The following is a 220,939-nucleotide window of genomic DNA, read 5'->3' as shown; positions in this document are numbered from 1 at the left end:
AGTCATTACTTGATGCACCGCTACAACTGGATCAGGCCGCATCAATTCAACGACGGGTTACCACCTGCGGTGGCCGAAGAAAAACTCAACCCACTGTCCGGGATGGGTTGACCACTACACCGTCAGCTTTCCACTGCCAGGCTTCATTCCCCTAAGTTTCTGTTCGTTAACTGTACCGACCATTATTGCCAGTCCCCAGAAGTCCCCGTTTCAGTCCCCGCTTTACGCAGGACTCAACGGTACTAACTGGAACCATGCGGCACAAGATAAACCGTGGACGCCGCCAAAATCAGCGTATAGGCAATCCACACGGAACCATCAGATTCTATGAGGAACTACTAACCACCTCCCTCATAATCCTTTGGTCCACGGTTCGAGTCCGTGTGGGCCCACCACCTTCAAAGCCGCGCACTGCGCGGCTTTGCGCTTTCTAGGGTAGTGGCCTCATAAACGGCTCCATGGCCAAAAGGTACAAAATCGGTACAGTACTGGTTAGCCAGTCTGCCTTTGGAGTCCTTATCTGATGGCAACAGTCGCCCCCCTCCCGTGGTCCGCAAAACGGACTGGCCGACCAACGAAAAAACCTTCCGCACCGAAGACGAGATGGTACGCGGCGTGTACATCCAGCACTGCGGCTCCGAGTGCATGTGACCTGCCCCCATTTTGTAGCCCGAGAGCTACATGTCCCTGCATCAAATTTTATCGATGCCCAAGGGGTACGGCCGACCTCTGTCCACAAGGTTTTTGACGTGCTGAAACAGGCGCTTTAGCTGACTCAGTCACCCTGAACAGGCATGCTCATCAAGCTATCAACCCAGCTTGAGAATTAGACAGTGAGCCGAATAGTTGGCATTATCGGCTCACAAAATGAGCCGAATAGGCTCTCTAATCGGCTCAAGATGAACATCCCTTATGAACGACCCACTCTGGATCTGGCAGCAGCCCGACTGGCCGCAGTTCAACTGGCAAGCCGAAGCGCTTGCACCACTGCTGCGCTCCTGTAGCCAGGCTCAGGGTCGTTTGTTAGGAATGCTCGGTGCCGTGGGGAGTGACACCGAAGTGCAGAGCAGCCTGGATGCCATGCTGCAGAACATCGTCACCTCTTCAGCCATTGAGGGAGAGCAACTGAATGTCGGTTCGGTGCGCTCATCACTGGCACGGCGACTGGGATTGCACGAAGAAGGTCGAACCACCTCTCGCTCCGAAGGCCTGGCGGAACTGCTGCTCGATGCCACCCACGCACATCAAGAGCCACTAGACGAACAGCGACTGTTCACCTGGCACAGTTGGTTATTCCCCACCGATGACCAACTTCTGGCTCGACCACTACACATCGGCGCACTGCGCGGCGAAGAGCCCATGCAGGTAGTTTCGGGTCGGATAGACCGCCCTACCGTATATTTCGAAGCCCCTCCCCGTGCAGGGTTGGAAGCGCAACTGGCGGACTTTCTCGCCTGGTTCGAAAGCAGCCGCAGCGATGCCAGCCTCGACCCGTTTCTGCGCGCCGGTATCGCACATTTCTGGTTCGTGACCCTGCACCCCTTCGACGACGGCAACGGTCGCCTCACCCGCGCTATCACCGATCTGGCATTGGCTCAGGGCGAGCAGCAAGCCATTCGCTTCTACGCCATGTCTGCGAGCATCCTCGACGACCGCGCCGGCTATTACCGCATCCTAGAAGCCAGTCAGAAAGGCGGGCTGGATATCACCAAGTGGCTGCAGTGGTTTCTCGAAACCTTGCTCAAGAGCCTGGAGCAGGCCCTTGCCCGTATAGACCGCGTGCTGGTCAAAGCGCGCTTCTGGCAGGCACATCGCAGCCAAACGCTATCGGCGGAGCAGATCAAAGTGCTTAACCGACTGCTCGATGGCGGCGAAAGGGGTTTCGAGGACGGAATCAGTGCCGCTCAATACCAAGCCGTGGCCAAGGTATCCAAAGCCACCGCGACCCGTCACTTGAGCGACCTGCTGGAAAAGGGCTGCATCGAGCGACTGCCCGGCGGAGGGCGTAGCACCCGTTACCAGATAGCACGCTGAGCGCCTGCACCGGGCTCATCAGCCCTTGATGCGTCATCGCGCCATAGGACAATGGTCGCCTCTCCATTAAGCAGCTCGGCTCAAGGAAGAAAGTGGATTACAGCCCGATAGTCGCCCAGGTCTGGGGCATGCTGACCTGGTTTATCCCGGCAGCCCTGCTGATCGGCCTGCTCAAATCGCCTTGGGCCAAGGGGCAGATCGGTGAACTGCTGGTGCGCCTGTTCGCCCATTGGCAACTGGACAGGCAAACCTACCGCCGCCTGCACAACGTCACCCTGAACACGCCGGACGGCACGACACAGATCGACCACGTATTTCTCTCACCCTACGGCATCTTCGTGCTGGAAACGGCAGGTTTCCGGCACCTGCCGATAGGTCTCTACCGTTGCACCGGCGAGCCGTGCTGCAGGTCACAGGCTTTGGTGTCAATCGCCACCCACTGCGCGATCAATCGCAGGGTGTCGGCGGCGGCAGCGCAAGTTTCGGCGAAGGCGAACTGGCGCTGGCGGAGCGGAATCCGATGGACGTGGCGGCTCTGCTCGCCGCCTGAGCGTGGGAAGGCACTTATCAGGCACTTATCAGGCACTTCCGAAGGCACTACCGGACGATATCGATTCCATCGCCAACGCGGTAACTTCGAAGTACCTAAACCTACATGAAACTGCAACTTCCAACTCGATCGACAGCTCTGGAAATACATCCTCGTTATTTTCCAAGACCCTAACCAAAGTCTGGATCGTTTCGTCACAGGAAACGCTGGAGCGCCTATTCCAGAGCGCTTCGAACAATCGGTAAAAATAAAATCCAAATAATCAGACGCAGTTCAAAAACAACCAGAACAGATAGTTTTTCCGCCTTTCCCAACATGCTCCTCTCGCCTTGACTCGTTCGATGCAGCGGATCGCCCATGCGTATTTCCGGCATTGTCCGAGGCCCATTCCCTGTTCGACGCGATACCCGGCGCACCCATAACAATACGCCGCCCTCCACGGGCCGATAGCGCCAGTTGTGAGCTTGTCCACCACTGCATTTCCCTCACTGCAAGGAGAGAACATGAGTCGCTCACCCATCCCTCGCCACCGAGCGTTGCTGGCCGGTTTCTGCCTGGCTGGCGCGCTGTCCGCCCAGGCGGCCACCCAGGAAGAAATCCTCGATGCGGCACTGGTCAGCGGGGATTCCTCGCAACTGACCGACAGCCACCTGGTCGCCCTGCGCCTGCAGCAGCAGGTCGAGCGCATCCGCCAGACCCGCACGCAGTTGCTCGACGGTCTCTACCAGAACCTAAGCCAAGCGTACGACCCCGGCGCCTCCAGCCAATGGATAGTGCCAGCCAACCCGGACAACACCCTGCCCTTCCTCATCGGCGACAAGGGCCGCGTGCTCGCCAGCCTGAGCCTGGAGGCCGGCGGCCGCGGGCTAGCCTATGGCACCAACGTGCTCACCCAGTTGAGCGGGACCAATGCCGCCCACGCGCCGCTGCTGAAGCGGGCGGTGCAGTGGCTGGTGAACGGCGACCCGGGCGCGGCCACTGCGAAGGACTTCAAGGTCAGCGTGGTCGGGGTGGACAAGACCGCCACCCTCAACGGCCTGAAGAGCGCCGGCCTGCAACCGGCGGACGCCGCCTGCAACGCGCTGACCGACGCCAGTTGCGCCAGCGCCAGCAAATTACTGGTACTGGGCAACGGCGCCAGCGCCGCTAGCCTGAGCGCCACGGTGCGCACACGGCTACAGGCCGGGCTGCCGATCCTCTTCGTGCACACCAATGGCTGGAACCAGAGCAGCACCGGCCAGCAGATCCTCGCCGGCCTGGGCCTGCAGGAAGGCCCCTACGGCGGCAACTACTGGGACAAGGACGCGGTGCCATCCAGCCGCACCCGGGCGCGTTCGGTCGAGCTGGGCGGCGCCTACGGCCAGGATCCGGCGTTGGTGCAGCAGATCGTCGACGGTAGCTGGCGCACGGACTACGACTGGTCGAAATGCACCTCCTACGTCGGTCGCACCACCTGCGACGACGTGCCGGGACTGAGCGACTTCAGCAAGCGCGTCGATGTACTGAAAGGCGCCCTCGACGCCTACAACCAGAAGGCGCAGAACCTCTTCGCCCTGCCCGGCACCACCTCGCTGCGGCTCTGGCTGCTGTGGGCCGACGCGGTGCGGCAGAACATCCGCTACCCGATGGACAAGGCCGCCGACACGGCGCGCTTCCAGGAAACCTTCGTCGCCGACGCCATCGTCGGCTACGTGCGCGAGGCCGGCGCGGCGCAGAAGGAACTGGGCAGCTACGCCGGCCAGCGCCAACAGTCGATGCCGGTATCGGGCTCGGAGGAAACCCTGACCCTCACCTTGCCGTCGGCCCAGGGCTTCACCGCCATCGGGCGCATGGCGGCGCCGGGCAAGCGCCTGAGCATCCGCATCGAAGACGCTGGCCAGGCCAGCCTGGCGGTCGGTCTGAACACCCAGCGCATCGGCTCGACGCGGCTGTGGAATACCCGCCAGTATGACCGCCCACGCTTCCTCAAGAGCCCGGACATCAAGCTCCAGGCAAACCAGTCGGTGGCGCTGGTATCGCCCTACGGCGGCCTGTTGCAACTGGTCTACAGCGGCGCCACGCCGGGACAGACGGTAACCGTCAAGGTGACCGGCGCGGCCAGCCAGCCGTTCCTCGACATCCAGCCGGGCGAGGACAGCAGCCAGGCGATTGCCGACTTCATCCAGGCGCTGGACGCCGACAAGGCCGACTGGCTGGAGATCCGCAGCGGCTCGGTGGAGGTCCACGCCAAGGTGGAGAAGGTCCGTGGCTCGATCGACAAGGACTATGGCGGCGACGTCCAGCGCTTCATCCGTGAGTTGAACGAGGTGTTCATCGACGACGCCTACACCCTGGCCGGCTTCGCCATTCCCAACCAGGCGAAGACTCCGGCAATCCAGCAGGAATGCGCGGTGCGCGGCTGGGACTGCGACAGCGAGACCCTGCACAAGCTGCCCGGTACCCAGCACATCAACGTCGACCAGTACGCCCAGTGCGGCGGCGGTTGCAGCGGCAACCCCTACGACCAGACCTGGGGCCTGAACCCGCGTGGCTGGGGCGAAAGCCATGAGCTGGGCCACAACCTGCAAGTGAATCGACTGAAGGTCTACGGCGGGCGCTCGGGCGAAATCTCCAACCAGATATTTCCGTTGCACAAGGACTGGCGCGTGCTCCGCGAGTTCGGGCAGAACCTCGACGATACGCGGGTCAACTACCGCAACGCCTACAACCTGATCGTCGCCGGACGCGCCGAGGCCGATCCGCTGGCCGGCGTATACAAGCGCCTATGGGAAGACCCGGGCACCTACGCGCTGAACGGCGAGCGAATGGCCTTCTATACCCAGTGGGTGCACTACTGGGCCGACCTGAAGAACGATCCGCTGCAGGGTTGGGACATCTGGACCCTGCTCTACCTGCACCAGCGCCAGGTGGACAAGTCCGACTGGGACGCCAGCAAGGCCGCTCTCGGCTACGGCACCTACGCCCAGCGCCCGGGAAACAGCGGCGATGCCAGCAGTACGGACGGCAACGACAACCTGTTGCTCGGCCTGTCCTGGCTGACCCAGCGCGACCAGCGACCAACCTTCGCGCTATGGGGCATCCGTACCTCGGCAGCGGCCCAGGCGCAGGTGGCGACCTACGGTTTCGCCGAGCAGCCGGCGTTCTTCTATGCCAACAACCGGACCAACGAATACAGCACGGTGAAGCTTCTGGACATGAGCCAGGGATCGCCGGCGTGGCCGTTTCCGTGAGTCGTAGCTGAGGGGGCTGGCGCGGGGTGATGCTTCTCGCTCCGCGCCGGTCCTCATGCCCCTCTCCCCGAAGGGAGAGAGGGCCGGCCATGCCAGCGGGCAACGCCGTGCCAGGCTGGCAAGCCAAACTGTCGTTCAAGCTGAACGATCCTGCGCAATAATGAGCCCCTTCCACCAGCAAGGACCGCTCATGACCGACCGCCTTCCCTGCCGCGCCTGCGGCCATCTCATTCTCCCGACCACGGCGGCGAGGAACGATGGACTGTGCATGCCCTGCAAGGGCGGCTACCGGCAGAACATCGAGGATGGCAAGCGTTTCCACGCGGAGCGACGGCGCTACCTGGCGAGTCCGCAGGCGCTGTACTGGAGCGCGCTGGTGAATCGCGTCTACGATGGCGGCGAGGGATTCGCCGGGCTGTCGCCGGCCGAGCGGAGCTACTACGCAGTGAGCGTGCTCAGCGGCGAAGTGCACAACGGCGGCTTCGACCAGTATTTCGGCAACTCCTCCGGCGACCAGTACCAGGCGGCGCGCGCGGGTCTTCGCGAATTGGAGGCGGAGGACGCCCTGGCCCTGCTGGAGCGAGCCGCCGCCCTGCTGTTCGGCGACGCTCCGGTGCCAGTCTCCCAGGCCGAGCGCCAGTTGCGCATGCCGACCTGGGCCGATGAACCCGACCGCGACTGCGAAGCGGCCCTGGATGCGCTGGACACGCGCTTCTACGCCCTGGCCGACGCGCTTGGCGAACGCCTGCTGGCCCATGCCCGCCGCCATGCATTGTTCGCCCTGGACGAGCCCGATGAAGCCTGAATTGGATGCCTTGGAGGCCTGGCTCGGACGACCGCTGCCGGCTGCCTTCGTCGCCGCTCTGGAGCAGCACGGCGGCCGCCTCGTCGAGCCGGACCTGCTGCTCTACGCCGCCGACGAGTTGCTGGAACGCAACCGGGCCTTCGAAACCTCTCTCTACTGCCCCGGCTACCTGGCCATAGGCGACGACAGCGGCGGCCGCGCCGTGGTGATGGCGCTGGACGATCACTGGCAGGCGCTGTTCCTGGTCGACCATGGCGCGATGACCCCGGACTGCTTCGAACCCCTGGCACCCAGCCTGGAGGCCTGGCTGGAAGCCGGGCCCTGCCTCCCCGAATGACGGAGAAACGCCCATGATTCCTTTCGGCCTCAGCCCCGAACAATTCCGCGAGCGCTACCGCCGCGACCTGCAACGCGCCGCGCCGGGCGTGATCCAGCGCCTGCGCGAGCTGCTCCGGCAACCCCTGGAGGAAGGACTGCGCGACGGCGAGATCCAACTGTTCCTTGGCGAGGACGGACGCGACGCAGCGGAAGCGTGGTTGTACCTGAATGGCGCCAGCAACCGGGTGGACGCCAGCGACCCGCGCCTGTTTCCCGGCAAGGCGCTGGACCTGGCGCTCGGCCTGGGACATGCCCCGGATTTCGACGAAGCCTATTTCGCCGACGGCTTCGGCGGCGTCGACCTGCTCGCCGATACGCTGCAAGCCTGGTTCGCCGAGTGCTGGTGGAAGGCCGGCGGCTGGGCCTGGCCGATCCCGCTGTGGCTGCACGTACACGATGGCTTCGGCGACGGCCGTGGCATCGCCCTCACCGAACGCTGCTGAACAGGGAGACCGCGCATGGAACTGATCCGCAACCTGGACGATGCGAACATGGGCGAAGTGTATTGGCGCCTGTACCGGCGCTACATCAGCCTGTTCATCGAGAACGAGGCCGACGACGCCTACGCCTGGCGCTGCGCCCGAGCCCTCGACGAACTGGATGACGCCGTGATCGAGCGGCTTTGTGCCGCCAGCCTGCGCTACCGCGCCGCGCGCCTGGAGCGGCTGGGCGAGTCTGCGGAGGAAGTCGCGACGGCGCGCGCGGTGCTGGAACGGATCGAGCCGGGCGAGCTGATCGTGCCCGACCCGGAACAGGGCGACGAAGCGGTGATCCACCTGTCGCTGAACTGCGAATGGGACCGCGAACACGGTATGGAATGGATCGTCCGGGGCGGCGAGGTGCTCTATGTCGGCCCCTTCCACGGCGAAGACCCGTGGCGGGACTTCACCGTGAAGGAACCATGGAACTACGCCTGAGCAGGGGCCTCAACGCTTGGCGATGATGTACACCGCGTGGACGATGCCCGGGATGTAGCCGAGCAGGGTGAGCAGGATGTTCAGCCAGAAGGCGCCGCCGAAGCCGACTTGCAGGAACACGCCCAGCGGCGGCAGGAGGATGGCGATGAGGATGCGGATCAGGTCCATGAACGGAACTCCTTGGTCCAGGGTCGATACGGTGTCCGGCGCGTGAGCCGGCGTTTTTTCGCGTCACCCTATGACTGACTCCCGCCATTCGCGGAGGGTTCAACCACAACGGTACTCGCCGCCTGTCACGCGCAGCGGTACGCTTGAGCCTACGCTCATGCGAGCGGACAACCCGCAAGGAACATCCATGTCCGACCTGCCCCCGCGTCCCGCCTTCTGGCCGTACCTGCCGGGCTATGCCCTGTTGCTGCTTTCGGTGCTGCTCTGCGCCAGCGGCAGCTACCGTTTCGTCACCCCGATGGCGCTCGCCGACGGCGTCGACCTGGTCTACCTCAGCCAGGGCCTGGCGCTGCTACCGCTGGGTACCGGGCTGGTCGGCCTGCTCGCGGGCTTCCTCCTGCATGTCCGCGGGCGCTGGCTCGGCGCGCTGCTGGCGCTGCTGCCGGCGGCGCTGATCTGCGCCTGGAACCTGTACAACTATGCCGCCCACGGCGACGAGGCGTTGTCGCCGAGTTTCGCCCAGTACACCCAGGCGCTACTCGGCCTGCTGCTGCTCGGCGGCGTGCTGAGCCTGGTCGACCTGCTCCACGGCAGACCCTCGACGCTGCTGCGCAAGGGCCTGCTGGGGTTGGGCTGGCTGGCCCTGGTGGCCTGGCTGGGGTTGCTGTTCTACCTGCAGCGCCTGTACGGCCTCACTTTTTGAACTGCTCGTAGGCTTCCAGCGCGCGCAGCGAATAGACGTAGGCGGCGCCGGCATTCAGGGAGATGGCGGTGGCCAGGGTCTGGGCGATTTCCGCCTCGCTGGCGCCGGCCTTCAGCGCGGCCTCGGTGTGTACGCCAATGCAACCGTCGCAACGGGTGGTAATGGCCACGGCGATGGAGATCAGTTCGCGGGTCTTGGCATCCAGGGCGCCCTCGGCGCTGGCTTCCTCCAGCGCGCCATAGGCGGCGAGCATCTTCGGGTGTTGCTTGCCCAGGGCACCGAAGGCTTTTTTCACGGCGGGGACGAACTCGGTCCAGTTGTTCAGCATGGTGATATTCTCCGTTGCTTTCGCGCCGGGAGTGGCGCGTCGGGTTACCAGTCTCGACCAGTCTGGACCGCGCCGCCTGCCCATGCGTCTCTACTTTCGACCTGATCGGCTCATCCCATGGACCCACTCGACCGGCTCATCCAGCTCGCCAACCTGCAGGGCCGCCTCGACCAGCGCTGCCAGCTACAGGGCAGCTGGGCGCTGGAGCACCCGCAAGCGGTGCCCGGCGAGGCGACCTTCCATATCGTCATGGCCGGCACCTGCTATTGCGAGTTCCTCGACGGCGCTCGCCTCGACCTGCACCCCGGCGACCTGATCCTGTTGCCACGCGGCACCCCGCACCTCCTGCGCAGCGACAGCCCGGCGCAACCCTGCGAACCCACCGTAGAGCACCGCGGCAGCATCCCGCTGTACCAGTTGAACGGCCCCGGCGAGGCCCTCGACATGCTCTGCGGCAGCTACCGCTATCACGCCGGCGCCAGCCTGTTCGGCGCACTCCCCGAGCGCCTGCTGGTGCATATGGACGAGTCGACCCAGCAGCCCCTGCGCGCGCTGATCGGGTTGATGCGCGAGGAAGCCGAGAGCACCCGCAGCGGCGCCCGCTCGATCATCGACGCGCTGGCCACCGCGCTGTTCGCCCTGGCCCTGCGCGCCCACCTGGACCGCCAACCGCTGGGCGACGGCCTGTTCGGCCTGCTGGGCGACGCCCGCCTGGGACGAGCCCTGCGGGCCATGCTGGAACGCCCGGAGCATGCCTGGACCCTGGAACAGCTTGCCCAGCAGGCGGCGATGTCGCGGGCCAGTTTCGTCCGCGCCTTCTCCGCCCTCGGCGGGACCTCGCCGTGGAACCTGCTGACCCGCATCCGCATGGAAAAGGCCCGCGGCCTGCTGCGGCAAACGCAGAAGAGCCTGCTGGATATCGCCGCCGAGACCGGCTACCAGTCGGAGGCAGCGTTTTCCCGCAATTTCCGCCAGGCCTTCGGCGAATCGCCCGGCCGTTTCCGCCGCCAGGCCGACCCCGCTCGCTGAAAGCGCTACCGGCGCACATTTCGGCAATCCGCCGCTATGCAATGCGAATGATTTTCGCAACATCCTGTACGAATTCACTGACAGTACGGCTACACTGTGCTTTCCCGGCAAGGAGGCGCGGGGGTACTTGTCGCGGCACCCACTCTCCCGCTTTACCAGTACGCCCAGGAGGCAAACATGGAATGGTTTCTGAAATGCGTGAAGGAACACTACTTCGACTTCAACGGGCGCGCCCGTCGCAAGGAATACTGGATGTTCACCCTGGTGAACATCATCATCTCCGTCGCGCTGAGCGTCGTGCTCGGCCTGATCAGTGAAAAGCTCCTGCCGATCGCCAATCTCTACTCGCTCGCCGTACTGCTGCCGGCCCTGGGCGTCACCGCCCGGCGTCTGCACGACATCAACAAGAGCGGCTGGTGGATGCTGATCGCGCTGATCCCGATCGTCGGCCTGTACCTGATCTACCTGCTGGCCAAGGACAGCGACGCCGGCCAGAACCAGTACGGCCAGAACCCGAAAGGCATCGCCTGATTCCTTCCCGCCGGGCCGCACGGCCCGGCGTTCTCCCGCTCCCTGTTTCCCTTCCCGCCCCTGACCGGGGTTAGAATGCCTCGCTCCCACTCCGGCGCCCTGCGCCAACGCCCGCAGCGAGGTAGCCCATGCCCCATCCCATCGACGCACTGATTTCCGACTGCGACGGCGTCCTGGTCGACAGCGAGGTCATCGCCGAGCGCGTGATGTACGAGGCGCTCAGCGCCTACGCGCCGCTGGAGGAGCTGCAGCGCCTGCTGGAAGGCACCTTCGGCCTGACCAGCCGCGACATCCTCGATCGCGTCGAGAAGCACTTCGGCCTGCGCATCCCCGACAGCTTCAACCGCGAGGTGCGCCAGCGCAGCGAGGAGATGGTCGCCCAGGTCCAACCCATTCCCGGCGCACGCGAGGCGCTGCTGGCCCTGGACCTGCCCGTCGCGGTGGCCTCCAACAGCCGCCGCCACAGCCTGGAGCGCTCGCTGGCGCGCGCCGGGCTCAGCGAACTGATCGGCGAACGCCTGGCCAGCGCCGATATGGTCGCCCTGCCCAAGCCCGCACCCGACGTCTACCTGCACGCCGCCAGCCTGCTCGGCGTCGCCCCCGAGCGTTGCCTGGTGGTGGAAGACAGCAGCACCGGCACCCGCGCCGCCCTCGCCGCGGGGATGCGGGTGATCGGCTTCGTCGGCGCCGGGCACATTCCCGCCGGGCACGCCGAGGTACTGCGCGAGCTGGGCGCCATCGCCATCGTCGAGCACATGCGCGAACTGCCGGAGACCGTGGCGCGCCTGCGCCGCGAGAGCCGAGTGGCGCTGGGAACGCCGTAACCGGGCGTCAGAGACTCTTCCAGGTCAGGTACACCCGCAGGTCGAACTCCAGTTGGTGGTAGTCCGGCAGCATGTACTGGCAGAGCTGGTAGAACGCCTTGTTGTGTTCGCTTTCCTTCAGGTGGGCGAGTTCGTGGACGACGATCATCCGCAGGAACTCCGGGGCGGCGTCCTTGAACAGGGAAGCCACGCGGATTTCCTTCTTCGCCTTGAGCTTGCCGCCCTGCACCCGCGAGATCGCGGTGTGCAGGCCGAGGGCACGCTGGACCACGTCGAGCTTGTTGTCGTAGAGCACCTTGTCCAGGCCCGGCGCGTTGCGCAGGTGTTCCTGCTTGAGGTTCATGGTGTAGGCGTACAGCGCCTTGTCACTCTGCACATCGTGACGCCCCGGGTAGCGGCGCTCAAGGTACTCGCCCAGGCGGTTCTCGGCGATCAGCTGGCGGACCTGGTCCTGCAGCGATGCGGGATAGGCCTGGAGGTACTTGAGGGGGATCATGCACGGGTCCGGCGGTTCGCGGAAAACGCCCAGTGTACCGCGTCGGGAGCTCCGGCGGCCGACCGCCGCTTCGGGTAAGATGCGCGCCGTTTCCGATGAGCGGAGTGGGACAGTGGCAAGTACAGATGTGCTGATCGTTGGCGCCGGGGCGGCCGGGCTGATGTGTGCGATGACGGCGGCCGGGCGCGGGCGCCGCGTGCGGGTACTCGACCACGCCAACAAGGCCGGCAAGAAGATCCTCATGTCCGGCGGCGGGCGCTGCAATTTCACCAACCTGTACACCGAGCCGGCCAACTTCCTTTCGCGCAACCCGCACTTCTGCAAGTCGGCGCTGGCCCGCTACACCCAGTGGGACTTCATCGGCCTGGTGGCCAAGCACCAGGTGCCGTACCACGAGAAGAAACTCGGCCAGCTGTTCTGCGACAACAAGTCCAGCGACATCCTCGAGATGCTGCTGCGCGAATGCGCCGAGGCCGGAGCGGAAATCCTGCTGGACACCTCGATCGAAGAGATCGCCCGCGACGACGCCGGCTACCGCCTGCGTACCAGCGCCGGCGAGATGCGCTGCGAGTCGCTGGTGATCGCCAGCGGCGGCCTGTCGATCCCGACCCTCGGCGCCAGCGGTTTCGGCTACCAGGTGGCGCGCCAGTTCGGCCACGAGGTGCTGCCGACCCGCGCCGGGCTGGTGCCGTTCACCATCACCGACCAGCTGAAGGAGCTGTGCGCCGAGCTTTCCGGCACCTCCGTGGATTGCCGGGTGAGCTGCAACGGCCAAGTGTTCCGCGAGAACCTGCTGTTCACCCATCGCGGCCTCAGCGGCCCGGCGATGTTGCAGATTTCCTCCTACTGGCAACCGGGCGATACCCTGGAAATCGACCTGCTGCCGGACCACGACGCCAGCGAATGGCTGGCGCAGCAACAGCGCGAGCGTCCCAACAGCGAGCTGAAGACCCTGCTCGCCGAGCTGTTCACCAAGAAGCTCGCCGGACTGCTGGCCGACCGCTGGTTCGTCTCCAAGCCGATGAAGCAGTACACCCCGACCGAACTGGCGGGTATCGCCGGGCAGCTTTCGGCCTGGCGGGTCACGCCCTCGGGCACCGAGGGCTACCGCACCGCGGAAGTGACCCTGGGCGGGGTGAGCACCGACGAAGTGTCGTCGAAGACCATGGAGTCGCAGCGCTCGCCGGGGCTGTATTTCGTCGGCGAAGTACTGGACGTCAGCGGCCACCTCGGCGGCTTCAACTTCCAGTGGGCCTGGGCCTCGGGTTATGCGGCAGGGCAGTACGCCTAGCGCGCCTCGGCCAGATAGGCCTCGGTACGATAGGGCAGCGCTACCTGCTCCTTCCCCTTGAGCGCCGGGTGGCTGGCGACCAGCTCGCGCAATTGCGCCGTCACGGCGTTCTTTTCCGTCTCCGGCAAGGCGGCGATGAAGCTCACCGAAAGGAAGCGCGAGACAATCACCTGCTCCGGCGGGCCGACATGCTCGTAGGCGAAGGTGGAAAGTCGCAGCGGTCCGAAGGGCGCGCGCTCGAACGGCCGACGCCAGTCGCCCTTGTAGAAACGCGGCGCATCGCCTTCGTAGGGGGTGATGATGCGGGTGATCTCGGCGACCCAATCCAGCGACTCGTCACGCACGTTCCACACCAGCCCCAGCCTGCCTTCCGCCGTCAGCACGCGGCGCATTTCCTCCAGCGCCTCCACGGTGGCGAACCAATGAAAGGCCTGTGCGCACACCAGGGCGTCGGCGAAGCCGTTGGCCAGCGGAATCGACTGGGCGCTACCGGCCAGCGCCTGGACCTGCGGCAAGGCTTCGGCGAGCTGGGCGCGCATCGCATCCACCGGTTCCACCGCGACCACTCGCGCGCCGGTACGGGCCAGCAGGCGGGTGAACTTGCCGGTGCCGGCGCCGAGGTCCACCGCGACGGTCTGCGGACGCAGGCCAAGGGCATCGCGCAGCCAGTCGGAGAGCGCTTCCGGGTACTCGGGCCGGCCCTGGGCGTAACGCTGGGCCTCGGCGCTGAAACCTTGCTGGGCGGCGCTGTGTACGGACGACATGAGGGACCTCCTGGGCGGCAGGGAAAGCCCGAGGTATAGCACAGCGGCTTTCCCTCGAATTCCCGACGAAAGGTTCAAAGCCTTGCGCGGCGTGGCTCGCAGCCATTGGTCAGGGGCTTCGTGGACCTCTCGGGGAAGAGGCTATTGTCGATCCGAAGGCCCACCCGACGACCAGGGTAAAAGCATCCCGGCACACGCCGGCGTCCCCCGCCACAACCAGGAGTCAGCCATGAGCAGCGAAGTCAGCGCCATCCGCCAATTGATCGAAGACTGGCGAGCCGCCGTCCGCGCCAGCGACGTTCCTCGCATCGTCTCGTACTACGCGGAGGACATCGTCGCCTTCGACGCCATCCTGCAATTGCAATTCAAGGGGCGCGACGCCTACCAGAAGCACTGGCAGGCCTGCACCGAGATGTGCAAAGGACCGATGACCTTCGATATCGCCGAACTGCAGATCCATGCCGACCAACAGGTCGCCTTCGCCCACTACCTCTGCCACTGCGGCGGCACCGGCCCGGACGGCAAGCCGCACTCCTCGTGGATGCGGGTCAGCGCCGGCTACCGCAAGCAAGGCGACGGCTGGAAGGTGATCCACGAGCATTTCTCGGCGCCGTTCGACATGGACGGCAAGGCGCTGTTCGACCTGCAGCCCTGACTCAGCGCCGCGCGGCGGTCGTCGCCGGGTCGACGCAGCGTTTCACTGCGCGAGGGCTGAGCAGCGAGCAAGGCTTGCCGACCAGGTAGCTGCGGTAGACCTTCAGCAGCGTAGCCTGGCTGTAGCGGCAGCCCTTGCCGCTCTTGCGCAGGCAGGGGCTCTCGAACTCGAAGCGACCGTTGACCGGCTCGGCCAGCTGGATGCGCAACGCCGGCCAGGTGGAGCGTTGCGGCGCCGGCGGGGTTTCCAGTCGGCGACCGTCGCGCACCACCAGTTCGCCGCCGGCCTCTGCATAGTCGAAGACGAACAGCAGGGTGCGCGAAGTCTTGGTCGTGCAGTCGCTGCGCGCCAGGCAATCCTGCGGATCGGCGGGATCACGCGCTACGCTCGGCGAAGCGGCCTCCTCGACGTCGCGGGACGGCGCGTGCAGGCCAGCGCAACCGGCCAGCAGGAGGAACGGCAGGGTCAGGAGCCAGCGGCGCATCGGATTTCCCCGGGGCGGATGTGCAAGAGCCCCGACCAGCGGGGCTCCCGTTCGAACGAAGGCGCTTAGTTGACCTTCGGATCCAGCTCGCCGCGGGCGTAGCGCTGGAACATGCCTTCCAGGGAGATCGGCTTGATCTTGGAAGCGTTGCCGGCGGTGCCGAAGGCTTCGTAGCGAGCGATGCAGATGTCGCGCATGGCCTCGACGGTCTTGGAGAAGTACTTGCGCGGGTCGAACTCGCTCGGGTTCTGCGCCAGGAAGCGGCGGATGGCACCGGTGGAGGCCAGGCGCAGGTCGGTGTCGATGTTCACCTTGCGCACGCCGTACTTGATGCCCTCGACGATTTCCTCGACCGGCACGCCGTAGGTCTCTTTGATCTCGCCGCCGTACTCGTTGATGATCGCCAGCCAGTCCTGCGGTACCGAGGAAGAGCCGTGCATCACCAGGTGGGTGTCCGGGATGCGCGCGTGGATTTCCTTGATGCGCTGGATCGACAGGGTGTCCCCGGTCGGCGGCTTGGTGAACTTGTAGGCGCCGTGGCTGGTGCCGATGGCGATGGCCAGGGCGTCGACCTTGGTCTTCTTCACGAAGTCGGCGGCTTCTTCCGGGTCGGTCAGCAACTGGCTGTGGTCCAGCACGCCTTCCGCGCCGACGCCGTCTTCCTCGCCGGCCATGCCGGTTTCCAGGGAACCCAGGCAGCCCAGCTCGCCTTCCACGGACACGCCGCAGGCATGGGCGAACGCCACGGTCTGCTGGGTCACGCGGACGTTGTAGTCGTAGTCGGCAGGGGTCTTGCCGTCTTCACGCAGGGAGCCGTCCATCATCACCGAGCTGAAGCCCAGCTGGATGGAACGCTGGCAGACGTCGGGACTGGTGCCGTGATCCTGGTGCATGACCACCGGGATGTGCGGGAATTCTTCGATCGCGGCGAGGATCAGGTGGCGCAGGAAGGGCGCGCCGGCGTATTTGCGAGCACCGGCGGAAGCCTGGACGATCACGGGCGAATCGGTCTTGTCGGCCGCTTCCATGATGGCGCGCATCTGCTCGAGGTTGTTGACGTTGAAGGCCGGCACGCCGTAGCCGAATTCGGCGGCGTGATCCAGCATCTGGCGCATGCTGATGAGTGCCATGGTTCTCGTATCTCCCAATCGCGGGGTCGTTCAGTGATTCAGAAGCCTGCCGCAGGGGCAGGCCCGGTTCAAGTTCCTTGCGAGGGGCGGTCGCGGCGCCGCGCCCCTGCCGGCGCGACTCAGCGCGCCTTGCAACCGCGACCGATGAGGTCGTCGGTTTCGACCCAGTACACCAGGCCTTCGTCGTTCTCCAGGTGGAAGCCCAGGCGTCCGTCGCTATAGAAAGCGCCGACGGCCGCAGGTTCCTGCTCCAGATGGTGGACCACGTCGTCCTCGTCCTTCAGGCGCAGGTCGACGATGTTCTTGCTGCCGTCGATATAGCGCCATTCGATCACCGCCTTGCTGTCGCAGGTCCAGCGGGTCCAGTCCTTGCCGCCCGGCTTGCCGGAGGAAGCGGAGCAGCCGGCCAGCAGCGCCGCGGCGGCGAAGCCGCCGAACAGGGCGATACGCGAGTAGTTCATGTCCATCCTCCATCCGTGCGGAACGCTCCACCGCACCTCGCCGGGCCGCAAGCGGCCCGCGCGGCGGCCGGCTGGCCTTGCCTGTCACAGGAAAGGCGCAATGCTACTGCGTACGCTGGCGAATCCCCAGCCCTTTCCGTAGAAACTGGCAGAAAAGCACTACGGGCATTCCACCTGTTTCTGTCCGCCGGTCGGGTCGCCGCTGCTCTGCTGCTCGACCCGCTGGCGGTTCTGCTCGGTCGGCACCATCACGTCCGGCGGACTGAGCACCTCGCAGGGGCTCGGGCGTCGACCGCCATCGCCGCTACAGGCGGCCAGGCCCAGGCAGAGCATCAGGAGTGGCAGGGTTACGGAACGCATGGGGCACCTCCTTTTCTCGTCGTCCTCAAAGGTGTGACCCCCGAGGACGGCGAATGGTTTGCCCCGTCTGCGTCAACCCTTGGCGCGCTGCTCCAGGATTTCCACGGCCGGCAGGACCTTGCCCTCGACGAACTCGAGGAACGCGCCGCCACCGGTGGAAATATAGGAGATCCGCTCGGCGATGCCGTACTTGTCGATCGCCGCCAGGGTATCGCCGCCGCCGGCGATGGAGAACGCCGCGCTATCGGCGATGGCGTTGGCCAGGGTACGGGTGCCCTCGCCGAACTGGTCGAACTCGAACACCCCGACCGGACCGTTCCACAGGATGGTCTTCGAGGTCTTCAGCAGCTCGGCGAACTGCGCGGCGGTCTGCGGGCCGATGTCGAGGATCATATCGTCGTCGGCGACCTCGGCGATGGCCTTGACGGTCGCCACGGCGCTCTCGGCGAATTCCTTGGCCACCACCACGTCCACCGGCAGCGGCACCTTGACCTTGGCGGCGATGGCCTTGGCGGTATCGACCAGGTCGGCCTCGTACAGCGACTTGCCGACCTTGTGTCCGGCCGCGGCGAGGAAGGTGTTGGCGATGCCGCCGCCGACGATCAGTTGGTCGCAGATGCCGGCCAGGCTGTTCAGCACGTCGAGCTTGGTGGAAACCTTGGAGCCGGCGACGATCGCCGCCATCGGCCGCGCCGGGTTGCCCAGCGCCTTGCCCAGCGCGTCCAGTTCGGCGGCCAGCAGCGGGCCGGCGGCGGCGACCTTGGCGAACCTGGCCACGCCGTGGGTCGACCCCTCGGCGCGGTGGGCAGTACCGAAGGCATCCATCACGAACACGTCGCACAGCGCGGCGTACTTCTGCGCCAGCTCGTCGGCGTTCTTCTTCTCGCCCTTGTTGAAGCGCACGTTCTCGAACAGCACCAGGTCGCCCGCCTTGACCTCGACGCCGTCGAGGTAGTCGGCCAGCAGCGGCACTTCGCGGCCCAGGGCCTTGGACAGGTACTCGGCCACCGGCTTCAGGCTGTTCTCGGCGGAGAACTCGCCCTCGGTCGGACGGCCCAGGTGCGAGCAGACCATCACCGCCGCGCCCTTCTCCAGGGCCAGCTTGAGGGTCGGCAGGGCGGCCTTGATCCGTGCATCGCTCTGCACCTGGCCGTCCTTCACGGGCACGTTGAGGTCCTCGCGGATCAGCACGCGCTTACCTTTGAGGTCGAGGTCAGTCATCTTCAACACGGTCATGACAATCAGTCCTTGGGTACTTGTTGATCAGGCACGGCGGCGCGCAGGTAGTGTCCGGCGACGTCGAGCATACGGTTGGCGAATCCCCATTCGTTATCGAACCAGGCCAGCAGGTTGACCAGGCGGGGCCCGGAAACGCGGGTCTGGCTGCCATCGACGATGGCCGAATGGGGGTCGTGGTTGAAATCGCAACTGGCGTGCGGCAGCTCGGTATAGGCCAGCAGGCCGCGCAGCGGGCCGCTTTCGGCGGCCTCGCGAAGCACCCGGTTGATCTCGGCGGCGGAGGTGTCGCGGGAAGTCTGCAGGGTGATGTCCAGCGCCGAGACGTTCACCGTGGGCACGCGTATGGCTTTGGCCTGGATGCGCCCGGCAAGTTCCGGCAACAGGCGTTCGATACCGCGCGCCAGACCGGTGGACACCGGGATCACCGACTGGAACGCCGAACGGGTACGGCGCAGGTCCTCGTGGTGGTAGGCGTCGATCACCGGCTGGTCGTTCATCGCCGAGTGGATGGTGGTGATCGACACGTATTCCAGGCCGATCGCCTCGTTCAGCAGCTTGAGCAGCGGCACCCCGCAATTGGTCGTGCAGGAGGCGTTGGAGACCAGCGTTTCGCGGCCGCTGAGGTCCTGCTGGTTGACCCCATAGACGATGGTGGCGTCGATGTCCGCCTCGCTCGCCATCGGCTGCGAGAACAGCACCCGCGGCGCGCCGGCGCGGAGGAAACGTTCGGCCTGGGCGCGGTTGGTGTACTGGCCGGAGCACTCCAGCACCAGGTCGACCCGCAGCGCCTGCCAGTCGATGGCCTCCGGAGTCGGGCTGCGCAGCACCTTCACGCAATCGCCGTTGATGTGCAGGCAGTCGCCGTCGACCTTCACTTCTCCGGGAAAGCGGCCATGGGTGGAGTCGAAGCGGGTCAGGTACTCGACGCTGGCCTGGTCGGCCAGGTCGTTCAGCGCGACGATCTCGAAGCCCAGTTGCTCCGGGCGCTCGTGCAGCGCGCGCAGGACGCAGCGGCCGATACGGCCATAGCCATTGAGCGCGACGCGAAAAGGCGGGGTGGACATCGGCAGGGATAGCTCCGGCAAGGGGCCAGTGAAAGGCGCCAATTATGCGGGGGATGGGCCCGCCTGGGAACCGTCCGCGACCCGCGCGGCGCGGCGTGCGCCGCGGCGACGGCTCGCGCGCTGGCGCTGAAACGATTCATGCGACACCTGGCTGGCGCGACCGCGTTCCGCTGTGCAAGGCTCGCCCGCATCCACCGACCGCCAGGAGCGCCAGATGCCCCGCTTCGCCGCCAACCTCAGCATGCTCTACCCCCGACACGACTTCCTCGATCGCTTCGCCGCTGCCGCGGCGGACGGCTTCGAGGGCGTGGAGTACCTGTTCCCCTATGCCTACCCTGCGGCCGAACTGAAGGCCCGGCTGGACGACCACGGCTTGCGCCAGGTGCTGTTCAATGCCGCACCCGGCGACTGGGACAAGGGCGAGCGCGGCCTGGCCAGCCTGCCGGGGCGCGAGGCCGAATTCCGCCGCGCCATCGCCCAGGCCATCGACTATGCCCAGGTTCTCGGCAACCGCCACATCCATGTCATGGCCGGACTGCTGCCGGCCGGCGCCGACCGCATCCGCCACCGCGAGACCTACCTCGACAACCTCGCCCATGCCGCCCGCGAGGCCGCCGGCGCCGGGCTGACGGTGCTCATAGAGCCGATCAACAACCGCGACATGCCGGGCTTCTTCCTCACCCGCCAGGACGACGCCCAGGCCATCTGCCGCGAGGTCGGCGCGGACAACCTGCAGGTGCAGTTCGACTGCTACCACTGCCAGATCGTCGAGGGCGACCTGGCCACCACCCTGCGTCGCGACATCGGCAATATCGGCCATGTCCAGATCGCCGGGGTACCCGACCGCCACGAGCCGGATGACGACAACGAAGTGAACTACCCCTACCTGTTCGAGCTACTCGACCGGCTCGGCTACCAGGGCTGGATCGGCTGCGAGTACCGTCCGCGCGGCGACACCTCGGCAGGCCTGGAATGGCTGCGGCGCTGGCGCGCTACTCGACGCGACGGATGATCGGCTCCAGCGCGTCCAGGCGCTCGCGGGCGGTCAGCCAGTCGCGCACTTCCGCGCACCACTGCTCTTCCTTCAGCACTGCGCGGGCACGGGTCAGCACTCGCGGCCAGGGACGGTCGTCGAACAGGCGCAGCAGCACCTGGTTGAGCTGTTCGCTATCCAGCGGCCGGCGTCCACGGCGCACCGGCGCGTCGACCCGCTGCGCCAGCGATTGCAGCACCCGTTCGCGCTGCGCCGTATCCACCGGCATCGGCTGCTCGTCGTAGGCGCAGAGCACCAGGATCTCCGGCGCGACGTTCTCCAGCAGGCCGGCGCGCAGCCGGCAGTGGCCGTCGAGGATCACGCAGGCATCCAGGCAGTTCAGGCGCAGCGCCAGCACCGGCGGCAGCTCGCCTTCGCGGGCCTTCTTGCGCCACCACTTGACCCGCCCCTCGTCATCCTCGACCCGGCGCAGGGCGATCAGGGCGTCGTTGTCGCGCCCCCACCAGTCGAGCCACTGCACCCAGTCGTCGTCGAGGACCTTCTCCAGACTGTAGAAGCGCCAGTCCGGCAACAGAGCGTCGCGCCCGACGCTGCGGTAGCGCCAGCGTTCCAGCACCCGTTCGCGCGGATCGTGGCTCTGCGGCGGCTGCCAGGCGGGCGCCTGCTCGGCGAGCGACAGGCGCAGCAACCAGCGCCCGGCCTCCAGGCAACTGCCCGGGCTGGCACGCAGGGCCTCGACGAAATAGCGGCTCCAGGCCTTGTAGCGGGCCTCGCCGCGCAGGCCGCGCAAGGCTTCCAGGGTCGGCGAGTCGATGGGCGGCACGCTGGCCTGCGCCGGGCTCGCCGCGACCAGGCTCTTCACCAGCCAGATGCCATCGTGGTACGGCAACTGGGTGGCCCAGAGCAGCGGCTGATCGCCGCGCATCAGGCGGATGCGGGCCTGGCCGCCGGATTGCAGATGAAGGAAAGAGGGCGCCCGATGGGCGCCCTCCACCTGGACCGCGAGGCCCAGCCATTCGCCATTGGCGGGGCTTTCGAGGTCCCGCCAGTAGAGCGTGTGCATCAGTCTTCCAGCAGCTCCTCGGCCACCGCCAGGACGTTGTCCAGGGTGAAGCCGAAGTGCTCGAACAGCGCCGGGGCCGGAGCCGACTCGCCGAAGCTGGTCATGCCGATGATGCGCCCGTCGAGACCGACGTACTTGTACCAGTAGTCGGCATGGGCGGCCTCGATGGCGATGCGCGCGCCGACTTCCACCGGCAGCACGGACTGCTTGTAGGACTCGTCCTGCTGCTCGTAGACGCTGGTGCATGGCATCGATACCACGCGGACCTTGCGGCCCTGCTCGCTGAGCTTGTCGTAGGCCTGCACGGCCAGGCCGACTTCCGAACCGGTGGCGATCAGGATCAGTTCCGGCTCGCCGGCGCAGTCCTTCAGCACGTAACCGCCGCGGGCGATGTCGGCCACCTGGGCGACGTCGCGCGCCTGGTGCGGCAGGTTCTGGCGGGAGAAGATCAGCGCGGACGGACCGTCGGCACGCTCGATGGCATGCTTCCAGGCCACCGCCGACTCGACCGCGTCGGCCGGGCGCCAGGTGTCCAGGTTCGGGGTCAGGCGCAGGCTGGCCAGTTGTTCGATCGGCTGGTGGGTCGGGCCGTCCTCGCCGAGGCCGATGGAGTCGTGAGTGAACACGTAGAGCACGCGCTGCCTCATCAGTGCGGACATGCGCACGGCGTTGCGCGCGTATTCCATGAAGATCAGGAAGGTCGCACCGTAGGGAATGAAACCGCCGTGCAGGGCGACGCCATTCATGATCGCGCTCATGCCGAATTCGCGCACGCCGTAGAACACGTAGTTGCCGGCAGCGTCGTCGGCGCTGACGCCCTTGCAACCCTTCCACAGGGTCAGGTTGGAGCCGGCCAGGTCGGCGGAACCGCCGAGCAGCTCCGGCAGCAGCGGGCCGAAGGCGTTCAGCGCGTTCTGGCTGGCCTTGCGGCTGGCGATGGTCTCACCCTTGTTGGCAACATCGGCGACGTAGGCCGCGGCCTTCTCGGCGAAGTCGGCCGGCAGCTCGCCCTTCAGGCGGCGCAGCAGTTCGGCGGCCAGTTCCGGATGGGCGGCCTGGTAGGCGGCGAAACGCTTGTTCCACTCGGCTTCCTGGGCGGCGCCGGTCTCCTTGGCGTCCCACTCGGCGTAGATCTGCGCCGGGATCTCGAACGGAGCGTGCTCCCAGCCCAGCGCGGCGCGGGTCGCGGCGATCTCGTCGGCACCCAGCGGCGCGCCGTGGCACTCTTCCTTGCCCTGCTTGTTCGGCGAGCCGAAGCCGATCACGGTCTTGCAGCAGATCAGGGTCGGCTGGTCGCTCTTGCGCGCGGTATCGATGGCGGTCTTGATCTCGTCGGCGTCATGCCCGTCGACGTTGCGGATCACTTGCCAGCCATAGGCCTCGAAGCGCTTCGGGGTGTCGTCGGTGAACCAGCCGTGGACCTCGCCGTCGATGGAAATGCCGTTGTCGTCGTAGAAGGCGATCAGCTTGTTCAGGCGCAGGGTGCCGGCCAGCGAGGCGACCTCATGGGAAATGCCTTCCATCATGCAGCCGTCGCCGAGGAAGGCGTAGGTGTAGTGGTCGACCACCGCGTGGCCGTCGCGGTTGAACTGGGCGGCCAGGACCTTCTCCGCCAGCGCCATGCCCACCGCATTGGCGATGCCCTGGCCGAGCGGACCGGTGGTGGTCTCGACGCCGGCGGTGTAGCCGTACTCCGGGTGGCCCGGGGTGCGCGAGTTGAGCTGGCGGAAGTTCTTCAGGTCCTCGATGCCGAGGTCGTACCCGGTGAGGTGCAGCAGGGAGTAGATCAGCATCGAGCCGTGGCCGTTGGACAGCACGAAGCGGTCGCGGTTGGCCCACTGCGGGTTGCTCGGGTTGTGCTGCATGTAGTCGCGCCAGAGGACCTCGGCGATATCGGCCATGCCCATCGGGGCGCCCGGGTGGCCGCTGTTGGCTTTCTGCACGGCATCCATGCTCAGTGCACGGATGGCATTGGCTCGCTCACGACGGCTGGGCATCGCAATTCTCCTACGGGGGTTGCTGGTCGGAAGACCAGGAGTGAAAAAAAGGGCGCCATTTTCGCCCACCGAAGGCCCAAGGGGCAATGACAGATCGGCAGGGGGACAGTATGTCGCTGCCGACCGGTTTTGCCAGAAGCCTGGCGCAGCCGGATTGCAATTGCGCGACGGCCACCCGTCATCAATATCAAAAATTTTTGATACAGGCATTGCCGGGGTTCGGACCCGGTACTAGACTGCGCCTCCATGAGCCTTCGCGTGCCTTCGATACGACCAGACGACTACGACCCGCTCGCCGCGCTGTGCAAGGCGGCTGGCGACTCGCTGCGACTGAACGTGTTGCGCGCCCTGGCCAACGATTCGTTCGGCGTGCTGGAGCTGGCGCAGATCTTCGCCATCGGCCAGTCGGGCATGAGCCACCACCTCAAGGTGCTGGCCCAGGCCGGGCTGGTGGCGACGCGCCGCGAGGGCAACGCGATCTTCTACCGGCGTTCGCTGCCCCTGGCCGAACGCACCGGCGGCGCGCTGCACGCGGCGCTGCTGGAGGAAGTGGACGAACGGGCGCTACCCGACGATGTGCGGGCGCGGATCGATGCCGTGCACGCCCAGCGCGCGGCGGTCAGCCAGGACTTCTTCGCCCGCGCGGCGGACAAGTTCCAGGCCCAGCAGGACCTGATCGCAGGACTGCCGCAATACCGTGAGAGCGTGTTGGCCTTGCTCGACGCACTGGCCTTCGCCCCCGGCGCCACGGCGCTGGAGGTCGGCCCGGGGGACGGCGGGTTCCTGCCGGAACTCGCCAGGCGTTTCCGCCAGGTCACGGCGCTGGACAACAGCGCGGCGATGCTGGAACTGGCGCGCCAGCGCTGCAAGGAAGAAGGATTGGGCAACGTCCGCCTGGAATTGGCCGATGCCCTGCAGGACGCCGCCGAACCGGCCGATTGCGTGGTGCTGAACATGGTCCTGCACCACTTCGCCGCGCCGGCGGAGGCGCTGAAACAGTTGGCCCGCCTGGTCCATCCGGGCGGCAGCCTGCTGGTGACGGACTTGTGCCGGCACAACCAGGGCTGGGCCAGGGAGGCCTGCGGCGACCTCTGGTTGGGTTTCGAACAGGAGGACCTGGCCCAGTGGGCCGACGCCGCAGGGCTCACGCCCGGCGAGAGTCTTTACATTGGTTTACGCAATGGCTTCCAGATCCAGGTCCGGCACTTCGCCAGGGATGCATCCGAAAGCCGCCTCACCCACCGGTAATGTAGGAACCGATTGATGAGCGAATATTCCGTTTTCACCTCCGAGTCCGTGTCCGAAGGCCATCCGGACAAGATCGCGGACCAGATCTCCGACGCGGTGCTGGACGCCATCATCGCCAAGGACAAGTACGCTCGCGTGGCATGCGAAACCCTGGTCAAGACCGGCGTGGCGATCATCGCCGGTGAAGTCACCACCTCCGCCTGGGTCGACCTGGAAGAGCTGGTGCGCAAGGTCATCATCGACATCGGCTACGACAGTTCCGACGTCGGCTTCGATGGCGCCACCTGCGGCGTGCTGAACATCATCGGCAAGCAGTCGGTGGACATCAACCAGGGCGTCGACCGGGCCAAGCCCGAAGACCAGGGCGCCGGCGACCAGGGCCTGATGTTCGGCTACGCCAGCAACGAGACCGACGTGCTGATGCCGGCGCCGATCTGCTTCTCCCACCGCCTGGTCGAGCGCCAGGCCGAGGCGCGCAAGTCCGGCCTGCTGCCATGGCTGCGCCCGGACGCCAAGTCCCAGGTGACCTGCCGCTACGAAGGCGGCAAGGTGGTCGGCATCGATGCGGTGGTGCTGTCCACCCAGCACAACCCGGAAGTCTCCTATAACGACCTGCGCGACGGCGTGATGGAGCTGATCATCAAGCAGGTGCTGCCGGCCGAGCTGCTGCACAAGGACACCCAGTTCCACATCAACCCGACCGGCAACTTCGTGATCGGCGGCCCGGTCGGCGACTGCGGCCTGACCGGGCGCAAGATCATCGTCGACTCCTACGGCGGCATGGCCCGCCACGGCGGCGGCGCGTTCTCCGGCAAGGACCCGTCCAAGGTCGACCGCTCCGCCGCCTACGCCGGCCGCTACGTGGCGAAGAACATCGTCGCCGCCGGCCTCGCCGAGCGTTGCGAGATCCAGGTTTCCTACGCCATCGGCGTGGCCCAGCCGACCTCGATCTCGATCAACACCTTCGGCACCGGCAAGGTCAGCGACGAGAAGATCGTGCAACTGGTCCGCGAGCACTTCGACCTGCGCCCGTACGCGATCACCAAGATGCTCGACCTGCTCCACCCGATGTACCAGCCGACCGCGGCCTACGGCCACTTCGGCCGTCATCCGTTCGAGCTGACCGTGGACGGCGATACCTTCACCGCGTTCACCTGGGAGAAGACCGACAAGGCCGCTCTCCTGCGCGACGCCGCCGGCCTCTAAGCGACCGCGCGATGAAAGAGCCCCGCTTCGGCGGGGCTTTTTCGTTTCCGGCAGGCTCAGCGCATGCGGAAGGCTTCCTGGTGGAACAGCCGCAGCGGCATGCCCTGCCGGCGCAAATCGCGGCGCAGGCTGTCGGCCAGCCCCTGCGGGCCGCAGAACCAGACGCTCGGCCAGCGTCCTTCGGCGCCCTTCAGCACGCCCAGTTGCGCCGCCTGCGGCTTGCCCTGCTCGTCGCTATAGCGGATGTGCAGGGTCACGCTGGGCAGGCGTTCGCAAAGCTCGCGCAAGCGCCCGGCGAACAGCGCTTCCTGGGAATTGCGCACGCAATAGTGCAGCTCCACCGACGGCGCGCTTTCCGGCGCGGCCTGCAGCGACTCCAGCCAGGCGATGAACGGCGTCACGCCGATCCCGGCGGCGACCCAGACCTGCCGCCCGGCCAGGCCACGGCGGAAGTCGAAGCAGCCGTATGGCCCCTCCACCTCGACCCTGGCGCCGACCTCCAGGTTGTCCTGCAGGCGCCGGGTGTAGTCGCCCAACGCCTTGATGCTGAAGCGCACCTCGCCGCAGCCGCGGTCGGCGCTGGCGATGGTGAACGGATGGGCACCCTCCAGGCGGTCGCAGGTGAGAAAGGCGAACTGCCCGGCCCTGTGCGACCAGTCGCCCTGCAGCCGGCAGGTCACCTCGAGCAGGCTTTCGCCGCGCCGCTCGACGGCGGTGACCACGCCCGCATGGCGGCGCGCGCGACCGATCCGCCCGCTCAGAGACAACAGTGCGCAGGCCGAACCGAGCAGTGCGCAGGCCGCCACCAGCCAACCGGCCGGCTGGCTCCAGTAGCTGGCCGGGGCGAGCACCACGGAATGGAAGGCCAGTACCAGGTAGACCAGGGCCAACGCCTTGTGCACATAACGCCAGAGGTGATACGGGAAGCGCTGCCAGAGAGTGATCAGCAGCATCCCGCCGAGAATCCACGCCGACCATTCACCCAACTCCTTGGCCGAGCCACGGAAGACATCGAGGAAGGTTTCCACCCGCGGGCCTTTCACCGGTTTGCCGACGATACCCGCCAGCCAGGGGCCGGCCAACTCCAGCAGGTAGTGCAACAGGCCGAGGACGATGGCCAGGATGCCCGCCCACTTGTGCAGGCGGTACATGCGGTCGAGCCCGTCCAGCGGCTTCTCCAGCCAGACCGGACGCACCGCCAGCAGCATGATCAACGACATCAGGGCGAAGGACGCTACCCCGGTAAGCAGGATCGCCTGCTTGCGCACCACCCAGATATCCAGGCTCGCCGGCGGATCGACGGCCAGCGTCAGGCCCCAGGCCGCCAGCGCGGCGGCGAGAACTCCCCATAACAGTTTCATTGGCACCACTCCCCGACAGAACGCGCGAATCGCTGGAATGAACCCTGCGCGTCCAGTCTTAATTGTCCCTTAACTTCATGGGGGAGTTAGCGAGGCCAGCGAGGTTTTCCCGCACAGCCATGACCTGCGTCAATCGCTGTCGGCCTTCAACCCCGGGGTGGGCGGAGCTATGCTGGTCCGCCGCGCCTACCGCCGAGCCGTGCCATGAAGATCCGCCTGCTGTCCGACCTCCACCACGAACATTTCGACGGGCGACGCCAACTGCCAGAGGTCGAGGCCGACGTGGTGGTGCTGGCCGGCGATATCCACAGCCACCTGGAAGGCCTGCACTGGGCCCGCGAGACCTTCGCCGACAGCGAGATCGTCTACGTCGCCGGCAACCATGAGTTCTACTCCTCGGAAATGACCGACCTGACCCAGGCGATGCGCAATATCGCCCGAGCGCTGGAGATCCACTTCCTGGAAAACGACGAAGCGCGGATCGGCCCGGCGCGCTTCCTCGGCGCCACCCTGTGGACCGACTTCCAGCTCTATGGCGCGGACGGCTATGCGCCCGCCCATGAGCTGGCCCTGCAATCAATGCCGGACTTCAGCTGCATCGACTGGTTCGGCGGCGACTTCACCCCCGAGCAGAGCATCGCCCTGCACCGAGCCTCGCGCGACTGGCTCGCCGAACAGCTGGCGCGGCCCCACGACGGCCCGACGCTGGTGGTCAGCCACCACGCGCCCAGTGCGCTGTCGATCCCGCCGCAGTTCGTCGGCAACCCGCTGTCGCCAGCCTTCGCTTCCAACCTCGACGAACTGGTGGCGCAGGCCGACTACTGGCTGCACGGTCACGTCCACGACGCCCTCGACTACCGCATCGGCCGGGCCCGGGTGCTGGCCAATCCGGGCGGCTATCCCCACGAGAAAGGCGGGTTCCGTCCGGAATTCGTCTTCGAGGTCTGAGTCTCAGCGCGGCAACTGGCTGAAGAAGCGCCATATTTCCGCTGGCGCGTCCAGTTCCGGGTCGCTCTTGCCGAGAATCCGCGGGAAGCGATAGTCCGGCTGCGCCAGCACATGGCCGCCGCCATGCACGCTGAGCAGTTCCACCGGCGGATGGCTGTCTTCCTGCCAGCGCTGGCGCTCGGTCCAGACCGGGCCGGGACGGGTCAGCGGCGCCACGTCCGGCGGCGCGGCGATGCCGTTCAGGCCCGCCCACCAGCGTGCCGAGTCCAGGGTCGAGCGTACCGCGCCCCGGTCGCCGAAGCCGAACAGGCTGACCTTGCCGCCGAGATAGGGATTGATCGGATCGCGCGTGCCGTTGATCAGCAACGCCGCGGTCGGTCGCTCGACCGGCCGACAGGCATCGTTCTCCGTGGTCGGCAGGCTCGCCGCCACCGTTGCGATCGCCGCCGGCAACCCCGGCGCTTCGGCGGCCAGGCGGAAAGCCATCTGGCCGCCATTGGAGTAGCCGGCGACATATACCCGCTGCGGATCGACGCGGTATTCCTGGGCCAGCCGCGCCACCAGCGCGCGGAGGAAAGCCACGTCATCGACGTCACGCAGCCGCGCCGAATAGCTGGCGGCCTTGCGGCAATCGTTCCAGTGGCCCTCGAAGCCGTCCGGGTAGGCCACCAGGAAACCTTCTTGCGCCGCCAGCCGGTCGAAGCCGTAGCCGCTGATGCGGCGCATCTGCGCGCCGTCGCCCCGTGAGCCGTGCAGCACCACCAGCAACGGCGCCCCCTCGGACACGCCCGGCGGCACGTAGAGCAGGTAATGCCGGCGCAGGCCCGCGACCTTCAGGCTCGAGTCCTCGCTGTGGCCGGCCAGCGCGGGGGTGCGCAGGGCCTCGTCCTGCAGCCACCACCAGGCGCCGGCGAGCAGCGCCAGGACCAGCAGCAGGATAAGCGTGCGAACCAGGCGGATCAGCGTACGCATCGCGGTTCTCCCGTTCTCGGCGTCTTCGGACAACGTTAGGCCGGGTTGCGCCGGAATGCCCGAACCATGGCCTTTCTCCAGAGACCCCGGGGCGGCGTACTTTGCTCCCGGACAACCACAACCGTGCCGTTTGCTGGCACACTTGCGCCTTTGTCACGCCGGCTGCCGCCTGCCTCATCCGCCTGCCAGGACGCTCGGCCGAGCCGTCGTCCGGCAACCGCACCGGCCGTTCGATCAAGGAGCCAACCGATGTCCATTCGTCCTTCACTGCCGCTGGCCGGGCTGCTGCTCGCCGTCTCCCTGCCGCTCTCCGCCGCCCAGCCGGGCACCACCAAAGGCGCCCCGCTCAGCGGTTGCGCCGCCAAGCAGGCCGCCATCGAGGCGAAGCTGGAAACGGCCCGCTCGTTCGCCAACGAAGGCCAGGTGGCCGGCTTGGAAAAGGCCCTCTCCGAGGTCAAGGAACACTGCACCGAAGCCGGCCTGCTGAGGGAGAACAAGCAGAAGGTGATCGACAGCGAGCGCGAGGTCAGCGAACGCGAGAAGGATTTGCGCAAGGCCATGGGCAAGGGCGATCCGGAGAAGATCGAGAAACGCAAGGCCAAGCTGGCCGAGGCCCGCGCCGAACTGGAAGAGGCCAAGAAAGGCCTGGAACAGGCCCAGGCACAGTAGGACACCAGGTACCGCCCTACGCCTCGCGCCTCCCACGCAAGGCGTATGATGCCCATGGCGTTACCCGCCATCCGCGCCGCAGCGGGACACCAGGTGCCGCCCAGCGCTGCCGCAACGGCGGATGAGCGCCAGCGCTCATTCGCCCTACCCCTCGCGCCTTCCAGGCAGGGCGTATGACGCCCGGTCCGGCCTCAGAGCGCGCGGAATTTCTTGTGGCAGGCTTCGCAGGCGTCTTCCACCGCGGCGAAGTCCTTGCGCACGCCATCCGGGGTCGGCGTGGCCTGGCGGGTGTTGTCCTGGAGACGGTTCATCGCGTCGATGAAGACCTGGGTGGCGGCCTTGAACTCCTGCTGGCGCTGCCAGACCTCGTCCTTGGCGCGGGTGTCCTCGCCCTCCTCGCCGGCCTTGGGACTGGGGAAGTACTGCCAGGGCTGGTCGGCCAGTTGGTGCAGCTTCGCCGATCCGGCGCGGAACTTCTCCGCGTCGAAGGGCAGGCGTCCGCGGAGCATCCCGCCCATGTCCTCGCTGGTCCGTAGCATTTCCTTGAAGATCGCCTGGCGCTTGGCCTCGGGCGAATTGGGATCCATACGGTGACAGCCGCTCAGGGCGACGCCGGCCAGCAGCACGACGAGCAGGGACTTCAGCTTCATGGCAAGGCTCTTTTTTCAGGGTCGATCACGGAAGCGGCGGATTATCCGCCGCCACCGCCGATTGATCCAGAGCCGCGCGCCCGCACTGCGGCCATAGGCCGCAGCGGGCTGCTCAGGCGGAAACCACGAAGAACGCTGCGATGAGCAGCATGCCGACGAACCAGACCAGCGAGCGCAACGGCCCCCAGTCGGCGAGGTAGCAGATGACGTAGAGCAGGCGACTGGTGATCCAGGCAATGGCCAGGCTATCCAGGGTCGCCTGCGAAGCGTTGCCGACCAGATGGGCGATGATCACCGCCGCGGCGAACGCCGGGGTCACCTCGAAGGCGTTCAACTGGGCGTTGTTGGCACGCCGGCGGAAGCCTTCGAGCGAACCGAGGAACGCCCGCGGGTCGGCGTTGGCCCGACCGCCGTAGCCCTCCCCGCCGAACTTGGCGATGGAGGTACAGACGTAAGGCAGGAAGATCGCGATCAGCACGCACCAGAAAGCGATGGTCATGGCAGTTCCTTGTGGTTGTGGAACTGCAACTCAAGCTGGCGCCGCTCGTTCTGTAAAGGCACAGCCCCTTCAGAGTTTCATCAGCAGCATTCCGGCCAGCACCAGGCCGCACGCCAGCAGGCGCGGCAGTCCGAACGGCTCGTTGAGGAAGCGCATGCCGAACAGCACCGCCAACAGCACGCTGATCTCGCGCAACGCCGCCGCTTCGGCGATCGACCCCAGCTGCATGGCCCACAGCACCAGGCCGTAGCTGGCCAGCACGCAGACCCCGACCGCCAGGCCGAGCTTCCACTCCAGCGCCCAGAAGCGGGCGAAGGCGCGGGTTCGCGCGCCGGCGGCGATCAGCGGGAACGGCAGGCCGGAGAGCAGCGTCAGCCAGACCAGGTAGTCCAGCGCCAACGGCCAGCGCTTCAGGGCGTTGCCGTCGCTCCAGGTGTAGCCGCCGATGCACAGGCCGATCAGCAGCACCACCGGCAGGGTCCGCCAGGGCAGCCGCGAACCGCCGCCGCCCCAGAGCAGGCAAAGCATGCCGAAGGGGATCAACAGGATGCCGAGGATCTGCCGGCCGCTGAGCTGCTCGCCGCCGAACGCCAGGGTCAGGCCCAGCACCACCAGCGGCGACAGCCCGCGCATCAGCGGATAGACCAGGCCCAGGTCGCCGACCTTGTAGGCCTCGATCAGCAGTACCCGGTAGAGCAGTTGCAGGACGGTGGCGCCGAGCAGCCAGGGCCAGACTTCGGCCGGCGGCAGGCTGACGAAGGGCAACAGCAGGATGGCGCAGAGCACGCCGACCACGTCCATGCAGGCGACGACCAGCAAGCGGTCGCTGCTGAACTTGACCAGGGTGTTCCAGGTGGCGTGGAGAACGGCGGCGCACAGCACCAGGCTGGTGGCTAGCATGACGGACCTTATTGGTATAGACCAAGATAGTCTATCCCGGCGGAGGCTCCAGATGCTCACCCGTTGCAGCGTTTTTCCCTGAAAGCTCCTACGAAAGCGGAGAAACATGCAGCAGACATCGTTACGTCAAACGGCTTAATCTTCGGGCAATCCTGATGGACTACCATCGGCCAGCGCCGCACAGTGCCGGCCCGGCCTCCCTTATCAACGACACAGGAATCCCTGCCTTGAGCGCTCTCCTCAAGCCCCTCGACAACCGCTTGTTCTGGCCCGCGGTCGCCATCGGCGGCCTGCTGATCCTCGCTTTCGTCCTCTACCTCCAGCACGTGCGCGGCTTCGCGCCCTGCTCGCTGTGCATCTTCATTCGCCTGGACGTGCTCGGCCTGGTGCTCGCCGGGATCGTCGGCAGCCTCGCCCCGCGTTCGCGGATCGCCGGCGGCATCGCCGCGCTGGGCATGCTCGCCGCCAGCCTGGGCGGGATCTACCACGCCTGGTCGCTGGTCGCGGAAGAGAAACTGGCTGCCCAGGGCATGGGCAGTTGCAAGATGTTCATGGGCTTCCCCGAATGGATACCGCTGGACACCTGGCTGCCGCAGGTCTTCCAGCCCGAGGGACTGTGCGGCGAAGTGGTCTGGACCCTGCTCGGCCAGTCCATGGCGGTCTGGTCGCTGGCGCTGTTCGTGTTCTGCCTGCTGGCCCTGGCGGCCAAGCTGGCATTCGGCCGCCGCACCGCCTGACAGCGCCGATATCCGTGCCGGCACAAGGAACGTGCTGGCCATTGGCTGGTCTACAATCGAGCTTTCTCAACCCGGATGAGTACCACCATGCCTCGATTCCTCAGAAATGCCCTCCTTCCCGTCCTCGCCCTGCTGCTCAGCGGTTGCGGCTACAACGCCATGCAGGCCGGCGACGAACAGGTGAAAGCCGCCTGGTCGGAAGTGCTCAACCAGTACCAGCGGCGCGCCGACCTGGTGCCCAACCTGGTCAGCACGGTGAAGGGCTATGCCTCCCATGAGGCGTCGGTCCTGACCCAGGTCACCGAGGCCCGGGCCAAGGTCGGCAGCGTGCAGCTGAACGCCGACCAACTGGACGACGAGCAGGCCGTGCAGCGCTTCCAGAAGGCCCAGGGCGAACTGAGCTCGGCGCTTTCGCGCCTGCTGGTAGTCACCGAGAACTACCCGCAACTGAAGGCCGACGGCCTGTTCAAGGACCTGCTGACCCAACTGGAAGGCACCGAGAACCGCATCGCCGTCGCTCGCGGCCGCTACGTCAAGTCGGTACAGGAATACAACGTGCTGCTGCGCCAGTTCCCCGGCGTGATCACCGCCAAGCTGTTCGGCTACAAGCCCAAGGCGAACTTCAGCGTGGAAAACGAAGCGGCCATCTCCACCGCGCCGAAAGTCGATTTCGGCAACCCGCAACCGGCGCAGTAAGCCATGCGCCGGCTGCTACTGGGCGCCGGGCTGCTGCTCGCCAGCCTGGTCGCCTGGGCCGATGTGCCACCGATACCCGCGCTGACGGCGCGGGTCACCGACCTCACCGCGACCCTTTCCGGCGACCAGCGCCAGCACCTGGAGCAACAGCTCGCCGCCCTGGAAGCCAAGAGCGGCGCGCAGCTCGCGGTGCTGCTGGTCCCGACCACCGGCGACGATTCCATCGAGGAGTACGCGGTGCGTACCTTCGAGAAATGGAAGCTGGGCCAGAAGAAGGTCGACGACGGCGTCCTGCTGCTGGTGGCGAAGAACGACCGCACCCTGCGCATCGAGGTCGGCTACGGCCTGGAAGGGGCCATCACCGACGTCCAGGCCGGGCGGATCATCAGCGAGCAGATCACGCCGCAGTTCCGCCAGGGCAACTTCTATGGCGGCATCCAGGCCGGCGTGGACAGCCTGGTGCAACTGATCGATGCCGAGAAGAACCCGGACAGCGCTACCGTCGACGCCTTGCCGGCGGTTCCCGAGGCCACGCCGCCGCGGGCCCTGCCGGCGCCGGTCGAGGGTGAGGTGTATGACAGCGCCCCGCCGGAGCCGAAGAAGAAGAGCGGCCTGAGCGGACAGCTCTGGGGCAACCCGGTCTACCTCGGTGTCTATGTGGCGGTCCTGCTCGCCGTGGCCCTGCTCGGACGCCTGCTGCCGTTGCAGTGGATGCGGCGGCGCAGCATCGGCCGCTTCCTGCTTTGCAGCGCAGCGGTCGCCGGCCTGGCCTGGCTGTTGAGCATGGGCCTATGGCAGAACGTCGACCGCGCGGCGGACGACAGTCTCGGCGTACTGGCGCCGACCCTGTTCATCTACGCCCTGTTCCTGCTTCCCGGCGAAGTGCTGATGGCCATCCTCAGCGCCATCCTCAATAGTCGCGGCGGCGGTGGGGGAGGCGGCAGCGGCGGTGGCGGCATCTTCCGCGGCGGCGGCGGCTCCAGCGGCGGCGGCGGCGCCTCCGGACGCTGGTGACGAAAAGCCCGAGGCCTGCGCCTCGGGCTTTTTTCATCGGTCGGCGACGGTTCTCGCCGATGCCGGAAGTCTTCGCCACTATCCGGCAAACGACAGGGTAACGCGCCTCGTCAGGCGTATACCCAGAGCACCCTGACCGGCGCCTGGCTGCGGTTGGCATAGCGGCTGCGCATATGGCTGGGAATCTGGAAACCGTCGCCGGCCTGCAGGCGCAGCTCCTCGTCCTCCAGCCACAGGGTCAGCTCGCCTTCGAGCACGTAGCCGCCCTGCTCCGAGCTGTCCAGCAGGTCGCGCTCGCCGCTGTCGGCACCCGCTTCAAGGCAGGTTTCGAGCATGAAGAAGGCACCGCCGAGACGCGGCGACACCAGGTTGTCGCTGGCGCCACGAGCGTAGGCCAGGGTCCGACGCTCGCCCGGACGGGTCACCCAGGGCGAGGCCTGGGTCTTCGGCGAGCAGAAGAAGTAGGTCGCCGGCACCCCGAGCACCTGGCTGATGGCGACCAGGTCGTCCACCGCCGGCCGCGACAGGCCGCGCTCGACCTGGGAGACGAAGCCCACCGAACGGCGAATGCCGTCGGCCAGCGCCTGCAGGGTGATGCCCTTGCGCTTGCGCAATTCGCGCACCAGGCTGGCGATCTCCGCCAGGTCGTCGGCTACTTCGCTCATCTCGGCTCCGGGCCCTCTCAGAACAGGTCGCGCAAACGGTAATACGCTTTGCCCAGGGCTTCCAGCGGCGCGGCGAAGCGCTGGCCGCCGGGAAACTTCGGATTGCGCAGACGCTGGTAGAGCGCCAGGGTCTCGTCGTCGCCGAGCAGCGCGTCGCTGACCGCCCTGGCCGCCGCCAGACTCGGCAGCACGCCGTGGCCGGAGTAGCCTTGCAGCCAGTAGCGGTTGCCCTGCCGGCCGATGTCCGGGGTACGCCGCATGCTGCAGTCGATATGCCCGCCCCAGGCGTATTCCAGCGCCACCCCGCGCAACTGCGGGAACACCCGTTCGAGATAGGGCCGGGTGGCGGCGCGGATGTCGCTGGGCATGCCGCCCAGGTAGGTGCAGCCGCCGCCGAACAGCAGGCGGTGGTCCGGGGTCAGGCGGAAGTAGTCGAGGACGAACTGGTTGTCGGTCACGCAGCAGTTCTGCGGCAGCAACGACTTCGCCCGTTCCTCGCCGAGTGGCTCAGTGGCGACCTGATAGGTGCCCACCGGCAGCATCCGTTGCGACAGCTCGCTGTCCAGCCCGTCGATGTAGGCGTTGCAGGCCAGCACCAGCGCCGCGCAGCGGATCTCGCCGTGCTCGGTACGGACCCGGTAGCCGTCGCCCTCCTCGCGATAGCTCAGGGCCCGGGTCCGCTCGTGGATACGCCCGCCGGCGCGCTCGATGGCGGCGGCCAGGCCGAACGCCAGCTTGAGCGGATTCAGGTGTGCGGCGTGGGGATCGTAGAGACCTGCAAGGTAGCGCTCGCTGGCGATCCATTCGGGCAACTCGTCCTTCGCCACGAAGCGTAGCCCCTCGTAGCCCCAGCGGCGGTTGGCCTCGGCCTGCCAGTCGTAGAGCAGGCCGACCCGGCGCGGCAGGATCGCCGTCCATAGGTGGCCGACCCGGTAGTCGCAGTCGAAGCCATGTCGCTGCGGCAACGCGCGCATCTCGCCGGCCGCCCAGAGCATGCCGTCCCAGAGACGGCGTGCGCCTTCGTAGCCGAGGTCGGCCTCCAGCGGCGGCAGGTCGCTGGACCAGCCGGGCAGCGCCTGCCCGCCGTTGCGCCCGGAGGCCGCCCAGGCGATCCGGCTGGCTTCGATGACGCATACCTGGCGTCCGCCTTCGACCAGCCGCAGCGCCGTGTGCAAGCCGCTGAAACCGGCGCCGACCACCAGCACCTCACAGTCGAGGTCGCCCTCCAGGGCCTCGCGCGGCTGGATCAGTTCGGGATTGACGGCGGCGTAGTAAGTGCCGACATGCTCGTTGGATTGCAGGAACATCGCGACCTCCGTGAAATTATATTGGTTATTTTTCATGAAAAATAACATTTAAAATTTCACGACACCAGTCCCGAGCATTCGCAAACGGCCGGCAGAATGCCGTCGCGCACCAGCAGAGGCAGAGGGGCAAATATTCGAAAGGAGGCGGGAAGCCCCCCGCCAGAGCGAAACTGGCGAGGGGAACAGACGTGCGGACGGCGCGGCTCGCACCGCGGAGAAAAGGTGCACGACCACGGGCGGGGGCATGCCGGGCGTGCTGCGCCAGTGTCGGCGCCGACGGGAGCGGGCGACAGGTACGAATGCACCAGCCGCCCTGGTGCATTCGTACCCTCTTCGTTTATTTGCGCCCGTTGCCGTTGCGCGGCTCCGGCGCGAATCCGCGTTCGCGTGCCCAGACGATGGCCTCGCCACGGCTGTGGACATCGAGCTTGGCGTAGATGGTCGCCACGTGGTTGCGCACGGTGTTCGGCGCCAGGCCCAGTTCCTTGGCGATCTCCTTGTCCGCCAGGCCCTGGCAGATGAGGTCGAACACCTCGCGCTCGCGCGCGGTCAGGTCGGCCAGTTCGGCGCCGGTGCCCGGCGCGTTGGCGCGGCGCACGTTGGCGAGCTTTTCGATCAGGGTGCGGCTGAACCAGGAAGCGTCCTGCATCACCGTCTCGATGGCGTGCACCAGCTCCATTTCGGTGCGCCGCCGGTCGCTGATGTCCAGCAAGGCCACCAGCACGCAGTCCTGCTCGTTGAGGCTCACCGCCTCGGCCGAGACCAGGCAGTCCAGGCCGTTGCGATCCTTGTGCTGCAGGCGCAGCTGGACGTTGCGCACGCTGCCGCTCTGCGCCAGCAGCTCGCCCAGGCGCTCGGCGCCGCCGTCCTGCCACAGCCCGCAGGCAACGGTGGACTCGCCGAGCAGTTCCTCGGCCTGGTAGCCGAAGGTTTCGCTGAAGGCCTGGTTGATATCCAGCGCCTGCAGGTCGTCGCCGCACAGCACCAGGCTCGGCACCGGTGCCATGCGGAAGGCCTTGGCGAAGCGCTCCTCGCTCTTGCGCAAGGCCTCCTCGGCCTTCTTCCGCGGTTCGAGATCGGTGAAAGTGAAGAGCATGCAGGCCTCCTCGCCGACCTCTATCGGCTGCCCGGCGACCACCACGCACTTGCGTCCGCCCTCCGCCACCCGCAGGCTCGCCTCCATCTGCGGGATGGTCTCGCCGGCGCCCAGACGCTCCACCGCCAGTTCGCGGCGCTCGGCCTGGTCGAGTACGTCCAGCTCGTACACCGAACGGCCGATCACCTGGTCGCGGGCATAGCCGGTCATTTCCAGGAAACCGACATTGACCTTCACGTAGCGGTAGTCGCTGAGCCGGCAGATCACCGCCGGCGCCGGGTTGGCATTGAAGGTCTTCTCGAAGCGCTGCTCGGCGCTGGCCCACTCGGTGGCGTCGTGGAGGATCAGCACCAGGCAGTCGGGCTTGTCCTCGGGGGTGGTCAGCACCAGCCCGCGCACGCGGTGCACCCAGCGGGTGTCCTCGTCGGCGGCGGGAAACACTTCCACCACCACGTCGCTGAAGCACTCGCCAGCCACCAGGCGCTCGGCCGGGTACTGCCCCTCCTGCAGCGGATGATTGTTGCGGTAGCGCAGGCGAAAGCGTTCGCGATACTCGCCGGTATCGGCGCCCAGGCCTTGCAGCGAATCGACGCCGTGCATCGCCAGGGCCGCCTCGTTGGCCCAGAGGATGCGCTGGTCCGGCTCGATCAGGATCACCCCTTCGGTAAGACCGGCGATGATCTGCTGCAACTGGCGGCGGTCGGTCTGGGTACGCAGTACCTGGTCGTTCATGCTGTTCCTCTTGGATGGAGCGATTTTCCGGGGGCAGCAAGGATGCCCGCCCGCCCTGACCGCGCACGCGTGACGATTGCACTAGCGGTGCTAGTGCATTTGCATCGCGAAACGATAGCGGAGGCACCCCTACCCTGGCGATACAGGAAGCAATGTCCGGGCGGGAAGCCCAGACGCCGCGCCGGCCGGGAGGCTACGCCGCCCCTCGGTCCCGAGGTCGTCGACGCATCCACCCGACTCGCCCTGCACGAGAAGAAAGCCCCATCCCCTTGCATGAGCGATGCGATGAGCAAGAACAAGCACCCCGATCTCGGCGAGATCCAGCGCAGCCTGAACCAGGCGCTGGAAGGCTACGACTGCCAGTGCCGGATGCACTACGACGGCACCGTCAGTATCAATGTCGCCGCCCGAGAGCACGACGAAACCTTCACCTTCGTCGGCATCCAGCCCGGCGAGCTGGACAACCCCACCCGCCTGCACCTGTTCGCCGAAAGCCTGCGTCGCGACCTGGCACTACTGGAGCCCTGGTTGGGAAAGCACGCAGCCTAGAATAAAAAAAGCGCCCCACAGGACCAAAACGACGTCCGGAGGCGCATGCGAGGACAGAGGAATCTTTCTGGCGATCAGGCCCGGCGTGCGATCTCCGCCGGCCGATGCGCCAGGTAATCGAGCAACAGGAACAGCACCGGCGCCACCTCGCGGCAATGCGCGACACCCTGGCGGATCCTCCCGGCGCTCTGCACCGCCCCTTCCCGTTGCAGGTCCTGCGGGCAGGCATCGAGCAGCGCCTCGATGCTCTCCGCGGTGCTTTCCAGGTGACATTGCAGGCCGATAGCCTGCTCGTTCCAGATGAAGCCCTGGTTTGCGCAGGCAGCCGAACCATAGAGCGGCACGCTGCCGGCCGGCAGGTCGAAGGTCTCGCCGTGCCAGTGGAACGCCATCAGCCGTTCCGGCAGGCGCTCGCCCAGCGGCGAGCCCAGCGCCTGGCTGTACCTGTGCAGCGGCCACCAGCCGATCTCCGCCTGGCGTCCCGGGCGTACCGCAGCCCCCAGCGCCTGGGCCAGCAGCTGCGCGCCGAGGCAGATGCCGAGGACCTTCTTGCCGGCATCCAGCGCCGCGCGGATCAAACGCTTCTCCGCCACCAGCCAGGGATATTGCGCTTCGTCGTGGACGCTCATCGGCCCGCCCATCACCACCAGCAGGTCGAAGCTGTCCAGCGCAGGCAGGTGGGCGTCGGCGTAGAGGTAGCAGACGTGCTCGTGCTCGCAGTGGCGGCCGATCCAGTCGCCGATCCGCGCGCTGCCTTCGAAGGGAACGTGTTGCAATACCAGGGCGCGCATCAGGCCACCTCCTCGTGTCGGTTGGCGATCCGGGCCAGGGCCCGTTCCAGTCGCCGCAGCATTTCGTCGACGTTGGCCCGGCTCACCGTCAGCGCCGGGGAAAAACGCAGGCAGTGCGGCTGCGGCGCGTTGATCAGCAGGCCTTCGCCGAACGCCGCGCGAACCACCGCCGGCGCGCGCTGGCCGATCAGCGGCAGCCCCCAGAACAGTCCCTGGCCGCGCAGCGGACCATGCCCATAGCGACGCGCGACACGGGCCAGGCCATCGCGCAGGTGGGTGCCCTGCTCGCGCACCTGCTCCAGGAAACCCGGCTCCAGCACGGTATTCAGTACCGCCAGCCCGGCAGCGGTCATCAACGCGTTGCCGTGGTGGGTGCCAAGCTGGTCGCCCGGTTCGAAGCAGCAGGCGTTGCCACGCGCCAGCAGCGCCGACAGCGGCACCCCGGCGCCGAGGCCCTTGCCGAGGGTAACGATGTCGGCGCGTACCCCGTACAGTTCCTCCGCCAGCAGCGCGCCGCAGCGGCCGATGCCGGTCTGCACCTCGTCGAGGATCAACAGGACGCCACGCTGTCGGCACAGCCGCTCGATGCCACGCAGGTAGTCGAGGGTCGCCGGGATCACCCCGGCATCGCCCTGCACCGGCTCCAGCATCACCGCCACGGTCTCTTCGTCTATGGCCGCGGCCATGGCGTCGAGGTCGTTGAACGGCACCCTGGCAAATCCCTCCAGGCCATGCTGCGCCGGCTTGCCACAAGCCGTCAGGGTGCCCGGGGTGCGTCCATGGATGCTGTTGACAGTGCTGACGATCCGTTGCGCGCCGCCGCGATGCAGGTGGCCCCACTTGCGCGCCAGGGCGATGGCCGCTTCGTTGGCCTCGGCGCCGCTGGTGAGGAAGTAGGCCTGGTCGCTGCCGGTCGCCAGGCACAGGCGCTGCGCCAATGCCAGCACCGGCCGGTTGAGCAGGCCGGGGCCGGCGCTGACCAGTTCCCGCGCCTGCCGGGCCAGGGCCTGGACCAGCACGCTGGGACTGTGGCCAAGGCAGTTCACCGCCAGGCCCTGGGTGAAGTCGAGGAAGGCGCGTCCGTCGCTGTCCCACAGCCACGAGCCCTGGCCACGGACGAACACCTGCGCGGGCCGTTCCTGGGTGCGCATCAGGCGCAGGCTATCCAGCGCATCAGCCATCTTTCAGTTCCTCGGTCATGTACTCCACCGCCAGCAGGCGCACGCCCTGTGGCCCCTGCTCCAGCAGCCGACGCTTTTCCCGGCGCGTTTCGAAGCGCAGTTCGAAGCCGTCGCCGGCGGGGAAGCGCTGGCGCATCAGCTCGCGCACCTCGGCAAAGCGCACGGCGCTCACCGTCATGCTGGCCAACAGCCGGCCGGACTGGCTCAAGGTGATCAGGTAGTCGCTCAAGAGGCATGCTCCCGGTAATCCGATGGCCCGTGCAGGCGCGGCCCCCAGTCTTCCACCACGCCGCTGGACAGGCGTTTCGCCGCTGTCTTGCGCCAACGCTGGGAGAGCGCGTCGCAGGCCATCATCTGGCGCAACCCGAGAGGCTCCAGGGGATCGCCGAAATACCACTGCAACAGGCGGGCGACGGTCAGTTCAGGGTAATGCCGCTGGACCAGCTTCAGCTGGTCCCCGGGAGTCACCATGCCACTGCGCAGGACCCGATAGAACCAGCCGCAGCGGCCGCCGCTCTGCAATTCGTCGGGCAGCTCGGGAAGATTCCAGCGCTGGCCCTGGCGATAGCAGGGCGAACGCGGCTGGCTGACTTCCAGCAGGGCATCGCCCCAATGGAACTGGTCGCCGATGCAGACCTCGGCTTCGGTGATGCCGTAGGTCGAGATGTTCTCGCCGAACGCCGGCAGTTGCCAGCGGTTCAGCGGGTGGCGCTTGCGCCAGTAGCGGTAGTGCTCGGCAGGATAGTGATGGAGAGCGCGCTCGAGGCCGCCGTGGTGGCGGATGTCGGCCTGTTCGTCGCCGGGCAGGCCATCGTGGCCCAGCCAGAACTCCTGCTCGACCGGCAGCTTGTCGATCGCGCTGACCAATCCGCCCCAGGTTTCTTCGACTTTACCTATGAAAACACCGTTTACGACTATCTGCTCCATTGCTCCGCGACCACCCGATGTACCGCCAATGCAGCTAGACTAGTGCCACACGCGGGACCCACTCCATTTCGATTTTCCAGTTTCATCGATAAGAACAGCTTATGGATTTTCGCCAACTCCGCTATTTCGTCGCGCTCTACGAGGAAGGCCACGTCGGCCGCGCCGCCGAACGCCTGGCCCTGTCGCAACCGGCCCTCTCGCAGCAGATCCGCCAGTTGGAGCAGAACCTCGACGTCTCGCTGTTCCAGCGCAGCGGCAAGCGCCTGCTGCCGACCGTCGCCGCCCACACCCTGTACAACCATGCGGTACCGCTGCTGGAGGGATTGGAAAGGGCCCGCGAGGCGATGCGCGTATTCCGCGGACAGACCCCGCGCAGCCTGGCGATCGGCGTGCTGCAGACGGTCAACGCCAGCCTGGTGCCGTACATGGTCGAACGCCTGCACGCCGCGCAGCCGCATCTGCGGGTGCAGATCTACGAACTGTCGGGAATCGACATCGAGCGGCGCCTGCTCACCGGCAACCTGGATATCGGCATCGGCTTCCTGCCGCCGCGCCAGCCGGGCTTGCACAGCGTCGAGCTGTACGAGGACGAATTGCAGCTGGTGATCCCCGAGGAACACCCGTTGAAGGAGTTCAGAAAGGTGTCCCTGGCCCAGGCCGCGGAGTTGCCGATGCTGCTGCTCGGCGAAGAGTTCCGCGCGCGCCAGATCTGGCAGGAGCAACTCGCCGCGATCGGCCGGCGGCCGCGGGTGCAGGCGGAACTGAACCACATGAGCGGGATTCTCGACAGCCTGCCGCAGACCCGCTTCGCCACCGTTCTACCGGGCAAGGCACGGCAGATGCACTCGAACCAGCGGCTGCTGTGGAAACCGCTCAGCGAACCGCGCATCCCGCTGAAGGTCGGCCTGGTCTACCGCGACGCGCAGCGCCAGCACGCCAGCGTCGAGCTGCTGCGTTCGCTGCTGGAAGGCGTGATCTGAGCGACGCGGTTTTCCTCGGGCAATAAAAAACCCCGCCTTTTGGGCGGGGTTTTGCAGACCTCTATCCTGACATCCGTGCTACGCCACCATCCATGGTGGATTCCCTTGGTTTCCGTATTGTCTTTGGCGCTTCCTGCGCAATGTCCTGACGGTTTGAAGATTACGCATCTCCGCGAGGGGGAGAAAGCAGCCAAAACCACCGCCGTTTGTAAGCCTTGGCTTACACGCTGTAATAGTTCCGCTCGCCGGACCGACGGCAGCGCCCACCCGCCGCGAGCTTGCCGTGCATCAAGATGACCTGCGCCGGGCCCGCTACAGTGGGCAGTCCCCTCATCATCGCGAGCCTTCCCAGCATGGAATTCCAGCGCGTCCACCAGCAGTTGCTGCAAAGCCACCACCTGTTCGAACCGCTTTCTCCCGTCCAGCTCCAGGAACTGCTCGCCAGCAGCGACCTGGTCAACCTCGACAAGGGCGCCTACGTGTTCCGCCAGGGCGAGCCGGCGCACGCCTTCTACTACCTGATTTCCGGCTGCGTGAAGATCTACCGGCTGACCCCGGAAGGCCAGGAGAAGATTCTCGAAGTAACCAACGAACGCAACACCTTCGCCGAGGCGATGATGTTCATGGACACCCCGAACTACGTGGCCACCGCCCAGGCCGTGGTGCCCAGCCAGCTGTTCCGTTTCTCCAACAAGGCCTACCTGCGCCAGTTGCAGGACAACACCCCGTTGGCCCTGGCCCTGCTGGCCAAGCTCAGCACCCGCCTGCACCAGCGCATCGACGAGATCGAGACGCTTTCCCTGAAGAACGCCACCCACCGCGTGGTGCGCTACCTGCTGACCCTCGCCGCCCACGCGCCGGGGGAGAACTGCCGGGTGGAAATCCCGGTGGCCAAGCAACTGGTGGCCGGTCACCTGTCGATCCAGCCGGAAACCTTCTCGCGGATCATGCACCGCCTCGGCGACGAGGGCATCATCCGCCTCGACGGCCGCGAAATCAGCATCCTCGACCGCGAACGCCTGGAGTGCTTCGAGTGAACAGCGCCGCCGCTTGATCGCGGTCAAGCGCGCCACGGCCCGTCCACCGGCAAGCTGGCGGGGTCGAGCCCGCGAGAACGCCCATGCGCCAATGCCTGTATTGCCTCCATGAAACCGAAGGCGCGGAAAGCGCCTGCGAACAGTGCGGCATGCCACTGCCCAGCGCTTCCCAGCGCCAGCTCCAGGGTCGCCGGCAGCAGCGCTTCGCCTGGTTCTGCGTCGGGCTGGCGCTGTTCTGCCTGGGCATGATGCTCTGGCTGCCGCGCGATGTTCCCTGAGGCCTCTCAGCGGCGCAGGCGCCGATAGAGCTGGAGCAGGCGCTCGGGCAACTGCCCGGCGCGCTCGACCAGCGCGAAGCCGTCGGCGCCGAACAGGTAGGGCAGGTAGTCCGCCGCCTCCTTGTCGATGGTGATGCAGAACGGCACCAGTCCCTGGCTGCGCGCCTCGATCACCGCCTGGCGGGTGTCCTCGATGCCGTAGCGGCCCTCGTAGCGGTCCAGGTCGTTGGGCTTGCCGTCGCTCAACAGCAACAGCAGGCGACGCTTCTGCGGCTGCCCGCCGAGCACCTGGCTGGCCCGGCGGATCGCCGCGCCCATCCGCGTGTAGTAGCCCGGCGAGAGCGCCAGCACGCGACCGCGGACCTCGCCGCCGTAGCCTTCGTCGAAGTCCTTCAGCACCTGCCAGCGCACCTGCTGCCGGCGCACCGAGGAAAATCCGTACAGCGCGAAGGGGTCGCCCAGCGCCTGCAACGCTTCGCCGAACAGCAGCAGGCTGTCGACGATGCTGTCGATCACTCGCCGCTGGTCGTCGAGGTAGGCTTCGGTGGACATCGACAGGTCCGCCAGCAACAGGCAGGCGAGGTCGCGCCGGCGCGGCCGCTGTTCGAGGAACAGGCCTGGCTGGGTGGAACCGCCGCGCCGCCGCTCGACCTGGAAGTCGAGCCAGGCATCGAGGTCGATCTCGTCGCCCTGCGGCTGCTGGCGCAGGCGTTGGCGGCCGTCGCGCAGGCAGGCGAACTGGCGGCGCAGATGCAGCGCGGTCTTCTCCAGGTGCGCCGGCAGGCTGGCGCGGGTCGCGCCGCGCGGCCGCATCGGTTGCAGCAGCACGTGGTCGCTCAGCAGGCGCTGCTGCCGATAGTCCCACTCGGGCAGCTTCAGCCCGGGGCCGAGCGGCAGGTCGTCGTAGTCGGCGGCCGGCAGGTCGAGGTCAAGGCGCAGGCCGCCGCCCTTCTGCGTGCGCTGGCGCGACAGCGACAGGTAGTCGAGGTCTTCGGCGACGCGCGCGCCGTCCGGGTCGTCCTCGTCGTCGCTACAGCGGTCCAGGGCCAGGTGCTCCGACCAACTGAGCAGGCTTTCCAGGCGGAACAGCAGCAGGTTGCGTTCGCTGTCGCGTTCCTCGACGCGCTCGGCGCGCTTGCGCGCTCCGCTGCGGGCGACCTGGCGCTTGCCGGCGCCTGCGGCCGCTTCCTCGCCGTCCTCCGCGCTGGCGGAAGGCGTCCAGCGCTCGCCGGGATACAGCCACAGCGGCACCGGCCAGGGCGCCCGCTCGACTCGCGGGAAGCGCTCGACGCTGCCCGGCTCGGCAAGCGCGCGGCGCAGGGCGATTTCCAGTTCGGCGTCTGCCGCCGGGCAATCGTCCAGCGACGGGCGCTGGCGCAGATGCGCGGCGACCAGCCGGGCGTAGCGCGGGCGCAGCGCCGGATAGGCGTCGAGCAACTGCCGCGCCCAGCGCTGGTTGTCCTGCGCCCAGTGCCGCAGCGGCCCGGCGCTGGCCGCCAGCAGCGCCAGCCAGCGATACAGTTCGCGGTTCAGCTCGGCCTGCGGATAGACCGCGAGGGACTCCGGCAGGCGCAGGCTGTCGCCGTTGAACCAGGACACCGGGGCCTGCTCGCAGGTCCCGGCGACCCGCTGCAACCAGGTGCTGCGTAGCAGCAGGCGGCGCGCCGGGGTCGCCTCGAGGGCTACCCCCGGTGCACCGCCGAGCGCCCGGAAGAGCATACCGAGCGGACGCCGCATGCTCTCCAAGGTCACCCGCGCCGCCTCGAACTCGCCGCTGGCATGGCGGGTGATGAAGCGGTGCCAGTGGGCGCCGACCCATTCCTCCAGCTCGACGGCGAAGGCCATCTCAGGCGGCCGCCTTGCCGCGCCGGAAGCTCAGCAGGTAGGCGACCAGGCCGATGAGGAACACCACCCCGGCGCCTTCGCGCAGCCAGTAGAAGATCGCCAGCTGGTCCTGGGTGGCCATGAAGGTCATCGCCGCGCCGTCCGCCGGCATCCGTTGCAGCCAGACCTGCAGCACCCCGGCCGCGGAGAGGAACAGGGTGATGAACACCATCGCCACGGTCATCAGCCAGAAGCCCCACATCTCCAGGACCTGCGAGCGGTTGTCCATCGCCTCGCCGATCCCGCGCAGGCGCGGCATGGCGTAGGAGATGATGGTCATCACGATCATCGCGTAGGCGCCATAGAAGGCCATGTGGCCGTGGGCGGCGGTGAGCTGGGTGCCGTGGGTGTAGTAGTTGACCGGCGCCAGGGTATGCATGAAGCCCCACACTCCCGCGCCGAGGAAGGCCATCACCGTGGTGCCCATGGCCCACAGCGCGACCGCGCGGTTCGGATAGTCGCGGCGGCGGCGGTTGATGGTGTTGAAGGCGAACAGCACCATGGCGAAGAACGGCAGCGGCTCCAGCGCCGAGAATACCGAGCCGAGCCACAGCCAGTAGCCGGGCACGCCGATCCAGAAGTAGTGGTGGCCGGTGCCGATGATGCCGCTGATCAGCGCCATGGCGATGATCACGTAGAGCCACTTCTCGATCACCTCGCGGTCGACCCCGGTGATCTTCACCAGCACGAAGGCGAGGATCGCACCCATGATCAGTTCCCACACGCCTTCCACCCACAGGTGCACCACCCACCACCAGTAGAACTTGTCGCGGGTGAGGTTTTCCGGGTTGTAGAAGGAGAACAGGAACAGCAGGGCGAGGCCGATCAGGCCGGTCATCAGGACCATGCTGATGGCGGTCTTGCGCCCGCGCAGCACGGTCATGCCGACGTTGAACAGGAAGCCCAGGGCGACGATCACGATGCCCGCCTTGCTGATGGTCGGCTGTTCGAGGAACTCGCGGCCCATGGTCGGCCACAGTTCGTTGCCGGTGAGCCTGGCCAGGCCGGCGTAGGGCACCAGCAGGTAGCCGAGGATGGTCAGCACGCCGGCGGCGGCGAATACCCAGAACAGGATCCAGGCCAGCTTCGGGCTGTACAGCTCGCAGTCGCTCTCCTCCGGCACCAGGTAGTAGGCAGCGCCCATGAAGCCGAACAGCAGCCAGACGATCAGCAGGTTGGTGTGCACCATGCGCGCGACGTTGAAGGGGATCGCCGGGAACAGGAAGTCGCCGATCACGTACTGCAGGCCCATGATCAGGCCGAACAGGATCTGCCCGACGAAGAGGATCAGGGCGAACACGAAGTAGGGTTTGGCGACCGCCTGCGAGGCGAATTTCAGGGAGCCATTGGGCGACATCATCAACCCTCCTTGTTCGGCGGCCATTGGTTGGTATCGATCTTCGAGCTCCACTTGAGGAACTCGGCCAGGTCGTCGACCTGGCCCTCGCTGAGATGGAACTGCGGCATGGCGCGGCGGCCCGGCACGTTCAGCGGCTGGATCTTCATCCAGGCCTGGAGGAAGGTGTTGAAGCCCTCCTCGCCGCCACGGCGTCCGACCACGTTGCCCAGCTCCGGCGCGAAGTAGGCGCCCTCCCCGAGCAGGGTGTGGCAGCCGACGCAGTTGTTCTGCTCCCAGACCAGCTTGCCGCGCACCACCGCGGCGCTCATCGCGGCCTCGTTGGTGCGCTCGGGCAGGGTCTTCTCGGTGTGGTAGGTCAGGGCCAGGAACAGCAGGATGAAGAACACACTCCCGCCGAAATAGATGTTCCTGGCCATGCCTTTGGTAAAAGTCTCGGACATGCGGCCTCCTGGAATGGGTGGTGCGGCGATTCTAGGAAGCGGCGGCGGCGAACCCGCTTGATGGCAATCAAGATTCCCGAACGATTTACTCAGTTATTCATCCGCGCCAGGTACAGCGCAGCGCCCACCGCCAGGGCCATCAGCAGCGGCCAGGCCAGCAGCAGGCGGCGCCATAGCGCCGGGGCATGGGCCAGCTCCATGAAGCGCTCGCCGATCAGCCAGCCCTTGGCCACCGCGCAGGCCAGCACCGCCGCCAGCAGCCAGGGAGAGTCGCCGGCGCCGCCCAGCAGCACGCCGGCCACGGCCAGCGCCAGCAACGCCAGCCAGCAGAGGGTCAGGGTTCGCATCGGCACCTCATTGCAGGACGTAGACCAGCGGGAACAGCAGCACCCAGACCAGGTCGACCATGTGCCAGTAGAGCACTCCCGACTCCAGTCCCGAGCAAGCCTGCGGCGTATAACACCAGCGCCAGCAGGCCTGCGCCAGCCAGCCGAGGATCAGCAGGCCGAGCAGGACGTGGAGGAAATGGAAGCCGGTCAGGCACCAGTAGAGGGTGAAGAAAGTGTCGTGTTCGATGTCCAGGCCGAGGTCGGCGAGCCGCCCGTACTCGTGCAACTTCAGGCCGACATAGACCAGCGCCAGCAGCAGCGCCGCCAGCAACCAGCCGCTCGCCTGGCGCGGCCGTCCGCGGCGCACCGCGTGCACCGCCAGCGCGGCGAGCCAGCCGGAGCTGAGCAGGGCCACGGTCAGCAACAGGCCCCAGCGGCTATCCAGTTGCTCCCGGCCGGCACGGAACAGCTCCGGCTGCCAGGCCTGGGCGCCGGCGAACGCCAGCAGCAGCAGGCTGAACACGCTGAGTTCGGCGAGGATGAAGAACCACATCGCCAGGTCGCCGGGCAGGCGCCGCTCGACGGTATCAGGCGACATGGAGATCGACGATGTCCATCAGCGCCGCCACCGTCGCCGGGTCGTCCGAGAGCGGTTCGGCCAGCGCCACCCGGCACGCCTCGCGCGGGTCCATGCCGTCGCCGATGAGGCGCGCGGCGAAGATCAGCAGGCGGGTCGAGGCGACTTCCTCCAGGTCGTGCTGCTCCAGCCGCCGCAGCGCCTGGCCCAACTGCACCAGGCGCTGCGCCAGGGCCTCGGCGCAACCGCTTTCGCCGACCAGGATGCGTGCCTCCTGCTGCGCCGCCGGGTAGTCGAAGCGCAACGCGACGAAACGCTGCCGGGTGCTGGGCTTCAGGCCCTTGAGCAGGTTCTGGTAGCCGGGGTTGTAGGACACCACCAGCATGAACGAAGGCGGCGCCTGCAACGTCTCGCCGGTGCGCTCCAGGTACAGCTCGCGGCGGTCGTCGGCCAGCGGGTGGATGGCGACCGTGGTGTCCTGGCGCGCCTCCACCACTTCGTCCAGGTAGCAGATACCGCCTTCGCGCACTGCGCGGGTCAGCGGGCCGTCCTGCCACCAGGTGCCGTCGGCGCCGATCAGATGGCGGCCGAGCAGGTCGGCGGCGCCCAGGTCGTCGTGGCAGGCGACGCTGTACAGCGGCAGTTCCAGGCGCCGCGCCATGTACTGGACGAAGCGGGTCTTGCCGCAACCGGTGGGGCCCTTGAGCAATACCGGCAGGCCGTGCCGCCAGGCGCGCTCGAAGACTTCGATCTCATGGCCGGTGGCCTCGTAGAAGGGTGTCGCGTCCCGCATGTCCTACTCCTGCGCTAGGGATTAGGACCGCACGCTATTCACAGTTGGAAGGTGCCACAAGCGCAAAGCAACGCAATCTTGATTCCGGTCAAGCAAGGGTAAAGACCCTGCTTTCTATGATCCTTTCGCGCCATGAATTCCCGGGAGTTCCCGACGCAGCCACCCCCAAAACACTGCTAAGGGAGCGCCTCGCAGGGCTCCTGAGGAGATAGACCATGCCATTTGGCAAGCCACTGGTGGGCACCTTGCTCGCCTCGCTGACGCTGCTGGGCCTGGCCACCGCTCACGCCAAGGACGACATGAAAGCCGCCGAGCAATACCAGGGTGCCGCTTCCGCCGTCGATCCCGCTCACGTGGTGCGCACCAACGGTGCCCCCGACATGAGTGAAAGCGAGTTCAACGAGGCCAAGCAGATCTACTTCCAACGCTGCGCCGGTTGCCACGGCGTCCTGCGCAAGGGCGCCACCGGCAAGCCGCTGACCCCGGACATCACCCAGCAACGCGGCCAGCAATACCTGGAAGCGCTGATCACCTACGGCACCCCGCTGGGCATGCCGAACTGGGGCAGCTCCGGCGAGCTGAGCAAGGAACAGATCACCCTGATGGCCAAGTACATCCAGCACACCCCGCCGCAACCGCCGGAGTGGGGCATGCAGGAGATGCGCGAATCGTGGAAGGTGCTGGTGAAGCCGGAGGACCGGCCGAAGAAACAGCTCAACGACCTCGACCTGCCCAACCTGTTCTCGGTGACCCTGCGCGACGCCGGGCAGATCGCCCTGGTCGACGGCGACAGCAAGAAGATCGTCAAGGTCATCGATACCGGCTATGCCGTGCACATCTCGCGGATGTCCGCTTCCGGCCGCTACCTGCTGGTGATCGGCCGCGACGCGCGGATCGACATGATCGACCTGTGGACCAAGGAGCCGACCAAGGTCGCCGAGATCAAGATCGGCATCGAGGCGCGCTCGGTGGAAAGCTCCAAGTTCAAGGGCTACGAGGACCGCTACACCATCGCCGGCGCCTACTGGCCGCCGCAGTTCGCGATCATGGACGGCGAGACCCTGGAACCGAAGCAGATCGTCTCCACCCGCGGCATGACCGTAGACACCCAGACCTACCACCCGGAACCGCGCGTGGCGGCGATCATCGCCTCCCACGAGCACCCCGAGTTCATCGTCAACGTGAAGGAGACCGGCAAGGTCCTGCTGGTCAACTACAAGGACATCGACAACCTCACCATCACCAGCATCGGTGCGGCACCGTTCCTCCACGACGGCGGCTGGGACAGCAGCCACCGCTACTTCATGACCGCCGCCAACAACTCCAACAAGGTTGCCGTGATCGACTCCAAGGACCGTCGCCTGTCAGCCCTGGTCGACGTCGGCAAGACCCCGCACCCGGGGCGTGGCGCCAACTTCGTGCATCCCAAGTACGGCCCGGTGTGGAGCACCAGCCACCTGGGCGACGGCAGCATCTCGCTGATCGGCACCGATCCGAAGAACCATCCGCAGTACGCCTGGAAGAAAGTCGCCGAGCTACAGGGCCAGGGCGGCGGCTCGCTGTTCATCAAGACCCATCCGAAGTCCTCGCACCTCTACGTCGACACCACCTTCAACCCCGACGCCAGGATCAGCCAGAGCGTCGCGGTGTTCGACCTGAAGAACCTCGACGCCAAGTACCAGGTGCTGCCGATCGCCGAATGGGCCGATCTCGGCGAAGGCGCCAAGCGGGTGGTGCAGCCCGAGTACAACAAGCGCGGCGATGAAGTCTGGTTCTCGGTGTGGAACGGCAAGAACGACAGCTCCGCGCTGGTGGTGGTGGACGACAAGACCCTGAAGCTCAAGGCCGTGGTCAAGGACCCGCGGCTGATCACCCCGACCGGCAAGTTCAACGTCTACAACACCCAGCACGACGTGTACTGAGACCCGCGTGCGGGGCACGCCCCGCACGCTCCCCCCTACGAGGAACCGTGATGAAACCGTACGCACTGCTTTCGCTGCTCGCCGCCGGCACCCTGCTCGCCCAGGGCGCCTGGGCCGAAGACCCCGAAGTGCTGTTCAAGAACAAGGGCTGCGTGGCCTGCCATGCCATCGACACCAAGATGGTCGGCCCGGCCTACAAGGACGTCGCCGCCAAGTTCGCCGGCCAGGCCGGCGCCGAAGCGGAACTCGCGCAGCGGATCAAGAACGGCAGCCAGGGCGTCTGGGGCCCGATCCCGATGCCGCCGAACGCGGTCAGCGACGACGAGGCGCAGACCCTGGCGAAGTGGGTCCTGTCGCAGAAATGAACGCCCCTCCGGACTTCCGGCGCGCCGCCAGCCACGCCTTGTGGCTGGCCCTCGCGCTGACGTTCGCCTGTCCTCTTCCGGGCCTGGCCGACGAGCATCCCGATGCCCGTCGCCAGGCCCAGTTGCGTCACCTGCTGTTGCAGGACTGCGGCTCTTGCCACGGCCTGCGCCTGACCGGCGGCCTCGGCCCGGCGCTGACCCCCGAGGCCCTGCGCGGCAAGCCGCGCGAATCGCTGGTCGCCACCGTGCTCATGGGCCGTCCGCAAACCCCGATGCCCCCCTGGGCCGGCCTGCTCAGCGAAGACGACGCCGGCTGGCTGGTGGACCGCCTGATCGAAGGAGAGATCGCCCCATGAACCTGCGTCCCCTCGCGCCGCTTTTCCTCGCCCTGCTCGCCGGCTGTAGCCAGCAGCCGCCCTTGCGCGGCAGCGGCGACCTCGGCGTGCTGATCGAACGCGCCGACGGCAGCGTGCAGATCCTCGACGGCACGGCGAAGACCTCGCTGGCGCGGGTCGAAGGCCTCGGCGACCTGTCCCACGCCTCCCTGGTGTTCTCCCGCGACCAGCGCTACGCCTACGTGTTCGGGCGCGACGGCGGCCTGACCAAGCTCGACCTGCTGGCCCAGCGCATCGACAAGCGCCTGATCCAGGGCGGCAACAGCATCGGCGGAGCGATCAGCCAGGACGGTCGGCTGGTCGCGGTATCCAACTACGAGCCGGGCGGGGTCAAGGTGTTCGACAGCCGCACCCTGGAGCTGGTCGCCGAGATTCCCGCCACCCGCCTCCCCGGCCAGGACAGGAACTCCCGGGTGGTCGGCCTGGTCGACGCGCCGGGGCAGCGCTTCGTGTTCAGCCTGTTCGACAGCGGCGAGATCTGGATCGCCGACTTCAGCCAGGGCGACACGCCGCGCCTGACCCGCTTCCGCGATATCGGCAAGCAACCCTACGACGCCCTCATCAGCCCCGACGGGCGCTACTACATGGCCGGCCTGTTCGGCGAGGACGGCATGGCCCAGCTCGACCTCTGGCACCCGGAGCGCGGCGTCAGGCGCGTACTCGGCGACTACGGCCGCGGCCAACGCAAGCTGCCGGTGTACAAGATGCCGCACCTGGAGGGCTGGACCATCGCCAGCGACCAGGCCTTCGTCCCGGCGGTCGGCCATCACCAGGTGCTGGTGCTCGACGCGCGCGACTGGAAGCAGACCGACGCCATCGACGTCGCCGGCCAGCCGGTGTTCGTCATGACTCGACCGGACGACCGGCAGGTCTGGGTCAACTTCGCCTATCCGGACAACGACAAGGTGCAGGTCATCGACAGCGAGACCCACCAGGTGATCGAGACCCTACGCCCTGGCCCCGGCGTGCTGCACATGGAATTCAGCGGGCGCGGCGACCAGGTCTGGATCTCGGTGCGCGACGCCGACCAGTTGCAGGTCTGGGACCCGTACCGCCTGGAGCGCATCGGCAGCCTTCCGGCCCGCAGCCCGAGCGGCATCTTCTTCAGCCACCGCGCCCAGCACATCGGACTCTAGGAGGCACCATGGACGACCTCTCCCGCCGCCTCCTCGCCCGCTACCAGAAAGGCCTGCCGATCTGCGCGGAACCCTATCGGCGGATGGCCGAAACCCTGGGTTGCAGCGAAGCCGAGGTGCTCGAACGGCTGCGTCGCCTGGAAGCCGACGGCGCGTTGTCGCGGGTCGGCCCGGTGCTCCGCCACCAACGCGCCGGGGCCAGCACCCTGGCTGCCCTGGCGGTGCCCGAGGAGCGTCTGCAACGGGTCGCCGAGCGCATCAGCCAGTACGCCGAGGTCAACCACAACTACCAGCGCGAACACCGCTACAACCTGTGGTTCGTGCTCACCGCCGGCGACCGCGCGCAACTCGACCGGGTACTGGCGGAGATCGCCGCCGACACCGGCCTGCAACCCCTCGACCTGCCGATGCAGGAAGCCTACTGCATCGACCTCGCGTTTCCCCTGGAGGCCAGCCGATGAACCCCGTCGAACCCCTCGCCGCGCCGCAGCGGCAACACCTGCGCTACCTGCTGGAACAGGGCCTGCCGCTGGCCAGCAGGCCCTACCGGGTGCTCGCCGAACGCATCGGCGCCGGCGAAGACGAAGTGCTGGAACAGGTCCGCCGCTGGGACGAAGACGGCCTGTTCCGCCGCTTCGGGGTGATCCTCCACCACCGCGCCCTGGGCTATACCGCCAACGCCATGCTGGTGCTGGACGTCGCCGACGCGGAGGTCGACGCCGTCGGCCGCGCCCTCGCCCACGAAACGATCGTCTCGCTCTGTTACCGCCGCCCGCGTCGCCTGCCGATGTGGCCATACAACCTGTTCTGCATGATCCACGGCCGCGAGCGCGGCGAAGTGGAACGCCAGATCGAGGCCCTGCTGGAGCGCCACACCCTGCGCCAGACACCGCACCGCTGGCTGTTCAGCCTGCGCGCCTACAAGCAGTGCGGCGGCCGCTACACCGCGCCGCCGGCCGACCTGGAGCGCCGCCATGGATGAGTTCGACCGGCGCCTGCTGAACCGCCTGCAACACGGCCTGCCGCTGGAGCCGCACCCCTACGCGCTGCTCGCCGACGAGCTGGATTGCCGCGAGGAAGACATCCTGCGCCGCCTCGACGACCTGCTCGACGACGGCACCCTGACCCGCTTCGGTCCGCTGTTCGACATCGAGCCCCTCGGCGGTGCCTTCACCCTGGCCGCCATGAGCGTGCCGGAGGCGCGTTTCGAAGAGATCGCCGCGCTGCTCGCCGGCTGGCCGCAGGTCGCCCACAACTACCGTCGCGAGCACGCCCTGAACATGTGGCTGGTGGTCGCCTGCGACAGCCCGGCGGAGGTCGCCGAGACCCTCGCACGGCTGGAGCGCGAGAGCGGGCTGGCGGTACTCGACCTGCCCAAGGAGGCGACCTACCATGTTGGCCTGCATTTCCCCCTCTGACGCCCTGCTCGCCCGCCGCCTGATCGAACTGACCCAGGCCGGCCTGCCGCTGGTCGCCGACCCTTGGGCGTGGATCGCCGCGCAACTGCGGCTGAGCGAGGCGGAGACCCTGGCGCTGCTGAAGCGCCTGCGCGACGCCGGGGTGATCCGGCGTATCGCCGCGGTGCCCAACCACTATCGCCTGGGCTACCGGCACAACGGCATGACCGTCTGGGACGTCGCCGACGAACGCATCGAACGCCTCGGCCGGCTGGTCGGCGGGCTGTCCTTCGTCAGCCATTGCTACCGGCGCCCGCGCCATCTGCCGCAGTGGCGCTACAACCTGTTCGCCATGGTCCACGGCCGCAGCGAAGCGGAGATCGAAGGCTACCGCCAGCAGATCCGCCTGCTGCTCGGCGAGGACTGTCGCGCCGACGAGATGCTGGTGAGCAGCCGCATCCTGAAGAAGACCGGCCTGCGCCTGGCGCAGAAGGAGGAACGTCCATGCTGAGGATCAGCCATTACCTGCGCAGCCTCGCCGAGGACGCGCCGGCGCCGCGCCGCGCCGGCGGCAGGCGCGCCCCGGTGGTGATCTGGAACCTGCTGCGGCGCTGCAACCTGACCTGCAAGCACTGTTATTCCACCTCCGCCGACAGCGACTTCCGTGGCGAACTGGAGACCGCGGAAATCCTTCGCGGCATCGACGACCTGCGCGCCGCCGGAGTGCGCGTGCTGATCCTCTCCGGCGGCGAGCCGCTGATGCACCCGGACCTCTTCGAGATCGCCGCCCATGCGCGCCAGGCCGGGATGTTCGTGGCGCTGTCGAGCAACGGTACACTGATCGACGAAGGCAACATCCAGCGCGTCGCCGAGGCCCGCTTCGACTACGTCGGCATCAGCCTCGACGGCCTGCGCGAGACCCACGACCGCTTCCGCCAGAAGCAGGGCAGCTTCGACGCCGCGCTGGCGGCCATGCGCCTGTGCCGCGAGGCGGATATCCGCGTCGGCATGCGCACCACCCTGACCGAGGAGAACGCCGCGCAACTACCGGCACTGCTCGACCTGATGCGCGAACTCGACGTGCAGAAGTTCTACCTCTCGCACCTCAACTACAGTGGCCGCGGCCGCCGCAGCCGCGCCCTCGACGCCCACCACCGGCGCACCCGCGAGGCCCTCGCGCTGCTCTTCGAACGGGCCGACGAGGACATCCGGCAGGGGCGCGACAGCGACTTCGTCACCGGCAACAACGACGCCGACGCGCTCCTCCTCCTCGACTGGCTCAAGCGCCGCCGCCCGCAGCAACTGGCGCGTCTCTGCGAGCTGCTGCTGGACTGGGGCGGCAACGCCTCGGGCGAAGGCATCGCCAACATCGACAACACCGGCGAGGTGCATCCGGACAGCTACTGGTGGCACCACAGCGTCGGCAACATCCGCCATCAGCGCTTCGCCGACTTCTGGTTCGAGCGCCCCGACCCGCTGCTCCTGCAACTGCGCCAGCGCCCGCGACCGGTGGGCGGGCGCTGCAGCCAATGCCGCTGGCTGGACATCTGCAACGGCAACACCCGCACCCGCGCCTGGGCCGGCGGCGAACTCTGGGGCGAAGACCCCGGCTGCTACCTCAGCGATCAGGAAATCGGCCTTGAGCGCATCGCGCTGCACGCCGTCTAAGGAAAGCCTCATGAACACTACCGTGATTCCGCCGTCCCTCCTCAATGTCGACTTTCCCGCCGGCAGCGTCGCCCTGGTCGGCGCCGGCCCCGGCGATCCGGGCCTGCTCACCCTGCGCGCCTGGGCCCTGCTGCAACAGGCCGAGGTGGTGGTCTACGATCGCCTGGTCGCCCGCGAGCTGGTCGCCCTCCTGCCGGAAAGCTGCCAGCGCATCTACGTCGGCAAGCGCTGCGGCCACCACAGCCTGCCGCAGGAAGAAATCAACGAGCTGCTGGTGCGCCTGGCCCGGCAGCAACGCCGGGTGGTCCGCCTGAAGGGCGGCGACCCGTTCATCTTCGGTCGCGGCGCCGAGGAGCTGGAGCGCCTGCTCGAAGCCGGCGTCGACTGCCAGGTGGTCCCTGGCGTCACCGCCGCCTCCGGTTGCAGTACCTACGCCGGCATCCCGCTGACCCACCGCGACCTCGCCCAGTCCTGCACCTTCGTCACCGGCCACTTGCAGAACGACGGCCGCCTCGACCTCGACTGGGCCGGCCTGGCGCGCGGCAAGCAGACCCTGGTGTTCTACATGGGCCTGGGCAACCTCGCCGAGATCGCCGCGCGCCTGGTCGAGCACGGCCTCGCCGGCGACACCCCGGCGGCGCTGGTCAGCCAGGGCACCCAGGCGGACCAGCAGGTGACCCGCGGCGCCCTTGCCGAGCTGCCGGCGCTGGCGCGACGCTACCAGTTGAAGCCGCCGACGCTGATCGTCGTCGGCCAGGTGGTGGCGCTCTTCGCCGAGCGCGCGATGGCGCATCCTTCATACCTGGGCGCCGGCTCGCCGGTCAGCCGCGAGGCCGTCGCATGCGCCTGATCGGCTTCGCCCTCGGCCTGCTCCTCGGCTCCCTCGCACAGGCCGGCGAAGCGCCGGGGGAAGCGCTCTACCGCCAGCACTGCCAGGCCTGCCACGGCGCCGGGCGGCTCGGCGGCAGCGGCCCGACCCTGCTCCCGGAAAGCCTTTCGCGGCTGAAGCCGGCGCAGGCCCGCGAGGTGATCCTGCACGGTCGCCCGGCAACCCAGATGGCCGGCTTTGCCGGTCAATTGGACGCCGCCGCGGCGGACGCCCTGGTCGCCTATCTCTACCAGGCGCCGCCGCGCGAACCGCAGTGGGGCGCCGAGGACATCCGGGCCAGCCAGGTTCAGCCGCATCCCCTCGCCACCCTGCCGTCCAGGCCGCGCTTCGAGGCCGACCCGCTGAACCTGTTCGTGGTGGTGGAATCCGGCGACCACCACGTGACCATCCTCGACGGCGATCGCTTCGAGCCCATCGCCCGCTTCCCCTCGCGCTACGCCCTGCACGGAGGTCCGAAGTTCTCCCCGGACGGGCGCCTGGTGTACTTCGCCTCGCGCGACGGCTGGGTGACCCTCTACGACCTGTACAACCTGAAGGTGGTCGCCGAGGTCCGCGCCGGCCTCAACACGCGCAACCTGGCGGTCAGCGACGACGGGCGCTGGGTCCTGGTGGGCAACTACCTACCCGGCAACCTGGTACTGCTGGACGCCCGCGACCTGTCCCTGGTGCGGGTCATCCCGGCGGCCGACGCCCTGGGCCAGGCCTCGCGGGTCAGCGCGGTATACACGGCACCGCCGCGGCACAGCTTCGTGGTCGCCCTGAAGGACGTCCACGAGCTGTGGGAGCTGCCCTATGCCAACGGCAAGCCGGTCGCGCCGAAACGGCTGGCGGTGGCCGACTACCTCGACGACTTCTCCTTCAGCCCCGACTACCGCTACCTGCTGGGCAGCTCGCGGCAGGCCAGGGGCGGCGAGGTGATCGAGCTGGACAGCGGCGCGCGGGTCGCCTCGATCCCGCTGTCGGGCATGCCGCACCTCGGCTCGGGCATCTACTGGAAGCGCGACGGGCGCTGGGTGTTCGCCACGCCGAACATCAGCCGCGGGGTGATCTCGGTGATCGACCTGCAAAACTGGAAGCCGTTGAAGGAAATCGTCACCGACGGCCCCGGCTTCTTCATGCGCAGCCATGCCGACTCGCCCTACGCCTGGACCGATACCTTCCTTGGCAAGAAACACGACGAGATCCTGCTGATCGACAAGCAGACCCTGGAAATCGCCCATCGCCTGCGCCCCAGCCCGGGCAAGGTGGCCGGCCACGTCGAGTTCACCCGCGACGGCCGCTACGCCCTGCTCAGCGTCTGGGACCGCGACGGCGCGCTGGTGGTCTACGACGCGCACAGCCTGGAGGAAGTGAAGCGACTGCCGATGAACAAGCCGTCGGGCAAGTACAACGTCGGCAACAAGATCGGCTATGCGGAGGGAACCTCGCACTGAGGCTCGGGCGAGACGCCATCAACGGATATCCCCGTATCCTCCGCGACGGGCCACGACACCCCTGTCCCATCACGGCACGAGAAAAACCACGGGAATGGCGGATAACCGCAAGCGGTTATTCGCCCTACCGCCCACCCTGTGCGAGGAGCCGTAGGACGCATAACGCCAACGGCGTTATCCGCCGATCACCCTGTCCCATCACGGCCCCGAGAAAACCCTGGGAATGGCGGATAACCGCAAGCGGTTATTCGCCCTACCGCCCACCCTGCGCGAGGAGCCGTAGGGCGCATAACGCCAACGGCGTTATCCGCCGATCACCCTGTCCCATCACGGCCCCGAGAAAACCCTGGGAATGGCGGATAGCCGCAAGCGGATATCCACCCCCCACCCGTCCCGCGCGCCGAGCCCCCGGCGCCCAGAAAAAAGCCCCGCATCGCGGGGCTTTCCGTCTCAGGCGCCAGGCCTCAGAACTGCTCGGCGTCCAGCAGGTACAGCGACTCGCTGCCGGCGCGCACGGAGGCGCTCAGGGAATGGATGCGCGGCAGCAGGCGGGCGAAGTAGAAGCGCGCGGTACCCAGCTTGCTGGCGTAGAAGTCGTCCTCGCCCTGCTTGGCCAGCGCGGTGCGCGCCATCAATGCCCACATGTAGGCATAGGCGGTGTAGCCGAACACATGCAGGTATTCGACCGACGCCGCGCCGATCTCGTTGGGGTTGCCCTTGGCACGGTCGAGCAGCCAGGCGGTCAGCTCTTCCAGGTTCTCCACGGCGGCCGCCAGCGGCTTGCTGAACTCGCCCAGGGCCTCGTCGGCGGAAGCGACGAAGGCCTTGATCTCGTCGGTGAAGTGACGGGAGAAGGCGCCGCCGCTGCCGATCACCTTGCGCCCCACCAGGTCGAGCGCCTGAATGCCATTGGTGCCTTCGTAGATCTGTGTGATGCGACAGTCGCGCACCAGTTGCTCCTGGCCCCATTCGCGGATGAAGCCGTGGCCGCCGAAGATCTGCTGGCCATGGATGGTGGTTTCCAGCCCCATGTCGGTGAGGAATGCCTTGGCCACCGGGGTCAGCAGCGCCACCAGCTCTTCCGCGCGCTTGCGGGTGACCGCGTCTTCGCTGTACTTGGCGGTGTCCAGCTGCATCGCGACGTAGCTGGAGAAGGCGCGGCCGCCTTCGTTCAGCGCCTTCATGGTGAGCAGCATGCGGCGCACGTCGGGGTGCACGATGATCGGGTCGGCGGCCTTGTCCTTGGCTACCGGGCCGGTCGGCGCGCGGCTCTGGATACGCTCGCGGGCATACTCGATGGCGCTCTGGTAGGAGCGCTCGCCGGTGGCCAGGCCCTGGATGCCGACGCCAAGGCGCTCGTAGTTCATCATGGTGAACATCGCCGCCAGGCCTTTGTTGACCTCGCCCACCAGCCAACCGGTGGCGCCGTCGAAGTTCATCACGCAGGTGGCCGAGGCCTTGATCCCCATCTTGTGCTCGATGGAGCCGCAACCCAGGCTGTTCTTCTCGCCCAGCGAGCCGTCGGCGTTGACCAGCACCTTCGGCACCAGGAACAGCGAGATGCCCTTCGGCCCGGCCGGGGCGTCGGGCAGCTTGGCCAGCACCAGGTGGATGATGTTCTCGGTCAGGTCATGCTCGCCGCCGGTGATGAAGATCTTGGTCCCGCTGATCTTGTAGGAACCGTCGGCCTGCGGCTCGGCCCTGGTGCGGATGATACCCAGGTCAGTGCCGGCATGCGGCTCGGTCAGGCACATGGAACCGGCCCAGATACCGGCGTACATGTTCGGCAGGTACTTGTCCTTCAGTTCGTCGCTGGCATGGGCATTGAGCGCCAGGCAGGCGCCGGCGGTCAGCATCGGATACAGGCCGAACGACAGGTTGGCCGAGTTGACCAGTTCCTCGACCTGCGCCGAGATCACCTTGGGCATCCCCATGCCGCCGTAGGCCGGATCGCCGCCGACGCCGACCCAGCCGCCTTCGGCGTAGGTCCGGTAGGCCTCGGGGAAGCCGGCCGGGGTGCTCACCGCGCCAGCGTTCCACTGGCAGCCTTCCTCGTCGCCCGGACGGTTCAGCCGGGCGATGGTACCGGCGGTGACCTTGCCGGCCTCTTCGAGGATCGCCGCGGCGGTCTCGGCGTCGACCACTTCGGCCAGCGCCGGCAGTTGCGCCCAGAGCCGGGAGACCTCGAACACCTCATTGAGGACGAAGCGCATGTCGCGCAGCGGAGCTTTGTAATCAGCCATGTGGGGGAATCCTCGATCGTACCGATCGCCGGCCGGGGGCCAGCGGCAACAAAATGGAGGCACGAAAGGTGTGCCGCGGCCGAGTCTACACCACCAACATTTCGGACTTGTAGCGTCACGTCGTGACCATTAAGTCTATATCGGTCTTCTATGCGACAGGCATGAAAAAGCCCGCTTTTCGCGGGCTCGAGCGAGTTCGCCGGGAGTCCGACGGGCCCGGCGGGTGTGGGAGAAACCGGGGGAAGAAGCGCCGCGCCCCTGCCCCGGCAGCCGCTAGAGCGAAAACTGCTCCGCCGACAGGCTCATCAGGCCCGCCGCGCCGGCCTGGATCGCCGCGGCGTGCGCCGCGGTGCGCGGCAGCAGGCGACTGAAGTAGAAGTCGGCGGTGGCCAGCTTGGCTTCGTAGAACGCGGCCTCGCCGCTGCCGGCATCCAGCTTCTCGCGCGCCACCAGGGCGATGCGCAACCAGAAATAGGCCAGGGTCACGTAGCCGGAGAACATCAGGTAGTCCACCGAGGCGGCGCCCACTTCGTCGGCATTCTTCATCGCCGCCAGGCCCACCTGCTGGGTCAGTTCGCCCCACTGCGCGTTCAGCGCCGCCAGTTGCGCGACCTGTCCCTTCAGTTGCGGATGCTCGGCCTGGGCCTGGCACAACTGGTGGACCAGTTTGGTGAAACCGCGCAGCAGCTTGCCCTGGCTGCCCAATACCTTGCGGCCGAGCAGGTCGAGGGCCTGGATGCCGTTGGTGCCTTCGTAGATCTGTGCGATGCGACAATCGCGGACCAACTGCTCCATGCCCCACTCGCGGATGTAGCCGTGGCCGCCGTAGACCTGCATGCCGAGGTTGGTCACCTCCTGCCCGGTCTCGGTCATGAAGGCCTTGCAGATCGGTGTCAGGAAGGCCAGCAGGTCGGCGGCCCGCTCGCGCTCGGCGGCGTCCTGCGACAGGTGCTCGGTGTCGAGCAACTGGGCGGTGAAGTAGGCCAGCGCGCGGTTGCCTTCGTTGAACGCCTTCATGGTCAGCAGCATGCGCCGTACGTCGGGGTGCACGATGATCGGGTCGGCCGGCTTGTCCGGCGCCTTCGGCCCCGTCAGCGAGCGCATCTGCAAGCGCTCCCGGGCATAGCGCACGGCGCCCTGGTAGCTGGTCTCGCCAAGGCACAGGCCCTGCATGCCGGTGCCCAGGCGGGCGTGGTTCATCATGGTGAACATGCAGTGCAGGCCCTTGTTCGGCTCGCCGATCAGGTAGCCGCTGGCGCCGTCGAAGTTCATCACGCAGGTGGCCGAGGCCTTGATCCCCATCTTGTGCTCGATGGAGCCACAGGAGACCGCATTGCGCGCGCCCACGTTACCTTCGGCGTCGGGAAGGAACTTCGGCACGATGAACAGCGAGATACCCTTGGTCCCGGCCGGCGCATCGGGCAGCTTGGCCAGCACCAGGTGAACGATGTTCTCGCTCAGGTCGTGCTCGCCGGCGGAGATGAAGATCTTCGTCCCGCTGATCGCATGGCTGCCGTCGGCGTTCGGCACCGCGCGGGTCTTGATGATGCCCAGGTCGGTGCCGCAGTGCGGCTCGGTCAGGCACATGGTGCCGGTCCAGGTGCCGGCGGTCATCCGCGCCAGGTAGAGGTCCTTCTGCGCCTGGCTGCCGTGGGCGTGGATCGCCGACATGGCGCCGCGGGTCAGGCCCGGGTACATGCCCCAGGAGACGTTGCTGGCGCCGATCATCTCGCTGAGCAGCAGACCCAGCGAGTGCGGCAGGCCCTGGCCGCCGTACGCGGGATCGCTGGCGACACCGTTCCAGCCACCCTCGACGTACTGTGCATAGGCTTCCTTGAAGCCCTTGGGCGTGGTCACCACGCCGTTGTCGAAGTGGCAGCCTTCTTCGTCGCCGGAGCGGTTCAGCGGCGCCAGAACCTGTTCGCAGAATTTCGACCCTTCATCGAGGATCGCCGCCACCATGTCCGGGGTCGCGTCGCTGGCGCCGAGCGCCTGGTAGCGCCCATGGAAGTCGAATACCTCATCGATCAGGAAGCGCATGTCGCGCAGCGGAGCCTTGTATTCCGGCATCTCTGTTCTCCTCGGCAGGGGCGCCCCACAGGCGCGAATCCCTCGAAGCTACTGCGCCGGACGGGCGCCTACAATCACGCTGCGGACGCTGAATGCAACGCCATAACCCCGAGGTCGGAAGGCCAGGATGCAGCGGATCGCAGGCATGAAAAAGCCCGCCGAAGGGCGGGCTCTTTCTCACCTGGGGAACGGGCCGCCAGCGGCCCGTGCCATCAGTAACCGAGGGCGAAATCTTCCTCGGCCATCTCCATCAGGTTGTTGGCGCCGGACAGCATGGCGGCGACGTGGGCGCGGGTACGCGGCAGGATGCGCTGGAAGTAGAAGCGCGCGGTCTGCAGCTTGGCCTTGTAGAAGGCTTCCTCGCCGGTGCCGGCGGCCAGCTTCTCGGCGGCCAGGCGCGCCATGTCGGCCCAGAAGTAGGCCAGGCAGGCGTAGCCGGAGTACATCAGGTAGTCCACCGAAGCGGCGCCGACTTCCTCGCGATCCTTCATGGCGGCCATGCCGACCTTCATGGTCAGGTCGCCCCACTCCTTGTTCAGTTGCGCCAGCGGAGCGACGAATTCCTTGACGGCTTCGTTGGCTTCGTTGGCCTGGCAGAACTTGTGCACGATCTTGGTGAAGCCCTTCAGCGCCTCGCCCTGGGTCATCAGCACCTTGCGACCCAGCAGGTCGAGGGCCTGAACGCCGGTGGTGCCTTCGTACAGCATCGAGATGCGGCTGTCGCGGACGTTCTGCTCCATGCCGTGCTCGGCGATGAAACCGTGGCCGCCGAAGATCTGCACGCCGTGGTTGGCGGACTCGAAGCCGACTTCGGTCATGAACGCCTTGGCGATCGGCGTGAGGAAGGCCAGCATCGAGTCGGCGGCCTTCTTCTGCTCTTCGTCCTGGCTGCGCTGGACGATGTCGACCTGCTTGGCGGCGAAGTACAGCATCGCGCGATTGCCTTCGGCGAAGGCCTTCATGGTCAGCAGCATGCGGCGCACGTCAGGATGCACGATGATCGGGTCGGCGGGCTTCTCGGGCGCCTTCGGACCGGTCAGCGAGCGCATCTGCAGACGCTCGCGAGCATAGGCGATGCCGCCCTGGAAACCGACTTCGGCGTGGGCCAGGCCTTGCAGCGCGGTACCCAGGCGAGCGGTGTTCATGAAGGTGAACATGCAGTTCAGGCCCTTGTTCGGCGGGCCGATCAGGAAGCCGGTGGCGGCGTCGAAGTTCATCACGCAGGTGGCGTTGCCGTGGATGCCCATCTTGTGCTCGATGGAGCCGCAGGAAACCGCGTTGCGCTCGCCGGCGTTGCCTTCGGCGTTGGGCAGGAACTTCGGCACGATGAACAGCGAGATGCCCTTGGTGCCCTGCGGGGCGTCGGGCAGGCGGGCCAGGACGATATGGACGATGTTGTCGGCCATGTCGTGCTCGCCGGCGGAGATGAAGATCTTGGTGCCGGTGACCTTGTAGCTACCGTCGGCCTGCGGCTCGGCCTTGGTGCGCAGCATGCCCAGGTCGGTGCCGCAGTGCGGCTCGGTCAGGCACATGGTGCCGGTCCACTCGCCGGAGACCAGCTTGGTCAGGTAGGTCGCCTGCTGCTCGGCGGTGCCGTGGGCATGCAGGGTGTTCATGGCGCCGTGGGACAGGCCCGGGTACATGCCCCAGGACCAGTTGGCCTGGCCGACCATCTCGCTGATGGCCAGGCCGAGGGATTCCGGCAGACCCTGGCCGCCGTGCTCGACGTCATGGGCCAGGCTCGGCCAGCCGCCTTCGACGAACTGCTGGTAGGCCTCCTTGAAGCCGGTCGGGGTCTTCACGCCGTCGGCGCTCCAGGTGCAGCCTTCCAGGTCGCCGACGCGGTTCAGCGGAGCGATCACCTGTTCGCAGAACTTCGCACCTTCCTCGAGGATGGCGTTGACCATGTCGGGAGTCGCGTCTTCGGCGCCCGGCAGGCTCTGGTAGTGCGCTTCGTAGCCCAGCAGCTCGTCGCGAACGAAACGGATATCACGCAAGGGGGCCTTGTAATCAGGCATAGCAGTCAACCTCTACGAAGGGTTCTGGTTAATCGGCGACCGGACGGATGTCCAGAGTCTGCGGTCGCAGTGCGGGATCGCTCCCGGTCGCCTTGCCGGACGCACTCATGCGTCCCGACTCTCAAACAGGCGTTTGAAACATACGTTTACGCCAATCCCTTGTCAAGCATCCGAACCGACCGCTCGGTCATGCCCGAAATCACTGGCTGCAACGACCATCCAAAGCGCTTTCGTCTCTCTCAGTAAAGCCCATGGCGAAGCGCCCGGCAGGCTTCAGGGGCCGCCGGGTGACAGTCGGAAAAGAAAGAGTCGGGGACGACCGCTGCCGGCCGCCAGGGAGTCAGGCGTGGGTGTCGATCAGGGTGCCGAGGGTCTCGTCGGCTACCTCGATGACCCGGGCGCCGCTCTGCGCCTCGAGCTTGCCGCGGGTCAGCTCGACCATCTGCTCGGCCTGGGGCGAACGGGCCTCCACGGTGTTGCGGGCGATCTCGCTGCCGGCCTGGGCGACGCGGGCGCTGCCCGACTGCACCGCATTGAGGCCACTGACGAAAGCGTTGCCGGAAATTTCCACCGTCTACTCCTGGGGACGCGCACGCGCCGCTACGATAGCAAGTGGCTTCTATTCAAGCAGACTTGGCCGGCGCTGGGTACCGCCCGTTGGTTATGGACGGCCCGCTGTTTATAGCCCGATGCCCAGGGGCCGCAGGTCGAGGTGCGCGGCCACGGCCGCGGGAGTGGCTTCCTCCAGGCGCGGTACCCGACCCAGGCAGGGCGCCGGCAGGCGTTCGGCGAGGGTCGCCAGGTTCTCTTCCAGGCGCGAGGTAGCCGGGTCGACCACGTTGGCCACCCAGCCGGCCAGTGCCAGGCCGTCGCCCAGGATCGCCTCGGCGCTGAGCAGCGCATGGTTGATACAGCCCAGGCGCACGCCGACCACCAACACCACCGGCAGCGCCAGCAGGCGCGCCAGGTCGGAGAGGTTCTCGCGGCCCAGCAACGGCACGCGCCATCCGCCGGCGCCCTCCACCAGGGTGAAGTCGGCCTGTAGCGCCAGCACCTCGCGCACCGCCTCGTGCAAGCGTGCGGCGCTCAGTTCGACGCCAGCCTCGCGCGCCGCCAGGTGCGGGGCGATGGCCGGCGCGAAGGCCAGCGGGTTGACCTGCTCGTAGGCCAGCGCCAGCGAGCACTGGCCGAGCAACGCCAGCGCGTCGCCATTGCGCAGGCCTTGCGCCGTGGGCTCGCAGCCGGAGGCCACCGGCTTCGCCGCGGCGGTGCTCAGGCCGGCACGCCGGGCCGCGTGGAGCAGGCCGGCGGCGATGGTGGTCTTGCCGATCTCGGTGTCGGTACCGGTGACGAAGAACGCCGGCATGGTTCAGGAATCCTTGCGCAGCACGCCGAAGACGACGCGGTAGGTAGCGGGCAGCCCCTCGGGCTGGCGGAAACGCTCGTAGGCGGCGACCAGCGCGCGGATGCGCTGGCGCCCGGTCAGGCCGTCGGGCCGCCCGGGGTTGAGGTTGTGCGCGCCCAGCGCCTTGAGTTCGTGGGTCAGGCTGCGCAGGTCGGGGAAATGCAGGAGCCGGTCCTCGTGGCGCAGGGTCAGCGGCAGCAGGCCGCTGCCGGCCGCGTGTTGCAGGTAGTCGGCGAAGGCGCGGAAGCGATTGACGTGGACGAAGCCGTCCACCACCCGCCAACTGTCGCGCAACTCGCCCAGGGTACCGACGCACAGGCTGCTGAACGCCAGCACGCCGCCCGGCCGCAGGACCCGCCGCGCCTCGGCCAGCACCGCCGGGAGGTCGGCGCACCACTGGATGGCCAGGCTGGAGAACAGCAGGTCGCAACTGCCGTCGCGCAACGGCAGCCTCTCGGCGTCGCCGCCGATGAAATGGCTGGCGCCGCCGCGCGCGCGGGCATGCCGCAGCATGCCTTCGGCGATGTCCACGGCCAGGCCCTCGGCCGCGCCAAAGCGGCGTTCCAGGGCCCGGCTGAAATGACCGGTGCCGCAGCCGAGATCGACCCAGCGGCGTGGCGAGAAGCCTTCCGGCAATGCCGACAGCAGGCTCTCGCCGACGCCGCGCTGGAGTTCGGCCACCGCGTCGTAGCTGGCCGCCGCGCGGGAAAACGACGCGGCGACCCGACGTTTGTCGGGCAGCGCGGCAACGCCATGGGGCGCCAGCAGCGGCGCGGAATCGTCAGGCATCGTCACCCTCGCGAAGGAATCTCAGGATTGCGCCGGCCACCTCGTCCGGGCATTCCAGCGGCAGGCCGTGGCTGGCCGCCAGGGTCGAGACCTCGACGTCCGGCAGCCACTCGAGCAGGGCCTCGGCGGCGGCCACCGGCACCAGCGCATCGGCTTCGGCGAACAGGTGCAATTGCGGCCCGCGGAAGTTTTCCAGGGCGGCCCGGGTATCCAGTTGGCCGAGCAACTGCAGGCCGGCGACCAGCGCCTCGCGCTCCAGCTGCGGCAGCGCCACCTGCAGTTGCCGCGCCAGGGTCCGAGGGTCGCGCGCACCCTGGCTGACCAGCAGGGTGAAACGCTTGCGGGTCAGGTGCGGTTCGAGCAGGAAAGCCTCGAAGAAGTCCTCGAAGGTTTCCGCCGGCATCGCGTTCGGCCAGTCCTCGCGCACACGGAAGCACGGATTGCTGGCCAGGGTCAGCAGTCCCCGGCAATCGTCGCCGCGGCGCGCCGCCAGTTCGCCGGCGAGCATGCCACCCAGCGACCAGCCGGCCAGCCAGCTATCGCGCGGCAGGTTGTCGTCGAGTTCGTCGAGCCAGTCGGCGGCGTCGTCCAGCGACGGCAGCGGCTCGATCAACACGTTCAGGTGCGGCTCGCGCTCGTGCAGCGCGTCGCGCAGCGGTTCCAGCGGCGCGCTGCCCAGGCCCCAGCCCGGCAACAGGATCAGGTGGTCACGCATCGTCTCCCTCCTCGGCTTCGATCTCTGCCAGAAGGCTAGACGACAGCTGCCGCCAGCTTTCGCCGAGGGCTTCGAGCAAGCGGTCGACCTGCGCTTCGCTGTGCGCGGCGGACAGCGTGACGCGCAGCCGCGCGCTGTTGGCCGGCACGGTTGGCGGGCGGATCGCGCCGACCATGATGCCGCGGGCTCGAAGCATGCCGGCCAGGGCCACGGCCTGGCGGCTGCCGCCGACCAGGATCGGCTGGATCGGCGTGAAGCTGTCCATCAGGGTCAGGCCGAGTGCCTCGGCACCACGGCGGAAACGGGCGATCAGCGCCGCCAGGTGTTGCCGCCGCCAGCTTTCGCGGCGCAGCAGCTCCAGGCTCTTCAGGGTGGCGCAGGCTACCGCTGGCGGCTGGCTGGTGGTGTAGATGTAGGGCCGGGCGTACTGGATCAGGGTCTCGATCAGTTCCTCGCTGCCGGCTACGAAGGCGCCGGCGGTACCGAAACCCTTGCCGAGGGTGCCGATCAGCACCGGCACCTGCTCCTGGCCGAGGCCGAAATGTTCGACGATCCCGCCGCCGCTGGCGCCCAGCGGGCCGAAGCCATGCGCGTCGTCGACCATCAGCCAGGCGCCGCGGGCCTGCGCGACGGCGGCCAGGGCCGGCAGGTCGGCGAGATTGCCGTCCATGCTGAAGACCCCGTCGGTGACCACCAGGGTATTGCCCTCGGCTTTGTCCAGGCGCGCGGCGAGGCTTGCCGGGTCGTTGTGCAGGTAGCGCGAGAAACGCGCGCCGGAGAGCAATCCGGCATCCAGCAGCGAAGCGTGGTTGAGGCGGTCCTCCAGCACCGTGTCGCCCTTGCCGACCAGCGCGGTCACCGCGCCGAGGTTGGCCATGTAGCCGGTGGAGAACAGCAGCGCACGCGGCCGCCCGGTGAATTCGGCGAGGGCCAGCTCCAGTTCGTGGTGCGGACCGCTGTGGCCGACCACCAGGTGCGAGGCGCCGCCGCCCACGCCCCAGCGCTCGGCGCCGGCGCGCAGCGCGGCGATCACCTCGGGATGGTTGGCCAGGCCGAGGTAGTCGTTGGAACAGAAGGCCAGCAGCGGCTGGCCGTCGACCACGACGTCCGGGCCCTGGGCCGACTCCAGCAGCGGCCGCTGGCGGTAGAGGTCTTCCGCGCGCCGGCTGGCGAGGCGGGAAGCGAGATCGAAGGACATGGCAGGTCGCTCGTGTTGCTGGACGGACGCAGGCGCGCCCGCCCACGCAGGGCCGATATCAGCGGCTGCGACGAAGGGACGGCGGCGCCCTCCCTTCCAGTATGGTCAGGCGGAAGCGGCGTTATAGAACAGCTGCGAATCGCGTTGTTCAACCAGCGCCTGCTCGATGGCGGCCTGGTGCACTTCGTCGGCGTGCTCTTCGCGCTCTTCCGGCTTGATGCCGAGACGGGCGAACAACTGCATGTCCTTTTCGGCCTGCGGGTTCTTCGTGGTCAGCAGCTTTTCGCCGTAGAAGATCGAGTTGGCCCCAGCCATGAAGGCCAGCGCCTGCATCTGCTCGTTCATCTGCTCGCGGCCGGCGGACAGGCGCACGTGGGACTTCGGCATCATGATCCGGGCCACCGCCAGGGTGCGGATGAAGTCGAACGGATCGACGTCCTTCTCCTCGGCCAGCGGCGTGCCCTTGACCTTCACCAGCATGTTGATCGGCACCGACTCCGGGTGCTCCGGCAGGTTGGCCAACTGGATCAGCAGGCCGGCGCGGTCGTCCACCGACTCGCCCATGCCGAGGATGCCGCCGGAGCAGATCTTCATCCCCGCCTCGCGCACGTAGGCCAGGGTCTGCAGGCGCTCGCTGTAGGTGCGGGTGGTGATGATGTTGCCGTAGAACTCCGGCGAAGTATCCAGGTTGTGGTTGTAGTAGTCGAGGCCGGCGTCCGCCAGCGCCTGGGTCTGTTCCTGGGTCAGGCGGCCGAGGGTCATGCAGGTCTCCAGGCCGAGCTTCTTCACGCCCTTGACCATCTCCAGGACGTAGGGCATGTCCTTGGCCGACGGGTGCTTCCAGGCAGCGCCCATGCAGAAGCGGGTCGAACCGATGGCCTTGGCCTCGGCCGCCGCCTCGAGGACCTTCTGCACCTCCATCAGCTTCTCCTTGTCCAGGCCGGTGTTGTAGTGGCCGGACTGCGGGCAGTACTTGCAGTCCTCGGGACAGGCGCCGGTCTTGATCGACAGCAGCGTCGAGACCTGCACGCGATTCGGGTCGAAGTGCGCGCGATGCACCGTCTGCGCCTGGAACAGCAGGTCGTTGAACGGCTGCTCGAACAGGGCACGGACTTCGGCGAGGGACCAGTCGTGACGGGTGGCGACGGAAGCGGTTGCACTCATGGGAAGATTCCTTCGACGCTTGTATGGCGCCTTTTGTCGGGGAGCCCCGGCACGCCGGGGGTCAGGCTCAAGGGCATCATAAGTGGCTGTATGACGCTGTCAACCCAACCCAGGACACAGGACTACATCTGATCAATATTTGATCATCCATGTAGAAGCCAGCAGTCATCGACTGCTCCAATCGGCCTCGTCCTCTATGTGGCATTCGGCTCCCTGGAAGAAACGGCGCAACTACCTCGGAAAACTACAAGTAATCCTTAGGATATTTCCTACAAGAAATAGGAAATATCTTATTTATATATTCCCTGGCAGGTTTCTAACATGGAGAAACATTGAGTCTCTTGCCACCCTAGCGGTGCGCAACCAAAACAAGTTATCCAGACTTGAACCATGAACGCAACCAACCACCCTAAATATAGCCATTCAAAGCGCAGCGGAAGTATAACGAAAAATATATTCGATCCTTCCGACCAACCACTTTCCAAAACACGATACGGGTTTCATTCGGGCACATTCAGGAATATGAATGGAAAGCGCCTCTTCCAGGTCCGAAGTTGGCTTCGGATGGTTCTTGCATCGATATTCGCCTGGCTGTGCATGTCCGCCCATGCCGATCTCTCGTTCGACGGCCAGAACCGTTTCGTGATGAAAGGCAAGCGCCTGCCGATCACGCTGGTCAACGAGGGCAAGGAGCCAGCCCTGGCGGAAATCTCCCTGGATTGGGGTACCGACGGCAAGGGGCAGGCGCTACCCTTCGCCGTGTCCAGGCCGCTGCTCCGCCTGGGCGCCGGCCAGCGGGCCAAGGTAGAGGTGCTCTACCAGGGCCAGGGCCTGCCCACCGACCGCGAGACCTACCTGCTGTTGAGCGTGCTGGACGTGCCGCACGCGCCCAGTACTCCCGAGACCCTGCAGATCGCCCTACGCCATCGCTTCAAGCTGTTCTATCGGCCGCCCCTGGAAGCCACCGTCGAGCAGGCGAACGAGGGCGTGACGTGGACGCTCGGCACCAGCGGCAATCCGAAGGCACACAATCCTTCGCCCTACCACATCACCTTCAGCCAGTTGGAGTTCCTCGACGCATCGGAGCGGAGCTGCGGCGAAGCCATCGAACACCTGATGCTGGCGCCCTTCTCCAATCACCAGTTCGACATCGCCGCCTGCCATCCCGACAAAGTGCGTTACGCGATCGTCAGCGACGGAGGGAACCTCCACCCTTATCACGGCGCATTGAAATCAGGCGTAGAGACCAACGCCAAACACCCATGAGGCCCGGAATACACCATGAATGCAATTACCCGAACACTACTTGTGGGAATGCTGGTTGCGTTGACGCAGAAAGGTTATGCGCTGACCTGCGAAAGAGCGGACAACAAGGCAACGATCGACTATGTCAACATCGACACGAGCATCGCCGTGCCTTCGGCTCTGCCCAAGGACACCGTGCTCTGGCGCTCTCCAACCTACGATTTCTCCGTCAGGTGTTACCAGGAGCGCGAAAACACCGGACCTGAGGACGTCTATTTCTATCTCAGTCCGGACGGCCAGGGCGCATTGGGCTCGGACCTGGAGGTGGGCATCAACCTGAACGGCGAGGACCTCCGTTGTTCCTCGCTCCCCGGCTGCCGGCAGAAGATAGGCATGCATTTCGATGGTTGCTGGACAGGAGGACGGGGGGGATGCGAAGGCATGGCTCAGACCAAGCAGGTCCGTTTCCAGATCTTCCTCTCCAAACTCGCCGCCCCCACTCCCGGCAAGGAAGGTCCCATCACGGGCGTAAACTCCTACGCACTGTTCCAGTTCGATGGAGTGGGAGGCATCAACAACCTGGGGGGCCGGAACCTACGTATGAATGCCCTTGGCATGAACAACCTCCGCTACGTCGCCTGCACCTCCACGCTAAGCATTTCTCCAAAGACCCTCAACTTCCAGATACTGCAATCGCAATTTGCCGCACAGAATCTGGTCATCAAAGAACTTCCCTTCAGCATCACCGCCAATAAGAGCTGCAACAGCGCCTATGGCCTGAACGCTATGTTCATTCCCGCCAGCAATACCACCCTGTCGAGCACGGATACGTTGCTGGCCAAGGACAATCCAACAGTGGGCATCAGGCTCCTCAATGAGGATCGCAGCGTCATCAGTATCGGTAAGGAGTTCGAGTTCATTCCCTACACCCCAACCCAGACGACGGTGACGAAGAACTTTCTCGCCCAACTGAGGTGGATGACGAGCAGACCCATTCTAGGCCCGTTCAACGCCACCGCCGCGATAGAGGTCTATTACAAGTGACCGCTAGGCCGCACCTGCAACAGGCGCGGCATGCTCTGCAAAAACAAGAATCGATTAACAACCTGCAGAAGAACCCCATGAATGCCTTCATCCGTTACATGCTTGTCGCAATGCTGCTCGTACTGTCGCAGAAAAGCTTCGCCTTGATGTGCTGGAAATCGGACAACAAGCAAACCGAAGATCATGTCTACATCGATACGAGCATCGCTGTTCCATCGGTCCTCCCCAAGGACACTGTACTCTGGCGGTCTCCGAACTACTCCATATCGATCACTTGCTTCCAGGATCGCGACTGGGGGCCAGAGCAGGTCTATTTCTACCTGAGTCCAACCGGTCAGGGCGCGCTGGGTTCGGACCTGGAGGTGGGCATCAACCTGAACGGCGAAGACCTGCGCTGCTCGACACTCGACAAGTGCCGAAAGGAGATCGGCATGCACTTCGATGGTTGCTGGGCGGGACGAGGTTGCGAAGGCAGGGCGAAGAAGATGATCGTCAACTTCAACTTCTTTCTCTCCAAGCGGGCAGGTCCCAGTACCGGTAAGGAAGGTCCTATCACAGGGGTAAACGCCTACCCGATTTTCCAGTTCGATGGCGAGAGCGCTATCAATAACATAGGGGGGTACAACTTCCGCATGACCCTCCACGGCTTGAATAACCTTCGCTACGTCGCCTGCGCGTCCACAATCAGCCTTTCTCCGAAAACCGTCGACTTCCAAAGCCTGCAGGCCTATTTCGCCAGCCGGGACCAGATCCTCAAGGAACTTCCGTTCAGCGTCACCGCCAATAAGAACTGCAGCAGCGCCTATGGCCTGAACGCGATGTTCCTCCCCTCCGGCAGCACCTCCCTGTGGGGTTCGGACACTCTTTTGGATAACAACAACAAGTCCGTGGGAATCCGACTTCTCAAGCAGGAAGACCGCAGCATCATCGATATCGGCAAGGAGTTCGTACTGGTGCCCAATAGCCAGAACCAATTGGTGGTCATAAGAAACTTCCTCGCCCAGGTGAGGTGGATGACGGGCACTCCAACGCCAGGCCCCTTCAACGCCACCGCCGCGATAGAGGTCTACTACAAGTGACCGCCCGGGGCCGCTTCGCAGACCGAAGCGGCCCGGTATCGACTCAGCGCAGGAAGAAGTGCTGGAGTCGTTGCACTTGCCAGTTGTAACGGCGACGCGCCTCGAGACCTTCCTCCAGGCTGACGGCGACGAAACGCGCCTTCTGGTTCGGTTGCATCTGCGCCAGCCGGTTCAGGTCGGGGCTGATCACCGTGCCCAGCGTGGCATATCCCCCACCGGACACCGCATCACGATGCAGGACGATGGGTTCGAGCCCGCCCGGTACCTGGATCGAGCCGATGGGATAGCAGGCGTCGACGATGTTGGACGGGTCCGAGCCTGCGCCGAATGGCTGTTCGCGCGGCTCGAACCGGAGCGCCGTGCCGCCCTTGAAGCGGTAGCCGGTGCGGTCCGCCTCCGAGCCGACGGTCCAGGTCTCGGCGAAGAAACGCTCGACCGCGTCGGGGGTCAGGCGATGGACGTAGAGCCCGGGAACCACCCGCAAGCTCACCTCGCCGCCGACCTCCACCTGCAGCGAACGCGGCAGCGCCAAGCCCTCCACGGCAGAGGGCGAGGCAGACCCCAGGGGCAGCAGGTCGCCCTCCGCCAGCCGTCGTCCCTGCAAGCCACCGATCGCCCCCAGACCGTAGGTCGAACGGCTGCCCAGCACCTCGGGTACCGCGATGCCGCCGTCGATGGCGAGATAGCCACGGGCGCCGGCACGGATGAAATCGAACCCCAGGACCTGGCCGGCGCGCACCCGGAAGGAAGTATCCAGCGGCATCTCCGCGCCCTCCAGGCGAGGCGTCATGCGCGCCCCGCACACGGCCACCAGGGCGTCGCGCTGGAACTCCAGCTGCGGACCCAGCAGCGCGCACTCCAGCACGGCGGCGGTCGGTGCGTTGCCCACCAGCAGGTTGGCCGCGCGCAGGGCATACTGGTCGAGCGCGCCGGACGGCGGGATGCCCAGGTGATAGTGGCCTTCGCGGCCGGCGTCCTGCACCGAGGTGGCGAGGCCGGGCTTGAGCACCTTAATCGACATACAGCACCTCCTGCAGACGTTGCGTGCAGCCTCGCGGATCGGCGAGGAACGCGTCGAGATCGAAACTCACCGGGCGGATGCGCAGGTCGAATGTGCCCGCTTCGACTTCGGCCGCCATGCGCTCGTATTCGGTCCGCTCGATGGGGCGGAACTGGACGATGTCGCCAGCGCGGAAGAACACCATCGATTCCTCGAGATAGGGCAGGCCCTGGCGGGGATCGAAGATCGGCGCCGGAGTCACGCCGAACATCTGGTAGCCGCCGGCACCGCGCACCGAATAGATGCAGCCGAAGCAACCGCCGTGGCCGAGGGTCAGCTTCGGCGTGTCGATGCGCGGACGCAGGTACTTGGGCACCTGCAACTGCCGTTCGCGCTCGACCATCTGGTACATGAACGGCAGGCCGGCGACGAAACCGACCATCGAGACGAACCACGGCGTGCCGCTGTGCGCCTGGATGAACGCCTGCACGTCGGCGTAGCCGTTGATCCGCGCGGCGTACTCGAGGTCGGTGGAGTCCGGGTCCTGGTGACGGTCGCGGAAGCGCATCAGGGTCTCGTGGGTCCAGGGATCGTTGTACAACACCGGTACTTCGACGATACGCGTCTCGATGCTGCGCGCGGCGACTGCCTCGGCCTCCAGTCCGCGCACGGTCTCCAGCAGCGCCTGCGGGGCCAGCCGGTCGGGGTCGAAGCGGACCTGGAACGAGGCGTTGGCCAGGCACACGTCGAGCACCCCGGGCAATTGCAGGGCCTTGATGGCGCGGGTGATCGCCATGCCGCGGAAGAAGGCTTCCAGCGACATGGCTTCGGCGACCTCGGCGAACAGGTGCTCGTCGCCGCCGAAGCTGTAGCGGATGTTGGCGTGCATCTCAAACCTCCTGCGCGGCTGCGGTCCGCTCGGCGAGCCAGGTTTCCAGGGTAGCGGTATCGAACTGCGCGGCCTGTACCCGCGCATCGGCGAGCAGCCAGCGGTGCAGCGGCAGGGTGGTGGCCATGCCGGCCAGCACGGTGCGCTCCAGCGCCTGACGCGCGCGGGCGAACGCTTCGTCGCGGTCGCGACCATGGACGATCAGCTTGGCCAGCAACGAATCGTAGTACGGCGGCACCCGGTAGCCGGGGTACAGGTGGCTGTCCACTCGCACGCCCTCGCCTTGCGGCCACTCCAGGCGCTCCACGGTGCCGGGGCTGGGGAAGAAATTGCGCGCCGGGTCTTCGGCGTTGATCCGCATCTCCAGCGCCGCGCCGTTCAGGCGAATGTCCTCCTGGCGCCAGGGCAGCGCCTCGCCGGCGGCGATGCGCAGCATGGCCTGGACCAGGTCGATGCCGGTGACCATCTCGCTGACCGGATGCTCGACCTGGATACGGGTGTTCATCTCGATGAAGAAGAACTCGCCGCTGTGCGCGTCGAACAGGTATTCCAGGGTGCCCGCGCCACGATAGCCGAGACTCTGCGCCAGGCGCACGGCGCTCTCGCAGAGGGCCTGGCGCTGCGCGCCGTCCAGCGCCGCCGAAGGTGCCTCCTCGAAGACCTTCTGGCGCCGCCGCTGCAGCGAGCATTCGCGCTCGAACAGATGCACCGCGCGCTCGCCGTCGCCGAGGATCTGCACTTCGATGTGCCGCGCCTGGCGGATGAAGCGCTCCAGGTACACCGCCGGCGAACCGAAGGCGGCCTGCGCCTCGCGCTGGGCGATGGGGAATTCCCGACGCAGTTCGTCGGCGTCGTGGGCGATACGGATGCCACGCCCGCCGCCGCCGGCGGAGGCCTTGACCAGCAGCGGATAGCCGACCTCTTCGGCGCAAGCCAGCGCCGCGTCGAGGTCGTCCAGCTCGCCGGGCGAGCCCGGCACCACCGGCACCCCGGCGGCCATCGCGGTACGCCGCGCCTCGGCCTTGTCACCCATGCGGCGGATGGTCTGCGCATCCGGACCGACGAAGACCAGTCCGGCCGCCTGCACCGCTTCGGCGAAGGCGGGGTTCTCGGAGAGGAAACCGTAGCCGGGATGGATCGAGTCGGCACCGGTTTCCCGCGCCGCCATGAGAATCGCCTCGATATCCAGGTAGCTCCGCTCGGCCCGCGCAGGGCCGATCAGGCGTACCTCATCGGCCAGCCGCGCGGCCAGCGAATCGCGATCCGCCTCGCTGCACACCGCTACCGTGGGAATGCCCAGTGCCTGCGCGGCGCGGATGATGCGCACGGCGATCTCGCCGCGATTGGCCACCAGCAGCTTGTTCAGTCGCTTGTGCATGGCGTCCTCCTCAGGTAGCGCTGGCGATCACCGCCAGCACCTGGCCCGGCTCGATGGCCTCGCCATCTTCCACGTGGAACGCCTGGAGTATGCCGGCCTGCCCGGCCTGCACTTCGGAAAACTGCTTCATCACCTCGATCAGCCCGATCACGCTGCCGGCCTCGACCGCCTGCCCGACCTCCGCGTAGGGCGGCGCGTCAGGGCTGGCCTTGCGATAGAAGGTGCCGGGCAAGGGGGACTGCACGTTATGTTCGGCCATGACGAATCCTCATTATTCGAACGTTGTAGGAAATGGCAGAAAAGCTTGTCGCGAGGCTCGCCGAAGCGAGCGGCGCTCAACGCGGCGCCTTGATGCGGATGCCGGCGCCCTCCAGGCGCGCACGGGTGCTGGCGACCAGCGCCAGGGCACCGGGGGTATCGCTGTGGATGCACACCGAGTCGAAGGCGATGTCGAGGTCCTCGCCCTCGACGGTACGCACCTTGCCTTCGCGGCAGGCGCGCAGGACCTTGTCGGCGACCTGTTGCGGATCGAGGGCGGCGACCCGCCGGGTGAAGACGATGGAGCCGCTGCGGTCGTAGTCGCGGTCGGCGTAGAACTCGCGCACCAGCGGCTGGCCCAGTTCCCGGCCGATGCGCCAGGTGGCCGAACCGGGCATGCAATAGAGCAGCAGTTCCGGTTCCAGGCGTTGCAGGGTCTCGACGAACAGGCGCGCGGCGGCCTCGTCGCGCGCCAGGTGCATGTAGAGCGCGCCGTGGGGCTTGACGTGTTGCAGCGACAGGCCCTGCAGCCGGGCGAATTCGCGCAGGGCGCCAAGCTGGTAGAGCATGTCGTTGACCAGCTCGATGGCCGGCGCGGCGATGTGCCGGCGACCGAAGCCGACCAGGTCGCGGAAGCCCGGATGGGCGCCGATGGCCACGCCATGCTCGGCGGCCATCTCCACGGTGCGGCGCATGCTGCTCGGGTCGCCGGCATGGAAACCGGTGGCGATGTTGGCGCTGCTGATCAGCGGCATGATCGCGGCGTCCACGCCATCGCCGATGGTCCATGGGCCGAAGCCTTCGCCCATGTCGGAATTGAGGTCGACTTCAGTCATTGCCGGCTGGCCTCATCTGTCTTGTTGTTGGATGGAGCCACGGTAAAAGCCGGGAAAGGTATTGGGTAGATTTATTATTCGATAGACTGGTTTCTGAAAAACAGATACCTCCTCCGGATGCTCCCCATGGCCCTGACCCTCCGCCAGGTTCGCTACTTCATCGCCACCGCCGAGTTCGGCCAGATCTCCCAGGCCGCCATCCACCTGAACATCTCGCAGTCGGCGGTGACCAGCGCGATCCAGGAACTGGAGGGCATGCTCGGCGTCGCCCTGTTCACCCGTACGGCGCAGGGCATGAACCTGACCGACAGCGGCCGGCACTTCCTCAACCACGCCTATTCGATCCAGCGCAGCGTCGACGACGCGCTCAACAGCCCGCAACCGGACACCCGGGTCGCAGGCACCCTGAAGGTCGCCGCCAGCTATACCGTGATGGGCTATTTCCTCCCCCACCACCTGCAACGCCTGGCGCAGTGGTACCCGGAACTGGAGCTGCAACTGTTCGAGGACGAGCGCGCCAGCATCGAGCGCGGCCTCCTCGACGGTCGCTACGACATCGCCGTGCTGCTCACCGGCAATCTCACCGAGCCCGGGATCGCCGCCGAAACCCTGTTCAACTCCGAGCGCCGGTTGTGGCTGCCCAGCCGCCATCCGCTGGGCGAGAAGGCCGACCTGGGCCTTGCCGACGTGGCCGGCGAGCCCTACATCATGCTCACCGTCGACGAGGCCGGGCAGAGCGCGCTGCGCTACTGGCAACAGAGCGGCCACCGGCCGCAGGTGATCCTCCATACCAGTTCGGTGGAAGCGGTGCGCAGCATGGTCGCCAACGGCTCCGGCGTGGCCATCCTCTCCGACCTGGTGTACCGGCCCTGGTCGCTGGAAGGCAAACGCATCGGGACGCTATCGCTGGTCGACCCGGTGCCGTCGATGAGCGTCGGCCTGGCCTGGCGCCGCGACACCGAAGCGAGCGCCGGGATGCGCGCGTTCCGCGAATACTTCCGCCAGTCGTTCCTCGCTCCGCAGCAAAGCAGCAGCCGGCGCTGAACCCGGCGGCTAATCTCTGATCCAACGCTGGGAACACTCAGGACAGGACACTCATGGGTACAGAAGGCTTTTTCGACGGACTGGGCGAGATGCTGGGCAGGGCGATCCGCTTCGTGGTGGACCTGCTCTCCGGCCTGCTGGGCGGTATCTGGGGCGCCATGGACGACTTCCTCCACGGCCTGGCCAGGGCCATCGGCATGGACGCATCGCTGTTCAGCTTCGTCTTCCTGGTGCTCGGCCTGTTGCTGCTCTACAGCGGCATACGCGCCTTCATGCGCCGCTCGATAGTCGGCGGGGTGATCTGGACGGTGCTCGGCCTGATCGTCATGAGCTGGCTCATCCACTGATCCACGCGTCGGCCGCTTCCGCAAGGAGCGAAGGAAGGTTTCGGTTATCCACAGGCGAATTCCGAACCCGCTGACAACGGCTGGTCGGCGCCGCGCGTCTGCGGTTGCATGGTGCGACATCCGCCAGGAAGTCCCGCCATGTCGTTCCCGCTTCGTCCTCTCACGCGCTGGCTTTTGCCGCCGCCGGCCTGCCTGCTCTGCGCCGCCCGCAGCGACCAGCCGCCCCGCCCGCTGTGCCGCGCCTGTGCCGCCGACCTGCCCTGGTCGCGCCAGCAGTGTCGGCGCTGCGCCCTGCCCCTGCCGCTGGACGGCCAGGTGTGCGGCGAGTGCCTGCGCCGCCCGCCGGCCTATGAACAGGCGATCGCGCCCTGGCGCTACGCCTTTCCGCTCGACAGCCTGATCAACCGCTTCAAGCACCAGGCGGCCTGGCCGCTGGGGCGGCTGCTCGGCGAGCTGCTGGCGGAACACCTGCGGCAACGCTACACCGAAGGCCTGCCGCCCCCGGCACGCCTGCTGCCGGTCCCGCTGGCGCCACGGCGCGAACGTCGTCGCGGCTTCAACCAGGCGCAACAGCTCGCCGAGCGACTGGCTGGCGAGCTGGGCCTGCGCTGCGATCCGCACAGCCTGCGGCGAGTGCTGGATACTCCGGCCCAGCAGGGCCTGGACGCGACGGTGCGGCGGCGCAACCTGCGCCACGCCTTCGCCCTGGCGCCCGCCAGCGATGTTCGCGGGCTGCACCTGGCACTGGTGGACGACGTGCTCACCACCGGGGCCACCGCCGAGTGCCTTTCCCGTCTGTTGCGCCGGGCGGGCGCCGCGCGGGTCGACGTCTACTGCCTGGCGCGCACGCCGAAGCCCGGCTGAGCTGGGCTAAACTGCCGCGCAACCGATACGGGAGAGGATCCATGCGCGCACTGCTGGTCGCGGCCTGCCTGTTGCTCGGCGGTTGCAGCCACTTCGCCGAAGACGACTGGCTGGGCGAAGACAAGGCCTTGCATTTCGCCAGTTCCGCGGCCCTTGCCGCGGCGGGCATGCAGATGGCCCACGACCGCGGCCTGCACGGTGCTCGCCAGGCACGCTTCGGCCTGAGCTTCTCGCTCGCCTTCGGCGTCGGCAAGGAACTCTACGACAGCCGTTCCGCCGGCAGCGGCTGGAGCTGGAAGGACCTCGCCTGGGACCTGGCCGGCGCCGCCGCCGGCTACGGTCTCTACCAGGCCGCCGAGTGACGCCCTTGCGTTTTGCCCATGGCTGTTGGAGCCTTCGCCGTATACGTCCGCTCATAGCGAAGCTTCCATGTCCGCACTCTCCACTCTCGCCCAGCACGTCACCCGTCGCCCACAACGCATCGCCCTGCTCGCGCAGATCGCCGAACTGGGCTCCATCACCCGTGCGGCGAAGGCCGTGGGCATCAGCTACAAGGGCGCCTGGGACGCCATCGACGAACTGAACAACCTGGCCGAGCGTCCGCTGGTCGAGCGTAGCGTCGGCGGCAAGGGCGGCGGCGGCGCCCGGCTGACCGCCGAGGGCGAACGCCTGCTGGCTCTCTACCGGCGCCTGGAAGCCTTGCAAGCGCAGGTGTTGCAGGCCGCGGAAGACGCCGAGGACCTCAACCTGATCGGCCGCCTGATGCTCCGCACCAGCGCACGCAACCAATTGCACGGACGGGTCCTGTCGATCCATGGCGAAGGCTTCCACGACCGCATCGCCATCGAGCTGCCAGGCCAGCAACGCATCGAGGCGCTGATCACCCGCGCCAGCACCGAGCAACTCGAACTCGGTCGCGGCCGCCCGGTACTGGCGCTGATCAAGGCCGGCTGGCTGGACGTCGGACTGGAACCGCGCGAGGACCAGCCGAACCAGTTGCACGGCACCCTGGAGGAAATCCTCGCGGCCAAGGCCGGTCCCAGCGAGGTGCGCATCGCCCTGGGCAGCGGTCTTACCCTCTGCGCGCTGTTGTCCGGCGAACGCCTGGCCAGCCTGGGGCTGAAGAAGGGCCAGAAGGTGATCGCCTCCTTCGATCCAGCCCAGGTCCTGCTCGGCACGCCGCTGTGAACCTGCCGGCCCGCGCCGGCTTGCGTACACTAGGGGTCTTTCGAGCCTTGGATGCCCCGTCATGTCCCATCCCTTCGACCAACTGACCCCCGATCTCGTCCTGGATGCCGTGGAAAGCCTCGGCTATCTCAGCGACGCACGGGTGCTGGCGCTCAACAGCTACGAAAACCGCGTGTACCAGGTCGGCATCGAGGACGGCGAGCCGCTGATCGCCAAGTTCTACCGACCGGACCGCTGGAGCGACGCGGCGATCCGCGAGGAGCACGCCTTCTCCGCCGAGCTGGCGGAATGCGAGGTGCCGGTGGTGGCGCCGCTGTCGCGCGACGGCGAAAGCCTGTTCGCATTCTCCGGCTTCCGCTTTGCCCTGTTCCCCCGGCGCGGCGGGCGCGCGCCCGAGCCGGGCAATCTCGACCAGCTCTACCGCCTCGGCCAGTTGCTCGGCCGCCTGCACGCGGTCGGCGCCACGCGGCCGTTCGAGCACCGCGAGGCGCTCGCTGTGGATAACTTCGGCCACGCCTCGCTGGCCACTCTGCTGGAAGGCAATTTCATCCCCAGGAGCCTCCTGCCGGCCTACGAGTCGGTCGCCCGCGACCTGCTGAAACGCCTCGACGCCCTGTTCGCCGAGGTGCCCTACCAGCCGATCCGCCTGCACGGCGACTGCCATCCGGGCAACCTGCTGTGCCGCGACGAGGTCTACCACATGGTCGATCTCGACGACTGCCGCATGGGCCCGGCCCTCCAGGACCTGTGGATGATGCTCGCCGGCGAGCGCCACGAACGCCTGGCGCAGATTGCCGAACTGGTCGACGGCTACAACGAGTTCCACGACTTCGACCCGCGCCAGCTACCGCTGCTCGAAGGCCTGCGCAGCCTCCGCCTGATGCACTACAGCGCCTGGCTCGCGCGGCGCTGGGACGACCCGGCGTTCCCGCCGAGCTTCCCCTGGTTCGGCAGCGAACGTTACTGGGGCGAGCAGGTGCTGGTGCTGCGCGAACAACTGGCGGCGCTGGACGAGGAACCGCTGCGGCTGTTCTGAGCCTCCTGCGGACAGGGCGAATGGCGCGCGGCGCTATCCGTCCCGCCGCGGGGCAGGCGAGGGAACGGCAAGTGTGCCGGTGCTTTTCCGCGGGAACTGTGCGCAGACAACCCCGTCACCCCCCTACTAGAATTCACAGGTCATCCGCTCGTGCATGCCGTGCACGGCCATTCTTACCTGCCTGACGTTTCAAGGATTCTCCATGGCGACCGCCAACCTCCGTCGGGGCTATGTCCTCGGCCTGACGGCTTATGTGATCTGGGGACTGTTCCCGCTCTACTTCAAACTGCTCGAACGCATCCCCGCGGTGGAAATCATCGTCCAGCGCGCGGTCTGGTCGGCCCTGTTCGGTGCCGTCCTGATGCTGTTCTGGAAGCACCCGGGCTGGTGGCGTGAGCTGCGCCAGAATCCGCAGCGCTTCGTCGTGCTGGCCGCCAGCGGACTGCTGATCGCCAGCAACTGGATGACCTATGTCTGGGCGGTGAACAACGGCCACATGCTGGAAGCCAGCCTGGGCTACTACATCAATCCGCTGATCAACGTGATGCTCGGCATGTTGCTGCTCAAGGAACGCCTGCGTCCCCTGCAATGGCTGGCGGTGGCCCTGGCTTCGCTGGGCGTGGCGCAGCAGGTCTGGCAACTCGGCAGCCTGCCCTGGGTGTCGCTGGTGCTGGCCCTGACCTTCGGCTTCTACGGCCTGATCCGCAAAAAGGCGCCGGTCGCCGCGCTGCCCGGACTGGTGGTGGAAACCTGGCTGCTGCTGCCGCTGGCGCTGGTCTGGTTGCTGTGGTTCGCCGACGGGCCGACCAGCGAAACGGCTTTCTGGAGCACCCCGGAAGCCCTGTGGGTGGTCGCCGCGGGCCCGGTGACGCTGGTTCCGCTGGTCTGCTTCAACGCTGCGGCAAGGCACCTGCCCTACGCCACTCTGGGCTTCCTGCAATACCTGGCGCCGACGCTGGTCCTGCTACAGGCGATCCTGCTGTTCGGCGAGCACCTGGACTCCAGCCGCCTGACCGCCTTCGCTTTCATCTGGCTCGCCCTGGCCGTCTACAGCTTCGATGCCTGGCGCAGCCTGCGCCGCCTTCCCCAGCCGGGCTGATGTTATCCCCAGGCTTGCGGAACTCCGCAAGCCTGGCGAAAAAACGCGCACTCCTTCCTAGCCCCTGCCAATACTGACGCTCAGCGATCCACCCCAGGCTTTTCCACAGGTTCATGCACGTACTTTGTGCATAGACCTGCCTTCTCCTCTCCGCAGGCACGTGGATAACTCTTCGGAAGAGGCCCTGAAAAGCGCCTGATCAGTCTTTGAGCATACCGCTGCATGCCAGGCTTACCAAGGGTTACAACGATATACACAAGGCTTGTCCACAAAGCTGCCCAAGGCTTTTGTGAGTAACTGTGGATGAACCGGAAAAGCCATCGATCAAAAAACGTACGGACATCTGGAGTACCGATGGATAAAGGCCTGCATGGATTTTTCCCCGGCTTACCCACAGACTGCTCCACGTTATTTGTGCACAGGGGCAACGATAGCGGCGAAGGTTAATCCACAAGCAAAAGCGCAAGAGAGGCTGCTCAGAAAACGATCAAACCCTTGTATCGCCCATGGATGAAGGCCTGCAAGCTTATCCACACAGAATACCCACAGGCTGCTCCACCTGGTTTGGGAATAACCGCAACGCAGCTGGTCAAAAAACGCGCTACGACCTCCAAGCCTCGCGGCGCCTGGGCTTCAGGGTTTCACCCAAGGCTTTTCCACAGGCCCGTCCCCGGCTTTCCTGAACAACTTCAGGACGCGTCCAGCACCAATTCCACCATCAGGTCGTCGGCCAGGTCTTCCAGTCGCTCGCGCAGGGTGTCCAGCGACAGGGTCAGCGGCACCGCCAGCAGCGCATCGGCATGGAACAGCGGTTCGCTGCTCATCGGCGCCGGGCGCACTTCGGTGGACAGGCTCTCCAGGTTCACCCCGTGCTCGGCCAGCAGCCGGGTGATGTCGCGCACGATACCGGGGCGGTCGTTGCCCACCAGGTCGAGGTGGATAGGCTTCCAGTTGCATACCGGCTCGATCCCGCTTTCCGCCAGGAGCACGCGGATGCCATGGCTGGACAGGCCCTGTAGCCCTTCCACCAGTTCGTCGTAGCCCTCCGCCGGCACGGCCACCCGCAGTATCCCGGCGAACTGCCCGGCCATCCGCGACATGCGGCTTTCCAGCCAGTTGCCGCCGTGGGAGGCGATGCATTGGGCGATGCGCTCGACCAGGCCGGGATGGTCGGTGGCGATCACGGTCAGGACCAGGTGATCCATGAGCTTGCCTCCTGCTGGGACGAATGGGAGTTCAGAGCTGCAGCCAGTAAGTGTAGAACTGTTCGTCACGGACATAGCCGAGGCGCTCGTAGAGCGACTGCCCGGCGTGGTTGGTCTTCGCCGTCTCCAGTTGCAGGCCGCAGGCGCCCATGCTTTCGGCGAAACCCCGGGCCTGGTTCATCAGGGCCTCGCCGACACCCTGGCGGCGCGCCTCCGGGCGGACGTAGAGATCGCTGAGCAACCACGAAGGTCGTAGCGCCAGGGAGGCGAACAGCGGATAGAGTTGGACGAAGCCCAGCGCCCGCGCCTCGGCATCCCTGGCCAGGAACAGGGTCGAATCGCCTTGGCGCAGGCGCTCGGCGAGGAATGCGCGGACTTGCTCTTCCGGCGCCGGCACTTCGTAGAAGTCGAGGTAGGCGGAAAACAGCGGAACCAGGTCGGCGAGATCGGCGAGGGATGCGGCATGGACGGGCATGGCGAGGCTCCTGGGGCGATTCCGGGAGTATAGGCAAGGCGCTCGCAGCGCAGTGAAACATCCTGCGACGCCGCGCCGCAGTTGGGCTCGCGATAAATCGTGTACTGTTTTTAGATTTATCTGGAACAAAGTACAGTTTTTTTGCGAACATTGAGCCTGGCCAACGTGACCGTGAAGCGTCATCCAGTCGTAACGCGACGCGTAACCACTGATTTTTCCCGCGGCATCATGTAGTATGCCGCGGCTCGGACTACAAGGCCGTGCGGCCCGGGTCCAGAGCTGGTCTAGAGCAGAGTGAGGCAAACAATGACTGAACGCGTTCAAGTCGGTGGCCTGCAGGTCGCCAAAGTCCTGTTCGACTTCGTGAACAACGAAGCCATCCCCGGAACCGGCGTCTCTGCCGACACGTTCTGGACCGGTGCGGAGGCCGTGATCAACGACCTGGCGCCGAAGAATAAAGCCCTGCTCGCCAAGCGCGACGAACTCCAGGCCAAGATCGACGGCTGGCACCAGGCTCGCGCCGGCCAGGCCCACGACGCCGCTGCCTACAAGGCCTTCCTCGAGGAAATCGGCTACCTGCTGCCCGAGGCGGAAGACTTCCAGGCCGGCACCCAGAACGTCGACGACGAGATCGCCCGCATGGCCGGCCCGCAGCTGGTGGTGCCGGTGATGAATGCGCGCTTCGCCCTGAACGCCTCCAACGCCCGCTGGGGCTCGCTGTACGACGCGCTCTACGGCACCGACGTGATCAGCGAAGAAGGCGGCGCCGAGAAAGGCAAGGGCTACAACAAGGTTCGCGGCGACAAGGTCATCGCCTTCGCTCGCGCCTTCCTCGACGAGGCCGCGCCGCTGGAGTCCGGCTCCCATGTCGACGCCACTTCCTACAGCGTGAAGAACGGCGCGCTGGTCGTCGCGCTGAAGAACGGTAGCGAAACCGGCCTGAAGAACGCTGGCCAGTTCCTTGCCTTCCAGGGCGACGCCGCCAAGCCGCAAGCGGTACTGCTCAAGCACAACGGCCTGCACTTCGAAATCCAGATCGACCCGAGCAGCCCGGTCGGCCAGACCGATGCCGCAGGCGTGAAGGACGTGCTGATGGAGGCCGCCCTCACCACCATCATGGACTGCGAGGACTCGGTCGCCGCGGTCGACGCCGACGACAAGGTAGTGATCTACCGCAACTGGCTGGGCCTGATGAAAGGCGACCTGGCCGAGGAAGTCAGCAAGGGCGGCAGCACCTTCACCCGCACCATGAACCCGGACCGCGTCTACACCAGGGCCGACGGTTCCGAACTGACCCTGCACGGCCGCTCGCTGCTGTTCGTGCGCAACGTCGGCCACCTGATGACCAACGATGCGATCCTCGACAAGGACGGCAACGAAGTGCCGGAAGGCATCCAGGACGGTCTGTTCACCAGCCTGATCGCCATTCATGACCTGAACGGCAACACCAGCCGCAAGAACAGCCGCACCGGCAGCGTGTATATCGTCAAGCCGAAGATGCACGGTCCGGAAGAAGCCGCCTTCACCAACGAGCTGTTCGGCCGCGTCGAGGACGTCCTCGGCCTGCCGCGCAACACCCTGAAGGTCGGCATCATGGACGAGGAGCGCCGCACCACCGTGAACCTGAAGGCCTGCATCAAGGCGGCCAAGGATCGCGTGGTGTTCATCAACACCGGCTTCCTCGACCGCACCGGCGACGAGATCCACACCTCCATGGAAGCCGGCGCCGTGGTGCGCAAGGGCGCCATGAAGTCGGAGAAGTGGATCGGCGCCTACGAGAACAACAACGTCGACGTCGGCCTGGCCACCGGCCTGCAAGGCAAGGCGCAGATCGGCAAGGGCATGTGGGCCATGCCCGACCTGATGGCCGCCATGCTCGAGCAGAAGATCGGCCATCCGCTGGCCGGCGCCAACACCGCCTGGGTCCCGTCGCCGACCGCCGCGACCCTGCACGCCCTGCATTACCACAAGGTCGACGTGTTCGCCCGCCAGGCCGAGCTGGCCAAGCGCACCCCGGCCTCGGTGGACGACATCCTGACCATTCCGCTGGCGCCGAACACCAACTGGACCGCGGAAGAGATCAAGAACGAGGTGGACAACAACGCCCAGGGCATCCTCGGCTATGTCGTCCGCTGGATCGACCAGGGCGTCGGCTGCTCCAAGGTGCCGGACATCAACGACGTCGGTCTGATGGAAGACCGCGCCACCCTGCGCATCTCCAGCCAGCTGCTGGCCAACTGGCTGCGTCACGGCGTGATCAGCCAGGAGCAGGTGGTCGAGAGCCTCAAGCGCATGGCCGTGGTGGTCGACCGGCAGAACGCCAGCGACCCGTCCTACCGGCCGATGGCGCCGAACTTCGACGACAACGTCGCGTTCCAGGCCGCCCTGGAGCTGGTGGTGGAAGGCACCCGGCAGCCGAACGGCTATACCGAGCCGGTCCTGCATCGCCGCCGCCGCGAGTTCAAGGCGAAGAACGGGCTGTAGGCCGTTCGCCGCAGCGCAACGAAAAGCCGCCCCGAGGGGCGGCTTTTTCATTTCTTCGGGTAGCCATGCACACGCTCCCAACAGTCGTCGCGCAGCTCCTCGGCGTGGCTACGGATGCTGCCCCAACCGTTCTGCCGCAGCGCCTCCCGGGCCTCTCGACGTACCACCTGCCATCCGGGGTGGGCATAGATGTCAAAGTCGAAGCAGCCCAGCGCTTCCTCGGGCAGCTCGTTGCACAGCGCCCAGACACGCCTCAAGGCATCGCGAAAACTCCCGGCCTGGTGACCCGGACAGCCTTCGAGCCACTCGTGCAACGGCACGATCTTCTCCGACCAGGTAGAGCAGCCCGGGCAACTGCCGACGGTCTCTCTCTGCATGGCACCGTCAAGGGCCAGGAAATCGAGCGCCAGGAACGCCTCTGCGCTGAGCAGGACCCATCGATGCTCATCCTGCCCGTACCACGTCCAGATGAAACTGCCCGGCTCGTTCATGTCGGCTCCTGCGCCGAGGGAAAAGGCGCGACGATAGCCTAATCAGGCTGCGCCGAGAAAGCTCAGCACCGCGCCTTCGAACGCCTGCGGGAACTCGACGTTCGACAGGTGCACCGCCGGCAGCGTAACCAGCCTGGCCCCGGCAATCGACGCGGCGATCAGCTCGCCGTGGCTGGCGGCGGTGACCGTGTCGTACGCCCCTGCGATCACCAGGGTCGGCCGCTCGATCCGCGCCAGTTGCGCGCGCAGGTCGGTATCGCGCACCGCCGCGAAGGAGCCGGCCAGGCCGTGCCGGTTGGTGGCCATGAGCATCGCCCGGAAGCGCTCGACGACGGGCTCGGCGCGCTCCAGCAGCGCCGGCGGAAACCAGTTGCCGAGGAAGCCCGCGGCGGTCTCGCTCATGTCCTCGGCCTGCAGCACCGCGGCGATGCGCTCGTCCCACTGCGCCGCCGGGCCGAGCCAGGCCGAGGTGTTGGCCAGCACCAGCCGCTCGATCCGCTGCGGCGCATGCAGCGCCAGCCACTGGCCGACGATCCCGCCCAGGGACAGGCCGAGGAAATGCGCGCGCCGTACCTCCAGCGCGTCGAGCAGCTCCAGTACGTCCTCGCCCAGCCGGGCCAAGGTGTAGGGCCCCGGCGGCACACTGGAGGCGCCATGGCCACGGGCGTCGTAGCGCAGAACGCGGAAGTGCCGGGTCAGTGCCGGGAGTTGCGCATCCCACATGTGCAGGGTGGTGCCGATGGAGTTGGAGAGCGCCAGCAGCGGTTTCTCCGCCGCACCGTCCAGGCGATAGGCGAGGCTGGCGCCATCGCTGGTAGCGAGAAAAGACAGGTTGCCCATGGGAGCCTCCGGGGTCAGGGTGATTGCCATGCACGCCAGGCTAGTTGCGACGGCCCCTGGGAAAAACTACAAAGAATGGAACGACTCTGTCAGGGAAGCTGACATGCACGATTTCACCCTCCACGACCTCCAATGCTTCGACGCGGTGGTCGACGCCGGCGGCTTCCAGGCCGCCGCACAGCGCCTGCACCGCTCCCATCCGGCGGTGTTCGCCGCCGTTGCCCGGCTGGAGCGCCAGCTCGGCCTGGTGCTGCTGGAACGGGGCGGCTACCGGGTCGGCCTGACCGCCGCCGGTCGCTCCTTCCACCAGCGTGCCCAGTCCCTGCTCTACGAACTGGAAGGGCTGCGGGGCCACGCCGCGCACCTGGCCCAGGGCGAGGAATGCGAGCTGCGCGTGGTACTGGGCGACCTCTGCCCGCCGCGCCCGGCCCTGGCGCTGCTCGCAGGGTTCTTCGGCAGCCAGCCGCAGACCCGCCTGCAATTGCTGTTCGAAACCGTCAGCGGCCCGCTGGAGCGCCTGCTGGACGGCGAGGCCGACCTGATCCTGCATCGCGTGGACAAGTCCGACCCACGCCTGGAATGGCTCGACCTGTGCAGGGTCGGGCTGGTCCCGGTCATCGCGCCGGGCCTGCTCGGCGATCCTCCGCCGCGACCGGTGCGCCCGGAACAACTGCGCCCCTTCGCCCAGTGCGTGATGCGCGACAGCGCCCGCCATTCTCCGCCGACGGACTATTTCATGCTCGCCGGCGCGCGACAGTGCAGCGTGCCGGACCAGCGAACGAAGAAAGAGGTGATCCTCCAGGGCCTCGGCTGGGGGCATCTGCCGGACTTCCTGGTCGACGAGGAACTGGCCGACGGCCGCCTGCTCGCCCTGGCCGGGCCGCATCTGCCAGAACGCAGCGAAGAGGTGGTGGCGGCGCGCCGGCGCGATCGCGCGCAGGGCCCGGTAGCGGAACGCCTGTGGGCGCTCCTGCGGGACAACGCTACGACGTTGCGGGGGAAAAGCGGCGACAGGGCGGAGGGCGCCAGGCGTCCTCGGTGAGAAACTGGCGGATATCGCCAGGCGCTATTCGCCCTACCCCCACACACTCCCCCGGCATCAACGCCGGCTTGCCGCCAGCTACTCCGCCATCTTGCGCAACGCCTCGCCATCCAGCCGGTAGCGCACCCACTCGTCCTGCGGCAGCGCGCCGATGGAGCGGTAGAAGTCGATGGCCGGCTGGTTCCAGTCCAGCACGCTCCACTCCAGGCGTCCGCAGTCGTTGGCCACGGCCTCGCGGGCCAGCTCGCGGAGCAGCCGGCGACCGGCGCCGACGCCACGGTACTCAGGGGTGACGTAGAGGTCTTCGAGGTAGATGCCGTTGCGCCCCAGCCAGGTCGAGTAGCTGTAGAAATACACCGCATAGCCGATCGGCCGGCCTTCGCTCAGGCACATCAGTGCGCGGGTCGGCGAGCCTTCGGCGAACAGGCTGCGGCGGATGCCTTCGACATCGGTGACCACCTCGTGGCGGGCGCGCTCGTAGTCGGCCAGTTCAATGATAAAGGCAAGGATCTGTTCGGCGTCGGCCGGTACGGCGGGACGGATTTCGAGAGTCATGGGCAACCTTCCGGTGGAGGATCCGGCCATCCTAGTGCGCCTGCTAAGATGCATGAAGTGCATTCTTCTCATCGGCAACTGAATAACATGCATCCCCTGCTGCGCCGTCTCGATCTCAACCTCCTGCTTGTCTTCGACGCCCTGTATCGCCACCGCAACGTCGGCACCGCAGCCAGCGAACTGGCGATCAGCGCCTCGGCCTTCAGCCATGCGCTGGGGCGCCTGCGCCAGGGGCTGGACGACGAACTGTTCCTGCGCCAGGGCAATCGCATGCAGCCGACCCAGCGTGCCGAGCACCTGGCCGCTGCGGTGGCCGCCGCCCTGCGCGCCCTCGGCGAGGGGCTGGAAGAGTGGCGGCCGTTCGTACCGGGACAGAGCCAGCGCACCTTCGTCTTCGCCGCCACCGACTACACCGCCTTCGCCCTGCTTCCGCCGCTGATGAACCGCCTGCAGCACAGCGCGCCCGGAGTGCGCCTGCGCCTGGTCAACGCGGAACGCAAGCTGTCGGTAGAGGCCCTGGCCAGCGGGCGGATCGATTTCGCCCTCGGCTACGACGAGGAACACGAGCGCCTGCCCGAAGGCATCCAGGCCCATGACTGGTTCGCCGACCGCTACGTGGTGGTGGCGCGGCGCGACCACCCGCGCCTCGCCGGGGCGCCGACGCTGGAGGGCTACCTGGCCGAACGGCATGCGGTGGTGACGCCGTGGAACGAGGACAGTGGGGTGATCGACCGGCTGCTGGCCCGCTCCGGCCTGCGTCGCGAAGTGGTGGTGCAACTGCCGACGGTGCTGGCGGCGCTGTTCCTGGCAGGCTCCACCGATTTCCTGCTCACCGCTCCCCGACATGCCGCACAGGCACTGGCGGAAGCCGCCGGCCTCGCCCTGTATCCCGCGCCGTTCGACATTCCGCCCTACGTGCTGCGGCTCTACAGCCACGTCCAGCATGTCGGGCGTGACGCCCATGCGTGGATGATCGGGCAGTTGAAGGGCCTGGATATTTCCCGGACGGGCTGAGCTTCGCGCCGCGCACCGTCGACGGGCGCGGCGGTAACACTGGGCACAATTATTGTGCACAATTTTCCCAATACGGCCTCCTGGCGTCCCGCTTTTTTCCCCTCTCCCTCGTCCGTCCGCATAAGCCTATGAATCGGTTCGAAATTCTTACCTGATCGAGGCGACAGCTTTTTCCCAAGCGGTTTCAGGGGCTTGCCGGTAAAAGGCCGGTTTCCGCAGAACACGGAAAAGTCGGTCGAGGATCGGTTGGCACATAACTGGCTTAAATCTTCGAAATTTTTGTATACAAAAACAACAGACGAACCCGACCTCGCGCCGAGTTCTTCCGACTGCCGGAGGAGACCGCCATGTCCAGCACCCCGAAGCCGCCCGCCTCGCCCCGCGAGTTTTCTCCCTCGCTGCTCGACCTCGGCACCCTGGAAAGCCTCGACAGCCTGCCGCGCGCCGGTCAGCGGAGCGCGGAGTTCTCCGCCTCACTGCTCGACCTGGGCACTCCGGCCAGTCTCGACTGCCTGCCACGCGCCGGGCTGCGCGCAGCGGAGTTCTCGGCGGCGCGCCTGGACCTGGGCACTCCCGCCAGTCTCGATTGCCTGCCCCGCGCCAGCCATCACGCCGGCCCCGAACTGCCGCCGCTGAGCCCGCGCCTGTACAGCGCCGATCTCGCCCCGACCAAGGCCGAAGGGCGCCGCTGGGGACGCTACAGCCTGTTCGCGCTGTGGACCAACGATGTGCACAACATCGCCAACTACTCCTTCGCCATCGGCCTCTTCGCCCTCGGCATGAGCGGTGCGCAGATCCTCGCCGCGCTGGCCCTGGGCGCGCTGATGGTCTACGGGCTGATGAACCTGTCCGGCTACATGGGCCAGAAGACCGGGCTGCCCTACCCGGTGATGTGCCGCATCGCCTTCGGCATCCACGGCGCGCAACTCCCCGCGCTGATCCGCGCGGTGATCGCCATCGCCTGGTTCGGCATCCAGACCTATCTCGCCTCCATCGTCCTGCGCGTGCTGCTGACGGCGATCTGGCCGGGGCTGGCCGCCTACGACCAGGACGCCATCCTCGGCCTGTCGAGCCTGGGCTGGGCGACCTTCGTCGCCATCTGGTGCGTGCAACTGCTGATCTTCGCCTACGGCATGGAGATGGTGCGTCGCTACGAATCCTTCGCCGGACCGGTGATCCTGCTCACCGTCGCCGCCCTCGCCGCCTGGATGTACCTGCGCGCCGGCGCCTCCATCGCCTGGTCAAGCGGCGAACCCATGAGCGGTTCGCAGATGTGGTTGAAGATCTTCGGCGGCGCGGCGTTCTGGGTGACCCTGTACGGCACCATGATCCTGAACTTCTGCGACTTCGCCCGCGGCTGCCCGGACCGGCGCACCATCAGCGTCGGCAACTTCTGGGGGCTGCCGGTGAACATCCTGCTGTTCGGCCTGTTCGCGGTGGTCCTCGCCGGCGCCCAGTTCAGGATCGACGGCCAGCTCATCCAGAGCCCCACCGACATCGTCGCCGCGATCCCCGACACCCTCTTCCTGGTGCTGGCCAGCCTGGCGCTGCTGATCGTCACCGTGGCGGTGAACATCATGGCCAACTTCGTCGCCCCGGCCTACGTACTCACCAACCTGGCGCCGAACCTGCTGAACGTCCGCCGCGCCGGGCTGATCAGCGCGACCATCGCGGTGCTGATCCTGCCCTGGCACCTGTACAACAGCCCCGGGGTGATCCTCTACTTCCTCGGCGGCCTCGGCGCGCTGCTCGGCCCGCTGTACGGGATCATCATGGTCGACTACTACCTGGTGCGGAAAGGCCGGGTGAACCTGCCGGAGCTGTACACCGAAAGCCGCGCCGGCGCCTATCACTACGCGCGAGGGGTGAACCCGCGGGCCATCGCCGCGTTCGTCCCGGCGGCGATCATCTCCACCCTGCTGGCATTGTTGCCGGCATTCGCCGAGCTATCGCCGTTCTCCTGGTTCTTCGGCGCCGGCCTGGCCGGCCTGATCCACTATGCCCTGGCCAAGCGCCGCACGGCCTACCGCGAAGTTTCCGGCGAAGCGATCGCGGTGGACAGCGTGCAGCACTGAAGGATACCTGTCCGGCCTGGGCGCGACACCCGCCTAGGCCGGCAGTAGCGCCTGCAATTCTTCCTCGATCGCATCCAGCGCCTGGAACGACCGCTCGACGCGGGCCACCGCGACCGCCCCCTCCAGCGCCGCGAGGATCAGCCAGGCGCGCGAGGCGGCGAGCTTTTCCGCCAGTCCGTCGGCGCGCAACGCACGCTCGATGCTGGCGTGCCAGGCGCGGAGCGCCCGGCGGCATTCGGCATGCACCGGGGCCAGCTCGGCGTCGATGCTCAGGCTGGTGGAAAGCACCGGGCAGGCCTCTTCGAAACGCGAATGCTCCAGCCAGCCACGCAGGGTCGCGGTGAACTGGCGGAGGACGTTGCGCGCATGGGGGGCCTGGGTCCCGGCGCGGTCGAGGAAGGACGCCACCTCGTCGGCGACGAAGCCGATCGCGGCGCTGGCGATCTGCGGCTTGCCCTCGGGGAAATAGTGATAGAGCGAGCCTTTCGGCGCCTCGGCGCGAGCGATGATGTCGCTCAGCCCGGTGCCGAAATACCCGCGGCTGGCCAGCAGCGAGGCGGTGGCATGGACGATCCGTTCGGCGGCATTGGACTTCTTCGGCAAACCTGACTCCCCAACTCACGGCAGACGACCGGGCAAGCATGCCCGAGCCTCAGGGCAGATGAAACACGCCGCTGGCGCTGGCCACCAGGCGCTCGCCGCTGTGCAGCCGGGCCGAGGCGAAGGCCATGCGCTGGCCGAGCTTGTCGACCCGGGTATGCACCTCCAGCCAGTCGCCGACCCGCGCGACCCCGCAGAAGTCCAGGCGCAGGCCGACGGTGACCATCGGCTGCGGCGGTTCGCGGGAGAACGCCATGGCGTAGCCGAGGCCAACGTCGGCCAGGGTCGAGAGCAGGCCGCCGTGGGCGGTGCCACCGTGGTTGCAGTGCTTTTCGTCGATGCGCAGCGCCACCACCAACTGGCGCTGGGCGTCGTGCCGGCAGAAGAAAGGACCGAGCAGGTCGAGCAACGGACTGCTGCGGAACAGCGGCTGGAACCCTTCGGGGACGTTCATCACGGTGCGGCCTCCGTTCTATATAGACTGGTCTATATAAAATATGCCCGGACGCTGGATCCACCAGCGCCGCGAAGGTCTTATCGAGGCGCTGAATGGCGCTTCATCAGGACGGCGCCCTGGGCGCCGCCCGCACTCCCTCTCAGCGGCTCATCGGACCGCGCACCGGCCGCTCGCGGGCGTGGCTGGTCGCGCTGAGCGGCGCGCCGGCCTCGCGCAGCGCCTGGCGCTGTTCGGCGACCGGGGTCTGCGCGGTGGCCTTCTCGAAACGCGCCAGATGCTGGAAGGCCGGCAGGGCGAAAGCGTCAGCCAACAGGCGCGCCAGGCGCGGCCAGCGCTCGCCGTCGACCTGGTAGCGCGCCAACTGGGCATTGCGGAACAGGCAGGCGACGGCGACATCGGCGATGGACAGCTCGCCGCACAGCCAGCCGCTTGGCGGGATCCGCCCTTCCAGGTAATTGCAGATCGATGGCAGGTCTTCGTCGTAGGTGCGTTGCAGGATCGCCTGGTCGGGTTCGCGCTGCCAGATGCCACGGTTGATCACCAACTGGTGGAACAACTGCCAGATGATCACCTGGCCCAGCCGCGAATCGGCGTACTCCTCCAGCCAGCGGGCCTGGGCGCGCTGGCCGATGTCGACGGGATACAGGCTCGGCTGCGGGTAGCGCTCCTCCAGGTACTGGCAGATCACGCTGGAATCGTTAAGGACGAAGTCGCCGTCCACCAGCACCGGAATCTGGCGCAACGGACTGAGGCGCTCGAAGGCCTCGTCGCCGAAGAACGGCACGATGGGGTCGATGCGGTAGGCGATGCCTTTCAGCTCCAGCAGCACCAGCACCTTGCGCACATAGGGGGACAGATAGGAACCGATGATCAGCAAAGGTTCGGCCACGGCGAGACTCCTGTTCTTGTTATGGGAACGCCGATCCTCCGGCAAACCGGCGGGACGACTCAAGTGGCTTCCCGACGGACGCCAATTGCAGGGATAGTCGCACTTTGCGATCATTTGCGAATAATTCTCGTTTTTCCATTCAATCCCGTTTCGGGATGGGGAGCGGCCGTGTCGGCGGGTGACGTCAGCAACAGCGAATTCGTGGGTAGCCTGTACCGGGACCACCGCGGCTGGCTGCTTGCCTGGCTGAACCGCAACCTCGGCTGCCGCCAGCGCGCCGAAGACCTCAGCCAGGACACCTTCGTTCGCCTCCTCGGCCGCCCGGAGCTGCCCGGCCTGCGCGAACCGCGCGCGTTCCTGGCGAAGGTGGCGCGCGGCCTGATGATCGACCACTTCCGCCGCGCCGCCCTTGAGCAGGCCTATCTCGCCGAACTGGCGCTGGTTCCGGAAGCGGAGCAGCCTTCGGCCGAAGAGCAGTACCTGATTCTCGAGGATCTCCGCGAGATCGATCGCCTGCTTGGCACGCTGTCGCTGAAGGCGCGCAGCGCGTTTCTCTATAGCCGCCTGGACGGCATGCCCCACGCGGAGATCGCCGAGCGTCTCGGAGTCTCGGTGCCGCGCGTGCGCCAATACCTGGCCCAGGGCCTGCGCCAGTGCTACATCGCCCTCTACGGAGAGCCCCGGTGAACGCCGACGATCGTCATTCGCCGGTACGCGCGCGGGTGCTCGACGAAGCCATCGCCTGGCAATTGCTGCTCGACTCCGGCGAAGCCCATCCCGACGATCACCGCGCCTTCCACCGCTGGTACGCGGCGCATCCCGAACACGAACGCGCCTGGGAACAGCTCGGCGGCCTCGACCGGCACCTGGCGAGAGCCGCCAACGGGCCGGCGCGCAACGCCCTGCTGTCCGGCAACGCACGCTTCAAGCGCCGCCTGCGCCGGCTCGGCGGCAGCGCCCTGGGGCTAGTGCTGGCGCTGGGCGTCGGGCTCGGCGTGGCCAACCGCTACGTCCCGGTCCGCTACCTGCTGGCCGACGCCTACAGCGCCACCGGCGAGCAGCGCGAGCTGACCCTCCCGGATGCCACCCATGTGCGCCTGAACAGCCGCAGCGCCATCGACGTCCGCTTCGACGGCGAACGCCGCCAGGTCGTGCTACTGGCCGGCGAGATCCTGGTGGAAACCGCCCATGGCGACCCGCGCCCCTTCGTGGTCAGCAGCGCCGATGGCGACATGCGCGCCCTCGGCACGCGCTTCCTGGTGCGCCGCGAGGAACCCGGCACGCGCCTCACCGTGTTGCAGTCGGCGGTGGCCGCGCGCGCGGAAACGCTCAGCGAAGAGCGTGTGATCAAGGAAGGCCAGCAGGTGCTGATCCTGCCGCAAGGCCTGCAGGCCAGCGAAGCGGCCCCGGCCCTGGCCGGCGCCTGGGCACAAGGCATGCTGGTGGTGGAGAACACCCGGCTGGCCGACCTGGTGGCGGAACTGGGGCGCTATTCGCCGGCGCTGCTGCGGGTCGACCCGAGCATCGCCGACCTGCGCGTCACCGGCAGTTTCCCGCTGAAGGACACCCGCCTTGCCCTTCAGGCTTTGGAGCCTAGCCTGCCGGTGCGCAGCGTGAGGCACAACGCCTGGTGGTTCGAAGTGGTGCCACGCTGAACCGAACGGGCCGGCGAAAAATTTTTCCCGCCGGCCCTATCACTTTTTCCGACTCGTCCGGCAAGGAGGCATTGAGACTCGTTTCCATCCAGGAGCCCCGCACATGCCCCGCCCGACGTTCCGTCCCGGCCTGCTCGCCCTAGCCATCGCCCTCGCCGTTCCCGCACCGTTCCTCCACGCCGCCCCGGCCGAACAGGCCAGCGTGCGCGACTACCGCATCGCCGCCGGGCCGCTGGCAGGCACCCTGAACCGCATCGCGGCCCAAGCCGGCCTGGTCCTCACCCTGGATCCGGCGCTCGCCGAAGGACGCAGCGCCCACGCCGTGCAAGGTCGCTTCGACGCGCCCGGCGCATTGCGCGAAGCGCTCAAGGGCAGCGGCCTGGAACTGGTGGAAAATGCCGGCGGCACCTACAGCCTGCGCAAGGTGCCGGAAGACACCCTGTCGCTGCAGGCGATGACGGTCAGCGGCGCCGAGGAAGACCCACTGGGGCCGACCAGCGGCTACGTGGCCAAGCGCAGCATGACCGGGACCAAGACCGATACGCCGATCCTCGAGACCCCGCGCTCGATCTCGGTGGCGACCCGCCAGCAGATGACCGACCGCGCCGTGCACAACCTCGACGACGCGGTGCGCTACATGCCCGGCGTCGTCGCCAGCAGTTTCGGCAGCGACTCCCGTTCCGACTGGTTGAAGGTGCGCGGCTTCAAGCCGACCCAGTTCCTCGATGGATTGCCGATGGCGACAGGCTCATACAACAACCCGAAGCTGGAGACCTGGAACCTGGAGCGCCTCGCCCTGCTCCGCGGCCCGGCCTCCTCGGTCTACGGCCAGACCCCGCCCGGCGGCATGCTCGACATGGTCAGCCTGCGCCCGCAGGGCATCGCCAGCCATGAACTGAAGGCCGAGATCGGCAACTACAACCACAAGCAGATCAGCTTCGACAGCACCGGCCCGATCGACGACGAGGGGCGCTTTCTCTATCGCCTCTCCGGCGTGGTGCGCGACAGCAACACCCAGGTCGACCATATCGACGACAAGCGCTACAACATCGCCCCGAGCCTGACCTGGAACATCGACGACGATACCCGGCTGACCTTCCTCAGCCAATTCAACCGCGACGATACAGCCGCCACCAGCCAATTCTTGCCGTTACGCGGGACCAAATACGACGCTCCGTTCGGAAAGATCTCCCATCACAAAAACCTCGGCGATCCGGACTGGGACTTCTACGACCGCACCTACTATTGGTTGGGCTATTCCTTCGAACGGCGCATCAACGATGTCTGGCAGTTCCGCCAGAACCTGCGCTACCTGCGCAACGACCTGTCGTTCCAGACGCTTACGCCAACCAGCAGTATCGATGCGGCCAGCGCCGACGGCACCTTACAGCGCATGACGACCTCGGTGGACGAGGACATCAGTCAGTTCGTGGTAGATAACAATTTCCAGGCTGACTTCGAGACCGGTGCGCTGCGCCATACTCTCCTGCTGGGTATCGATCACAACCGCACCCGCACCGACTACACCTCGATCTACAACTTCACCGGTGTGCCGCCGACCAACGTCAACAACCCGATCTATGGTCAGCCAATTCCCAAGCCATCGCGCTCTAGTGCGTTCTATGACTACCGACAGAAGACTTATCAGACCGGGCTTTACGTCCAGGATCAGATCGCCCTCGACAACTGGCGCCTGACCCTCGGCGGCCGTGAGGACTGGGTACATGCCGGCGCCACGTTCTACAATCAGAACGATGCCACCAACACCAGCCGCGACAAGAAATTCAGCGGTAACGCAGCTCTGAGCTACATCTTCGACAACGGCCTGGCGCCCTACCTTTCCTATGCGGAGTCATTCCAGCCAAGCACAGGCGCCGACGATATAGGCTCCAACAAGATGTTCAAACCCACCGAAGGCAAACAATGGGAACTGGGCGTCAAGTATCAACCCGTAGGCTCCGATTCGCTGTTCACCGCAGCCGTCTACGACCTACGCCAGGAGAACGTGAGGGTCACCGACAACGTCAATGGGACACCCACTACCTCGCAGGCTGGCGAGGTTAAGGTCACCGGCTTGGAGCTGGAAGCCACCAGCAACGTCACAGACAATCTGAAAGTGATCGGCTCCTATAGCTACACCGACACCGAAGTGAAAAAAGGCCAGTACGCAGGCAACCGCCTGCAACAGGCGCCGCGCAACCAGGCCTCGCTATGGGCCGACTACACCTGGCACGAGGGTACGCTGAACGGTTTCAGCGTGGGTGCCGGCGCCCGCTACGTAGGCTCGACCTACGGCGACCAGGCCAACACCTACGACGGCTACGCCGGCTCGTACACCCTGTACGACGCCGCCGTGCGCTACGACCTGGGCCAATTGAACGGCAGCCTGAAAGGCGTCAGCGTGGCGGTCAATGCCAACAATCTGTTCAACAAGGACTACCTGGCGTCCTGCGACGGCTACTACTGCTACTACGGCGACCAGCGCAGCGTGGTGGGCAGCGTCAGCTACAAGTGGTAAGCGACGCGTCACAGGTGCGTAACGGCGGATAACCGCTTCGCGGTTATTCGCCCTACCGCAGAACGTACCTTCCGGGCACCGGATGCCCTCCTCCCGCCTGAGGGAGAGGGCCGGGATATCGGCAGCCGGCGCATCGGGGAGGACCTGTATTCCGGGCGCCGGAGATCGTCGTTCACCCCGCGATCCGACCCCACAGCGCGCTGGCGTCGTCGTGGATCTTGAAACGCGGGAAAGCCAGGGCCTGGTCGTCGCCCTGTTCGATCTCGCGCAACTCGTCGAGCATGGCGCTCACTCCGACGTCCTCGAGGCGCCGCAGCAACTGTTCGTCGGTATAGCGGCGGAAAGGCTCGACCAGCCGGTCGAAGCCGTCGGTCATCAGCACGAAGGAACGCAACGCGGCGAGCGGCAAGGTCTCGCGCTGCACCTGGCCGAGCCAGCGGTCGCTGATGTCCAGCGCCCAGTAGCCCTCGGGCTTGTTCATCAGCAGGCGGTTCTGCCGCACGCGCGGGCGGCTGGCCTTGAACAGTTCGGCGTGGTCCCACTGCGGATGTTCCTCGCGCATCCGGCAGAAATGCGCCAGGGATTGCCGGTCCAGTTCGTACAGGGCCGAATCGCCGAAGCTGCGTACCTGGCCGTCGGCGCCTTCGACGAGGATCCGGCTGTCGCCGATGTTGAGCAGTTCGATTTCTCCGCCGCGAATCCGCAGCAGGCTCAGGCAGGCCGCCGGCATGTCTTCGAGGTCGTGCCAGTCGCGGCCGCTCTGGGCGCGGAAGTCGCCCTGGATATCGTTGAGCAGGCGCCGCAGCAGGGTCTCGCTGGATTGCTCGGGCTCGACTTCCAGCAGCAACCGCAGGTGCCGGTCCACCGCCTGGGCCAGCCAGCGCGCGTCGCTTTCCACGCCCAGCACGCTGCGACCGATGCTGGTGGCACCGTCGATCACCCAGGCGGCCTGCGCCGTGCAGCCCAGCGCATCGTCGTTCACCGCGCCCCCCGCGCGGCATTCCGCCCCGAGTATTTCCACTGTGGCCATTCGCAGTTCCTCCTATGCTCAATGCGCTGCCAGAATAGCAAGACAGAGCCTTTCCACGTTCCGCTCGTCGTTCCGGGAGAACCGTATGCGTCACCTGCCCTACCCGCTGCTGGGCCTGCTCCTGGCCCTGTCGTCGACCGGCGCCGCCCTGGCCGGCGAACAGTACTACCCGCTGGACAAGGGCTCCGCGCCCTACGCGGTCGCGCCCAGTGCACAGGGTGCGGTCTGGTACGGCGCGGACGGCGGGCATTCGCTGGGGCGCCTCGACCCGACCAGTGGCGAGAGCGTGCAGGTGCCGCTCGGCGAAGGCGCGCGGCCGCGAGCCATCGTCAGCGACGAGAGCGGCAACGCCTGGGTGCTCGACAGTGGCCTCAACGCCATCCTTCGCATCGGCGGCGAGCGCCTGGGCAGCGAACGTTTCCCGCTACCGGCCAAGGCCGCGCCGGCCGGGCTCGAGTCCGCGGTATTCGACGACGACGGGCGCCTCTGGTTCACCGGCAGCCGCGGCTTCCACGGTCGCCTCGACCCAGCCAGGCGCCTGGTGGAGGTCTGGCCCTCGCCCCAGGGCAAGGCGGCGAACGGCATCTGCGTCACCCCGGACGGCGAGGTCTGGTACGCGCAGGACGACGCGCTGGTGCATGTCGATCCGCTCGACGGCAGCGCCGAGCGGTTGCCCGCGCCTGAAGGCACGAAGGCCTTGCGCGGGATCGGCGCCGACTCCATCGGCAGGCTCTGGGCCAGCGACAGCGGTGGCGCCCGGCTGTACCGCTACGATCCCAGCGATGCCTCGTGGCAGAGCTGGCCGCTGCCGGACAGCCAGGCCCGCCCGGACAGCCTGCGGGTCGACGCCATGGACCGTGTCTGGCTGCACGACGCCGCCAGCGGGGCGCTCTTGCGTTTCGACAGTGAGCAGGCGACATTCCGCGTCCTGCCCAGCGACCGGCCGGCGCCCGGCAACGCCCTGCTCGGCGGTCGCCCCGGAGAAACCTGGAGCGCCGAGCCTGCCGCCGATCGTCTGCGCGTCGTCCGCGACTGATCCTTCCAAGGAGCCCGCATGAGCGCTACCCATACGCTGTTCTACGCCGCCGCCTCGCCCTTCGTGCGCAAGGTCCTGGTCCTGCTCCACGAAACCGGCCAACGCGAGCGCGTGGCGCTCGAGGAAGTCACGCCGACGCCGGTCGCGCCCATCCGGCAGCTCAACGCCAGCAACCCGGCCGGCAAGATTCCCGCCCTGCGCCTGCCGGACGGCCAGGTGCTGCACGACAGCCGGGTGATCTGCGACTACTTCGACCAGCAGCACGTCGGCGAACCGCTGATCCCCCGCGAAGGCAGCGCCCGCTGGCGACGCCTGACCATCGCCTCGCTGGCGGACGCCGTCCTCGACGCCGCGGTGCTGTCCCGCTACGAGACCTTCGTCCGCCCCGAGGAGAAGCGCTGGGACGCCTGGCTCGAGGCACAGCGGGAAAAGATCGCGCGGTCCCTGGCATGGCTGGAGAGCGACTGCACCGCCGAACTGCAGGCGCGCTTCGACATCGCCGCCATCGGCGTCGCCTGCGCCCTGGGCTATCTCGACCTGCGCCAGCCGGAGTGGGACTGGCGCGGCCGCTACCCGCGACTCGCCGCCTGGTTCGCCGAAGTCAGCCAGCGCCCGTCGATGCAGGCCACCCGCGCCTGACCCCGAGGCCCGCCGACGCCTGCTGCCGCCGCAGGCGCTCAGCGCGTTGCAGCCAGGCCGCCGAGGGGCCGGGGAACAGCAGGCCGATCCGCGCCGCCAGGCGCTCACCGTCGCGACGGTCGTCGCGCAGGCCGACATAGCCGTTCATTTCCAGCACACCAGGCGGAACAGCAGCAGGCCCAGCAACAGCGCGCTCTGTCCGAGCCCCATGCAAAGCTCCAGGAAGGAGCGCACGTGCGGATTGCCGGCGGCGCCCTCGATGCCGCTGAGGCCTTCCCAGAATCCGTCCGGCATCAGCACCAGCATGGCGTGGGCCAGGGGCTTGCCGCTGGCGATCCAGTACTCGATCAGGCCGAACTTGCCGAAGAACAGCAGGAAGATCAGGATCACACCGCTGACCAGCAGGCCGAGGGCGGCACAGAGGGTGAACTCGAAGAACAGGCGCATGGTTTTCCTCCTTGGAAATCGGCGGCGGCCGGCGCCGCCGCCCTCGTCGTCAGGCCTTGGCGGGTACGGCTGGGAGGTCCTTGCGGCCGACCCCGTACCAGTCCAGGCGGCGGGTCAGCACCATCACCGCGGCAAGCACCGCGAACAGCAGCAGCGAGCCCATCAGCAAGGCGTAGTCCTCCGCGCTCAGCAAGCCGTAGAGCAGGCCGTACAGCCCTGCCAGGCCGGCGCTGAAGCCCAGCCCTCGGGCCACGCTGCGCAGGACGAAGCACAGGTAGAAGCCGATCAGGCCGACGCAGGCTCCGGCGGAGACCAGGTAGGCCAGCTCGAAGCCGACGTGCTCGGCCAGCGACAGCAGCAGCAGGTAGAAGAACGCCAGCGCCAGGCCGACCAGCGCGTACTGGATCGGGTGTACCGCCAGGCGCTTGAGCACCTCGAAGAGGAAGAATCCGGCGAAGGTCAGGGTGATGAACAGCAGCGCGTACTTGATCGCGCGGTCGGCCTTCAGGTACTGGTCCACCGGATCGACCAGGCCGACGCCGAAGGCGCGCGCCTGGAAACCGTCGCAGCGCTGCTCCTCCACGCAACTGCGCAGCGCCTCTTCCATGTTGGTGGCGAAGAAGCTGGTCTGCCAGCGCGCGGTGAAGCCCTGGGCGGTGATCTCCCGCTCGCTGGGCAGGAACTCGCCGCCGAAGCTCGGGTGCGGCCAGTCGGCCTTCAGGATGACCTGGCTGTCGCGGCCCACCGGCACGATGTCCAGCCGCTCGCTGCCGAGCAACGACAGGTCGAAGGCGTACTCCAGGCGCTGCGCCTGGCGCCCGTCGACGCCTTGCAGCGGTGCGTGCACACCGCTGCCGAGCAGGCCGACCCGGCTACCCGGCTCGAAGTCGACGCTGGCACCGTTGAGGGACAGGCGCAGGGCATTCTCGATGCCGCGGATGTCGCTGATGCCCATCGCCAGGAACGGCGTTTCGAACTGGTAGTCCTCCAGGTCTTCTTCGATGCCATAGTGCGCAGGCACCTGGAAGTAGCCGGCGACCTTGTTGTCGACGTGGTACAGGCGCGCCTGGTAGATGCCACGGTAGCGCAGCTCGGTGCGCATCTGCCCGTCGAGGGCGAAGCGGTCGGGCAGGAAGTACAGCTCGCCGCGCTGCTCGCGCTCCTGCAACACGCGCTTCTCGGTCTTCTCCTCGGTGACCCACTCGCGCACCGTCCTGCGGTACGGCACCACCAGCAGCGGGCCGGTGAGGCGCTGGCTGTAGCTGGAGCTGCGGGCGATATCCTGCAGCACGCCGTCACGAACCTCCTGGCGATCGCGGATCAGGCCGTCGATCATCAACAGGGGAATCAGCAATAGCAGGATGAGTAGGGCGATGGCGCCGAGCTTGTAGGCCAGCGTGCGGTTCATGGGGGGACTCTCCGTCGGGGTGATGGCGGAAAGTCTGCGGCGCCGCGATGGCGGGCTTCGGGTCGCCGTGTGGAGAGTCGATGGAGTTTCCGTGGAGACGCCTCAGCCGCGCGGCAGCCAGAGCAGCGCCTCGACGCCGTCGTCGCGATTGCCGACCTGCAACCGGCCGCCATGCAGTTGCGCCACCTCGGCGACGAAGTTCAGTCCCAGACCGGTGCTCTTGCGCCCGCTGGCCGGGCGCGGCAGCGAGTAGAAGCGTTCGGTGAGGCGCGCCAGGGCGTAGTCGGGAATCGCCGGCCCCTGGTTGAACAGGCGCAGGGCGATACCCTCGCCGTCGGCCTCGGCGAGCAGGCGAAGGATGCCGCCGGGCGGGGTGAAGTCGAGGGCGTTGTCGAGCAGGTTGGCCAGCGCCTGGCGCAGCAGGAACTGCTCGCCGCGAACCTCGCAGGGACCTTCCAGGCGATTCTCCACCCGCAATCGCTGGCGCTGGATACGCGCCGCCTGGCCTTCCAGCAGGGACGCGGCGATCTCCCGCAGGTCGACCTTGCCGACCTCCTCCAGGCCTTGCCGCTGCTCCACCTGGGCCAGGCTCAGCAGGCGCTCGATCAGTTGTTGCAGGCGCTCGCTCTCGCCGGCGATGTTGCCGACGAAGCGCGCCCGCTGTTCGGCCGGCATCTCGCCGTCGAGCAACTCGGCGGCGCCACGGATCGCCGCCAGTGGGCTCTTCAATTCGTGGGTCAGGGTATGCACGTAGCGCTCGACGTAGTCCTTGCCCTCCAGTTGCGTGCGCATGCGTTCCACCGCGTCGGCCAGTTGCGCCATCTCGCCGCCGCGATAACGCGGCAGCTCGGCGCGGCGCCCCTCGCTGACCGCCTGGGCGTACTGGGTAAGGCGCCGCAGCGCGCCGCTGAGCCACCAGGAGAGCAGCCCGCCGACCAGCAGCCCGAGGGCGATCAGCCCGGCACCGAGCCAGGCCAGGCGCCGCTGCGAACGGTCGATGTAGGGTTGCAGGCTGCTGTTCGGCTTGGCCACCGAAACCACCCCGATGATCTTCCCGCCATCCTTGATCGGCGCCGCCACGTACATCACCGAGGAGTCCGGGTCGTCCGGGTCTTCGCGGCTGGAGCGCGCGCCGTACTGGCCACGGAGAGTCAGGTAGACGTCGTTCCAGCGCGAATAGTCCTGGCCGACGGCCACCCCGGCGGAGTCCAGCAGCACCTTGCCGCTGGCGTCGGTGACGTAGATGCGGTGGTTCACCGCCTCCTTGCGCAAGCCCCAGATATCCGCCTGCGGCACCCGCTTGCCGTAGTCCTCGAGCATCTCCGGCAGGTCGCTCTGTGCCAGGGTGCCGTTCTTCACGTCCTGGCGGAGGATCTCGGCGAGCAGGTTGGCGGTGTCCACCAGGGTTTCCTCGGTGGACTGGCGCACGCCGGGGCGCACTTCGTCCATCACCGTGCTCAGCACGAAGTAGCCGGTGAGACCGACGAACAGGAAGTAGACCAGGAAGATCCGAACGCCGAGCGGCATCAGGCGTGGTCCGGGCTGTAGCTGTAGCCCAGGCCGCGATGGGTCTGGATCGCTTCGCCGCGTTCGTTCACCTGGCGCAGCTTGGCGCGCAGGCTCTTGATGTGGCTGTCGATGTTGCGCTCGTAGCCGGCCTCGCTGGCGACGCCGAGGGCGTCGAGCAACTGCTCGCGACTGAATACCCGCTCGGGCTGCCCGAGCAGCGTCTGCAGCAGGCGGAACTCGTGGCGGGTGAGGTTGAGCGGGGTGTCGCGGTAGTGGATCCGCACGCGCTCCTCGTCGACCTGGAACGGCCCGCTCGGCGTGGCCTCTTCCAGCGCCGCCGGGCGCGGCGCCATGCGCTTGAGGATGGCCTTGACCCGAGCCGCCACCTCGCGCGGGCTGAACGGCTTGACCACGTAGTCGTCGGCGCCGATCTCCAGGCCGACCACGCGGTCGATCTCGGCATCGCGCGCGGTGAGGAAGATCACCGGCACCTCGGAGAACCGCCGCAGGCGCTTGCAGGCCTCGAAACCGCTGATGTCCGGCAGACCGACGTCGAGGATCAGCAGGTCCGCCGGCTGGCGCTCCTGCAACGCCAGCGCCTCGCCGGCGAGGGTCACCCAGGTGGTGGCGAAGCCTTCGGCCTGCAGGGCGTAGAGCAGGGTGTCGGCAATCGCGGCTTCATCTTCGACGATCAGGATATGCGGCATGGCGTGACGGCGGCTGACGGGAATGCCGGAACGGTGCCGCAAGCCGGCGCGCGCGTCAATCGCGCCGCCGGTGGCGTAGGACGCTTACTTGCAGGTGGGCTTGTCGGCGACGAAGCGCTCGGAGGGATCGACCGCGACGTGGAATTTGCGCAAGCCCTTGGTGCCCATCAGGAACGGATAGTTGAAGGCGCTGCGGTCAGTGAGGTTGACCTCGATGGTCTTCATCGCTCCGCCCAGGCAGACCTGCAGGTCGATCACCGGGCGTTCGCTCAGGCGGTCCTCATCCTCGTCCTCGCCGTTGCGGTTGTCGGCGCGGTTCTTGATCTTGCCGATGCGCGCCAGCTTGTGCTCGAACACCGAGCCGTCGGCCTCCTTGGTGGCCAGGCGGAAGCGCACCCACTCCTCGCCGTCGCGCTGGAACAGCTCGATGTCCTTGGCCGACAGCGAGGAGGTGTAGGCGCCGGTGTCCATCTTCGCCTGCAGGGTGCGGTCCAGCTCCGGCAGGGAGACCCATTCGTAGCGGCCGTAGAGGTTGGGCTCGGCGGCGAGGACCGGCAGGGCGAACAGCGAGAGCAAGGCAAGGGCACGCTTCACGCGGGCATCTCCTGAAGTGATACGAGGTCCACATAGGACTAGCACGGCGCGGTTTCGTTCGCCACGCCGGCGGCTTGGGCGGCGCGGCGCGGATGCGTATGATGGGCCGCGTCGACCCACACCCAGGACAGGGAAACCAACCATGCGGGAACTGTTGACCGGCCTGACCAGCAGCCTTCTTCTGCTTCTCAACACGCTGATCCTGATCGGCCCGATGATGCTGATCGCACTGCTCAAGCTGGTGCTCCCCGGCCAGCGCCTGAAGGACCTCTGCTCCAGGGGCGTGATGTGGATCGCCGAGACCTGGGCGGAGATCGACAAGTGGATCTTCGCCACCTGCACGCCGACGGTCTGGGACGTGCGCGGCGCCGGCGACCTGCGCCAGGACACCTCGTACCTGGTGGTGAGCAACCACCAGTCCTGGGTCGACATCCCCGCGTTGATCCAGGTGTTCAACCGGCGCACCCCGTACTTCAAGTTCTTCCTCAAGAAGGAGCTGATCTGGGTGCCCTTCCTCGGCCTGGCCTGGTGGGCGCTGGAGTATCCGTTCATGAAGCGCTATTCCAAGGCCTTCCTGGAGAAGCACCCGGAACTCAAGGGCAAGGACCTGGAGATCACCAAGGCCGCCTGCGAGAAGTTCAAGCGCATCCCGGTGACCGTGGTGAACTACCTGGAAGGCACGCGTTTCAGCGAGCAGAAGAAGGCCCGGCAACAGTCGCCCTATCGCCACCTGCTCAAGCCCAAGGCCGGCGGGGTGGCCTTCGTCCTCGCCGCGCTGGGCGAGCAGCTGGACGCTCTGCTCGACGTCACCGTGGTCTACCCGAGCGACAAGGTGCCGGGATTCTGGGACCTGCTCTGCGGACGGGTGCCGAAGGTGATCGTCGACATCCAGACCCGGCCGATCGATCCCGCCCTGTGGCAGGGCGACTACGAGAACGACCCGGTGTTCCGCCAGTACGTGCAGGAATGGGTCTCGCGCATGTGGGAAGAAAAGGACGAACGCATCGCCCGCTTGCGGCAACTGCGCTGAAGTACCGGCCGAAGCACACCCGCCTCGTAGGGCGAATAACCGCAACGCGGTTATCCGCCGTTTCAACGGCGCGGCGGCGGATAACGCCGAGGGCGTTATTCGCCCTACCGGAGCGGGCAACGAATACCCGGGGGTCGCACCCACTTCGTAGGGCGAATAACCGCAACGCGGTTATCCGCCGTTCCCACTGAGCGGCGGCGGATAACGCCGGGGGCGTTATTCGCCCTACCGGTGCGGGCAACGAATATCCGGGCGCCGCACCCACTTCGTAGGGCGAATAACCGCAGCGCGGTTATCCGCCGATCCGCTGGCGGCAGATCAGAGCAGCGACGAGCCGCCCGCCTTGCTCACTCCCCAGAGATTGCTCAGGCTGCCCAGCAGCTCGCTGTTGGCGCCCTGCTTGCCGAAGTAGTCGACCAGCACCTGGGCGAACTTCTCGGTCATCCCGCTATCCATGCCCAGGGTGCCGAAGGCCTTGTTCACGTCGCCCATGCTGTCCGCATTGCCGAGCAGCGAGCCGAGGCCCTTGCTGTCGCCGCCGCTCTTGCCGAGCATATTGCCGAGCCCGCCGAGACCGGCCAGGGCGTTGTTGCCGGCCAGCTTGTCGAGGCCCGGGATGGTCTTCACCAGTTGCGAGTAATCGTTGCCGGCCAACTGGTTCTTGGCCAGGCCGAGCAGGGCGCCGGTACCGCCGACCGCCTGCTCCTGGCTGACCCCGAGCTGGCCGGTAAGTGCGCCGAGCAGACCGCTGGTCTGCGGGGTGGTGGCTACCTGGGCGGAGTCGCCCTGGGATGCCCCGGCGACCGCCTTGGCGGCATCCCCGAGATTGAAGGCGAACGCGGAGGCGGCGCTGAGCAGCAGGGCCGCGGCCAGGGTAGCGTGGGTGGTGACGCGCATCGGCAATTCCTCATGAGATATCGAACGCCCCGGCCGCATTCGCAGGCCGGGGTGAGATTTCGACCGGCCGGCCGGTGCCTTGTTCCCCAACCTTGGTCGGGTCACTTGGTCTTCGGCTTGTCGGCCTTGCCCTTGGCGGCGGCGCCTTTCTTCGCCGCCGGCTTCCTCGCCGCCGTCGCGCGGCCCTTGGGTGTCTCGCCGGCACCGGACTTCTTGCGTGCCGCCGGCTTCGGCGCGGCGCCCTTGCGGTAGCCGACGCCGTCCTTGGCGTCGTAGAAGAAGGTGACCGTCTCGCCCTCCTTCACCTCGCCCTTGAGCATCGCCGTGGCCAGGCGCGTCTCCAGTTGCTGGCGGATCTGCCGCTTCAGTTCGCGGGCGCCGAACTCCGGCTGGTAGGCCTCTTCGGCGAGGTGGCCGACCAGGCTGTCGTCGATGTGCAGGTAGATGTCCTGGGCGTGCGCGGCGCGCTTCACCCGCTCCAGTTGCAGGCGGACGATGTCCTCGATCTGCGCCTTGCTCAACGACTCGAAGACGATCACCTCGTCGAGGCGGTTGAGGAATTCCGGGCGGAAATGCCCGCGCAGGGCAGTCATCAGTTCGCGCTTGAGCTTCTCCGGCGGCTGGGCGAACTCGCCGGCCTGGGCGTTCTTCATGATCAGCTCGGAGCCGAGGTTGCTGGTGGCGATGATGATGGTGTTGGTGAAGTCCACCACGCGCCCCTTGCCGTCGGTCAGGCGGCCGTCGTCGAACACCTGCAGGAGGATGTTGTTGACGTCGGCGTGGGCCTTCTCGATCTCGTCGAGCAGGATCACGCTGTACGGCCGCCGGCGCACCCGCTCGGTGAGCTGGCCACCCTCGTCGTAGCCGACGTAGCCCGGCGGCGCACCGATCAGCCGGGACACCGCGTGGCGCTCCATGTATTCGCTCATGTCGATGCGGATCATCGCGTCTTCGTCGCCGAACACCACCTCGGCCAGGGCCTTGGCCAGCTCGGTCTTGCCCACCCCGGTCGGGCCGAGGAACAGGAAGGTGGCGATCGGCCGGCTGCCCTGGCGCAGCCCGGCGCGGGCCAGGCGCACGGCGTCGCTGACCGCGGTGATCGCTTCCTGCTGGCCGATCACCCGCTGGTGCAGGCGCTCTTCCATCTGCAGGAGCTTCTCGCGCTCCTCGGCGGTCAGTTCGGTGACCGGGATGCCGGTGAGCTTGGAGATGATCTCGGCGATGTCCTCGACCCGCACCTCCTCGGTCTTCGACCCCTGGGTCTGCTGCCAGCGCTCGGTGATCTGCTCGAGGTGTTCCTTGCGTTCCTGGATGCGTTTCTCGAAGACCTTCGCCTCGTCGTACCACTTGCGGCTGGCGGCGTAGTCCTGCTCGCGCTTGAGCTGCGCCAGCTCGGCCTCCAGTTCCTGGATCTCGGCCGGCCGCGAGGTGCTGGCGATGCGCACGCGGGCGGCGGCCTGGTCGATCAGGTCGATGGCCTTGTCCGGCAGGAAGCGGTTGCCGATGTAGCGGTCGGACAGCTCGGCGGCGGCGACGAAGGCCTCGTCGCGGATGGTCACCTTGTGGTGGCCTTCGAGCTTGTCGCGCAGGCCACGGAGGATGGAGATGGTCTGCTCCACCGTCGGCTCGGGGACGAACACCGGCTGGAAGCGCCGCTCCAGCGCGGCGTCCTTCTCGATGTACTTCTGGTACTCGTTGAGGGTGGTGGCGCCGATCAGGTTCATCTCGCCGCGCGCCATCGCCGGCTTCAGCACGTTGGCCACGTCCAGCCCGCCTTCGCCGCCGCCCTGGCCGGCACCGACGATGGTGTGCACCTCGTCGATGAACAGGATGATCTCGCTCTGCGCCGCCTGCAGTTCGTCCATCACCTGCTTGAGGCGTTCCTCGAACTCGCCGCGGTACTTGGCGCCGGCGACCATGGCGTTGATGTTCAGTTCGACCAGGCGCTTGTCGCGCAGCACCTCCGGCACCTCGCCCTGGACCATGCGCTGGGCCAGGCCTTCGACGATGGCGGTCTTGCCGACGCCGGGCTCGCCGATCAGCACCGGGTTGTTCTTCTTGCGCCGGGCGAGCACCTCGATGGTGGTCTCGACTTCCTTCGAGCGGCCGATCACCGGATCGAGCTTGCCTTCGCGGGCCAGCCGGGTCAGGTCGCGGCTGAACTTGTCCAGTTGCGGAGTGTTGCTCGGGCCGTCCACGCGGCCGTCCTCGGCGCCCTTGCCGACCACCTTGACCGCTTTCTGCCGTAGCGCCTGCTCGGTCAGGCCGTACTTCTTCAGGAGCGTCCCGGCGAAGCTGTCCGGCACCGCCGCCAGGCCGAGCAACAGGTGCTCGGGGCCGACATAGCTGTGGCCGAGTTCGCGGGACAGGGCGAAGGCGTGCTGCAAGGCGCTCTTCACCCGCGGCGAGATGGTCATGTCCTCGCTCGCCTCGCCCTTGCTGGCGCCGCGCACGGCGTTGGCCTCGATGTACTGCTTGAGGTCGGCCGGCGACAGGCCGAACTGCTTGAGCACCGCCTGCACCACGTCGGCGTCGGCCAGGGCATAGAGCAGGTGCTCGGTGTCCACTTCGCGCTTGCCGAATTCGGCGGCGACCTGCGCGGCGCGTTGCAGATACTCGGTGGTCTGCTTGCTGAAGTACTCGGCGATGTCCACCGCCTCCGGCTCGCGGGCGCGCACCGGGGTGACCGGGCTCTGCTCGCCGAATCCGGAGAAGATCTCGTCGAACGGGCTGCCGCCGCCGAACAGCGACTCCAGCGGCGAGCGCATGCGCTGCTGGCGCATCAACTGGCGGTAGTGCAGTTCGCAGAGGGCGAGTTCGCGGCGCTGGCCGTTCTGTACCAGGCTGACGCGGGCGACGGCGGGACGTTCGTGGCAGATAGCGCAAAGTTCCTGGGCCATGGGAGGGCTCCTGTTTCCACGGAAGGTGGGCTTCGGCGACGGCGGCGGCGACCGGGGTCGCCGAGCGGTGCGTGGAGAACATCGCGACAAGGCGGTGAAGCACGCGCCGTCGAGCATGCAACGCGGGACATGTCCGTGCGATGACGAAGCGCCGGCGTCGCATCCGCAGCCACTGACGGGGTGACTCTTGAGTACTAGCACAGCAGCCGGCGAGCGCCAGCGCTTCGGCTTGACCCAGGACAATGAAAGGCGACCGCTCTGGCCCGCGACTTCCGCCGCAATGCCCGCTGTTCGCCCCGATCCGGTCGCCGGCCGTCCCATCGCGGCGAGAACTTCTCTATGCTTGGGCCCTGTCCGCCCGAGGGAGCCCATCCATGAGCGAGCCGTTCCAGCTCACCCCCCGCATCGCCCGCCAACTGCCCTGGCTGGTCGCCGTCGCCTTCTTCATGCAAGCCCTCGACGGCACCATCCTCAACACCGCGCTGCCGAGCATGGCCAGTTCGCTGAACGAAAACCCGCTGCGCATGCAGGCGGTGGTGATCGCCTACCTGCTCACGGTGGCCCTGCTGATACCGGCCTCGGGGTGGATCGCCGACCGTTTCGGCACACGCCGGGTATTCCTCGGCGCGGTATTGCTGTTCAGCCTCGGCTCGTTGCTTTGCGCGCTGTCGCCGAGCCTCGAACTGCTGGTCGGCGCGCGCATCGTACAGGGCGTCGGCGGCGCGCTGATGATGCCGGTGGGACGGCTGGTGATCCTGCGCGTCTACCCGCGCCAGGACCTGGTGCGGGTGCTCAGCTTCGTCACCATTCCCGGCCTGCTCGGCCCGCTGGCGGGACCGACGCTGGGCGGCTGGCTGGTGGAGTACGCCTCCTGGCACTGGATCTTCCTGATCAACCTGCCGGTCGGCCTGCTCGGCTGCCTGGTGGCGATGAAGCTGATGCCGGACCTGCGCAGCCCGGTGCCGAGCCGTTTCGACAGCATCGGCTTCCTGCTCTTCGGCGGCTCCATGGTGCTGATCTCCATCGCCCTGGAAGGGCTCGGCGAGCTGCACCTGTCGCACCTGCGCGTGGTCCTGCTGCTGATCGGCGGACTGGTCCTGCTCACCGCCTACTGGCTGCGCGCGCTACGCATCGACAAGCCGCTGTTCCCGCCGAGCCTGTTCAAGGCGCGGACCTTCGCCGTCGGCATCCTCGGCAACCTGTTCGCCCGCCTGGGCAGCGGCGCCCTGCCCTTCCTCACCCCGCTGCTGCTGCAGGTGGGACTGGGCTACCCGCCTTCCACCGCGGGCATGACCATGATCCCGCTGGCGCTGTTCGCGATGGTCGCCAAGCCGATGGCCAAGCCACTGCTGGACTTCTTCGGCTATCGCAAGCTGCTGGTCGGCAACACCCTGATCCTCGGCTGCCTGATCGCCGGCTTCGGCCTGGTCGACCAAGACACCCCCTACGTCTGGCTGCTGCTGCACCTGAGCCTGCTCGGCGCGGTGAACTCCCTGCAATTCACGGCGATGAACACCCTCACCCTGATCGACCTGCAGGACAGCAACGCCAGCAGCGGCAACAGCCTGATGTCGGTGGTCGTGCAATTGTCGATCAGCCTTGGCGTGGCTTGCGCGGCGGCGTTGCTGGGCGGTTTCCAGACCGACCTGGATACGGGGCAGGACACCGTACTCGGCGCCTTCCACGCCACCTATGTCAGCGTCGGCCTGATGTCGATGCTGGCCGCAGCGATCTTCTTCCAGCTCGGCAGCGAGGACGGCCGCACCAGCCCGCGCCGGGTCGATCCGGAAAAGGACCCGGACCTCTAGCCGGGCTCGCGAGGACGAGGCGCGCCCGCGCAACCTGTGGATGACGGCGCTGATCGTGCTGCCCCGGCTGGCGCTGGCCGCCGGACTGCCGCGCGGGTTCTTCTACTGAGCGGCAAGCGCGCCGCAGGTGGGTTTGCGGGTGAAGGTTCGGGACACGTCGACCGCGCCGAGGTGTTCGAGCGTGCGGCGGCCGAGCAGCACCGGATAGTTCATGTTGCCGCGGTCGCGCAGGGAGAACTGCTCGCGCAGCAGCTTGGCGCCCAGGCAGATGTCCATCGCCACCACCGGACGGCTGTCGCTGCCACCGGCGCCGCGCACCTTGATCAGCCGCAGCACCTTGCGCTCGAAGGTCACGCTGACCGGCGCCTTGCTGTCGGCGGTGGGCAGCACGACATCGAAGCGCACCCAGCGCTCGCCGTCCTTCTTGTAGCGATGGATATTCCTCGCGTCCAGCGACGAGGTCAGCGCTCCGGTATCCAGCTTGGCCTTGGCCTGCATGCGCTCGGGCATCAGCCAGGACTGCTCGATCCAGCCCCAGTGCTCGGTGGCGGCATGGCAGGACGCGGAAGAGAACGACAGCGACAACAGCGCGGCGAAGGCCAGACGACGGGATTGCACAGGCTTCATCGAAACGACTCCGAACGGGACCGGGCCACTCTGGGCGGGAACTCGTCAAGACAGGGTGAACGGCAGGCGAAGACAGTGTGACGGTTTTCTTCGGGCAATAAAAAACCCGGATGCTTCCATCCGGGTTCTTCGGGCTGGGGCCCAGGGATCTTAGTTGATCACCTGAACGCGCTCGGCCTGCATGCCTTTCTGGCCTTGTACGACTTCGAAGCTGACCTTCTGGCCTTCGGCCAGGGTCTTGAAGCCGTTACCTTCGATGGCACGGAAGTGAACGAAAACGTCCGGGCCGCTTTCCGGGGTAATGAAGCCGTAGCCTTTGGTTTCGTTGAACCACTTAACGGTGCCGTTCTGACGGGACATTGCAAGTTCTCCTTGGAACTATGGGTATTGATTTAGCCACGAAATCGTAGCCGGTAACTGAGTTGCAAGGAGTTACAAGGAGTCGAGCAGGACGGGCTGGAATTTCCGACCGCATCAGGTCACGATCGACGGCGACCCATGCAAACACAGTGTCAGCACTCTACGACAAAAAACTGAGGAAAGCGAACCTGTATAAAAATACAGAAACGCGCTTTTTTCGTTTTTCGGACGAACGGTACTGGCCAAAGATACATTGCCTGTCGCTGCTGCTCCGGCGGCGATCGCACGCGGCAAGCCGCCGCAGGCTGCTAGACTAGCCGCTCGTATCGCCTGCCGAGCCCTGCCCCGTGACCTCCACCGCTTTCTCCTCGCTGCCGCTTTCCGCGGACCTCCTGGCCAATCTCGACTCCCTCGGTTACCGGGAGATGACGCCGATCCAGGCGCAGAGCCTGCCGCTGATCCTCCAGGGCCACGACCTGATCGCCCAGGCCAAGACCGGTAGCGGCAAGACCGCAGCCTTCGGCCTCGCCCTGCTCAGCCCGCTGAACCCGCGCTACTTCGGCTGCCAGGCACTGGTGCTGTGCCCGACCCGCGAACTGGCCGACCAGGTCGCCAAGGAGATCCGCCGGCTGGCCCGCGCCGCCGACAACATCAAGGTCCTCACCCTCTGCGGCGGCGTCCCCTACGGCCCGCAGGTGGCTTCGCTGGAGCACGGCACGCACGTGGTGGTCGGCACCCCGGGGCGCATCCAGGAGCACCTGCGCAAGGGCACCCTGGTCCTCGACGGGCTCAATACCCTGGTCCTCGACGAAGCCGACCGGATGCTCGACATGGGCTTCTACGACAGCATCGCCGAGATCATCGGCCAGCTCCCCGAGCGCCGGCAGACCCTGCTGTTCTCCGCCACCTACCCGGACGGCATCGAGAAGCTGGCGAAGACCTTCATGCGCGATCCGCGACAGGTGAAGGTCGAGTCGCTGCACGCCGACAGCCAGATCGAGCAGCGCTTCTTCGAGATCGACCCGAAGCAGCGCATGGACGCCGTGGTACGCCTGCTCCAGCATTTCCGGCCGCAGTCCTGCGTGGCCTTCTGCCAGACCCGCCAGCAGTGCCAGGAGCTGGCCGACGCACTGAAGGCGCAGCGGATTTCCGCCCTGGCCCTGCACGGCGACCTGGAGCAGCGCGAGCGCGACCAGGTCCTGACGGTGTTCGCCAACCGCAGTTGCAACGTACTGGTGGCCACCGACGTGGCCGCCCGCGGGCTGGACATCGCCGCCCTGGAAACGGTGATCAACGTCGAGCTGGCGCGCGACCCGGAGGTCCACATCCATCGCATCGGACGCAGCGGTCGCGCCGGCGAGAAAGGCCTGGCCCTGTCGCTGGTGGCGCCGGCCGAGGCCAGCCGCGCGCAGGCCATCGAGGACCTGCAGAAGCAGCCGCTGGCCTGGTACGCCCTCGGCCAGTTGAAGGCCAGCCCGGAGCCATTGCTACCGCCGATGAGCACCCTGTGCATCGCCGGCGGACGCAAGGACAAGGTGCGCCCCGGCGACCTGCTCGGTGCCCTCACCGGCGACGCCGGGCTGCCCGGCAGCGCGGTGGGCAAGATCGCCATCTTCGACTTCCAGGCCTTCGTCGCCATCGAGCGCGGCCTCGCCCACCAGGCCCTCAAGCGCCTGAGCGAAGGCAAGATCAAGGGGCGCTCGTTCAAGGTCCGCCTGCTGTAGCGCGCCGCCGCTTCGCTCGCCGGGCCCGCTCCGGCGCGCGATATCGCCGCCGGGTAACTTCCGGCGCGGCGACGACGTCTTAGCGTTCGCAGGCACGAAGCCTGCATCCGCCAGATGCCCGGCTCGACCGAGTTGCCCACGGCAGCGTTTCCTGCGACTGCGGCGGGCAGCGGACTTCCAGTCGCGCGAAATCGGCCGATTGAATTAGCCGGACAGGCCACATAGGCTGAACCACGGACCACCGGATAGCACTCCGCCCCCATGCCGCCCTCTTCGTTGACACACACGCTCCGCCGCCTCTGGGCCCTCGACAAGTTCGCCTACAGCCTGCGGGTGTTCATCGCCCTGGCCGGCGCCCTGCTGCTGTGCTGGTGGCAGGACCGCATCGAGCTGCTGATCCCGCTGTTCCTCGGGATCATCGCCAGCGCCCTGGCGGAGACCGACGACAACTGGCTCGGCCGCCTGCAAGCGCTGCTGGTGACCCTGCTGTGCTTCAGCGTCGCCGCCTTCGCCGTCGAGTTGCTGTTCCCCTATCCCTGGCTGTTCGTTTCCGGGATGGCGCTGTCGGCGTTCGGCATGATCCTCCTCGGCGCCCTCGGCGAGCGCTATGCGGCGATCGCCTCGGCGACCCTGATCCTCTCGATCTACACCATGATCGGCGTGGACCAGCGCGGCGGCGAGGTCGCCGATGTCTGGCACGAACCGCTGCTGCTGGTGGCCGGGGCGGCCTGGTACGGGCTGCTCTCGGTGCTGTGGAACGCGCTGTTCTCCAACCAGCCGGTGCAGCAGAGTCTTTCCCGCCTGTATTTCGAGCTGGGCGAATACCTGAGGATCAAGTCGAGCCTGTTCGAACCGTTGCGCCAGCTCGACGTAGAGGGCCAGCGCCTCGCCCTGGCACGGCAGAACGGCAAGGTGGTGGTGGCGCTGAACCAGGCCAAGGAGACCATCCTCAACCGCCTCGGCCATGGCCGGCCGGGCCCCAAGGTGAGCCGCTACCTGAAGCTCTATTTCATCGCCCAGGACGTCCACGAGCGCGCCAGTTCCTCGCACTACCCGTACAACCGGCTGGCAGAGGCGTTCTTCCACAGCGACGTGCTGTTCCGCTGCCAGCGCCTGCTCAACCAGCAGGGCAAGGCCTGCCAGGCCCTGGCGCGGGCTATCCGCCTGCGCCAGCCGTTCGACTACGCCGACCGCGAGCTGGCCCTGGAAGACCTCCAGGCCTCGCTCGAACACCTGCGCCAGCAGAGCAACCCGGCCTGGAAGGGCCTGCTGCGCTCGCTCGGCGCCCTGGCCGCCAACCTCACCACGCTGGACCGCAAGCTGGCCGGGGCGAGCAACCCGGACGCCATCGCCGACGAACAGGACAGCGCCCTGCTCGACCGCTCGCCGCGCAGCCTGAAGGACGCCTTCGAGCGCCTGCGCCAGCAGCTCACCCCGACCTCGCTGCTGTTCCGCCACGGCCTGCGCATGGCCCTGGCGTTGACCGCCGGCTACGGCGTGCTGCACTGGATCCATCCGACCCAGGGCTACTGGATACTGCTCACCACGGTGTTCGTCTGCCAGCCCAACTATGGCGCGACCCGCCTGCGCCTGGTGCAGCGGATCCTCGGTACGGTGGTCGGCCTGGTGGTCGGCTGGGCGCTGATCGACCTGTTCCCCAGCCCGCTGGTGCAGTCGCTGTTCGCGGTCGCCGCCGGGGTCGCCTTCTTCGCCACCCGCAGCAGTCGCTATACCCTGGCGACGGCGGCGATCACCCTGCTGGTGCTGTTCTGCTTCAACCAGGTCGGCGATGGCTACGGGCTGATCCTGCCCCGCCTGTTCGATACCTTGCTGGGCAGCCTGATCGCCGGCCTCGCGGTGTTCCTGGTGCTGCCCGACTGGCAGGGCCGCCGGCTCAACCGCATGCTCGCCAACACCCTCGCCTGCAACAGCCGTTACCTGCGGCAGATCATGCAGCAGTACGCCACCGGCAAGCGCGACGACCTCGACTACCGCACCGCCCGGCGCAACGCGCACAACGCCGACGCAGCGCTGTCGACCACCCTGTCGAACATGCTCCTGGAGCCCGGCCACTTCAGGAAGGACGCCGAGATCGGCTTCCGCTTCCTGGTCCTCTCGCACACCCTGCTCAGCTATCTATCCGGTCTCGGCGCGCACCGCGAAAGCCTGCCCGAGGACGCCAGCGACGGCCTCCTGGAGCGCGCCGCCGAGCGGCTCTCCGCCAGCCTCGAGGAAATCGCCGCGAGCCTGGAACAGAAACGCCCGGTCGCCATCTACAGCGAAGAGGAGGAAGCGCTGGCCAAGGAACTGGAGCAGATGCCCGAGGACATGGACGACAGCCATCGCCTGGTACAGACCCAACTGGCGCACATCTGCCGCCAGCTCGCCCCGCTGCGCACCCTGGCCGCGCACTTGCTGAAGAAGGAACTGGCCGGCGCGCAGCCGCTGCCAGGCCAGCCCTAGCGCGCGCCGTAGCGCTCCAGCAGGCGCTGGTAGCTGCCGTCGTCGCGCATTCCGCGGATGGCCAGGTCGAAGCCGTCGACGATCTCGTCATGCCGGGGATTCCTCAGGCTCACCAGCAGGTGCAGGCCGTTCTCGCCAAGCGGGATGGGCAGTACCTCCAGCTTGTCGCGCAAATCGGTCAGTTCGCCCTTGAAGGCGACCCCCAGCGCCAGCTCGTCCTCCACCGCCAGGTCGACCCGCCCCGCCTCGAGCATCCGCGCGGCGTTGGCGAAGCTGGTCACGTTGACCTTCTGCAGACGGCTGTCACGGTCGAATTCGGGCGCGTAGGCATAGTCGCGCACGACCGCGATGCGGTAGGGACGCAGGTCGCTCAGGCGGGAAAACTCGATACCCCGCCCCTTGCGTTGCAGCAGGCGGATGCGGTTGCTCAGGTAGGCGCGGGAAAACTGCCCGTAGAGGCTGCGGGCGGGCTCGTACCAGGCGCTCAGGGCGATGTCGTAGTCGCCGCTGCGCACGCCGTACAGGGCACGCGACCAGGGTACCTGCTGGAAACTCGAGTCGAAGCCGGCGCGCTTGAGCGCGGTGGTCACCAGTTCCACCGCCAGGCCGTTGCCAGGCAGGCGCGAATCGACGAAAGGCGGCCAGGAGTCGCCGACCAGGCGCAGGTTGGCGGCAGGCAGCGCGCAAGGGAGGAGCAATGTCAGCAGCAGGAGTGCGCATCGCAGCATGAAGGAGCGTCCCGGGAGTGGATCGCCACAGCATAGCCATCCCGACCCCGGGCACGCATGTCCCCGTGTCGCGGCTCGATGATATTTCCATCACAAACCGCGCGCGTTCACCTCTCCTCGTCCTCTCCGGCGGCCTTTTCGTTCCGCGGCGCGGCACCTGCGTACTTGCCGCCGAAGAGTTCGATCGGCATCGGGAAGACGATGGTCGAACTCTTGTCGCCGGCGATCGCGCCGAGGGTCTGCATGTAGCGCAACTGCATGGCGCCACTCTGCCGGCCGAGCATCTGCGCCGCCTGCATGAGTTTCTCCGAGGCTTGCAGCTCGCCCTCGGCATGGATCACCTTGGCCCTGCGCTCACGCTCCGCCTCGGCCTGCCGGGCGATGGCGCGGACCATCGATTCGTTGAGATCGACGTGCTTGATTTCCACATTCGCCACCTTGATGCCCCAGGCGTCGGTCTGCGCATCGAGCACTTGCTGGATATCCAGGTTCAGGCGCTCGCGCTCGGCGAGCATCTCGTCCAGTTCGTGCTTGCCCAGCACCGCGCGCAGGGTGGTCTGCGCCAACTGGCTGGTGGCGGCCAGGTAGTTCTCCACCTGGATGATCGCCTTCTGCGGATCGAGCACGCGGAAGTACACCACCGCGTTGACCTTCACCGAAACGTTGTCGCGGGAAATCACATCCTGCGGCGGCACGTCGAGAACGATGGTGCGCAGGTCGATGCGCACCATCTGCTGGATCGCCGGGATCACCAGCACCAGCCCCGGCCCCTTGACCTTCCAGAACCGCCCGAGCTGGAACACCACGCCGCGCTCGTACTCGCGGAGGATGCGCAGCGCGCTGAACAGCAGCAGCGCGAGGAACACCAGCAACATCGCCAAACCATAGGAAACACCCATCATCCACCTCCTTCATCGGCCAGCGCGACTTCCAGGAGCAGGCCCTTGCGCGCCAGCACCCAGACCGGCTGGCCTACCGCCAGCGGCCGCGCGGCGAGCACCCGCCAGCGCTCGCCCTGGAGCAGCACCCAGCCTGCGCAGGGTTGTTCGGAATCCACCGCCGCCACCGTCGCCAGGCTGCCGACCAATCCGGCGGTGCCACTTACCACCGCTTGCCGGCGAGTACGCAGGGCCATGCCCAGCAGACCGACGATCAGCGCGGCGCTGAGCAACGCCAAGGCCACCACCAGGCCCGGCGGAATGCCGTAGCCGGGCACCTCGGTATCGATCAGGATCAGCGCGCCGACCACGAACGAGACGATTCCGCCGATGCCAAGCACGCCGAAGCTGGCGACGAACGCCTCGCCCACCATGAACGCCAGGCCCAGCGCGATCAGCGCCAGCCCGGCGTAGTTGACCGGCAGCATCTGCAGGGCGTACAGGCCGAGCAGCAGGCAGATGCCGCCGAGCACGCCGGGCAGCGCCATGCCGGGATTGGCCAGTTCGAAGATCAGCCCGTAGATGCCGATCATCATCAGGATCAGCGCCACGCTGGGATCGGTGAGCACCGCCAGCAACCGCGCGCGCCAGTCCGGTGCCTGGCGCTCGACCGTGGCGCCGGCGGTAGCCAGGGTCAGCGCGCGCTCGCCGACGCGCAGGCTGCGGCCGTCGAGCTGGCGCAGCAGGTCGGGCAGGTCGCGGGCCTGCAGGTCGATCACCTTCTGCGCCGCCGCCTCGTGCGCCGCCAGGCTGACCGCCTCGCGCACCGCGCGCTCGGCCCACTCGGCGTTGCGCCCGCGCAGTTGCGCGAGGCCACGGATATAGGCGGCGGCGTCGTTGACCTGCTTGCGCGCCATGGGTTCGGCGTCCCGCGCCGGGGGCTTCTCTGCGGGCTTGTCCGGCGTCCCCAGGCGCACCGGGGTGGCAGCGCCGAGGTTGGTGCCCGGCGCCATCGCCGCGATATGGCAGGCATACAGGATGTAGGTGCCGGCGCTCGCCGCCCGCGCCCCGCTGGGCGCGACGAAACCGGCGACCGGCACCTGGCTGGCGAGGATCGCCTTGACGATGCGCCGCATCGATGCGTCCAGGCCGCCGGGCGTGTCCAGTTCCAGCACCACCAGTTGCGCGCCGTCCTCGGCGGCACGCTCGATGCCGCGCACCAGGTAATCGGCGCTGGCCGGGCCGATCGCACCATCCACCGAGAGCACCCGAACCGGTCCGGAGGCCGCGAGACAGGCCGGGCCGGCGAAGCACAGCAACAGCGCCAGCGCGAGCCGGCACGGCATCCGCATATCGACCTCCCCGACCGCCCGGCCGGGCCACCCCGGGACGAAGGCGCTCGTCCCGCGCACCGGGCCGGCAAGCGACCGGCCCCGCCGCGCACTTCTCAGTCTAGTCCAGTGGCTCTCGCCTTCCCCGCGCGTGTCCGGATCGGCAAATCCCTCAACATGCCAACTTTTTAGCGACGAAATGATGGCACTCGCCACAGGAATTCATTAATCTTCGCGGCCGCAGCGGGCAGGCCGCCTGGCGCCCGACCCCATCCGGCTTCCGGCGGCCTCCCGCGGCCCTTGTCCTTTCTTCGCCAGACGAAGCCGGTATGCGCAAGACATAACTTGTCACAATCGCCTGCCCATCATGTGCCGGTCATCCCCAGCGCGGACCCGCACCATGACCTCTGATGTCCTTCCCGCCGACGCCGTCGCCAGTGCCGCCGGCAACGCGCACAAGCCCCATCTCGAGCAGCGTCCCGGCCGCCTCACCGCCCTCGTATTCTTCGCCGTGCTCGCCACCGGACTGCTGTTCAGCGCCTACAGCCTGATGCAGGACGTCGATGACGTCGGTTCCGCGATCACCACCTGGACGCCTTTCCTGCTGCTCGGCGTGGCCCTGCTGATCGCCCTCGGCTTCGAGTTCGTCAACGGCTTCCACGACACCGCCAACGCGGTGGCTACGGTGATCTACACCCACTCGCTGCCGCCGCACTTCGCGGTGGTCTGGTCGGGCTGCTTCAACTTTCTCGGCGTATTGCTCTCCAGCGGCGCGGTGGCCTTCGGCATCATCGCCCTGCTGCCAGTGGAACTGATCCTGCAGGTCGGTTCCTCGGCCGGCTTCGCCATGGTCTTCGCCCTGCTGATCGCCGCCATCCTGTGGAACCTCGGGACCTGGTGGCTGGGCTTGCCGGCGTCGTCCTCGCACACCCTGATCGGCTCGATCATCGGCGTCGGCGTGGCCAACGCGCTGATGCACGGGCGCGATGGCACCAGCGGGGTGGACTGGGGCCAGGCGACCAAGGTCGGCTACTCCCTGCTGCTCTCGCCGCTGATCGGCTTCGCCTGCGCCGCCCTGTTGCTCCTGGCGCTGCGCCTGCTGGTGAAGAACCGCGCGCTGTACAAGGCGCCGAAGGGCAAGGCGCCGCCGCCCTGGTGGATCCGCGGCCTGCTGATCCTGACCTGTACCGGGGTGTCCTTCGCCCACGGCTCCAACGACGGGCAGAAAGGCATGGGCCTGATCATGCTGATCCTGGTCGGCACCCTGCCGATGGCCTACGCCCTGAACCGCACCATGCCGGCGGACCAGGCGGTGCAGTTCGCCGCCGTCGCCGAGGTCACCCAGCAAGCGCTGGTGAAGAGCGCGCCGCAACCGGCGCCGGCCGATCCGCGCCAGGTACTCTCCGACTACGTGCGCAGCAAGCAGGCATCGCCTGAGCTGATCCCGGCGCTGGCCGCCCTGACCGGCTCGATCGGCCAGGAAGTGAAAGGCTATGGCGCGTTCTCGCGGGTACCGGCGGAAGCCATGGGCAACGTGCGCAACGACATGTACCTGACCTCCGAGGCGATCCGCCTGATGGACAAGGACGGCGTCGGCCGCTTCGACGCCGACACCCGCGGCAAATTGCAGGCGTTCAAGCAGAAGATCGACGACGCCACCAAGTTCATCCCGCTATGGGTGAAGATCGCCGTGGCCATCGCCCTCGGCCTGGGCACCATGGTCGGCTGGAAACGCATCGTGGTGACGGTCGGCGAGAAGATCGGCAAGACCCACCTGACCTACGCCCAGGGCGCCTCGGCGGAAACCGTGGCGATGCTGACCATTGGCGCGGCGGACCTGTATGGCTTGCCGGTCTCCACCACCCATGTGCTGTCTTCCGGGGTGGCCGGGACCATGGCGGCGAACGGTTCGGGGCTACAGTGGAAGACCATCCGCAACCTGCTGATGGCCTGGGTGCTGACGCTGCCGGCGGCGATCCTGCTCTCGGCCTCGCTCTACTGGCTGCTCACCCGGCTGTTCTGAAACACGGCGGCCGGCATGGGTGCCGGCCGCTCGTCGCGCCGCTCAGGGCAGGACTTCGTCTTCCTTGAACTGGTCCTTGATGTAGGTGATCTCGGTCTTGCCGTGGGGCGCCGGCAGGCCGTCCGGGCCGAGGTTGACGAAGACCATCTTGTCGATGGTGAGGATGCTCTTGCGGGTGATCTTGTTGCGCACGTGGCAGGTCATGGTCAGCGAGGTACGACCGAAGTCGGTGGCGGTAATGCCCAGCTCGATGATGTCGCCCTGGCGCGCCGAGCTGACGAAGTTGATCTCGGAAATGTACTTGGTGACCACGCGCTGGTTGCCCAGCTGGATGATCGCGTAGATCGCCGCTTCTTCGTCGATCCAGCGCAGCAGGCTGCCGCCGAACAGGGTGCCGTTGGGGTTGAGATCTTCTGGCTTGACCCACTTGCGGGTGTGGAAATTCATGTGAACTCCTGGTGTGGTGCTCCGCGGCCGCCATCCTGGCCGTCGTGGAGGATGCCCGGCGGTATCGCCGCCGCGGCTCCGCGGGACCCGGCGGATCGGCCCGGTCCCGGGGCGGCGCGTCCTGCCTGCGCCGCCCGATGTTCCTGCGCGTTCAGCCCAGCCCGTTGGCCTCGCGGTACTGCCTGGCCTCTTCCACCAGCCAGTCGCGGAAGGCATTGAGCATCGCCGATTCGACCCTGCGCTCGGGAATGATCAGGTAATACGCATTCTCGCTCAAATAGGCATGTTGCATGGGCACGATAAGCCTTCCGTCGGCCAGCTCGTCCTGGATCAGGAAGGGCGGTATGAGGGCCACGCCCATGCCGTGCATGGCCGCCTGGGCAAGCATGGAGAACAGCTCGTAGCGCGGCCCGCTCATGTCGTGGGCGACGTTCAGTCCCTGGGAGTGAAACCACTGGCGCCAAGCGTAGGGCCGAGTGCTCTGCTGCATCAGCGGCAGCCCGGCGACCTGCTCGGCTCTCAGCGTTCGACGCCCGCCCAGCAGCTCCGGGCTGCACACCGGCACCGGATTCTCGCGCATCAGGAAATGCGAGACGGTACCCGACCAGTCGGCGTCGCCGAAGTACAGCGCGGCGTCGAACTCGGTGTCGGCGAAGAGGAACGGGCGGGTGCGGTTGGTCAGGTTGACCGTGACCTCCGGGTGCAGCCGCTGGAAGCGCTTGAGCCGCGGCAACAGCCATTGGGTGCCGAAGGTCGGCACCACCGCCAGTTCGATCGCGCCGCCGCCCTGGTGCCCCATCACCGCCAGGGTGTCGCGCTCCACCGCGTCGAGGCGTACCGCCACCCGCCGGCTATAGGACAGCCCGGCCTCGGTGAGCTTGACCCCGCGCCGCGAGCGACGGAACAGCTCGACACCGAGGAACTCCTCGAGCGTGGCGATCTGCCGGCAGATCGCGCTCTGGGTCAGGGACAACTCCTCCGCCGCCTTGGTGAAGCTCTCGTGGCGCGCGGCGGATTCGAAGCTGACCAGCGCGGCGGTGGAAGGGATCTTGCGTCGCATGAAGGACTCCGGAGTGCCGGTTTCGCATCTATGACGCCCAGGTCACGATTCCTCGCGCCTCTTCAAGGGCATGAAATACGAGACTCATTTTCTCGGAGTGAGAAAATAGCACAAGTGCGTGCGAATTCCTCGTTTGCCGCCCCATTCGCTAGGCTCTTAGGATGCTTCCATTCCGGCTGGCCCACGCCAGCCTCCGCCACCGCTTGACGAGGATGTACGCATGGCCACCAAAGCTAGCTTCAACTGGGAAGATCCCCTGCTGCTGGACCAGCAGCTCACCGAAGAAGAGCGCATGGTTCGCGACAGCGCCCAGCAGTTCGCCCAGGACAAGCTGGCCCCGCGCGTGCTCGAAGCCTTCCGCCACGAACAGACCGACCCGAAGATCTTCCGCGAGATGGGCGAGACCGGCCTGCTCGGCGCGACCATTCCCGAAGCCTACGGCGGCAGCGGCCTCAACTACGTCTGCTATGGCCTGATCGCTCGCGAAGTCGAGCGCGTCGACTCCGGCTATCGCTCGATGATGAGCGTGCAGTCCTCGCTGGTGATGGTGCCGATCCATGAATTCGGCAACGAAGCCACCCGGCAGAAGTACCTGCCCAAGCTGGCCAGCGGCGAATACATCGGCTGCTTCGGCCTGACCGAGCCGAACCACGGTTCCGACCCGGGCTCGATGGTCACCCGGGCGAAGAAAGTCGACGGCGGCTATCGCCTGAGCGGCAGCAAGATGTGGATCACCAACAGCCCGATCGCCGACGTCTTCGTGGTCTGGGCCAAGGACGACGAAGGGCAGATCCGCGGCTTCGTCCTCGAGAAGGGCTGGGAAGGCCTGAGCGCCCCGGCGATCCATGGCAAGGTCGGCCTGCGTGCCTCGATCACCGGCGAGATCGTGATGGACAACGTGTTCGTTCCGGAAGAGAACGCCTTCCCCGAAGTGCGCGGCCTGCGCGGTCCGTTCACCTGCCTGAACTCGGCGCGCTACGGCATCTCCTGGGGCGCCCTGGGCGCCGCCGAATTCTGCTGGCACACCGCCCGCCAGTACGTGCTCGACCGCCAGCAGTTCGGCCGCCCGCTGGCCGCCAACCAACTGATCCAGAAGAAGCTGGCCGACATGCAGACCGAGATCACCCTGGCCCTGCAAGGCTGCCTGCGCCTGGGGCGGATGAAGGACGAAGGCACCGCGGCGGTGGAAATCACCTCGATCATGAAGCGCAACAGCTGCGGCAAGGCCCTCGACATCGCCCGCCTGGCCCGCGACATGCTGGGCGGCAACGGCATCTCCGACGAATTCGGCATCGCCCGCCACCTGGTCAACCTGGAAGTGGTGAACACCTACGAGGGCACCCACGATGTCCACGCGCTGATCCTCGGCCGCGCGCAGACCGGCATCCAGGCATTCTTCTGAGCCACCGAGCAACACCCCGGCGCGCTTTTTCACGGTAGCGCGCCGGCCGCCGGGAAGACGGGCAAGGAACCCGTCTTCCCGGCCATTTCCGTTTCCAGCCCCCAGCAGCGAGAACCGTCATGCCCGGCGCCCTTTCCCATATCCGCGTACTCGACCTGTCCCGTGTCCTGGCCGGCCCCTGGGCCGGGCAGATTCTCGCCGACCTCGGCGCCGAGGTGATAAAGATCGAGCGCCCCGGCAGCGGCGACGACACCCGCGCCTGGGGCCCGCCGTTCCTCAAGGATGCCGAAGGCAACGACACCAGCGAGGCGGCCTACTACCTGTCGGCCAACCGCAACAAGAAGTCGGTGACGGTGGACTTCACCCAGCCGGAAGGCCAGCGCATCGTTCGCGAACTGGCGGCCAAGGCCGACATCCTGCTGGAGAACTTCAAGGTCGGCGGGCTCAAGGCCTATGGCCTCGACTATGAATCGCTGAAGCAGGTCAACCCGAAGCTGATCTACTGTTCGATCACCGGCTTCGGCCAGTCCGGACCCTATGCCAAGCGCGCCGGCTATGACTTCATGATCCAGGGCCTGGGCGGCCTGATGAGCCTCACCGGGCGCGCCGACAACGAGGAAGGCGCCGGTCCGGTGAAGGTCGGCGTGGCGCTGACCGATATCCTCACCGGGCTGTACTCCTCCACCGCGGTGCTCGCCGCCCTCGCCCACCGCGACGTCAGCGGCATCGGCCAGCACATCGACATGGCCCTGCTCGACGTGCAGGTCGCCTGCCTGGCCAACCAGACCCTCAACTACCTGACCACCGGCGTGCCGCCGCGGCGCCTGGGCAACGCGCACCCGAACATCGTGCCGTACCAGGACTTCCCCACCGCCGACGGCGACATGATCCTCACGGTCGGCAACGACAGCCAGTTCCGCAAGTTCGCCGAGCTGGCAGACCACCCGGAATGGGCCGACGACCCGCGCTTCGCCACCAACAAGGCGCGGGTGGCCAATCGCGAGGTGCTGATCCCGCTGATCCGCCAGGCCACGGTGCTGCACACCACCGCCGAGTGGATTCTTTCCCTGGAGCGCGCCGGCGTGCCCTGCGGGCCGATCAACGACCTGGCGCAGGTGTTCGCCGACCCGCAGGTGCAGGCCCGCGGCCTGCGCGTGGAGCTACCGCACCCGCTGGCCGGGACGGTTCCGCAGGTAGCCAGCCCGATCCGCCTGTCCGAGACGCCGGTGGAATACCGCAACCCGCCGCCCACCCTCGGCCAGCACACCGACGAGGTCCTCGAGACGCTCCTCGGCCTGGACGCGACCGCACTGGAAAGGCTGCGCGACGGCAAGGTGATCTGAGCCCCGCGCACCGCCCCAGCGACGCCTCGGCGGACAACGCCCCACCGTACCCCGCGCAGCACCGCCAGTAGGGCGCATAACCGCAACGCGGTTATCCGCCGCCCAGCCGTGCATCGGCGGATAACGCCCCTGGCGTTATTCGCCCCACCGTACCCCGTGTAGAAGGCGGTCGATGCCGGCGCCTCGATGGAAGCGCCACTCAGGCCGCCAGGCGGCCGCCGGCGATCGCCTCGGAGGCCTTGAGCATGGCCCGCAACAGCACCGCGCAGCCGGCGGCCAGGTCGTCGGGGCTGGCGTTCTCGATCTCGTTGTGGCTGATGCCGTTCTCGCAGGGCACGAAGATCATCCCCGCCGGACCGAGTTCGGCGAGGAAGATCGCGTCGTGGCCGGCGCCGCTGACGATGTCCATCTGCGGCATGCCCAGCGCCTGCGCCGCCTCGCGCACCGCGCCGACGCATCCCTGGTCGAAGTACAGCGGCGGGAAATCGGCGGTCGGCACCAGCTCGTATTGCAAGCCATGCTTCTCGCAGGTAGCGGCGATCACCTGGCGGACCTCGGCGATCATCGAGTCCAGGCGCTCCGGTTGCAGATGGCGGAAGTCCAGGGTCATCTTCACTTCGCCGGGTATCACGTTGCGCGAGCCGGGATAGGCGTGCAGGCAGCCGACCGTGCCGCAAGCATGCGGCTGGTGGCCGAGGGCCGCGCGATTGACCGCCTCGACCACCGCTGCGGCACCGACCAGGGCGTCCTTGCGCAGGTGCATCGGCGTTGGTCCGGCGTGTGCCTCGACACCGCGCAGGGACAGGTCGAACCATTTCTGCCCGAGCGCGCCAAGCACCACGCCGATGGTCTTCTCCTCGTCCTCGAGGATCGGCCCCTGCTCGATGTGCGCCTCGAAATAGGCGCCCACCGGATGTCCGAGGCATTCACGCGCTCCCGCGTAGCCGATGGCGTCCAGCGCCTCGCCTACGCTGACACCGTCGGCATCGCGCTTGGCCAGGGTCTCCTCCAGGGTGAACTTCCCGGCGAATACGCCCGAGCCCATCATGCAGGGCGCGAAGCGCGAGCCTTCCTCGTTGGTCCACACCACCACCTCCAGCGGCGCCTCGGTTTCCACCCCGAGGTCGTTGAGGGTGCGGATCACCTCAAGGCCGGCCATCACCCCGAAGCAGCCGTCGAACTTGCCGCCGGTGGGCTGGGTGTCGATGTGGCTACCGGTCATCACCGGGGGCAAGTCCGGGTTACGCCCGGGACGACGGGCGAAGATGTTGCCGACCCGATCGACGCTGACCGTGCAGCCGGCCGCTTCGCACCATTGCACGAAGAGATCGCGGGCCTGGCGGTCGAGATCGCTCAGGGCCAGGCGGCAGACCCCACCCTTGGCGGTGGCGCCGAGGCGGGCGAGATCCATCAGCGATTGCCAGAGGCGCTGGCCATCGATGTGTCGCTGGGTGGATTGCAGGACGTTCCGGGCAGTGCTCATTGTCGTCTCCTCAGGCTTGGAGTAGGTGTCGGCGGCTCGCCGGCCGCCTGCATGCCCATCAGGGCAGCGGTTTGGCCAATGCCGCCGGGCTCCGCGCGCGGCGGCCGCAGAGGCCGTAGTAGAGCGCGCCGCCGAGCAGCGAGCCGGTGAACCAACCGTAGTCGTAGAACCAGTGGAATTGGCGGTTGCCGAGGGCCATGACGGTCAGCGCCACCGGCACCGCGAAGGCGGCGAAGCCGGGCCAGTTCCAGGCCGGGTAGACGTCGTCGCGGTAGAGTCCGGCGAGGTCGAGGCGTTGCCTGCGCACCAGGAAGTAGTCCACCACCATGATCCCCGCGATCGGCCCGAGCAGGCTGGAGTAGCCGAGCAGCCAGTTGGAGTAGACGCTTTCCAGGCTGAGGTCGGAAACGATCCAGCCGAGCTTCTTCAGCAACTCGTGGGCCATCAGCGCCAGGCCGATGAAGCCGGTGAGCCAGACCGCGCGGGTGCGGCCGATGAGTTTCGGTGCGATGTTCTGGAAGTCGTTGGTCGGCGAGACGATGTTCGCCGCGGTGTTGGTCGAGAGGGTGGCGACGATGATCAGCGCCATCGCCACCGCCACCCAGCCGGGGCTGGGGATGTGGCCGATCAGGCTGACCGGGTCGGAAACCGTCTCGCCCACCAGCGAGGCCGAGGCGGCGGTCATCACCACGCCGAGGGCGGCGAACAGGAACATGGTCAGCGGCAGGCCGAAGATCTGCCCGAGTATCTGGTCCTTCTGGCTGCGCGCATAGCGGCTGAAGTCGGGGATGTTCAGCGACAGCGTGGCCCAGAAGCCGACCATCGCCGTCAGCCCGGCCATGAAGTAGCCGGTGACGCTGGCGCCTTCCGGGCGCTTCGGCGGCTGCGCCAGCAGTTCGCTGACCGATATGTGCGGCAGCGCCCACACCAGCAGGCCGAGGCCGACCAGCACCAGCAGCGGTGCCGAGAGTGTCTCCAGCCATTTGATCGACTCCGCGCCGCGCAGCACCACCCACAGGTTCAGCCCCCAGAACAGGAGGAAACCGATCACCTCGCCGGTGCCGCCGAGGGCCTTCCAGGCGGGAAAGATCGAACCGAGAAAGAGATGGATCGCCAGCCCGCCGAACAGCGTCTGGATGCCGAACCAGCCGCACGCGACCACGGCGCGGATCAGGCATGGCACGTTGGAGCCGATGATGCCGAACGAAGCGCGCAGCAGCACCGGGAAGGGAATGCCGTAGCGGGTGCCGGCGAAGGCATTGAGGGTCAGCGGGATCAGCACCACCAGGTTGGCCAGCAGGATCGCCAGCAGCGCCTCGCCGACGCTGAGGCCGAAGTAGGCGGTGAGGACGCCGCCGAGGGTGTAGGTGGGCACGCAGATGGACATGCCGATCCACAGCGCGGTGATGTGCCACCTGTTCCAGGTACGCTGTTCCACCCGGGTCGGGGCGATGTCGTGGTTGTAGCGGGGACTGTCGAGTACGTCGCTGCCGGCGGACAGCTCGACCAAGCCGTCGCGCTCGGTCACTTCCGATCTGCTCTGTTGCATGGGCCTCTCCAGAATTCTTTTAGTTATTCGCTCATCGGGCTAATGCGATGGCCGGAGTACCGCACCACCAGTACTGCACCTCCGGTCCGGACAATGCCGTGGCGGGCGGCACTCAATAAGCGTGCCGAAAACCCCGCGACGTCACTGGGCAGGCCGGTCTACTGGAGGTAACCGACTGATCTGAAACACTTCATCGACAACGTCGGTGACACGCCGACGGGCAGTCCGGCGTGTCACCGGGGAAAATGCGCGAGCCTGTCGCCCCGGTCAGGAACCAAAGGAGTGCAGGCGAATTTTTTTCATCTCCCCACAACCGCTCGAACACGGCTTTCAAGCGGCTGATTTTGCATGGGAAATCTCGACCTTTTTGAGTTCTTGTCAAGCGCGTCAAAATGGTGAGAACCCTCACCATTTTGGTGATATTTATTTTTAATTATTTAAAATCAATAAGTTACAAACCCAAACAACCATTTGAAAATAATCTTGCTCAATCGATGATCAGCATCTAGATTCGAATCCTGTCAGCGCTGACAGGATTACAGAAGCCCTCGGCGCATGGCGAAAAAACAATTTCAAGAACCGGCAACGACCGGTCAGCCTGCGAGGAAAGACGGCATGTCCCTGTTGATCCGTGGCGCCACCGTGGTTACTCACGAAGAGAGTTATCGAGCCGACGTGCTCTGTGCCAACGGCCTCATCCAGGCCATCGGCGAGAACCTCGAAACCCCCTCCGGCTGCGACGTCCTCGACGGCGGTGGCCAGTACCTGATGCCGGGCGGCATCGACCCCCATACCCACATGCAGTTGCCCTTCATGGGCACGGTGGCCAGCGAGGACTTCTTCAGCGGCACCGCGGCCGGGCTGGCCGGCGGCACCACCTCGATCATCGACTTCGTCATCCCCAACCCGCGACAGTCGCTGCTGGAGGCCTTCCACACCTGGCGCGGCTGGGCGCAGAAATCCGCTGCGGACTATGGCTTCCACGTCGCCATCACCTGGTGGAGCGACGAGGTCGCCCGGGAAATGGGCGAGCTGGTGGCACAGCACGGGGTGAACAGCTTCAAGCACTTCATGGCCTACAAGAACGCCATCATGGCCGCCGACGATACCCTGGTGGCCAGCTTCGAGCGCTGCCTGGAGCTGGGCGCGGTGCCGACGGTGCACGCGGAGAACGGCGAACTGGTCTTCCACCTGCAGCAGAAACTCCTCGCCCAGGGCCTCACCGGCCCCGAGGCGCATCCGCTGTCGCGTCCGCCGCAAGTCGAGGGCGAGGCCGCCAGCCGTGCCATCCGCATCGCCGAGACGCTGGGTACGCCGCTGTACCTGGTGCATATTTCCAGCCGCGAGGCGCTGGACGAGATCGCCTATGCCCGCGCCAAGGGCCAGCCGGTCTACGGCGAGGTGCTGGCCGGGCACCTGCTGCTCGACGACAGCGTCTACCGCCACCCGGACTGGGCCACCGCGGCCGGCTACGTGATGAGCCCGCCGTTCCGTCCCGTCGAACACCAGGAAGCACTGTGGCGCGGCCTGCAGTCCGGCAACCTGCATACCACCGCCACCGACCACTGCTGCTTCTGCGCCGAGCAGAAGGCCATGGGCCGCGACGACTTCAGCAAGATTCCCAACGGTACGGCCGGCATCGAGGACCGCATGGCGCTGCTGTGGGACGCCGGGGTCAACAGCGGGCGCCTGTCGATGCACGAGTTCGTCGCGCTGACCTCCACCAACACCGCGAAGATCTTCAACCTGTTCCCGCGCAAGGGCGCGATCCGCGTCGGCGCGGATGCCGACCTGGTGCTCTGGGACCCGCAGGGCAGCCGCACCCTCTCGGCCGCCACCCACCACCAGCGGGTCGATTTCAACATCTTCGAAGGTCGCACCGTGCGCGGCATTCCCAGCCACACCATCAGCCAGGGCAAGCTGCTCTGGGCCGCCGGCGACCTGCGCGCCGAACCCGGCACCGGACGCTACGTGGAGCGCCCAGCCTACCCGTCGGTGTACGAAGTGCTCGGCCGCCGCGCCGAACGCCAGCGCCCGGTCGCCGTCGAGCGCTGATCCTTCCCGCAATACCGGACCGGCCCGTAGAGGCCGGACGGTGCCGTATTGCCGTTGACTGCCCCGAGAAGAAACCAGAAGAGAGGCTACAACCGTGATCGATTCCCTGAACCACCTCCCCCGTCCGGACGCCGGCGCGGATACGCTCGCCGAGCGCTTCGCCGACCTCGCGCCGCCGCTCAACGCCCGCCAAGCCGCCCTGGAAAGCGCCCGCTGCCTGTACTGCTACGACGCGCCCTGCGTCAACGCCTGCCCGACCGAGATCGACATCCCCGGGTTCATCCGCAGCATCGCCCAGGAGAATGTCCAGGGCGCGGCGCAGAAGATCCTCTCGGCGAACATCCTCGGCGGCAGCTGCGCCCGCGTCTGCCCCACGGAAATCCTTTGCCAGCGGGCCTGCGTACGCAACAACGCCCAGGAATGCGCACCGGTGCTGATCGGCCAGTTGCAACGCTACGCCCTCGACCACGCCGGCTTCGACGAACATCCGTTCAAGCGCTCGCCGGCCACCGGCAAGCGCATCGCCGTGGTCGGCGCCGGGCCGGCCGGGCTGTCCTGCGCCCACCGCCTGGCCATGCACGGCCACGAGGTGGTGCTCTTCGAGGCCCGCGCCAAGGCCGGCGGCCTCAACGAATACGGAATCGCCCGCTACAAGCTGGTGGACGACTTCGCCCGGCGCGAAGTGGAATTCCTCCTGCAGATCGGCGGTATCGAACTGCGCAACGGCCAGCGTCTCGGCGACAACCTCGCGCTCGGCGCCCTGCACGAAGAGTACGACGCGGTGTTCCTCGGCATCGGCCTGGCTGCCAGCAAGCGCCTCGGCCTGGAAGACGAGGACGCCCCCGGCCTGCTCGCCGCCACCGACTACATCCGCGAACTGCGGCAGAGCGACGACCTGCTCGACCTGCCCGTCGCCGACCGTTGCATCGTCATCGGCGCCGGCAACACCGCCATCGACATGGCGGTGCAGATGAGCCGGCTCGGCGCCCGCGACGTCAACCTGGTCTACCGCCGTGGCTTCGAGGAAATGGGCGCCACCGGCCACGAGCAGGAGATCGCCAAGGCCAGCCAGGTGCGCCTGCTGACCTGGGCCCGACCGGAACGGGTACTGCTCGACGAGCATGGCCGGGTGCGCGGCATGCGCTTCGCCCGCACGCGCCTGGAGAACGGTCGCCTGGGCGACACCGGCGAACACTTCGAACTGGCCGCCGACGCCATCTTCAAGGCCATCGGCCAGGCCTTCGACGGCGCCAGCCTGGGCGATCCGCTGGCAGCGCAACTGCGGCGCGACGGCGAGCGCATCCAGGTCGACGGACAGATGCGCACCAGCATCCCCGGCATCTACGCCGGCGGCGACTGCGTGGCGCTCGGCGAGGACCTCACCGTGCAGGCGGTGCAGCACGGCAAACTGGCGGCGGAAGCGATCCACGCCCAACTCATGCTCAACGTGGAGGCTGCGTGATGGCCGACCTGTCTATCGAATTCGCCGGCATCAAGTCGCCCAACCCCTTCTGGCTGGCCTCCGCGCCGCCCACCGACAAGGCCTACAACGTGGTCCGCGCCTACCAGGCGGGCTGGGGCGGGGTGGTCTGGAAGACCCTCGGCGAAGACCCCGCGGCGGTCAACGTGTCGTCGCGCTATTCCGCGCACTTCGGACCGAACCGCCAGGTGCAGGGGATCAACAACATCGAGCTGATCACCGACCGCTCGCTGGAGATCAACCTGCGCGAGATCGCCCAGGTGAAGAAGGACTGGCCAGACCGCGCGCTGATCGTGTCGCTGATGGTGCCCTGCGTCGAGGAGTCGTGGAAATACATCCTGCCGCTGGTGGAAGCCACCGGCGCCGACGGCATCGAGCTGAACTTCGGTTGCCCCCACGGCATGCCCGAGCGCGGCATGGGCGCGGCGGTGGGCCAGGTACCGGAGTACGTGGAGATGGTCACCCGCTGGTGCAAGACCCACTGCTCGCTGCCGGTGATCGTCAAGCTCACCCCCAACATCACCGACATCCGCCAGTCGGCGCGCGCCGCCCATCGCGGCGGCGCCGACGCGGTGTCGCTGATCAACACCATCAACTCGATCACCAGCGTCGACCTGGAGCGCATGGTCGCCCTCCCCGTGGTCGGCACCCAGAGCACCCACGGCGGCTACTGCGGCTCGGCGGTGAAGCCGATCGCCCTGAACATGGTCGCCGAGATCGCCCGCGACCCGCAGACCCGCGGCCTGCCGATCTGCGGCATCGGCGGTATCGGCAACTGGCGCGACGCAGCGGAATTCGTCGCGCTCGGCTGCGGCGCGGTACAGGTATGCACGGCGGCGATGCTGCACGGTTTCCGTATCGTCGAGGACATGCAGGACGGTCTCGCGCGCTGGATGGACAGCCATGGCTACCAGCGGCTGTCCGACTTCAGCGGCGGCGCGGTAGGCAATACCACCGACTGGAAGTACCTGGACATCAACTACCAGGTGATCGCCCGCATCGACCAGGACGCCTGCATCGGTTGCGGCCGCTGCCATATCGCCTGCGAGGACACCTCGCACCAGGCCATCGCCAGCCTGCCCCGGGCCGACGGTACGCACCGCTACGAAGTGATCGACGCCGAGTGCGTGGGCTGCAACCTGTGCCAGATCACCTGTCCGGTGGAGAACTGCATCGAAATGGTGCCGCAGGACACCGGCAAGCCCTATCTCAACTGGACCCAGGATCCGCGCAACCCCTACCGCGAAGCCTCCTGAACGCAGGGCGGCGCCCGCATCCCCGGCGGACGCCGCCCTGCCGCGCGCCGGCACGCTTCCTGCGTGCCGCTGCGGTCCGACGACGCGCAACGGCGTCTGTCGGATCGACCCGCCTTCGACTACCATTCGCCGCGGCCCGGCCGACGCTCCCGGACGGCCGGCGCCCCATGGAGACTCGCGCATGTCCGCAGACAGCAACTACAGCCAGCAACCGGTCCCGCTGGCGGCGCGCAAGAGCGCGCTGGCCCTGAGCGTGGTGATGCTCGGCCTGACCTTCTTTTCCGCCAGCATGTGGACCGGCGGCACCCTCGGCACCGGCCTGAGCTACGACGACTTCTTCCTCGCCGTGCTGCTGGGCAACCTGATGCTCGGCCTGTACACCGCGATCCTCGGCTTCATCGGCGCGCGCACCGGCCTTTCCACCCACCTGCTGGCGCATTACTCGTTCGGCAGCAAGGGCTCCTGGCTGCCCTCGGCGCTGCTCGGCGGCACCCAGGTCGGCTGGTTCGGCGTCGGCGTAGCGATGTTCGCCATCCCGGTGGCCAAGGCCACCGGCCTCGACGTCAACCTGCTGATCCTGGTCTCCGGGGCGCTGATGACCCTCACGGTGTTCTTCGGCATCGCCGGTCTGACCCTGCTGTCGGCCATCGCGGTCCCGGCGATCGTCGTTCTCGGCAGCTACTCGGTATGGCTCGCGGTGCGCGACGCCGGCGGCCTGGCGGCGCTGCAGCAGGTGACGCCGAGCGCGCCGCTGAGCCTCTCGACCGCGATCGCCCTGGTGGTCGGCTCGTTCGTCAGCGCCGGCACCCTCACCGCCGACTTCGTCCGCTTCGGCCGCAGCGCGCGTACCGCCGTGGTGGTGTGCCTGGTGGCGTTCTTCCTCGGCAACTCGCTGATGTTCATCTTCGGCGCGGCCGGCGCGGCGGCGGTGGGTAAGTCGGACATCTCCGACGTGATGATCGCCCAGGGCCTGCTGATCCCGGCGATCCTGGTCCTCGGCCTGAACATCTGGACCACCAACGACAACGCGCTGTATGCCTCCGGCCTCGGCTTCGCCAACATCACCGGCCTCTCCAGCCGCTTCCTGGCGATGCTCAACGGCGCCCTCGGCACCCTCGCCGCGCTCTGGCTGTACAACCACTTCGTCGGCTGGCTGACCTTCCTCTCCGCCGCCATCCCGCCCATCGGCGGGGTGATCATCGCCGACTACCTGAGTCGCCGCCGGCGCTACCGCCAGCACCCCTGCGCGGACATCCAGGCGATCAACTGGGCGGCGATCCTCGCCGTCGCCTGCGGCACCGCCGCCGGCCACTGGCTGCCGGGGATAGTGCCGGTCAACGCGGTGCTCGGCGCCGCCATCGCCTACCTGTTGCTCAATCCCCTGCTGAGCCGCAGCCCGAACAAACCAGAAGAGGTCCTCCATGCTGATTGACAACCTGCGCCTGCGCGGCCGCGAAGGTCTCTGGCAACTGCGCGTCGCCGATGGCCGTATCGCCGCCCTGGTGCCGATGGAACAGGCCGCCGACGACGCCGGCGAGCGCCTGGACGGCGCCGGCGGCCTTGCCGTGCCGCCGTTCATCGAGCCGCACATCCATCTCGACACTACCCAGACCGCCGGCCAGCCGGAGTGGAACCGCTCCGGCACACTGTTCGAAGGCATCGAGCGCTGGGCCCAGCGCAAGGCCCTGCTCAGCCACGAGGACGTCAAGCAGCGCGCCTGGCAGACCCTGAAATGGCAGATCGCCAACGGCGTGCAGCACGTGCGCAGCCACGTCGACGTCTCCGACCCGACCCTCACCGCGCTCAAGGCCATGCTCGAGGTGCGCGGCGAAGTGGCGCCCTGGGTCGACCTGCAGATCGTCGCCTTCCCCCAGGAGGGCATTCTCTCCTACCCCAACGGCCTGGAACTGCTGGAGGAGTCGCTGCGCCTGGGCGCCGACGTGGTGGGGGCGATCCCGCATTTCGAATTCACCCGCGAGCTGGGCGTCGAGTCGCTGCACAAGGCCATCGACCTGGCCAAGCGCTACGACCTGCCGGTGGACGTGCATTGCGACGAAATCGACGACGAGCAGTCGCGCTTCCTCGAGACCCTGGCCATGCTCGCCCATCGCGACGGCCTCGGCGCACGGGTCACCGCCAGCCACACCACGGCGATGCACTCCTACAACGGCGCCTACACCTCGCGGCTGTTCCGCCTGCTGAAACTGTCGGGAATCAACTTCGTCGCCAACCCGCTGGTGAACATCCACCTGCAGGGGCGCTTCGACGACTACCCGAAGCGCCGCGGCATCACCCGGGTCAAGGAACTGCTCGGTGCCGGGATCAACACCTGCTTCGGCCACGACGACGTGTTCGACCCCTGGTACCCGCTGGGCACCGCGAACATGCTGCAGGTGCTGCACATGGGCCTGCACGTGACGCAGATGATGGGCTACGACGAGATCGACGGCGGCCTCGACCTGATCACCCGCAACAGCGCCCGCACCCTCGGCCTGCGGGAATACGGCATCGAGGTCGGCCATCCGGCCAACCTGCTGGTGCTGCCGGCCCGCGACGGCTTCGACGCGGTACGCCGGCAGGTCCCGGTGCGCTACTCGATCCGCGGCGGACGGCTGCTCGCCGAGACGGTCCCGGCGCAGACCACGGTGTTCCTCGAACAGGCGGAAGCGGTGGACTTCACCCGCGCCAGCTGAGCCATCGCCGGAGCCTTCTAGCGAAGGCTCCGCTGCTCAGGGCTCCAATCCGATTCCGCGCAGGACCACGCTGGTCACCGTCTGTACCGCCCTTTCGAACTGCATGTCGCTGAGCGGCTGGTGGCCGTTGAGCACCTCGACCTGGTAGCCGAAGTCGGCGTAGTGCTGGGTGGAGGCCCAGATCATGTAGAGCAGGCTGCTCGGTTCGATCGACAGGATGCGCTTTTCCTCGACCCACTGGCGGATCTTCGCCTCCTTCATCTTGGCCCATTCGTAGAGGCTGTCGTCGAGGGTGGCGCCGAGCAGCGGCGCGCCATGCATGATTTCGTTGGCCCAGACCTTGGAGCCATGCGGGCGGGTGCGCGAATGGTTCATCTTCGCGCGGATATAGCTGGTCAATACCACCCTTGGGTCATCGAACATCTCGAAGCAGAGGGCGTCCTGCTTCCAGACCTCGAGCAGGCCGAGGAGGACGTCGCGGTACAGCTCGTCCTTGGTGCTGAAGTAGTAGTGCAGGTTGGAGCGCGGCAGTTCGGCTTCTTCGGCGATGTTGCCCATGGAGGTGCCGGCGTAGCCTTTTTCGGCGAAGACTTTTTCGGCGGCCAGGAGAATCTTCTCGACGTTGCGGCGGCGGATCTCGATCTTGTGTGTGCCCATGTGCGATCCATTACTGCGAATTCAACCAAGGCTACCAGCAAATCCGGGCGTGCGGCGACGCCCAGTCTTGCCAGGTAGCCCCTCTCAGCGACGCTTCGGACGGCGGCCGCGCAGGCGACGCCAGCCGATCCAGCAGCCGCTGGCGCAGACCACCAGGCCGCCGAGGCTGAAACCGAGCATCCACAGGTCCCACAGCGGACGCCGGGTCAGCAGCGGCAGCCAGTCCCAGCTATGCAACAGGGAAAACAGCCAGCGGCTGCCGCGCCGACCGTCGTCGAGCACGCCAACCACCGCGCCGCTGTAGGGATCCAGGTGCACCCAGGTATGCCGGGGATCGTCGAAACGCAGGCGCCAGACCGGCAGGCGCCGTTCCAGGTAGCCCATCATGCTGTGTTCTTCGCGCGGGTAGTAATAGAAGTCATAGCGTTCCAACCGTTCGGCCTGCATCGGCACGCCCGGCAGCAGCGTGCGAGCCGCCGCCAGCAGGCGATCCGCGGGTAGCTCGCGGAGGATTTCGCCATCCGCCGTCAGCAGCAGGCTGTTGCCGCTGGCGCTGCGCCCGAGCGCATAGGGCTCGCCGTCGAGCGCCCGCCACTCCAGTTCGCGCACCCGCAACCCGGCGGCACGCAAGCGCCGCAGGACAGCGTCCGCCTCCAGTCCGGCGGGCAGCGCCCGGTCCCAGCTACCGCCCTGGTAGGCCGCGAGGTCGAGCGGCGTGCCGCGGCCGAACAGGTTCCACGGATTCATCGACATCAGCCCGCTGAAGATCCAGCTCAGCACCAGCGCGCCGAAGAGCAGGCCGGCGAGGTGGTGCCAGCGCTGGAAACCGCCCGCATAGGGCGAGCGCGAGCCGCTGCGGTAGGGCTTGCGGAAACGCCAGCGGAGCAGGCCGACGAGGATGCCGAGGACGGTCGCCAGGGTCGCCAGCAGCGACAGGCCGATCACCAGGTTCGCCCACTGCCCGTCGAACCAGCCGCCGCGCAGCGGATAGAGCCAGTGCAGCCAGGCGCCGAGCCAGTTCCAGGCACGCTCCCGGCGGCTGGCGTCGCGTACCACCTCGCCGGTCTGCGAGGACAGGTAGAGCAGCCGGCCCTGCTCGTCCGCGGTCTGCACCCGCCATAGCGGCCGGTGCGGATCGAGGTTGCGGGTATGGGTCCAGGCGTCTTCCTCGATCCGCCCTTGCAACTGCATCGGTACTTCGCCGCTGAAGGCACGGGCCGAAGCCAGCACCCTGTCCGCGTCCACCGCCGGCGGTCGGCCGTCGCGCGCCGCCAGCGCACGCGTGCGTCCGTCGGCATCGTCCAGCAGGTAGGTCGGCAGGCCGCCTACGCTGGCCAGCCGGATGCTCCGCGGGGTTTTTCCATCGCCGCCGGCGAGGGCCGTCCGCAGCGGTACGCAGGCCTCGCAGCCGTCCAGCTCGGGCAGGTGGGCCAGGCGTTCCAGCGGAGTCAGCTTGGGATAGCCGACATACAGCATGACCATGCCGGAGACGAACCAGAGCACCATCAGCAGGCAGCAGCCGATGCCCAGCCAGCGGTGCCACAGGTACAGGTAGCGTTTCATCGACGACTCCTCAGAAGCGCGTCTGCACGCTCAGCTCGAAGGTGCGCGGGTCGCCGACGTAGTACAGCGGCGTGCTCTGCACGAAGCGCGCGTAGACCTCGTCGGTGAGGTTGCGCACGCGCCCGGTGATCCGCGTGCGCTCGTCCAGCCGGTAGCTGAGGAAAGTCCCGTAGACCGTATAGGACGGCACGTGCCAGGTGTTGGCGTTGTTGGCGTACACCGAGGACACGTAGCGCGCGTCCACCCCGCCCTGCCAGGCCGGGTCGAAGTCGTAGGTCAGCCACAGGTTGCCGACCCGCTCCGGCACGTTCGGCGGCGTCTTGCCCTTGCGCGAGACGGCGACGCCGCCGACGTTCTCGGTGAACTCGTCGTACTGCGCGTCGACCCAGGCGAAATTGCCCTCGGCCAGCAGCTTCGGGGTGATCCGCAGGGAGGCGGCGGCCTCGATGCCCCTGGAGGTCTGCTGGCCCACCGGCACGCTGAGGTTGGGGTTGTTCGGGTCGGCCACCGAGAAGTCCCGGCGGACGATGCGGTAGGCGGCCAGGGTGGCGCTGCCGCGACCGTCGAGGAAATCGAACTTGCTGCCCAGCTCCCACTGGTCGCCGGTGGACAGGTCGTAGTCGCGGACCTGGCCGAAGCTGGCGCTGGTCAGCACCCCGCCCGGCGGGTCGGCGGCGGTACTGTATTGCAGGTAGACGTTGGCGTGCGGGGTGAACTGGTAGACCAGCCCGGCGCGCCCGGTGAGCACGTCCCAACGCCGCTCGAAGTGTGCGGGATTGTCCTTGTCGGGTACCCGATGGTTGCGCACGTCGAGGTCGAGGTGGTCGTAGCGCAGCCCGGTGACCAGCGACAGCTCGTCGGTCAGGCCCAGGCGGTTCTCGGCGAACAACGCGCTGGTGCGCACCTCGTTGCTGCGGTCCTTCCGGTGGCCGGGACGCATGCCCGGCAGGTCGTAGAAGTGGCCCGGCTCGAAACTGGCCGGATCGACCGTACCGAACGGCCCGGAGGCGGTACTCGGGAAGCGCGTCTGCTTGTTGATGCTGTAGTCGAAGCCCAGCGCCCAGTCGCTGGCCAGTCCGAACAGCGGCTGGCTGTGCTGTAGCTCGAAGCGGTTGCCGTTGAGCTGCTGGTCGTGGCGCTGGAGGAACGCGTTGGAGCGCACCACCCCGCTGTTGTCGGCGTTGTAGCGGTAGGTCTCGAGGTTGCGGTAATCGCGCTCGGCGTCGTAGTAGTAGAAGGTGTTGCGCCAGCGCGTACTGTCGCTGACCCGGTATTCGAGGATCGAGCGCAGCCAGCGCACGCGCTGTTCGTAGCGGCCATCGGCGACGTTGTAGTTCTCGCGGCGACGGCTCTTGTCGATCTTCAGCTCGCCGGCGTAGGGATTGAGCACCGGTGTGCCCCAGTAGGGGCTGTCTTCCTGCTCGTCCTGGTACTCCAGGGCCAGGGTGTGGGAAAGGTCCGGGGTCAGGTCGCTGAGCAGGGAGAAAGCGACGTTCCACGATTCGCGCGAATTGCGGTCGACGTAGCCGTTGCCGCCGCTGCGGCTGACGTCCAGGCGCACGAAGTGCTTCGGCTCGGGGCCGATGCCCAGGGCCTGGTTGAAGCCGAAGGCGACTTCCGAATCGTCGTAGCTGCCGTAGCGCACCCGGCCTTCCATGAAATCGCCGTAGCGGTCGGCGAGCTTGCTGATGTAGTCCAGCGAGCCGCCGACGGCACCGGCGCCGTTGAGGAAGGAGGACGGACCGCCGACCAGCTCGACGCGGTCGACGATCCAGTCGTCCAGCGGACGCATGGCGCTGCTGTATTGCACCGGAATGCCGTTGAACAACTGGTTGACCTGGTTCGAACTGAAGCCGCGGTAGGTGACGAAGCCGCCGAAGCCGGGCGGCGCCGAGGCGTTCACGCCGGGCAGGCTGTTGGCGATGTCCTGGGTGCTGCGCAGGCCGCGCCGCTCGAAGCTGGCACGGTTGGCCACGCTTACCGAGCCGGGAGTCTCGCGCAGGCTCAGGCCCAGGCGCGAACCGCCGCCGGCGCTGTCGTCGAGATCGAGGGCCGGCGGGGTTTCCCCGGCGGCGCCGGCGCTGACGGTGAGGGCGGGCAGTTCGGTGGGTTCCTCATCGGCCCAGAGCCAGGCCGGAACGCCGGCCAGGGTGAGGTTGAGACCCAGCGCGAGGACGCGGCGGGCCGTGGAATGCTTTTTCATCGAGCGATCCTGAAGCAAGGCATGGTGGGCACGCCCGCCTCGCCCGGATGGACAGCGGCGAGCGCTGCGCGGACGAGGCAGGACGGGCGACGGATGCAAATGCCCGGCGCGGCGGGCGTTCAGGATCAGGCGGGGGAAGCGCGCGGGTTGGCCGGCGGCCAGACGTACCGGGGCGGCACCGGCTCGCGCGTGGCGGGCGGGCGGAAACGCGCCTGGCGTCGCCGTTGCAAGCGCCAGGACCAGATCACCCCGAGCGCGACGAACAGCACCAGGGCGCTGCACATCGGGCAGCTCACCGGCAACTGGGGATTGACCGGTGCCGGATCGCCGGCGGACCCGTCGTCGGGATCCAGGGATAGCCATTGGCTGGCACCGGCGACGCAGAACAGCCCGACGCTGGCCTTCTGCCCTTTGTCGCTGCCCACTCCCAGCGCCTGCAGGTGCAGGACGCCGCAAGCCAGCGCGTTGACCAGCACGCAGGCACAGAGGGCGAAGCTCAGCCACTGCAGCAGCGGTGAGCGGGAGATGGGAGCGATTCTCATGACCGCGCACTCTAGCATCCTGACACGCAAATTCCCCGCGCTTCTGCGCTGCGGTGCATCGCCGCAGCCCGAGGGCGCGACGCACGGCGACGAGCGGCGTATCAGGGGTGACTTGGGAGTTTCATGTGGCGCCGCTATAATCGCCCGCTCAGGCGGCCCTTTCGGGTCGCTCCCGCCTTCCGTTCGAGGGGCGCTGCAGCAGGCCTAGGCCTGTCAGGCTCGAACGGAGCGCGCTCTCAGGCCGGCCTCGCCGGTCTGTCAACGCACCAACGGCGCCCATTCGCAGACAACGAATGGAGAGTTACGCATGAGCGCTGTCATGACGCCCGCCGGTTTCACCGACTACAAGGTCGCCGACATCACCCTGGCCGCCTGGGGCCGCCGCGAGCTGATCATCGCCGAATCGGAAATGCCCGCACTGATGGGCCTGCGCCGCAAGTATGCCGGCCAGCAGCCGCTGAAAGGCGCGAAGATCCTCGGTTGCATCCACATGACCATCCAGACCGGCGTGCTGATCGAGACCCTGGTCGCGCTGGGCGCCGAAGTCCGCTGGTCGAGCTGCAACATCTTCTCCACCCAGGACCAGGCCGCCGCCGCCATCGCCGCCGCCGGCATCCCGGTGTTCGCCTGGAAGGGCGAGACCGAGGAAGAGTACGAATGGTGCATCGAGCAGACCATCCTCAAGGACGGCCAGCCGTGGGACGCCAACATGGTGCTGGACGACGGCGGTGACCTGACCGAGATCCTGCACAAGAAATACCCGCAGATGCTCGAGCGCATCCACGGCATCACCGAAGAGACCACCACCGGGGTCCACCGCCTGCTCGACATGCTCAAGAACGGCACCCTGAAAGTCCCGGCGATCAACGTCAACGACTCGGTGACCAAGAGCAAGAACGACAACAAGTACGGCTGCCGCCATAGCCTCAACGACGCCATCAAGCGCGGCACCGACCACCTGCTGTCGGGCAAGCAGGCCCTGGTGATCGGCTACGGCGACGTGGGCAAGGGCTCCTCGCAGTCGCTGCGCCAGGAAGGCATGATCGTCAAGGTCGCGGAAGTCGACCCGATCTGCGCCATGCAGGCCTGCATGGACGGCTTCGAAGTCGTCTCGCCGTACAAGAACGGCATCAACGACGGCACCGAGGCCAGCATCGACGCCGCGCTGCTGGGCAAGATCGACCTGATCGTCACCACCACCGGCAACGTCAACGTCTGCGACGCCAACATGCTCAAGGCGCTGAAGAAGCGCGCGGTGGTCTGCAACATCGGCCACTTCGACAACGAGATCGACACCGCCTTCATGCGCAAGAACTGGGCCTGGGAAGAGGTCAAGCCGCAGGTGCACAAGATCCACCGCACCGGCAAGGACGGTTTCGACGCGCACAACGACGACTACCTGATCCTTCTCGCTGAGGGCCGCCTGGTCAACCTGGGCAACGCCACCGGCCATCCGAGCCGGATCATGGACGGTTCCTTCGCCAACCAGGTGCTGGCGCAGATCCACCTGTTCGAGCAGAAGTACGCCGACCTGCCGGCCGCCGAGAAGGCCAAGCGCCTGAGCGTCGAAGTGCTGCCGAAGAAGCTCGACGAGGAAGTGGCCCTGGAGATGGTCAAGGGCTTCGGCGGCGTGGTCACCCAGCTGACCCCGAAACAGGCCGAGTACATCGGCGTGAGCGTGGAAGGCCCGTTCAAGCCGGACACCTATCGCTACTAAGCGGACCACGGGGCAGGCGCCATGCGCCTGCCCCGTTCGCATGAGCGCTCCCACGATGTCCACGCACCTCGCCGATCGCTACAACCAGGCCTGGCTGTTCGCCGCCCGCGCCCACCGCAACCAGACCCTCAGCGGCTCGCCGCTGCCTTATCTGGTGCACCTGGGCATGGTCGCCAACGAGCTGCTGGCCGCCGATCGCGACGGTGCCATCGAACGGCTCGGGGAAACCCTGCAGATCGCGGTCCTGCACGACACCCTGGAAGACACGGCGACCTCACCCGAGGAGCTGCGGCAACAGTTCGGCGAGTTCGTCTGTGCCGGCGTGCAGGCCCTGAGCAAGCGCGTCGGCGACGGTCCCAAGCGTTCCCTCGACGACTATCTCCAGGCGCTTGCCGAGGGCCCGGCGCAGTACGCCCTGGTCAAGCTGTGCGACCGCATCACCAACCTGCAGCCACCGCCGCAGACCTGGAACCAGGACAAGATCGCGAACTACCACCAGGAGTCGCAGCTGATACTCGCTCGCCTCGGCCATGCCCACGCCGCGACGGCCCGACGCCTGCGGGAAAAAATCGAGCACTACCGCCAGTACTACTGAAGTACCCGGCGCTAGTCGGAATCAACAAGAAGAGGCGCGGCCGTGGTCGCGTCCAAGGAACCGATCATGAGTCAGAGCGAACGCCGTTTCAGCTTCGAGTTCTTCCCGGCGAAGACCGAGGCCGGCCATGAAAAGCTGTTGGCCACCGCCCGCAACCTGGCGGGCTACAAGCCCGACTTCTTCTCCTGCACCTACGGCGCCGGCGGATCCACCCGCGACCGCACGTTGAGCACCGTGCTGCAACTGGACGGCGAAGTGAAGGTGCCGACCGCGCCGCACCTGTCCTGTGTCGGCGACTCGAAAGCCGAGTTGCGCGAACTGCTCGGCCGCTACCGCGAGGCCGGTATCCGCCGCATCGTCGCCCTGCGCGGCGACCTGCCGTCGGGCATGGGCATGGCCAGCGGCGAACTGCGCTACGCCAACGAACTGGTGGACTTCATCCGCACCGAGACCGGCGACCACTTCCACATCGAGGTCGCCGCCTATCCGGAAGTCCACCCCCAGGCGCGCAGCTTCGAGGATGACCTGGCGAACTTCGTGCGCAAGGTGAAGGCCGGCGCCAGCAGCGCCATCACCCAGTACTTCTTCAACGCCGATGCCTATTTCTACTTCGTCGAGCGGGTCGCCAAGCTCGGCGTGGACATCCCGGTGGTCCCCGGCATCATGCCGATCACCAACTACTCCAAGCTGGCGCGCTTCTCCGACGCCTGCGGCGCCGAACTGCCGCGCTGGATCCGCAAGCAACTGGAAGCCTACGGCGACGACAGCCGCAGCATCCAGGCCTTCGGCGAGCAGGTCATCAGCGAGATGTGCGAACGCCTGCTGGAGGGCGGCGCACCGGGACTGCATTTCTATACTTTGAACCAGGCCGATCCGAGCCTGGCGATCTGGAAGAATCTCCAGCTGCCACGCTGATACCGCCCACGCGGTTCGGCCCGGCAGCGTATACCGGCAGGGAAGCCTCTCACGCGATCCACGACAGACATGGCCAACTCACGCAAGCATCTGATCTACCTGGTCTACGGGCGACAGACCTACCACCAGGAAGCCCTGTTCAGCATTGCCAGCGCCTTCGCCCACCTCCGCGACGGGGCGGCGCATGGCCTGACGGTCAGGGTCTATACCGACGACCCCAGTCCCTACGCCGGCCTGCCGGTGCAGGTCCGCGAAGTGACGGCCGAGGAGCTGGTCGCCTGGTGCCAACCGCACGGCTATCACTTCCGCGCCAAGCACGTGGCCCTGCGCGACGCCCTGGAAGACGCCGACCAGGCATTGCTGATCGACACCGATACCTTCTTCCACAGTTCGCCCCTGCGCCTGTTCGACCGCATCCAGCCCGGCAGCCTGCTGTGCAACGCGATCGGCGCGCGCTATGGCGAACACCGTAACTTCCCGCTCTACCGCGACCTCTCGCCCTACCTGTTCGAGCGCGGCTGGGCCGACGACGAGATGCACCAGCTCAACTCCGGCGTCATCGGCCTGCCTCGGGAAGAGGCGAAAATACTCGACCGTTCGTTGGAATTAATGGATGAACTCTATCCAATTGCCAACGGTGCCTATACTCTTGAGGAATTCGTCCTGGCCGTCGCCGCCCACAAGCGGCTGGAGCTGGTGGGTTGTACCGACCTGATCCACCATTACTGGAGCCGGAAACAGCTGTTCCGCGCGAAGATCCAGGCCTGGTTGTGCAAGCACGGTTCCTCCCTTCTCAGCGCTGCAGCCCTCGACGACACCCTCAAGGTGACCGATCGACTGCCACGCCCACCGCGTGCCAAGCGTCTGCTGTACAAGCTGGGAACCCTGCCGTTGCCGGCTCCGATGCGCCAGTTCAGTATCGAACTGCTCTACGGTTGCCACGAATACAGTAACGAGTTCGACCGGGCCTGCGGCCCCGTCTGGTGGGAGAAAGCCGCGACCAATGCCATCGAACGCTATCCGCAGGAACCGATTGCGGAACAAATCGAGGATTGGCTGAATCACAGTTTGCTGCGCAACCTCCTTGGCTCCCGGGCCAACGAGATCCGCCAGCATTTGCGCCAGCGTGACCTGCTCTGACCGCAGCCCTCCGTTGACGCTGCCCCCGGCCCCCCCACCCAGGGCCGGGAGCGAACCGGCCAGCGCCCCCGACCAGGTGCGCGGCCATGCCCGCGAGGGCACCCGTTCGACACCGGCCACCGAGCGCATACGCAGCGCCGCGGCCAGACCTTCCGCCCTGGCCGACAGGGCCCGAAGGTAGACAGGAGTTCGCAGAACTTGGTGATTTCACAGCAGCCGGCCTCGCCCCGGCCCATATAGGAAAACCCGCATGTCCTTTTCTTCCCTCGGACTCTCCGAGGCGCTTGCCCGCGCTGTGGAGGCTGCGGGCTACAGCCAGCCCACTCCCGTGCAACAGCGGGCGATTCCCGCCGTGTTGCAAGGTCGCGACCTGATGGTTGCGGCACAGACCGGCACCGGCAAGACCGGTGGTTTCGCCCTGCCGGTACTGGAGCGCCTGTTCCCCGCCGGTCATCCCGACCGCGAACACCGCCACGGCCCGCGCCAGGCGCGCGTGCTGGTACTGACCCCGACCCGTGAGCTGGCCGCCCAGGTGCATGACAGCTTCAAGGTCTACGCCCGCGACCTGCCGCTGAACAGCACCTGCATCTTCGGCGGGGTTGGCATGAACCCGCAGATCCAGGCCCTGGCCAAGGGCGTCGACGTACTCGTCGCCTGCCCCGGCCGCCTGCTCGACCTGGCCGGGCAGAACAAGGTCGACCTGTCCCACGTGGAAATCCTCGTCCTCGACGAGGCCGACCGCATGCTCGACATGGGCTTCATCCACGATGTGAAGAAGGTTCTCGCCAAGCTGCCGCCCAAGCGCCAGAACCTGCTGTTCTCGGCAACCTTCTCGAAAGACATCGTCGACCTCGCCAACAAGCTCCTGCACAACCCGGAACGCATCGAGGTAACGCCGCCGAACACCACGGTCGAGCGCATCGAGCAACGCGTGTTCCGCCTGCCGGCGCCGCAGAAGCGCGCCCTGCTGGCGCACCTGGTGACCGTCGGCGCCTGGGAACAGGTGCTGGTCTTCACCCGTACCAAGCACGGCGCCAACCGTCTCGCCGAGTACCTGACCAAGCACGGCCTGCCGGCCGCCGCGATCCATGGCAACAAGAGCCAGAACGCGCGGACCAAGGCGCTGGCCGACTTCAAGGCCAACGACGTGCGCATCCTGGTGGCGACCGACATCGCCGCCCGCGGCCTGGATATCGACCAGTTGCCCCATGTGGTCAACTACGAGCTGCCCAACGTCGAGGAAGACTACGTCCACCGCATCGGCCGTACCGGCCGCGCCGGACGCAGCGGCGAGGCGATCTCGCTGGTGGCGCCGGACGAAGAGAAGCTGCTCAAGGCCATCGAGAAGATGACCAGACAGCGTATTCCCGATGGCGATGCCCAGGGTTTCGACCCCGAGGCCGTGCTGCCCGAGGTGGCCCAGCCGGAGCCCCGCGAGGCGCCGCAGAAGCAGCCGCGCCGCGACAAGGAACGGCGCAGCAGCCGCGAGCGCAAGCCGAAAGACGCCCAGGCGAGCAACCCCGACAGCAATGTCGCTGCGGCCCAGGACGGTACCGAGAAGCCGGCCGGCAAGCGCCGCCGTCGTGGTGGCAAGAACAAGGAAAACCGCGAGGCCGGCCAAGCGCAGCAGCCGCGGCAGAGCCGCGAAGCGCGTCCGGCCAAGCCCAATCGGCCGCCGGAAGTCGACGGTAATCGCGATCCGGAAGAGTTCCTCGACGACGACTTCGACAATTTCGGCAACCGCGCCGACTACGTCAGCCCCTACCAGGGTCAGGAAAACAAGGGACGCGGACGCCGCGGTGGCCAGCAGAAACCCCAGGGCGGCACCGGCCAGCAGGGTCGTGGCCAAGGCCAGGGCCAAGCTCGCGGCAAGAGCCAGGGCGCCGCTCAAGGCGGCGCTCGCGGTCAGGGTGCCGGCCAGGGCAAGGCGAAGAAACCGCGCGCCAGCAAGCCGCGCGGCCAGGGCCGCGAGAATGCCTCGCGGATGAGCGACGCTCCGCTGCGCGAGCCGTCCGAGTACGGCACCGGCAAGCAGCCGAGCCGCCAGCCGGTGGTGATCAACAAGCGCGACCTGGTGCGCATGGATCGCTTCCCCACCGCCGAGCAGCTCGACGAGCTGGAGCCGCGGCGCAAGGGCGAGCGCCCCGCACTGCTGACCCGCAACCGCTAAGGCCGAGCGGGTCCGTGACGCGGACCCGCCGACTTCCGCGAGGATAAAAAAACGCCGACCCTAGGGTCGGCGTTCTTGCATGGCGCGGAAGGCGATCAGGCCTGCGGATCTTCCTTCTTCGCGGTCTGCTGCTGGGTCACGGTCTGCTGGTTCCAGCCGCCGCCGAGGGCCTTGTACAGGTTGACCTCGCTGGTCAGCTGGTTGAGGCGATCGGTGATCAGTTGCTGCTGCGCGGTGAACAGCGAGCGTTGCGCGTCGAGCAGGGTCAGGTAGTTGTCCACCCCCGTGCGGTAGCGCTTGTCGGCGAGCTGGTAGTACTCGTCGCTGGCCTTGACCAGATCGCGCTGTGCCTGCAACTGCTCGGTGAAGGTACCGCGCGCGGCCAGGCCGTCGGCGACTTCCTGGAAGGCGGTCTGGATCGCCTTCTCGTACTGCGCGACGTTGATGTCCTTCTGGATCTTCGCGTAGTCCAGGCTGGCACGCAGGCTGCCGGCGGTGAAGATCGGCAGGTTGATCGACGGCTGGAACAACCAGGAACCCGAACCGGCGTCGAACAGGCCGGACAGTTGGCGGCTCATGGTGCCGGCGTTGGCGGTCAGGCTGATGCTCGGGAAGAACGCCGCGCGCGCGGCGCCGATGCTGGCGTTGGCGGCCATGAGCTGGTGCTCGGCCTCGAGGATGTCCGGGCGCCGTTGCAGCAGGTCCGACGGCAGGCCCGCCGGCACTTCGGTCAGCAGGGTCTGGTCCAGGCCCAGGCCTTGCGGCAGGTTCGCCGGGATCCCGGAACCCAGCAGCAGGACCAGCGCATTCTGGTCCTGGGCTACCAGGCGGGTGTACTGCGCCAGGGTCGCGCGGGCGCCTTCCACGGCGGTCTGCGCCTGGCGCAGGTCGAGCGCGGAGGCGACGCCGACGTCGTAGCTGCGCTGGGTCAGGTCGAAACTCTTCTGGTAGGTGCCCAGGGTGTCCTTGGTCAGCTGCAACTGCGCCTGGTCGGCCTTCAGCGTCAGGTAGGCGGTCGCCACGCTGGCCACCAGGGTGGTCTGCGCGCTGCGCTGCGCCTGTTCGGTCGCCAGGTACTGCTCCAGGGCCTGGTCGCGCAAGCTGCGCAGGCGGCCGAAGAGATCGAGTTCCCAGGCGGTAGTGCCCAGGGTCACCCCGTACTGGCTGGAAATCGCCGGACTGCCGGTGGTCGACAGGTCGCCCGGCAAACGCTGGCGGGTGCCGCTACCGTCCACGCCGATCCGCGGGAACAGGTCGGCCCGCTGGATGCGGTACTGCGCCCGGAAGGCCTCGACGTTCAACGCGGCGACCCGCAGGTCGCGGTTGTTTTCCAGCGCCACGCCGATCAGTTGCTGCAACTGCGGGTCGCGGAAGAACTCGCGCCAGCCGATGTCGGCGGCCGGAACGGCCGCCGCGCCGGTGTTCTGCCCGTAGGCCTGCCCTTGCGGGTAGGCCGCGGCTACCGGCGCCTCGGGGCGCTGGTAGTCGGGAATCAGCGAGCAGCCGGACAGAACGACAGCGGCTACCGCCAGGGAAAGGAAGGACCTTTTCATATCATTGCCCCTTTTCGGCCTCAGCCTGCTGCTTGGACGCCTCGTCCTTGAACAGCGTGCTGACCGCCACGTAGAACAGCGGTACCCAGAAGATCGCCAGGACGGTCGCAGTGACCATGCCGCCGATCACGCCGGTACCGATCGCATGCTGGCTGCCCGAGCCGGCGCCGGTGGAGATCGCCAGCGGAACCACACCGAGGATGAACGCCAGGGAGGTCATCACGATCGGCCGCAGACGCATGCGGCAGGCCTCGATGGCCGCCTCGACGATGCCCTTGCCCTGCTCGTGCAGCTCCTTGGCGAACTCCACGATGAGGATGGCGTTCTTCGCCGACAGGCCGATGGTCGTCAACAGGCCCACCTGGAAGAACACGTCGTTGGACAGGCCGCGCATGGACGTCGCCAGCAGCGCGCCGATCACGCCCAACGGCACCACCAGCATCACCGAGAACGGAATCGACCAGCTTTCGTACAGGGCCGCCAGGCAGAGGAACACCACCAGCAGCGACAGCGCATACAGCGCCGGCGCCTGCGAGCCGGACAAGCGCTCCTCGTAGGACAGGCCGGTCCAGGAGTAGCCAACGCCTTTCGGCAATTGCTTGACGATCTCCTCGACCGCCGCCATGGCGTCACCGGAACTCAGGCCGGGCGCCGGCTCGCCGAGGATCTCCATCGCCGGCACGCCATTGTAGCGCTCCAGCTTCGGCGAACCGTATTCCCACTTGCCGGTGGCGAAGGCGTTGAACGGCACCATCTCGCCCTTGTCGTTGCGCACGTACCACTTGCTCAGGTCGTCCGGGTTCATCCGCGCGTCCGGCCTGCCCTGCAGGTAGACCCGCTTGACCCGGCCACGGTCGATGAAGTCGTTGACGTAGCTGGAACCCCAGGCGATGGACACGGTGCTGTTGATGTCGGCGAGGGACACGCCGAGGGCGCTGGCCTTCTCGTCGTCGATCTCCAGCTTGTACTGCGGTTCGTCGCTCATGCCGTTGGGGCGCACGCGTTGCAGCGCCGGGTTCTGCGCGGCGAGCATGAGGAACTTGTTGCGCGCCTGGAGCAGGACCTCGTGGCCGACGCCCGCCTGGTCCTGGAGGAACAGGTCGAAGCCGGTGGCGTTACCCAGTTCCAGTACCGACGGCGGCGCGAAGGCGAACACCATCGCGTCCTTGAAGCTGAAGAAGTGCATCTGCGCGCGCTTGGCCAGCTCGAACACGCTGTTCTCGCCACCGGGACGCTCTTCCCAGGGCTTGAGCATGATGAACGCCATGCCCGAACTCTGGCCGCGGCCGGCGAAGTTGAAGCCGGTCACGGTGAACACCGAGCTGACCGAAGAGCTTTCCTTCTCCAGCAGGTATTCGCGCATCGAGTCCACCACCACCTGGGTACGCTCGGCGCTGGAGCCCGGCGGGGTCTGTACCTGGGCGAACAGTACGCCCTGGTCCTCGTCGGGGAGGAACGCGGTGGGAATGCGGGTGAACATCCAGATCATCCCGGCCACGATCACCACGTAGATCAGCAGGTACGGCGCGCGATGCTTGAGGATCGACGCCACGCCACGCTCGTAGCCGTGGGTGGTGGAAAGGAACATCCGGTTGAACCAGCCGAAGAAGCCGCCCTTGTGCTCGCCATGGTCGCCTTTCTCGATCGGCTTGAGCATGGTCGCGCAGAGCGCCGGGGTGAGGATCAGCGCCACGATCACCGAGAGGGCCATGGCCGACACGATGGTGATGGAGAACTGCCGGTAGATCACCCCGGTGGAGCCGCCGAAGAACGCCATCGGCAGGAATACCGCCGAGAGCACCATGGCGATACCGACCAGCGCGCCCTGGATCTGGCCCATGGACTTGCGCGCCGCCTCCCTTGGCGACAGGCCTTCCTCGGCCATCACCCGCTCGACGTTCTCCACCACCACGATGGCGTCGTCCACCAGCAAGCCGATGGCCAGCACCATGCCGAACATGGTCAGGGTGTTGATCGAGAAGCCGAACGCGGCGAGCACGCCGAAGGTCCCCAGCAGCACCACCGGTACGGCGATGGTCGGGATCAGCGTGGCGCGGAAGTTCTGCAGGAACAGGTACATCACCAGGAACACGAGGAGGATCGCCTCGCCGAGGGTCTTCACTACCTCATGGATCGAGGCCGAGACCACCGGGGTGGTGTCGTACGGGTAGACCACCTTCATGCCCTGCGGCATGAACGGTTCCAGGTTGGCGATGGTCTGGCGGATCGCCTTGGCGGTATCCAGCGCGTTGGCGCCGGTGGCCAGCTTGATCGCGATACCGGACGCCGGGCTGCCGTTGAACTGCGCGTTGATGCTGTAGTCCTGGCCGCCCAGGCCGACATCGGCGACGTCCTTCAGGCGCACCTGGGAACCGTCGGGATTGACCTTGAGCAGGATGTTCTCGAATTGCTCCGCGGTCTGCAGGCGGGTCTTGCCGATGATGGTGGCGTTGAGCTGCTGGCCCTTGACCGCCGGCAAGCCGCCGAGCTGGCCGGAGGAGATCTGCACGTTCTGCGCCTGGATCGCGCTGCTCACGTCGCCCGGGGTCAGTTGGTAGCTGTTCAGCTTGGCCGGGTCGAGCCAGACGCGCATCGAGTACTGCGAACCGAACACCTGGAAGTCACCGACGCCCTTGGTCCGCGACAGCGGGTCCTGGATGTTGGAAACGATGTAGTTCGACAGGTCTTCCTTGGTCATGCTGCCGTCGGTGGAAACCACACCGACCACCATGAGGAAGTTCTTCACCGCCTTGGTCACCCGGATCCCCTGGCGCTGCACTTCCTGCGGCAGCAGCGGGGTGGCCAGTTGCAGCTTGTTCTGCACCTGAACCTGGGCGATGTCGGGGTCGGTGCCCTGTTCGAAGGTCACGGTGATGGTCATGCTGCCGTCGGAGTTACTCTCCGAGGAGATGTAGCGCAGATTGTCGATCCCGTTCATCTGCTGCTCGATCACCTGGACCACGGTGTCCTGCACCGTCTCGGCCGAGGCGCCCGGGTAGCTCACCTGCACGGCGATGGCCGGCGGGGCGATGGCCGGGTACTGGTTGACCGGCAGACTGAGGATCGACAGGCCGCCCGCGAGCATGATCACCAAGGCGATCACCCACGCGAAAATGGGCCTATCAATGAAAAACTTCGACATTACGAATCCCCTTGATCAGCCCTTGCTGTCGGTTTTCGCCGGAGCGGCGTCGGCCTTCTGCGCGGACGCGACGTTCTTCGCCGGCACGGTCTTCACCTCGACACCCGGCTGCACGAACTGCAGGCCTTCGGTAATGATCTTGTCGCCGGCGTTCAGGCCTTCGGTGACCAGCCACTTGTCGCCGATCACCCGGTCGGCCTTGATCACCCGCAGCTCCACCTTGTTCTGCGCGTTCACCACCAGCGCGGTAGCCTGGCCCTTGAGGTCGCGGGTCACGCCTTGCTGCGGAGCGAGGATGGCCTTCTGCTTGACGCCTTCCTGCAACTGCGCGTGAACGAACATGCCGGGCAGCAGCTCGTTGCTCGGGTTGGGGAATACCGCGCGGATGGTGACCGAGCCGGTGCCTTCGTCGACGGAAACCTCGGAGAATTCGAGGCGGCCTTCCAGCGGGTATTGGCTACCGTCCTCCAGCTTCAGGGAGACCTTCGCCGCGTTGTCGCCGGCGCGCTCCAGCTGGCCGCTGGCCAGCTCGCGGCGCAGGCGCAGCAGGGCGGTGGACGGCTGGGTGACGTCGACGTAGATCGGGTCGAGCTGTTGCACGGTGGCCATCGCGTTGGCCTGGCCGTTGGTCACCAGGGCGCCTTCGGTCACCGCGGAACGGCCGATGCGGCCGGAGATCGGCGACAGCACCTTGGTGTAGCGCAGGTTGATCCGCGCCTGTTCCACCGCCGCCTTGGACTGCAGGTAGGCGGCATTGGCGTCGGCGTACTGCTGCTTGCTCACGGCCTGGTCGGCGACCAGCAGCTTGTAGCGCTGGGCCTGCTCCTGGGTCGAGGCCAGGTTGGCCTGGGCGCTCTGGTAGTCGGCCTCGTAGGTGGCGGGGTCGATCTGGTAGAGCTGCTGCCCGGCCTTGACGTCGCTGCCTTCCTTGAACAGGCGCTTGAGGATGATGCCGTTCACCTGGGGACGCACCTCGGCGATGCGGAACGCATTGGTCCGGCCCGGCAGCTCGGTATTCAGGGTCACCGTCTGCGCTTCCAGGGTCACGATCCCGACCTCCGGCGTTTGCGCCGGCGGCGGCGCCTCGCTTTTTCCGCACCCGGAAAGGGCCGAAATCGCGACCAGCAGGGCCGGAACCAGTACACGCATGGCTGGCGTTCGTTGCATAGCGTTGTCCTCATGAGCGAAAGCGGCCGATGCAGCGTGAAGGCGCCGCACCGGCTCGAAGAAGGCAGGCAAAATACTTACATTCATAGGTGTTTGTAAACGTCCGAAAGCCTCGCGTGAAAACACCTGAAACGTTTTAGCTCGTTGGCCGGTTATCCACCCGGCGCCATGGCCCATATTCAGAACCTGAAACAAGGTTGATAAGGTCAACTAAAATAAGCAAAATAGTTGACTGGATCAACCACATTTACATTAGGTTTACTCGGCCAGACCAATGAACTACCCCGTCAACCCCGACCTGATGCCTGCGCTGATGGCGGTCTTCCAGCATGTGCGGACGCGCATCCAGAGCGAGCTCGATTGCCAGCGGCTCGACCTGACCCCGCCCGACGTCCATGTATTGAAGCTTATCGACGAACAACGCGGGCTGAACCTGCAGGACCTGGGACGCCAGATGTGCCGCGACAAGGCACTGATCACCCGAAAGATCCGCGAGCTGGAGGGAAGAAACCTGGTCCGCCGCGAGCGCAACCCCAGTGACCAGCGCAGCTTCCAGCTCTTCCTCACCGACGAGGGGCTGGCCATCCACCAGCATGCGGAAGCCATCATGTCACGCGTGCATGACGAGTTGTTTGCCCCGCTCACCCCGGAGGAACAAGCCACCCTGGTGCATCTCCTCGACCAATGCCTGGCCGCGCAACCGCTTGAGGATATTTAAGAACATTCTTTTCGAAGCACAATGAAAAACGCCGGCGATCGCCGGCGTTTTCCGTTTCAGGTATCCGCTTACTGGCGAATGCCTTCGACGGAGAGCAGCAGCTCGACTTCCTGGGATGCCGGGCCGAGGTCCATCTTGATGCCGAAGTCTTTCAGCTTCAGGGTGGCGCTGCCTTCGAAGCCGGCACGGTAGCCGCCCCACGGGTCGTCGCCCTGGCCGATCAGCTTGGCCTTGATGGTGACCGGCTTGGTCACGCCGTTCAGGGTCAGGTTGCCGGTGATGTCGGCGCTGTCGCCGTTGGCCTTCACTTCGGTGGATTCGAAGGTAGCGGTCGGGTTCTTGCTGACGTTGAGGAAATCACCGCTGCGCAGGTGCTTGTCACGCTCGGCATGGTTGGTGTCCACGCTGTTGGTGTTGATGGTCACCTTGACCTTGTCGGCCGACGGGTTCTTCTCGTCGAAGGTGAAGTTGCCGTCGAAGTCGTTGAAGCGACCGTACAGCCAGCTATAGCCCAGGTGCTTGATGCGGAACTCGATGAAGGCGTGCTGGCCTTCCTTGTCGATCTTGTAGTCCGCGGCCATTGCCTGGCCGGCGGTGAACAGTGCGGAGCCGAGCGCCAGCGCGGCAAGGGTCTTCTTCAGCATGGACATTCTCCTTAACGTGGTTGTTGATCATTCGACGAGCGACCGAGCATGCGCTTTAGGGTCGGGTCGCGGTCGACGAAGTGATGCTTGAGGGCGGCCAGGGCATGGAGGACGGCGAAGACCACCAGCGCCCAGGCCAGGTAGAGATGGATTTCACCCGCGACGTCCGCCTGGTCGGGCAGCCCGCTGAGGGTTGCCGGCACGGAGAACCAGCCGAACACGCTGATCGGTTCGCCGTCGGCGGTGGAAATCAGGTAGCCCGCGACGATCACCGCCAGCAGCAGCCCGTACAGCGCGAGGTGGCCAAGCTTGCTCGCTACCCGTGTGAGCGGACCGTGGTTGGCCGGCGCCGGCGGCGGCGGGCTGACGAAACGCCAGACGATCCGCACCAGCAGGGCAATGGCCAGCAGGATGCCGATGCTTTTATGCAGCGCCGGCGCGGGGTGGTACCAGGGGTCGTAATAGCTCAGTTCGCGCATCCACAGGCCCAGGCCGAACAAGCCAAAGACCACCAGCGCGCTGCCCCAGTGCAGGAACAAGCTGAATACGCCGTAACGGGATGAGGTATTGCGCCACTGCATGAAAAACTTCCTTGAAAAGCGAAGCCTCAAGACTAGCGGCAAATCCATCGAGTTAAAGCAGAAAATTCTGCTTTGAAACATCGATTCACAAGATAGGTTCGCAGGCTAAGAAAAAACCCTGGATTGCGCTGCGAACCGGGAAGCGCAAGGCGCCGGAGCTTCCGGCGCCGGCGAAGGGGATCAATCGAACAGGCGGGTGAACCAGGCGAACGGGTTCTTCTTCTCGCCGCCGGTCGTCGGTGCGGCTACCTTCTCGGCCTTCGCCACCATCGGCGCGCCCTCGATCACCGGAGTCTTGCCGGCGTACAGGTCGCGCACCTGGCTGGCGGCGCGCTTGCCGCTGCGCAGCGCCCCCTCGATGGTGCCGGGGTACAGCGCATCGGTGTGCTCGCCGGCGAAGGCGACCCGCGACAGCGGCTGTTCCCAGATCCGCCAGAAGCGCGTCACCTGGCCCGGACCGTAGGCCAGGTAGGAACCGCCGGTGCCCGGGTCGGCGCTGTAGCGACGAATTTCGTAGCCGGCGAAGGCACCGCGCATCTTCGGATAGAACTTATTCATGCGGATCAGCACCTGGTCGACCATCTGCCGGTCGCCGAAAGCCTGTAGCACGCGGGCGTTGTCGCCGGACAGGTTGATCAGCACGTTGGCGCCGCCTTTCAGCGCCGGCTCGACCCAGATCATGCCCAGGCCCTGGTCGCTGAAGATCTCGCCGGAGAGGCGCGACTTGTCGTCCCACACCGGGCGCTTGAACTTCAGCAGGATCTGGTCGCGCCAGCCATAGTTGGTGCCCTTCAGCGCGGACATCTGGGTACCGCTCAGGGACGGGGTCATCTGGATCTGGCCGAGCGCCTTCAGCGGCACGGCGAGAACCACGTAGTCGGCCTTGTAGGTCTCGCTGCCGGCCTTGACGGCGACGCCGTCCTTGGCCTGGACGATGCTCGACACCTTGGATTTGGTCTTGATCGTCTTGATCTGCTTGACGAAGGCTTCCGCCAGCACCTGGCTGCCGCCGGGCAGGCGCGCCGCGCGCAGGTCGCGGTCATCGACGCCACGGTAGGCGCGGCCCTGCTGGGCGAGGTAGAGCAGCGACAGGCGCGACGGTTCGTCGTAGCGCGAGCGGATACGCTGGTTGACCAGCAGGCGCGCGGTCGGCGACAGGTTCAGCTTGTCCAGCCAGCGCGCGGCGTTCATCTGGTCGAGGGCGAACAGGGTATTGCTCGAGGCGGGGTTGAGCGGATCGGAGATCGATGCCGAGAGATCGTCCAGGGTCGACTCGAAGCGCTTGAGGTCGGCGGCGACGTTCGGCTGCTTGAGCGCGAGATCGCTGCTGCTGTAGTACAGGCCGTCGATCAGGTAGCTGGGGGTGCGGACGAAGTCCGGCGCCGGCACCGGCTTCAGCTTGAAGGTGTCCAGGTAGGCATTGAGCGTGGGCTGGACCTTCTGGTTGCCGACCCATTCGCTGGTGGCCAGGCCGGAACGCCCGCCCACCTGCGGCCGCGCCTCGAGCACCGTGACCTGCCAGCCGTCCTTCTGCAATTCGTAGGCCGCGCTCAGGCCTGCCAGGCCCGCGCCGACGACGATCGCCGTAGGCTGTTTATCCTTGCCCAGCGCCACCGCGCTGAACACCCCCAACATGAGAAACGCCGCGGCGCGCAGCCACCTTAACGACATACCGGACTCCCCAGAAAAAAAGCAAAGACGCAACGGCGCGCAGCATACGCCAGAGCCGTTTGGGCCACCATAGGAGTCCGTCGGCGGCTGCTGTCGGATGTGTCCCAACCCACCGGGTTGTTCATCTCACCCCCATTGCATAGGCTTTGCCGATCGATCCGAGGAGACAGCCCATGGGCCTTAACGCCGACTGGATGCAGCGCGACCTGAACGTACTCTGGCATCCCTGTACCCAGATGAAAGACCACGAACGCCTACCGGTGATCCCGATCCGCCGCGGCGAAGGCGTCTGGCTGGAGGATTTCGAAGGCAAGCGCTACATCGACGCGGTCAGTTCCTGGTGGGTCAATGTGTTCGGTCACGCCAACCCGCGCATCAACCAGCGTATCAAGGACCAGGTCGACCAGTTGGAGCACGTGATCCTCGCCGGATTCAGCCACCAGCCGGTGATCGAGCTGTCGGAGCGACTGGTGAAGATCACCCCGCCGGGGCTCGACCGGGTGTTCTACGCCGACAGCGGCTCGGCGGGCATCGAGGTCGCGCTGAAGATGAGCTACCACTTCTGGCTCAATAGCGGCAGGCCGCGCAAGAAGCGCTTCGTCACCCTGACCAACAGCTACCACGGCGAAACCATCGCGGCGATGTCGGTGGGCGACGTGGCGCTGTTCACCGAAACCTACAAGTCGCTGTTGCTGGACACCATCAAGGTGCCCAGCCCGGACTGCTTCCTGCGTCCGGACGGCATGTGCTGGGAAGAACATTCGCGGAACATGTTCGCCCACATGGAGCGCACCCTGGCCGAAGGGCACGACGAGATCGCCGCGGTCATCGTCGAACCGCTGATCCAGGGCGCCGGCGGCATGCGCATGTACCACCCGGTCTACCTCAAGCTGCTGCGTGAAGCCTGCGACCGCTATGGCGTGCACCTGATCCACGACGAGATCGCGGTGGGCTTCGGCCGCACCGGGACGATGTTCGCCTGCGAGCAGGCCGGCATCGCCCCGGATTTCCTCTGCCTGTCCAAGGCCCTCACCGGCGGCTACCTGCCGATGTCCGCGGTGCTGACCAGCGAGACCGTCTACCGGGGCTTCTACGACGACTACCAGACCCTGCGCGCCTTCCTCCACTCGCACACCTATACCGGCAACCCGCTGGCCTGCGCCGCCGCCCTGGCGACCCTGGACATCTTCGAGGAAGACAAGGTGATCGAGGCCAACCGCGCGCTGTCCACCCACATGGCCAGGGCCACCGCGCACCTGGCCGACCACCCGCATGTCGCCGAGGTGCGCCAGACCGGGATGGTCCTGGCCATCGAAATGGTCCAGGACAAGGCATCCAGGACGCCCTACCCCTGGCAGGAGCGCCGCGGCCTGAAGGTCTTCCAGCATGGCCTGGAGCGCGGCGCGCTGCTGCGCCCGCTGGGCAGCGTGGTGTATTTCCTGCCGCCCTACGTGATTACCCCGGAGCAGATCGACTTCCTCGCCGAGGTGGCCAGCGAAGGCATCGACATCGCCACCCGCGACGCGGTCAGCGTGGCGGTCAGCGACTTCCACCCGGACCACCGCGATCCGGGCTGAACGTCGCCGCCCCTTCGTCCCGAGGGGGCCGGTTCCAGCGCCCCGCGGCAGGCAGTAAACTGCGCGCCTGTCGCCACTACCCTCGAATCGCCATGCGCCTGTCCCGCTTCTTCGTCGACCAGCCCCTCGCCCTCGGCCAGCACGACCTGCCCGAGGCCCAGGCCCACTACATCGGCCGCGTGCTGCGGCACGCCACGGGCGACGCCGTGCAACTGTTCGACGGCAGCGGCCGGGAATACCTCGGCGAGCTGGTCGAGGTCGGCAAGAAGAATGTCCGCGTCGAACTCCGCGAGCAGTTCGCCGGCCAGCCCGACTCGCCCCTGCGTATCCACCTGGGGCAAGGCCTGTCGCGCGGCGAGCGGATGGACTGGGCGATCCAGAAGGCCACCGAGCTGGGGGTGGCGGAAATCACCCCGATCGTCAGCGAGCGTTGCGAAGTGCGCCTGAAGGACGAGCGCGCCGACAAGCGCCTGCAGCACTGGCGCCAGGTGGCGATCAGCGCCTGCGAGCAGTGCGGCCGTTCGAGCCTGCCGCTGATCCATCCGCCGCTGGCCCTGGAGGACTGGCTGCGCGGGCGGGACGATGAGCTCAGGCTGGTCCTGCACCCTGTGGCCGCCCCCCTGGCCAGCCATGCGCCGCCGTCGCGCCTGGCCTTCCTGGTGGGTCCCGAAGGCGGCCTGAGCGATGCCGAGGTGGAGCAGGCGAAGGCGGCCGGCTTCCACGCCGCGCGCCTCGGCCCGCGAGTGCTGCGCACCGAGACCGCGCCGGTGGTGGCGTTGGCGGTGGCCCAGCAACTCTGGGGCGACTTCGCCTGATATCTCTCCCGCCGCTTTACAACGGCGACAGCCAGTGAATACCGTTGCGCAACCCACTTCGCAACGGATCGCACGCATGGACACGCCCGTTACCTTCGATTGGAAGATCCGCCTGCCCGACGTGCTCGGCGTACTCCGCCGAGACTATGCCGGACGCTTCCCGCAGTTGGCCTCCGCCGCACTGGAGACGCTGCTGGAGCGCCTGCGCGACGACCTTCCCGAGGATTTCCTGCCAGCCCTCGGCCAGGAGCTGGAATCCCTCGGACTGGCGTTGGTGGAACGCCTGGACGAAGACGACAGCCTGAACCTGTACGTGGTCGGCGCCCCCCACAGCCGGCGCCTCCTCGATGCGCTCGCAGCGCAGGGCCACAACGCCCGCACGCTGCGCCAGGAAGACGCCCCCGAGGGCGCCCGGGCGGCCCTCCCCGCCGCCGCGCCGGCCGGCCTGGCGCCGGCTTCGGCCTACATTTGCCTCGAACACGCCGAGCACCTGGCGCCCGGCCTGGCCATCGCCCGCCTGCCGGGCGAGGACAGCCGCGACCTGCTGGACCTGCGCCAATGGCCCAGGCTGCAACGCCTGCCCGATGGCGCGGAGGAAACCCGGGGCGCGCTGCTCTGCCGGGCCAGTTCGGCGGACGGCCTGCACGCCTGGGTCAGGATGACCCGTTCGGGAAGCCCCTACGCCTGGCTGCAACGCTCCCGCGACCTCGCCTCGTTGACGCCCGAACTACCGCCCTTGCCGCTGCCGCCGGCGCAGTCGTTGCGCCAACGCCGCACCCCGGAACTTGCCATCGGCCTGGCCGGGGACGACCTGCTCCTGGCCGACCGCGGCCTGTTCTTCCTCTATCCGGGCTTCGCCCGGGGCAACGACGAACCGCGGTTGCTCTTCGAGGTGCCGCAAGCGCGGCGCTCCATCGAGAATCCGCCGGCGGTCTTCACCACTCCGGACCAGCGCGTCTGCCTGCTCTCCCGCGGGCAGTTCTTCGAATGGCGCGAGGCACGCATCCAGCCCCTGCCGTTCCCCGTCGGCAAGGATCTGCCCGCCGATCCGGCGCAGCCGACCTCGGCGGCACCCGGGACCATCGTCTGGCTGGAGCGTGAAACGCTCTGCGAAGGCCGGCTCGACAGCGGCGAGATCCGCAGCCACTCGCTGGACGGCCTGGCCGAAGGCCCCTACCTGAAGCTCCAGGCCCTGGACGGAGGCTGGCTGCTCCTGGCGCCGTGGCTGGAACCGCATCGCTCGCGGGACCTCGCCCAGCTCTGGCACCTCGAATCCGGCCGGGCGCTGCGCATCCGCTACGGCGAACTGGACCTGGAGGGCGGACTACAGCACTGGGCGGAGCTGCCCGACGGCCGGATCGTCGTCGGCGACCATGCCCGGCATGTCGACCTCGGCAGGTTCGAAAGCCTGCGCCAACGCCTGCTGCGGCGGCGCCTGGCGCCGGCCTGAGGCGCGGCTACAGCCCGCGCAGCGCCAGTCCCGCCAGGCCGAGCAGGAGCACGCCGCAACCGGCGTAGCTGACGCGGTGCCAGAACAGCGAGGTGTTGCGCCGCAGCCAGTCCACCAGCGCCGCGCAGCAAAAGCACCAGATCAGCGACGAGAGCATGAAACCGGCGAAGAACACCAGCGACTGCGCCTGGTTCGGCGTGCCGTCGACGATCCCCGCCAGGGCGCTGCCGAGGGCGCCCCAATAGACCACGTTCTTCGGGTTGGACAGGGAGATCGCCGCGCCGGCGCCGAAGGCGTTGCGCCCCTGCTCGCCGGCATCCTCCGCCGCCAGCGGCGGACTCCAGGCGTCGCGCAAGCCTTGCACGCCGAGCCAGGCCAGGTAGGCGGCACAGGCCAGGGTCAGGGGAATCCGCACCTGTTCGTAGCCCAGCAGCAGCGCCAGCCCGGTGAGCCCGAGCAGGGCCCAGACGGCATCGCCGATCAGCGACCCCAGTTGCACCAGCAAAGCCGGGCGGAAGCCGCCGGTCAAACCACGGCGCAGCGTTTCGCTGAACACCGCGCCAGGAGAAACATTGAAGGCGAAACCGAACAGCAAGGCGGCGAGGAAGATGGCGAGCATGGGACGACGACTCCGTGGGTGGGTCGTCGGATTATCCCGGCCGGCAGCGAAGCGGACTTGAACCGGATTGCGCAGTTCAGCCGCGCACAGCGCGCTGGTAGCGGCCCGGCGAAATGCCGTAGGCGCTGGTGAAGTAACGGGTCAGGTGGCTCTGGTCGGCGAAGCCCAGGGCGTGGGCCACCTCGCCCACCGCCAGGCCACGGCGCAACAGGCCGAGGGCGCGGCGGGTGCGCAGTTGCATGCTCCACTGGCGCGGGCTGAGCCCGGTGGCCTTCTTGAACGCCCGCAGCAGGTGGTATTTCGACAGGCCCACCTGCTCCGCCATCCCATCCAGGTCCGGCGGCTCGGCCAGGCGCTCGGCGAGCAGCGCCTGCAGGCGGGCGACAGCCGGGCGCCCAGGATCGGCCCTCTGCGGCAGGCGGGTGCCGCTCGCCGCCAGCAGGCGGCCGAGGAACTCCAGCAGGCGCTCCTCGCCCCGTTCGCGGGCGAAGCGGTCGCTGGCCAGCAAGGCTTCGATGCTGGCGGCCAACTCGCGGCCCAGCGCCGGACTGCGCAGCAGCGGGCGGTCGAACTCGACGGAGGAAAGATCCAGGCTGCTCGCCAGTTCGGCGGCAGGCAGATAGAGGCTGGCGAAGCGCCAGGGCTGGCCGTCGCGGACGCCGCCGCCCTGGATCTGCCCCGGGTTGTAGAGGGTCAGGTCGCCGCTGTCGGCCTGGAAGGTACGGCCATCCAGCCAGACATCTTCCAATCCGCAGAGGTTGGCGCTGATGACGAACTCGTCGTGGCTGTGCTTCTCGAAGCGGTGCCCGGCCAGGCTGGCGCTGGCGACCTCGAGGGAGGCGCCGATCCGCGCGTGCTGCAGGCCGGCCATGGACGGCTCAGATCAGGCCGGCGTCGGCGAGCTTCTCTTCGAGCCCGGCCAGGTCCGGAATCCGCGCGGTTTCGCCGCCGATGTCCACCGCCGCCAGTTCCAGCGCCGCCAGCGGCGCGGCGGTGCTCGCGAGATTGGCGTCCAGCCGCACCGAGCGCGGAATGCCTTGCACCAGCAGGGCGAGGAATTTCACATGGGGACGTCCGCCGAGGGCGTTGATGACCACCACCCGCGCGCTGCTGCCGAGTACCGGCTGCTGTTCGCCGCTGGAGGCCGCCTCGAAGGACAGCAGCGGCAGGCGCAGGTCGCGCCAGGCCACCTGGCCCAGGTACCACTGCGGCAGGTCGGCGGCGACCTGCGGGTTGCGATAGGCGATCAGTTCGGCCACGGCGACGTTGGGCAACAGCAGGGTGCGGTCGCTCAGCGGCAGGAGCAGCCCGGTGAGGCTGTCCGGGGTCGGGTTGGCTGGGGTGTTCCGGCTCATGCCATCCTGCTCGATCACGGCCTGGTTCATGTTTCGACTCCTGTCGGCGCGCAGCGTGCGGCCAGATGCTTGACCAATGCCTCGGCCAGTTCGCGGGGGCTGGCATTGAAACTGCTGTAACCGGCTTCGCGCAAGCTGTCCGGCATGCTCGAACAGACGCAACTGTCGGCGCGCTGGGTCCATACCTCGCCACCCTGGCGCCGCACGTAGGCGGCAGCGGCGCTGCCGTCGCTACCCATGCCGCTGAAGACGATCACCCCGCAGTCGGGCCCGAACTGCTGGGCCAGGTTGAGCATCATCTGGTCGATGGACGGGGTGTAGGGTTCCGGCCAGGGACGCTGGCTGCATTTCAGTCGCCCATCGTGGTGGAAACCGAGTTCGTGCAGCACCGGCACCACCATGACCTCGCCGCAACGCAGCGCTTCACCGTCGCGGACGTTCTTCACATGCCACTGGCTGTGCCGGCCGACTGCCTGCGGCAGGTTCTGCTCAAAGCTGGCGTCGATGTGCTGGGCATAGAGGAAGCCGATCGGCAGGCCGCCGGGCAAGGCGTCGAGAAATGCCTTCACCGCCGCCGGGCCGCCGAGCGAGGCCGCCAGCAGCCACACCTCGCGGGCCGCTTCGCCGGCCTGCAGCGGCATCGCCGCGAGGTCGCCGGGAATCTCCAGGCGCGGCGGACGCTCCTCGTCGAGCAATGCGCCGAGGCTGTCGCCAACGCCATCGCTGGGGTCGCCGATCAAGCGCTTCAGCTTGCCGATCAGCCGCCGCTCCCAGCGCGGGTAATGTTCGGTATGCCGCTCCGGCGCGTGGCCCTCGCCGAACAGCACCGGCGCACGGTCCTGCTCCAGCAGGCTGTCCAGCAGCGGCGAGTCGTCCTGCTGGGTCAGGTCCACCAGCCACAGGTCGGGCGCGCACTCCAGCGCGGCGTCGTCGACCCTGGCCGGGTCGGCGTTGAGCACCACCTCGTAGCCATGGCCGAGCAGCGCCTGTTGCAGCACGTGGCGCTGCAACGAGGTGTCGGCGATCACCGCGACCCGTGGCGTGGCGCGCTCACTCATGCTGGCCGACCAGGGACTGGATGGCTTCGAGCAGCTCGGTTTCCTGGTAAGGCTTGCCGAGGTACTGGTTGACGCCGATGCCCAGCGCGCGCTCGCGGTGTTTCTCGCCGGTCCGCGAGGTGATCATGATGATCGGCAGGTTGCCCAGGCGCTCGTCGTGGCGCACCAGGGTGGCGACCTCGAAACCGTCCATGCGCGGCATCTCGATGTCCAGCAGGAGGATGTCCGGACGATGCTCCTGGAGCTGGGCGATGGCGTCCACGCCGTCCTTCGCGGTCAGCACGTTCATGCCGTTGCGCTCCAGCAGGCGGGTGGTGACCTTGCGCACGGTGACCGAGTCGTCCACCACCATGACCAGCGGCGGCCGCTGCTGCTCGCTTTCGCTCGCCGCCATTTCCTGGCGCAGCGCCAGGCGTTCGCGACGGTTTTCCTGGCCGAGCAGCGCGTGCCGGGAGCGGATGGTCGCCAGCAGGTCGAGGATCACCACCACCCGGCCATCGCCGAGCAGGGTCGCCCCGGAAATCCCGGCGACCCCGGCGAACTGCGGACCGAGGCTCTTCACCACGATCTCGCGGGAACCGGCCAGCGAGTCGACCTGCACCGCCACCGCATGCTCCGAGGAGCGCACCAGGATCACCGGCAAGGGCAGCGACTGGCCGACCAGCTTGGGTTCCTGGCCGTTGTTCAGCAGCTCGCCGAGGTACTTCAGTTCGTAGGACTGCCCGGCGTATTCGAAGCTGGGCGTATCCAGCCCCGCCTCGCCGCGCTGGTCGTAGAGCGCCTCCAGTTCGTAGGGCGAAACCCGCACGATACCCTCGATGGTGTTCAGCGGCACCGCGTAGAGATCCTCGCCGGATAGCACCATCAGCGCCCGGTTCACCGACACGGTGAACGGCAGCCGCACGTTGAAGCGGGTGCCCTGGCCCGGCTCGGTCTGGATGCTCACCGAGCCGCCGAGCTGCTTGACCTCGGAGTTGGCCACGTCGAGGCCGACGCCGCGCCCGGAGATCTGGGTGACCTTTTCGGCGGTGGAGAAACCGGACTCGAGCACGAACTGCAGCACTTCATGATCGCTGAGGTCGCTGTCGGCGCTCATCAGGCCACGCTCGATGGCCTTGCGCCGTACCGCGTCGAGGCGGATGCCGGCGCCGTCGTCGGAGAGGGTGAGGAGGATGTCGCCGCCCTCGCGGCCGATGTTCAGGCGGATCGTACCGTGCTCCGGCTTGCCCGCCGCGCGGCGCGTCTCGCCGGACTCGATGCCGTGGTCCACGGCGTTGCGCAGCATGTGCTCCAGCGGCGCGACGATACGTTCGAGAACGGTACGATCCATCTCGCCGTCGGCGTTGCCGACCACGAACTCGACCTGCTTGCCGAGTTCGCCGGCCACCTGCCGGACGATCCGCCGCAAACGCGGTACCAGCCGATCGAACGGCACCATGCGGGTGCGCATCAGGCCTTCCTGGAGTTCGGTGTTGACCCGCGCCTGTTGCAGCAGCAGGGTCTCCGCGTCGCGGTTCTTCGCCGCCAGGGTTTCCTTCAGGTCGAGAAGGTCGGAGGCCGATTCGAAGAGTGCGCGCGAGAGCTGCTGCAACTGCGAATAGCGGTCCATTTCCAGCGGGTCGAATTCTTCGTAGCCGGCGCGTTCGGCATCGGCCTGGTGACGCGAGAGGATCTGCGCCTGAGTCTCGGTGTCGAGGCGGCGCAACTGGTCGCGCACCCGCTCGATGGTGGACTCCATCTCGCCGAGGGTGAAGCCGACGTCGCTCACCTGCTGCTCGACCCGGCCGCGGAAGATCGAGGTCTCGCCCGCCAGGTTGACCAGGTTCTCCAGCAGTTCCGCCGGCACCTTCACCAGTTCCTGCGGGGCACGCCGGGAAGCGGCCTCCTGGGCCGCCTCCTGGGCCTTGCGCACGAACGGCAGGGTGGTGGCCGGGGCAGCCGGAGGCGCCGCCTCGGCCGCCATGATCGCGCCGGCCGCCGGGGCCAGGCGGGTCAGCTCGGCCAGCGCGGAGGCCACCGCGCGGTCGGTATCGTCGGCCTGGACCAGCGCCTGGGCGGGCTCGGGCCGTTCACCGGCCTCGTCGTCCTCGGCCAGCCGCTCGCGCAACAGGTCGACCTGCCGCTGCAGGCCTTCCAGCCCCGACTGCGCATCCAGCAGCAGGCTGTCCGGCCACGGCGCGCCCTGTTGCTGCGCATCGGTGAGATGCTGCTCGAGGTCGTGGGCCAGGTTGCCCAGCTCGGTCTGCCCGGCCAGGCGCGCGCCGCCCTTGAGGGTGTGCAGGATCCGCAGCAGGTCGTCCAGCGGCTGGGCGTCGCCGTTGCCGCCGTCCCAGCGGCCGAGCGCCAGTTCGAGGTTCTCCAGCAGGTCGTCGGCTTCCTCGAGGAAGATGTCGAGGATCTCGCTCTCGTCGGCCGCCGCACCCTTCGCCGCCAGCGGCTTGAGGCTGACGCTGGTGGGTACGCTCAGTTGCTCGTCGGGATCGCTGCGCAGGCGCCTGATCTCCGCGATCAGCGCCTGCCCGTCGGGCAGCGTGCGATGGCCACGCACCGCCTCGAGCATCTCGGCCAGCTCGTCGTGGCAGCGCTGCAGCAGGCCGAACAAGGCCGGGCTGGCGCGCAGGCGTCCGCCGCAGAGGCCTTCGTAGAGGAATTCAAGCTCATGGGCGAGGTCGCCGATCTCGCCGATCTCGGCCATCCGCGCACCGCCCTTGAGGGTATGCAGGTCGCGCTGCAAGGCTTCCAGTTCGATGGTGTTGTCGACGTCGTCGATCCAGCGCTGCAACGCGGCGGCAGCGCTGTCGAGGATATCGAAGCCTTCCTCGAGGAAGATCTCCACCAGTTCGGGATCGCGCTCTTCGAACGCCTCCGCAGCGGGCGGCTGCGTCGCGGCAGGCACGGCGGGCTCCTCGACGGCCGGTGCAACGAGTTCCTCGACGGGGCTTTCCGCCTCGCCCGGTGTCGCGGCCTCGGCCAGCGGGCCCTGGCGGAACCGGCGGATCGCCTGGATAAGGTCGTCCGGGTCGGCCAGGGGCTGGCCGGCGCTCAACTGGTCGAGCTGTTCGGCCAGGCGGTCGTGACAGGCTTGCAGCAATCCGGCCAGTTGCGGGGAGTGCTGGTAACGGCGGTCGACCAGTCCTTCGTAGAGGGCCTCCAGCTCGTGGGCCAGGTCGCCGATCTCGGCGATCTCGGCCATCCGTGCGCCGCCCTTGAGGGTGTGCAGGTCGCGCTGCAGGGCGCTGAGCGAAGACAGCGCGCCCGGCTCGGCCTGCCATTGGGCCAGTGCCTGGCCGGCGCTTTCGAGGATGTCCACCGCCTCTTCGAGGAAGATCGACACCATTTCCTCGTCCAGCTCGCGGCCGGGAGCCGGTGCAGGCGCTGCCGGTACGGTCTCCTCGGCAGGCGTCCCGGCCTCTTCGAAGACCGCCTCGGGGAGGGCCAGCTCTTCGTCTTCCGGGGGGAAATCGTCGGCGCCGAGGCTCTCCGGGTCGATGAACGGAACGGCCTCGACGGCGGGCGCTTCCAACAGTTCCTGCAGGGCCGCGACCCGCTCCGGACGCGGCGTGACCTGCAGGCCGGCGGCGACCTGGTCCATCATCCCGATCAGCGCCTCATGGGCCTGGCGGGCTTCCTCGAAGAACGCCGGGCTGACCGCCAGGCGGCCTTCCTCGACGGCATCGTAGAGCGCCAGCAAGGCCTGGCAGAGTTCTTCCACCTGCGGCAGCTCGGCATGCCGGGCGCCCTGGTCCAGAGCGCTGAGTTCCTCGCGCAGCGCGCTCAGCTCCTGGCGCTCCTGCGGATGCTCGTGCCAGCGCTCGAGCAGGTCCTCGGCGTCCAGCAGGATGTCCATGCCTTCGACGAGGAACGCCTCGATCAGCAACGGATCGCGGCGCTCGCCGGCATCGCTGTAGCGCTCGGCCTCGAGCGAGGCGATGCGCTCCTGGTGCAGTGCCTCGATACGCTCCAGCAGCGCATCGCTGCCGGGGATCGGGTTCAACGGCCGGTGCGCACCGACCTGTTCCAGGCCGATGCGGAACAGTTGCTCGGCGTCGTGCAGCAACTCGGCTTCGCGCAGGTCGAAGGCGAGCAGGTTGGACTTGTATTCCTTGACCAGTTTTTCCAGCGGCGTGGCGATCTCCGCGATCGGCAGGATGCCGGCCATGTGCGCGCTACCCTTGAGGGTATGCAGGGCACGCTGCAAGGCATCGGTGACCGGCTGCGGCAGTTCGCGGGCGCAGTCGGCGAGGAAGCCGACCAGGGCCTCGAGATGGGTCTCCGCCTCGTTGGTGAAGATCTCCAGCAGTTGCGGGTCGAGCAGTTCGACGTCGCTCTGCGCCTCGGCAGCGGCCTGCGGCGCGTCGGCCAATGGCGGCGCCTGGACGCCGTTGTCCAGGCTCGACGGCTGCTCCGCCCCGGCTTCCGGCGGTACTCCGCCGTCGTCCGGCGCCGGCGGTTCCGGCAGCGGCTCGCCCTTGGCCAGGGCATGCGCGGTGGCCGCCAGCAGGTCGACATCGTCGCGCTGGCGCTGGGCATTGGCGGCGAACTCCTCGACCAGCTCAGGCAACAGGGCCACGACCTGGTCCACCACTCGCTGAACCGGCTCGCTGGCGGCGATGCTGCGATCGAGCACGCGGTTGAACAGGTTCTCTATCGACCAGGCCAGTTCGCCGATCACCAGGGCACGGACCATCCGTCCGCTGCCCTTGAGGGTATGGAAGGCACGGCGTACCTCGGTCAGCGCGTCGCGGTCGTCGTGGTCGGCTTTCCAGGCCGGCAGGTAGCGGCCGATGGTCTCCAGGACCTCGCCGGCCTCCTCGATAAAGACCTCGCGCAGTTCCTCGTCCACCGGTTCCTCGTCGGCCGGCGGCGGCAGCAGGCTGACCGGAACGTTCTGCGCCGGCGGGTTGATCGGCTGCACCGGCGCAGCCATCACCTCGGCCAGAGACAGGGCCGGCGCTGCGCTGGCGAGCGCCTCGGCGGCAGGCGGCGCCTCGGCCTCGGGCAATTGCACCTCGGGGAGATCGAGGTCGGAAAGATCCAGTTCCTCCAGGCTCGAGCCCTCCCAGGCGGACACCTCGCCCTCCGCCTCCGGCAAGGCTACATCCAGCGGCAGCGGATCGAGCGCATCGAAAACCAACTCCTGTTCAGCGGAGCCGTCGAAAGGCTCCAGCGCCGGCAACGGCTCGAGGCTTTCCAGCGGTGCGTCGAAGGACAGCGCCGGCTCCTCCAGGCTCAGATCCAACGTCTCGTCGGCCTGCGCCGGCTGCGCCAGGTCATCGCCGAGCCCCCACTGCTCCGGCAGCGACCAGTCCGCCAGGGCCGCCGGCCCGGAGGCCGGGGCCGCATCGGCGGGCAGGTCGAGGCCGGAGAGATCGATCTCGTCGAGGCTGAAATCGTCCAGGCTGCGGGCAGGCGCCGGGGTCGACTGCGGCTGGCCGCTCTCCTCGACCACCTCCGGCAACGCCGGCGGCACTTCGGCGGAATCGTCCAGCGGCAGGTCCAGGGCCAGGTCGAGGGATGGCTCGCCGGCGTCGGGCGCGACTTCGCCAAGGGTCCAGTTGTCGTCGCTGGCCAGCAGCGGGGCATCTTCCCTCGCCGCCTCGGCAGGAGCCGTGTCGGCGGGCGGTTGCTCCGCTGTCTCGGCGACCTCGACGACCGCCTCCGGCCTCTCCGGCTCGGCAGCCGGGGACTCGATGGCAGCGAGCCCGGACAGGCCGGGCTCGGCCGGGGCCGACGAATTCGGTTTCAGCGTATAGCCGAGGTTCGCCAGGCTGTCCTCGGCGACGTCGAGGATCAGGTCGCTCTGGCTGGCATGGTCCTCGCTCAGGCGCTCCAGGTAATACTCGACGCTGGTGATGGCATCGGCCAGGGTATCCAGGCTCTGCCAGTCCGGCACCGCCTTGCGCGCCAGCAGCTGTTCCTGGATATAGCGGTTGCAGGTTTCCAGCAGGGTCGCGGCGCGCTCCAGCGGGATCATCGCCAGGCCACCGCGGACTTGGGTCAGCAGCTCCGGCACGCGGGCCAGGTGCTCGTGGTTCCACTGCGAGGCGATGAACTCGATGATCGCGTCCTTGGCCTGCTCCAGACCGTTGCGCGCTTCCTTGATCACCAACTGGTGGATCTGCGCCACATCGGTGGTGGGCAGGCGGCTTTCCTCGCTGTTGCGCTCGTCGCCGGGACCGGCCATGCCGGCCAGGGTGGCCTCGACGTAGAGCAACGCGCCGGCGACGTCCATCAGGATCGCGTCGCTCGGCTCGCGGCGGCCCTGGGCCAGGGCGTGGATGACGTCCAACTGGTCGAGGATGACCTTGCGCGGTTGGCCGAAGCCGAGCACCGCCAGGGTATCGGCGATCTGCTTGAGCGGCGCCAGGAGGGCGTCCAGTTCCGAGGGGTGGCCACGGTCGCTGCGCACGAACAGGTCGAGGCTGTCCTTGATCCGCACCAGCTCCTCGCACAACGCACCGACCACCGAACGCATCGCGTCGCGGTCGGGTCCGGCGAGGCGGGCGCGCTCGGCGTCCACCGTCTCGTGGTCGGGCAGCGCCTCGTCGAGGCGGTACTGTTCCTTCAGTGCGCGGATTCGCGGCGACTGCGAAGGCGCCTTGGCCACGTAGAACAGCAGGTTCTTCACCAGCTCGTCCGGCGCGGCCTGGTTCAGGCCGTCGGCGCCCTGCTCGACCAGGCGCTTGAGTTCGCGGTCGAGCTGGCGCAGCAGGGTGCGCACCGAGGCGCTGTTGACCACGCTACCGTTGGCCAGGCCCTCGACCAGGCCGGAAGCGATGCTCCACAGCGGCCCCAGCGGTGCCTCGCGGCACAGGCCCTCCAGGCGCGCATAGACACGCGCCAGGTAGCCGAGGCTGGTGGCCACGTCCTGGTTGCGCAGCAGGCCGACCAGGGCCATCTGCTGGGTCTGGCGCAGCTTGCGCAGCAAGCCGCCGAGTTCGTCGGTGCGCAGTTGCGCGATGGCCTCGCCGTCCAGTTGCGGCTGGCGCTGCGACAGGTCGGGCGCGAACAGGCTGGTTTCCGAGAGCAGCTTCTCGCCGCGCGCGGCGCGCAGGTCGTTGAGCAGCGGCAGGACCACCATCGGCAGGTCGCGCCGGGCGGTCTGGATCCGGTCGAGGTAGACCGGCAGTTGCAGGATCGCCTGCATCAGCACTTCCAGGGCCTCGCCCTGGTTCGGCACGCGGCCGTCCAGCAAGGCCTGGACCAACTGCTCCATTTCCTCGGCGAGCAGGGCCGCGCCGTAGAACTCGACCATCTGCAGGGTGCCCTGCACCTGGTGCACGTAGGTCAGGCAGAACCGCATGCGGGTCGGGTCCTGCGGGTTCTCGACGAACGCTTCCAGCGCCTGGCGCGCCTGTTTCAGGGTTTCGGCGATCTCGCCTTTCACCCATTCCAGAGCGACGTAGTCGTGCCGGTCACCCATAGCCACTCCATTCATGTGCCTGAGTACCCCTTACGGGTAAAGGCCAGGACCCGCTCGTCGGCGACCGGCTCGAGCTCCGGATGGCTCCAGTCGACCACTTCGCCGACCCCGATCACCAGCAAGCCTCCCGGCGCCAGCCGTTCGGCCAGCCGGTTGAGGATCTCGCGCCGTCGCCAGCGACGGAAGTAGATCAGCAGGTTCTGACAAAAAATCACGTCCATGCCGGACCAGGGCGCCTTCGCCAGGTCCAGCACATTCAGCCGGGCGCAGCAGACACGCTCGGTCAGTATCGTTTTCACGCTGAAGCTGCCGTCGGCCTGGCGTTCGCAATAGCGTTCGACCAGTCCGGCCTCCAGTTGCTCCAGCTTGCGGGCCGGATAGTTCGCCTGCCGCGCCCGCTGCAGGGCGTGAAGGCTGATATCCGTTCCGGTGACGCCGAAAAAATCTTCCCGTTCCTGCCCGCGCAACGCCTGCGCGGCGCACATCGCCAGCGAGTAGGGTTCCTCGCCGCTGGAGCAGCCGACGCTCCACAGGGCCCAGGGCCGCGGCATGCCTTCGCGGCGCAGGCGCTCACCCAGGTAGCGCTCGAGCAGCTCGAAAGACGGGGGATGACGGAAGAAACGGGTTTCCTGGACGGTCAGGCGGTCCAGCAGGGTCGCCCACTCCACTGCGCCACGCGGACCGTCGGTCACCTGGCGGTAGTAGCTGTGGTAGTCGCCGATGCCCAGTTCACGCATGCGCGCGGTCAGGCTGGCCTGCAGGAACGTCCGGCGCTGCTCGTTGAGCACCACGCCGGTGCGGTTCTCCAACAGGACCTGCCAGTCGCGGAACTCCGCTGCCGACATATCGGCCAGCGGCTGCAGTGACCAGACGCCGTTCGCCTGCATGCCGTGCCCCTCGTCCAAGGTGTCGACGCGGCGCCCGCCAGGCGGCCGCCGCGCCTATGCTCAGGCCTGCTCCACGCCCTCCGGCAGTTTGAAGCCGGATACCGAGTTGCGCATCTCGCTCGCCATCTTCGCCAGGTTGCCGATGCTCCGCGCGGTGGCGGTGGTACCGGCGGAGGTCTGCGAGGTGATCTCCTGAATGACGTTCATGGTGTTGGAAATGTGGCCGGCCGACGATGCCTGCTGACGGGCGGCGTTGGAGATGTTCTGGATCAGTGCCGCGAGGGTCTTGGATACCTTCTCGATCTCCTCCAGGGCCACACCGGCGTCCTGGGCCAGGCGCGCGCCGCGGACCACCTCGGAGGTGGTCTGCTCCATCGAGATCACCGCTTCGTTGGTATCGGTCTGGATGGTCTTCACCAGCGCCTCGATCTGCTTGGTCGCCGCCGAGGAACGTTCCGCCAGTCGCTGTACCTCGTCCGCTACCACGGCGAAGCCGCGGCCCGCGTCCCCGGCCATCGACGCCTGGATCGCGGCGTTCAGGGCAAGGATGTTGGTCTGGTCGGCGATGTCGTTGATCAGGCTGACGATGTCGCCGATCTCCTGGGACGATTCGCCGAGGCGCTTGATTCGCTTCGAGGTGTCCTGGATCTGCTCGCGGATGTTGTCCATGCCGGTGATGGTGTTGTGCACCACCTCGTTGCCCTTGTTGGCGATGGCTACCGAACGTTCCGCTACCGCCGAGGATTCCGAGGCGTTCGCCGATACCTGGTCGATCGACACCGCCATCTCGTTGATCGCCGCCGAGGCGCCGGCGATTTCCTGCGCCTGGTGCTCGGAGGCTTCGGCCAGGTGCATCGCGGTGGACTGGGTTTCCTGGGCCGCTGCGGCCACCTGCACGGCGGTCTGGTTGATGGTCTCCACCAGTTCGCGGAGCTGGTCGATGGAGTAGTTGATCGAGTCGGCGATGGCGCCGGTGAAGTCCTCGGTCACGGTCGCGGCCACGGTCAGGTCGCCGTCCGCGAGGTCGGCGATCTCGTCGAGCAGACGCAGGATCGCGGCCTGGTTGCGGTCGTTCTTCTCGGCGGTCTCGGCCAGCCGGCGGTTGGTCTCGCGCACCATCACCAGGCCGATCAGGATGATCGAGGCCAGGGCCAGGGCGCCGAGGACGTAACCGGCGAACAGGTTGATGCTACGCCCGCCGGCCAGGTTCTCGAAGCCGTCGGCCAGTTGCGAGGCCTTGTCCAGCAGGGTCTGCGAAACGCTGAAGATGTTGTTCGCCGCTTCCCGGACCTGGAACAGGTCGGGCGAGGTCTCGAGGATCTCGTCCACCGAACCGGAGACGAACTCGAAGAGTTCGGCGATCTCGTTCAGGCGATCCACCGCCTCGGCGTTGGTCACCTTGGAGATGCTCATCGCCGCGTTGCCTTCCTGCATACCCTTCAGTACACGGCCGAACAGGCTGGCGTCGCGGCCGAAGCTGTCGGCGGCCTGCACCGAGTTCTCGTCGCCGGCCAGCACCTTGTTCACCGAGCCGAGGATACGTTCGGCGAGCAGCGACTGGCGCTGGGCGACCGCGACCTGGTCGGCCGGGGCACCGTTCTCCAGCAGGATGTCGACCACCTCTTCGTATTCCACCTGCAGCTGCGGGATGGTTTCGGCGAGGGTCGAGGCCACCTGGTGCAGGGACAGTACGGTCTGTTCGCTGGCGAGGATGGAGTCGGCGTTCTTGCGCAGGCCGTCCCAGTCCTGCTGCACCACGTCCATCTGCGGCTTCACCGCTTCGGGGCTGGGCGGCAGGGATGTGCTCTCGTCGCCGTTGACCAGGATGTTCCAGCGTTTCTCGAAGTCGTTGCGCGCATCCTTCAGGAGCTTGAACGCCTCGCCCTTGCCCGCCGCCGCTTCGGTGGCGTTCTTCGCGATCCGCTGCGACAGGACGCGCAGTTCGCCGGCATGGCCGATGTACTGCTTGTCATGGTTCGACTGGGTGTTGAGGTAGGCAAAGTTGGCGAACAGCAACACGATCGAGACGATGAGGACGATGAACAGCCCCGCGATCACCGAGCTGCTGCGCATGCCCGCGAAAAGATTGCCTGCGTTGATTTTCTTCATATTTGGCCCCCGCCCGGACCGACCACGATTACGATTTCCATGTCACGACACGGGCCGGCAGACCGGCCCAACCGGTGAAGCTGTTTATACGGCGACGTCGAGGAAGCCCTGGTGTTGCGCCAGCGCATGCGGGCTGAACACCAGCCACGGCTGCTCTCGATGGAAGACGCCATGAATGAAGGGTTGCAGTGCCGCTTCTAGTGGCGGCAGCTGTTCGCTGAAGGTGTCCACCGGGAAGTGCTGCATGCCGAACACCTCATCGACGATGAGGCCGGCGAACACGTCCAGGTGCTCCACCACCAGCACCCGCCGCTGCTTGCGCAAGGGCGACAGTTCGGTGCCGAGAAAACCGCAGAGGTCCATGATCGGCAGCAGGCGGCCACGTACGTTGGCCACCCCCTTGACCCAGGTCTTCACGCCCGGCAGCTGGGTGTAGCGCGGTTCGTGCAGGACTTCGCCGACCTCCCCCATGGGGGCGACGAAGAACCGCCCGCCCATGCGGAAGCCGATCCCGCTCCAGCTCTGCACCGCCTCCTGCTGGGCCGGCAGGCCGGCGGCCAGGCGTCGGCAGCGCTGATCGATGTCGACGAGGAGCTGGAAGGGGGTCTGAACGTCCGACATGCGGGGCCTGGTCTTTCCGGGGTCAGGGTGAGCGATGCGCTGCGACGGGCTCAGCCCGCCAGCACCGCATTGATGGTTTTCAGCAGGGTCTCTTCGTCCACCGGTTTGGTCAGGTAGTCGCGCGCGCCCTGGCGCTTGCCCCAGACCTTGTCGGTCTCCTGGTCCTTGGTGGTGACGATGATCACCGGGATGGCGCTGGTCTCGGCGTCCTTGGTCAACTGACGGGTCGCCTGGAAGCCGTTGAGGCCGGGCATGACGATGTCCATCAGGACCACGTCGGGCTTTTCCTGGCGGGCCAGGGCGACGCCGTCGCCGCCGTTCTCGGCCTTGAGTACCTGGTGGCCATGCTTTTCCAGCATGGCGGTCAGCTTGTACATCTCGGTCGGAGAGTCATCAACAATCAAAATACGAGCCATGGGATCCCCATCACGAAATAAGCATCAACGGCCATGCGGCCGGATATCAGGAAACGGCGTCCACCGGGGTGAAGCTGGGTACGTGTGCCTTGATCGCGCCCAGCAGCTCTTCCTTGCTGAACGGCTTGGTGAGGTACTGGTCGGAGCCGACGATGCGCCCCTTGGCCTTGTCGAACAGGCCGTCCTTGGAGGACAGCATGATCACCGGGGTGGACTTGAACGCGCTGTTGTTCTTGATCAGGGCGCAGGTCTGATAGCCATCCAGGCGCGGCATCATGATGTCGACGAAAATGATGTTCGGATGGGTATCGGCGATCTTCGCCAGGGCATCGAAGCCGTCGATTGCCGTGATCACGTCGCAACCGACCTTTTTCAGCAGTGTTTCGGCGGTGCGACGAATCGTTTTCGAATCGTCGATCACCATCACTTTCAAACCGTCGGATTGCTGTTCCATGTTCGCCCTATATCGACTCGGTGAATCATTCTTCTGTGTTTTCTTCAGTGCGCTAACGCCCTGTCACCGACGGGCTGCGACCCAATCGCGGGCCTTTTTAGCACACTCGACGCAACTCTATCCATAATGCCCGGAACAGGCCGGCTTTTTCCTTGACCAAGCGCAAACGGGGCGCCAACCTGAGCGTCAAACCCGCTTGCCACGCGGCCTCCCCGCCGCGACCGGACAACCCACCCCCTTTCGGAGGAATTCCCATGAGCGTACGCCTCGGGATCGTCATGGACCCCATCGCGCGCATCAACTTCAAGAAGGACAGCTCGCTCGCCATGCTGCTGGCTGCCCAGGCCCGCGGCTGGTCGCTGTTCTACATGGAACAGCAGGACCTCTACCAGAAGGCCGGCGTCGCGCGTGGACGCATGCGCCCGCTGAAGGTCTTCAACGATGCCTCCCGCTGGTTCGAACTGGAAGCGGAAAGCGACCAACCGCTGCACGAACTGGACGTGATCCTGATGCGCAAGGACCCGCCCTTCGATAACGAATTCGTCTATTCGACCTACCTGCTGGAACAGGCCGAGCGTGCCGGCGCCCTGGTGGTGAACCGGCCGCAGAGCCTGCGCGACTGCAACGAGAAGTTCTTCGCCACGCAGTTCACCCAGTGCACTCCGCCGACGATGGTCAGCCGGCGATCCGATATTCTGCGCGAGTTTGCCGCCGAGCATCGTGACATCATTCTCAAACCCCTGGACGGAATGGGCGGTTCGTCGATATTTCGTCACCGCGAAGGCGACCCGAACCTCTCGGTGATCCTCGAGACCCTCACCCAGCATGGCAGCCAGCAGATCATGGCGCAGCGCTATCTGCCGGAAATCAAGGACGGCGACAAGCGCATCCTGATGATCGACGGCGAACCGGTGCCCTACTGCCTGGCGCGCATCCCCGCCCAGGGCGAGACCCGCGGCAACCTCGCCGCCGGCGGCCGCGGCGTGGCCCAGCCGCTGAGCGAGCGCGACCGCTGGATCGCCGCCGAGGTCGGCCCGTACCTGCGCGAGCGCGGCCTGCTGTTCGTCGGCCTCGACGTGATCGGCGATTATCTGACGGAAATCAACGTCACCAGCCCGACCTGCATCCGCGAGATCGACCAGGCCTTCGACACCCGAATCGGCGACAAGCTGATGGACGCCATCGCCGCCCAGCTGGCTGCCCGCTGAATCGCGCGGGCGGGCCTCGGTCCGCCCGCCTCGGCCCGGCCGATGCGCCACGGCGAGCGACCGCGTGTCCAAGGCGCGGAGTGCGTCATAGACTTTTCCGCCCCCCATCGGCAGACTTCGCCCCACGCCAGCCACCACGATCCGCAATGAACGCCGCCGTCCTCAAGTCCCCCTCCGCCGCTGCCGGCGTCCGCCCGGCGGACCGTTTGGGCTTCACCCTGTTCATCGCAGCCATCCTGCACGTCGCCTTCATCCTCGGGGTGGGCTTCTCCATGCCCGCGCCGAGCCAGATCAGCAAGACCCTGGAAATCACCCTGGCCACCTTCAAGAGCGACAAGGCGCCGGAAAAGGCCGACTACCTCGCGCAGATGAACCAGCAGGGCAGCGGTACCCTGGAGCACAAGGCCGCGCCGAAGACCACCGAGGTCGCGCCGTTCCAGGACAACCAGGTGAAGAAAGTCGCGCCGCCGGCTACGCCGAAGCAGGCCAGGAGCGAAGAGGCGCCCAAGGCCGCGGTGACCACCACCCGCCAGCGCCAGCAGAAGGCACCGAGCAAGACCCAGGCACAGAAGGCCGAGCAGGTCGCCAAGCCGGCGCCGCATTTCGACTCAACCCAGCTGTCGGCGGAAATCGCCAGCCTCGAGGCCGACCTGGCCAAGGAGCAGCAGGCCTACGCCAAGCGCCCGCGCATCCACCGCCTGAGCGCCGCCTCGACCATGCGCGACAAGGGCGCCTGGTACAAGGAAGACTGGCGCAAGAAGATCGAACGCATCGGCAACCTCAACTACCCCGACGAGGCCCGCCGGCAGAAGCTCTACGGCAGCCTGCGACTGCTGGTGTCGATCAACCGCGACGGCACCATCTACGAGGTGCAGGTGCTGGAGTCTTCCGGCGAGCCGATCCTCGACCAGGCCGCCCAGCGCATCGTCCGCCTGGCCGCGCCCTATGCACCGTTCAGCGGCGACCTGGCCGACATCGACCGGCTGGAGATCATCCGTACCTGGCGCTTCGAACGCGGCGACCGGCTGTCCAGCAAGTAGCGCCGGCAAGGCTGGCTTTCTCGCGTCCGAAGCAGGACACTAGCGGCCATGAAACAGAGCAGCCCAACCTACCTCAAGCATCATTTCCTGATCGCCATGCCGCACATGGCCGACCCCAATTTCGCCCAGACCGTGACCTACCTGGTCGAACACAACGAGCAGGGCGCCATGGGCCTGGTGATCAACCGTCCCAGCGGCCTCAACCTGGCGGAAGTCCTCGAACAGCTCAAGCCGGACGCCCTGCCGCCGGCGCGCTGCCAGCACATCGACATCTACAACGGCGGCCCGGTGCAGACCGACCGTGGCTTCGTCCTCCACCCCAGCGGCCTGAGCTACCAGTCGACCCTGGAACTGGGCGAGCTGGCGATGTCCACCTCGCAGGACGTGCTGTTCGCCATCGCCGCCGGCACCGGCCCGGAAAAGAGCCTGATCAGCCTTGGCTATGCCGGCTGGGAAGCCGGCCAGCTGGAGGCCGAACTGAGCGACAACGCCTGGCTGACCTGCCCGGCGGACCCGGCGATTCTCTTCGACCTGCCGGCCGAGGAGCGCCTCAGCGCCGCCGCCGCGCGCCTGGGCGTCAACCTCAGCCTGCTCACCGCCCAGGCCGGTCACGCCTGATGGCCAGCGACAAGCCGCTGCGCCTGCTGCTGGGCTTCGACTACGGCACCCGGCAGATCGGCGTCGCCGTCGGCCAGGCGGTGACCGGCCAGGCCCGCGAGCTGTGCGTATTGAAGGCGCAGAACGGCGTGCCGGACTGGAACCGGGTGGAAGCGCTGATCAAGGAATGGCAGCCGGACGCCATCGTCGTCGGCCTGCCGCTGAACATGGACGGCAGCCCAAGCGAGATGAGCGAGCGCGCGGAAAAGTTCGGCCGCCGCCTCAACGGCCGTTTCAACCTGCCGGTCTTTACCCACGACGAACGCCTCACGACCTATGCCGCCAAGGGCGAGCGCCTGGCCCAGGGCCAGCGCGACGGCTACCGCGAGCGACCGGTGGACGCCCTGGCCGCCGCCCTGCTGCTGGAAGGCTGGCTGGCCGAACACCCGGATTGACCCATGGCAGCCGGCACGCCGCCGGTTGCCATTATGCTTTCGCCACCGCGGGCGCCTCCCTACAGCGGGCTCTCCCGGCGGCCATCCCATCGATGTCAGCGAGGAGCCACCATGAGCCTACCCAATCCCGCCGAACTCCTGCCGCGCATGGCCAGCGACCTGCGCGCCCATCTCGCCGAGCGCGGCATCGAGCGGCCGCGCTTCGTCGGCATCCATACCGGCGGCATCTGGGTCGCCGAGGCGCTGCTGAGGGAACTGGGCAACCAAGAGCCGCTGGGCACCCTCGACGTCTCCTTCTACCGCGACGACTTCACCCAGAACGGCCTGCATCCGCAGGTCCGCCCGTCGGCGCTGCCGTTCGAGATCGACGGCCAGCACCTGGTCCTGGTGGACGACGTGCTGATGAGCGGCCGCACCATCCGCGCCGCGCTCAACGAACTGTTCGACTACGGCCGTCCGGCCAGCGTGACCCTGGTCTGCCTGCTCGACCTGAACGCCCGGGAGTTGCCTATCCGCCCCGACGTGGTCGGCCAGACCCTGTCCCTGGGTCGCGATGAGCGGGTAAAATTGGTCGGTCCCGCACCGCTCGCCCTCGAGCGCAAGGTCCTTTCCTCCGCTTCCTGATCCTCTTCACTAGGGCCTGCCCCATGCCGACAGACGCCAAGCGCCCGCTGCAGCTCAACGACCAGGGCCAGCTGCGCCACTTCATTTCGCTCGACGGATTGCCCCGCGAGCTGCTCACCGAAATCCTCGATACCGCCGATTCCTTCCTGGAGGTCGGCGCCCGCGCGGTGAAAAAGGTCCCGCTGCTGCGCGGCAAGACCGTCTGCAACGTGTTCTTCGAGAACTCCACGCGCACCCGCACCACCTTCGAGCTGGCCGCCCAGCGGCTGTCGGCCGACGTGATCAGCCTGAACGTATCCACCTCCTCCACCAGCAAGGGCGAGACGCTCACCGACACCCTGCGCAACCTGGAGGCGATGGCCGCCGACATGTTCGTGGTGCGCCACAGCGACTCGGGCGCGGCGCACTTCATCGCCGAGCACGTCAGCCCCAACGTGGCGGTGATCAACGGCGGCGACGGCCGCCACGCGCACCCCACCCAGGGGATGCTCGACATGCTGACCATCCGCCGGCACAAAGGGAACTTCGAGCAGCTATCGGTGGCGATCGTCGGCGATATCCTGCATTCACGAGTAGCCCGTTCGAACATGCTGGCGCTCAAGACCCTGGGTTGCCCGGACATCCGCGTGATCGCCCCGCGCACCCTGTTGCCGATCGGACTGGAAGAGCAGTACGGCGTGCGCGTGTTCACCAACGCCGACGAAGGCCTGAAGGACGTCGACGTGGTGATCATGCTGCGCCTGCAACGTGAGCGCATGCAGGGTGGCCTGCTACCCAGCGAGGGCGAGTTCTTCAAGCTCTACGGCCTGACCGAGAAGCGCCTGAAGCTGGCCAAGCCGGATGCCATCGTCATGCACCCTGGCCCGATCAACCGTGGCGTGGAGATCGAGTCGGCGGTGGCCGACGGTGCCCAGTCGGTGATCCTCAACCAGGTCACCTACGGCATCGCCATCCGCATGGCGGTGCTGTCCATGGCCATGAGCGGCCAGAACACCCAACGCCAGCTGGAACAGGAGGACGCCGAATGACCATCAGTATCCGAGGCGCCCGCGTCATCGACCCGGCCAGCGGCCTGGACCAGGTCGGCGACCTCCACATCGAGGCCGGCAAGATCGTCGCCATCGGCGCCGCGCCGGCCGGCTTCAGCGCCCAGAAGACCCTCGACGGCGCCGGCCTGGTGGCCGCGCCGGGACTGGTCGACCTCAGCGTCGCCCTGCGCGAGCCGGGCTACGGACGCAAGGGCAACGTCGAAAGCGAGACCCGCGCCGCCGCGGCCGGCGGCACCACCAGCCTGTGCTGCCCGCCCTACACCCGGCCGGTGCTGGACACCCCGGCGGTGGCCGAGCTGATCCTCGACCGCGCCCGCGAGGCCGGCAACGCCAAGGTCTACCCCATCGGCGCGCTGACCCGCGGCTTCGGCGGCGAGCAACTGTCGGAACTGGTGGCCCTGCGCGACACCGGTTGCGTGGCCTTCACCAATGGCCTGCATGGCTTCGCCAGCAACCGCATCCTGCGGCGCGCCCTGGAGTACGCGGCGACCTTCGACCTGACGGTGATCTTCACCTCGCAGGACACCGATCTCGCCGAAGGCGGCCTCGCCCACGAAGGCCCGACCGCCAGCTTCCTCGGCCTCGCGGGGATCCCGGAAACCGCCGAGACCGTGGCCCTGGCCCGCAACCTGCTGCTGGTGGAACAGAGCGGCGTGCGCGCGCACTTCAGCCAGTTGACCAGCGCCCGCGGCATCGAACTCGTCGCCCAGGCCCAGGCCCGTGGCCTGCCGGTGACCTGCGACGTGGCGCTGTACCAGTTGATCCTCACCGACGAAGCGCTGGTGGGCTTCTCCAGCCTCTACCACGTGCAACCGCCGCTGCGCACCAAGGCCGACCGCGAAGCCCTGCGCGAGGCGGTGAAGAACGGCGTGGTACAAGCCATCGCCAGCCACCACCAACCCCACGAGGCGGACGCCAAGAACGCGCCGTTCGCCGCCACCGAGCCGGGCATCAGCGGCGCCGAGCTGCTGCTGCCGTTGGCGATGACGCTGGTCCAGGACGGCCTGCTCGACCTGCCGACCCTGCTCGCCCGCCTCTCCCACGGCCCGGCCCAGGCGCTGCGCCTGCCTGCCGGGCGCCTGGCGGTCGGCCAGGCCGCCGACCTGGTGTTGTTCGACCCGCAGGGTTCGACCCTGGCCGGTGAGAGCTGGTACTCGAAGGGGCAGAACAGCCCGTTCGTCGGTCACTGCCTGCCGGGACGAGTGCGTTACACCCTGGTGGACGGACACCTGACCCACGAGGGCTGATCCCTGCCACCACGAAAGAGCCCGCCATCCGGCGGGCTTTTTCATCTTCGCGTTCGCGATTCCGGGGGGCGTATCCGTTGCCGGGGCGGGCGCCCTATCCCAGCCTCTGCCACCAACCCGCCTCAACGGCAGGGCGAATAACGCGGAGCGTTATCCGCCGAGGCATGCTCGCCGGGAACACCCGATGGCCAGCAGCCGCGCCGGTCGGCGCCGCTCCCTGCGGAGCCTCAGATCTTCGCCAGCGCCTGCGCCAGGTCGGCCTGCAGGTCCTCCAGCGCCTCGACGCCCACCGACAGGCGGATCAGCGAGTCACCGATGCCCAGGTCGGCGCGGGTTTCCGCCGGGATGCTGGCGTGGGTCATGATCGCCGGATGCTCGATCAGGCTTTCCACCCCGCCCAGGCTCTCCGCCAGGGAGAAGATCCGCACGTTCTCCAGGAAGCGCCGGGCGCCGGCCAGGTCGCAGCGCAGGTCGAGGGAGATCATCCCGCCGAAGCCACGCATCTGCCGTTTCGCCAGCTCATGCTGCGGGTGCGAAGCCAGGCCGGGGTAGTAGACCCGCGCCACCTGCGGCTGGCGCTCCAGCCACTGGGCCAGGGCCAGGGCGTTGCTGCAATGGCGCTCCATGCGCAGCGCCAGGGTCTTCACCCCACGCAGGGTGAGGAAGGCGTCGAACGGCCCGGAGATGGCGCCCACCGAGTTCTGCAGGAAGCCCAGGCGCTCGCGCAGGTCCGGGTTGTCGCCGACGATGGCGATGCCGCCGATCACGTCGGAATGGCCGTTCAGGTACTTGGTGGTGGAGTGCACCACCACGTCGAAGCCCAGTTCCAGGGGGCGCTGGATGTAGGGGCTGGCGAAGGTGTTGTCGGCCACGCTGATGATGCCGCGGGCGCGGCAGAGCTGGGCGATGGCGCGCAGGTCGGTGAGGCGCAGCAGCGGGTTGCTCGGGGTTTCCACCCAGACCATGCGGGTTTCCGGGGTCAGCGCGGCCTCGAAGGCCTGCAGGTCGGTCGGGTCGACGAAGCTGAAGCGATGCCCGGCGCTGCGCCGGCGGACCCGCTCGAACAGGCGGAAGGTACCGCCGTAGAGGTCATTGCCGGAAACGATGTGGGAACCGGCGTCGAGCAATTCCAGCACCGAAGATATCGCCGCCAGGCCGGAGGCGAAGGCGAAGGCCTGGGCGCCGCCCTCGAGGTCGGCCACGCAGCGCTCCAGGGCCCAGCGGGTCGGGTTGTGCGAGCGGCCGTAGTCGAGTCCCTTGTGTACCCCGGGGCTTTCCTGGATGTAGGTGGAGTTGGCATAGATCGGCGGCATGATCGCGCCGGTCGAGGGATCGGGGGCCTGCCCGGCGTGGATGACCCGGGTCGCGAAGGCCTGGGCCGGGGCGTCGGGATGCTGGTCGTGCTGGCTCATGCGAGCTTTCTCCGCAAATGGTTCAACAGGTCGAAACGGGTGATCAGGCCGTGGAAGCCGCTGGCATCGGCAACGATCGCCACCAGGCCGCGGTCCAGTACCGCCTGCAACTGGGCCAGGCTGGCGCCGGGCGCGAGGGTCTCCGGCGCGGCGTTCATCGCGCTGCTTACCGCATCGCGGAAGCGTGGCGCGTCGGCGTGGACACCGAGCAGGATATCCGACTCGTCGATCACACCGACCAGTTTTCCATCGTCCAGCACCGGCAATTGCGAAACGTCGGCCAGGCGCATGCGCTGGAAGGCGGTGAGCAGGGTGTCGTCCGGACCGACGCTGATCACCCGGCCCTCCTCGAAGCGCCGCGCGATGATGTCGCGCAGGTCGCCGTAGTGCTTGCGTTGCAGCAGGCCCTGGTCGGTCATCCACTGGTCGTTGTAGATCTTCGACAGGTAGCGGGTGCCGGTGTCGCAGACGAAGCTGACCACCCGCTTCGGCTCCTTCTGCTCGCGGCAAAAGCGCAGCGCCGCGGCCAGCAGGGTGCCGGTGGAGGAGCCGCCGGGAATGCCCTCGACGCGCAACAGTTCGCGGGCCATGGCGAAGCTTTCCTCGTCGCTGATGGAATAGGCATGGCGCACGCTGGAGAGGTCGGCGATGGCCGGTACGAAGTCCTCGCCGATGCCCTCCACCGCCCAGGAACCCGGCGTACCCAGGGTGCCGGAGCGGGAGTACTCGGCCATGATCGAGCCCTCGGGGTCGGCGAGCACCATCTCCAGCTCCGGCTGGACCTTCTGGAAGAACCGGGTAAGGCCGGTCAGGGTACCGGAGGAGCCGACGCCGACGACGATGGCGTCGAGATCGTGGCCGGTCTGCGCCCAGAGCTCCGGGCCGGTGCCGCACTCGTGGGCCAGCGGGTTGGCCGGGTTGTTGAACTGGTCGGCGAAGAAGGCGCCGGGAATGTCCTGCGCCAGGCGCGCGGCAACGTCCTGGTAGTACTCCGGATGGCCCTTGCCGACGTCCGAGCGGGTGATGTGCACCTCGGCGCCCATGGCGCGCAGGTGCAGGACCTTCTCGGTGGACATCTTGTCCGGCACCACCAGCACCACCCGGTAGCCCTTGGCGCGACCGACCAGGGCCAGGCCGAGACCGGTGTTGCCGGCGGTGGCCTCGACGATGGTGCCACCGGGCCGCAGGCGGCCGTCACGCTCGGCGGCCTCGATCATGGCGACACCGATGCGATCCTTGATGGAGCCGCCGGGGTTCTGCGATTCGAGCTTGAGGAACAGGGTGCAGGGGCCGGTATCGAAGCGCGTCACGCGAACCAGCGGGGTGTTGCCGATCAGGTCGAGCACGGCGGGGCGTGAGTCGGAAGTCATCTTTTCTCCTTTCGGTGTTTCCGCACGGAGCGATACGGTGCGCGGCCTCGTGAGCCATTGCACCTATCCGTTCTGGGGCTTGCAGACCATAGGGGCTGGCGCGCGCGGGCGCCAATAACCTACAGGTAGAACGTTAGAACCTTTGGTTCCTTAAGTCCCGCCGGCGGAATTCCCTGCCGACCGCGGCGACACCCATGAAAAAAGCCCGCCGGATGGCGGGCTTCTCGCACCTGGCGACGAGCCTCAGATACGCTGCGGCCCGTTGCGCTCGGACACCTGTCCGTTGAGGGTCCAGAAGTCGTAGAGCACGCCGAGGAAGAACAGGCCGCCGGTGAACAGGTAGATGATCCCGGTGATCCACTTGCCCATGTACATCCTGTGCACGCCGAGCACGCCGAGGAAGGTCAGCAGGATCCAGGCCACGTTGTAGTCCAGGTTGCCGCCCTGGAAGCGCCGGTCGGCCTCGCGGTCCATCGACGGGATGAGGAACAGGTCGATGATCCAGCCGATGAAGAACAGGCCGAAGGTGAAGAACCAGATCGTCCCGGTGATCGGCTTGCCGTAATAGAAGCGGTGCGAACCGGTGAAACCGAAGATCCACAGCAGGTAGCCGATGGCCTTGCTATGGGTGTCGTGCTGTTGAGTCATGCGTCCCCCCTCGTTCCGTGCGCGGCTGCGGCCGCGCCTGAGCCGCAGGTTAGCGGAGCGGCGGACGCCGCGCCAGAGCGGCCCGGCGCATGACAGTTTTGCAATTGCCTATCCTGTAGGCTGGTGCTGCCGCCACCGCCCCACAGGAGCCGCCATGAGCGCCGGACACGAGCACAGCTTCGCCCAGACCAACTCGACCCGCCTGAAATGGGCGTTGCTGCTGACCGGAAGCTTCCTCGTCGCCGAGGTCGTCGGCGGCATCCTCACCGGCAGCCTGGCACTGATCTCCGATGCCGCGCACATGCTCACCGACGCCGTGGCCCTGGCCATCGCCCTGGCCGCGATCAACATCGCCAGGCGCCCGACCAACGATCGCCTGACCTACGGCTACCACCGCTTCGAGATCCTCGCCGCGGCGTTCAACGCCTTCCTCCTGTTCGGCGTGGCCTTCTATATCCTCTACGCGGCCTACGAGCGGCTCAACCAGCCGGCGGAGATCCAGTCCGTGGGCATGCTGGTGATCGCCGTGCTCGGCCTGCTGGTGAACCTGGCCAGCATGCGCCTGCTGGCGCCGGCCCAGGGCAACAGCCTGAACGTCAAGGGCGCCTACCTGGAGGTCTGGAGCGACATGCTCGGCTCGCTGGGGGTGATCGTCGCCGCGATCGTGATCCGTTTCACCGGCTGGGCCTGGGTCGACTCGCTGGTGGCGGTGCTGATCGGTTTCTGGGTCCTGCCGCGCACCTGGATCCTGCTGCGCGAGAGCCTGCATGTGTTGCTCGAAGGGGTGCCGAAGGAAATCCAGTTGGCCGAGCTGCGCGAAGCGCTGCTGGGGATTCCCGGCGTGACCGGGCTGCACGACCTGCATGTGTGGTCGATCACCAGCGGCAAGATCAGCCTGACCAGCCATCTGGTCTACGACCCGGCCCTGGTCGACGCCGAGGCGCTGCTGGGAACGGTGAAGGCGCTGCTGCACGACCGCTACGAGATCGAACACAGCACCCTGCAACTGGAAACCTCGGCCTGCGCCCAGGCCGAGGAGCCGCTGGCCTACTGAAGACGGTTCAGCGGAAGCGCCGGCCGGCAGGGTCGTCGTCGGTGATTTCCAGGCTCAGGCCCTGGGTCAGGTTCGACAGGTGGTCGGCGTCGCTTTCCGAACCGAGCTTGATCATCAGGCGCAGGTCGTTGGCCGAGTCGGCGTGGGCCAGGGCGTCCTCGTAGGTGATCTCGCCCTGGGTGTAGAGCTGGTACAGCGCCTGGTCGAAGGTCTGCATGCCCTGCTCGGTGGAGCGCTTCATCAGCGGCTTCAGCTCGTGCACCTCGCCCTTGCGGATCAGGTCGGCGGCCAGCGGGGTGTTCAGCAGCACCTCGATCACCGCCCGCCGCCCCTTGCCGTCGGGGGTCGGCACCAGTTGCTGGGCGACGATGGCCTTGAGGTTCAGCGACAGGTCCATCCACACCTGGCCATGACGGTCGGCCGGGAAGAAGTGGATGATCCGCTCCAGCGCCTGGTTGGCGTTGTTCGCGTGCAGGGTCGCCAGGCACAGGTGGCCGGTCTCGGCGAAGGCCACGGCGTGGTCCATGGTCTCCCGCGAGCGCACCTCGCCGATCATGATCACGTCCGGCGCCTGGCGCAGGGTGTTCTTCAGCGCCACCTCGAAGGAGTCGGTGTCCAGCCCCACCTCGCGCTGGGTGACGATGCAGCCCTGGTGCTGGTGGATGTACTCGATCGGGTCCTCGATGGAGATGATGTGCCCGGTGGAGTTCTTGTTGCGGTAGCCGATCATCGCCGCCAGCGAGGTGGACTTGCCGGTGCCGGTGGCGCCGACGAAGATCACCAGGCCGCGCTTGGTCAGCGCCAGCTTCTTGAGGATTTCCGGGAGCTTCAGCTCTTCTAGGGTCGGGATGTTGGTCTCGATCCGGCGCAATACCATGCCCACCAGGTTGCGCTGGTAGAAGGCACTGACCCGGAAGCGGCCGATGCCGCGGGCGCTGATGGCGAAGTTGCACTCATGGTTCTCGGCGAAATCGCGGCGCTGCTGCTCGTTCATCACGCCTAGCACGGTCTCGCGGGTCTGCTCCGGCGACAGCGGCGTCTTGGTCACCGGCATCACCCGGCCGTTGACCTTCATCGACGGCGGTACGCCGGCGGTGATGAACAGGTCGGAGCCGCCCTTTTCCACCATCAGGCGCAGCAGCTTTTCGAATTCCATGATGTTCTCGCTCACTCAGGGGCGCGCCGCGACGGCGAGCCGGATGCGGGCGAGCGGGCGCTGGACGCGCTCGCCGGCAAGGATAGGTAGGAATGCGCCTACGGTACCGCTCTCCCGCTCTTGAATCCTAGACGCAGTTCCGGGATTCGGGCGAAGCGCGGCGGATCGGCGCCAGGATCAGAAGTTTTCCGGGATCTTCGCCTTCTCGCGGGCGTTCTCGCGGCTGATCAGGCCCTTGGCGACCAGGCCCTTGAGGCACATGTCGAGGGTCTGCATGCCCAGCGAGCCGCCGGTCTGGATCGCCGAATACATCTGCGCGACCTTGTCCTCGCGGATCAGGTTGCGGATCGCCGGGGTGCCGATCATGATCTCGTGGGCCGCCACCCGGCCACCGCCGATCTTCTTGATCAGGGTCTGCGAGATCACCGATTGCAGCGACTCGGAGAGCATCGAGCGAACCATGGCCTTTTCCTCGGCCGGGAACACGTCGACCACCCGGTCGATGGTCTTCGCCGCCGAGGTGGTGTGCAGGGTGCCGAATACCAGGTGGCCGGTCTCCGCCGCGGTCAGGGCCAGGCGGATGGTCTCCAGGTCGCGCATCTCGCCGACCAGGATGATGTCCGGGTCCTCCCGCAGCGCCGAGCGCAGCGCTTCGCTGAAGCCGAGGGTGTCGCGATGCACCTCGCGCTGGTTGACCAGGCACTTCTTCGATTCGTGGACGAATTCGATCGGGTCCTCGATGGTGAGGATGTGGTGGTACTTGGTGTTGTTCAGGTAGTCGAGCATCGCCGCCAGGGTGGTGGACTTGCCCGAACCGGTCGGCCCGGTTACCAGTACCAGCCCGCGCGGGACGTCTGAAACACGTTTGAACACTTCTCCCATGCCAAGCTCCTCCATGGTCAGTACCTTGGAGGGAATGGTCCGGAATACCGCGCCGGCGCCACGGTTCTGGTTGAAGGCGTTGACCCGGAAACGCGCGACGCCCGGCACCTCGAAGGAGAAGTCGGTCTCGAGGAATTCCTCGAAGTCCTTGCGCTGCTTGTCGTTCATGATGTCGTAGATCAGCGCATGCACCTGCTTGTGTTCCAGCGGTGGCAGGTTGATCCGGCGTACATCGCCATCCACCCGGATCATGGGTGGCAGGCCGGCGGAGAGGTGCAGGTCCGAAGCGCCCTGTTTGGCACTGAAGGCGAGCAGCTCGGTAATATCCATGGGACTCCCCAATTACAAGCAAGCAGGTAGAATGCCGCCAAAGCCGCCGTCTCGGACAAGGAAAACACCGGATGAGCCAGGGTGCTTCCAGGACACGCGTGGTGTCCTGCGCCAGACGCGGAACCTCGACACTGGAACAGGAAGATGGCCATCGAGGCCGGCGGTTTCGAGGGCGTCGAGCCGACGCCGACCGCACTTCCATAGGGCGCAGGTAATGTCCACGATAGCAGAGAATATTGCAAAGGTTGCCGCGCGCATCCGTGAGGCAGCGCAAGCTGCGGGGCGCGATCCGGCCACGGTCGGCCTGCTCGCCGTGAGCAAGACCAAGCCCGCCGCCGCGGTGCGCGAGGCGCACGCCGCCGGCCTTCGCGACTTCGGCGAAAACTACCTGCAGGAGGCCCTCGGCAAGCAGGCCGAACTGGCCGACCTGCCCTTGAACTGGCACTTCATCGGCCCCATCCAGTCGAACAAGACGCGGCCCATCGCCGAGCATTTCCAGTGGGTGCACTCGGTGGACCGGTTGAAGATCGCGCAGCGCCTGTCGGAGCAACGCCCGGCCGGGCTGCCGCCCCTGAATGTCTGCCTGCAGGTCAACGTCAGCGGCGAAGCCAGCAAGTCCGGCTGCGCCCCCGAGGACCTGCCGGCCCTGGCCGAGGCCGTGAAGCAACTGCCCAACCTCCGATTGCGTGGCCTGATGGCCATCCCCGAACCCACCGCCGAACGCGCCGCGCAACACGCCGCGTTCGCCCGCCTGCGCGAACTGCTGCTGGTCCTGAACCTTGGCCTGGACACCCTGTCCATGGGCATGAGCGACGACCTCGAGGCAGCCATCGGCGAAGGTGCGACCTGGGTCCGCATCGGTACCGCCCTGTTCGGCGCCCGCGACTACGGCGCGCCGGCTTCTTGAAGGAATCCCCTATGAGCACACCCCGCATAGCGTTCATCGGCGCCGGCAACATGGCCGCCAGCCTGATCGGCGGCCTGCGCGCCCAAGGCGTGCCGGCGGCGCAGATCCGCGCCAGCGACCCGGGCGCCGAGCAACGCGCGAAGATCGCCGGCGAGTTCGCCATCGACGTGGTCGAGTCCAACGCCGAGGCCGTGGCCGACGCCGACGTCGTGGTCCTGTCGGTCAAGCCGCAGGCCATGAAAGCCGTGTGCCAGGCCTTGGCGCCGGCGCTGAAGCCGGAGCAACTGATCGTCTCCATCGCCGCCGGCATCCCCTGCGCCAGCCTCGAAGCCTGGCTCGGCCAGCCGCGCCCGGTGGTCCGCTGCATGCCCAACACCCCGGCGCTGCTGCGCCAGGGCGCCAGCGGGCTGTACGCCAACGCGCAGGTCAGCGCCGCGCAACGCGAGCAGGCCGGGCAGTTGCTGTCCGCGGTGGGCATCGCCCTGTGGCTGGACGACGAAGCGCAGATCGACGCGGTGACCGCAGTGTCGGGCAGCGGCCCGGCGTATTTCTTCCTGCTGATGCAGGCCATGACCGACGCCGGCGAGAAGCTCGGCCTGTCCCGCGAGACAGCCTCGCGCCTGACCCTGCAGACCGCCCTCGGTGCGGCGCAGATGGCGCTGTCCAGCGAGGTCGAGCCGGCCGAACTGCGGCGCCGGGTGACTTCGCCCAACGGCACCACCGAGGCGGCGATCAAATCCTTCCAGGCCAACGGCTTCGAAGCACTGGTGGAGCAGGCCCTGAACGCCGCCAGCCAGCGCTCCGCCGAGCTGGCCGAACAGCTTGGCCAATAAGGAGTAGTCGATGATCGGCCTCAACACCGCTGCTATCTATATCCTCCAGACCCTCGGCAGCCTCTACTTGCTGATCGTGCTGCTGCGCTTCATCCTGCAGCTGGTCCGCGCGGACTTCTACAACCCCCTCAGCCAGTTCATCGTGCGCGCCACCAAGCCGCTGCTGAACCCGCTGCGGCGGATCATCCCCGGCTTCGGTGGGATCGACCTGGCCTCGCTGGTGCTGGCGATCCTGATCCAACTGGTGCTGATGATCCTGATCCTGATGCTGATGGGCTACGGCGTCGGCGGCTTCATCATGCAACTGCTGATCTGGTCGATCATCGCCGTCACCTCGCTGTTCCTGAAGGTGTTCTTCTTCGCCCTGATCATCAGCGTGATCCTTTCCTGGGTCGCCCCGGGCAGCTACAACCCCGGCGCGCAACTGGTGAACCAGATCTGCGAACCGCTGCTGATGCCGTTCCGCAAGCTCCTGCCGAACCTCGGCGGACTGGATCTCTCGCCGATCTTCGCGTTCCTCGCGCTGAAGCTGATCGACATGCTGGTGATCAACAACCTGGCGGCCATGACCGGCATGCCCCAGCAGTTGAGCATTTTCCTCTGAGCTTCTACCGCTGGGACGGCGAGGACCTGCTCCTCGATTGCCACCTGCAGCCCAAGGCGAGCCGCGACGAGTTCGCCGGGCTGCACGGCGAGCGCCTGAAGATCCGCCTCACCGCACCGCCGGTGGAGGGCAAGGCCAACGCCCATCTGCTGGCCTTCCTCGGCAAGGCCTTCGGCGTGGCCAAGAGCCTGGTGAGTCTCGAAAGCGGCGAGCTGAACCGGCAGAAACGGGTGCGCATCCGCCGTCCGACCCGATTGCCGAAGGAACTGGGGATCGCCGCTCGACCCGCTTGACCGACCTTACGTGCAGGAATGTGAAGCAGGCCAATTGACGCTCCCCCGCTCCCCCGCATAATCCACGCCATCCTTCCCCCGCCGGTCCCGCGCCCTGGAGCCCCTGGATGAGCATGGAAAGACTCAGCCATCAAATCGACGCCTACGTCGCCTGGAAGCGCGAGCTGATGCGGGAAATCACCCGCTATCGCGGCTGGCTGGAGCGCAGCCGGCTGAACAGCCCGGCGGTCGAGGCCAAGCTCGAACGCGCCCTGCGCCAACTGCGCGCGGACCACATCACCCTGGCCTTCGTCGGCGAGTTCTCGCGTGGCAAGACCGAGCTGATCAACAGCCTGTTCTTCGCCGGCTACGGCCAGCGCATGCTGCCGTCCCACGCCGGACGCACCACCATGTGCCCCACCGAGCTGTTCCACGATCCGCGCGCCGAGCGCAGCTACATCCGCCTGCTGCCGATCGAGACGCGCCTGGCCGACGCCAGCGTCGCCCAGTTCAAGCGCGTGCCGCGCCACTGGGTGAACATTCCGCTGGACACCGGCGACCCGGAGGGCATGGCCCAGGCCTTCGCCCAGGTCGCCAAGACCAAGGCGCTGCCGGTGGAACAGGCGATCCAGCTCGGCTTCCACCCGGACGCCCTGGAAGCCGCCGACGAGCCCGACCAGGTGCGCGTCCCGGCCTGGCGCCACGCCCTGGTCAACTTCGACCACCCGCTGCTGCGCCAGGGCCTGCGAATCCTCGACACGCCCGGCCTGAACGCCCTCGGCAGCGAGCCGGAGCTGACCCTGTCGATGCTGCCCAACGCCCAGGCGATCCTGTTCCTGCTGTCCGCCGACGCCGGTGTCACCGCCTCGGACATGGAAATCTGGCAGAAGTACATCCAGCCACTGCGCGAGGACGGCCACAGCAGCCTGTTCGCCGTGCTGAACAAGATCGACGTGCTCTGGGACGACCTCTCCGGCGAGCGCTTCGTACAGAACGCCATCCGCCTGATCCAGGACGGCACGGCCCGCCAACTCGGCCTGCAGCGCGGCGACGTGCTGCCGCTGTCGGCGAAGCAGGCGCTGCTGGCCAAGGTCCGCGGCGAACCGGCGCTGCTCGAACGCAGTCGCCTGGATCGGCTGGAAGCGCTGCTCTGCGAGCGCATCGTCGCGCAGAAGGAAGCGCTGCTGGAGAACGCCGTGCTCGGCCAGGTCCTCGGCCTGCTGCACAACAGCCAGCATCTGCTGCGCCTGCGCCTGGAGAAGGTCGAGGAACAGCGCGCGCTGCTCGACGACAAGCAGCGCGACAGCGGCCAACTGCTGTTCGAACTGACCGCGAAGACCAAGGACGACCACGGCCGCCACCACCGCCGCCTGCTCAACCTGAAGACCAACCAGCGCCTGCTGCAGCACCAGGGCGCGACGCTGCGCGAGACGATCCGCAGCGAACGCATGGAACAGCACCTGCAGAAGGTGCGGCGCAACCTCAACGGCAGCCTGACCACGGTCGGCATCAACCAGGCGATCCTGGCGTTCTTCCGCGCGGTGGAGCACGACCTCGACAACCTCGAGCACGAGGCCGGCATGGCCAACCGCATGGTCGCCGCCATCTACCGCCGGCACAACGAGGAGAACCCGCTCTACGCCCTCGACGCGCCGCAGCTGCGGGTCCAGCGCTACCAGCGCGAACTGTTGCAGTTGAAGAAGAAGGGCGACCAGTTCCGCCTGCAGCTGAAGACCGTGCTTACCGAGCAACGCCTGCTGACCCGGCGCTTCTTCGCCACCCTGGTGCAGGAGGTGGTCGGCCTGCACCAGCGCCTGCGCGAGGAAACCGAGCGCTGGGCCAACGACGCGCTGATGCCGCTGATGCAGCACACCCTGGAAAACAAACAGTTGCTCGAAAGCCACATGCTCCGCCTCAAGGGCCTGGCCCAGGAGACCCAGCAGGTACGCCAGCGCAGCCAGGCCTTCGCCGGGTTCGCCGAGGAATTGCAGGAACAGTTGCGCGAAGCCGGCGACATCCTCCGCCAGTTGCGCCGCCCCTCGCCCCTGCAGCGCCAGGCCAAGGTGGTCAACCTGCCAGGCTCGCAGCGCGCCTGACCCCGCTCCCACGGCGCGCGCCAGCGCGCTTGCCGCTGGGGGCGACGCTCTTTAGACTGGCGCCCTCCTTTGTTCGAGAGCAGGGTCGATGCCCACAGTCTTCCCCGACGACTCCGTCGGTCTGGTCTCCCCCCAGACGCTGCACTTCAACGAACCGCTCGAGCTGACCAGCGGCAAGTCCCTGGCCGAGTACGACCTGGTGATCGAAACCTACGGCGAGCTGAATGCCACGCAGAGCAACGCGGTGCTGATCTGCCACGCCCTCTCCGGCCACCACCACGCCGCCGGCTACCACAGCGTCGACGAGCGCAAGCCGGGCTGGTGGGACAGTTGCATCGGTCCGGGCAAGCCGATCGACACCCGCAAGTTCTTCGTCGTCGCCCTCAACAACCTCGGCGGTTGCAACGGATCCAGCGGCCCCGCCAGCATCAATCCGGCGACCGGCAAGGTCTACGGCGCGGACTTCCCGATGGTCACGGTGGAAGACTGGGTGCATAGCCAGGCGCGCCTGGCAGACCGCCTCGGCATCCGCCAGTGGGCCGCGGTGGTCGGCGGCAGCCTCGGCGGCATGCAGGCGCTGCAATGGACCATCAGCTATCCCGATCGCGTCCGTCACTGCCTGTGCATCGCCAGCGCGCCGAAGCTGTCGGCGCAGAACATCGCCTTCAACGAAGTCGCCCGGCAGGCGATTCTTTCCGACCCTGAGTTCCTCGGCGGCTACTTCCAGGAGCAGGGCGTGATTCCGAAGCGCGGCCTCAAGCTGGCGCGGATGGTCGGCCATATCACCTACCTGTCCGACGACGCCATGGGCGCCAAGTTCGGCCGCGTACTGAAGACCGAGAAGCTCAACTACGACCTGCACAGCGTCGAGTTCCAGGTCGAGAGTTACCTGCGCTACCAGGGCGAGGAGTTCTCCACCCGCTTCGACGCCAATACCTACCTGCTGATGACCAAGGCGCTGGACTACTTCGACCCCGCCGCCGCCCACGGCGACGACCTGGTGCGCACCCTGGAGGGCGTCGAGGCGGACTTCTGCCTGATGTCCTTCACCACCGACTGGCGTTTCTCGCCGGCCCGCTCGCGGGAAATCGTCGACGCCCTGATCGCGGCGAAAAAGAACGTCAGCTACCTGGAGATCGACGCCCCGCAAGGCCACGACGCCTTCCTCATGCCGATCCCCCGGTACCTGCAAGCCTTCAGCGGTTACATGAACCGCATCAGCGTGTGAGGACCCGATGCGCGCCGATCTTGAAATCATCCAGGAATGGATTCCCGCCGGCAGCCGCGTCCTCGACCTCGGCTGCGGCGACGGCGAACTCCTGGCCTGGCTGCGCGACCACAAGCAGGTCAGCGGCTACGGCCTGGAGATCGACCCCGACAACATCGCCCGTTGCATCGAAAACGGGGTGAACGTGATCGAGCAGGACCTCGACAAGGGCCTGGGCAACTTCGCCAGCGACAGCTTCGACGTGGTGGTGATGACCCAGGCGCTACAGGCCGTGCACTATCCGGACAAGATCCTCGAAGAGATGCTGCGGGTCGGCAAGACCTGCATCATCACCTTCCCCAACTTCGGCCACTGGCGCTGCCGCTGGTACCTGGCGCGCAACGGCCGGATGCCGGTCTCCGAGTTCCTGCCGTATACCTGGTACAACACGCCGAACATCCATTTCTGCACCTTCCAGGACTTCGAGCGCCTGTGCCGCCAGTTGCGCATGCGCGTGCTCGACCGCCTGGCCGTGGACCGTGACCACCGGCATGGCTGGGCCAGCCGGCTGTGGCCTAATCTATTGGGTGAGATTGGAATCTACCGGGTCACCGGACCCGGAGTGCAGACCCGCAACCTCGCCGTCTAGGAACGCGCCAGGCTGCGGGCCAGGGCCGGGCGCCCCTCCGCTCGTCCTCGGGAGAGCGCTGCCGAAGCCGGCCAAGGCCGCCGGCAGCAGACCATGGACAACGTCCATGCCACCTTTCAGGAGAAACCACCATGCGCCGCTTCACCGCTTTCGTCCTCGGCCTCTGCCTGAGCCTGCCGGTCCTCGCCGAGCAGGTGCAGCGCTTCGGCGACCTGGACGTCCACTACAACGTGTTCAACTCCAGCTTCCTCCAACCCAACGTGGCCAGCGCGGTCGGCCTGGTACGCAGCAAGGCGCAGGGCGTGATCAACGTGGTGCCGATGGAGAAAGGCAAGCCGGTGGAAGCCAGCGTGACCGGCTCCGCCAAGGACCTGACCGGCAAGGTCATTCCCCTGGAGTTCCGCCGGGTCAGCGAGGAAGGCGCCATCTACAACCTGGCGCAATTCCCGATCAGCCAGCGCGAGACCCTGGTCTTCACCATCAAGGTCGAGGCCAAGGGCGAACCTGCGCAAACCTTCAGTTTCAACAAGGAAATCTTCCCGGACGAATGATCAAGCTCGAACAGCTGGTGCTGGCCAGCCACAATGCCGGCAAACTCAAGGAACTCCAGGCCATGCTCGGCGCCAGCGTGAAGGTGCGCTCGATCGGCGAGTTCAGCCAGGTGGAACCGGAGGAAACCGGTCTTTCCTTCGTCGAGAACGCCATCCTCAAGGCACGCAACGCCGCACGCCTCTCCGGCCTGCCGGCGCTGGCCGACGACTCCGGGCTGGCGGTGGACTTCCTCGGCGGCGCGCCGGGCATCTACTCGGCGCGCTATGCCGACGGCCGGGGCGACGCGGCGAACAACGCCAAGCTGCTGGAGGCCATGAAGGATGTCCCGGACGCCGAGCGCGGCGCACAGTTCGTCAGCGTGCTGGCGCTGGTGCGCCACGCCGACGACCCGCTGCCGATCCTCTGCGAGGGCATCTGGGAAGGCCGCATCCTTCGCGAAGCCCGCGGCGCCCACGGCTTCGGCTACGACCCGCTGTTCTGGGTGCCGGAACGCGACTGCTCCAGCGCCGAGCTGGCGCCCGAGGAGAAGAACCGCCTCAGCCACCGGGCCCGCGCCATGGCCCTGCTCAAGCAGCGCCTGGGCCTCTGAGCCGCAGCCGCCGGGCGGCGTCGGCACGGCGTTTCGTCCGGCCGCCTTGGAGGTTGGCCGAACTCATGCCACGATAGCGCCCCGAAACCGCCCCCACCCCGCCCCGCCGTGACCCAAGCCACCCCGTTTCAGCTCCCGCCCCTGGCCCTGTACGTGCACATCCCGTGGTGCGTGCGCAAGTGCCCGTATTGCGACTTCAACTCCCACGCCGCTGGCCCGGAGCTGCCCGAAGAGGCCTATGTCGATGCCCTGCTCGCCGACCTGGAGCAAGACCTGCGCCATGTCCACGGCCGGCGCCTGGGTTCGATCTTCTTCGGCGGCGGCACGCCCAGCCTGTTCTCGGCCAAGGCCCTGGGCCGGCTACTGGAAGGCGTCGAGCGCAGGGTCGGCTTCGCCGGCGGCATCGAGATCACCCTGGAAGCCAATCCCGGCACCTTCGAACAGGTCAAGTTCGCCGACTACCGGCGCCTCGGCATCAATCGCCTGTCCATCGGCGTGCAGAGCTTCCAGGCCGACAAGCTGCAGGCTCTGGGGCGCATCCACGACGGCGCCGAGGCAGTGCGCGCCGCCGACATGGCGCGCCAGGCCGGCTTCGACAACTTCAACCTCGACCTGATGCACGGCCTGCCCGGGCAGAGCCTCGACGACGCCCTGGCCGACCTGCGCCAGGCCCTCGCCCTGGCCCCCACGCACCTCTCCTGGTACCAACTGACCATGGAGCCGAACACGGTGTTCTGGAGCCAGCCGCCGGAGCTGCCCGAGGACGACATCCTCTGGGACATCCAGGAAGCCGGCCAGGCCCTGCTCGACGCGCACGGCTACCGCCAGTACGAGACCTCCGCCTACGCCCGCGACGGCCTGCGCGCCCGGCACAACCTGAACTACTGGAGCTTCGGCGACTTCCTCGGCATCGGCGCCGGCGCCCACGCCAAGCTGAGCGCGCCGGACGGACGCATCGTGCGGACCTGGAAGACCCGCCTGCCGAAGGACTACCTCAACCCGCAAAAGGCCTTCCAGGCCGGCGAGCGCCCGCTGGAAGCGGCCGACCTGCCATTCGAGTTCATGATGAACGTGCTGCGCCTGGTCGACGGCGTCCCCGCCGCGCTCTACCCGCAGCGCACCGGCCAGCCGCTGGCGGCGATCGCCGATGCCTGCGCCGCCGCGCGCGACGCCGGGCTGCTCGCCGACGACCCGCAGCACCTGCGTCCCAGCGAACGCGGCCAGCTGTTCCTCAACGACCTGCTGCAACATTTCCTGCCGTGACGACGGATGCACGCCCATCCGTGCCGGCAGGCAGGTAAACTCCGCCGACCGACACGCCGATTCGTTACAAGGAACCCTCGATGGATTACGCGCTGGACCTGATCGCCACCCTGTCGCGCTGGAGCCGCAGCCACCTGTCGGACATCTCCCTGGCCATCATGGCCACCCTGCTGGTGCTGTTCGGCCCGGCGATCAACGCCTGGGTACAGCAGCGCATCGGCAGCCTCAACTTCGTCTTCCGCACCCTGCTGTTCGTGCTGATCTGCGCGGTCGGCTACGGCCTGGCGATGGTCTTCGTCACCCCCTGGCTGGCCAAGGGCCTCGGCTACTTCAACAACTACACCCTGGCGCCCGTGCTCCTGCTAGTGTTCTTCGTGATCGGCATGATCGCCGATCGCAGCTGAGCCCCCGGTCTCCCGGCGGCCAGCACCGTCCCCAAGAGCGTCATGGCCTCCGGGAGCCCGCATGAAACCGATCAAGCACCTCTACCTGCATTTCACCGACGGCCAGCGCCTGTCGCTGCGCTTCCCGCGCCAGCAGGACGACCCGGCCGAGGTCGCCCGCAGCATCCGCCAGCAACTGGACACGCCCTATCTCAGCGTCGAGGTCGACGGCGACCTGCTGCTGATCCCGCGGGACAGCATCAAGTACCTGCAGATCAGCCCGGCGCCGGCGCGCCTGGACGACGACGGCACGCTGCGCGGCGCCGAGCTGATCGTCTGAGGGCCGTCCGCCTCAGTTACCCTCCCGGCGCAGCGCCTGCGGGGTGAAGTCGCGCGGCCCGACCTGTACGCCGAAGTCGTACATCGGCTCGTTGTTGTCCAGCCCATCGACGAAGTAGCGGCCGCCCTTGAAGTCGTAGATCGCTTCCAGGGTGCTGGAGACCAGCGGCACATCGTAGTAGTTGATCGGATGGACCTCCTGGGCCCGGGTCAGCACGCCATCCTTGTCGTAGATGTCGGCGGCGAGGATCTGCCAGCTGTCTTCGTCGAGGTAGAAGCGGCGCTTGGCGTAGGGATGGCTGAAGCCCTTGCGCAGGGTCGCCTCGACCACCCAGACGCGATGCAGCTCGTAGCGCAGCAGGTCGGGATTGATGAAGCGGCTCTTGAGGATGTCGCCATAGGCGAGGCCCTTCTGGTGCACCGCGTAGCTGTTGTAAGGCACCAGCATCTCGCGCTTGCCGAGCAACGCCCACTCGTAGTGGTCCGGTGCGCCGTTGTAGACATCCACGGTGTCCGCCGTGGCCATGCCGTTGGTATCCGGCTGCAGGCTGTCGTAGGCCAGGGTCGGCAAGCGCCGCACGCGCCGCTCGCCACGGTTGAAGCGCCAGGCCTTGCGGATCGACAGCACCTGGTCGAGGGTTTCCTGCACCACCAGCGCCGAACCGGCCAGGCGCGCCGGCGCGACCACCTTGTACTTGTAGTAGAACAACGTGTTGTCGAGGTTCTCCGGGATCATCCCCTCGCGGCCATAGACGAAGTACAGGTAGCGGTCGAGCTTGAGCAGGTTGTAGCTGCCGTTGGCCAGCACCGCCGCCTGGTTGGTCTGCAGGTGCAGTTGCTCGCCGCGGTAGCGCATGATGTGGTTCCAGATCGCTTCCTGGCCGCTCTGCGGCAGGGGGAAGGGCACGCCGGCGGCAGCGCCCTGCACGCCGTTGCCGTCGGCGATCAGCTCGGCGCGGCTGGCGTTGGCGCGGGTAGCGTCGTACAGGCGCTGCGGCAGGGATGCGCTGCGGCGGGTGGGGAAGACCCGCAGGTGGTAGTCCGGGTTGGCCTGCAGCAAGGCCTGGGTGCCCGGCGTCAGCAGCGCCTGGTAGGCGGCCATGTTGCGGCTGTCGACGACCAGGCGCGGACGATCGGCGGCGAACGGGTCGAGGTGATGCATGCCGGGCCGGTAGCCGGCCGGCGCCTGGGTGATGCCGCCGGTCCAGGGCGGGATGCTGCCATCGGCGTTGCCGGCCCGCTCCGCTCCCAGCGGGGTCAGGTCCTGGTCCAGGCGTGCGGCCTGGACTTCGTCTACCTTGGCCTGCGCCGCCCAGGCGCAACCGGCCCCGAGCAACAGGATGCCCAGTTTCTTCAACACAGCAGTCTCCTTTGCAGCCGGCCGAGCCGTGCCGCTCTTATTATTGGATCCGGCCGAAGCCGGGAAACGTGCAGCTTGAAGGTGAGGTCCGCCGGGTGTGCCCGGTCTGCTTGGAGTCCCGGCGCCGGTTCGGCGCCAGGGGTACGTCGCTGGTGCGGTGGATCAGTCGACGCGCTCGAACTTGAGGTCCCAGACGCCATGTCCCAGGCGCTCACCGCGCCGCTCGAACTTGGTCACCGGACGCTCTTGCGGGCGCGGCACGAAGCGGCCGTCTTCGGCCTGGTTGCGGTAGCCCGGCGCCGCGCTCATGACGTCCAGCATGTGCTCGGCATAGGGCTCCCAGTCGGTGGCCATGTGCAGCACGCCGCCGACCTTCAGCTTGCACCGCACCAGTTCGGCGAATTCCGGCTGGACGATCCGCCGCTTGTGGTGGCGCTTCTTGTGCCAGGGATCGGGGAAGAACAGCAGCAGCCGATCGAGGCTGGCGTCGGCCACGCAGTGGCGCAGCACTTCCAACGCGTCGCAGCTATACACCCGCACGTTGCCCAGGCCCTGGGTCAGCAGGCCGTTGAGCAGCGCGCCGACGCCGGGCTTGTGCACCTCAACGCCGATGAAGTCGATGTCAGGCGCGGCGGCGGCCATTTCCAGGGTGGAATGGCCCATGCCGAAGCCGATCTCGAAAGTCCGCGGCGCCCGGCGACCGAAGATCGCGTCGAAGTCCTGAACCTCATCGCTCAGTTCCAGGCCGAACTTCGGCCAGCCCAGGTCGAGGCCACGCTGCTGGCCTTCGGTCATGCGCCCGGCGCGCATCACGAAGCTCTTCACGGTGCGCATCGGCCGTGCTTCGTCGTGTTCCGCCAGGGAGTCCTGGGCCGGGGATTGCGGGGTATCGCTCATGGAAAAGAAAACCTTGCTAGAGACAGAAGGGCGGGCTGCCTGCCGGACGCTTCCCGCATCCGGCGGACAGCCCGCCCCAGGTAGTCGGTATCAGTCGATCAGGCCGTCCAGCGGCGACGAGGCGCTGGCATACAGCTTGCGCGGCATGCGTCCGGCCAGGTAGGCGAGGCGACCGGCGACGATCGCGTGCTTCATGGCCTCGGCCATCATCACCGGGTCCTTGGCATGGGCGATGGCGGTGTTCATCAGCACCGCCTCGCAACCCAGCTCCATGGCGATCGCTGCATCGGAAGCGGTGCCCACGCCGGCGTCGACCAGCACCGGGACCTTGGCTTCCTCGAGGATGATGCGCAGGTTGTAGGGGTTGCAGATGCCCAGGCCGGAGCCGATCAGGCCGGCCAGCGGCATCACCGCGATGCAGCCGATCTCGGCCAGTTGGCGGGCGATGATCGGGTCGTCGCTGGTGTACACCATCACGTCGAAGCCGTCCTTCACCAGTTGCTCGGCGGCCTTGAGGGTCTCGACGACGTTGGGGAACAGGGTCTTCTGGTCGGCGAGGACTTCCAGCTTGACCAGGTTGTGCCCGTCCAGCAGCTCGCGGGCCAGACGGCAGGTGCGCACGGCCTCGACCGCGTCATAGCAGCCGGCGGTGTTCGGCAGGATGGTGTAGCGATCCGGCGGGATCACATCCAGCAGGTTCGGCTCGTCGGGATTCTGCCCGATGTTGGTGCGCCGCACCGCCACCGTGACGATCTCCGCTCCGGAGGCCTCGATGGCCCGGCGGGTCTCGTCGAGGTCCTTGTACTTGCCGGTCCCCACCAGCAGGCGCGAGCCATAGGTACGGCCGGCGATGACGAAGGGGGTATCGGTACTGGATGCTTGGCTCATCGGATGACTCCTGGATGGAAAGGCTTGCGGGGCCGATGGAAGGGTTCGGGGGCCAGGCCTAGCCGCCGCCGATGGCGTGGACGATCTCCACGCGGTCGCCATCCTTGAGCGCGGTGCTGGCGTGCTGGCTGCGCGGCACGATATCCAGGTTCAGCTCGACGGCCACGCGGCGGCCGCCAAGCTCCAGGCGGGCCAGCAGGTCCGCGACGCTCTGCGCGTCGGGCAGCTCGAAGGGCTCGCCGTTCAGTTGAATCTGCATGGCTGGACGGTCACGAAAGTGAAAGGGAGCGGCATTCTAGCCCGATCCACCCCGATGACCAAGGCGCCTTGTCGACAAGTGCGCCGCCTGAGGCAACCGGTCTCAGGCGTTGCCCAGGCGCCAGGCGGCCAGCCCCAGGCACAGCCAGCCGGCGAGGAAGGAGACGCCGCCGAACGGGGTGACGATGCCGAGCTTGCCGATGCCACTGAGGGTCAGCAGGTAGAGGCTGCCGGAGAACAGCAGGATGCCCAGCGTGAACAGGCCACCCGCCGCGCTCACCAGGCGGCCGTCCAGGCGGGTGGCGAGCAGCGCCACGCCGAACAGCGCCAGGGCGTGGATCAACTGGTAGTGCACGCCGGTCTGGAATACCGCCAGGTGCTCGGCGCTGAGCTGCTTCTTCAGGCCGTGGGCGGCGAACGCCCCGAGGGCCACGCCGGTGAAACCGAAAAATGCCGCCAACAACAGGAAGGGACGAAGCATGGACAAGACTCCGGTGATAGCATCCAGCCCGCTATAATGGCCGCCCCCTTCTTCCAAGCCAAGCCGCGCATGTTGCGATCCCTGTTCCGCCGCCTGTTCAAGTACCTGCTCTGGTTCATGGCCGCCAGCGTCGTGCTGGTCGCGGTCCTGCGCTGGGTGCCGCCACCGGGGACCATGGTCATGGTCGAACGCAAGGTCGGCTCCTGGGTCGACGGCCAGCCCATCGACCTGCAGCGCGACTGGCGCTCCTGGGAGCAGTTGCCGGACAGCCTGAAGGTCGCGGTGATCGCCGGCGAGGACCAGCACTTCGCCGAGCACCACGGCTTCGACCTGCCGGCCATCCAGCAGGCCCTCGCGCACAACGAGCGCGGCGGCAGTATCCGCGGCGCCAGTACGCTCAGCCAGCAGGTGGCGAAGAACGTCTTCCTCTGGTCCGGGCGCAGTTGGCTGCGCAAGGGCCTGGAGGCCTGGTTCACCCTGCTGATCGAGACGCTCTGGACCAAGCAACGGATTCTCGAGGTCTACCTGAACAGCGCCGAATGGGGCCCGGGCGTCTTCGGCGCGCAGGCTGCGGCACGCTATCACTTCGGCCTCGACGCCGAGCGCCTGAGCCGCACCCAGGCCAGCCAGCTCGCCGCGGTGCTGCCCAGCCCGCTGAAATGGAGCGCGGCCAAGCCGGGCCCCTACGTGCGCCAGCGCGCGGCCTGGATTCGCCAGCAGATGTGGCAGTTGGGCGGCGACGACTACCTGCTGCGCCTGGAGCGCTGAAAGCTCAACGCGGCGGTTTTTCCAGGGCCTGGCGCGGCACCGCGAGCATCAGTCGCAAGTCGTCGTCCGGCAGGTGCGCGGTCAGGCCCAGTTGCGGATAGACCCAGGCCTCGCCCTGGGCCAGTTGCAGGCGCAGGCGCGGCTGGCCGAGACTGGCCAGCAGCCGCTCGGCACCGACCCTGCCTTCGGGAATCATGCTCAGCGCCACGATCGGCTTGTCGCCCAACTGTCCTTCCAGCCCGGCGCTCAATGGCTGCGGCGCGCTGCCAGGCTGCAACGCGGATGCCCGCTGCAGGCTCAGTTGCTCCTCGGCGCTCAGGCCCAGCTCGCCTTCCACCTGCCAGGGGCCGCCGTCGCCCAGCAGGCGGCCGCGGAAGGCCAGGCGCACGCCATCCAGGCGCGGGTCCACCCACAGCTCGCCATCCACCGCGTCGTGCAGTTGGCGCAGCGTCAGGGCGTTGTCCGCCAACGGCGCCAGCACCTGCTCCTGCCAGTCGGCCAGCCACGGCAACGGCCGCGCCGGTTCCGGCGTACGGACCAGCCAGGCGCCGACGACGAAGGTCAGGACCGCCAGCGACAGGTAGAACAGCCAGCGGGTATTGCGCGGCATGGGATTCCTCCGGGCAGAAAAAAACCGCACCCTTGCGGGGTGCGGTTTTCGCGAGGCGCGGCGATCAGGCGAGAATCCGCCCTTTCAGCTTGCTCATGGCGTTCTTTTCCAGCTGCCGGATACGCTCGGCGGAGACGTTGTACTTTTCCGCCAGGTCGTGCAACGTGGCCTTCTCCTCGGACAACCAGCGCTGCTGGAGAATGTCGCGGCTGCGCTCGTCGAGGCCTTCCAGCGCCTCGTGCAGGTTGGCGCTGGAGCTGTCGCTCCAGTCGGCGTCTTCCAACTGGCGCGCCGGGTCGTAGCGGTGGTCTTCGAGGTAATGCGCCGGCGACTGGTAGGCGCTCTCGTCGTCCGCGTCGGCGGCCGGGTCGAACGCCATGTCCTGGCCGGTCAGGCGGCTTTCCATCTCGCGCACTTCGCGGGGCTCGACCCCCAGGCTCTCGGCGACGCGATGGACTTCCTCGTTGTTCAACCAGGCCAGGCGCTTCTTCTGGCTGCGCAGGTTGAAGAACAGCTTGCGCTGCGCCTTGGTGGTGGCGACCTTGACGATCCGCCAGTTGCGCAGGATGAACTCGTGGATCTCCGCCTTGATCCAGTGCACGGCGAAGGACACCAGGCGAACGCCCATTTCCGGGTTGAAACGCTTCACGGCCTTCATCAGGCCGACGTTGCCTTCCTGGATCAGGTCGGCCTGGGCCAGGCCGTACCCCGAATAACTCTTGGCGATATGAACAACGAAGCGCAGGTGCGCCAACACCATCTGCCGCGCCGCTTCCAGGTCTTGCTGATAGAAGAGGCGTTCGGCCAGTTCACGCTCCTGTTCCGGCGACAACAGCGGAATGCTGTTCACCGAGTGCACGTAGGCTTCCAGGTTTGCGCCTGGAACCAAGGCATGTACAGGTTGCAAAGAAGTGGTCATGCGAATCCTCCGATTCACGAAACTCGCGCAGTGTAGCACTCGGATATCTGACTGCAAGCGGGTGTATAAGTTCCTTTACAGCGACCCGCTGACCGGTCGTGATTCCCCTGTCCTCAGCGCGGCGCCAGCTCGCGCAGGTGGCGGGCCACAGCCAGCCAGGCGCCGACCCAGCCAAGCAGCACCGCGCCGACGGTGAGCGACAGGCCGTCGTCCAGCGGCACGCCCTGCAGGCCGAAGTCGCTGCCGTACAGCCCTGAAAGGTTGACCACCGAACCGTTCAGCCAGTTCAGCGAATAGGCGAGCAGCGCCCAGGACAGGATGCCCGCGCCCAGGCCGTACAACGCGCCCATGTACAGGAATGGCCGGCGCACGTAACCGTCCGTCCCGCCGACCAGCTTGATCACCTCGATTTCGTTACGGCGATTTTCGATGTGCAGGCGGATGGTGTTGCCCACCACCAGCAAGAGGGTCAGCACCAGCAGGATGGTCAGGCCGAAGACGAAGCGTTCGCCGAGCTTGAGGATCGCGCTCAGGCGCTCGACCCATACCAGGTCGAGCTGCGCCTGCTGCACATGAGGCAGCTCCGCGAGCTGCTGGCGCAGTGCCTCCAGGCCGGCCCGATCGATCTGCTTGGGCGTGACCGAGATCACCGGCGGCAGTGGGTTCTCCGGCAGCTCCTTGAGCGCTTCGCCCAGGCCGGACTGTTCCTGCAATTCGCTGAGCGCCTGCTCGCGGCTGATCAATTGGGCCTCGATCACATCCGGCAGGCGCTCGATCTGCTCGCGCAGGTCCTGGCCCTGGTTTTCGCTGGTCTTCAGGTCGAGGAACAGGGAGATCTGCGCGGCGCGCTGCCAGGAGCCGCCGAGCCGTTCGACATTGTTCAGCAGCAGCGAAAGGCCCATCGGCAGGCTCAGGGTGATACCCATCACCAGGCAGGTGAAGAAGCTGCCGAACGGGTGGCCGAACAACCGGCGCAGGCTGTCCACCAGGCTGGCGCGATGGCTTTCCAGGTAGGCGCTGAACGAGCCGCTCCAGTCGGTCTGTTCCTGGCTCGGTTTCTCGCGGGTCTTGCGTTCCGGTGCGCCCTCTTCGGGGCCACGGGGAAGATCGTTGGCGCTCATCAGGCCTCGTCCTCACGGTCAGCGATGATCCGGCCACGCTGCAGGGTCAGCATGCGATGGCGCATACGGGCGATCAGGGCCAGGTCGTGGCTGGCGATCAGTACGGTGGTGCCCAGGCGATTGATATCCTCGAACACGCCCATGATTTCCGACGCGAGTCGCGGGTCGAGGTTGCCGGTGGGTTCGTCCGCCAGCAGCAGGGCCGGCTGGTGGACGATGGCGCGGGCAATGCCGACCCGCTGCTGCTGGCCGGTGGAAAGGTCGGAAGGCAACGCCTCGCCCTTTTCCTTCAGGTTCACCCGCTCCAGGGCCGAGGCCACGCGCTTGGCGATCTCCGGCTTGGGCATGCCGAGGATCTGCAGCGGCAGGGCGATGTTGTCCGCCACCGTACGATCGGTGAGCAGTTGGTGGTTCTGGAACACCACGCCGATCTGCCGGCGCAGGAAAGGGATCTGCGCGGTAGTGATGCGCCCCAGGTCCTGGCCGCCGAGCAACAGCTTGCCGCTGGTCGGTCGCTCCATCGCCAGGATGAGGCGCAGCAGGGTGCTCTTGCCGGCGCCGGAGTGGCCGGTGACGAAGAGGATCTCGCCACGGTGCACGCGGAAGGACACCTCGTGCAGGCCTACGTGGCCGTTGGGATAGCGTTTGCCGACCTGCTCGAAGCGGATCATGCGTTCTCCCGCTCTGCGAAGAGTGCCTGGACGAAGGCGTCGGCCTCGAAGGTACGGAGATCGTCGATCCCCTCGCCGACACCGATATAGCGGATCGGCAGGCCGAACTGCTTGGCCAGGGCGAAGATCACCCCGCCCTTGGCGGTGCCGTCCAGTTTGGTCAGGGCCAGGCCGGTCAGCTCCACCGCGAGGTTGAACTGCTTGGCCTGGTTGATGGCGTTCTGCCCGGTGCCGGCGTCGAGCACCAGCAGGACCTCATGGGGCGCCGTCTCGTCCAGCTTGCCGATCACCCGGCGCACCTTCTTCAGCTCCTCCATCAGGTTGTCCTTGGTATGCAGGCGTCCGGCGGTATCGGCGATCAGCACGTCGATGCCGCGGGCCTTGGCGGCCTGCACCGCGTCGAAGATCACCGAGGCGGAGTCGGCGCCGGTGTGCTGGGCGATCACCGGGATGCGGTTGCGCTCGCCCCAGACCTGCAACTGCTCCACGGCGGCAGCGCGGAAGGTGTCGCCGGCGGCCAGCATGACCTTCTTGCCCTCGAGTTGCAGCTTCTTCGCCAGCTTGCCGATGGTGGTGGTCTTGCCCACGCCGTTCACCCCGACCACCAGGATCACATAGGGCTCGCGCGCGACGTCGACCTGCAACGGCTGCTCCACCGGGCGCAGCAGGCTGGCCAGCTCTTCCTGCAGCGCCTTGTACAGCGCGCCGCTGTCGGCCAGTTCCTTGCGCGCCACGCGCTTGGTCAGATTCTGCACGATCAGGGTGGTGGCCTCGACGCCGACGTCGGCGGTCAGCAGGCGCGTCTCGATGTCGTCGAGCAGGTCGTCGTCGATTTCCTTGCGACCGAGGAACAGGCTGGCCATGCCTTCGCCGATGCTGGCGCTGGTCTTGGACAGCCCCTGCCGGAGGCGGGCGAAGAAGCCCGGCCTGGTCGCCGGCTCGCTGACTGCCGGAGCGGCGGCCAGCGGCGCAACGGGCTCGGGCTCGGGCTCGGGCTCGGGCTCGGGCTCGGGCTCGGGCTCGGGCTCGGGCTCGGGCTCGGGCTCGGCAGCCAGGATAGGCTCGGGTTGCGCGACGGGCGCCTCGGGCCGGGGCGAATGCTCCTCGGCCGACGCTGGCTCGTCACCGGCGAGCGGCGCTTCGGCGACCGGCGCCGGCGGCTCGACCGGCTCGGCAGCGGAGGGCTGCTGCCGACCTGGCTGTTCTGTCAGGGATTGCGCCACGTCATCGGCAGGCGCGCGCTGCTCGGCGGCCGCTGTCTCGGAGACCGGCTCGACAGGCTGATCGGCAGGCTGCTCGCCGGCTTGCGGCTTTTTCCGCCACCAGCCGAACAGACCTTTCTTTTCCCCGCCCTGCGGGGCCTTCTTGTCGTCGTTGGAACCAAACATGAATGCTTGTATCTCAAGGGAGCGGCACGGGACGTGGCCGCCCGGAAAACGGATGGGTATCCTAGCATCTCCTCGCCCGACGGGGCTAAGGGTCCTGCCCCGCAGTGACCTGAGACCCCGGTGGCGGCACGAAAGGTCCAGATCACCATGAAAACCCCAGCTCGCCGCCGCGTCGGCCTGCTCCTAGCCAGCCTTTGTCTCCCGCTTTTCGCCCAGGCGGCGGAAACCCAGCCCACCCACGAGTTCAGCCTCGACAACGGCCTGAAGGTCATAGTGCGTGAAGACCACCGCGCCCCGGTGGTGGTTTCCCAGCTCTGGTACAGGATCGGCTCCAGCTACGAGACACCCGGGCTCACCGGCCTGTCCCACGCCCTCGAACACATGATGTTCAAGGGCAGCCGCAAGCTCGGCCCGGGCGAAGCCTCGCGGGTGCTGCGCGACCTGGGTGCGGAAGAGAACGCCTTCACCACCGACGACTACACCGCCTATTACCAGGTCCTGGCCCGCGACCGCCTGCCGGTGGCGCTGGAGATGGAAGCCGACCGCATGGCCCACCTGAGCCTGCCGGCCGACCAGTTCAAGAGCGAGATCGAGGTGATCAAGGAGGAGCGCCGCCTGCGCACCGACGACAATCCCAACGCCCTCGCCTTCGAGCGCTTCAAGGCCGCCGCCTACCCGGCCAGCGGCTACCACACCCCGACCATCGGCTGGATGGCCGACCTGCAGCGCATGACCATCGACGACCTGCGCCACTGGTACGAATCCTGGTACGCGCCGAACAACGCCACCCTGGTAGTGGTCGGCGACGTCACCGCCGACGAGGTCAAGACCCTCGCCAAGCGCTACTTCGGCGAGATCCCCTGGCGCCAGCTGCCGCCGGCGCGCAAGCCGCTGGAACTGGCCGAGCCCGGCGAGCGCCGGCTCAAGCTGTACGTACGCACCCAGCTGCCGAACCTGATCATGGGCTTCAACGTGCCCAGCCTGGGCAGCAGCGAGAACCCTCGCGAAGTCAACGCCCTGCGCCTGATCGGCGCGCTGCTCGATGGCGGCTACAGCGCCCGCCTGGCCTCGCGCCTGGAGCGCGGCGAGGAGCTGGTCGCCGGCGCCTCCACCTACTACGACGCGTTCAACCGCGGCGACAGCCTGTTCGTCCTCTCGGCCACGCCGAACGTGCAGAAGGGCAAGACCCTCGAGCAGGTCGAGGCCGGTCTGTGGAAGCAGCTCGACGACCTCAAGCAGAACCCGCCCAGCGCCGCGGAGATCGAGCGCGTGCGCGCGCAGATGATCGCCGGGATGGTCTACGAGAAGGACTCCATCGCCGCCCAGGCCAGCAGCATCGGCCAGCTGGAAAGCGTCGGCCTGTCCTGGAAGCTGATCGACCAGGACCTGGAGGCCCTCAAGGCAGTGACTCCGGACGATATCCAGAAAGCCGCCCGCACCTATTTCACCCCGTCGCGCCTGACCCTGGCGCAAGTGCTGCCTGTGAAGGCCGAGGAAAAGGAGGCCCGTCATGAGTGAGCGCACAGGGCTGCGTTATGGCCTGCTCGGCCTGATCGTCATTGCGTTGCTGGCCGCGCTGGCCTATTTCGTCGCGCGTCCCCCCCAGACCCCGGCGGCGGCCCATGCCGCGGCGGTCGAGGAAAACCAGTTGCAGTCGCTGAAGGACGTCGCCAAGCAGGCGCCGGTCCATCGCAAGCTGGACATCCAGGAATGGAAGACCGCCGAAGGTGCCAAGGTGCTGTTCGTCGAAGCCCATGAACTGCCGATGTTCGACCTGCGCCTGACCTTCGCCGCCGGCAGCAGCCAGGACGCCGGCACCCCCGGCCTGTCGATGCTGACCAACGCCATGCTCAACGAAGGCGTGCCGGGCAAGGACACCACTGCCATCGCCGCCGGCTTCGAGGACCTCGGCGCCTCGTTCAGCAACGGCTCCTACCGCGACATGGCGGTGGCCGGCCTGCGCAGCCTGTCCGATGCCGACAAGCGGACCCAGGCGCTGAAGCTATTCGAACAGGTGATCGGCCAGCCGACCTTCCCCGAGGACGCCCTGGCACGCATCAAGAACCAGGTCCTGGCCGGTTTCGAGTACCAGAAGCAGAACCCCGGCAAGCTGGCTGGCCTGGAGCTGTTCAAGCGCCTCTATGGCGAGCATCCCTACGCGCACTCCAGCGACGGCGACGAAAAGTCCGTACCACCGATCAGCCGCGAACAATTGCAGGCGTTCCACAAGAAGGCCTACGCCGCCGGCAACGTGGTCATCGCGCTGGTCGGCGACCTCTCGCGGCAGGAGGCCGAAGCGATCGCCGCGGAAGTCTCCAAGGCGCTGCCCCAGGGCCCGGCGCTGGCCAAGACCGCCCAGCCGGAAACGCCCAAGCCCGGCCTGACGCACATCGACTTCCCCTCCGAGCAGACCCACCTGATGCTCGCCCAGCTTGGCATCGACCGCCAGGATCCCGACTACGCGGCGCTCTACCTGGGCAACCAGATCCTCGGCGGCGGCGGCTTCGGCACCCGCCTGATGGACCAGGTGCGAGAAAAGCGCGGCCTGACCTACGGCATCTATTCCGGCTTCACCGCCATGCAGGCACGCGGTCCGTTCATGATCAACTTCCAGACCCGCGCCGAACTCAGCGAAGGTGCGCTGAAGCTGGTCCAGGACATCGTCCGCGACTACCTGGCCAACGGCCCGACCCAGAAGGAGCTGGACGACGCCAAGCGCGAACTGGCCGGCAGCTTCCCGCTGTCCACCGCGAGCAACGCCGACATCGTCGGCCAGCTCGGCGCCATCGGTTTCTACGGCCTGCCGCTGGACTACCTGGAAAGCTTCCTCAAGCAGGTCGAGGGACTCAGCGTCGAACAGGTCAGGAGCGCCATGGCCAAGCACCTGGACGCCGACGCCTTCGTCATCGTCAGCGCCGGCCCGAGCGTGCCGCAGAAACCCCTGCCGCCGCCCACCGCCAAGCCGGCCCAGCAACCCAGCGGCGTTCCGGAGCATTGATGAGCAAACCTACTGCGAAAGCCCCCGGCCGCCACGGCGGCCAGGGACAACTGCGGATCATCGGCGGCGAATGGCGCAGCCGGCGTTTCGTCTTTCCCGACGGGCCCGGCCTGCGACCGACCCCGGACCGGGTCCGCGAGACCCTGTTCAACTGGCTGGCACCCTATGTCGAAGGCGCACGGGTGCTCGATCCCTTCGCCGGCAGCGGCGCGCTGTTCCTCGAGGCGTTGTCGCGCGGCGCCCGCGAGGGGCTGGCCCTGGATACCAACGGCGAAGCGGTGGCGGCCCTGCGCAACCACCTCGACGCGCTCAAGTGCGGCACCGCCCAACTGGTCCTCGGCGATGCCGTGCGCTACCTGGGAAACCAGGCTCCGAGCGCCTTCGACCTGGTGTTCCTCGACCCGCCGTTCCATCAGAACCTGCTGCAGGACGCCTGCCGCCTGCTCGAAACCCGCGGCTGGCTGAACCCCGACGCCTGGATCTATACCGAGAGCGAGAGCGTCCCCTCGTCCCTCGGCCTGCCCGGAAACTGGCGGCTGCACCGGGAAAAGAAAGCCGGCAACGTACATTACGCGCTCTGGCAGCGGGGAGCCTGAGGATGAGCCCGGCTTCCGCGAGCATTCGCCAACGCCTGCTGGCGCTTGGCGAGCCTTGCGCGGCGCAACCCGCCGCCGACTGGCAAGGCGATATCGCCCTGCCCGCCGAGCTGGAGCGTTTCTACCGCGAGGTCGGCCCGCTCGATTGCACCCTGGAGAGTGCCGGCAACCCATTTTTCCTGCCGTCCCTGGCCCGCCTCTGGCAGCGCCAGGCCGGCTATCGCTGGCACGGCATCAGCGGCGAGCGCCTGTCGGGCTGGCAGGACGACTGGCTGGTGGTGGCCGACCAGGGCGCCGACCCGTTCATCCTCGAGACCGGCAGCGGGCGCATACTCTTCGACCTGCATGGCGGCAGGGGCTGGGACCCGGCCCCGTGCTTCGACGACCTGTGGCAGATGGCGGCCAGCCTGGCCTGCTTCGGCGAGGTCTGGAGCGGCGCCGGCGAGGACATCCTGATGGACGACTGCAGCGTCGCGCCCCGCTATCGGCAGCAGCTCGTCGACGAACTGCAACCGATCCTCGGTTCGCGCCAGCGGGCGGAGGACCTCGCCGACGAGTTCGGCTGGTAAGCTGGTGACCACACCACCACCGCCCATGACCTGCGCATGACCGCGTCCCCGACCTTCCAGCCCGCCTGGTGGCTGCCCAATCCGCACCTGCAGACCCTGTGGAGCCCGTTCTTCCGCCGCAGGCCGGCCCTGGAACGGCAGCGCGAACGCCTGTGGCTGGCCGATGGCGACTTCATCGACCTCGACTGGGCCGGCCCGCACGATGCCGAAACCCCGCTGGTGCTGGCACTGCACGGCCTCACCGGGTCATCCTCGTCACACTACATCCTCGGTCTGCAGCGCGCCCTGCTGGAGCGCGGCTGGGCCAGCGTGGCGCTGAACTGGCGCGGTTGCTCGGGGGAGCCGAACCGCCTGCCGCGCGGCTACCATTCCGGGGTCAGCGACGACCTCGCCGAGGTGGTCGCGCACCTGCGCGCCAGGCGCCCGCAGGCGCCGCTGTACGCGGTCGGCTACTCGCTGGGCGGCAACGTGCTGCTCAAGTACCTGGGCGAAACCGCTGGGGACTGCCCGCTGCTGGGCGGCGTCGCGGTGTCGGTGCCGTTCCGCCTGGACGAGTGCGCCGACCGCATCGGCCTGGGCTTTTCCCGGGTCTACCAGGCGCACTTCATGAAGGCCATGCTGGCCTACGTGCAGGACAAGCAGCGGCTGTTCGGCGAGCAGGGCCAGGCGGAAGGCCTGGCCGCCCTGCAACGCCTCGGTCCGCTGGAGGGCATGCGCACCTTCTGGGACTTCGACGGCCGGGTCACCGCGCCGCTGCACGGCTTCGCCGACGCCAGGGATTACTATCGGCGCGCGTCCAGCCGCTACTACCTGCCGGACATCCGCACGCCGAGCCTGATCATCCATTCCAGCGACGACCCCTTCGTGTTCGCCCGCAGCCTGCCCGATCGCAGCGAGCTGGCGCCCTGCACCGAGCTGGAGCTGCACGCCCGCGGCGGTCACGTCGGCTTCGTCGACGGCTCTCCGCGCCAGCCCACCTACTACCTGGAACGACGCATCCCCGACTGGCTGGAGGCCCGCCTGCGGCAGCACTGAGCTGGCCGGCGCCCGACGACGAGCGGCAGAATAGGTGCAGGCTGAAGGAAAAAGGGGGGCGAATGGAACTGACGCTGCGACACAACCCGGTACTCGACGACGCCGACTGCGAGGCGATCCTGGCGATCCACGCGGCGGTCGGCTGGGACCGGCGCATGCCGCCAGCCGAGCTACGCACGCTGTACCAGCATTCCGGCTATTCCCTGCTGGCCGAACGCGACGGCCACCTGGTCGGCCTGCTGCGCGCCGAGGAAGAAACACCGATCCGCGTCTGGCTGGCGGAAATCGCCGTGCTGCCCGGCGCACAGCGCAGCGGCGTCGGCGCAGCCCTGCTGCGGCGCTTCGCCGAGGATCATCGCGGCGCCTACCTGTTCACCGACGCCACCCTCGGCACCGAAGCCTTCTTCCGCCGCCACGGCATCCACATCCAGCAGGTGCTGGAGAAAACCCTGCGCGATCAGAGCGGCACGTAGAGCCGCTCGGAAATCCCGTCCACCGCATCCTGGGCCTGCGCCTCGATGTGCCCGCTCTCCAGCGCCAGCACCTGGTAGATGCCGCGACGCAGTTGCGCCTCGTTGAGGTCGCCGTCGAGATCGAGGGTGGTGCAGAGGAAGCGCACCCAGGAGGTGAGGATGATCCAGGCGTTGAGGGTCAGGGCCTCCAGCTGGGTCTCGTTCATCCGCAGGATGCCGGCCTCGGTGAAGCCCCGGTAGATCGCCTTGGCGTTGACCAGGCAACGCTGGGCGAAGGCGCGGTAGCGCGCCGCCAACTCCGGGTCGCTTTCCAGCAGGTGCTCGAGGTCGCGGTGGAGGAAGCGGTAGCGCCACATCGCGGCCAGTAGCGCTTCCAGGTAGAAGGTCTTGTCGTCCACCGTCAGACCCCGCCCTTCGGGCAGGCGCAGGAAGCTCTCGACGTGGCTTTCGTACTCGGCGAACAGCTCGGCGATGATCGCCTGCTTGTTCGGGTAGTGGTAGTAGAGGTTCCCAGGCGATATACCCAGGTGGGTGGCGATATGGTTGGTGGTGACGCTGCGTTCGCCCTGGGCGTTGAACAGTTCCAGGCTGGCCTGGGCGATGCGGTCGCGGGTCTTGATGCGTGGTGCCATAGGGACGACGGGCTCGTTCGGGTAACAGTGCGGGGGGCGCCCCGCCGTGACAGCGTAGAAGGTACACAAAGCTGGCCGCCCGGGTCAGCCCCCGGGGTGGCGGCCGGCGACCGGCCCGCCTTTCGTTGGGTACGCAAGCGGCGGGCTGGCAGGCATGCTGTTTGACACTTTAGAGTATTTACTCTAGAAATCCAGCGACGCAGCGAAATTCATCGGACCGAGCCAGGTCCGCCATAACGACAGACGTGCGGCCACGCAGCCGCCCACGCTTCGCCGAGGAGCCAGCCCATGGTCGCCGATATCGCCTACCTGCAGCAGAGCCAGCAGGAAATCAACCAGCTCGAAGCCCTCTTCGCCCGCCAGCGCGCCGCCTACCTGGCGCAGCCGATGCCCGACGCCACGCAGCGCGTGCAGTGGCTGAAGGCCCTGCGCGAGCTGCTGTTCAAGGAGCAGCAGGCACTGATCGAGGCCATAGACCAGGACTTCAGCACGCGCTCCGCCGACGAGACCCTGCTCGCCGAGATCATGCCCAGCCTGCACGGCATCCACTACGCCGCCAAGCGCGTGAAGAAATGGATGAAGCCCGCGCGCCGCGCGGTCGGCCTGCAATTCCAGCCGGCCTCGGCCCAGGTGGTGTACCAGCCGCTGGGCGTGGTCGGGGTGATCGTGCCTTGGAACTATCCGCTGTTCCTCTCCATCGGCCCGCTGACCGGGGCCCTCGCCGCCGGCAACCGGGTGATGATCAAGATGAGCGAGTCGACCCCGGCCACCGGGCGCCTGCTCAAGGACCTGCTGGCGCGGATCTTCCCCGAGGACCAGGTCGCCGTGGTGCTCGGCGAGGTGGACGTCGGCGTGGCCTTTTCCAAGCTGCCGTTCGACCACCTGCTGTTCACCGGCGCCACCAGCGTCGGCAAGCACGTGATGCGCGCCGCCGCCGAGAACCTGACCCCGGTCACCCTGGAGCTGGGCGGCAAGTCGCCGGCGATCGTCTCCGACAGCGTGCCGATGAAGGACGCCGCCGAGCGGATCGCCTTCGGCAAGAGCCTCAACGCCGGGCAGACCTGCGTCGCGCCCGACTACGTGCTGGTACCGAGCCGGCGCGTCGAGGAATTCGTCAGCCAGTACAAGGACGTGGTCCAGGGCTTCTTCCCGCGTCTTTCGGACAACCCCGACTACACCGCGATCATCAACGAGCGCCAGCTTGGCCGCCTCCGGGGCTATCTCGACGACGCCCGCGAGAAGGGCGCGACCCTCGTCCCGCTGTTCGCCGAGGGCCAGCAGCGGCGCCTGCCGCAGACGCTGCTGCTGAACGTCAGCGACGACATGAAAGTGATGCAGGAGGAAATCTTCGGCCCGCTGCTGCCGGTGATCCCCTACGAGCGCCTGGAAGACGCCCTGGCCTACGTCAACCAGCGCCCGCGACCGCTGGCCCTGTACTACTTCGGCTACGACAAGGCGCAGCAGCAGCGCGTGCTGCACGAGACCCACTCGGGCGGCGTGTGCCTGAACGACACCCTGCTGCACGTCGCCCAGGACGACATCCCGTTCGGTGGCGTCGGCCCCTCCGGCATGGGCCACTACCATGGCCACGAGGGCTTCCTCACCTTCAGCAAGGCCAAGGGCGTGTTCAGCAAGCCGCGCTTCAACGCCGCGCGAATGATCTACCCGCCCTACGGCAAGTCGATCCAGAAGCTCGTCTACAAGCTGTTCGTGCGCTGAACCGGGGCGCGTGCGGCGCCCCCTCATTCCTACGCTGCAGGTGACATAACAACAATGAGCGACACCACTCTCGAAAGCGCCGGCCTGTCCCGACGCAGCCTGATGAAAGTCGGCCTGATCGGCGGCGCCTTCCTCGCCACCGCGGGCGTCACCGCCAGCCTCACCGGCTGTTCGGCGGAGAAACCGGCGAGCGGCCTGGAAAAGGTCCGCGAATCCGACCTGCCGTTCCTCCGTGCGCTGCTGCCGGTGATGCTGCTCGGCGCGGTTTCCGCCGAGCAGATGCCGAAAGCCGTGGAGGGCGCGATCCAGAGCCTCGACCACAACCTGGCGCGGCTCTCCCCGGAGATGTTCAAGCTCACCCAGCAACTCTTCGACGTGCTCGCCCTGCCGCTCACCCGTGGCCCGCTGACCGGTATCTGGGGCAGTTGGGAGAACGCCAGCGGCGACGACGTGCGGGCATTCCTTTCGCGCTGGGAAAACAGCTTCATCGGCCTGTTGCGGATGGGCCACAGTTCGCTGATGCAACTGGCGATGATGGCCTGGTACGCCCGCCCCGAGGCGTGGGCCCATTGTGGCTATCCCGGACCGCCGAAGATCGCTTGAGCCGCCCCCGGAACAATACGAAGAGCCCGAAGCCGCCTAGCCTGAGAGTGCATTCATGCCTGTACCCGATCTGTTCGCCGAGGGCCTCGCCCGCGGCTGGAAAACCTACAACGGCTCGCGCCTGGACGCCGACCTGGAGCTGGAGGCCGACGTGGTCGTGGTCGGCACCGGCGCCGGCGGCGGCACCACCGCGGAAATCCTCAGCGCCGCCGGCCTGAAGGTGCTGCTGGTGGAAGAAGGCCCGCTGAAGACCAGCAGCGATTTCAAGATGCAGGAGGCCGACGCCTACCCCGAGCTGTACCAGGAAGGCATCGGCCGGATGAGCAAGGACGGCGCCATCACCATCCTCCAGGGCCGCGCCGTGGGCGGCACCACCCTGATCAACTGGACCAGCAGCTTCCGCACCCCGGAACCGACCCTGCAGCACTGGGCCCAGGTCTACGGGGTCAAGGGCCACAGCGCGGAGGACATGGCGCCCTGGTTCGAGAAAATGGAGCAGCGCCTGCACGTGGCGCCCTGGGCGCTGCCGCCGAACGCCAACAACGACGTGATCCGCCTGGGCTGCGAGAAGCTCGGCTATCACTGGAAGGTCATCCCGCGCAACGTCCTCGGTTGCTGGAACCTCGGCTACTGCGGCATGGGCTGCCCGGTCAACGCCAAGCAGTCGATGCTGGTCACCACCATCCCGGCGACCCTCGACAAGGGCGGCGAGCTGCTCTACCTGGCGCGCGCCAACCGCCTGCTGCTGGACGGCGACAAGGTGACGGGCCTCGAATGCCTGGGCATGGATGAGCGCTGCGTGGCGCCCAACGGCCGCCGGATCAGGGTCCGGGCCAGGCACTACGTGCTCTCCGGCGGCGGCATCAACACCCCGGCGATTCTTCTCCGCTCGAAGGCGCCTGATCCGAGCCAGCGGGTCGGCAAGCGCACCTTCCTGCACACGGTGAATTTCAGCGCGGGGCTGTTCGACCGGGTGATCAACCCCTTCTACGGCGCACCGCAGTCGATCTACTCCGACCATTTCCAATGGGACGACGGTGTCACCGGACGCATGTCCTACAAACTGGAGGTGCCGCCGCTGCAACCGTCGCTGGCCTCGGTGCTGCTCGGCGGCTTCGGCAGCGACAACGCCCTGCGCATGGAACAGCTACCGCATACCAACATGATGCTCGCCCTGCTCCGCGACGGCTTCCACCCGGACAGCGCGGAGGGCTCGGTCGGCCTGCGCGGCGACGACACCCCGGTGCTCGACTACCGGATGACCGACTACACCTGGGACGGTATCCGCCGTGCCTTCCATACCATGGCGGAGATCCAGTTCGCCGCCGGCGCCCGGGAAGTGCGGCCGGTGCACAGCGACGCGCGTAGCGCGAAGAACCTGCAGGAGGCGCGCGGGATCATCGACGGCCTGCGCCTGGAGATCTACCGCACGCGCCTGGGCAGCGCCCACGTCATGGGCGGCTGCGCCATGGGCGAAGACCCGGCCGTGGCGGTGGCCGACAGCCTCGGCCGCCATCACCACCTGCAGAACCTGTCGATCCACGACGGCTCGCTGTTCCCCACCAGCATCGGCGCCAACCCGCAGCTCTCGGTCTACGGTCTTACCGCGCAACTGGCCAGCGCGCTGGCCGAACGCCTGGCCAGGGCCTGAACCGCCGCCGCCCGGCCGGCCGCGCGCCGCGGCAGCCGGCCCGGCGCCATCAGACCTATGGGCTAAAGGCCGATGGCCCGTGCGTCTTGGCCGCACGGGCATCCCTGCGCTACCATCCGATTCCCTTACGAA

Annotated in this window: 212 protein-coding genes, 1 pseudogene and 1 riboswitch; of the genes and pseudogenes, 106 read left to right on the top strand and 107 right to left on the bottom strand. The window is 67.2% G+C overall.

Annotation, left to right across the window (positions count from 1 at the left end; all coding sequences use genetic code 11):
* Positions 1-912 precede the first annotated feature (912 nt).
* Together AC4OR5_RS12635 and AC4OR5_RS12630 are read left to right on the top strand one after the other, a co-directional pair.
* Complete coding sequence (locus AC4OR5_RS12635) at positions 913-2,034, top strand: Fic family protein (protein WP_003137352.1); 1,122 nt, start codon at positions 913-915, stop codon at positions 2,032-2,034.
* 92 nt (positions 2,035-2,126) lie between these two features.
* Positions 2,127-2,384, top strand: a pseudogene (locus tag AC4OR5_RS12630) (nuclease-related domain-containing protein); the annotation flags it as partial.
* Between the two features lie 415 nt (positions 2,385-2,799).
* On the opposite strand, the gene AC4OR5_RS12625 reads toward AC4OR5_RS12630, so the two are convergent.
* A complete protein-coding gene (locus AC4OR5_RS12625; RefSeq protein ID WP_003085001.1) occupies positions 2,800-2,943 on the bottom strand; it encodes a hypothetical protein in 144 nt (47 codons plus the stop codon).
* Between the two features lie 99 nt (positions 2,944-3,042).
* Between AC4OR5_RS12625 and impA the strand changes: the two genes are divergently transcribed.
* From impA to AC4OR5_RS12600, 5 genes are all read left to right on the top strand, one after another.
* The gene (gene impA / locus AC4OR5_RS12620) at positions 3,043-5,814 is read left to right on the top strand and encodes an ImpA family metalloprotease (RefSeq protein ID WP_116271251.1); all 2,772 of its coding nucleotides are present in this window, start codon (positions 3,043-3,045) and stop codon (positions 5,812-5,814) included.
* A gap of 190 nt (positions 5,815-6,004) precedes the next feature.
* On the top strand, positions 6,005-6,619 hold the full coding sequence (locus tag AC4OR5_RS12615) for a DMP19 family protein (RefSeq protein ID WP_058160939.1): 615 nt from the start codon (positions 6,005-6,007) through the stop codon (positions 6,617-6,619).
* Positions 6,609-6,956 (top strand): SMI1/KNR4 family protein, encoded by a 348-nt coding sequence (locus AC4OR5_RS12610; RefSeq protein WP_058160937.1) that lies wholly within the window; start codon positions 6,609-6,611, stop codon positions 6,954-6,956. The genes AC4OR5_RS12615 and AC4OR5_RS12610 overlap by 11 nt, the downstream gene beginning before the upstream one ends.
* A 13-nt stretch (positions 6,957-6,969) precedes the next feature.
* Entirely contained in the window at positions 6,970-7,440 is a 471-nt protein-coding gene (locus AC4OR5_RS12605) for a hypothetical protein (RefSeq protein WP_003099612.1), read from the top strand.
* 15 nt (positions 7,441-7,455) lie between these two features.
* On the top strand, positions 7,456-7,914 hold the full coding sequence (locus tag AC4OR5_RS12600; RefSeq protein WP_031635688.1) for a DUF6985 domain-containing protein: 459 nt from the start codon (positions 7,456-7,458) through the stop codon (positions 7,912-7,914).
* A gap of 9 nt (positions 7,915-7,923) precedes the next feature.
* On the opposite strand, the gene AC4OR5_RS12595 is transcribed toward AC4OR5_RS12600, so the two are convergent.
* The gene (locus AC4OR5_RS12595) at positions 7,924-8,082 is read right to left on the bottom strand and encodes a YqaE/Pmp3 family membrane protein (protein ID WP_003084988.1); all 159 of its coding nucleotides are present in this window, start codon (positions 8,080-8,082) and stop codon (positions 7,924-7,926) included.
* A gap of 187 nt (positions 8,083-8,269) precedes the next feature.
* On the opposite strand from AC4OR5_RS12595, the gene AC4OR5_RS12590 reads away from it, so the two are divergent.
* Positions 8,270-8,785, top strand: a complete 516-nt coding sequence (locus tag AC4OR5_RS12590; protein ID WP_003142767.1) for a hypothetical protein — start codon at positions 8,270-8,272, stop codon at positions 8,783-8,785.
* Here AC4OR5_RS12590 and AC4OR5_RS12585 read toward each other — a convergent pair.
* Positions 8,775-9,113, bottom strand: a complete 339-nt coding sequence (locus AC4OR5_RS12585) for a carboxymuconolactone decarboxylase family protein (RefSeq protein ID WP_004352218.1) — start codon at positions 9,111-9,113, stop codon at positions 8,775-8,777. The genes AC4OR5_RS12590 and AC4OR5_RS12585 overlap by 11 nt on opposite strands.
* Before the next feature lie 117 nt (positions 9,114-9,230).
* Here AC4OR5_RS12585 and AC4OR5_RS12580 point away from each other — a divergent pair, with 117 nt between their 5' ends.
* The 3 genes from AC4OR5_RS12580 (at position 9,231) to AC4OR5_RS12570 (ending at position 11,497) form a co-directional block, all read left to right on the top strand.
* On the top strand, positions 9,231-10,142 hold the full coding sequence (locus AC4OR5_RS12580) for an AraC family transcriptional regulator (protein WP_058160935.1): 912 nt from the start codon (positions 9,231-9,233) through the stop codon (positions 10,140-10,142).
* A gap of 177 nt (positions 10,143-10,319) precedes the next feature.
* Positions 10,320-10,673, top strand: coding sequence for a DUF805 domain-containing protein (locus AC4OR5_RS12575; protein WP_003084974.1), 354 nt, complete (start codon positions 10,320-10,322; stop codon positions 10,671-10,673).
* A 128-nt stretch (positions 10,674-10,801) separates the two neighbouring features.
* Positions 10,802-11,497, top strand: a complete 696-nt coding sequence (locus AC4OR5_RS12570) for an HAD family hydrolase (RefSeq protein WP_003084972.1) — start codon at positions 10,802-10,804, stop codon at positions 11,495-11,497.
* Positions 11,498-11,504: 7 nt separating this feature from the next.
* On the opposite strand, the gene AC4OR5_RS12565 is transcribed toward AC4OR5_RS12570, so the two are convergent.
* Entirely contained in the window at positions 11,505-11,993 is a 489-nt protein-coding gene (locus tag AC4OR5_RS12565) for a M48 metallopeptidase family protein (protein ID WP_003084971.1), read from the bottom strand.
* 112 nt (positions 11,994-12,105) lie between these two features.
* On the opposite strand from AC4OR5_RS12565, the gene AC4OR5_RS12560 reads away from it, so the two are divergent.
* Positions 12,106-13,284: a BaiN/RdsA family NAD(P)/FAD-dependent oxidoreductase gene (locus tag AC4OR5_RS12560; protein ID WP_003084970.1), complete on the top strand. Its 1,179-nt coding sequence runs from the start codon at positions 12,106-12,108 to the stop codon at positions 13,282-13,284.
* On the opposite strand, the gene AC4OR5_RS12555 is transcribed toward AC4OR5_RS12560, so the two are convergent.
* Positions 13,281-14,048, bottom strand: a complete 768-nt coding sequence (locus AC4OR5_RS12555) for a class I SAM-dependent methyltransferase (RefSeq protein WP_023126951.1) — start codon at positions 14,046-14,048, stop codon at positions 13,281-13,283. The two genes, AC4OR5_RS12560 and AC4OR5_RS12555, sit on opposite strands and share 4 nt — an antisense overlap.
* Positions 14,049-14,277: 229 nt before the next feature.
* Here AC4OR5_RS12555 and AC4OR5_RS12550 point away from each other — a divergent pair, with 229 nt between their 5' ends.
* Entirely contained in the window at positions 14,278-14,703 is a 426-nt protein-coding gene (locus AC4OR5_RS12550; RefSeq protein ID WP_003084968.1) for a YybH family protein, read from the top strand.
* Between the two features lies 1 nt (position 14,704).
* On the opposite strand, the gene AC4OR5_RS12545 is transcribed toward AC4OR5_RS12550, so the two are convergent.
* From AC4OR5_RS12545 to epd, 6 genes are all read right to left on the bottom strand, one after another.
* Positions 14,705-15,187 carry a hypothetical protein gene (locus AC4OR5_RS12545; protein ID WP_003137335.1) on the bottom strand — a complete coding sequence of 161 codons (483 nt, stop codon included), beginning with the start codon at positions 15,185-15,187 and terminating at the stop codon, positions 14,705-14,707.
* Positions 15,188-15,252: 65 nt separating this feature from the next.
* Positions 15,253-16,317: a class II fructose-bisphosphate aldolase gene (gene fba / locus AC4OR5_RS12540; protein ID WP_003084964.1), complete on the bottom strand. Its 1,065-nt coding sequence runs from the start codon at positions 16,315-16,317 to the stop codon at positions 15,253-15,255.
* Between the two features lie 119 nt (positions 16,318-16,436).
* The gene (locus AC4OR5_RS12535) at positions 16,437-16,778 is read right to left on the bottom strand and encodes an MliC family protein (protein ID WP_003113229.1); all 342 of its coding nucleotides are present in this window, start codon (positions 16,776-16,778) and stop codon (positions 16,437-16,439) included.
* Positions 16,779-16,937: 159 nt separating this feature from the next.
* Positions 16,938-17,138, bottom strand: coding sequence for a hypothetical protein (locus tag AC4OR5_RS12530; RefSeq protein WP_023107686.1), 201 nt, complete (start codon positions 17,136-17,138; stop codon positions 16,938-16,940).
* Positions 17,139-17,210: 72 nt separating this feature from the next.
* On the bottom strand, positions 17,211-18,374 hold the full coding sequence (locus AC4OR5_RS12525) for a phosphoglycerate kinase (protein ID WP_023107685.1): 1,164 nt from the start codon (positions 18,372-18,374) through the stop codon (positions 17,211-17,213).
* 5 nt (positions 18,375-18,379) lie between these two features.
* Entirely contained in the window at positions 18,380-19,441 is a 1,062-nt protein-coding gene (gene epd, locus AC4OR5_RS12520) for an erythrose-4-phosphate dehydrogenase (protein ID WP_003084958.1), read from the bottom strand.
* Between the two features lie 214 nt (positions 19,442-19,655).
* Between epd and otnI the strand changes: the two genes are divergently transcribed.
* Complete coding sequence (gene otnI, locus AC4OR5_RS12515) at positions 19,656-20,453, top strand: 2-oxo-tetronate isomerase (RefSeq protein WP_003129176.1); 798 nt, start codon at positions 19,656-19,658, stop codon at positions 20,451-20,453.
* Here the strand turns inward: otnI and AC4OR5_RS12510 are convergent.
* Together AC4OR5_RS12510 and tkt are read right to left on the bottom strand one after the other, a co-directional pair.
* Positions 20,434-21,498, bottom strand: coding sequence for a hypothetical protein (locus tag AC4OR5_RS12510; protein ID WP_031756703.1), 1,065 nt, complete (start codon positions 21,496-21,498; stop codon positions 20,434-20,436). The two genes, otnI and AC4OR5_RS12510, sit on opposite strands and share 20 nt — an antisense overlap.
* Positions 21,498-23,495 carry a transketolase gene (tkt, locus tag AC4OR5_RS12505; protein WP_058160933.1) on the bottom strand — a complete coding sequence of 666 codons (1,998 nt, stop codon included), beginning with the start codon at positions 23,493-23,495 and terminating at the stop codon, positions 21,498-21,500. Before tkt ends, AC4OR5_RS12510 begins: the two co-directional genes overlap by 1 nt.
* Positions 23,496-23,741: 246 nt before the next feature.
* Here tkt and AC4OR5_RS12500 point away from each other — a divergent pair, with 246 nt between their 5' ends.
* Positions 23,742-24,743 (top strand): ArsR/SmtB family transcription factor, encoded by a 1,002-nt coding sequence (locus AC4OR5_RS12500; RefSeq protein WP_003113231.1) that lies wholly within the window; start codon positions 23,742-23,744, stop codon positions 24,741-24,743.
* 15 nt (positions 24,744-24,758) lie between these two features.
* Positions 24,759-25,949, top strand: a complete 1,191-nt coding sequence (gene metK, locus AC4OR5_RS12495; RefSeq protein WP_003084948.1) for a methionine adenosyltransferase — start codon at positions 24,759-24,761, stop codon at positions 25,947-25,949.
* Between the two features lie 56 nt (positions 25,950-26,005).
* On the opposite strand, the gene AC4OR5_RS12490 is transcribed toward metK, so the two are convergent.
* Positions 26,006-27,310 (bottom strand): ferredoxin reductase family protein, encoded by a 1,305-nt coding sequence (locus AC4OR5_RS12490; RefSeq protein ID WP_058134575.1) that lies wholly within the window; start codon positions 27,308-27,310, stop codon positions 26,006-26,008.
* Positions 27,311-27,514: 204 nt separating this feature from the next.
* Here AC4OR5_RS12490 and AC4OR5_RS12485 point away from each other — a divergent pair, with 204 nt between their 5' ends.
* Positions 27,515-28,258 (top strand): metallophosphoesterase, encoded by a 744-nt coding sequence (locus tag AC4OR5_RS12485; protein WP_023126947.1) that lies wholly within the window; start codon positions 27,515-27,517, stop codon positions 28,256-28,258.
* A 3-nt stretch (positions 28,259-28,261) separates the two neighbouring features.
* On the opposite strand, the gene AC4OR5_RS12480 is transcribed toward AC4OR5_RS12485, so the two are convergent.
* Positions 28,262-29,230, bottom strand: a complete 969-nt coding sequence (locus AC4OR5_RS12480; RefSeq protein ID WP_033996014.1) for a CE1 family esterase — start codon at positions 29,228-29,230, stop codon at positions 28,262-28,264.
* Positions 29,231-29,479: 249 nt separating this feature from the next.
* On the opposite strand from AC4OR5_RS12480, the gene AC4OR5_RS12475 reads away from it, so the two are divergent.
* Complete coding sequence (locus AC4OR5_RS12475) at positions 29,480-29,899, top strand: DUF1090 domain-containing protein (protein ID WP_003084937.1); 420 nt, start codon at positions 29,480-29,482, stop codon at positions 29,897-29,899.
* Between the two features lie 191 nt (positions 29,900-30,090).
* Here the strand turns inward: AC4OR5_RS12475 and AC4OR5_RS12470 are convergent, their stop codons facing one another.
* The 3 genes from AC4OR5_RS12470 to AC4OR5_RS12460 form a co-directional block, all read right to left on the bottom strand.
* A complete protein-coding gene (locus tag AC4OR5_RS12470; RefSeq protein ID WP_003110213.1) occupies positions 30,091-30,549 on the bottom strand; it encodes a c-type cytochrome in 459 nt (152 codons plus the stop codon).
* A 112-nt stretch (positions 30,550-30,661) separates the two neighbouring features.
* Complete coding sequence (locus tag AC4OR5_RS12465) at positions 30,662-31,048, bottom strand: MAPEG family protein (protein ID WP_003101585.1); 387 nt, start codon at positions 31,046-31,048, stop codon at positions 30,662-30,664.
* Positions 31,049-31,117: 69 nt separating this feature from the next.
* The gene (locus tag AC4OR5_RS12460; protein WP_033996015.1) at positions 31,118-31,948 is read right to left on the bottom strand and encodes an EamA family transporter; all 831 of its coding nucleotides are present in this window, start codon (positions 31,946-31,948) and stop codon (positions 31,118-31,120) included.
* 227 nt (positions 31,949-32,175) lie between these two features.
* Between AC4OR5_RS12460 and AC4OR5_RS12455 the strand changes: the two genes are divergently transcribed.
* The 3 genes from AC4OR5_RS12455 (at position 32,176) to AC4OR5_RS12445 (ending at position 34,395) form a co-directional block, all read left to right on the top strand.
* A complete protein-coding gene (locus AC4OR5_RS12455; RefSeq protein ID WP_003101580.1) occupies positions 32,176-32,685 on the top strand; it encodes a disulfide bond formation protein B in 510 nt (169 codons plus the stop codon).
* 87 nt (positions 32,686-32,772) lie between these two features.
* Positions 32,773-33,381 carry a LemA family protein gene (locus AC4OR5_RS12450; RefSeq protein ID WP_003084923.1) on the top strand — a complete coding sequence of 203 codons (609 nt, stop codon included), beginning with the start codon at positions 32,773-32,775 and terminating at the stop codon, positions 33,379-33,381.
* Positions 33,382-33,384: 3 nt separating this feature from the next.
* The gene (locus AC4OR5_RS12445) at positions 33,385-34,395 is read left to right on the top strand and encodes a TPM domain-containing protein (protein ID WP_023095138.1); all 1,011 of its coding nucleotides are present in this window, start codon (positions 33,385-33,387) and stop codon (positions 34,393-34,395) included.
* A gap of 110 nt (positions 34,396-34,505) precedes the next feature.
* Here AC4OR5_RS12445 and AC4OR5_RS12440 read toward each other — a convergent pair whose 3' ends face one another.
* The 3 genes from AC4OR5_RS12440 to AC4OR5_RS12430 all read right to left on the bottom strand — a co-directional run bounded on the left by AC4OR5_RS12440 (position 34,506) and on the right by AC4OR5_RS12430 (position 38,195).
* Positions 34,506-35,060, bottom strand: coding sequence for a helix-turn-helix domain-containing protein (locus AC4OR5_RS12440; protein ID WP_003084911.1), 555 nt, complete (start codon positions 35,058-35,060; stop codon positions 34,506-34,508).
* Positions 35,061-35,077: 17 nt separating this feature from the next.
* The gene (locus AC4OR5_RS12435) at positions 35,078-36,367 is read right to left on the bottom strand and encodes an NAD(P)/FAD-dependent oxidoreductase (RefSeq protein ID WP_049321548.1); all 1,290 of its coding nucleotides are present in this window, start codon (positions 36,365-36,367) and stop codon (positions 35,078-35,080) included.
* Between the two features lie 337 nt (positions 36,368-36,704).
* Positions 36,705-38,195 carry a helix-turn-helix transcriptional regulator gene (locus AC4OR5_RS12430; protein ID WP_023115733.1) on the bottom strand — a complete coding sequence of 497 codons (1,491 nt, stop codon included), beginning with the start codon at positions 38,193-38,195 and terminating at the stop codon, positions 36,705-36,707.
* Positions 38,196-38,480: 285 nt separating this feature from the next.
* On the opposite strand from AC4OR5_RS12430, the gene AC4OR5_RS12425 reads away from it, so the two are divergent.
* Complete coding sequence (locus tag AC4OR5_RS12425; protein ID WP_003084903.1) at positions 38,481-38,744, top strand: DUF1652 domain-containing protein; 264 nt, start codon at positions 38,481-38,483, stop codon at positions 38,742-38,744.
* 74 nt (positions 38,745-38,818) lie between these two features.
* On the opposite strand, the gene AC4OR5_RS12420 is transcribed toward AC4OR5_RS12425, so the two are convergent.
* From AC4OR5_RS12420 to AC4OR5_RS12405, 4 genes are read right to left on the bottom strand one after another with little or no spacing between them, the layout of a single operon-like run.
* Positions 38,819-39,535 carry a type 1 glutamine amidotransferase gene (locus AC4OR5_RS12420; protein ID WP_003084901.1) on the bottom strand — a complete coding sequence of 239 codons (717 nt, stop codon included), beginning with the start codon at positions 39,533-39,535 and terminating at the stop codon, positions 38,819-38,821.
* Positions 39,535-40,716, bottom strand: coding sequence for an aspartate aminotransferase family protein (locus AC4OR5_RS12415; protein WP_058160931.1), 1,182 nt, complete (start codon positions 40,714-40,716; stop codon positions 39,535-39,537). The genes AC4OR5_RS12420 and AC4OR5_RS12415 overlap by 1 nt, the downstream gene beginning before the upstream one ends.
* A complete protein-coding gene (locus AC4OR5_RS12410) occupies positions 40,709-40,945 on the bottom strand; it encodes a hypothetical protein (protein ID WP_058134578.1) in 237 nt (78 codons plus the stop codon). Before AC4OR5_RS12410 ends, AC4OR5_RS12415 begins: the two co-directional genes overlap by 8 nt.
* Positions 40,942-41,643 (bottom strand): MOSC domain-containing protein, encoded by a 702-nt coding sequence (locus AC4OR5_RS12405; RefSeq protein ID WP_003129147.1) that lies wholly within the window; start codon positions 41,641-41,643, stop codon positions 40,942-40,944. The genes AC4OR5_RS12410 and AC4OR5_RS12405 overlap by 4 nt, the downstream gene beginning before the upstream one ends.
* A gap of 101 nt (positions 41,644-41,744) precedes the next feature.
* Here AC4OR5_RS12405 and AC4OR5_RS12400 point away from each other — a divergent pair, with 101 nt between their 5' ends.
* From AC4OR5_RS12400 to AC4OR5_RS12390, 3 genes are all read left to right on the top strand, one after another.
* Positions 41,745-42,623: a LysR family transcriptional regulator gene (locus AC4OR5_RS12400; RefSeq protein ID WP_010793510.1), complete on the top strand. Its 879-nt coding sequence runs from the start codon at positions 41,745-41,747 to the stop codon at positions 42,621-42,623.
* Between the two features lie 353 nt (positions 42,624-42,976).
* The gene (gene dnr / locus AC4OR5_RS12395) at positions 42,977-43,660 is read left to right on the top strand and encodes a transcriptional regulator Dnr (RefSeq protein WP_003084891.1); all 684 of its coding nucleotides are present in this window, start codon (positions 42,977-42,979) and stop codon (positions 43,658-43,660) included.
* Positions 43,661-43,743: 83 nt separating this feature from the next.
* The gene (locus tag AC4OR5_RS12390) at positions 43,744-43,938 is read left to right on the top strand and encodes a hypothetical protein (protein ID WP_058160929.1); all 195 of its coding nucleotides are present in this window, start codon (positions 43,744-43,746) and stop codon (positions 43,936-43,938) included.
* 6 nt (positions 43,939-43,944) lie between these two features.
* Here the strand turns inward: AC4OR5_RS12390 and AC4OR5_RS12385 are convergent, their stop codons facing one another.
* The 6 genes from AC4OR5_RS12385 to nirQ form a co-directional block, all read right to left on the bottom strand.
* The gene (locus tag AC4OR5_RS12385) at positions 43,945-45,783 is read right to left on the bottom strand and encodes a nitric oxide reductase activation protein NorD (protein WP_491952832.1); all 1,839 of its coding nucleotides are present in this window, start codon (positions 45,781-45,783) and stop codon (positions 43,945-43,947) included.
* Between the two features lies 1 nt (position 45,784).
* The gene (gene norB, locus AC4OR5_RS12380; RefSeq protein WP_491952831.1) at positions 45,785-47,182 is read right to left on the bottom strand and encodes a nitric-oxide reductase subunit NorB; all 1,398 of its coding nucleotides are present in this window, start codon (positions 47,180-47,182) and stop codon (positions 45,785-45,787) included.
* On the bottom strand, positions 47,182-47,622 hold the full coding sequence (gene norC, locus AC4OR5_RS12375) for a nitric oxide reductase subunit NorC (RefSeq protein ID WP_003084881.1): 441 nt from the start codon (positions 47,620-47,622) through the stop codon (positions 47,182-47,184). The genes norB and norC overlap by 1 nt, the downstream gene beginning before the upstream one ends.
* An 89-nt stretch (positions 47,623-47,711) precedes the next feature.
* A complete protein-coding gene (locus tag AC4OR5_RS12370; protein ID WP_003084879.1) occupies positions 47,712-47,969 on the bottom strand; it encodes a cytochrome C oxidase subunit IV family protein in 258 nt (85 codons plus the stop codon).
* 7 nt (positions 47,970-47,976) lie between these two features.
* On the bottom strand, positions 47,977-48,504 hold the full coding sequence (locus tag AC4OR5_RS12365) for a cytochrome c oxidase subunit 3 (RefSeq protein WP_079992452.1): 528 nt from the start codon (positions 48,502-48,504) through the stop codon (positions 47,977-47,979).
* A 34-nt stretch (positions 48,505-48,538) separates the two neighbouring features.
* Positions 48,539-49,321 (bottom strand): transcriptional regulator NirQ, encoded by a 783-nt coding sequence (gene nirQ, locus AC4OR5_RS12360; protein WP_003084875.1) that lies wholly within the window; start codon positions 49,319-49,321, stop codon positions 48,539-48,541.
* Between the two features lie 215 nt (positions 49,322-49,536).
* On the opposite strand from nirQ, the gene nirS reads away from it, so the two are divergent.
* From nirS to nirN, 11 genes are read left to right on the top strand one after another with little or no spacing between them, the layout of a single operon-like run.
* Complete coding sequence (gene nirS, locus AC4OR5_RS12355; RefSeq protein ID WP_058160925.1) at positions 49,537-51,243, top strand: nitrite reductase; 1,707 nt, start codon at positions 49,537-49,539, stop codon at positions 51,241-51,243.
* Between the two features lie 50 nt (positions 51,244-51,293).
* Positions 51,294-51,608, top strand: coding sequence for a cytochrome C-551 (gene nirM / locus AC4OR5_RS12350; RefSeq protein WP_003129143.1), 315 nt, complete (start codon positions 51,294-51,296; stop codon positions 51,606-51,608).
* The gene (nirC, locus tag AC4OR5_RS12345) at positions 51,605-51,964 is read left to right on the top strand and encodes a cytochrome c55X (RefSeq protein WP_003084870.1); all 360 of its coding nucleotides are present in this window, start codon (positions 51,605-51,607) and stop codon (positions 51,962-51,964) included. The genes nirM and nirC overlap by 4 nt, the downstream gene beginning before the upstream one ends.
* On the top strand, positions 51,961-53,139 hold the full coding sequence (gene nirF, locus AC4OR5_RS12340; RefSeq protein ID WP_058152870.1) for a heme d1 biosynthesis protein NirF: 1,179 nt from the start codon (positions 51,961-51,963) through the stop codon (positions 53,137-53,139). The genes nirC and nirF overlap by 4 nt, the downstream gene beginning before the upstream one ends.
* Positions 53,140-53,147: 8 nt before the next feature.
* Positions 53,148-53,600, top strand: coding sequence for an AsnC family transcriptional regulator (locus tag AC4OR5_RS12335; protein WP_003084864.1), 453 nt, complete (start codon positions 53,148-53,150; stop codon positions 53,598-53,600).
* Positions 53,597-54,121, top strand: a complete 525-nt coding sequence (gene ahbB / locus AC4OR5_RS12330; protein WP_058160924.1) for a siroheme decarboxylase subunit beta — start codon at positions 53,597-53,599, stop codon at positions 54,119-54,121. The genes AC4OR5_RS12335 and ahbB (AC4OR5_RS12330) overlap by 4 nt, the downstream gene beginning before the upstream one ends.
* Positions 54,114-54,557: an Lrp/AsnC family transcriptional regulator gene (locus AC4OR5_RS12325; protein ID WP_004352179.1), complete on the top strand. Its 444-nt coding sequence runs from the start codon at positions 54,114-54,116 to the stop codon at positions 54,555-54,557. The genes ahbB (AC4OR5_RS12330) and AC4OR5_RS12325 overlap by 8 nt, the downstream gene beginning before the upstream one ends.
* The gene (gene ahbB / locus AC4OR5_RS12320; protein WP_023107670.1) at positions 54,532-55,047 is read left to right on the top strand and encodes a siroheme decarboxylase subunit beta; all 516 of its coding nucleotides are present in this window, start codon (positions 54,532-54,534) and stop codon (positions 55,045-55,047) included. Before AC4OR5_RS12325 ends, ahbB (AC4OR5_RS12320) begins: the two co-directional genes overlap by 26 nt.
* Complete coding sequence (gene nirJ / locus AC4OR5_RS12315) at positions 55,041-56,204, top strand: heme d1 biosynthesis radical SAM protein NirJ (RefSeq protein ID WP_031639724.1); 1,164 nt, start codon at positions 55,041-55,043, stop codon at positions 56,202-56,204. Before ahbB (AC4OR5_RS12320) ends, nirJ begins: the two co-directional genes overlap by 7 nt.
* Positions 56,205-56,214: 10 nt before the next feature.
* Complete coding sequence (gene cobA, locus AC4OR5_RS12310) at positions 56,215-57,054, top strand: uroporphyrinogen-III C-methyltransferase (RefSeq protein WP_058160922.1); 840 nt, start codon at positions 56,215-56,217, stop codon at positions 57,052-57,054.
* Positions 57,045-58,526: a dihydro-heme d1 dehydrogenase gene (gene nirN / locus AC4OR5_RS12305; protein ID WP_079992449.1), complete on the top strand. Its 1,482-nt coding sequence runs from the start codon at positions 57,045-57,047 to the stop codon at positions 58,524-58,526. The genes cobA and nirN overlap by 10 nt, the downstream gene beginning before the upstream one ends.
* Positions 58,527-58,990: 464 nt before the next feature.
* Here the strand turns inward: nirN and AC4OR5_RS12300 are convergent, their stop codons facing one another.
* From AC4OR5_RS12300 to bioB, 9 genes are all read right to left on the bottom strand, one after another.
* Complete coding sequence (locus AC4OR5_RS12300) at positions 58,991-60,769, bottom strand: acyl-CoA dehydrogenase C-terminal domain-containing protein (RefSeq protein ID WP_058160921.1); 1,779 nt, start codon at positions 60,767-60,769, stop codon at positions 58,991-58,993.
* 273 nt (positions 60,770-61,042) lie between these two features.
* The gene (locus AC4OR5_RS12295) at positions 61,043-62,839 is read right to left on the bottom strand and encodes an acyl-CoA dehydrogenase C-terminal domain-containing protein (protein ID WP_058160918.1); all 1,797 of its coding nucleotides are present in this window, start codon (positions 62,837-62,839) and stop codon (positions 61,043-61,045) included.
* Between the two features lie 212 nt (positions 62,840-63,051).
* The gene (locus AC4OR5_RS12290; RefSeq protein ID WP_003084842.1) at positions 63,052-64,857 is read right to left on the bottom strand and encodes a phenylacyl-CoA dehydrogenase; all 1,806 of its coding nucleotides are present in this window, start codon (positions 64,855-64,857) and stop codon (positions 63,052-63,054) included.
* Positions 64,858-65,197: 340 nt separating this feature from the next.
* A complete protein-coding gene (locus AC4OR5_RS12285) occupies positions 65,198-65,428 on the bottom strand; it encodes a hypothetical protein (protein ID WP_003103338.1) in 231 nt (76 codons plus the stop codon).
* Between the two features lie 108 nt (positions 65,429-65,536).
* Positions 65,537-66,223 (bottom strand): dethiobiotin synthase, encoded by a 687-nt coding sequence (bioD, locus tag AC4OR5_RS12280; RefSeq protein WP_023098384.1) that lies wholly within the window; start codon positions 66,221-66,223, stop codon positions 65,537-65,539.
* Between the two features lie 3 nt (positions 66,224-66,226).
* The gene (bioC, locus tag AC4OR5_RS12275) at positions 66,227-67,051 is read right to left on the bottom strand and encodes a malonyl-ACP O-methyltransferase BioC (RefSeq protein ID WP_015502249.1); all 825 of its coding nucleotides are present in this window, start codon (positions 67,049-67,051) and stop codon (positions 66,227-66,229) included.
* Positions 67,044-67,766 (bottom strand): alpha/beta fold hydrolase, encoded by a 723-nt coding sequence (locus AC4OR5_RS12270; RefSeq protein ID WP_003111239.1) that lies wholly within the window; start codon positions 67,764-67,766, stop codon positions 67,044-67,046. The genes bioC and AC4OR5_RS12270 overlap by 8 nt, the downstream gene beginning before the upstream one ends.
* On the bottom strand, positions 67,759-68,964 hold the full coding sequence (bioF, locus tag AC4OR5_RS12265; RefSeq protein ID WP_003111238.1) for an 8-amino-7-oxononanoate synthase: 1,206 nt from the start codon (positions 68,962-68,964) through the stop codon (positions 67,759-67,761). Before bioF ends, AC4OR5_RS12270 begins: the two co-directional genes overlap by 8 nt.
* 105 nt (positions 68,965-69,069) lie before the next feature.
* Positions 69,070-70,128 carry a biotin synthase BioB gene (gene bioB / locus AC4OR5_RS12260; protein ID WP_009315099.1) on the bottom strand — a complete coding sequence of 353 codons (1,059 nt, stop codon included), beginning with the start codon at positions 70,126-70,128 and terminating at the stop codon, positions 69,070-69,072.
* A 564-nt stretch (positions 70,129-70,692) separates the two neighbouring features.
* On the opposite strand from bioB, the gene AC4OR5_RS12255 reads away from it, so the two are divergent.
* From AC4OR5_RS12255 to AC4OR5_RS12245, 3 genes are all read left to right on the top strand, one after another.
* Entirely contained in the window at positions 70,693-71,394 is a 702-nt protein-coding gene (locus tag AC4OR5_RS12255) for a fimbrial biogenesis chaperone (RefSeq protein ID WP_003118852.1), read from the top strand.
* Between the two features lie 15 nt (positions 71,395-71,409).
* Positions 71,410-72,417, top strand: coding sequence for a fimbrial protein (locus AC4OR5_RS12250; protein ID WP_031688823.1), 1,008 nt, complete (start codon positions 71,410-71,412; stop codon positions 72,415-72,417).
* Between the two features lie 77 nt (positions 72,418-72,494).
* Positions 72,495-73,496 (top strand): fimbrial protein, encoded by a 1,002-nt coding sequence (locus AC4OR5_RS12245; protein WP_058160917.1) that lies wholly within the window; start codon positions 72,495-72,497, stop codon positions 73,494-73,496.
* 43 nt (positions 73,497-73,539) lie between these two features.
* On the opposite strand, the gene AC4OR5_RS12240 is transcribed toward AC4OR5_RS12245, so the two are convergent.
* From AC4OR5_RS12240 to AC4OR5_RS12220, 5 genes are all read right to left on the bottom strand, one after another.
* Positions 73,540-74,517 carry a 5-oxoprolinase subunit C family protein gene (locus AC4OR5_RS12240; protein ID WP_031688822.1) on the bottom strand — a complete coding sequence of 326 codons (978 nt, stop codon included), beginning with the start codon at positions 74,515-74,517 and terminating at the stop codon, positions 73,540-73,542.
* Positions 74,507-75,385: a 5-oxoprolinase subunit B family protein gene (locus AC4OR5_RS12235; RefSeq protein ID WP_058160915.1), complete on the bottom strand. Its 879-nt coding sequence runs from the start codon at positions 75,383-75,385 to the stop codon at positions 74,507-74,509. Before AC4OR5_RS12235 ends, AC4OR5_RS12240 begins: the two co-directional genes overlap by 11 nt.
* A gap of 1 nt (position 75,386) precedes the next feature.
* Entirely contained in the window at positions 75,387-76,763 is a 1,377-nt protein-coding gene (locus tag AC4OR5_RS12230; RefSeq protein ID WP_003084815.1) for an acetyl-CoA carboxylase biotin carboxylase subunit, read from the bottom strand.
* A gap of 10 nt (positions 76,764-76,773) precedes the next feature.
* Positions 76,774-77,022: an acetyl-CoA carboxylase gene (locus tag AC4OR5_RS12225; RefSeq protein WP_003084813.1), complete on the bottom strand. Its 249-nt coding sequence runs from the start codon at positions 77,020-77,022 to the stop codon at positions 76,774-76,776.
* 76 nt (positions 77,023-77,098) lie between these two features.
* Entirely contained in the window at positions 77,099-77,857 is a 759-nt protein-coding gene (locus AC4OR5_RS12220; RefSeq protein WP_031639709.1) for a 5-oxoprolinase subunit PxpA, read from the bottom strand.
* A 117-nt stretch (positions 77,858-77,974) separates the two neighbouring features.
* Here AC4OR5_RS12220 and AC4OR5_RS12215 point away from each other — a divergent pair, with 117 nt between their 5' ends.
* From AC4OR5_RS12215 to rarD, 7 genes are all read left to right on the top strand, one after another.
* Positions 77,975-78,901, top strand: a complete 927-nt coding sequence (locus tag AC4OR5_RS12215; protein ID WP_079992448.1) for a LysR family transcriptional regulator — start codon at positions 77,975-77,977, stop codon at positions 78,899-78,901.
* A gap of 53 nt (positions 78,902-78,954) precedes the next feature.
* Positions 78,955-79,248: a hypothetical protein gene (locus tag AC4OR5_RS12210; RefSeq protein ID WP_003084806.1), complete on the top strand. Its 294-nt coding sequence runs from the start codon at positions 78,955-78,957 to the stop codon at positions 79,246-79,248.
* Positions 79,249-79,386: 138 nt separating this feature from the next.
* Entirely contained in the window at positions 79,387-80,112 is a 726-nt protein-coding gene (locus AC4OR5_RS12205; RefSeq protein WP_031693667.1) for a ComF family protein, read from the top strand.
* A 41-nt stretch (positions 80,113-80,153) separates the two neighbouring features.
* Complete coding sequence (locus tag AC4OR5_RS12200; RefSeq protein ID WP_003129064.1) at positions 80,154-80,474, top strand: YfiM family lipoprotein; 321 nt, start codon at positions 80,154-80,156, stop codon at positions 80,472-80,474.
* 67 nt (positions 80,475-80,541) lie between these two features.
* The gene (locus AC4OR5_RS12195; protein WP_003084796.1) at positions 80,542-81,300 is read left to right on the top strand and encodes a TOBE domain-containing protein; all 759 of its coding nucleotides are present in this window, start codon (positions 80,542-80,544) and stop codon (positions 81,298-81,300) included.
* Between the two features lie 61 nt (positions 81,301-81,361).
* Positions 81,362-82,336 carry a serine/threonine protein kinase gene (locus AC4OR5_RS12190; protein ID WP_003084794.1) on the top strand — a complete coding sequence of 325 codons (975 nt, stop codon included), beginning with the start codon at positions 81,362-81,364 and terminating at the stop codon, positions 82,334-82,336.
* A 202-nt stretch (positions 82,337-82,538) separates the two neighbouring features.
* On the top strand, positions 82,539-83,435 hold the full coding sequence (rarD, locus tag AC4OR5_RS12185; protein ID WP_058160911.1) for an EamA family transporter RarD: 897 nt from the start codon (positions 82,539-82,541) through the stop codon (positions 83,433-83,435).
* A gap of 689 nt (positions 83,436-84,124) precedes the next feature.
* Here the strand turns inward: rarD and AC4OR5_RS12180 are convergent.
* Both AC4OR5_RS12180 and AC4OR5_RS12175 read right to left on the bottom strand, forming a co-directional pair.
* The gene (locus tag AC4OR5_RS12180) at positions 84,125-84,640 is read right to left on the bottom strand and encodes a glycine cleavage system transcriptional repressor (RefSeq protein WP_003084789.1); all 516 of its coding nucleotides are present in this window, start codon (positions 84,638-84,640) and stop codon (positions 84,125-84,127) included.
* Positions 84,641-84,671: 31 nt separating this feature from the next.
* A complete protein-coding gene (locus AC4OR5_RS12175; protein ID WP_003084786.1) occupies positions 84,672-85,115 on the bottom strand; it encodes a GNAT family N-acetyltransferase in 444 nt (147 codons plus the stop codon).
* A 306-nt stretch (positions 85,116-85,421) separates the two neighbouring features.
* On the opposite strand from AC4OR5_RS12175, the gene AC4OR5_RS12170 reads away from it, so the two are divergent.
* A complete protein-coding gene (locus AC4OR5_RS12170) occupies positions 85,422-87,599 on the top strand; it encodes a malate synthase G (RefSeq protein WP_003105217.1) in 2,178 nt (725 codons plus the stop codon).
* 47 nt (positions 87,600-87,646) lie between these two features.
* Here the strand turns inward: AC4OR5_RS12170 and AC4OR5_RS12165 are convergent, their stop codons facing one another.
* Positions 87,647-88,090 (bottom strand): hypothetical protein, encoded by a 444-nt coding sequence (locus tag AC4OR5_RS12165; protein ID WP_023092331.1) that lies wholly within the window; start codon positions 88,088-88,090, stop codon positions 87,647-87,649.
* A 42-nt stretch (positions 88,091-88,132) separates the two neighbouring features.
* Positions 88,133-88,930, bottom strand: coding sequence for a 3-oxoadipate enol-lactonase (gene pcaD / locus AC4OR5_RS12160; RefSeq protein WP_003113259.1), 798 nt, complete (start codon positions 88,928-88,930; stop codon positions 88,133-88,135).
* Between the two features lie 103 nt (positions 88,931-89,033).
* Here pcaD and AC4OR5_RS12155 point away from each other — a divergent pair, with 103 nt between their 5' ends.
* Complete coding sequence (locus AC4OR5_RS12155; RefSeq protein ID WP_023092330.1) at positions 89,034-89,972, top strand: LysR family transcriptional regulator; 939 nt, start codon at positions 89,034-89,036, stop codon at positions 89,970-89,972.
* A gap of 78 nt (positions 89,973-90,050) precedes the next feature.
* Here the strand turns inward: AC4OR5_RS12155 and AC4OR5_RS12150 are convergent, their stop codons facing one another.
* Entirely contained in the window at positions 90,051-90,527 is a 477-nt protein-coding gene (locus AC4OR5_RS12150) for a GNAT family N-acetyltransferase (RefSeq protein WP_003084777.1), read from the bottom strand.
* An 87-nt stretch (positions 90,528-90,614) separates the two neighbouring features.
* On the opposite strand from AC4OR5_RS12150, the gene AC4OR5_RS12145 reads away from it, so the two are divergent.
* On the top strand, positions 90,615-91,541 hold the full coding sequence (locus tag AC4OR5_RS12145) for a LysR substrate-binding domain-containing protein (protein ID WP_023092329.1): 927 nt from the start codon (positions 90,615-90,617) through the stop codon (positions 91,539-91,541).
* A gap of 347 nt (positions 91,542-91,888) precedes the next feature.
* The gene (locus AC4OR5_RS12140; protein WP_079992447.1) at positions 91,889-93,616 is read left to right on the top strand and encodes an NCS1 family nucleobase:cation symporter-1; all 1,728 of its coding nucleotides are present in this window, start codon (positions 91,889-91,891) and stop codon (positions 93,614-93,616) included.
* Between the two features lie 33 nt (positions 93,617-93,649).
* Here the strand turns inward: AC4OR5_RS12140 and AC4OR5_RS12135 are convergent, their stop codons facing one another.
* From AC4OR5_RS12135 to AC4OR5_RS12125, 3 genes are all read right to left on the bottom strand, one after another.
* Positions 93,650-94,219, bottom strand: coding sequence for a TetR/AcrR family transcriptional regulator (locus AC4OR5_RS12135; RefSeq protein ID WP_003084771.1), 570 nt, complete (start codon positions 94,217-94,219; stop codon positions 93,650-93,652).
* A 49-nt stretch (positions 94,220-94,268) separates the two neighbouring features.
* The gene (locus tag AC4OR5_RS12130; protein WP_003084769.1) at positions 94,269-94,673 is read right to left on the bottom strand and encodes a PaaI family thioesterase; all 405 of its coding nucleotides are present in this window, start codon (positions 94,671-94,673) and stop codon (positions 94,269-94,271) included.
* Positions 94,674-94,812: 139 nt separating this feature from the next.
* Positions 94,813-95,562: a glutathione S-transferase family protein gene (locus tag AC4OR5_RS12125; protein WP_003113262.1), complete on the bottom strand. Its 750-nt coding sequence runs from the start codon at positions 95,560-95,562 to the stop codon at positions 94,813-94,815.
* A gap of 168 nt (positions 95,563-95,730) precedes the next feature.
* Between AC4OR5_RS12125 and AC4OR5_RS12120 the strand changes: the two genes are divergently transcribed.
* From AC4OR5_RS12120 to AC4OR5_RS12110, 3 genes are all read left to right on the top strand, one after another.
* Positions 95,731-96,249: an RNA polymerase sigma factor gene (locus tag AC4OR5_RS12120; protein ID WP_003084762.1), complete on the top strand. Its 519-nt coding sequence runs from the start codon at positions 95,731-95,733 to the stop codon at positions 96,247-96,249.
* Positions 96,246-97,217, top strand: coding sequence for a FecR domain-containing protein (locus AC4OR5_RS12115; protein ID WP_058160909.1), 972 nt, complete (start codon positions 96,246-96,248; stop codon positions 97,215-97,217). Before AC4OR5_RS12120 ends, AC4OR5_RS12115 begins: the two co-directional genes overlap by 4 nt.
* Positions 97,218-97,320: 103 nt before the next feature.
* On the top strand, positions 97,321-99,735 hold the full coding sequence (locus AC4OR5_RS12110; RefSeq protein ID WP_058160907.1) for a TonB-dependent siderophore receptor: 2,415 nt from the start codon (positions 97,321-97,323) through the stop codon (positions 99,733-99,735).
* Between the two features lie 172 nt (positions 99,736-99,907).
* Here AC4OR5_RS12110 and AC4OR5_RS12105 read toward each other — a convergent pair whose 3' ends face one another.
* Entirely contained in the window at positions 99,908-100,765 is an 858-nt protein-coding gene (locus AC4OR5_RS12105; protein ID WP_003084748.1) for a PP2C family serine/threonine-protein phosphatase, read from the bottom strand.
* A gap of 85 nt (positions 100,766-100,850) precedes the next feature.
* Between AC4OR5_RS12105 and AC4OR5_RS12100 the strand changes: the two genes are divergently transcribed.
* Positions 100,851-101,801, top strand: a complete 951-nt coding sequence (locus tag AC4OR5_RS12100; RefSeq protein ID WP_003111755.1) for a Vgb family protein — start codon at positions 100,851-100,853, stop codon at positions 101,799-101,801.
* A gap of 18 nt (positions 101,802-101,819) precedes the next feature.
* Positions 101,820-102,440: a glutathione S-transferase gene (locus AC4OR5_RS12095; protein WP_023100759.1), complete on the top strand. Its 621-nt coding sequence runs from the start codon at positions 101,820-101,822 to the stop codon at positions 102,438-102,440.
* Here the strand turns inward: AC4OR5_RS12095 and AC4OR5_RS12090 are convergent.
* The 6 genes from AC4OR5_RS12090 to rloA2 form a co-directional block, all read right to left on the bottom strand.
* Positions 102,403-102,588 carry a hypothetical protein gene (locus AC4OR5_RS12090; protein WP_003084739.1) on the bottom strand — a complete coding sequence of 62 codons (186 nt, stop codon included), beginning with the start codon at positions 102,586-102,588 and terminating at the stop codon, positions 102,403-102,405. The two genes, AC4OR5_RS12095 and AC4OR5_RS12090, sit on opposite strands and share 38 nt — an antisense overlap.
* Positions 102,585-102,887 carry a hypothetical protein gene (locus AC4OR5_RS12085; protein WP_003084737.1) on the bottom strand — a complete coding sequence of 101 codons (303 nt, stop codon included), beginning with the start codon at positions 102,885-102,887 and terminating at the stop codon, positions 102,585-102,587. Before AC4OR5_RS12085 ends, AC4OR5_RS12090 begins: the two co-directional genes overlap by 4 nt.
* A gap of 49 nt (positions 102,888-102,936) precedes the next feature.
* Positions 102,937-104,295, bottom strand: coding sequence for a cell envelope integrity protein CreD (gene creD / locus AC4OR5_RS12080; RefSeq protein ID WP_033938502.1), 1,359 nt, complete (start codon positions 104,293-104,295; stop codon positions 102,937-102,939).
* Positions 104,296-104,397: 102 nt separating this feature from the next.
* Positions 104,398-105,822, bottom strand: coding sequence for a two-component system sensor histidine kinase CreC (creC, locus tag AC4OR5_RS12075; RefSeq protein WP_003113267.1), 1,425 nt, complete (start codon positions 105,820-105,822; stop codon positions 104,398-104,400).
* Entirely contained in the window at positions 105,822-106,511 is a 690-nt protein-coding gene (gene creB / locus AC4OR5_RS12070) for a two-component system response regulator CreB (RefSeq protein WP_019484382.1), read from the bottom strand. Before creB ends, creC begins: the two co-directional genes overlap by 1 nt.
* Before the next feature lie 84 nt (positions 106,512-106,595).
* Positions 106,596-107,105, bottom strand: a complete 510-nt coding sequence (rloA2, locus tag AC4OR5_RS12065) for a retropepsin-like aspartic peptidase RloA2 (RefSeq protein WP_003084733.1) — start codon at positions 107,103-107,105, stop codon at positions 106,596-106,598.
* A gap of 142 nt (positions 107,106-107,247) precedes the next feature.
* Here rloA2 and yihG point away from each other — a divergent pair, with 142 nt between their 5' ends.
* On the top strand, positions 107,248-108,135 hold the full coding sequence (gene yihG / locus AC4OR5_RS12060; protein WP_003099939.1) for a 1-acylglycerol-3-phosphate O-acyltransferase, YihG family: 888 nt from the start codon (positions 107,248-107,250) through the stop codon (positions 108,133-108,135).
* 318 nt (positions 108,136-108,453) lie between these two features.
* Here yihG and AC4OR5_RS12055 read toward each other — a convergent pair whose 3' ends face one another.
* Both AC4OR5_RS12055 and clpG read right to left on the bottom strand, forming a co-directional pair.
* Positions 108,454-109,032 (bottom strand): DUF2780 domain-containing protein, encoded by a 579-nt coding sequence (locus tag AC4OR5_RS12055; RefSeq protein ID WP_023435387.1) that lies wholly within the window; start codon positions 109,030-109,032, stop codon positions 108,454-108,456.
* 101 nt (positions 109,033-109,133) lie between these two features.
* Positions 109,134-111,932: an AAA family protein disaggregase ClpG gene (clpG, locus tag AC4OR5_RS12050; RefSeq protein ID WP_058156841.1), complete on the bottom strand. Its 2,799-nt coding sequence runs from the start codon at positions 111,930-111,932 to the stop codon at positions 109,134-109,136.
* A 374-nt stretch (positions 111,933-112,306) separates the two neighbouring features.
* Between clpG and mdtD the strand changes: the two genes are divergently transcribed.
* Positions 112,307-113,740 (top strand): multidrug transporter subunit MdtD, encoded by a 1,434-nt coding sequence (gene mdtD / locus AC4OR5_RS12045; RefSeq protein WP_003084717.1) that lies wholly within the window; start codon positions 112,307-112,309, stop codon positions 113,738-113,740.
* Between the two features lie 102 nt (positions 113,741-113,842).
* Here mdtD and rloA3 read toward each other — a convergent pair whose 3' ends face one another.
* Both rloA3 and AC4OR5_RS12035 read right to left on the bottom strand, forming a co-directional pair.
* A complete protein-coding gene (gene rloA3, locus AC4OR5_RS12040; RefSeq protein WP_003084714.1) occupies positions 113,843-114,367 on the bottom strand; it encodes a retropepsin-like aspartic peptidase RloA3 in 525 nt (174 codons plus the stop codon).
* Between the two features lie 150 nt (positions 114,368-114,517).
* Positions 114,518-114,727 (bottom strand): cold-shock protein, encoded by a 210-nt coding sequence (locus tag AC4OR5_RS12035; RefSeq protein WP_003084710.1) that lies wholly within the window; start codon positions 114,725-114,727, stop codon positions 114,518-114,520.
* Positions 114,728-115,074: 347 nt separating this feature from the next.
* On the opposite strand from AC4OR5_RS12035, the gene dbpA reads away from it, so the two are divergent.
* Both dbpA and yccS read left to right on the top strand, forming a co-directional pair.
* Positions 115,075-116,451 (top strand): ATP-dependent RNA helicase DbpA, encoded by a 1,377-nt coding sequence (gene dbpA / locus AC4OR5_RS12030; protein WP_058160905.1) that lies wholly within the window; start codon positions 115,075-115,077, stop codon positions 116,449-116,451.
* Between the two features lie 261 nt (positions 116,452-116,712).
* Complete coding sequence (gene yccS / locus AC4OR5_RS12025; protein ID WP_003084700.1) at positions 116,713-118,914, top strand: YccS family putative transporter; 2,202 nt, start codon at positions 116,713-116,715, stop codon at positions 118,912-118,914.
* Here the strand turns inward: yccS and AC4OR5_RS12020 are convergent.
* From AC4OR5_RS12020 to AC4OR5_RS12010, 3 genes are all read right to left on the bottom strand, one after another.
* On the bottom strand, positions 118,911-119,642 hold the full coding sequence (locus AC4OR5_RS12020; RefSeq protein ID WP_058160903.1) for a substrate-binding periplasmic protein: 732 nt from the start codon (positions 119,640-119,642) through the stop codon (positions 118,911-118,913). The two genes, yccS and AC4OR5_RS12020, sit on opposite strands and share 4 nt — an antisense overlap.
* Positions 119,643-119,749: 107 nt before the next feature.
* A complete protein-coding gene (locus AC4OR5_RS12015; RefSeq protein WP_031628116.1) occupies positions 119,750-120,544 on the bottom strand; it encodes a slipin family protein in 795 nt (264 codons plus the stop codon).
* On the bottom strand, positions 120,541-121,872 hold the full coding sequence (locus tag AC4OR5_RS12010) for an NfeD family protein (protein ID WP_003129031.1): 1,332 nt from the start codon (positions 121,870-121,872) through the stop codon (positions 120,541-120,543). The genes AC4OR5_RS12015 and AC4OR5_RS12010 overlap by 4 nt, the downstream gene beginning before the upstream one ends.
* Before the next feature lie 379 nt (positions 121,873-122,251).
* Between AC4OR5_RS12010 and AC4OR5_RS12005 the strand changes: the two genes are divergently transcribed.
* A complete protein-coding gene (locus tag AC4OR5_RS12005; protein ID WP_033983366.1) occupies positions 122,252-123,874 on the top strand; it encodes an inorganic phosphate transporter in 1,623 nt (540 codons plus the stop codon).
* 42 nt (positions 123,875-123,916) lie between these two features.
* Here the strand turns inward: AC4OR5_RS12005 and AC4OR5_RS12000 are convergent, their stop codons facing one another.
* Together AC4OR5_RS12000 and AC4OR5_RS11995 are read right to left on the bottom strand one after the other, a co-directional pair.
* Positions 123,917-124,321: an acyl-CoA thioesterase gene (locus tag AC4OR5_RS12000; RefSeq protein ID WP_003084686.1), complete on the bottom strand. Its 405-nt coding sequence runs from the start codon at positions 124,319-124,321 to the stop codon at positions 123,917-123,919.
* Positions 124,322-124,472: 151 nt separating this feature from the next.
* A complete protein-coding gene (locus tag AC4OR5_RS11995; RefSeq protein WP_034034176.1) occupies positions 124,473-125,381 on the bottom strand; it encodes a LysR family transcriptional regulator in 909 nt (302 codons plus the stop codon).
* Between the two features lie 220 nt (positions 125,382-125,601).
* On the opposite strand from AC4OR5_RS11995, the gene AC4OR5_RS11990 reads away from it, so the two are divergent.
* Positions 125,602-126,783 carry an acyl-CoA dehydrogenase gene (locus AC4OR5_RS11990; RefSeq protein WP_003084682.1) on the top strand — a complete coding sequence of 394 codons (1,182 nt, stop codon included), beginning with the start codon at positions 125,602-125,604 and terminating at the stop codon, positions 126,781-126,783.
* A 119-nt stretch (positions 126,784-126,902) separates the two neighbouring features.
* Complete coding sequence (locus AC4OR5_RS11985; protein WP_003099921.1) at positions 126,903-128,126, top strand: CaiB/BaiF CoA transferase family protein; 1,224 nt, start codon at positions 126,903-126,905, stop codon at positions 128,124-128,126.
* A 199-nt stretch (positions 128,127-128,325) separates the two neighbouring features.
* On the opposite strand, the gene AC4OR5_RS11980 is transcribed toward AC4OR5_RS11985, so the two are convergent.
* The gene (locus AC4OR5_RS11980) at positions 128,326-129,609 is read right to left on the bottom strand and encodes a Zn-dependent hydrolase (protein ID WP_058160901.1); all 1,284 of its coding nucleotides are present in this window, start codon (positions 129,607-129,609) and stop codon (positions 128,326-128,328) included.
* Between the two features lie 58 nt (positions 129,610-129,667).
* On the bottom strand, positions 129,668-131,158 hold the full coding sequence (locus AC4OR5_RS11975) for an NCS1 family nucleobase:cation symporter-1 (RefSeq protein WP_003084674.1): 1,491 nt from the start codon (positions 131,156-131,158) through the stop codon (positions 129,668-129,670).
* Positions 131,159-131,773: 615 nt separating this feature from the next.
* On the opposite strand from AC4OR5_RS11975, the gene hydA reads away from it, so the two are divergent.
* The 5 genes from hydA (at position 131,774) to AC4OR5_RS11950 (ending at position 138,642) form a co-directional block, all read left to right on the top strand.
* Positions 131,774-133,213, top strand: coding sequence for a dihydropyrimidinase (hydA, locus tag AC4OR5_RS11970; RefSeq protein WP_058160898.1), 1,440 nt, complete (start codon positions 131,774-131,776; stop codon positions 133,211-133,213).
* 94 nt (positions 133,214-133,307) lie between these two features.
* Positions 133,308-134,675 (top strand): NAD(P)-dependent oxidoreductase, encoded by a 1,368-nt coding sequence (locus AC4OR5_RS11965; RefSeq protein ID WP_058160896.1) that lies wholly within the window; start codon positions 133,308-133,310, stop codon positions 134,673-134,675.
* On the top strand, positions 134,672-135,949 hold the full coding sequence (preA, locus tag AC4OR5_RS11960) for an NAD-dependent dihydropyrimidine dehydrogenase subunit PreA (protein WP_019484388.1): 1,278 nt from the start codon (positions 134,672-134,674) through the stop codon (positions 135,947-135,949). The genes AC4OR5_RS11965 and preA overlap by 4 nt, the downstream gene beginning before the upstream one ends.
* Positions 135,950-136,130: 181 nt before the next feature.
* Complete coding sequence (gene codB / locus AC4OR5_RS11955) at positions 136,131-137,381, top strand: cytosine permease (RefSeq protein WP_003084659.1); 1,251 nt, start codon at positions 136,131-136,133, stop codon at positions 137,379-137,381.
* Positions 137,371-138,642 carry a cytosine deaminase gene (locus tag AC4OR5_RS11950; protein ID WP_003084657.1) on the top strand — a complete coding sequence of 424 codons (1,272 nt, stop codon included), beginning with the start codon at positions 137,371-137,373 and terminating at the stop codon, positions 138,640-138,642. Before codB ends, AC4OR5_RS11950 begins: the two co-directional genes overlap by 11 nt.
* A gap of 36 nt (positions 138,643-138,678) precedes the next feature.
* Here AC4OR5_RS11950 and AC4OR5_RS11945 read toward each other — a convergent pair whose 3' ends face one another.
* From AC4OR5_RS11945 to AC4OR5_RS11930, 4 genes are all read right to left on the bottom strand, one after another.
* Positions 138,679-139,299: a TetR/AcrR family transcriptional regulator gene (locus tag AC4OR5_RS11945; protein WP_003084655.1), complete on the bottom strand. Its 621-nt coding sequence runs from the start codon at positions 139,297-139,299 to the stop codon at positions 138,679-138,681.
* An 84-nt stretch (positions 139,300-139,383) separates the two neighbouring features.
* Complete coding sequence (locus AC4OR5_RS11940; RefSeq protein ID WP_058160894.1) at positions 139,384-140,862, bottom strand: PepSY domain-containing protein; 1,479 nt, start codon at positions 140,860-140,862, stop codon at positions 139,384-139,386.
* A 10-nt stretch (positions 140,863-140,872) separates the two neighbouring features.
* A complete protein-coding gene (locus tag AC4OR5_RS11935; protein WP_058160891.1) occupies positions 140,873-143,065 on the bottom strand; it encodes a TonB-dependent receptor in 2,193 nt (730 codons plus the stop codon).
* A gap of 125 nt (positions 143,066-143,190) precedes the next feature.
* Positions 143,191-143,607, bottom strand: a complete 417-nt coding sequence (locus AC4OR5_RS11930; protein ID WP_023086803.1) for a DUF2946 domain-containing protein — start codon at positions 143,605-143,607, stop codon at positions 143,191-143,193.
* Between the two features lie 179 nt (positions 143,608-143,786).
* A riboswitch (S-adenosyl-L-homocysteine riboswitch) is annotated at positions 143,787-143,892 on the top strand.
* Positions 143,893-143,914: 22 nt separating this feature from the next.
* On the opposite strand from AC4OR5_RS11930, the gene ahcY reads away from it, so the two are divergent.
* The 5 genes from ahcY (at position 143,915) to rhlE2 (ending at position 150,144) form a co-directional block, all read left to right on the top strand.
* Complete coding sequence (gene ahcY, locus AC4OR5_RS11925; protein WP_003099900.1) at positions 143,915-145,324, top strand: adenosylhomocysteinase; 1,410 nt, start codon at positions 143,915-143,917, stop codon at positions 145,322-145,324.
* 40 nt (positions 145,325-145,364) lie between these two features.
* Positions 145,365-145,919, top strand: coding sequence for an HD domain-containing protein (locus AC4OR5_RS11920; RefSeq protein ID WP_003118822.1), 555 nt, complete (start codon positions 145,365-145,367; stop codon positions 145,917-145,919).
* A 66-nt stretch (positions 145,920-145,985) separates the two neighbouring features.
* Positions 145,986-146,834 (top strand): methylenetetrahydrofolate reductase [NAD(P)H], encoded by an 849-nt coding sequence (metF, locus tag AC4OR5_RS11915; RefSeq protein ID WP_003084639.1) that lies wholly within the window; start codon positions 145,986-145,988, stop codon positions 146,832-146,834.
* 69 nt (positions 146,835-146,903) lie between these two features.
* Positions 146,904-147,974: a hypothetical protein gene (locus AC4OR5_RS11910; RefSeq protein WP_003084637.1), complete on the top strand. Its 1,071-nt coding sequence runs from the start codon at positions 146,904-146,906 to the stop codon at positions 147,972-147,974.
* Positions 147,975-148,224: 250 nt separating this feature from the next.
* The gene (gene rhlE2, locus AC4OR5_RS11905) at positions 148,225-150,144 is read left to right on the top strand and encodes an RNA helicase RhlE2 (RefSeq protein WP_003084635.1); all 1,920 of its coding nucleotides are present in this window, start codon (positions 148,225-148,227) and stop codon (positions 150,142-150,144) included.
* A gap of 95 nt (positions 150,145-150,239) precedes the next feature.
* Here the strand turns inward: rhlE2 and oprM are convergent, their stop codons facing one another.
* From oprM to mexA, 3 genes are read right to left on the bottom strand one after another with little or no spacing between them, the layout of a single operon-like run.
* The gene (gene oprM / locus AC4OR5_RS11900; RefSeq protein WP_003084633.1) at positions 150,240-151,697 is read right to left on the bottom strand and encodes a multidrug efflux RND transporter outer membrane channel subunit OprM; all 1,458 of its coding nucleotides are present in this window, start codon (positions 151,695-151,697) and stop codon (positions 150,240-150,242) included.
* Position 151,698: 1 nt separating this feature from the next.
* The gene (mexB, locus tag AC4OR5_RS11895) at positions 151,699-154,839 is read right to left on the bottom strand and encodes a multidrug efflux RND transporter permease subunit MexB (protein ID WP_023126914.1); all 3,141 of its coding nucleotides are present in this window, start codon (positions 154,837-154,839) and stop codon (positions 151,699-151,701) included.
* Between the two features lie 15 nt (positions 154,840-154,854).
* Positions 154,855-156,006 carry a multidrug efflux RND transporter periplasmic adaptor subunit MexA gene (mexA, locus tag AC4OR5_RS11890; protein ID WP_058160887.1) on the bottom strand — a complete coding sequence of 384 codons (1,152 nt, stop codon included), beginning with the start codon at positions 156,004-156,006 and terminating at the stop codon, positions 154,855-154,857.
* A 274-nt stretch (positions 156,007-156,280) separates the two neighbouring features.
* Here mexA and mexR point away from each other — a divergent pair, with 274 nt between their 5' ends.
* Entirely contained in the window at positions 156,281-156,724 is a 444-nt protein-coding gene (gene mexR, locus AC4OR5_RS11885; protein WP_004365054.1) for an effux pump transcriptional repressor MexR, read from the top strand.
* 68 nt (positions 156,725-156,792) lie between these two features.
* Here the strand turns inward: mexR and AC4OR5_RS11880 are convergent, their stop codons facing one another.
* The 3 genes from AC4OR5_RS11880 to AC4OR5_RS11870 all read right to left on the bottom strand — a co-directional run bounded on the left by AC4OR5_RS11880 (position 156,793) and on the right by AC4OR5_RS11870 (position 159,620).
* Positions 156,793-157,368, bottom strand: coding sequence for a YceI family protein (locus tag AC4OR5_RS11880; RefSeq protein ID WP_058160885.1), 576 nt, complete (start codon positions 157,366-157,368; stop codon positions 156,793-156,795).
* An 11-nt stretch (positions 157,369-157,379) separates the two neighbouring features.
* Positions 157,380-157,949, bottom strand: a complete 570-nt coding sequence (locus tag AC4OR5_RS11875; protein ID WP_003106133.1) for a cytochrome b — start codon at positions 157,947-157,949, stop codon at positions 157,380-157,382.
* A 180-nt stretch (positions 157,950-158,129) separates the two neighbouring features.
* Positions 158,130-159,620 carry a flavin monoamine oxidase family protein gene (locus AC4OR5_RS11870; protein WP_003118815.1) on the bottom strand — a complete coding sequence of 497 codons (1,491 nt, stop codon included), beginning with the start codon at positions 159,618-159,620 and terminating at the stop codon, positions 158,130-158,132.
* Between the two features lie 173 nt (positions 159,621-159,793).
* Between AC4OR5_RS11870 and AC4OR5_RS11865 the strand changes: the two genes are divergently transcribed.
* The 3 genes from AC4OR5_RS11865 to AC4OR5_RS11855 all read left to right on the top strand — a co-directional run bounded on the left by AC4OR5_RS11865 (position 159,794) and on the right by AC4OR5_RS11855 (position 163,462).
* The gene (locus AC4OR5_RS11865; protein WP_003117900.1) at positions 159,794-161,197 is read left to right on the top strand and encodes an adenosylmethionine--8-amino-7-oxononanoate transaminase; all 1,404 of its coding nucleotides are present in this window, start codon (positions 159,794-159,796) and stop codon (positions 161,195-161,197) included.
* Between the two features lie 92 nt (positions 161,198-161,289).
* Positions 161,290-162,012 carry a 16S rRNA (uracil(1498)-N(3))-methyltransferase gene (locus tag AC4OR5_RS11860; RefSeq protein ID WP_058143860.1) on the top strand — a complete coding sequence of 241 codons (723 nt, stop codon included), beginning with the start codon at positions 161,290-161,292 and terminating at the stop codon, positions 162,010-162,012.
* A gap of 34 nt (positions 162,013-162,046) precedes the next feature.
* Entirely contained in the window at positions 162,047-163,462 is a 1,416-nt protein-coding gene (locus AC4OR5_RS11855; RefSeq protein ID WP_031639673.1) for a hypothetical protein, read from the top strand.
* 7 nt (positions 163,463-163,469) lie between these two features.
* On the opposite strand, the gene AC4OR5_RS11850 is transcribed toward AC4OR5_RS11855, so the two are convergent.
* From AC4OR5_RS11850 to pilG, 10 genes are all read right to left on the bottom strand, one after another.
* Positions 163,470-164,081 (bottom strand): LysE family translocator, encoded by a 612-nt coding sequence (locus tag AC4OR5_RS11850; RefSeq protein WP_003084610.1) that lies wholly within the window; start codon positions 164,079-164,081, stop codon positions 163,470-163,472.
* Between the two features lie 76 nt (positions 164,082-164,157).
* Positions 164,158-164,952: an AraC family transcriptional regulator gene (locus AC4OR5_RS11845; RefSeq protein ID WP_003111539.1), complete on the bottom strand. Its 795-nt coding sequence runs from the start codon at positions 164,950-164,952 to the stop codon at positions 164,158-164,160.
* Positions 164,953-164,959: 7 nt separating this feature from the next.
* On the bottom strand, positions 164,960-165,466 hold the full coding sequence (locus AC4OR5_RS11840) for a chemotaxis protein CheW (protein ID WP_023126911.1): 507 nt from the start codon (positions 165,464-165,466) through the stop codon (positions 164,960-164,962).
* The gene (locus tag AC4OR5_RS11835) at positions 165,463-166,494 is read right to left on the bottom strand and encodes a chemotaxis protein CheB (protein ID WP_003084598.1); all 1,032 of its coding nucleotides are present in this window, start codon (positions 166,492-166,494) and stop codon (positions 165,463-165,465) included. Before AC4OR5_RS11835 ends, AC4OR5_RS11840 begins: the two co-directional genes overlap by 4 nt.
* Entirely contained in the window at positions 166,487-173,917 is a 7,431-nt protein-coding gene (gene chpA / locus AC4OR5_RS11830; RefSeq protein WP_058160883.1) for a chemotaxis signal transduction system protein ChpA, read from the bottom strand. The genes AC4OR5_RS11835 and chpA overlap by 8 nt, the downstream gene beginning before the upstream one ends.
* An 11-nt stretch (positions 173,918-173,928) precedes the next feature.
* Positions 173,929-174,804 (bottom strand): type 4 fimbrial methyltransferase PilK, encoded by an 876-nt coding sequence (pilK, locus tag AC4OR5_RS11825; RefSeq protein WP_003084594.1) that lies wholly within the window; start codon positions 174,802-174,804, stop codon positions 173,929-173,931.
* Positions 174,805-174,864: 60 nt separating this feature from the next.
* Positions 174,865-176,913 (bottom strand): chemotaxis chemoreceptor PilJ, encoded by a 2,049-nt coding sequence (pilJ, locus tag AC4OR5_RS11820; protein WP_003084592.1) that lies wholly within the window; start codon positions 176,911-176,913, stop codon positions 174,865-174,867.
* A gap of 84 nt (positions 176,914-176,997) precedes the next feature.
* Positions 176,998-177,534, bottom strand: a complete 537-nt coding sequence (locus tag AC4OR5_RS11815; RefSeq protein ID WP_003084590.1) for a chemotaxis protein CheW — start codon at positions 177,532-177,534, stop codon at positions 176,998-177,000.
* 50 nt (positions 177,535-177,584) lie between these two features.
* Complete coding sequence (gene pilH / locus AC4OR5_RS11810) at positions 177,585-177,950, bottom strand: twitching motility response regulator PilH (protein ID WP_003084587.1); 366 nt, start codon at positions 177,948-177,950, stop codon at positions 177,585-177,587.
* A gap of 46 nt (positions 177,951-177,996) precedes the next feature.
* The gene (gene pilG / locus AC4OR5_RS11805) at positions 177,997-178,404 is read right to left on the bottom strand and encodes a twitching motility response regulator PilG (RefSeq protein ID WP_003084583.1); all 408 of its coding nucleotides are present in this window, start codon (positions 178,402-178,404) and stop codon (positions 177,997-177,999) included.
* A gap of 254 nt (positions 178,405-178,658) precedes the next feature.
* On the opposite strand from pilG, the gene gshB reads away from it, so the two are divergent.
* The 7 genes from gshB (at position 178,659) to AC4OR5_RS11770 (ending at position 184,624) form a co-directional block, all read left to right on the top strand.
* On the top strand, positions 178,659-179,612 hold the full coding sequence (gene gshB / locus AC4OR5_RS11800; protein ID WP_003110019.1) for a glutathione synthase: 954 nt from the start codon (positions 178,659-178,661) through the stop codon (positions 179,610-179,612).
* A 146-nt stretch (positions 179,613-179,758) separates the two neighbouring features.
* Positions 179,759-180,652 carry a TonB family protein gene (locus AC4OR5_RS11795; protein WP_003084580.1) on the top strand — a complete coding sequence of 298 codons (894 nt, stop codon included), beginning with the start codon at positions 179,759-179,761 and terminating at the stop codon, positions 180,650-180,652.
* A 48-nt stretch (positions 180,653-180,700) separates the two neighbouring features.
* Positions 180,701-181,270 (top strand): YqgE/AlgH family protein, encoded by a 570-nt coding sequence (locus AC4OR5_RS11790; RefSeq protein ID WP_003084577.1) that lies wholly within the window; start codon positions 180,701-180,703, stop codon positions 181,268-181,270.
* Entirely contained in the window at positions 181,270-181,704 is a 435-nt protein-coding gene (ruvX, locus tag AC4OR5_RS11785) for a Holliday junction resolvase RuvX (protein ID WP_003084575.1), read from the top strand. Before AC4OR5_RS11790 ends, ruvX begins: the two co-directional genes overlap by 1 nt.
* Before the next feature lie 111 nt (positions 181,705-181,815).
* On the top strand, positions 181,816-182,328 hold the full coding sequence (gene pyrR, locus AC4OR5_RS11780) for a bifunctional pyr operon transcriptional regulator/uracil phosphoribosyltransferase PyrR (RefSeq protein WP_003084574.1): 513 nt from the start codon (positions 181,816-181,818) through the stop codon (positions 182,326-182,328).
* 23 nt (positions 182,329-182,351) lie between these two features.
* Positions 182,352-183,356, top strand: coding sequence for an aspartate carbamoyltransferase catalytic subunit (locus tag AC4OR5_RS11775; RefSeq protein ID WP_003084569.1), 1,005 nt, complete (start codon positions 182,352-182,354; stop codon positions 183,354-183,356).
* Positions 183,353-184,624, top strand: coding sequence for a dihydroorotase (locus AC4OR5_RS11770; protein WP_004365041.1), 1,272 nt, complete (start codon positions 183,353-183,355; stop codon positions 184,622-184,624). Before AC4OR5_RS11775 ends, AC4OR5_RS11770 begins: the two co-directional genes overlap by 4 nt.
* A 227-nt stretch (positions 184,625-184,851) precedes the next feature.
* Here the strand turns inward: AC4OR5_RS11770 and AC4OR5_RS11765 are convergent, their stop codons facing one another.
* From AC4OR5_RS11765 to AC4OR5_RS11755, 3 genes are all read right to left on the bottom strand, one after another.
* Positions 184,852-186,036 carry a cystathionine gamma-synthase gene (locus AC4OR5_RS11765; RefSeq protein WP_003110017.1) on the bottom strand — a complete coding sequence of 395 codons (1,185 nt, stop codon included), beginning with the start codon at positions 186,034-186,036 and terminating at the stop codon, positions 184,852-184,854.
* Positions 186,033-187,406: a pyridoxal-phosphate dependent enzyme gene (locus tag AC4OR5_RS11760; protein ID WP_003084562.1), complete on the bottom strand. Its 1,374-nt coding sequence runs from the start codon at positions 187,404-187,406 to the stop codon at positions 186,033-186,035. The genes AC4OR5_RS11765 and AC4OR5_RS11760 overlap by 4 nt, the downstream gene beginning before the upstream one ends.
* A 243-nt stretch (positions 187,407-187,649) precedes the next feature.
* Positions 187,650-188,054, bottom strand: coding sequence for an NINE protein (locus tag AC4OR5_RS11755; protein WP_003084560.1), 405 nt, complete (start codon positions 188,052-188,054; stop codon positions 187,650-187,652).
* Positions 188,055-188,208: 154 nt separating this feature from the next.
* On the opposite strand from AC4OR5_RS11755, the gene czcD reads away from it, so the two are divergent.
* Positions 188,209-189,108 (top strand): CDF family zinc transporter CzcD, encoded by a 900-nt coding sequence (gene czcD, locus AC4OR5_RS11750; protein WP_003100957.1) that lies wholly within the window; start codon positions 188,209-188,211, stop codon positions 189,106-189,108.
* Between the two features lie 7 nt (positions 189,109-189,115).
* Here the strand turns inward: czcD and pilU are convergent, their stop codons facing one another.
* Positions 189,116-190,264: a type IV pilus ATPase PilU gene (pilU, locus tag AC4OR5_RS11745; RefSeq protein ID WP_003110016.1), complete on the bottom strand. Its 1,149-nt coding sequence runs from the start codon at positions 190,262-190,264 to the stop codon at positions 189,116-189,118.
* A gap of 177 nt (positions 190,265-190,441) precedes the next feature.
* A complete protein-coding gene (pilT, locus tag AC4OR5_RS11740) occupies positions 190,442-191,476 on the bottom strand; it encodes a type IV pilus twitching motility protein PilT (RefSeq protein WP_003084552.1) in 1,035 nt (344 codons plus the stop codon).
* Positions 191,477-191,690: 214 nt separating this feature from the next.
* On the opposite strand from pilT, the gene AC4OR5_RS11735 reads away from it, so the two are divergent.
* From AC4OR5_RS11735 to AC4OR5_RS11680, 12 genes are all read left to right on the top strand, one after another.
* The gene (locus AC4OR5_RS11735; RefSeq protein WP_058160881.1) at positions 191,691-192,383 is read left to right on the top strand and encodes a YggS family pyridoxal phosphate-dependent enzyme; all 693 of its coding nucleotides are present in this window, start codon (positions 191,691-191,693) and stop codon (positions 192,381-192,383) included.
* A gap of 11 nt (positions 192,384-192,394) precedes the next feature.
* The gene (gene proC / locus AC4OR5_RS11730) at positions 192,395-193,216 is read left to right on the top strand and encodes a pyrroline-5-carboxylate reductase (RefSeq protein WP_003084546.1); all 822 of its coding nucleotides are present in this window, start codon (positions 192,395-192,397) and stop codon (positions 193,214-193,216) included.
* A 10-nt stretch (positions 193,217-193,226) separates the two neighbouring features.
* Positions 193,227-193,820, top strand: a complete 594-nt coding sequence (locus AC4OR5_RS11725) for a YggT family protein (RefSeq protein WP_003084544.1) — start codon at positions 193,227-193,229, stop codon at positions 193,818-193,820.
* The gene (locus AC4OR5_RS11720) at positions 193,817-194,113 is read left to right on the top strand and encodes a DUF167 domain-containing protein (protein ID WP_031628073.1); all 297 of its coding nucleotides are present in this window, start codon (positions 193,817-193,819) and stop codon (positions 194,111-194,113) included. The genes AC4OR5_RS11725 and AC4OR5_RS11720 overlap by 4 nt, the downstream gene beginning before the upstream one ends.
* A 107-nt stretch (positions 194,114-194,220) precedes the next feature.
* A complete protein-coding gene (locus tag AC4OR5_RS11715; RefSeq protein ID WP_003084539.1) occupies positions 194,221-196,188 on the top strand; it encodes a dynamin-like GTPase family protein in 1,968 nt (655 codons plus the stop codon).
* Positions 196,189-196,276: 88 nt separating this feature from the next.
* Complete coding sequence (metX, locus tag AC4OR5_RS11710; protein ID WP_058160879.1) at positions 196,277-197,416, top strand: homoserine O-succinyltransferase MetX; 1,140 nt, start codon at positions 196,277-196,279, stop codon at positions 197,414-197,416.
* Between the two features lie 7 nt (positions 197,417-197,423).
* Positions 197,424-198,044: a methionine biosynthesis protein MetW gene (metW, locus tag AC4OR5_RS11705; RefSeq protein WP_003084530.1), complete on the top strand. Its 621-nt coding sequence runs from the start codon at positions 197,424-197,426 to the stop codon at positions 198,042-198,044.
* Positions 198,045-198,175: 131 nt separating this feature from the next.
* Positions 198,176-198,595, top strand: a complete 420-nt coding sequence (locus AC4OR5_RS11700) for a DUF4426 domain-containing protein (RefSeq protein ID WP_003084528.1) — start codon at positions 198,176-198,178, stop codon at positions 198,593-198,595.
* Positions 198,592-199,185, top strand: coding sequence for an RdgB/HAM1 family non-canonical purine NTP pyrophosphatase (gene rdgB, locus AC4OR5_RS11695; RefSeq protein WP_003084527.1), 594 nt, complete (start codon positions 198,592-198,594; stop codon positions 199,183-199,185). Before AC4OR5_RS11700 ends, rdgB begins: the two co-directional genes overlap by 4 nt.
* A gap of 108 nt (positions 199,186-199,293) precedes the next feature.
* Positions 199,294-200,448 (top strand): radical SAM family heme chaperone HemW, encoded by a 1,155-nt coding sequence (gene hemW, locus AC4OR5_RS11690; protein WP_019486531.1) that lies wholly within the window; start codon positions 199,294-199,296, stop codon positions 200,446-200,448.
* An 80-nt stretch (positions 200,449-200,528) separates the two neighbouring features.
* Positions 200,529-200,852 (top strand): DUF3392 domain-containing protein, encoded by a 324-nt coding sequence (locus AC4OR5_RS11685; protein ID WP_003084525.1) that lies wholly within the window; start codon positions 200,529-200,531, stop codon positions 200,850-200,852.
* 61 nt (positions 200,853-200,913) lie between these two features.
* Positions 200,914-201,171 carry a hypothetical protein gene (locus tag AC4OR5_RS11680; protein ID WP_003084524.1) on the top strand — a complete coding sequence of 86 codons (258 nt, stop codon included), beginning with the start codon at positions 200,914-200,916 and terminating at the stop codon, positions 201,169-201,171.
* Positions 201,172-201,183: 12 nt separating this feature from the next.
* Here AC4OR5_RS11680 and AC4OR5_RS11675 read toward each other — a convergent pair whose 3' ends face one another.
* The 5 genes from AC4OR5_RS11675 to AC4OR5_RS11655 all read right to left on the bottom strand — a co-directional run bounded on the left by AC4OR5_RS11675 (position 201,184) and on the right by AC4OR5_RS11655 (position 205,054).
* Positions 201,184-202,530 (bottom strand): DUF1329 domain-containing protein, encoded by a 1,347-nt coding sequence (locus AC4OR5_RS11675; RefSeq protein ID WP_003084522.1) that lies wholly within the window; start codon positions 202,528-202,530, stop codon positions 201,184-201,186.
* A gap of 162 nt (positions 202,531-202,692) precedes the next feature.
* On the bottom strand, positions 202,693-203,364 hold the full coding sequence (gene trmB / locus AC4OR5_RS11670; protein WP_213923477.1) for a tRNA (guanosine(46)-N7)-methyltransferase TrmB: 672 nt from the start codon (positions 203,362-203,364) through the stop codon (positions 202,693-202,695).
* A gap of 153 nt (positions 203,365-203,517) precedes the next feature.
* Positions 203,518-204,315 (bottom strand): thiazole synthase, encoded by a 798-nt coding sequence (locus AC4OR5_RS11665; protein WP_003084517.1) that lies wholly within the window; start codon positions 204,313-204,315, stop codon positions 203,518-203,520.
* A gap of 58 nt (positions 204,316-204,373) precedes the next feature.
* Positions 204,374-204,574 (bottom strand): sulfur carrier protein ThiS, encoded by a 201-nt coding sequence (gene thiS / locus AC4OR5_RS11660; RefSeq protein WP_003084514.1) that lies wholly within the window; start codon positions 204,572-204,574, stop codon positions 204,374-204,376.
* 102 nt (positions 204,575-204,676) lie between these two features.
* Complete coding sequence (locus tag AC4OR5_RS11655) at positions 204,677-205,054, bottom strand: DUF423 domain-containing protein (RefSeq protein WP_034082334.1); 378 nt, start codon at positions 205,052-205,054, stop codon at positions 204,677-204,679.
* A gap of 36 nt (positions 205,055-205,090) precedes the next feature.
* Here AC4OR5_RS11655 and mtgA point away from each other — a divergent pair, with 36 nt between their 5' ends.
* Entirely contained in the window at positions 205,091-205,822 is a 732-nt protein-coding gene (mtgA, locus tag AC4OR5_RS11650) for a monofunctional biosynthetic peptidoglycan transglycosylase (RefSeq protein WP_019486534.1), read from the top strand.
* 4 nt (positions 205,823-205,826) lie between these two features.
* On the opposite strand, the gene AC4OR5_RS11645 is transcribed toward mtgA, so the two are convergent.
* From AC4OR5_RS11645 to ftsY, 5 genes are all read right to left on the bottom strand, one after another.
* Entirely contained in the window at positions 205,827-206,432 is a 606-nt protein-coding gene (locus AC4OR5_RS11645; RefSeq protein ID WP_003084511.1) for a hypothetical protein, read from the bottom strand.
* Positions 206,433-206,496: 64 nt separating this feature from the next.
* Positions 206,497-207,351 carry an RNA polymerase sigma factor RpoH gene (rpoH, locus tag AC4OR5_RS11640; protein WP_003084510.1) on the bottom strand — a complete coding sequence of 285 codons (855 nt, stop codon included), beginning with the start codon at positions 207,349-207,351 and terminating at the stop codon, positions 206,497-206,499.
* A 113-nt stretch (positions 207,352-207,464) separates the two neighbouring features.
* On the bottom strand, positions 207,465-208,472 hold the full coding sequence (gene ftsX / locus AC4OR5_RS11635) for a permease-like cell division protein FtsX (RefSeq protein WP_003084508.1): 1,008 nt from the start codon (positions 208,470-208,472) through the stop codon (positions 207,465-207,467).
* The gene (ftsE, locus tag AC4OR5_RS11630) at positions 208,472-209,143 is read right to left on the bottom strand and encodes a cell division ATP-binding protein FtsE (RefSeq protein ID WP_003084505.1); all 672 of its coding nucleotides are present in this window, start codon (positions 209,141-209,143) and stop codon (positions 208,472-208,474) included. Before ftsE ends, ftsX begins: the two co-directional genes overlap by 1 nt.
* On the bottom strand, positions 209,140-210,531 hold the full coding sequence (ftsY, locus tag AC4OR5_RS11625) for a signal recognition particle-docking protein FtsY (protein ID WP_150759803.1): 1,392 nt from the start codon (positions 210,529-210,531) through the stop codon (positions 209,140-209,142). The genes ftsE and ftsY overlap by 4 nt, the downstream gene beginning before the upstream one ends.
* Positions 210,532-210,651: 120 nt before the next feature.
* On the opposite strand from ftsY, the gene AC4OR5_RS11620 reads away from it, so the two are divergent.
* From AC4OR5_RS11620 to AC4OR5_RS11595, 6 genes are all read left to right on the top strand, one after another.
* Entirely contained in the window at positions 210,652-212,049 is a 1,398-nt protein-coding gene (locus AC4OR5_RS11620) for a M16 family metallopeptidase (protein WP_003084498.1), read from the top strand.
* Positions 212,042-213,529, top strand: a complete 1,488-nt coding sequence (locus tag AC4OR5_RS11615) for a M16 family metallopeptidase (protein ID WP_058160873.1) — start codon at positions 212,042-212,044, stop codon at positions 213,527-213,529. Before AC4OR5_RS11620 ends, AC4OR5_RS11615 begins: the two co-directional genes overlap by 8 nt.
* The gene (gene rsmD / locus AC4OR5_RS11610) at positions 213,529-214,125 is read left to right on the top strand and encodes a 16S rRNA (guanine(966)-N(2))-methyltransferase RsmD (protein WP_003102864.1); all 597 of its coding nucleotides are present in this window, start codon (positions 213,529-213,531) and stop codon (positions 214,123-214,125) included. Before AC4OR5_RS11615 ends, rsmD begins: the two co-directional genes overlap by 1 nt.
* Before the next feature lie 2 nt (positions 214,126-214,127).
* The gene (locus AC4OR5_RS11605) at positions 214,128-214,694 is read left to right on the top strand and encodes a hypothetical protein (RefSeq protein ID WP_034026416.1); all 567 of its coding nucleotides are present in this window, start codon (positions 214,128-214,130) and stop codon (positions 214,692-214,694) included.
* Between the two features lie 36 nt (positions 214,695-214,730).
* The gene (locus tag AC4OR5_RS11600) at positions 214,731-215,729 is read left to right on the top strand and encodes a hydrolase (protein ID WP_058160871.1); all 999 of its coding nucleotides are present in this window, start codon (positions 214,731-214,733) and stop codon (positions 215,727-215,729) included.
* A 62-nt stretch (positions 215,730-215,791) separates the two neighbouring features.
* Positions 215,792-216,202: a GNAT family N-acetyltransferase gene (locus AC4OR5_RS11595; RefSeq protein ID WP_043094735.1), complete on the top strand. Its 411-nt coding sequence runs from the start codon at positions 215,792-215,794 to the stop codon at positions 216,200-216,202.
* Here the strand turns inward: AC4OR5_RS11595 and AC4OR5_RS11590 are convergent.
* On the bottom strand, positions 216,187-216,834 hold the full coding sequence (locus AC4OR5_RS11590; RefSeq protein ID WP_058160869.1) for a TetR/AcrR family transcriptional regulator: 648 nt from the start codon (positions 216,832-216,834) through the stop codon (positions 216,187-216,189). The two genes, AC4OR5_RS11595 and AC4OR5_RS11590, sit on opposite strands and share 16 nt — an antisense overlap.
* 288 nt (positions 216,835-217,122) lie before the next feature.
* Here AC4OR5_RS11590 and AC4OR5_RS11585 point away from each other — a divergent pair, with 288 nt between their 5' ends.
* From AC4OR5_RS11585 to AC4OR5_RS11575, 3 genes are read left to right on the top strand one after another with little or no spacing between them, the layout of a single operon-like run.
* Positions 217,123-218,553 carry a coniferyl aldehyde dehydrogenase gene (locus AC4OR5_RS11585; protein ID WP_058160867.1) on the top strand — a complete coding sequence of 477 codons (1,431 nt, stop codon included), beginning with the start codon at positions 217,123-217,125 and terminating at the stop codon, positions 218,551-218,553.
* A 54-nt stretch (positions 218,554-218,607) separates the two neighbouring features.
* Entirely contained in the window at positions 218,608-219,156 is a 549-nt protein-coding gene (locus AC4OR5_RS11580; RefSeq protein WP_003084486.1) for a hypothetical protein, read from the top strand.
* A gap of 55 nt (positions 219,157-219,211) precedes the next feature.
* Entirely contained in the window at positions 219,212-220,807 is a 1,596-nt protein-coding gene (locus AC4OR5_RS11575) for a GMC family oxidoreductase (protein ID WP_023107620.1), read from the top strand.
* Positions 220,808-220,939: the final 132 nt, after the last annotated feature.

The organism is Pseudomonas sp. YA1, assembly GCF_058680555.1.
This window is presented reverse-complemented; position numbering and strand designations above follow the sequence as displayed.

Excerpts from the sequence above, each read along its gene's own strand:
- AC4OR5_RS12475 (WP_003084937.1), top strand. The coding sequence starts at position 29,480 with ATGTCCATTCGTCCTTCACTGCCGCTGGCCGGGCTGCTGCTCGCCGTC.
- AC4OR5_RS11910 (WP_003084637.1), top strand. The coding sequence starts at position 146,904 with ATGGCCAACTCACGCAAGCATCTGATCTACCTGGTCTACGGGCGACAG.
- AC4OR5_RS12035 (WP_003084710.1), bottom strand. The coding sequence starts at position 114,727 with ATGTCCCGTCAGAACGGCACCGTTAAGTGGTTCAACGAAACCAAAGGC.
- AC4OR5_RS12150 (WP_003084777.1), bottom strand. The coding sequence starts at position 90,527 with ATGACTCTCGAAATCCGTCCCGCCGTACCGGCCGACGCCGAACAGATC.
- AC4OR5_RS12295 (WP_058160918.1), bottom strand. The coding sequence starts at position 62,839 with ATGCCGGAATACAAGGCTCCGCTGCGCGACATGCGCTTCCTGATCGAT.
- ftsX (WP_003084508.1), bottom strand. The coding sequence starts at position 208,472 with ATGAGCGCCAACGATCTTCCCCGTGGCCCCGAAGAGGGCGCACCGGAA.
- AC4OR5_RS12420 (WP_003084901.1), bottom strand. The coding sequence starts at position 39,535 with ATGCGCGCCCTGGTATTGCAACACGTTCCCTTCGAAGGCAGCGCGCGG.
- proC (WP_003084546.1), top strand. The coding sequence starts at position 192,395 with ATGAGCACACCCCGCATAGCGTTCATCGGCGCCGGCAACATGGCCGCC.
- AC4OR5_RS12555 (WP_023126951.1), bottom strand. The coding sequence starts at position 14,048 with ATGTCGTCCGTACACAGCGCCGCCCAGCAAGGTTTCAGCGCCGAGGCC.
- AC4OR5_RS12470 (WP_003110213.1), bottom strand. The coding sequence starts at position 30,549 with ATGAAGCTGAAGTCCCTGCTCGTCGTGCTGCTGGCCGGCGTCGCCCTG.
- AC4OR5_RS12155 (WP_023092330.1), top strand. The coding sequence starts at position 89,034 with ATGCACGATTTCACCCTCCACGACCTCCAATGCTTCGACGCGGTGGTC.
- rhlE2 (WP_003084635.1), top strand. The coding sequence starts at position 148,225 with ATGTCCTTTTCTTCCCTCGGACTCTCCGAGGCGCTTGCCCGCGCTGTG.
- pilK (WP_003084594.1), bottom strand. The coding sequence starts at position 174,804 with ATGCAGGCGAACGGCGTCTGGTCACTGCAGCCGCTGGCCGATATGTCG.
- AC4OR5_RS12100 (WP_003111755.1), top strand. The coding sequence starts at position 100,851 with ATGCGTCACCTGCCCTACCCGCTGCTGGGCCTGCTCCTGGCCCTGTCG.
- gshB (WP_003110019.1), top strand. The coding sequence starts at position 178,659 with ATGAGCGTACGCCTCGGGATCGTCATGGACCCCATCGCGCGCATCAAC.
- AC4OR5_RS12370 (WP_003084879.1), bottom strand. The coding sequence starts at position 47,969 with ATGCGAACCCTGACCCTCTGCTGGCTGGCGTTGCTGGCGCTGGCCGTG.
- creD (WP_033938502.1), bottom strand. The coding sequence starts at position 104,295 with ATGAACCGCACGCTGGCCTACAAGCTCGGCGCCATCGCCCTACTCATC.
- AC4OR5_RS12090 (WP_003084739.1), bottom strand. The coding sequence starts at position 102,588 with ATGAACGGCTATGTCGGCCTGCGCGACGACCGTCGCGACGGTGAGCGC.
- AC4OR5_RS12105 (WP_003084748.1), bottom strand. The coding sequence starts at position 100,765 with ATGGCCACAGTGGAAATACTCGGGGCGGAATGCCGCGCGGGGGGCGCG.
- AC4OR5_RS12335 (WP_003084864.1), top strand. The coding sequence starts at position 53,148 with ATGGACGACCTCTCCCGCCGCCTCCTCGCCCGCTACCAGAAAGGCCTG.
- ahcY (WP_003099900.1), top strand. The coding sequence starts at position 143,915 with ATGAGCGCTGTCATGACGCCCGCCGGTTTCACCGACTACAAGGTCGCC.
- AC4OR5_RS12215 (WP_079992448.1), top strand. The coding sequence starts at position 77,975 with ATGCTCCCCATGGCCCTGACCCTCCGCCAGGTTCGCTACTTCATCGCC.
- ahbB (WP_023107670.1), top strand. The coding sequence starts at position 54,532 with ATGTTGGCCTGCATTTCCCCCTCTGACGCCCTGCTCGCCCGCCGCCTG.
- AC4OR5_RS12545 (WP_003137335.1), bottom strand. The coding sequence starts at position 15,187 with ATGCGCCGCTGGCTCCTGACCCTGCCGTTCCTCCTGCTGGCCGGTTGC.
- chpA (WP_058160883.1), bottom strand. The coding sequence starts at position 173,917 with ATGGGTGACCGGCACGACTACGTCGCTCTGGAATGGGTGAAAGGCGAG.
- AC4OR5_RS12450 (WP_003084923.1), top strand. The coding sequence starts at position 32,773 with ATGCCTCGATTCCTCAGAAATGCCCTCCTTCCCGTCCTCGCCCTGCTG.
- AC4OR5_RS11845 (WP_003111539.1), bottom strand. The coding sequence starts at position 164,952 with ATGGCCGGCCTGCAGCACGCGCGGATCGGCGCCTCCCTCGAGGTCGCC.
- AC4OR5_RS11600 (WP_058160871.1), top strand. The coding sequence starts at position 214,731 with ATGACCGCGTCCCCGACCTTCCAGCCCGCCTGGTGGCTGCCCAATCCG.
- AC4OR5_RS12055 (WP_023435387.1), bottom strand. The coding sequence starts at position 109,032 with ATGCGCGTCACCACCCACGCTACCCTGGCCGCGGCCCTGCTGCTCAGC.
- AC4OR5_RS11760 (WP_003084562.1), bottom strand. The coding sequence starts at position 187,406 with ATGACTTCCGACTCACGCCCCGCCGTGCTCGACCTGATCGGCAACACC.
- mtgA (WP_019486534.1), top strand. The coding sequence starts at position 205,091 with ATGGCCGCCCCCTTCTTCCAAGCCAAGCCGCGCATGTTGCGATCCCTG.
- rdgB (WP_003084527.1), top strand. The coding sequence starts at position 198,592 with ATGATCAAGCTCGAACAGCTGGTGCTGGCCAGCCACAATGCCGGCAAA.
- AC4OR5_RS12415 (WP_058160931.1), bottom strand. The coding sequence starts at position 40,716 with ATGGCTGATGCGCTGGATAGCCTGCGCCTGATGCGCACCCAGGAACGG.
- nirM (WP_003129143.1), top strand. The coding sequence starts at position 51,294 with ATGAAACCGTACGCACTGCTTTCGCTGCTCGCCGCCGGCACCCTGCTC.
- AC4OR5_RS12220 (WP_031639709.1), bottom strand. The coding sequence starts at position 77,857 with ATGACTGAAGTCGACCTCAATTCCGACATGGGCGAAGGCTTCGGCCCA.
- yihG (WP_003099939.1), top strand. The coding sequence starts at position 107,248 with ATGCGGGAACTGTTGACCGGCCTGACCAGCAGCCTTCTTCTGCTTCTC.
- AC4OR5_RS11680 (WP_003084524.1), top strand. The coding sequence starts at position 200,914 with ATGAAACCGATCAAGCACCTCTACCTGCATTTCACCGACGGCCAGCGC.
- AC4OR5_RS11850 (WP_003084610.1), bottom strand. The coding sequence starts at position 164,081 with ATGCTCGCCATCTTCCTCGCCGCCTTGCTGTTCGGTTTCGCCTTCAAT.
- AC4OR5_RS12430 (WP_023115733.1), bottom strand. The coding sequence starts at position 38,195 with ATGAACGACCAGGTACTGCGTACCCAGACCGACCGCCGCCAGTTGCAG.
- AC4OR5_RS12460 (WP_033996015.1), bottom strand. The coding sequence starts at position 31,948 with ATGCTAGCCACCAGCCTGGTGCTGTGCGCCGCCGTTCTCCACGCCACC.
- AC4OR5_RS12180 (WP_003084789.1), bottom strand. The coding sequence starts at position 84,640 with ATGGATCACCTGGTCCTGACCGTGATCGCCACCGACCATCCCGGCCTG.
- AC4OR5_RS12435 (WP_049321548.1), bottom strand. The coding sequence starts at position 36,367 with ATGTTCCTGCAATCCAACGAGCATGTCGGCACTTACTACGCCGCCGTC.
- AC4OR5_RS12440 (WP_003084911.1), bottom strand. The coding sequence starts at position 35,060 with ATGAGCGAAGTAGCCGACGACCTGGCGGAGATCGCCAGCCTGGTGCGC.
- AC4OR5_RS12165 (WP_023092331.1), bottom strand. The coding sequence starts at position 88,090 with ATGAACGAGCCGGGCAGTTTCATCTGGACGTGGTACGGGCAGGATGAG.
- AC4OR5_RS11950 (WP_003084657.1), top strand. The coding sequence starts at position 137,371 with ATGCTGATTGACAACCTGCGCCTGCGCGGCCGCGAAGGTCTCTGGCAA.
- pyrR (WP_003084574.1), top strand. The coding sequence starts at position 181,816 with ATGAGCCTACCCAATCCCGCCGAACTCCTGCCGCGCATGGCCAGCGAC.
- AC4OR5_RS12550 (WP_003084968.1), top strand. The coding sequence starts at position 14,278 with ATGAGCAGCGAAGTCAGCGCCATCCGCCAATTGATCGAAGACTGGCGA.
- AC4OR5_RS11795 (WP_003084580.1), top strand. The coding sequence starts at position 179,759 with ATGAACGCCGCCGTCCTCAAGTCCCCCTCCGCCGCTGCCGGCGTCCGC.
- AC4OR5_RS11875 (WP_003106133.1), bottom strand. The coding sequence starts at position 157,949 with ATGCAGTGGCGCAATACCTCATCCCGTTACGGCGTATTCAGCTTGTTC.
- tkt (WP_058160933.1), bottom strand. The coding sequence starts at position 23,495 with ATGCCCAGCCGTCGTGAGCGAGCCAATGCCATCCGTGCACTGAGCATG.
- AC4OR5_RS12595 (WP_003084988.1), bottom strand. The coding sequence starts at position 8,082 with ATGGACCTGATCCGCATCCTCATCGCCATCCTCCTGCCGCCGCTGGGC.
- AC4OR5_RS11880 (WP_058160885.1), bottom strand. The coding sequence starts at position 157,368 with ATGCTGAAGAAGACCCTTGCCGCGCTGGCGCTCGGCTCCGCACTGTTC.
- AC4OR5_RS11920 (WP_003118822.1), top strand. The coding sequence starts at position 145,365 with ATGAGCGCTCCCACGATGTCCACGCACCTCGCCGATCGCTACAACCAG.
- AC4OR5_RS11645 (WP_003084511.1), bottom strand. The coding sequence starts at position 206,432 with ATGCCGCGCAATACCCGCTGGCTGTTCTACCTGTCGCTGGCGGTCCTG.
- AC4OR5_RS11860 (WP_058143860.1), top strand. The coding sequence starts at position 161,290 with ATGCGCCTGTCCCGCTTCTTCGTCGACCAGCCCCTCGCCCTCGGCCAG.
- AC4OR5_RS12610 (WP_058160937.1), top strand. The coding sequence starts at position 6,609 with ATGAAGCCTGAATTGGATGCCTTGGAGGCCTGGCTCGGACGACCGCTG.
- mexR (WP_004365054.1), top strand. The coding sequence starts at position 156,281 with ATGAACTACCCCGTCAACCCCGACCTGATGCCTGCGCTGATGGCGGTC.
- AC4OR5_RS11865 (WP_003117900.1), top strand. The coding sequence starts at position 159,794 with ATGGGCCTTAACGCCGACTGGATGCAGCGCGACCTGAACGTACTCTGG.
- AC4OR5_RS12565 (WP_003084971.1), bottom strand. The coding sequence starts at position 11,993 with ATGATCCCCCTCAAGTACCTCCAGGCCTATCCCGCATCGCTGCAGGAC.
- AC4OR5_RS12530 (WP_023107686.1), bottom strand. The coding sequence starts at position 17,138 with ATGCGTTCCGTAACCCTGCCACTCCTGATGCTCTGCCTGGGCCTGGCC.
- AC4OR5_RS11775 (WP_003084569.1), top strand. The coding sequence starts at position 182,352 with ATGCCGACAGACGCCAAGCGCCCGCTGCAGCTCAACGACCAGGGCCAG.
- rsmD (WP_003102864.1), top strand. The coding sequence starts at position 213,529 with ATGAGCAAACCTACTGCGAAAGCCCCCGGCCGCCACGGCGGCCAGGGA.
- AC4OR5_RS11605 (WP_034026416.1), top strand. The coding sequence starts at position 214,128 with ATGAGCCCGGCTTCCGCGAGCATTCGCCAACGCCTGCTGGCGCTTGGC.
- norB (WP_491952831.1), bottom strand. The coding sequence starts at position 47,182 with ATGATGTCGCCCAATGGCTCCCTGAAATTCGCCTCGCAGGCGGTCGCC.
- AC4OR5_RS11725 (WP_003084544.1), top strand. The coding sequence starts at position 193,227 with ATGATCGGCCTCAACACCGCTGCTATCTATATCCTCCAGACCCTCGGC.
- AC4OR5_RS11595 (WP_043094735.1), top strand. The coding sequence starts at position 215,792 with ATGGAACTGACGCTGCGACACAACCCGGTACTCGACGACGCCGACTGC.
- AC4OR5_RS12110 (WP_058160907.1), top strand. The coding sequence starts at position 97,321 with ATGCCCCGCCCGACGTTCCGTCCCGGCCTGCTCGCCCTAGCCATCGCC.
- AC4OR5_RS12210 (WP_003084806.1), top strand. The coding sequence starts at position 78,955 with ATGGGTACAGAAGGCTTTTTCGACGGACTGGGCGAGATGCTGGGCAGG.
- AC4OR5_RS11575 (WP_023107620.1), top strand. The coding sequence starts at position 219,212 with ATGCCTGTACCCGATCTGTTCGCCGAGGGCCTCGCCCGCGGCTGGAAA.
- metK (WP_003084948.1), top strand. The coding sequence starts at position 24,759 with ATGAGCGAATATTCCGTTTTCACCTCCGAGTCCGTGTCCGAAGGCCAT.
- AC4OR5_RS11715 (WP_003084539.1), top strand. The coding sequence starts at position 194,221 with ATGAGCATGGAAAGACTCAGCCATCAAATCGACGCCTACGTCGCCTGG.
- metW (WP_003084530.1), top strand. The coding sequence starts at position 197,424 with ATGCGCGCCGATCTTGAAATCATCCAGGAATGGATTCCCGCCGGCAGC.
- creC (WP_003113267.1), bottom strand. The coding sequence starts at position 105,822 with ATGCCGCTCGGCGTTCGGATCTTCCTGGTCTACTTCCTGTTCGTCGGT.
- AC4OR5_RS12095 (WP_023100759.1), top strand. The coding sequence starts at position 101,820 with ATGAGCGCTACCCATACGCTGTTCTACGCCGCCGCCTCGCCCTTCGTG.
- AC4OR5_RS12625 (WP_003085001.1), bottom strand. The coding sequence starts at position 2,943 with ATGGGCGATCCGCTGCATCGAACGAGTCAAGGCGAGAGGAGCATGTTG.
- AC4OR5_RS12245 (WP_058160917.1), top strand. The coding sequence starts at position 72,495 with ATGAATGCCTTCATCCGTTACATGCTTGTCGCAATGCTGCTCGTACTG.
- dnr (WP_003084891.1), top strand. The coding sequence starts at position 42,977 with ATGGAATTCCAGCGCGTCCACCAGCAGTTGCTGCAAAGCCACCACCTG.
- AC4OR5_RS11975 (WP_003084674.1), bottom strand. The coding sequence starts at position 131,158 with ATGCAACAGAGCAGATCGGAAGTGACCGAGCGCGACGGCTTGGTCGAG.
- AC4OR5_RS12015 (WP_031628116.1), bottom strand. The coding sequence starts at position 120,544 with ATGATGGGTGTTTCCTATGGTTTGGCGATGTTGCTGGTGTTCCTCGCG.
- AC4OR5_RS12590 (WP_003142767.1), top strand. The coding sequence starts at position 8,270 with ATGTCCGACCTGCCCCCGCGTCCCGCCTTCTGGCCGTACCTGCCGGGC.
- AC4OR5_RS11995 (WP_034034176.1), bottom strand. The coding sequence starts at position 125,381 with ATGCGACGCAAGATCCCTTCCACCGCCGCGCTGGTCAGCTTCGAATCC.
- AC4OR5_RS12490 (WP_058134575.1), bottom strand. The coding sequence starts at position 27,310 with ATGAAACTGTTATGGGGAGTTCTCGCCGCCGCGCTGGCGGCCTGGGGC.
- AC4OR5_RS12145 (WP_023092329.1), top strand. The coding sequence starts at position 90,615 with ATGCATCCCCTGCTGCGCCGTCTCGATCTCAACCTCCTGCTTGTCTTC.
- AC4OR5_RS12235 (WP_058160915.1), bottom strand. The coding sequence starts at position 75,385 with ATGCACGCCAACATCCGCTACAGCTTCGGCGGCGACGAGCACCTGTTC.
- AC4OR5_RS11935 (WP_058160891.1), bottom strand. The coding sequence starts at position 143,065 with ATGAAAAAGCATTCCACGGCCCGCCGCGTCCTCGCGCTGGGTCTCAAC.
- metF (WP_003084639.1), top strand. The coding sequence starts at position 145,986 with ATGAGTCAGAGCGAACGCCGTTTCAGCTTCGAGTTCTTCCCGGCGAAG.
- AC4OR5_RS12175 (WP_003084786.1), bottom strand. The coding sequence starts at position 85,115 with ATGCCCGTCCATGCCGCATCCCTCGCCGATCTCGCCGACCTGGTTCCG.
- AC4OR5_RS12535 (WP_003113229.1), bottom strand. The coding sequence starts at position 16,778 with ATGAACTACTCGCGTATCGCCCTGTTCGGCGGCTTCGCCGCCGCGGCG.
- AC4OR5_RS12570 (WP_003084972.1), top strand. The coding sequence starts at position 10,802 with ATGCCCCATCCCATCGACGCACTGATTTCCGACTGCGACGGCGTCCTG.
- nirJ (WP_031639724.1), top strand. The coding sequence starts at position 55,041 with ATGCTGAGGATCAGCCATTACCTGCGCAGCCTCGCCGAGGACGCGCCG.
- AC4OR5_RS11765 (WP_003110017.1), bottom strand. The coding sequence starts at position 186,036 with ATGAGCCAGCACGACCAGCATCCCGACGCCCCGGCCCAGGCCTTCGCG.
- otnI (WP_003129176.1), top strand. The coding sequence starts at position 19,656 with ATGCCCCGCTTCGCCGCCAACCTCAGCATGCTCTACCCCCGACACGAC.
- AC4OR5_RS12225 (WP_003084813.1), bottom strand. The coding sequence starts at position 77,022 with ATGGCCGAACATAACGTGCAGTCCCCCTTGCCCGGCACCTTCTATCGC.
- trmB (WP_213923477.1), bottom strand. The coding sequence starts at position 203,364 with ATGCGCACCGTGAAGAGCTTCGTGATGCGCGCCGGGCGCATGACCGAA.
- AC4OR5_RS11815 (WP_003084590.1), bottom strand. The coding sequence starts at position 177,534 with ATGTCGGACGTTCAGACCCCCTTCCAGCTCCTCGTCGACATCGATCAG.
- nirQ (WP_003084875.1), bottom strand. The coding sequence starts at position 49,321 with ATGCGGGACGCGACACCCTTCTACGAGGCCACCGGCCATGAGATCGAA.
- AC4OR5_RS11655 (WP_034082334.1), bottom strand. The coding sequence starts at position 205,054 with ATGCTTCGTCCCTTCCTGTTGTTGGCGGCATTTTTCGGTTTCACCGGC.
- AC4OR5_RS12325 (WP_004352179.1), top strand. The coding sequence starts at position 54,114 with ATGGATGAGTTCGACCGGCGCCTGCTGAACCGCCTGCAACACGGCCTG.
- AC4OR5_RS12385 (WP_491952832.1), bottom strand. The coding sequence starts at position 45,783 with ATGGCCTTCGCCGTCGAGCTGGAGGAATGGGTCGGCGCCCACTGGCAC.
- AC4OR5_RS11940 (WP_058160894.1), bottom strand. The coding sequence starts at position 140,862 with ATGAAACGCTACCTGTACCTGTGGCACCGCTGGCTGGGCATCGGCTGC.
- thiS (WP_003084514.1), bottom strand. The coding sequence starts at position 204,574 with ATGCAGATTCAACTGAACGGCGAGCCCTTCGAGCTGCCCGACGCGCAG.
- ahbB (WP_058160924.1), top strand. The coding sequence starts at position 53,597 with ATGAACCCCGTCGAACCCCTCGCCGCGCCGCAGCGGCAACACCTGCGC.
- AC4OR5_RS12580 (WP_058160935.1), top strand. The coding sequence starts at position 9,231 with ATGGACCCACTCGACCGGCTCATCCAGCTCGCCAACCTGCAGGGCCGC.
- AC4OR5_RS11580 (WP_003084486.1), top strand. The coding sequence starts at position 218,608 with ATGAGCGACACCACTCTCGAAAGCGCCGGCCTGTCCCGACGCAGCCTG.
- rpoH (WP_003084510.1), bottom strand. The coding sequence starts at position 207,351 with ATGACCACTTCTTTGCAACCTGTACATGCCTTGGTTCCAGGCGCAAAC.
- metX (WP_058160879.1), top strand. The coding sequence starts at position 196,277 with ATGCCCACAGTCTTCCCCGACGACTCCGTCGGTCTGGTCTCCCCCCAG.
- AC4OR5_RS12425 (WP_003084903.1), top strand. The coding sequence starts at position 38,481 with ATGAGCAAGAACAAGCACCCCGATCTCGGCGAGATCCAGCGCAGCCTG.
- AC4OR5_RS12615 (WP_058160939.1), top strand. The coding sequence starts at position 6,005 with ATGACCGACCGCCTTCCCTGCCGCGCCTGCGGCCATCTCATTCTCCCG.
- AC4OR5_RS12465 (WP_003101585.1), bottom strand. The coding sequence starts at position 31,048 with ATGACCATCGCTTTCTGGTGCGTGCTGATCGCGATCTTCCTGCCTTAC.
- AC4OR5_RS11685 (WP_003084525.1), top strand. The coding sequence starts at position 200,529 with ATGGATTACGCGCTGGACCTGATCGCCACCCTGTCGCGCTGGAGCCGC.
- AC4OR5_RS12510 (WP_031756703.1), bottom strand. The coding sequence starts at position 21,498 with ATGCACACGCTCTACTGGCGGGACCTCGAAAGCCCCGCCAATGGCGAA.
- AC4OR5_RS12170 (WP_003105217.1), top strand. The coding sequence starts at position 85,422 with ATGACTGAACGCGTTCAAGTCGGTGGCCTGCAGGTCGCCAAAGTCCTG.
- AC4OR5_RS12480 (WP_033996014.1), bottom strand. The coding sequence starts at position 29,230 with ATGCGTACGCTGATCCGCCTGGTTCGCACGCTTATCCTGCTGCTGGTC.
- AC4OR5_RS12605 (WP_003099612.1), top strand. The coding sequence starts at position 6,970 with ATGATTCCTTTCGGCCTCAGCCCCGAACAATTCCGCGAGCGCTACCGC.
- AC4OR5_RS12600 (WP_031635688.1), top strand. The coding sequence starts at position 7,456 with ATGGAACTGATCCGCAACCTGGACGATGCGAACATGGGCGAAGTGTAT.
- AC4OR5_RS11945 (WP_003084655.1), bottom strand. The coding sequence starts at position 139,299 with ATGGGCACACACAAGATCGAGATCCGCCGCCGCAACGTCGAGAAGATT.
- AC4OR5_RS12405 (WP_003129147.1), bottom strand. The coding sequence starts at position 41,643 with ATGGAGCAGATAGTCGTAAACGGTGTTTTCATAGGTAAAGTCGAAGAA.
- AC4OR5_RS12000 (WP_003084686.1), bottom strand. The coding sequence starts at position 124,321 with ATGAATTTCCACACCCGCAAGTGGGTCAAGCCAGAAGATCTCAACCCC.
- rarD (WP_058160911.1), top strand. The coding sequence starts at position 82,539 with ATGGCGACCGCCAACCTCCGTCGGGGCTATGTCCTCGGCCTGACGGCT.
- fba (WP_003084964.1), bottom strand. The coding sequence starts at position 16,317 with ATGGCACTCATCAGCATGCGCCAGATGCTGGATCACGCCGCCGAATTC.
- czcD (WP_003100957.1), top strand. The coding sequence starts at position 188,209 with ATGAGCGCCGGACACGAGCACAGCTTCGCCCAGACCAACTCGACCCGC.
- ftsY (WP_150759803.1), bottom strand. The coding sequence starts at position 210,531 with ATGTTTGGTTCCAACGACGACAAGAAGGCCCCGCAGGGCGGGGAAAAG.
- mexB (WP_023126914.1), bottom strand. The coding sequence starts at position 154,839 with ATGTCGAAGTTTTTCATTGATAGGCCCATTTTCGCGTGGGTGATCGCC.
- epd (WP_003084958.1), bottom strand. The coding sequence starts at position 19,441 with ATGTCCACCCCGCCTTTTCGCGTCGCGCTCAATGGCTATGGCCGTATC.
- pilH (WP_003084587.1), bottom strand. The coding sequence starts at position 177,950 with ATGGCTCGTATTTTGATTGTTGATGACTCTCCGACCGAGATGTACAAG.
- cobA (WP_058160922.1), top strand. The coding sequence starts at position 56,215 with ATGAACACTACCGTGATTCCGCCGTCCCTCCTCAATGTCGACTTTCCC.
- AC4OR5_RS12200 (WP_003129064.1), top strand. The coding sequence starts at position 80,154 with ATGCGCGCACTGCTGGTCGCGGCCTGCCTGTTGCTCGGCGGTTGCAGC.
- rloA3 (WP_003084714.1), bottom strand. The coding sequence starts at position 114,367 with ATGAAGCCTGTGCAATCCCGTCGTCTGGCCTTCGCCGCGCTGTTGTCG.
- AC4OR5_RS12290 (WP_003084842.1), bottom strand. The coding sequence starts at position 64,857 with ATGCCTGATTACAAGGCCCCCTTGCGTGATATCCGTTTCGTTCGCGAC.
- yccS (WP_003084700.1), top strand. The coding sequence starts at position 116,713 with ATGCCGCCCTCTTCGTTGACACACACGCTCCGCCGCCTCTGGGCCCTC.
- AC4OR5_RS11590 (WP_058160869.1), bottom strand. The coding sequence starts at position 216,834 with ATGGCACCACGCATCAAGACCCGCGACCGCATCGCCCAGGCCAGCCTG.
- bioF (WP_003111238.1), bottom strand. The coding sequence starts at position 68,964 with ATGTCCTTCGATCTCGCTTCCCGCCTCGCCAGCCGGCGCGCGGAAGAC.
- AC4OR5_RS12240 (WP_031688822.1), bottom strand. The coding sequence starts at position 74,517 with ATGTCGATTAAGGTGCTCAAGCCCGGCCTCGCCACCTCGGTGCAGGAC.
- AC4OR5_RS12390 (WP_058160929.1), top strand. The coding sequence starts at position 43,744 with ATGCGCCAATGCCTGTATTGCCTCCATGAAACCGAAGGCGCGGAAAGC.
- pcaD (WP_003113259.1), bottom strand. The coding sequence starts at position 88,930 with ATGGGCAACCTGTCTTTTCTCGCTACCAGCGATGGCGCCAGCCTCGCC.
- AC4OR5_RS12190 (WP_003084794.1), top strand. The coding sequence starts at position 81,362 with ATGTCCCATCCCTTCGACCAACTGACCCCCGATCTCGTCCTGGATGCC.
- AC4OR5_RS11990 (WP_003084682.1), top strand. The coding sequence starts at position 125,602 with ATGGCCACCAAAGCTAGCTTCAACTGGGAAGATCCCCTGCTGCTGGAC.
- AC4OR5_RS11985 (WP_003099921.1), top strand. The coding sequence starts at position 126,903 with ATGCCCGGCGCCCTTTCCCATATCCGCGTACTCGACCTGTCCCGTGTC.
- bioB (WP_009315099.1), bottom strand. The coding sequence starts at position 70,128 with ATGAGTGCAACCGCTTCCGTCGCCACCCGTCACGACTGGTCCCTCGCC.
- AC4OR5_RS12010 (WP_003129031.1), bottom strand. The coding sequence starts at position 121,872 with ATGCGGATGCCGTGCCGGCTCGCGCTGGCGCTGTTGCTGTGCTTCGCC.
- pilU (WP_003110016.1), bottom strand. The coding sequence starts at position 190,264 with ATGGAATTCGAAAAGCTGCTGCGCCTGATGGTGGAAAAGGGCGGCTCC.
- AC4OR5_RS12230 (WP_003084815.1), bottom strand. The coding sequence starts at position 76,763 with ATGCACAAGCGACTGAACAAGCTGCTGGTGGCCAATCGCGGCGAGATC.
- nirC (WP_003084870.1), top strand. The coding sequence starts at position 51,605 with ATGAACGCCCCTCCGGACTTCCGGCGCGCCGCCAGCCACGCCTTGTGG.
- nirS (WP_058160925.1), top strand. The coding sequence starts at position 49,537 with ATGCCATTTGGCAAGCCACTGGTGGGCACCTTGCTCGCCTCGCTGACG.
- AC4OR5_RS12205 (WP_031693667.1), top strand. The coding sequence starts at position 79,387 with ATGTCGTTCCCGCTTCGTCCTCTCACGCGCTGGCTTTTGCCGCCGCCG.
- ruvX (WP_003084575.1), top strand. The coding sequence starts at position 181,270 with ATGGCCAGCGACAAGCCGCTGCGCCTGCTGCTGGGCTTCGACTACGGC.
- pilJ (WP_003084592.1), bottom strand. The coding sequence starts at position 176,913 with ATGAAGAAAATCAACGCAGGCAATCTTTTCGCGGGCATGCGCAGCAGC.
- AC4OR5_RS12635 (WP_003137352.1), top strand. The coding sequence starts at position 913 with ATGAACGACCCACTCTGGATCTGGCAGCAGCCCGACTGGCCGCAGTTC.
- AC4OR5_RS12585 (WP_004352218.1), bottom strand. The coding sequence starts at position 9,113 with ATGCTGAACAACTGGACCGAGTTCGTCCCCGCCGTGAAAAAAGCCTTC.
- mexA (WP_058160887.1), bottom strand. The coding sequence starts at position 156,006 with ATGCAACGAACGCCAGCCATGCGTGTACTGGTTCCGGCCCTGCTGGTC.
- creB (WP_019484382.1), bottom strand. The coding sequence starts at position 106,511 with ATGCCGCATATCCTGATCGTCGAAGATGAAGCCGCGATTGCCGACACC.
- oprM (WP_003084633.1), bottom strand. The coding sequence starts at position 151,697 with ATGAAAAGGTCCTTCCTTTCCCTGGCGGTAGCCGCTGTCGTTCTGTCC.
- clpG (WP_058156841.1), bottom strand. The coding sequence starts at position 111,932 with ATGGCCCAGGAACTTTGCGCTATCTGCCACGAACGTCCCGCCGTCGCC.
- nirF (WP_058152870.1), top strand. The coding sequence starts at position 51,961 with ATGAACCTGCGTCCCCTCGCGCCGCTTTTCCTCGCCCTGCTCGCCGGC.
- AC4OR5_RS12525 (WP_023107685.1), bottom strand. The coding sequence starts at position 18,374 with ATGACCGTGTTGAAGATGACTGACCTCGACCTCAAAGGTAAGCGCGTG.
- AC4OR5_RS11755 (WP_003084560.1), bottom strand. The coding sequence starts at position 188,054 with ATGACTCAACAGCACGACACCCATAGCAAGGCCATCGGCTACCTGCTG.
- AC4OR5_RS12085 (WP_003084737.1), bottom strand. The coding sequence starts at position 102,887 with ATGCGCCTGTTCTTCGAGTTCACCCTCTGTGCCGCCCTCGGCCTGCTG.
- AC4OR5_RS12445 (WP_023095138.1), top strand. The coding sequence starts at position 33,385 with ATGCGCCGGCTGCTACTGGGCGCCGGGCTGCTGCTCGCCAGCCTGGTC.
- AC4OR5_RS11735 (WP_058160881.1), top strand. The coding sequence starts at position 191,691 with ATGTCCACGATAGCAGAGAATATTGCAAAGGTTGCCGCGCGCATCCGT.
- AC4OR5_RS11870 (WP_003118815.1), bottom strand. The coding sequence starts at position 159,620 with ATGTCGTTAAGGTGGCTGCGCGCCGCGGCGTTTCTCATGTTGGGGGTG.
- AC4OR5_RS11770 (WP_004365041.1), top strand. The coding sequence starts at position 183,353 with ATGACCATCAGTATCCGAGGCGCCCGCGTCATCGACCCGGCCAGCGGC.
- AC4OR5_RS12365 (WP_079992452.1), bottom strand. The coding sequence starts at position 48,504 with ATGTGGTTCTTCATCCTCGCCGAACTCAGCGTGTTCAGCCTGCTGCTG.
- hydA (WP_058160898.1), top strand. The coding sequence starts at position 131,774 with ATGTCCCTGTTGATCCGTGGCGCCACCGTGGTTACTCACGAAGAGAGT.
- AC4OR5_RS12485 (WP_023126947.1), top strand. The coding sequence starts at position 27,515 with ATGAAGATCCGCCTGCTGTCCGACCTCCACCACGAACATTTCGACGGG.
- nirN (WP_079992449.1), top strand. The coding sequence starts at position 57,045 with ATGCGCCTGATCGGCTTCGCCCTCGGCCTGCTCCTCGGCTCCCTCGCA.
- AC4OR5_RS11930 (WP_023086803.1), bottom strand. The coding sequence starts at position 143,607 with ATGAGAATCGCTCCCATCTCCCGCTCACCGCTGCTGCAGTGGCTGAGC.
- AC4OR5_RS11700 (WP_003084528.1), top strand. The coding sequence starts at position 198,176 with ATGCGCCGCTTCACCGCTTTCGTCCTCGGCCTCTGCCTGAGCCTGCCG.
- AC4OR5_RS11665 (WP_003084517.1), bottom strand. The coding sequence starts at position 204,315 with ATGAGCCAAGCATCCAGTACCGATACCCCCTTCGTCATCGCCGGCCGT.
- AC4OR5_RS11790 (WP_003084577.1), top strand. The coding sequence starts at position 180,701 with ATGAAACAGAGCAGCCCAACCTACCTCAAGCATCATTTCCTGATCGCC.
- bioC (WP_015502249.1), bottom strand. The coding sequence starts at position 67,051 with ATGCCTGACGATTCCGCGCCGCTGCTGGCGCCCCATGGCGTTGCCGCG.
- AC4OR5_RS12005 (WP_033983366.1), top strand. The coding sequence starts at position 122,252 with ATGACCTCTGATGTCCTTCCCGCCGACGCCGTCGCCAGTGCCGCCGGC.
- AC4OR5_RS12300 (WP_058160921.1), bottom strand. The coding sequence starts at position 60,769 with ATGGCTGATTACAAAGCTCCGCTGCGCGACATGCGCTTCGTCCTCAAT.
- AC4OR5_RS11980 (WP_058160901.1), bottom strand. The coding sequence starts at position 129,609 with ATGAGCACTGCCCGGAACGTCCTGCAATCCACCCAGCGACACATCGAT.
- AC4OR5_RS12255 (WP_003118852.1), top strand. The coding sequence starts at position 70,693 with ATGGTTCTTGCATCGATATTCGCCTGGCTGTGCATGTCCGCCCATGCC.
- AC4OR5_RS12195 (WP_003084796.1), top strand. The coding sequence starts at position 80,542 with ATGTCCGCACTCTCCACTCTCGCCCAGCACGTCACCCGTCGCCCACAA.
- AC4OR5_RS12140 (WP_079992447.1), top strand. The coding sequence starts at position 91,889 with ATGTCCAGCACCCCGAAGCCGCCCGCCTCGCCCCGCGAGTTTTCTCCC.
- ftsE (WP_003084505.1), bottom strand. The coding sequence starts at position 209,143 with ATGATCCGCTTCGAGCAGGTCGGCAAACGCTATCCCAACGGCCACGTA.
- AC4OR5_RS11835 (WP_003084598.1), bottom strand. The coding sequence starts at position 166,494 with ATGAGTGAGCGCGCCACGCCACGGGTCGCGGTGATCGCCGACACCTCG.
- AC4OR5_RS12400 (WP_010793510.1), top strand. The coding sequence starts at position 41,745 with ATGGATTTTCGCCAACTCCGCTATTTCGTCGCGCTCTACGAGGAAGGC.
- AC4OR5_RS11615 (WP_058160873.1), top strand. The coding sequence starts at position 212,042 with ATGAGTGAGCGCACAGGGCTGCGTTATGGCCTGCTCGGCCTGATCGTC.
- codB (WP_003084659.1), top strand. The coding sequence starts at position 136,131 with ATGTCCGCAGACAGCAACTACAGCCAGCAACCGGTCCCGCTGGCGGCG.
- AC4OR5_RS12020 (WP_058160903.1), bottom strand. The coding sequence starts at position 119,642 with ATGCTGCGATGCGCACTCCTGCTGCTGACATTGCTCCTCCCTTGCGCG.
- norC (WP_003084881.1), bottom strand. The coding sequence starts at position 47,622 with ATGTCCGAGACTTTTACCAAAGGCATGGCCAGGAACATCTATTTCGGC.
- AC4OR5_RS12270 (WP_003111239.1), bottom strand. The coding sequence starts at position 67,766 with ATGCGTGACCACCTGATCCTGTTGCCGGGCTGGGGCCTGGGCAGCGCG.
- mdtD (WP_003084717.1), top strand. The coding sequence starts at position 112,307 with ATGAGCGAGCCGTTCCAGCTCACCCCCCGCATCGCCCGCCAACTGCCC.
- AC4OR5_RS12500 (WP_003113231.1), top strand. The coding sequence starts at position 23,742 with ATGAGCCTTCGCGTGCCTTCGATACGACCAGACGACTACGACCCGCTC.
- AC4OR5_RS11585 (WP_058160867.1), top strand. The coding sequence starts at position 217,123 with ATGGTCGCCGATATCGCCTACCTGCAGCAGAGCCAGCAGGAAATCAAC.
- AC4OR5_RS12250 (WP_031688823.1), top strand. The coding sequence starts at position 71,410 with ATGAATGCAATTACCCGAACACTACTTGTGGGAATGCTGGTTGCGTTG.
- pilG (WP_003084583.1), bottom strand. The coding sequence starts at position 178,404 with ATGGAACAGCAATCCGACGGTTTGAAAGTGATGGTGATCGACGATTCG.
- pilT (WP_003084552.1), bottom strand. The coding sequence starts at position 191,476 with ATGGATATTACCGAGCTGCTCGCCTTCAGTGCCAAACAGGGCGCTTCG.
- AC4OR5_RS11840 (WP_023126911.1), bottom strand. The coding sequence starts at position 165,466 with ATGAACCAGGCCGTGATCGAGCAGGATGGCATGAGCCGGAACACCCCA.
- bioD (WP_023098384.1), bottom strand. The coding sequence starts at position 66,223 with ATGCCGGCGTTCTTCGTCACCGGTACCGACACCGAGATCGGCAAGACC.
- AC4OR5_RS12575 (WP_003084974.1), top strand. The coding sequence starts at position 10,320 with ATGGAATGGTTTCTGAAATGCGTGAAGGAACACTACTTCGACTTCAAC.